The sequence below is a fragment of the Bacillus thuringiensis genome (genome assembly GCF_001182785.1).
GTDB lineage: Bacteria > Bacillota > Bacilli > Bacillales > Bacillaceae_G > Bacillus_A > Bacillus_A thuringiensis_S.
Genome location: NZ_CP012099.1, coordinates 4,546,623 through 4,777,308 on the forward strand (window position 1 = coordinate 4,546,623; position 230,686 = coordinate 4,777,308).

Genomic DNA, 230,686 nt, shown 5'->3' on the forward strand with positions numbered 1-230,686 from the left:
CAAGCAGTTTAAATCTTTAAACGTCGATCCTCTCGGGCTAGGTGCAAAGTATAAGCAACATTATCGCCCATTCAAATTAGAAGAATGGAGACAAATGTATAAAGATGTTCCGGTTCATATAAAATACACCGTGAATATTACAAATTCTGGTGTAATTGAATGAGAAATGATTGAACTCCTCTCTCCAGCATGATACAACGGAAAGAGGAGTTTTTATTTTAGATAGAGAGAGAAGATATTTATGGGGGAGCTTATGTCTAAAAAATTAGTAAAGCCTATTTTAAATGGTATTTTATTTCTCGGCGTCTTTTTATTTGCTCATACATACTTAAAAAATGTTTCCTTCACACGTTATTTACTGGCCGTTATCCCAATGTTACTCGTTGGTATATTTGGCATCGATCTTATTTTATCTATTTTAATTAAGAAAGAGGAATAACAGTCGGGCATCTTATTTTCTATAAGATGTTCTTTTCATTTCATAATCACCTTATGTTACAATGAAATTCGGCAGAAAACGAGAAAGGATTGAAACAACATGACAAACGAAAAAGGTTTAGATAAAGGATACGAACTTGTTGCGAAAATGCATGAAGTATTCGGACATCCTGTGACAAATACTCCAACCAAATTAGCTGAAGAGCGCGCAAAAATTCGTGCGAGTTTTATGCAAGAAGAGCTAGAAGAATTTCTAGAAGCAACAACTGTTGAAGATCAATACGATGCACTGATTGACCTTATTTACTTTGCATTCGGAACGTTTACAGAAATGGGCGTACGTCCAGATAAAGGATTCGAAATTGTAAATAATGCAAACATGGCAAAATTATTCCCTGATGGAAAACCTCGCTTCCGTGAAGGTGATGGCAAAATTCTAAAACCAGAAGGCTGGCAAGCACCTGAGCCGCAACTTCGTGCTGAGATTGAACGTCAGCGCCAAGAAGCTGAAAAAAACTGCTAGGATTTCCTAGCAGTTTTTTATTATGTCTTTTTCTCTGCAACTCATTAATGACCCACGTGTCCCGCGTGTCCTGCTGCTCCACCAATGCTAGCCGCTCCTGCTGCTGCTCCTGCTCCCATTCCACCTGTCCAAGGAGAAGATTGTTGCTGTTGTTGATATTGCTGATATTGTTGGTGTTGATGTTGCTGGTGTTGTTGGCCTTGATGACCATGTTGACCTTGATGACCGTGAACACCTTGATGATGGTGTTGGCCTTGATGACCGTGTTGGCCTTGATGATGATGGTATCCATGATGACCATGTTGACCTTGATGATGGTGATGCCCTTGGTGCGTTTGATAAAGAACAGCCTGTGGATGTATATGCTGGTGTCCGTGGTGATGTACTTGTTGTTGATGACCATGTTGGCCTTGGTGATGATGGTGTCCATGATGGCCGTGTTGACCTTGATGGTGGTGGTGTCCATGTTGGCCGTGTTGACCTTGATGGTGGTGATGTCCATGATGACCGTGTTGGCCTTGATGATGGTGATGCACGTGGTGACCGTGAACACCTTGCGGATAACCACCTACTCCGCCTGCTACAACACCTACTCCTGGTACCGGAAATCCTGTCTGCACTCCTCCAACAAAAGAAGGAAATGTAGTTGGTACTCCTACTGGAATTCCTGTCTGTACGCCAGCTACTGATGTCGGAAATCCGCCTGTTACTGTAGGCATTCCAGCCCCTGATGTCGAAAAACCTCCCATTAATGTAGGCATTCCAGTTTGCATGCCAGCTACCGATGTTGGAAATCCTCCTGCTACTCCACCCATCCAGCTCGGAATTCCACCGTACCCTTGTTGGCCAGCCCCTCCCATTAACATCATTTGTGTATAACTGTCCGATTCGCCCCCGAAGAAGCCATGTGGTGCATTATTGTCCATCCCTTTCATTCCTTTCACCTCTTCTACTCAATTTAGCCTACCTTTTTTATCATATTTCCTATAGAAGAATAGGTGTTTGTCTGTATTGGAATTCCGCTCTTTTATTTGTAGGTAGTGGAATAATTGAAAACTTAGACTAAGGTGATCCTAAGATTATTTTCTACACAAAAAAAGCTCAGAGTATAAATACTCTGAGCTTTTTTGAATGAATTAGTTTGCAACAACGTTAACAAGTTTTCCAGGAACTACAATTACTTTACGAACCGTTTTTCCTTCGATTTGGTCTTGAATTGCTTCAAGTGCAAGTTGCTCCATTTCTTCTTTTGATGCGTCTTTACTCATTGTTAGTTTCGCGCGAACTTTGCCCATAATTTGAACAACGATTTCAACTTCATCTTCTACAAGTTTAGACTCATCAAATGTTGGCCAGCTTGCATATGTGATTGTTTCATTGTATCCAAGTTTGCTCCATAGCTCTTCCCCGATGTGAGGTGCAACTGGTGCAATCATTTTTACGAAACCTTCTACATATTCTTTCGGAAGTGTTTCAGCTTTGTATGCATCGTTGATGAATACCATCATTTGAGAAATCGCTGTGTTGAAGCGAAGCTCTGCATAGTCTTCTGTCACTTTCTTCACTGTTTGGTGGTAAGCTTTTTCAAGTTCTTTATTTGGTGCATCAGTAATTTTCTCACTTAATTCACCGCTATCTTGAATGAATAGACGCCATACGCGGTCTAGGAAACGACGAGCTCCATCAAGACCATTTTCAGACCAAGCGATCGAAGCATCTAATGGTCCCATGAACATTTCGTATAGACGAAGTGTATCTGCACCGTGGCTTGCTACGATATCATCAGGGTTTACAACGTTACCTTTTGATTTACTCATTTTCTCGTTGTTTTCACCTAGAATCATACCTTGGTTGAATAATTGTTGGAACGGCTCTTTCGTTGGAACTACACCGATATCGTATAATACTTTATGCCAGAAACGAGCATATAGTAAGTGAAGTACGGCATGCTCCGCCCCGCCGATATAAATATCAACTGGAAGCCATTGTTTTACCTTTTCAGGATCTACAAGTGCTTCGCTATTGTTTGGATCGATGTAACGTAGGTAATACCAGCAGCTACCAGCCCATTGTGGCATTGTATTCGTTTCACGACGACCTTTTTTACCAGTTTCAGGATCAACAACATTTACCCACTCGTCAATGTTAGCAAGTGGTGATTCACCTGTACCTGAAGGACGGATGTTTTCTGTTTTCGGAAGAACTAATGGTAATTCTTCTTCTTTCACAGCTGTCATTGTGCCATCTTCCCAGTGAATTACTGGAATTGGCTCACCCCAGTAACGTTGACGGCTAAATAACCAGTCACGTAGACGGTACGTTACTTTTTGATTTCCTGCGCTCGTTACTTCAAGCCATTCAATCATTTTTGCGATTGCTTCTTCTTTATTTAAACCATCAAGGAATGCTGAGTTTACGTGTGCACCATCACCTGTGTACACTTCTTTCGTAATGTCTCCGCCTTTTACAACTTCCTTCATTGAAAGATTGAATACTGATGCGAATTCATAGTCACGCTCATCGTGAGCTGGAACTGCCATTACAGCACCTGTTCCGTAAGTTGCAAGAACATAGTCAGCGATCCAGATTGGTAATTTCTCACCGTTTACTGGGTTAACTGCGTAAGCACCAGTGAATACACCAGTTTTCTCTTTCGCAAGTTCTGTACGCTCTAGGTCACTCTTCATTTTTACAGCGTTAATGTAAGCTTCTACCGCTTCTTTTTGTTCTGCTGTTGTAATTTCTGCAACAAGTGCATGTTCCGGAGCAAGTACACAGTATGTTGCACCGAATAATGTATCAGGGCGCGTTGTGAAAACTGTGAATTTCTCGTCTGTACCGTCGATATTGAAGTGCACTTCTGCACCTTCAGAACGACCGATCCAGTTACGTTGCATATCTTTTAAGCTTTCTGGCCAATCAAGCTCATCTAGATCTTCTAATAGACGATCTCCGTAAGCTGTAATTTTTAACATCCACTGTCTCATCGGACGACGCTCAACTGGATGTCCGCCGCGCTCACTCTTACCGTCAATGATTTCTTCGTTTGCAAGTACTGTACCAAGCGCTGGGCACCAGTTTACAGGTACTTCATCAACGTAAGCTAAACCTTTTTCAAATAGTTTTAGGAAGATCCATTGTGTCCACTTGTAGTAGTTTGGATCTGTTGTATTTACTTCACGATCCCAATCATAAGAGAAGCCTAATGCTTTAATTTGATTACGGAACGTATTAATATTAATCTCTGTAAATTCTGCCGGACTGTTTCCAGTATCAAGTGCATATTGCTCTGCTGGAAGACCGAATGCATCCCATCCCATTGGATGAAGAACGTTATATCCTTGCATACGCTTCATACGAGATAAAATATCTGTCGCTGTATAACCTTCTGGATGTCCTACGTGTAGGCCTGCACCTGATGGATATGGGAACATATCTAGTGCATAAAATTTTGGTTTTTCTGTCTCATCTGGCGTACGGAATGTTTTATTCTCTTCCCAGTACCCTTGCCACTTCTTCTCAATATCTTGATGATTAAAGCTCATGAGATACCCTCCTTGAAATTCTATTTATTTTCACCGCCCAAAATACAAAAAACCTCTCATCCCTAGAAAGGGACGAGAGGTTATAGATTCCCGCGGTACCACCCTAAATTAATGTAAAAATATACATTCGCTTAGATCCGTAACGTGGATTAACGGCAATTGCTACTATTAGTTTCACAACTGCAACTCAAAGGCGAGTTCATAACGAAACGTGGATTGACTTGCACCGACCGTCAACTCTCTAAACCAGCTTCTATTACTACTACTCCTTCTCACTGTTATTACACATATAAGTTAAGTGAACTATCCTTCAATTAGTATCTCTTAAGAGCTTACTTAAAGCGAGGACTTCTCGGTTAATCGTTACTCTTAATAACTAACGAGTTCATATTAAGACAGCCGAGCTATCTCCCTTGTTCTAAAGGTTGTTTTATTTAAATATATTCTAAAACATGTGAACATGTTCCGTCAAACTAAACTGCAATTTTTTCTTCAACTGTTTCTTCTACTTTTACTCGTTTATCATAAATACTCGTTGCTATAAGCGCTACTACAAGCATTACCATGATTGCTATAAACAATACTTCCATATTGTATAAATCAACAATCGCTCCGCCAACGACCGGCCCGAACATTTTCCCTACAGTCGCCGCACTATTTACAACACCTTGATAAAAACCTAGTTTATCTTTTGGCGCAAGTATATTTGCAATCGTCGGCACCGCTGGCCATACAAATAACTCACCAATTGTTAATGTTACCATCGCAATGAGAAACATCGTAAATTGCTGCGCTTGACTTAACACAATGAATGACGCCGCAAAAATGAAGATTCCAATCATAATTTGCTGTTTTAAAGAACGCTTCATCCAGCGAATTAGCATACTAACAAGTGGCTGCGCACAAACAATCATCGCTCCGTTTATCGTCCATAATAAACTATAGTGACGAAGGCTAATATTCAATTCTTGCATATGTGTTGCAATCGCTCCTTGCCACTGTACGTATGTAACCCAGCATAAAGCATATGCTACACATACGATAAGAAGTGCTTTGAATCCAGGTGTAAGTGACCAACCTTTTTTCGTCTCAACTTCTTTTTGCACTCCTGGCTCTTTCTTGTCTTCCATACCACGGAATCCAATAAAAGCAATTAAGAAGAAAACAAAGTATAAAATAAAGTTCGCTAAGAAAATATAATCAAAACGATATGAAGCAACTAAACCACCACACGCTGTTCCAATCGCAATACCAACGTTTTGTCCAACGTACATCGCATTAAACGCTCGTCTTCCGCCCTCTGGCCAAACCGTACCAACCATCGCATACATCGATGGGAAGACCATCCCAGAACCGAAGCCGATTAACGCTAGCCACACAACATATAACGGCCAACCGTGGAAGAACACAAGACCTAAAATCGATACGAGTGTAATGACAATCCCTACTAAAATTGATTTATAACCGCCCCATTTATCAAATAAAACACCGCCGAGCAAGTTTCCGATTACACCAGTAAGCGAGTTGATCATTAGTACCATCCCGGCCACAGATAAAGATTTTCCTAGGTGATCATGCAAATAAATTGTATTAAAAGGCCATAAAAAAGAAGCACCCGTGACATTAATAATCATCCCAGCTACTAATAGCCATACTTTCCTTGGCATAGATTCCCCTCCTATTCTATTTTTTTCGTTCATATATAACAGTAAAATTGTAGTCGTTTTTAAATAGGAAGGCAACTGATTAATAGTTGATGAAATTCAGATAATGGTTTATCGGTAAATGAAATTATATTTATCCCTGCTTGAAAATATATCAGCGATTTTTCAATTATATCGACCACAACTTGAAATATATCAGCGATTTTCTAAATATATCGACTTACCGACAAAAAACGACATCCGTAACAATATAGAAATAAGGGAGACTGCATAAAGTTCATGCAGTCTCCCTTATTTCTACTATCCAACTTCTTTTTCTCTCTTCGCACTTTCTTTAGCGCTCCATTTAAATATTTTATCTAATAAGGAATATATTCTCCCAGATTCTTTCGTTAACAAAGGTCCTAACGATGCCAATATTAAAACATACAAAGCTGAGAACGGTTTAATCGTTGCCATTAAGCCGCCCGCAATTCCAATATTAGCGACGATAATGGAAAATTCTCCGCGTGATACAAGTGTTAAACCGATATTTGTAGAAGCCTTATGTGATAACCCGGCTTTACGTCCCGCAACCATTCCAGCAGTAAAATTACCGATAAGAGTAATGAAAACTGCTCCTAATGCCAACCACACTGCTCCTCCAAGCGAAAATGGGTCTATACTTAAACCGAAGCTGAAAAAGAATATAGCTCCAAAGAAATCACGAAACGGAACAACGAGCTGTTCAATTCGATCACTATGCTCTGTTTCAGAAAAGACGAGCCCTAATAATAATGCTCCAATCGCCTCTGCAACATGAATCGTTTCTGAAAATCCTGCTACGAAGAACAAAATAGCGAATATTACGATAATAAATATTTCATTGGATGAAATATCTAACATTTTATTTAAAAATCGTGTAGCTTTTCTAGCAACTACAAAGAATAGTAACATATATCCTACTGCAATTAAAATGGATGTAAGAGCACCTACAAATGACGTTGCCCCTCCGAGTACTAATCCTGAAACGACTGATAAATATACCGCTAAAAAGATATCGTCAAACATAATGATTCCTAAAATTAGCTCCGTCTCTTTATTACCAGATCTTCTTAAATCAACAATTACTTTCGCAACAATTGCACTCGATGAAATTGTTATGATCCCAGCAATAATTAATGTTTCTAATAAGGGGAAACCCATTATATATCCGTAAAGTAAACCTAATATAAAATTAAGCGATATATGAACAGTTCCCCCAAAAGCAATTGATTTTCCTGATTTAATTAATTTTTTAATTGAGAATTCTAAGCCTAAATAGAATAAGAGGAATATAACGCCAACACGGCCGAGGAAGGAAATAACTTCTCCGCTTTCAATAAATCTTAAATCGATAAGCCCTAAATCTGGGGCATGAGGCCCCACTAGCATACCGAGTATAATGAGAAACGGAATAATCGAGAACTTTAACTTTGCAGCGAGAATAGCTGCAAAAGCGACTAATACTAACGCAGTTCCAACTTCAAAGATTAAAGTATCCATCGATTATGAATCCCCTCCTACTGAAAGCAACTCATTAATAATTCTTTTTACTTCATGTCTTTCGCCTGATAATACAAGCATATCGCCAGCTTCAATGATAGAATCTGGGCCTGGATTAAAGAACTTCTTCATATTCTTTTTCAAAATGGCAATGATTGTTACATTATATGTGTTTCGGACATGTAAACTACCAATTGTTTTTTGTACGACTGGTGCATTATTTTCCACCTTAAACCACTCTATTGATAATCCTTCAAAAGCCATTTCAATCGTATCTAAAGCTTGTGGTCTATATACCATTCCGCCCAATATAGCTGCAATTTGTCTCGCTTCGGAATCACGAAGAGAGACGCTTGAAATACTCTCCTCATGATCCGCATCAAAATGGTACATTTCTCTTCGGCCATCATCATGAATAACGATAACCATCTTTTCATTACCTTTTGTAATCACTTCAAACTTACATCCAATACCCGGCAGTTCACTCTCTCTAATATTCATATTTTCCGCCCCCTAATTTTTTAGTTACGGCTTTTATAAATCGACATCAATCTCCGTTTTAAAGGTTTCATCTTTTGAGATACCTAAATACTTTAACGTCTCTGATGGAGTCGCGTGATGAAAATGTTTTTGCAATAGCGCAATCGCTATCCCTCTTTTGTATGCATGAAATCCAAACGTTTTTCGCATTGAATTCGTTCCGATTTTACCAACAACTCCAACTGCTTCTGCAGCATTATGAATTACACGATACGCTTGTTGGCGCGTAATTGAATTTGGCGTTTTATTAGATTGAAATACGTAATTTTCTCTTTTAACGCCAATAGATTGTACGTAATCTAAAAGCGCTTCTTTTACTTTTGTATTTAAATAAATATCTTGTTTAAATTTTTCATCTTTCACAGGAAGAGTATAAAACTCTTTAACAGTCCCGTCTTCATGTAATACATCTTCAAATTTCATACTAAGTAGCTCTGTAATTTTTAATCCTGTGTTAATTCCAATAACAAATAAAAGATAATCTCGCTGGGAGTGCTCTTTTAAATATTTTTTCATAGCCTCAATTTGGTTTATATCTTTTAATGCCTCTACAACTTCCATACATGTATTCTCCTCATCTTATGAACGGTAATTTTCTCATCATGTTGTCCATTTTACCTTATCATGCTATGAGATTTCCATGTATTATCCATTATTTTCACAATATACTTTTGTGATCCAAGCAGTTTTCAATTTGGAAATTTACAATTGTACAAATACGTTGTGGTTAGAAAAGAAATAGGGGATAAAAGTTCAGCTTCTTTCTATAGATTGGATTCCTCCTTTCCTTATCCAGCTGCTTCTACTTTTATATTACGTTACTTATTTACATTATATTATACATTTCAGTAACATTAAAGTGTTTTTTCTGAAAATAATAAAAACCGAGCGATTTCGCTCGGTTTTTTATTAATCTTCTTTCGGAAGAACAATTCCTTTATACAATTGAACTGTAATAAGGTAATAAATCGTGTAAATAACTACGAAAATTACGATTGGTACCCAAATACGGAAGTACGGATCGACTAAAATAAATCCGAAAATATTCATACCAACTAATACGTGAGCGATACCCACAATTGCTGGGAATAAGAATACTAAGAATAACTCTTTATAAATTGATTTCGTTAATAATTCACGGCGTACACCGATTTTACGAAGCATTTGATAACGCGTAATATCTTTTGATGCACCAGAAAGAATTTTGAACATAAGACAGCTTGCCATCATTGCTAAGAAAGCAATTCCAAGGAAGAAGCCCATAAACACTGTTCCGCTCGCAAGACCGTAGAACATGTCATACACTTGATATTTACTACTCATTTGCTCAGCTTTTATATTTTTATATTTAGCTAGCTGCAACTCGTCAAGTTTTTTCCATTCTTTTGTGTGTGCTACGAAATCGCCTGTTTTTCCAGTAAATACGATTCCTTCTTTACCATTTACAGTATCGTACATTTTTTGATCTACAATTTTAATGGCACGATCTTGGTATATATAATATGGTTGGATTGTTCTAAATGCCTCATCCCATTCTTCAGGCATTGCTTGTTCATTTTGAGTTTGTTCTGAGCTCACTCCTGCTACTGTACCTACTGGAGCCTCTCCTGAAATTTCTTTATATTTACCGAAATTCTCTTTACCTACACCATTTCGAATAAATGGCTTATGTTTCTCTAAATCTTCTTTTACATAATAAATATATTTGTCGTCTACTTTATAACGATACTCAGCTTTACTTTTAAATGATATGCCCTCTAAAATTTTCTTCTCTTCGGCTGTAGGATTATGAATAACTGAATCATAAATTTCAAATCCATCAACCGTTTTTATAACGTTATTTTTAAACGCCATACCACCTGAAATTGCACCAGCTCCAAGAGCAACTAACATTGCTACCGTAGCAAGCACTTTCGTTAAGCTATTAATACGGAAATTTAATTGTGCAAATGTAAAAGCATTAAGTCCTTTTTCACTACGCTTTTTATTACTCTTTAACTTTTTAATAATGACTGGAAGGAGTGATCCAAATAGCATGTAAGTACCTGCTGTTGTTGTAATTAATGCAATAAGGATTCCCATTTCTCTTAGTTTTTCCATGTAAATCATTGATGCATAGCCAATCCCTAATAAAATAACCGCTAGGAATGCAACTAAACCTGTCATTTTGCCTTTTACTGCAACACGCTCTGTTTGCGCATCTGCATGTACAAGTTGCAGTACAGAAATACGTGATAATTTAATACTGTTCATAATTGCTGATAATATAAATAGCGCAAAGAAGAAGATGCAAGTAACAGTCATAGATGGCAGGTAGAATGCTTTATAGCCTTCACCAGCAAATTCTAATTGTTTCATTAATAACTGTCCGATACCTTCTGCAAGTCCTACCCCAACCACAAGTCCAATTGCAAGAGAAGCAGCACCTAATACAATCGTTTCAATAAACATAAGTAATGTAACTTTATGTTTTTTCGCTCCTAACATCATATACATACCAAACTCTTTTTGACGAAGAGATAATAAGAAAGAGTTCGCATATAAAATATAGAAGAACGTTATGATAGCTAATAAAAATGAACCTGCTTGGAATACGAATCCAATTGATTGAATAACTGAGTTGGATTCGATAAACGCTTTATTCAGCGCTAACGTTTGAAACATATAAAAAATTGAGATAGACATGACAAGACCGACAAGTAAGACGATATAATCTTTCAGCTTACTTTTTAGCCCTGACATGGAAAGTTTGAATAACATGCTCTAGAACCTCCTTTCTTACGCTTTTTGTGTACCTAAGTCCGCAAGCACATCTAAAATTTCTTTATAAAACTCTTCACGTGTACCGTCGCGGTGAATTTCTTTATATAGCTCACCATCTTGAATGAATAAAATACGCTGACAGTAACTTGCACTATACGGATCATGTGTAACCATCATAATAGATACGCCTTGATCTTTATTTAAGTTTGTCATCGCATCAAGTAAACTCGTTGCATTTTTAGAATCAAGCGCTCCTGTTGGCTCGTCCCCTAAAATAATTGCAGGCTCATGTACTAAAGCACGCGCTGCTGCTGAACGTTGTTTCTGTCCACCAGATACTTCAGATGGATACTTTTGAAGAATTTCTGTAATCCCTAACATATCCGCTACTTTTTCTACTTTCGGTCCAATATTACGTGACGCGACACCTTGAAGAGATAATGGAAGTGCGATGTTTTCATAAATAGATAAGTTCTCTAATAGGTTAAAGTCTTGGAAAATGAATCCTAATTTTTGTGAACGGAAATCAGAAAGTTCACCTTGCTTCATTTTCGTAATATCCGTACCCGCAATTTCAACAACGCCGCCCGTTGCTTTATCAAGTGTTGAAATTACGTTTAATAATGTCGTTTTACCAGAACCAGATGGTCCCATAATCCCTACAAACTCACCCTCTTGAATTGAGAATGAAACACCTTTTAACGCATGTGATTGGTTCTCACCTTTTTTACCGTACACTTTTTGGACGTTTTTCACGTCTACAACTGGTTTCGTCATATATATCCTCCTACGCTTGTTTTTCCATTACCTATTTTGCGCTTTTTAGAGGCGAACTGCTATTTGTTAACATTACATTTACCTTACACTTTTGTAATATAAAAAAGATAAGTGTGTAAGGTTCGGTGATAAATGAAATTTTATTAGCGATTTCTCAAATATATCGGTGATTCGCGAACGAATATCGACTTTCCGAAAAAAATGACAATAAAAATGGGCTGTTCCACAAAAGGAACAGCCCACTTCTCTCTTTATTTCTTTAAAGGTGTTACCGTCCAATAGGTAATAACACGCCAAATCCATTCTAATGGACCCATTTTAAAGATTTTCATCCAAATTACGCTAAATACAATTTGAATTGCATAAATTGCAATACATACATATAACGTCTGCATGTAAGTTAAGTTTTCTGCAAAGTTAAATACACTTCCTGCGATTAAAATCATTGCAGTTTGTCCAATATAATTCGTTAAAGCCATTCGGCCATAATATTTCAGTGGTGCTAACAATGTTTGAACTAGTTTTAATTGAAGTAATAAAATTAATGCTCCAACATAGAAAGCTGAAATAATCGGTCCAACTGTAACACCAATTTTTAAAAATTGGCTTGCAGCATTCATTGTTCCATCCTCATTCTCAAGTATCATATTTATAAATGGTTCAGCAGGAACGTGCCCATATTGATACCATACAGCTATGACACTTAAAACAAACATAATACCTGTAAAAATAGCGACTTTCTTTATATTTTGCACAAGGTTTTCAAATACACGATATTGTCCTGCAGCAAGCCCTAATAAAATTAAGCCAAGTGGTAATAGTTCTTTAACTCCCATTACACTGAAGGCAATTGTCAAAATAAATCCTAGTACTAGGTTCACTGCTTTTTTCGCTTTATAAAACGGTAAAACGATTAATCCGCAAATTGCGTATAACGCCAGCGCTTCCCCAGGCTGAAACATTTGATGAATTAAACCAAAAATAAATAATGCTACTAAGCGACGTAAAAATAAAACATAGCCATTTTTCCCTTTCGCAATCGCTCTTGAAATAAAGATATAAAATCCTACTCCAAATAAGAATGAGAAGATTGAGAAGAAACGACCTTCTACAAATAAGTATAGAAACCTTTGATAGCTCACATCCACTGTATTAGGATCTGGGATTTTAATATGAAGTAGTGCAAGAATATTTACTAAAATAATCCCCAGTAGTGCAAAGCCACGAATGTAATCTAACTCATCAATTCGTTTGTTTGTAATATTGTTCCCCATAAAGCAGCTCCTTGTCCAAAATTTAATCCTCCCTTACTCTACTGGAAAAGGACAATTACAACTATCGGCAAACCTTACAGGAATCTTACATTATTGTCATATAGCAAAATAAAACCAGGTCATATTGCGACCTGGTCTACTCTGATTGTTTCGACTTTTGAGGTTGTCCTTTTTTACTATTACGCTGTTTTACTTGAACAATCGGATCAAGTTCATTCGAAAACTCAGCGTTATGTCCATTTTGTGTTTTTTGCTCTGGGTTATTTTGATCTGAACGTTTCGCCATTACATTCACTCCTTATTAGTGCGGTGTAATAATCATTTGATGTTGCAATTGGCGAATTGCCATACGTGCTCTATTTAATTGCTCACGTTGCTCATCATTTGCATGTTGTTGCATCGTTTGTAAATCGTTATACGCTTGTTCTAATTGTAACTGCGCATCCGAATACTCCATCGTATTATAATGCTCTTGTCTCATACCTTGGTCTAATTGTTCTTTCGCATATTCCACCGCTTGTTCCGCTTGTGTAATATACGATTCAAGTGATTGACGCTCTGCCATAATTGTCCCTCCTTGCTTCAATTCCCCTTTAGTGTGTCCCTTCCTTATGAACCTTATGAGTATGTTATAATGGATTTTGTGTTATTTTGACTCGGCTTAGGAGGGAAAGTAATGAAGGTTCAAAACCCTTTTCCATATACAAACGACAATAAACGTTATCATACATGGAATTATCATTTACGAAATGAATTTGGTGAAAAAATCTTTAAAGTTTCATTAGATGCTGGCTTCGATTGCCCGAACCGTGACGGTACAGTTGCTTATGGCGGTTGTACATTTTGCAGTGCTGCTGGATCTGGTGACTTCGCTGGCGATCGCCGCGATGATGTTATAACGCAATATCATGAAATGAAAGAAAAAATGCGCTCAAAGTGGAAAGACGGAAAATGTATCGCTTATTTCCAGGCGTACACAAATACACATGCACCACTTGAAGTGTTAAAAGAAAAATTCGAACCGCTTCTAGCAGAAAAAGACGTTGTCGGTCTTTCTATTGCGACTCGTCCAGATTGTTTACCGGACGATGTTGTTGAATATTTAGCGGACTTAAATAAACGCACTTACCTTTGGGTTGAACTCGGACTACAGACTGTTCATGAACGTACTGCAAATCTTATTAATCGCGCTCACGATTATCCGTCTTATGTGGAAGGTGTAAATAAATTACGTAAGCACGGCATTCGAGTTTGTTCTCATATTATTAACGGCCTTCCACTTGAAGATTACGACATGATGATGGAAACAGCTCGTGAAGTAGCGAAGCTTGACGTACAAGGAATTAAAATCCACTTACTTCACTTATTAAAAGGAACGCCAATGGTGAAGCAATATGAAAAAGGACAACTCGAGTTCCTTTCTCTTGAGGATTACGTAAGTCTCGTTGTTGACCAACTTGAAATTATTCCAGAAGACGTAATTGTGCACCGTATCACAGGTGACGGTCCACCTGATTTAATGATTGGCCCAATGTGGAGCTTAAATAAATGGGAAGTATTAAATTCCATCGATGCAGAATTTGTACGCCGCGGAAGCTGGCAAGGAAAATATGCAAATGAGGAGAAACAAAAATGAAATTAGAACGTGTATTACCGTTTGCTCGCACTCTCTTGCAAACAGCAGTAAAAGAAGGCGATTACGCTGTAGATGCAACACTCGGCAATGGGCATGACACTTGCTTCCTAGCTGAAATCGTTGGAGATAACGGAAAAGTATTTGGATTTGATATTCAAAAAGAGGCAATTGAAAGCTCAACAACTCGTCTAAAAGAAAAAGAGCTTTTTGAACGTACTGTTTTAGTTCACGATAGTCACGATACGCTTCTATCCGTATTACCGGAAGATGCAAAAGGAAAAGTAACAGGCGCAATTTTCAACTTAGGTTACCTTCCAGGCGGAGACAAGCATATCGTTACAAAACCGAACTCAACAATCTCAGCGATTGAACAATTATTAGAAGTAATGGCACCTGAAGGTATCATCGTCCTTGTTATTTACCACGGACATCCAGAAGGACAAGTAGAACGCGACGCTGTTCTCAAATTTGCCGAAGAACTAGACCAAAAACAAGCGCACGTACTGCGATACGGCTTCATTAACCAGCAAAATAACCCACCATTTATTGTGGCGATTGAGAAGCGATAAAGTGAAACTTTAATCAGTGGGGGCATCCCCACTGATTATTAGTTGAACCAATCGGGCATTTATGGGCAGTTTATCTCCCACCTAACCTCTTTGCTCCAGGCGAATTTTAAGGTGGGAGTTTTACTGCCCGTTAATGCGGGGTAATATATCAACGATTTTTCAATTATATCTATCGTAACTCAGGATATATCAACGGTTTTTTCGATATATCTATCATAACTTACAATATATCAACGATTTCTCGGATATATCGATTGTTCGACAAAACGTAACAAAAAAAGACGTGCATTCACTGCACGTTTTTTTGTTATCCTCCTATATAATGGATATATACAATCTTAAAGGAGACGAAACAATGATCGGAATACTAGCAGGAATGGGACCAAAATCAACTGGACCATTCGTCGATATAGTTGTAGCAAAGTGCCAAACAATATATGGAGCAAAGCATGATATGGACTTTCCTCATATGATGATTTACTCGTGCCCAACACCGTTTTACATGGATCGCCCTATTGATCACGAAGCGATGAAAAAAGCGATTATTGAAGGAGCACAAAAACTTGAAAGTACTGGCGCAAGCTTTATCGCTATGCCGTGCAATACGGCGCATCTTTATTTTGAAGAATTACAGCGATCTCTTTCTATTCCTATTTTGAATATAGTTGATGAGACGTTAAAAACAATTCCTGAAAATACAAAAAGAGTTGCTCTTCTCGCAACAGAAGCAACTGTTCAAGCTGGGATTTACCAAGATGGGATTGCAAAACGTAATATAGAGTACATTCATCATGAAAAATGGCAGGAAATGATTAATCAAATTATTACTTGGATTAAATCTGGAGAGAGTGAAGAAGCTCGCGAATTGTGGAATGCGCTCGTTTTACAGTTGGAAGATGAAGTAGATACTGCAATTATCGCATGTACCGATTTGAATGTGGTGGCGAGTGAGGATTTTGTTGATTCTGCTCAATGTCTTGCGAAAGCGGTTGTTGAGATGTATTTATCAAATAAGAAGAAATATTTATAAATGTTGAAACCCCTAAAAACTTTTAACTTTCTTCACAATTCTTTCAAAGTAATCACACTTAATCTCGCTATATTAAATAAGTAGTTATTCATATAGGGAAGGTTAGGGGAACTGAAAGTATGAAACAAAATCGTTCGCTTCATTACATTTTTTGGCGTTGGCATTTTTATGCTGGGCTTTTTATTACGCCGCTTCTTATTACTTTGTCACTAAGCGGAATTGGGTATTTATTTCGGGAGGAAGTTGAAGATTTCATCTATAAAGATTTATATTTTGGGAAGAGTGCTCAAACAGAATCTATTTCGATGTCTGATTCTATTTCCTTAACAGAGAAAAAATATCCACATTATAGCGTGGCGAAAATTAGTGAATTTAATGGGGATTATAATACGAGACTTACGATTGCAAATGGGTATACTGGGCAACAAAAATATGTGTATTTAGATAGTAATAATCAAATTGTTGGGGATCAAAACGCAAGTGAAACATTTGCCAATATAATGAGGGAATTACATAGTTCTCTTTTAGTTGGTGGCACTGTCGTCAACTATACTGTAGAACTTGCGGCATGCTGGACAATCTTTTTAATCGTAACCGGATTGTACATGAGTATACGCCAATTCAAAAACACACCCTCATCCAATAAGCGAGAGAAAGCAAAAAGACGTCATTCTATTATCGGTATTATATTTACAATTCCTCTCTTTCTGCTAATCGCATCTGGATTGCCATGGTCAGGATTTATGGGGAACCAAATTTATAAAATTGCATCTTCTAATGAATCACTCGGATATCCAAAATTGTACATGGCACCGCCTGAATCAAAGGTAAAAGAATTGCCGTGGGCAACAAGAAAAGAAGCTCCTCCTGAATCGAATTCAAATGAACCGAAAGCAATTTCTGTCGATGAATTACAAAAAGGAATTGAAATAAAGAAGCCATATGTTATTTCACTACCAGCTGATCCGAAAGGTGTATTCACTGTTTCGAAATCGAGCGGTTCTGGTATTACAGGGATGCATGTTGCACCAAGTGAAGAGATAACAGCTTACTTTGATCAATATAGCGGGGAACTCATTTCAAAAACGGACTATCGTGATTATGGATTACTTGCACAATGGTTCACTTACGGTATCCCGCTTCATGAAGGACATTTATTCGGATGGCCAAATAAAATATTATGCTTACTAACGACATTATCTCTACTACTTCTCATTTATTACGGAATAAAAATGTGGTTAGCAAGAAAGCCGAAAGGAAAATTAGCAGCACCTCCAAAACAAAGAGATAAGAAAAGTATATTCGTTTTCTTTATCATGATGGTTATACTAGGCGCTGTCATGCCTTTATTCGGACTATCTGTTTTAGTTATTTTTGCAATTGAACTTCTCATATATGTATTTTCAAAAATACGGTCATAATAAAAAAAACCACTCTACATGAGTGGTTTTCTTCATCACTGCGCCATTTTCTTTCGGTACATCTTCCCGTTCCAATAGAAGAATCGTGAAGTGAGACCTCCGTATTTTACAATGCGCCGTGCCATTTTGTGCATATTCTTTTGTGCTGATACTTTTTGGTCTGATAAATAAATACCAAGTAATCCTCGGCTTATGAGACGATGAAACTTCGCATGAGGTAAATCACCAATGCTCTTCTCTGCTTCTTCTACAAAGTGTTTCATACGATCTAATATCGCTTGCTCGTTTTCATAATAACTACAGAAATTCAAATCCCCGCCGATACGATCTTCTTCTTGATCGATGAAATAATCAAGTAAGATGTGAAGTCCTTGTACGTAAGGGAAGTATCCTTGTCTAATTTTCGCAATATCTTCATCATGTAATTCATCATGAAATGCATATGCTACAAGACAGAAAATTCCAAGCGTAGAACCGGCACATGCTGAAAATTCAAACCAGCTCATCTCAGGTAAGTTTTCTTTATGTGCTTCAAACCATGTTTTCAGGCGCGGTTCTCTTTCTTCTAACTTCACGTGTTTATGAATTTGTAAATCACAATAATAACAAGCAAGTTCATGAAGAACAGGAGCAATTTTGTCATAGTGCTTCGTTTTCTTTAAAACATCTTGGCACGTTTCAACAAGTTCATCTAAATAACCACCATCATCTTGATCATCACGATAGCGATAATAATTACCGCCACCTTCTACTTCAGGTGATAATGCCATTAACATAGATTCATGCAGTGCGGCAAAATCATTTGGGTCAAGTGATGTACTGCGGTCACATAAATTATCTAAATAATCGCTGATTGTTTGATACGCTACGATAAAACGAATGCATTCCTCTCGGTGTTCATTTGCTAGCAGCGATAAAATGCCACCACCCTCACAATGAAACGTTTTATGCTCAATACTTGCGATTGCCTGACTATGAAGCTCATCATTCGGAATATGGTAGGCACGCTCTTTCCACATCGCTAGCTCATGGTGTACAACCGGAAACACATCACGGTATACTTTCGCCATGAGCGTTATGGGATTACTCGGTACGTTCACTTCTTCCTTCATCTCCTCTATTAAATGTACAAATAATGATTTATTTGTTTGTTTTTACTATATTATTGACATGTATTTCAGTAAATGACTGAATATAATTCAAAATTTCATCACGCTCATACTCATTTAATAACTCGTGATAACAATTCGGCCATTCTTTATATGCCTTATCACCTATTTTAACATTATCAAACCACATGCGGACACGTGTTTTATCTACAAGTTTATCCTCACATGCTTGCATTAGCAAGAGCGGAACGTCTGGAAAATCGTCTATTTTTTTATGAGCAATTTCGATAGACTTAATCAATTCACTATACCAACGTACTGATACTTTGCGCAAGAACAATGAATCATTCTCCATTGCATCTCTCACTTCATGATTCCTTGTTGACATTTCCACCGTAAGATTCGTTGCAAATTGCAATTTTGGAGCCACAACATTTAATATTTTTGAAGCAAATTGAAGTGGAGCAGAAGGTCCGGCTGCTACACCTAAACATGGCGAACTTAAAACAATACCATCTACATCCTCTCTCTTCGTTTCTTGCATCATACGAATGACGATAAGACCGCCCATACTATGACCAAATAAAAAGATAGGTAACCTATACTTTCTTGCTTCTTTCACCCATAATTTAACTTCCTCTATGTATTCATCAAATGAATCAATATGTCCTCTATTTCTTGAAGTCGTTCCATGTGACGGAAGGTCCCCCATCACGACGTGGTAGCCGATATGATTCCACACTTCCGCAACGGCTTCGTAACGTCCGTGATATTCCATTGCGCCGTGCACGATAACAATGACAGCTTTCGCTTCCTCTGCTTCATAATTCCACATACGGACCTCCTCCATTTCACTCTTTCTCATAATTTGATACACTAAAACTAGTCTCTAGGAAAGGAAGACTTTACATGATATATCCTTACAAAGAAAAAAATCCGAAAATTTCGAGTAGTGCTTTTATCGCTGACTATGTTACGATTACAGGCGATGTTTCGGTTGGCGAGGAATCAAGTATTTGGTTTAATACAGTCATCCGTGGTGATGTGTCACCAACAATAATCGGAGACCGAGTAAATGTACAAGACCAATGTACACTCCACCAAAGCCCTCAGTATCCTCTTATTTTAGAAGATGATGTTACAGTTGGGCATCAAGTTATTTTACATAGCTGTCATATTAAAAAGGATGCTTTAATTGGAATGGGATCCATTATATTAGATGGTGCTGAAATTGGCGAAGGAGCTTTTATCGGCGCTGGAAGCCTCGTTTCACAAGGAAAGAAAATCCCGCCAAACACGTTAGCTTTCGGTCGTCCCGCGAAAGTCATTCGTGAATTAACAGAAGAAGACCGTAAAGATATGGAGCGTATTCGTACGCAGTATGTTGAAAAAGGTCAATATTATAAATCACTACAAAAATGATTTTACTGCTGCCATAATACTGGCAGCTTTTTTTATATAAAAACTAACTTTTTCTTTACAAAACATTATTACTCCCTCAACAAAATCTTATTAAAATAAAAGCTAATATCTCCATATATATGTAAACGAGGGAGGAGAATTTTCATGAAGGTCAGTGGATTATATAAAATAGAATGTTACATTTTTAAAGGAATTAATCGCTACTTTGATCAAAAAACATTAAATATCTTTTTCAGCAATATTACCCATATCGGTGGTGCTACTTTCTCCATTACACTTACACTTTTCTTTTTAATTTTTGCAAAAGGGACTTTACACCAAGCGGCAATCGCTACTGCTATTTCTTTAGCAATTAGCCATATTCCTGTACAAATATTAAAAAGGTGGTATCCACGAAAACGTCCTTATTTAACAATTCAGGATGCGAAATATCCAGTCCATCCATTAAAAGACCACTCTTTCCCGTCTGGTCATACAACAGCCGTTTTCTCTGTCTTCATTCCATTTATTTGCTATAATCCAAGCTTACTTGCTTTCCTATTACCGTTAGCATTATGCGTCGGTATTTCTCGTATTTATTTAGGGCTTCACTATCCGTCAGATGTATTCGTCGGCATGTGCCTTGGCACTTGCTCTGGCATCATCTCTTTTTATCAATTCATCCCACTTTTCACATAAAGGAGTGATATGATGAGAGTCGCCATTTTTACCGATACTTTTACGCCACAAGTTAACGGGGTTGCGAAAACGTTAGAACGATTAACAAGTTACTTTCAGAAAGAACAGATCGCCTATTCTGTTTTCGCCCCTCAACATACAGCTGAAGATAATTTCGTGGCTAATGTGAACAAGATGAGAAGTATCCCGTTAACAATATTATATCCAGAATGTCGCTTTTCTTTTCCTACTCCGCGTATTAAACGGGAACTTCATTCCTTTAAACCTGACATTATTCACATTGCCACACCTTTCAACATGGGACTTTGTGGACTGTATTACGCCAAAAAGTTAAACATCCCAGTTGTCGGTTCTTATCATACTGATTTCGATGCGTATTTACGCTATTACAAAATTGAATTTCTCACCAATATGCTTTGGAACTATTTAAAATGGTTTCATAGTCATATGCAAAAAAATTTCGTTCCCTCCCCTGAAACATTACATCAATTAAAAAATAAAGGCTTTCAGGCCCTCTCCATTTGGGGACGTGGTGTAGATTGCACACTCTTTCATCCAGCTTACAATACAGACCTATTCCGAAAAAAATATAATATTACAGCGAAGTATGTTCTTTCCTATGTAGGACGAATTGCTCCTGAAAAAGATATTGATACGTTGCAAAACCTTATCGTTAAAACATCGCATACTCGAAACGACATTCATTGGCTCATCGCAGGAGACGGACCTCTAGCAACAAATTTGCGTGAAGCTGTTCCGCAAACAAATGTCACTTTTACTGGCTACTTACAAAGTGCAGATTTAGCCGCTGCATATGCTTGTTCTAACATAATGGTATTTCCATCAGCTACTGAAACATTCGGAAATGTTGTACTTGAATCACTCGCATGTGGCACACCTGTCATTGGTGCAAATAGTGGCGGGGTTAAAAATATTATTACAGATGGAAAAACGGGAATTCTTTGTCCCCCTAAAAATGAGGATGCATTTCTATCATCCATTTATTCTTTATTGCAAAATGAAGAAAAACTTGAGCAAATGGGAATAGCAGCTTCATCTTTTGCGAAATCAAAAAGCTGGGATGAGATCTTTCGCGCCTTACTTAACCAGTATGAAGAAGTCCTTCAGCATACCGCATCAGAGTTACTTGCTTAAACAGAAAAACTCCCTTCAAAAACGAAGGGAGTTTATTACACACTTGTGAATTTTAGTTAAATGAATGATACATAAGGTGAAATATCATTTATTTCCATATTCATTATAGCAAAAATAAACATAACTAAACAGACTTGTAATAAAAACCCATAAAAATTAATATATGGTTATACAGTGTTTTTGCTGTATAATGATTTTAAGAATTCCCCTTAAAATCAACTTACTCACATACCTTTATACAGCAATTGTTCCCCAATTCTGTATATCAAAAAACCTTTCATTCATTTGAAAGGTCTTTTTGAGCCTGCACATATTCTTCTTTTGTATTTACATTTATAAACCAATCTGTATTCGCTTGTACATCTTCTCCAGCAACATACTTCACATTACATTGTGATAAAAGCTGCCCCATACTTCTTTTCTCTTCCTGAAGTAAAGCATAAATCTTTTCTTTCACGCGGTTATGATACGCTGCAAGTAGCGGCTGTTTTCTTCCATTAATAATAGGTACAACCGCATCATATTCATTGCTCGTTTGCTCTAGTAAAATGGTAAACCATTCATGCGAAACATTTGGCGCATCGCAAGGCATAATAGCGTACCAATCTGCTTCTATGTATTCCATTCCTGATACAATGCCGGCAAGCGGCCCATTTCCTTTATAGTGCGGAATATCTTCTATAACAGGAACTTGTACGAATTGCTCTACTCGCTCTTTTATATCAGAGTGACTGATGACTACAACTTCTTGGAGCGCACTTGTCATCACTTTCAAAATAAGCTCAATAAAAGTACTATCTCGCCAGCTCGCTAACGCTTTTGGCTCACCGAATCTACTCGACATACCGCCCGCTAATACAATTCCAGCCCACTTACTCATTGGCGATGCAGCTCAAATGTAATATGGCCTAATTCCGGTAAAATTAATTTATTCATCGCAAGACGAACCGCTCCGCTCGACCCTGGCATCGAGAAAACTACTTTACGTCCAATTGTACCGCCGATTGCTCTACTTAACATTGCGCTGCTTCCGATATCTTCTAAATAACTAATCATGCGGAACAGCTCACCAAACCCGACAATCTCTTTATCTAATAATGCTGACACTGCTTCGATTGTTACATCACGCTTCGTAATACCAGTACCGCCATTTGTTAATACAACATCTACGTCTTCCCTATGATAACCAGCTAACACTGCTTGCTGAATACTTTCTTTATCATCTTTTACAATTTCATAAGAGGTCACTGTATGTCCTGCCTCTTTTAATAATTTATGTAATAATTGTCCGCTCTTATCTGTTTCTTCCGTACGTGTATCGGAAATCGTAACAATCTTGCAACGCACTTCTTTTGGAGCTTGTTTTTTATGTTCAGTTACACTCATTTTGTATCTTTCCTTTCTTAAAGACTTTTCTTCATTTTATCATACATATCTTTACACAATTATATATGAAGCCAATCATGCGCCATGATACAATATAAGTATACTAACCCACAAAAAGGAAAGTGCACTTTCTTATACTCCTAGACTACACATCTTTAGCTACTCCTTATATTTTCTACATAATAGAATTCAATTTTAAAACTTGTACTAAAAAATAAATTGGAGGTCTACATATTATGGAACTATATAAAAAATTAACAACAACATTTATCCTCTTATTCATCGCTTCAATCACTGTCGGCTTTTCCTTAAAAGGCGCAATTCCATACGCTACATTAGTAAGCATTATATTCGCGACACTATTTTTACTAAGCAGTGCCTTTTGCGCAGGAAAAGCACGTCAATTGAAAGGTTGATTGCATATGTTCCAGAAGAAACCCACCCTTTCTAAATCATGTAAAAAGGAAATAAAAACGTATGAAAAGGCATGACTAATATGAAAAAGTATATTGAGCTAGATGGAGAAGTATATTGTAGTTCATGCATTCAAATTGTAAGTAAAACGAAATAAAAAAAGCTTTGCGCTCACCGCGCAAAGCTTTTTTTCATATATTATAGACCAGCTTGCTCTTTTAAAGCTGCAGCTTTGTCTGTACGTTCCCATGAAAGATCTACATCAGTACGTCCGAAGTGGCCGTAAGCTGCTGTTTGTTTGTAAATTGGGCGACGTAAGTCTAGCATTTTAATAATACCAGCTGGGCGAAGATCGAAGTTGTTACGAACTAGTTCTACTAGTACGTCTTCAGATACTTTACCTGTGCCGAATGTATCAACTGAAATTGATACTGGTTGTGCTACACCGATTGCGTATGCAAGTTGTACTTCTGCTTTGTCAGCAAGACCAGCTGCTACGATGTTTTTCGCAACATAACGAGCTGCATATGCTGCAGAACGGTCAACTTTTGTTGCATCTTTACCAGAGAATGCACCGCCACCGTGGCGAGCGTATCCACCGTAAGTATCAACGATGATTTTACGTCCTGTTAAACCAGCATCACCTTGTGGTCCACCAATTACGAAGCGGCCAGTTGGATTAATGAAGAATTTCGTTTCTCCATCCATTAATTCTGCTGGTACTACAGCTTTAATTACGTGCTCTTTTAAGTCGCGATCGATTTCTTCCCATGTAACATCTGGATGATGTTGTGTAGAAATTACGATAGTATCAACACGTACTGGTTTACCATTTTCATCATACTCAACTGTAACTTGCGTTTTTCCATCTGGACGTAAGTATGATAATGTATCATCTTTACGTACTTCAGTTAAACGGCGAGCTAATTTGTGAGCAAGCGAGATTGGAAGTGGCATTAATTCTTGTGTTTCATTACATGCAAAACCAAACATTAAACCTTGGTCTCCTGCACCAATTGCCTCAATCTCAGCGTCAGTCATTTGACCTTCGCGTGCTTCTAGCGCTTGGTCAACACCCATAGCGATGTCAGCAGACTGCTCATCGATAGATGTTAAAACAGCACAAGTTTCTGCATCGAATCCGTATTTTGCGCGTGTGTAACCAATGCCTTGAATTGTTTCACGAACGATTTTCGGAATATCTACGTAAGTAGAAGTCGTAATTTCCCCCGCTACCAATACTAAACCAGTTGTTACAGTTGTTTCACAAGCTACACGTGCATTTGCGTCTTTTGATAAGATCGCATCTAAAATTGAATCAGAAATTTGGTCACAAATTTTATCTGGATGTCCTTCAGTTACAGACTCAGATGTGAACAGATGACGTTTTTTTGTCATGTGGTAAACCTCCCTACAGTAATTGTATATATTGTACGGAACTCATCCTTAATTTGCCACAAACTGCGACATACATTTATTCTCCCACACAAGCATACAGAAAAACCTTTCCTACTTTACATAGAGGAAAGGTTTAATTTGCTACTTGCATACTGCTTTTTGCCCTTCGCTCTTATCGTTCGAGACCTGTAGCCTCGCACAGGTTTTAGCACCTATTCACCTGTATTTATCAATACAAGTGAGGTTGCTGGGCTTCATCGGGCCTGTCCCTCCGCCAGCTCGGGATAAGAGAGTATCCGTCCCAACCTATACTAAAGAAATGATATTCATTTGTCAATTAATATTCACATTTTCCTGAAAGTTTTTCTCAATACGCCTGAAATGAAATATTAATAGGGAAATAATGCATTCACACAAACAAAAAGAAATAAATAGTATACATTATTTATATAATTGTGTTATACTCTTGTTGGGGATTACGAGAAATATTTCATTAAATGAAAAGGATGGTATATAAATATGAGTACTGTGAATGTCCAAATTGGTTTACACGAATTATTGAACGGAAGCAATGCACAGATTCAACTAAGTGTTCCGCAATTAGTGGAAAAAGTATTAATGCGAAATGAAGGGAAATTAACTTCTACTGGTGCCGTTTCTGCTTCAACAGGAAAATATACAGGACGTTCTCCTAAAGATAAATTTATTGTGAAAGAAGCATCGGTTGCTGACAAAATTGCTTGGGGAGCTGTGAACCAACCGATTTCTGAAGAACATTTTAATAAATTATATACTAAAGTTTTAGAATACTTAAAAGAAAAAGAAGAGTTATTCGTCTTCAAAGGATTTGCAGGCGCTGACCGCAATTACCGCCTACCAATTCAAGTTATTAATGAATATGCATGGCACAATTTATTTGTACATCAATTATTCATTCGTCCAACTGAAGAAGAATTAACAACTCATGAGTCAGGGTTCACAATTGTTTCTGCACCGAACTTCAAAGCTGATCCAGCTGTTGACGGTACAAACTCTGAAGCATTCATTATGGTTTCATTCGAAAAACGTATTGTACTAATTGGTGGTACAGAATACGCTGGAGAAATGAAAAAATCAATCTTCTCTATTATGAACTTCTTACTACCTGAACAAGATATTCTTTCTATGCATTGCTCTGCAAACGTAGGTGAAGAAGGTGACGTAGCACTATTCTTCGGTTTATCTGGAACAGGTAAAACAACTTTATCTGCTGATCCGAACCGTAAATTAATCGGTGATGATGAACACGGTTGGTCTGATAACGGTGTATTCAATATTGAAGGCGGTTGCTATGCAAAATGTGTAAACCTTTCTCACGAGAAAGAACCACAAATTTTCGATGCAATCAAATTTGGATCTGTTTTAGAAAACGTTATCATTAATGAACAAACGCGTATCGCGGACTACAACGATACTACTTTAACAGAAAATACTCGTGCTGCATACCCTATGCATGCGATCGACAATATCGTACTGCCAAGTGTTGCTGGACACCCAAATACAATTATTTTCTTAACTGCTGATGCATCTGGCGTATTGCCTCCAATCAGTAAGTTATCAAAAGAGCAAGCTATGTATCATTTCTTAAGTGGTTACACTAGTAAACTAGCAGGAACAGAGCGCGGCGTTACATCTCCGCAAGCTACATTCTCAACTTGCTTCGGTTCACCATTCTTACCACTTGATGCATCTCGCTACGCTGAAATGCTTGGTGAAAAAATCGAGAAACACGATGCGAAAGTATTCCTAGTAAACACTGGCTGGACTGGCGGCGAATATGGCGTTGGTAAACGTATGAACTTAGGTTATACTCGTGCAATGATTCAAGCAGCATTAAGCGGCGAACTTGCAAAAACTGAAACAGCTAAACATGACATCTTCGGTCTTGAAGTTCCACTTCACGTACCAGGTGTACCTGACGAAGTGTTAATGCCTGAACAAACTTGGGCTGATAAAGCTGCTTACAAAGCAAAAGCAATCGAGCTTGCAAATGAATTCAAAGAGAACTTCAAAAAGTTCGAAAGCGTTTCTGAAGATATTATTAACTTAGGCGGCCCAATCGCTTAAATTAAAACTTTCTGTTGAAATAACCCTTTACTCATATGAATAAGTGTCGTGTAACCGTAAAGTTTCGCGTACTCACCGACAAAACCCAATGCGGCTTAACGGTTACACACACTTACATAAAAAAGAAGCTTACGTTTTTACGTAAGCTTCTTTCTATATACTCTTATAGCTTCTACTCTTCGCTAAATCCTCTATTCCACCTAAAGACTGTCCAAGCACAATTTTTAATTTATATACTCAAATTTTCACACGTACACATCATGGATTCAAACATATTAACTACTTTCCTACCCACTACATCTTCTGGGTTTACGACGAATGGGGCTTAAATAGGCACTGACCGCTTCTATCCCACGCCAGATCCTCTATTCCATCTATAAAGTATCTTTTTATCTTTTTTAACTCTTCGTTAGTTCTTTCTCATCTTTCATGCTATAGTATCCTAAATTCACAACGATTAAGAAATAACCACCCATAATCCCTACTGCAAATGCCCACATAACCATGTGGTGCTCAATTTCGTACATAATAATAGCACCCAAAATGGCAGCTGCAAAACGGTTAAACATACCGAGTGTCGGTGCTTTCGTCTTCTTTACAATACTATCTCCAAGCTTCTCAATTCTTCTCCCTAAAAGCCAAACGCAATACATACTTACAATAAGCCCAATTCCAGCGCCTAAAAAGTGTGCTGAAAACGGTGTTAACATCCAACCTAGTAACAAAATACCTAGTATATAATACGATTGGATTTTAAATGATCTTAGTGACATACTAATCATGCTGTACCCCTCTTCATTCGTTCTTATCTATCCAACAAAAAATTTCTTTCAAATTCATATTCCTTACATCCATTTCACTCAAATCAAAAACAACATAAACCGTATGTTTATGTTGTTTAAATGTTTTTAGGAAATAATATTATACAAGATTTCGAACATCATATTCTCATATTTTGTGACGGTTTTCCAAACTTTTTTCGTCCATTTATGAAAAAAATGATATCAATCTATGAACATACGGATATGATGTAATAAGCACACAAATAAAGGGGGCGTCTAATGATTTATTTTTTAATGGCTCTCATTCACCTCATTATCCCTGCACTTATCGGACTTTCATTGTATTGGTACACGAAAAATCATAGCATTTTTTACGCTGTCCTCGGTGTTCTTCTTCCTGGTATTATTCTTATTACACTCTTCCGTATTCCATTTTTAAACTTAATCCCACTTATTACTGCTATCTTATTTCTCATCTTCTTACCAAAAATAAAAAAATAGGAAAGCAGATCATAGGTGATCTGTTTTCCTATTTTGATATAGGTTCCCCTGCAATAGAATGAACTTTTACTTTCTCCGATTTCACAAACCATAGACCGACAAAAATGATAATTCCACCGATGATCTGTTGAAACGATACATATTCATTTGCCCAGACAGCTGCAAATAAAACAGCTACAAGCGGCGTTATATACATATATACCATCGTATGTGACGCCCCAATTTTTTGAACACCAACATACCACATCACTAAGCCGAATACTGTGACAAAGAAAATAGAATATAGTAAAGCAAATAGTGTCATTCCGTGAGTAATTTGAAATGGCATGACAAACACATGCGGACCACTTAACAATAATAGCGGAATCGCACCCACTAATGCAGACCATGTAGTAACACGTAATGCTGAATATTTTTTAATTAATGGTCCTGCTAAAACAGGATAAAGCCCCCAGCATATTGATGTAATAAGTCCAATTCCATTGCCATAAAAAGAACTAGTAAGTGAACGTCCTGCTACTAAAACTAATGCTGCACCAACAAAAGCAATCATAGAACCGATTAACTTTCGAGAAGAAAAATTTTCTTGTTTCAGAAAAATCGCAAATACAGTTGTAAAAATAGGTGATATAGAAATGAGTAAAGAGGCATTTGTAGCGGATGTATATTTGACAGTTTCCATAAATAACGTTTGATACAGTACAATACCTACAACGCTAACGATGATTAATCTAGGTATATCCTTTCGCTCCATATAAACCGACTTTTCAATAAAAAAGGTAAGGAGTAACAGAAGCGGTGCCGCCGCCATCATACGAAGTGCAGTAAACTCAATTGCTGTAAATTCTAAAAGTCCATACTTCGCAATCGTATAGTTAATCCCCCAAATAATAACAACACTTAAAATTAATAACTCAATTCCCCATCTTCTCATGCGTATCCCCTCCGCAAAGAAGATTATACAGAAAATTCAATCATATGTACATTTCATTATGTGAAAAAATCTTTTTATTATATGAAACTTTTTGGTAAATGAAATTATATCGGCGATTTCCCAAATATATCGACTAATCAACAAAAATCGACAATAATAGCGACTTATAAAATAAAAAAATGTGAGTCCAAAATACATTTTGGACTCACATTTCCTTTACTATACTCGAACGTGTAACTTCATATTTGGATTATAAAACTGGCTTGGGCTCTTCAACTGAAAAGTTCCTCCACCTTCATGCCAATCAACCGTTAACTTATCATCCATAAATACAAGCTTTGTACGATCAGCGATAAAATTCATTGTGCTTGATTCAATATCCACATCGCGCTCATCTTTTTCTGCTACAGCTACTAAATCGATGATTCCGCTCATAACACAACCGCAACCCTCATTATCGTAAAATAACTTTATATATTTCGCTTCACTCGGAATCGTATCCATAATCTTTTTATATGCTGCTTCTGTTACAGTAACGTACATATGTTAATCTTCATCCTCTCTTCTCTTATCATTCATATATTGTATCACCATTTTTCTCAAAAATTATATACAGAAAATTAAGACTAATATACAATGTATGTGATAAAGTTTCAGCAATCGAGCTTTTATGAGTAGTTCATGCAGGAGAAAGGATGTTTACTATCCGTGTTCAAACTACAACGATATCCTATGTTATTAGGTCTATTTAGTAGTTTCTTCATTTCTAGCGGAATGCTATTACAGCATGTACTTCCCTATTCTCCTTCTATTGACTGGATTCTAGGTTTTATTTGTTTCCTATCCGCTTCTTATTTTACTACGAAGAATACAAACAACTCATAAAGCAAGAATCATCTTAAGGAGGATTATCAAACATGCCAGCCTTAAAAAAAATAGAGCAATCACTCGATCACTTATTTCAAATTGAAAAATACGGAAAAGATAGCGCCTTTAGTCGATTTATCCCAGCCGTATATGATCCTATCAAATTTCCTTGGCAACAATTTTTCGAAGCAAATTTTGTAGATTTATTTAACGGCCTTATGATGCACGGATCTGAAAATGTAAACAAAGTATTTTTAGCTGTATTCCCTACAGATGACGTTCTTGAAACATTCATTTCACAATCCACACCCGGTGATTTACTCTTTATGCACCATCCCCTTGTAATGGAGTGCGGTGATCCAATTGGAAGATCAGGCCGCGGTTTCATACCAATTCCTGAAAAATATTTGCAAGGAATAAAAGAAAAACAACTTTCTATATATACATGTCACGTACCAATGGATTTTCATCAAACTCATGGAACGAGTATTTCAATTGCAAAAGCATTAAATGCTACTGTAGTGGACAACTTTGCATATGGAGGTCCAGAACAAGAACCAGTTGGCCTTATTTGTGAAATAGATGAAACATCGACAGAAGCACTCCAAAAACATCTAAAAAAACTCTTCCAGATTCCTTACACAGACTTCGAAGGTAAACGACATGATTCCATTAAAAAAATCGCAATTATCGCTGGATGTGGCGATGTTGTATCTTTAATGAAGGAAGCAGAAGAAAAAGGTGCTGAAGCATATATTACAGGAGAAATCCATTGCCATATCGACAATGATTACGGCCGACATAAATATTCTCTCATTATGGATTATGTAAAAGAAACGAATATGTCTCTAATTGGGGTGTCACACTCTGCCTCTGAATATTTAGTGAAAGAGACATTGATGTATGATTGGTTTAAAGAGAATTTTGATGTGGATGTTATTTTGCTTCCGCAGGAGAAATGGTGGCTCTAACACTATCATTTTTTAATTTATATACACAATACAATCGACCACAGAAAAATAGATAAATGAGAAAGCACATGTACCAACGTAAATGCTTTCGTTGTGCCAGAAAACGAACCTACTGTTAGCACCGAATTTACTGGTGCTAATAGTATTACAGCTGGAAACCTATTTTTGAGAGAGTATACAACCCCTCTTTATATTCATGCTGCAAGTGCTTTATATTCTGTTTTTCTCATTACTGATATATAGCAATTCATTCCATAAAAAAAGACCCGAGATTCGGGTCAACAAATAGAAATATAAATGAACTACAACAAATAACAGACAAAGCCATTATATATTTTTCATAGTAAAACATCCATTATTTTCTTTTTACACTATCAATATATTATTTTTCTTTATCGTCTTCTTTTTTAGAGCGTCTACCTAAGAAGAACACAAGAACTAATAATATAATTACCAGTAGTACTCCGCTGATAATGTAATATAGCGTGTAGTCTTTTTTCGCTTCTACCGCTGTATCATTTAACTTATCGGCTGTCTTTCCTTCAATTGTAAATTTCTTCGTCCATTCCCACTTTTGATCGCCATCAGTAGCTTTCACTTCTACTCGGTACGTTCCTGGATCAAACGCTTTGTTTTCCCAGCTAATAGCGTAATCAAAGTTTGAGTTTGGCGCCATTCTTAAATTTTCTTTTTTCGCTTCAAATAAAACATCTGTACCTTTTTCTTTATATACCTTTGCATCAACACTTAAATTTTTTAACATTGCTGGCTTTACGTTTTGTAAATTTGCAGTAACAACGTTACGCCCGTTAACTTGTGTTGGCTTTACTTCGTTTAATTTCATGTCTGGTTTTACTTCAGCATCTGTCTCTTTTAAAACAACACCAATTGCGTATGCATATTTATTTTCAATTTGCACACCTTCATCTTTTTTCTTTGCATTCTCATCTTCTTTTTCTTTAAAGTATAAACCACCTAAAATAACACCATCAAACGACTCACTTGGCATTTCCAAGTTTATATCAACTGTCACTATGCTGTTAACCGGTACTTTCGTTTCTTTTGGCATTTTAGCAATTTTAGAAAACGGATATTTCAAAGTAGAATCCGTTTTTGGTTCTACTGTACTATAATCTGTAATACCATTACTATTCGTAATTGCTGCATTAGCAAACGATTCTACCACAACTTCTTTATTCGTATCATTTTTCATTTGGACTTGAATTGTTTGCTTTTGTCCAGGTTGCATTTTCAAATCAAAATACGTTTGATTTTTATCAATTTGATTTTCTGGTATAACTGCTGTCACAGCGAATTTCATTTCAGCTGCATATACTGAAAAAGCGTTTACCATGAAGAATGTAATTAATAGTAAGCTAGTAAATAGTTTTTTTACCATCTCTTATGTAATCCCCTTCATATCCATTTTATAGACAAGAAAGAGACAAGGTTAAAGCCATTCCCTTATCTCTTCTCATTTTCCTCTTTTATCTTAAAATTCCTCTTACTTACATAGGAGCGTCTGTTAGTTCCCAAGTTAGTGAAGTTGTGTATTGTGTTTGTTCTTTTTTCGTTTTACCTGGTACAGATAACTCTACGCTTTGTTTCGCTTCTGTTGCATCTTTACCAAACGTATTTACCCATGTACCCATACCTTGGTTTTCTTTTGCATCGATTAAATCAGATGCTGCACCACTTGGATTTAATGTGATAGATTGTTCTGCTGTTGGTGCGTCGCTACCTGCATTTGATTTCAAAGCTGAATTTTTTAATGTCAATGCCGCGCCATCCAACGCTTTATCATCTGCAGTTTTGAATTGACCATTTTGTTTTACTGTTAAATGCCATCCAGCATTTGTACCACGATTATCTGTTACTTGAACGTAGTTCGGCACGTCAATTACAGAACCGTCTACTTTTTTCTTTACTTTATCTAATTCTGCAAAGTAGATTTCGTTATTCCCTGATGCTTTTTGTGTTTTAAAGTTGAAGTTAGATACATAATCAATACTTAGTGGACCATCTGTACCTTTTTTATCTGGATCAACTGGATCTACAGTTTCATCTGGATTCTCTGGATTAACAACATCAATTTTATCTGTATTTTTCTCGAATTTAATAAATGCTTTTGAGTCTAATTTCCCGCCATCTTTCTCAGCTGCAAATGCAGACGTCCCTACTGATACTGATGATAATGTTACCGCTCCAATTAATGCTAATTTTGCTAGTTTCATAGTTTTATACCCCTTTATAATCATTTTTCAATTCATTTATTCTTAATTTTCAATCTTATAAAAGCTTAGTTTGGTGTATCTTCTAAAGTCCAAGTTAACTCAGCTGAATATTTCGCACCTTTTTCTTTCGCTGTCGTACCTGGTACGAATAAGCTCACACTCTGTTTACCTTGTTCTGTCCCTTTACCAAATGCAGTCGTCCAATCACCCATACCTTTATTCTTTGCGGCAGTAGTAATTTCCACCGCATCTCCACCTGGAGCTAGTGTTACTTTATTTTTAAATGTTGTAGGTGCATATTGTGCATCAGTTACAGAATTTACAACTGGGTTACTTAAGCTTAAAGCTGCATTTGTTAACTCACTATTACCACTTTTAAATTGTGCATTTTGCTTTACTTTTAATTTCCATCCTGCATTTGTACCACGGTTATCTGTTACAGATATGAAGTTAGGTACTTCAACTGTTTTAGTCGCTTGTTTTACTTTATCCAGTTTTGCAAAGTACGTTTGATCATTACCAGAGATAACTTGCTCGCCGAAGTGTAAGTTAGAAACGTAGTTAATACTTAATGGACCTTTTGTTCCTTTTTCATGGTCACCAGGGTTCTCTGGTGTAACTTTTTCATTTGGAGTTTCTGGATTGTTTGGATCTGTTGTGCTTGTATCTTCAATAAACGTTACATCTGTTTTTGATTTCATATTTGCTTTCTCTTCCGCAAATGCTGAAGTTCCTACTGCTGCAACTGATGTTAATGATACTGCACCGATTAATGCTAATTTTGCTAGTTTCATATGTACCTTCCCCTTTTCTCTGTTTTCATCTATTTTTTATTTTGAATACACTTGCTTTCCCCTAATTCTTTTGAATACATATAGAGATAAAACAATCGAAAACAATCCTATATATTGTTTGAAGTCCCGTGTCTGGCCTCCTGTTTTCGGTAAATATTTATCTCCATTTTTATTTTTATCAACTGTCTCTTTTTTTGTATTTATCTTTGTCGGATCAGTTGATGTATTTGGTGTATAGCTATTCGAAAATGTAATACCCGCTTTTGAATTCGTACTTGTAGCCGTTACTACATTTGCCATAAGAAACGGCACACATATAACTGTGGAAACGATAATACCAACTATTTTTTTCATTACTCTCTCCTTTCTAAAATTTATATATTTCATATATTTTTAGAGAGGAGCATCGGTTAATGTCCATTCTAGCTGTCCAGCATATTTAGTATTTACTTTGACATTCGGCCCTGGTTTTACTTGTAAATGAATTCCTTCGTTTTCCTTCCAATTTAGTGAAACCTCCTCGTCGTTTTTAGAAGTATACGAGAATGCTTCTATACTAGAAGTACTTAAAGGTGTATCCTTTCCATTTCGTTTGTAAATCAATGCTCCTGTCAATGTGTCATTTTGCGCTGAAGTTAATGGTGTAATTTCCTTTACATATACACTCCATTTTTGCTTTTTAACACGATCATCGGTTACCTTTAAAGGATTTGAAATCGCCTTCGGTGCGTATGTCGTTGTTTTCGATGGAATTGTTAAATCTCCAAATGTAATTTCTTTTGGTACGTCTACTAACTTTAAAGTCCCATCAACGACAGTAACCGGCACTTGAATCTCCGCTTGTACACCTTGCTTCGTTTCAATTACAACCGTTACAGTATGATTCCCTATTGTTTTGGTATCTGGAATATTGATTAACTTCACTACTGATATTGGTTTATCTACATCCAAATTCGTATCTACAGATAAATCTGTCACAAATTTAGAAATATCCATTTTTGTTAAATCTGTTCCTTGCACTACTTTTTGTAGGACTGGTTTCCCAGTTGGAATACCTTTATACCTTATTTTTGCGATTCCATCTCGATTACTATCTTGTCCATTCTTATCGCCATCTAAATAATTTTTAGCTGACACCGGTATTTCAAGATAACCACCTTTGTAATATTTCATTACATCAGCACCTTTTACAGGAGAACCTGTAATTGTCATTTCATAAATTTTCCCGTTGAATTCTTCTGTTTTTAGCGCATTTACTTTCGCAACCGCAGTGACTTTATTGTTTGTCCTGCTAATATCAAAGAAACTACTTACATCATCTCCACTCTCCACATCTTGAATGGAAACATCATTCACAGTAAAATCCTTATTCACTTCACTTTCTAATACAAAAGATTTCGCATAGTGAATCTCTTTCGATTGAGCAGGCATATTTTGATATACCTTATAAGAAAGTTGACGGGAATTATCTTCCACAATATCTCCTATTACACTTGGAGCTGGAATTTCAATTTGTGCAATCGCTAATTGGTCGTATGATACATTAACACCTGAAGCATTTAATCTAACTTCTAGCGGTAATTCTGTTAAATTATCAAATGTAATTGTCATATCTGCTTCTGGAGTAGCTACTGGACCTGCTGTTCCAGAAAACTCGATTTTATTATTCCCTTTGTCTTGATACCTAATTGAACTCGTATCATACACGTATAAATTCGTTAAATGACTACCATCATTACGTAACGTTACATTTTTATAACTATTTATCCTTTTGAAATTCCACATTGCCGTTAATGGTACTTTTTTACTTGTTCCGTGTTCATAAAATTCAAAGGAAGCATTATAAGTTTGTCCTGACCTTCCGTTCCCATATAATTGTAAAAAGTTTTTTGCATCACCTTTAGTTATTGGTGTTTTAACATCTACAGATGAAGCTGTCATAGAGTGAATATTAATACGGACATCAATCCATTTCCCTTGATATTCACCAGCTTTTTTTACTAATACGTACTGTTCTCTATTTGAATTTCTAAATGTATATTGACTTTGACCAGTTCTGTCATTGCTACTACCCTTTACCTCATATGTTACTTGTGGGCTCCAAACAAATCTAAAAGCATATTTACCCGAGATAGAAGGCCCTTCACCTGTTCTATTATTTATTACCTTTACATTTGGATATTTAAGAATACTTGTAACAGGACTAGCAGCTAGTAGAGATTGGCTCTTTAATACCTTCTCAGCTTGAATAGCAGGTAATTCCTGATTATTTTCGTTTATCCTATTGCTCTCTTTTAATTCATTTTCCTTTGGTACGAGTTCCTCATTAACCTTTTCTTTCGCTAAAGTCTTCGTTTCTTTTGGAACTTCAGCATTAGTAGCATTTATTTCTTGTTTTTTATTTTCTTCCGATACTTTCACTTTTTCACTGATTTCTTTTTTCACAACTTCCTCTGAAGCCTTTGGATTTTCATCAGAAATAGCTATATTTAAAGCCTCTTTTTTCTCTACAACATGTAGAGAAGGAGATTCAATTTTCTTTTCATTTCCTTCAAACTTCACTATCGGTTCAAATTTGTACTCTCCAGCTTTTTTCATTTGAATGACTACATATACGTCACCGATAAAATTACTTTGCTCATTCTTTTCAATTTTTACAATGTGATCTTCTGTTACTGAAATGCTTTGAATCGCTTTATTGTTTTCGTTCATTTTTTTCGTTTCTGCTTCATTGAACAGCTGCTCATTAGATAATTTCAGCTCGATATTAGCATCTTGTTTATTTGTATTTGTAATCTTTAATACTACATTTTCATCAACTTTTATTTCTTGTTTATCCATATGAACGATAAAACGTCCTTGCTCGTCGTTTGTAACCGCATAAACTTTCGTTGCAGAGTAATCTAGCACACCAACTTGGGTAAATAATATTCCTCCAGCGAGAAGTATACGCCCAAATTTACCTATTTGATTTTGCAATGTACTTCCCTCCCCCACTTTCTATGTACCGAATATTTCGAATATTAGATGTATTAATCGACTAAATTTACAATCATAATGTGTATTCCTAAAAAATAAAAAGCCTGGTTGCCTCTTCGATTTTCATACATCACAACATGTGTGAAAATCCAAACTGCAACCAGACTATCATAGTAATTTTCATTACCTTAGACTCTTAGCTTTGCGACCTATCCTTTCGAATAGTGTGCCCATTTATTTTTTCTTTTTGAGACAATAAAAAATCCGGTTGCCTCTTCGATTTTCATACATACAACTATGTGTGAAAATCCAAACTGCAACCAGACTATCATAGTAATTTTCATTACCTTAGACTCTTAGCTTTGCGACCTATCCTTTCGAATAGTGTGCCCATTTATTTTTTCTTTTTGAGACAATAAAAAATCCGGTTGCCTCTTCGATTTTCATACATACAACTATGTGTGAAAATCCAAACTGCAACCAGACTATCATAGTAATTTTCATTACTTTAGACTCTTAGCTTTGCGACCTATCCTTTCGAATAGTGTGCCAAAAATAGGTATTTATTTATCGTGTTTTGAATATACCATTAAAACCCAAAAAAGAAAATAGTTTTTTTAGAAAAAAACAATTAATTTTTATAGTCTAAATTTTTTACCAAAAAATCCATAATAAAAACTTATAAAAACATTTTGATCTTAGAAACACATCATACATTCTTTATCGATAAAATGAGATTTTTACTATCCACAAATAGCAAGATAAAATAGAAAAACATCACTTATTTGGAAGTGATGTTTTTTCTATTTAATGCAGTGGTAACATAACCTCAACCGTCGTTCCAACCCCAACTTCACTTTCAAAACTCATTTTACCGTTGTGGTCTTTAATAATTTTTTCTGTAACTACTAAACCTAGACCAGTTCCTGTTTCTTTCGTTGTATAAAAGGCTTCATTTAACTTTGGAATTTTATCTTTCGGAATGCCGCATCCCTCATCTTTCACTTGAATGATGATTCCATCTTTTACAGTAACTTTAATCGTAATTGTTCCGCCAACTGACATTGCTTCAATTGCATTTTTAATTAAATTAAAAAAGACCTGTTTTAATCGTTTTTCATCACATGTAATTGATGGTAAGTCTTTACTGTAAATACCTTGTATGTTGACTCCTTGTTTTAACGCAGGCTTTTCCATAACTCGAATAACATAAGAGATAATTTCTTCTATGTTATGAGTTTCTGATTCTAGTGATTTAGAGTTCTCAAATCCACTAAGTTCTGTAGCAATTATATGAATCCGATCTACTTCTTGTTTCATAATATCACTATAAATTTTATCCTCTGGATGCTTGTCTGCTTGTTTATTCACAAGTTTTTTTAAGTTTGCTAAAGGTCTTCTAATCTTATAACCAATAACCGTTGCCATCTTTCCAACAGCTGCTAGTTTTTCTGTCTGTTTTATTTCTTTATCCATCATCTCAAGCGTACGAACGTAAGACTGAACCCTCAAAAATATAATCCAACATATGATAGTAAATACGCTATATAATGCCATTGGAATTAAAACGAGAGAAGATTGAATAATGATTCCTGTAAGAGCATACTTTCCGACAAGTATCGCTGGAACTAACCAGAAATATCTTTTATTCACAAAGATTGGTGCGAACAAAATAAAAAATCCTTCTACTATATTTCCACCGTCAAATTCTGCATCGCTACCATAATAAATCATAATGTTATGGATACAATCTAATACATTATAGCCAATTAGAATAATATACTTTACCGCAAAAACATTCTTCCATTTCATAAAGTATATTCCAATACAAAACAATACCACCATCAAAAAGTAAAGCCATAAACCTAAGCCATCTTCAAACTCTCCTACGCCTTCTTGCTCTCCACCGATTAATGGTACGATAAATTCATAGGCAAGATCATATACAAAAAATATAATGAAAAATAAACTTAAAAATGCTTTCAGCGCCTTTATTTCTTCATTTTTAAATATATAGCCTTTATTCATATGGTAACTCCTAGCTTTTCTTCCACTTGGATTTCAGTATTTCCACACTTCCTTGGGAGAATGATGTCTATTCTCGTTCCAGTATCTCTTTCACTTGAAATATGCAGCTCACCAAGGTGCTCGGCGACAATTCGATTCGCTACCGTAAGTCCCAGACCAATTTTATCTTGTTTCGTTGTATAAAAGGCCTCTGTAACACGAATTAAGTTTTCTTGCTTAATACCATGACCATTATCAATCACGCTGATCATTACATACTCTTTCCCTTTATTTTCTAATCTTACATGTAATATGCCACCTTGTTCCATTGCCTCTAAAGCATTTTTTATCGTATATAAAAAGACTCCTCTTATTCTTCGTTCATCACATTCAATTTCTATTGTTTTTTCTTCCACATTAGAAATAAACTGTACGTTTAATTCATTCATTTTTTCGCGAAGACTTGTTATTACTTGTAATACAATTTTCCCCACATCATGTTTCTTATAAATAGAAGGTTTGCATGTAGCAACTTCCATCAACTCACTTATCATATTATTCATATTTTCTATTTCAAAAATCATACGTTTATAAATAGGATCCTCTTCATGCTTCTCTCGTTGTAATTGTGTAAATCCTTTTAATGAAGCGAGTGGATTTTTAATTTCATGTCCAACCGTCGCTGCCATTTTCCCAATTACCGCTAATTTTTGCGATTCACTAGCAATCGCAATACTTTCCTTTACAGCTGAAAGATATTGTAAAAATCGGTTTAAAATGATATATGCCGCTATTAACATAAGTGTATACATAATAAGGTACATAAATGCTTTTACTTCCTCTAATACAAATAAATAAATCAAATATTTTCCTACAATAGAAGAAAGTAAAATCACATAAAATTTTTTATTTAAAAATATGGGTACAAAGAAAATGAGAATAATTTCTATTATATTTGTCGCATCAAACGCCGCCTTATTATAAAAAACATACGAAAATATATTAGCGATTTCTATCCCTATGTATGCAAATATCCATGCATATTTAACAAGGTTGGCCTTCTCTTTTTTCATTAAATATATATTCACGCACAGTATTGCTACTCCGCAAATAACTTGCCATACTATGTTGTACCCCTTATCCATTATTGATTTATCGTCTAATACGATTGCATAGAAAATTTGATATACAATAACAATGACATATAACACCCATAAAAGGATTTTTGCATTCCTTTCTTCTTCTTTATATGATAGAAAACTTTCTTTCACTTCAACACCCCTTCAAAATAATATCTCGAAGAATACCATTTATTATAATAAATGATTTTCATAGACAAACAAAGATAAATCGAACATTTGAGGAAAATCATCCCAACTATGCAATATCTTCATGCTATATACAAGCATAAAAAACATAAACAATAATACGTATATTATGGGAGGTGTTTTTTATGGACGGCAAAAAAAATAAAAAGACAGAACAACTCCAATCTTTCACGCGTGAGAATGAAGGAAAAGAGATGACAACAAATACAGGTGTTAAAATTTCAAATGATGAAAACTCTTTAACTGCCAGTGATCGTGGCCCTACCCTTCTAGAAGATTTCCTTATGCGAGAAAAACTTTCTCACTTTGACCGTGAACGAATTCCAGAACGAGTCGTTCACGCACGAGGATACGGAGCACATGGCATTTTTGAGTTATATGAATCTTTAGAAGAGCTAACAATGGCCCACTTTCTACAAGACCCTTCAAAAAAAACACCGCTTTTTATTCGTTTCTCTGAAGTAGCTGGATCAAAAGGAGCAAATGAAACGAATCGAGATGTAAGAGGATTCGCCGTTAAATTTTATACAGAAGAAGGAAATTTTGATTTAGTAGGAAATAATATTCCCATTTTCTTTATTCAAGATGGCATTAAATTTCCTGATCTAATTCACGCCCTTAAACCAGAGCCACATAATGAAATTCCACAGGGCCAAACAGCACATGATACTTTTTGGGACTTCATCGCCAACAATCAAGAATCAGCTGCAATGATGATGTGGATTATGTCCGATCGTACAATTCCAAGAAGCTTTCGAATGATGCAAGGATTTGGAGTTCATACATTTCGTCTAGTTAATAGAAATGGAAAGTCACGATTCGTGAAATTCCATTGGAAACCAAAGCTCGGCGTTCATTCGTTAATTTGGGATGAAGCACAAAAACTAGGCGGTGCTGATCCAGATTACCATCGCCGTGATTTGTGGGAAAATATTAATGCTGGAAACTACCCTGAGTACGAACTTGGCATTCAAATTTTAGAAGAAGAGGACGAATTTAAATACGACTTCGATATATTAGATGCAACGAAAATTTGGCCTGAAGAAGATTTTCCCGTTAAAATCATTGGGAAAATGACCTTAAATCGCAATGTAGATAATGTATTCGCTGAAACTGAACAAGTGGCACTACACCCTGGAAGTATCGTCCGTGGTATTGACTTTACCAATGACCCTCTCTTACAAGGTAGACTCTTTTCTTATACAGACACACAATTAGCACGCGTTGGTACAAATTATCAAGAACTACCGATTAACCGCCCGATATGCCCATTTCATAACAACCAAAGAGATGGTGCGTCTAAATATATAATCGACAAAGGAAAAGTTGCCTACCATAACAATTCCTTAGCAAATAATTCTCCTTATACTGTACCTGGGACAAAGGGGGGATTCGTTACATATCCTTCTACTGTATCTGGTCATAAAACAAGGGAAACTGCTGCTAGCTTCAAAGACCACTTCTCTCAAGCTCGTTTATTTTGGAATAGTATGAGTCACGTCGAAAAAATCCACATTATGCAGGCTTTCTCCTTTGAATTAGGAAAAGTCAAAAGTAAATCTGTCCGCCAACAAGTCGTGGATATGATTGGACATATTAGTACAGAATTGGCTACTTTAGTTGCAGAAGCTATCGGGGCAAAAATCCCAAATGTGCAAGAATCCAACGTTACAAAATCATCTCCAGCACTCAGTATGGCAAATACGACCTTTAGTCCTAATACATTACGAGTAGGTGTCATTGTTGCAAATGGATATGATGGGCCCAGCGCACAATATATAATAAATCAGTTCAAACAAGTAGGTCTTCAACCAGTGATCGTTTCCGAACGATTAGGCATAGTGCAGGGAACGCAAAATGGACAGTGGGAAGTAAATGATACTTTCTTAACAGGCTCACCACTCCTTTATGATGGATTACTTCTTATCGGCGGAAAGATGGATGATCATTTTCTTAACAAAGCAAGTTCATTTGTCGTAGAATCATATAATCACTTTAAGCCAATTGGCTCCTTCCAAAACGGCTCGTCTATTATTCAATCTTTAAATATCGAAGGAAATCCTGGTGTTTTAATAGAACAAGACCCTATACGACTAGCAAATGAATTTATTAAAGCTATGACAAAACAACGCTTTTGGGATCGAGCATATTCATAAAATAGGGGGACATTTATGTTTATTACTGTCGAGAAAGATGTGCATATTTTTGTGCAAGACGTTAATCCTGGTCCAGGTAGTAAGACTGTTTTCTTCGTTCACGGATGGCCTTTAAATCATCAAATGTATCAATATCAACTCAATGTTTTACCCGAGCATGGCTTTCGCTGTATCGCCATGGATATACGAGGGAATGGGCAATCTGATAAACCATGGACTGGTTACACGTATGATCGATTAGCCGATGATATCGCAATTGTTCTAGAAGCACTCCAAGTAGAGAACGCTACGTTAGTCGGTTTCTCAGTTGGTGGTGCTCTTTCTATTCGCTATATGTCTCGCTATAACGGGCACCGTATTTCTAAGCTCGCATTAATTGACGCTGTCTCCCCCTCTTTCGTTAAAAATCAAGAGTCCCCTTACGGTGTACCGAAAGAACAAGCAGATGCTCTTATTAATCAAATGTATGCTAATTTACCAAAATTTTTAAATGATGTATCTTTATCCTTTTTTAATAGAAACTTAGGAGCCGCAACCCTTGAATGGTTTTCTTATCTCGGTATGCAGTCCGCTTCTTATGCCCTTATCAAAATTTTACAAGCAGCTGCAAATGAAGATGTAACGAAAGATTTAAATAAAATTAACGTCCCAACGAAAATCTTCCACGGCGTTCACGACCAACTAATTCCTTACAAAAGTGCTGAGCTTACGCAACAACGAATTAAAAATTCTCAGTTACATGCTCTTACAAATAGTGGCCATGGTTCACCAATCGATCAAGCGGATGACTTAAATAAAGAACTGATAAAATTTTTACAGGCATAACAACTGCAATACAAGAATGAAAGTTAACATAATCGTTTTTTTACAAAACATAAAATTCACACATTTCTCACAAACACACAAATAAAACGATTACATTTTCATATATACTAAATGTACAAGTAATACTCCCTAAACCCAGCTTGTCTGGTTACCCCGTTAAATACTATGAAAAAAGAACTTGTATCGTTATACAAGTTCTTTTTGTTTCTTTTATTTAAAGAGGATATCTTTACTATATTGATTTCCAACGAGTAAATCATATTGAAGCATTTTATATTGCTCTAACATTTCTTTTTGTTTCTTTGTTAAATCATTGATTACTTCTCCATTTTTATCAACTTTTAATTCATCTCTAAGCACTGGTATTTCCTTGTAAAGTTCCGATAAAAATTGATAAAATAAGGATTTATTTAATCCTGTATAATCAAAAATAAGATTAGAAAAATGGATTGGGCTTACTAAACCTAAATTATCATTTGGCATATCAAAGTTTGCATGCATTAATAGCGGCGTTTGCGCCATTGATAAACGTTCACTCGGTGTTTTTTCATTCGTTATATACCCATTTTCTTTATAAAAAGATTTATTTGTTCCTAATGATGGAAGATGATCTCCAAAGAATACTAATAATGTAGGTCTGTCTAAATTATCTAGTTGTTCTATTAAATATTGAAGAGCCTCATCTGAACGTCTTAATCCTTCTGTATATGTCTCTAATTCTCCCTTTGATTCTTCATTTTCTAGACCGCTAATTTCTATTAGGTTTTCACCAAATCGGCCCTCTGTAAATGGAAAATGATTTTGCATCGTAACTGCATGAATAAATGTAGGTTGTTTTTGTTTCTCTAACTCAGCAATTATCTCTTTACTCATCGCTAAATCACTAATATAATCTCCATCAATATCCACATTTTCCATCGTGTCATCTGCATTAAACTTATCAAATCCTAACACCTTATATACATCATCACGTTTAAAAAATGTGCGACCAAATGAATGAATTGCACTTGTGTAATAACCTTCTTTTTTCAACGCCGTAGGGATTGATGGAATTTCTTTCTTATTTGTAATAACCTGCTGATATGGTATAGAACCTGGCTTTAACAAACTCATTGAATAGCTCGTTAATGCCTCAAATTCAACGTTCGCTGTATTTCCCCCAAATGTAGGAGAAATAGTTTGTCCACCAGGAAAGTTTTCTATATAATGATGTAAATTTGGTACAGGATCTTCACTAAATGAAAGGTTGGTTACTTTCGTCGGATCCCAAAACGATTCACTCATTACAAAAATAATATTCGGTTTCTCTTTTTTCTTTTCGTTCCCTATATTTCCACTATATTGTTTTTTTATATCGTTTGCTATTTGAAGCATATTTTCTTTAGAATAATTTTTTGGTTTTTCCATAACTGTTGTATCTAAATTGCTAATAAACCCTAGTACAAAACCATTTGAAGCATAGTTCTCATTTTGATTCCACAAAACAAAATCTACACCTGACTTTTGAAATACTTTATTCATAAATGTATTCGCAAAATTACCGTACGCATATAGAACAAAAATAGATCCTACTACTAATAAAGCTCTTATTCCTAGATGAATCTTTACATTTTGAATATATCTTCTCATATATATCCCTGCAACAATACAAGCTACGATACTTAAGATAATGACAAAAATATAACTCCAGCTAAAATAGTCCATCACCATCGGTATAACAGATTGCATATGCGTAATTTGTGTGAAATCAGAAGGATATAACGGATCACCCCTGAAAATAAGCTTCAAATAATTCACAATACCTAAAATGACTAACGTACAGCTCGTTAAAACCATACTTAGAAAAACCTTACCTATTAAATTATATACAAGAATATATATTGCATAAATTACTACAACACTTAATATAAACTGCATATTATAAATGTAAATCCAATTCATTGTCTCTATGAAACTCATATTAACTTGCATGACAATATAAAATAATGCTACTGTATGAGCTAGCAAAAATAATATAAAATGCACTCTCAGGGATGCCTTACATATAGACATCTCTTTTTTATTGAAATGCGTAATATAAAATGTTATGCCCCATATGAAAATCATCATAACACTTAAAACAAGCTTTTGATTTAAATGATCTTTCATCATGTCTAAATTAAAAACCTTTAAAATCATAAACAGCATAGTTATTACTAATAATGTCACCATACTACTTATAATGCTAGAAATTAATATATTTCTTTTTGGAAGATGAAAAAGTGTAGAACCATATTTCAATTCATTCCCTCGTTTCTATGTATTAATTTCACCCCGCATCGAAAAAACTATTTGTATTAAAATAACATATATCCTATATTTCGTCTGCAAACTTGCTTCTACTATAAATATATTTCCTTAATACTTCCTTAATCAATAGTTAAATTGTGGTATACAAATTATTCATTCTTGAAAAGGTTAATTTCAGCATTCCACTTTATGATATAATAACTACTTTTTAGAAATCCTTAATGCTATTAAAGATTTCACATGAAAATACGAAAAAATTAATAAAAAGGCGTTGCTCATTTTTAACAACTATTACTATAACGAAAAGAACCTGCCACAAGACAGGTTCTTTTCGTTATTTTATGATAAAAGAGAAAATGATTAGCATGTGTATTATATAAAAGGAAGCAGCCATATTTTCCATACGATACATACGAGTACTATAATTACAAAATCAAAAAAATCTAATCTCGGACCTTTTTTCATATTCATATGTAGCCACATATGAAACCATTTTATTTTTGTATATTTATGGATGTTTTTCTTTGCAAATCGGTAAATAAGCATTTGCATGATAAAAAATCCGGCCACAAAAATAAATAATAAGATGAGAAATCCAATCACAAAATTCCTCCTATTTTTGTAGCGTTTTTTCTACTATCCGATTTTTCAAAACCCACTCTTCAAACTGGGCACTTCCAAATTCCCAGCTAAGATCGCGAGCATGTACAGAAAAAACGTAATGACCAGCATATTCGTCCATAAATCTCCCTAACTCTACATCGTCTTTCTGAATACCGTATACTCCAAAATTAAAATACACATCCCATACGTCTTCATTCTTCCTCTTATAAGCAATCGATTCCATATCACATTCTGTCCCGAAATAATCAAGATGTAAATGTACGCTATTATCGTATTCGTACTCCATTTTATCACCCCTTATATTTGTACTTCTTTACCACCAAAAAAATTCCTGCTATCTACACTCACATATGGGCACTTACCTACATATCATGCTTGTAGAGTGACTTCTAGGAGGTGTTATATAGTGAAAAAATTAATCGCGATTTTTTGCATCATGTTACTAGCTGTTTTTACTTTTGCTGCTTGTAGTAGTAAAAAAGAAGGTACTAAAGAACAAACTCAAAACATTCGCGTCGGCGAAGTTACCCATTCTCTCTTCTATGCCCCATTATATGTTGGGATTGAAAAAGGATTTTTTAAAGATGAAGGACTAAATATTGACCTACAAACAACAGCTGGTGGCGATAAAACGATGACCGCCCTATTATCTGGCGGAATTGATATTGCTCTCGTCGGTTCTGAAACGTCTATTTACGTTCATCAACAAGGAGCGAAAGACCCTGTCATTAACTTCGCACAGCTTACACAAACAGATGGGACATTTTTAGTTTCACGTAAAAAACTAGACTCTTTTAATTGGAATGATGTAAAAGGTGTTACGTTTTTAGGACAGCGTAAAGGCGGCATGCCGCAAATGGTGGGGGAATATGTTTTAAAGAAAAACGGCATTGATCCTCATAAAGATACAAACTTAATTCAAAATATCGAGTTTGCTAATATTGCAAATGCCTTCGCATCTGGTACTGGAGAGTTTGTACAGCTCTTTGAACCGACTGCAAGTATACTTGAGAAAGAAGGTAAAGGTTATATCGTCGCTTCATTCGGAAATGAATCTGGTACTGTTCCTTATACAACGTTCATGGCAAAAGAAAGTTTCTTAAAGAAAGATAAAGCTGCTGCTGAAAAGTTCACACGTGCGCTCTATAAAGCACAACAATGGGTTGATACACATAGTCCAGAAGAAATTGCTGATGCCGTTTCCCCGCTATTTAAAGACACTTCAAAAGACATAACAGTAAAAGTAATTGAACGGTACAAAAAGCAACATTCTTATGCAACAAATCCACTATTAGATGCGGAAGAATGGAAACAGCTCCAAACTATTATGAAAGACGCTGGCGAATTACAAAAAGAAGTCCCACATGAAGCGCTCGTCAATACAAAAATTGCCGAAAGCGTTATTAAGAAATAGAGGCGAAGGGTATGAGTTTTTTACAAATACGTAACGTTTCTCACTGTTTTTTTGCAAAAGAGAATGCCAAACTTATTCTCGAAGATATGAGCTTACAAGTGGAAGAAGGCGAATTTATTTCTATACTCGGTCCAAGTGGTTGCGGTAAAACAACGCTCCTCTCAATCATTGCTGGGCTACTTGATCCAATTGACGGTATCGTCTTTTTAGATGGTGAACCGATTACAACGAAAACATCATCTATGGGATATATGTTGCAACAAGATTACTTATTCCCTTGGAAAACGATTGAAGAAAATATTATGCTCGGACTTCATATTAGAAAGATTTATGATGAGCAGATGAAAGAACATACTTTAAACCTTTTAAAACAAGTCGGTCTGCATGGTGTAGAAGAACAATATCCTCGTGAACTATCCGGCGGTATGCGTCAACGTGCCGCTCTCGTTCGAACATTAGCGACTGATCCGAAAATTTTATTACTAGATGAACCATTCTCCGCACTCGATTATCAAACGAAGTTAAAACTAGAAGAACTCGTTTTCAACTTACTAAATAAATATAAGAAAACATCACTACTTGTTACTCACGATATTGAAGAAGCGATTGCGATGAGTGATCGTATTTATTTACTGCAAGCGAATCCCGGAAAAATCGCAAAAACCTTTATCGTCCCGGAAAGTATCCGTTCTTTATCACCGTTAGAAGCACGCCATCACTACGATTTCCCAGCCCTCTTTCAAGATATATGGAAGGAGCTGGAACGACTTGGATAATATAAAACAACTACATGAACAATTTCGAAAGAACGAACGCAGACGCGCTTGGATTGCTCGCTCGCTACAACTTTTACTACTTATTCTTTTCTTTGCACTATGGGAAATAGCTAGTAAAAAAGAATGGATTGATCCTTTACTCTTTAGCTCTCCTTCGAGTATTTGGGATCTCTTCTTAACGAAATGGATCGACGGTTCACTTTGGGTCCACATATGGACGACATTACTGGAAACAGGAGTAGGCTTCATTCTCGGAACAGTACTTGGTGCTATTATTGCCACGTTCCTTTGGTGGATGCCACTTCTAGCCCGCGTACTTGATCCTTATCTCGTCGTCCTAAATGCAATGCCAAAAGTTGCACTCGGTCCAATCATCATCGTTATTTTCGGTCCAAACATTTCATCTTCTATCGCAATGGGAGTAATCATTTCCATCATCATTACCATTCTCGTTATTTACAGTGCATTTCAAGAAGTCGATTCTAACTATATAAAAGTGATGGACACATTTGGTGCAAATAAATGGCAATGTTATAAGCAAGTCGTTCTCCCTGCATCTTTTCCAGCAATTATCTCAACGTTAAAAGTAAACGTTGGTTTATCCTGGGTCGGTGTTATTTTCGGAGAACTTCTCGTTTCCAAACAAGGACTTGGCTACTTAATTAGCTACGGATTCCAAGTCTTTAACTTCACACTCGTCTTACTTAGCGTACTACTCACATGTGTTCTTGCAACTCTTATGTATGTATTTGTTGAGGCATTTGAAAAAATTCTAATTGGAAAAAGAAAAAGAAGCTGACTCAAAACAGTGCGCTATAGTCAGCTTCTTTCTTTTACCTTTTATCACACATTTTCGTTTCATTTGTAATGTTTCCATCCGCAACCGTAACTGTATGGAAACAGTCTTTCACACGTACTGTAACGACATTATCTTTTCGATCTATCACATGATAATCATTAAACTTTTCATTCAAAGCACTACGAATTTGCTCCCCTTCAAAAATCGGAAAACCGTGAGACATTACCCAAATGAGACCAGCAACAGCAAGAATCGTTTTCATACGTTTCATTACCTCCTCGAGAGTAAACTTATAGTCCCTACAACACGCGCATTATAATTGTGTCTAAATTGTGACATTTTTATACTAATTCTCTTTTGTGCCTCCAGTTCCTTCTTCTTTTTAATAAAAATACAGAATTTTCAATTTTATCAACATAAGAAAAAACGCAAAGAATTAAAAATTCTTCACGCTTTTCTTTAACGAAACTATATCGAAAGCATAACTCACATTAGTCTCCACTTTGTTGTTCTATCGTTTTTGAAACATCATATAATCCCGACAGCACTTCCGCTCTCATTTTTACAAGCTCAGGAAACTGATAGAAGAAAGCAATTTTCTTATATTTTAACTCTGTACCTTCTTTCACCTTTTTTGAATCTTGTAAAATGAACGCTGTAAATGTATCTGCGATATCTTCCGTTACATTTGTTGTTCCATATAGTGATACAAAATCATCATGCTTTTCTTTATAAAATTCAATTTGTGCCTCTTCACTTTCTTCTACTTTCTTTTCTGTCCACTCTTGCTCAATTGGTTTCCAAAATTCATTATAAAATTGGTTAATATACGAACTTTTTCTCACACATCCATTTTTCACGAACACCGTTTTACATTTATTTCGATATGATGAAATGTCTTTCTCTTCATCAAACGCCTCTAAATACTTTCTATCCACTGGTACTTGTTTATGTCCAATCGTTAATACGTGAGCCGTTTCATGAATTAATGTTTTCATCACTTCATCTATATTCACCCCAGAATCAAGCACATCTAAACTAAGCACCCAATCTCTCGGGTCATCCATACTTGGCATGACATGGGCAACAACGCCATCATAACCATCTGTTATTAGACCAAATCCTGTTATATTCTCACGATATTTCACTGGGACGAGAGTGCGATACATGTCCCATAAGGTTTCATGATACTCTCTATCTTGTCGCTGACTTAACAAATCATCTTTTGCTACTTCGTCATCTGCAAAAACTTTATTCAATCTCTTACGATCCAATTTTTCAAAATAAGGATCTACAATTTCATCATCATCGATATAATAAGAAGCTAAAAAAAAGTAATTGTCATCCTCTTCTTTTTTCTGTTCCGCCTCTTTCATATTCATACTTTCATACTCTTCTATGTCATAATCCTCTACTTTTTCAAGTTCTGAAAGTCCCTCTATCTTTTTATATACTTTTTGTAATCTTTTATCTCCTATTTGCGTGCAAACTTCTTCTATTTTACAAATTTCTTTTTCTTTCGTAACCTCGATAGCACTATCGCATCCTGCAACTAAACTGCTTGCTATAATACAACACACTAACTTGCCATACAGTTTCTTCATACAATCCCCCATTATTCCATTCTACAAAATATCATAATCATTTTTTTACGAATATGCGATGATTAATTATAAAAACTGCAAGGAGGCTTCTCATGATTCGTGCAATCTTATTCGACTTAGATGGAACACTATTAGATCGGCGCCAATCTTTAGAACAATTTATTTGTGAGCAATATAATCGCTTCTCCTCACATTTGATGAGTATAGAGAAATCAGAGTATTGTTCTCAATTTCTTGAACTCGATAATAATGGCTATACGTGGAAGGATAAAGTATATGCTACTCTCCTTTCCGAATACAACATTACTACTTTAACGCAAGAGCAACTGCTACACGACTATATTACAAACTTCCAACATCATTGTATTCCTTTCAAAAACACGCATGAACTACTTCAACAGTTAAAACAGCGAAACATTAAAATTGGTATTATCACAAATGGTTTTACTGAATTTCAGATGAGCAACCTTCGAGCACTACATATACATACGTATACAAACACCATTCTCGTTTCAGAAGCTGAAGGAATTAAAAAACCTCACCCTGAAATTTTCGAACGTGCTTTGCAAAAACTAGATGTTAAGGCAGAAGAATGTCTTTATGTTGGAGATCATCCAGAAAACGATGTGCTTGGTTCTGAACAAGTAGGAATTCTTGGTGTTTGGAAAAAAGATTCGTTTTGGGGTGATTTTAAGCATTCACGTATCGTAGATGATTTGTTGGAGGTGCTTTCGTTTTTAGAGGTGGAGATAAAAACACAATAATAGTAATTAAATTATATCAACAATTTTCACAATATATTGATTCACCGACAAAAAATAATAAGAGGAGGCAGTTGTTCAAAAACGCCTCCTCTTATTATTCATATACTGTAAACTGCGGTTTACTCGGATGATCTATCACTTGCGCATCATCTGGAAATTTTGAAACTTTTTGATATAAGGCAATGTCGCCGATACAACCTGCTGTTAGTAGAATTCCTAAAAATGAGAGTGGCTCCAGATTCATAGCTAATCCCAATACAATTGGCAAAATTCCAGTTGGTAAAAACGGAAGCATTAACACTTTCTTCATTTGCTTTACTGTAACCGCCTGTTTAGAATGAGCATATGCAACACCTAATTTCCAATTAACGCCCCATTTTAGTTCACTCCACGGAACACCTCCGATATAGCGAAAGCCAATTAAATGTATTGCCTCATGAATACAAACGAGAACAATCATTGCGCTAATAAAAAGAAACACAGTTGGTAACGTAATTTCAACTTGAACCCCGCCTGAAAGAAGTGCATGTAAAAAACTAATTCCAAATGCCAAAACAAATATTATAAGAAATGCATAGACATTTAATTTAACCATAGACACAGCAACAGTCGTTTCTTTTCTATTCTCCATCTTTCCCCTCCTAAAATGCAAATATATCTTCACAAAATTGTATAATATACCCAAAATAATATAAAGATATATTTACATTTATTCTTACATACAAAAAAAAGAAACCGGCCACTTTACTTCGTAAAACAGCCGATTTCTTCTATATGTTTCATCGTACGCGCCAATACATCGTCGCGCATTATAAAGCTAAATTTTCTATTCGTTTTAATGTTGTCAGGAATGTCTTTTAATAAAACAGACCCTTTCGTTTCTTCGTAATGCGTATGTTCTTCTACCGCACTAATTGTTGCAAAATAAATGTTTTTAATGATTATTTTGTCTTTTCCAGATACTTTATATTGTCCTAAGTAAGTTAAATCAGAAACTATGCCGCCGGTTTCTTCATGAACCTCTCGAACTGCCGCTTCTTCCGGTGTTTCCCCTAGTTCTACTTTACCACCTGGAAATTCAAGACCGCGACGTAAATGATGCGTTAATAACCATTGATCCCCGTACCGGCATACAACCCAAACATGCTTTGGCTCAGGAGAAAATGGATAACGTTCAAACGATAATTGTACAGTGTTGTGGTAATAATCTTTAAATTTGTACATGCCATTACTCCCCTATTGATGGTTACAAGTTTTTCCTACCACAAATTGTAGCATATTCTCGCTTTTCTGCATAATATTATCCAATTACAATCCATTGATTATTCCCATTTGCGCGACTAATTCTTTCGTCTCATGATTTCCTAAATCGTAAATCATTTTATATGCTTTTTGTAGTTGTTCATCATATCGGTCATTATTTGAATCGTGATGATACTCAACGAATGGAACGTGGGAGCGTACAAATGACCCTAAATCCTCTACATATGCTTGATCGAAGTGCTCTCTTAATTCCGTAATTTCCTCATCATTTGCGTAAATCTCAAAATTATACGTATCCGCCGTCTTCACTTGTGAAATTTGACCATTTCCTATTGATATATAATATGTTTTTTTCGTCTCCATGTAACACCCTTCTTTCATCCTTTTATTTTCTATTGTTTTCATCAATTACAAAATTATGTAAAATAAAGAAAAGGAGGGGTTTTATGTTCAAAATATTAATTATCGGTATTATCATCGTCCTAATCATCCTTGTACTCTCCATCATGACAATTAATAAAGGCTACGCTTATAAACATTCGGTCGATAAACTAGAAGATAATCCTTATACAAAAAAGAATAAGGAGGATTGATAATATGCTTCGTATACTCCGCATCACAATCGCACTCACGGTGATCGTTATGTCGGCAATTGGATTATATACAGGTCAAAATAATTTTTTACCTCTTTCACAATTTCTATTAGGGGCTTTAATGTTTCTCATCGCATTTGAACAAATAAAGAAAAAGGAGTCCGGAACTGGGGTTATTTGTATCGCTGCTGGAGCATTCAGTTGGATTGTTCTCATCATTACCTACATAAAATAGAGGAGGTCTTTTATGATAAAAGGAGTACGGATTACTTTATCACTTATTGCTTTATGTATAGCAATCTATGGATTTTTTACTAGTAATAGAGAAATAATGCCGTATATGTTTATCTCTTTAGGAGTTATGGGCCTCACCATAAGTTTAGAGGAAATATTAAAACGGCAAACAGGAGGTAGTGTGCTCGCTCTACTAGCAGGTGCCGCTGCTTTATTTATTGGTTTCACAGAAATATTCCGATAAATGGTCTAAAGGAGGCTATACAATGCTAACTCTAACTATATTACGGAGTTTTTTAGCATTTCTCATGCTTCTCTTACTCACTCTAAATACTTATATCCATGTTACCGATAATTTTTCACTTCTCCCATACGTACAATTTATTCTCAGTTGCTCCTTTATTCTTCTAGGAATTAATGAATTGAAATCTGGCCGAAAATCAATGAGTATCCCGTATTTTTTCGTTTCTGGTCTTATATTATTCGTTTTAATATCGTATTACTTTCGCTATATGTAAAATGAATTTCCGACCAATTTAGCATGTAGAACTATTTTCTCTCAGTAACTATTTCTTTCTACTTAAGGGGGATTCCATGTTAAAAAACATTCAAATTATAATCGCCACTATCGCTCTTTCTCTCGCCCTATTTAGCTTCTTTGCAAACTTCACTATTCTTTTACCTTACGTGTTTATCCTTTTAAGTATTATGTGTATCCTTTTTGGAATCGATGAAATAAAAGAGCAGCAAAAAACGAAAGCATTTGTTTATTTTCTCTGTTCTGCCTTTGTTTTATATGTTGGAGTGTCTAGTATACTTTCATAAAAAAAGAACATGTTCGCTCTTAATACAATAAAAAAACTGCCCTTTCACAGGCAGTTTTTTATTTTATCCAAACACTTTCTCAAGTTCATCTTTATCTTGGCTTAACCAGAAGTTCATTAAGCGTTGTGCTCCTTCTAAGTCGTGAAGCTTCGCTTGACCACATTGCGTTTCATTTGCAGCTGGAATTTCTGTAATTTGAACCGCATCTTTTAATGTTAATTCTAATAAATCAATGATTTCTCGTACTGTCGGTGTTCCGCTCACTACAAGATAATATCCTGTTTGGCAGCCCATCGGTGAAATATCGATAATATCAAAATGCGGATAACGATCAATATATTTACGTAAATTAAATGCTAATAAATGCTCTAACGTATGAATAACATCTGGTTTCATTGCTTGTTTATTCGGTTGGCAGAAACGAATATCAAATTTATTTACAATACCGTCACTACCTACATTGTGAACTCCGCAATGTCTTACATAAGGTGCCTTTACAATCGTATGATCTAATTCAAAGCTTTCTACTGATGGCATACAACATCTCTCCCGCTTTTAATTTAATTCCGTTATATCCAATATGATATAACGGAAATGCACATTAGTAAAGTATTATGTACAGTCGTGCTATAATACTTTAAGACTATGCTGAAAAGGAGACCATTATGAAACAGATTTTTATTGGGATTATACGCTTTTATCAAAAGTTCATTTCTCCGATGACACCACCAACTTGCCGCTTTTATCCGACTTGTTCTCATTACGGATTAGAAGCGTTTCAAAAACATGGTGCACTCAAAGGCTTTTGGCTTACTTGTAAGCGTATATTAAAATGTCACCCTTTCCACCCGGGAGGATTTGATCCTGTCCCAGATAAAAAGGATGACAAAGTAAATTCTTAATTGTCGTAACCATTCACAACTAAATCTAATTTTCCTGTATCAGGATCTATAACAAGACCATGAACAGGTACTTCTTCTGGAAGTAATGGATGGTTGCGAAGTATCGATACGCTATGTTCTACACTTTCTTCTACACTAGAGAATCCTTGTAGGAATCTTTCTAAATCGATTCCAGAATAACGGAGTGTATCTAATTTCTCATTTGTTATACCGCGCTCTTTCATCTTCTCAATTGTACTGCTTGCCTGAATTTTTGCCATACCGCAATCGTGGTGACCAACTACACAAACTTCATCAGCACCAAGTTCATATACAGCAACTAAAATACTACGCATAATACTTCCGAATGGATGTGAGATAACAGCTCCTGCTACTTTAATAATTTTCACATCACCGTTACGCATATTCATTGCTTTTGGTAATAATTCAACAAGACGAGTATCCATACAAGAGATAATTACCATTTTTTTATTCGGGAATTTTCCTGTTTCATACTCTTCGTATTTTTTCTCTTCAACGAATTTTTCATTGTATTGTAAAATCTCTTCTAATGACTTCATAATAAAAAACCCTCTTTTCTCTCATTTACATTACTTATATAGTGTACCAAAATTTAAAAAACTCAAAAAGGATATTGCTTTATAGTAAAAATAGGATGTTTTCAGATAATCGACATAATTCTTTCAAAATATACACACACCTTTGTAACAAGTCCCCTCTATTTTAAACGTATTTTCACTATAAACTGATTGTAGATAATGTAAAAAAGGAGTGAATATTCATTATGTCCGACGTTCTGTTACTGAGTCGTTTTCAATTTGCAATTACTATTTTTTATCACTTTTTATTTGTACCTTTGACAATCGGACTTGTCATTTTAGTAGCATGTATGGAAACTCAATACGCCCGCACATTGAATCCAACATACCGTAAAATGGCAAATTTCTGGGGTAAATTATTTACAATTAACTTCGTAATGGGGATTATAACCGGGATTACGATGGAATTCCAATTTGGAACAAACTGGTCTGAGTACTCCAAATATATGGGAGACATTTTTGGATCACCTCTTGCAATTGAAGCACTTGTTGCCTTCTTCTTAGAATCTACTTTCATGGGAATATGGTTATTCGGTAAAGACAAAATTTCACCAAAGTTCCGTGCCTTCTGTATGTGGATGGTTGCACTTGGAACAAATATTTCCGCACTTTGGATTATTACAGCAAATGGTTTTATGCAAAACCCTGTTGGCTATGTAGTACGTAATGGCCGCGCTGAATTAAATGATTTCTGGGCACTCGTTACAAATCCATATGCTTGGAACATGTTCTTCCATACTGTCATTGGTTGTTATATCGTAGGTGCTTTCTTCGTTATGGCAATTAGTGCCTATCACTTATTGCGTAAAAATGAAGTGGAATTCTTCAAAAAATCATTTAAGTTTGGTTTAATGTTAGGCTTATTCGCCGCAACAATTACACCGTTTATGGGACATCAATCTGGTGTATCAGCAGCTAAATATCAACCCGCAAAAGGAGCTGCGATGGAAGCAGTTTGGGAAACTGGAAAAGGACAAGGCTTCTCAATTGTTCAAATTCCTGATGTGAAAAATGAGAAAAACTTTGAATTCCTTACGATTCCAAAACTCGGAAGCTTCTTCTATACAAACTCATTTGATGGCGAAATTGTTGGTTTAAAAGATATTCCGAAAGATGAACGTCCAAATGTTAACCTCGTGTATTATAGCTTCCGCTTAATGGTTGCACTTGGTATGTTCTTTATGGCATTAACTTGGTATGGCTTCTATTTAAACCGAAAAGGAAAACTAGAAAACTCAAAACGTTATTTAAAAATTACAATATGGTCTGTCTTACTTCCATACATTGCGATTAATGCTGGCTGGATTGTCGCTGAAGTAGGTCGTCAACCTTGGACAGTATATAAACTAATGCGTACCGCAGAATCTGTATCACCTATATCTGTCCCGCAAATTTGGTTCTCATTAATTAGTTTAATTTTGTTCTACACTTTACTTTTAATCGCAGACGTATACTTAATGCTGAAGTTCGCGAAAAAAGGACCTGCAGCATTAGAAGATCCTGCTACTGAGGGAGGCGTGGCTCATGTCTCATGATATGCTTGCAATCATTTGGTTTGGTTTATGGGGCGTGATTTGGACAGTTTACTTCATTCTTGACGGGTATGCACTTGGTAACGGAATGATTTTTCCTTTCGTTACGAAAGATCGACAAGAACGAAATCAATTACAAGAAGCAATTGGCCCATTCTGGGGCGGTAATGAAGTATGGTTAATTACAGCTGGTGGTGCAACATTTGCTGCCTTCCCAGTCACATATGCCAATATGTTTAGTTATCTCTATACACCGTTATTCTTAGTATTACTTGCACTGTTTGCTCGTGCCGCTGGACTGGAATTCATGCATAAAGATGATTCACCAATTTGGCAAAAAACTTGTAAATGGGCATTTACAATTGGGAGTTTCTTAATCGCCTTTTTATTCGGTGTTACATTTGCTAACTTGTATTACGGACTACAAATCGGAAAAAATGGCTATGAAGGAAATTTACTTAGCTTACTAAACCATTACGGTATTTTAGGAGGGTTGTTCTTCACTGCTATATTCGTTGTCTCTGGTGCCCTTTGGGTCATGATTAAAACGACTGGTGAAGTATCCGACCGTGCTTATAAAATCGCAAGACCGTTTTCAATGGCAGCAGCTATTATTTTAGCTATCTTCTATGTAGCAACTGCTAATCGGACAAACTTATTCCAAAACTTTACGGAATATCCGGTACTATTCATTCTTCCAGTACTTGCAATGCTAATGAGTGTACTCGCACTTATTATGGTGTACAAACATAAAATTGGCCTTGCATTCACATTCGTTTGCCTAACAATCGCAATGTTTATGACAACTGGCTTTGCAGGTATGTTCCCAAGAATGTTACCATCTCGTATTAACGACGCATACAGTACAACGTTATACAACGCAGCCGGTAGTCAATTAAACTTAAAAATTATGTTCTTCGTTGCAATGGTCATGGTACCAATCGTTATTGGATATCAGCTTTGGAGCTACAGTATCTTTAAAAATAAAATTCATAAAGACTCTGCTAAAGGGTATCATTAAAATAAAAAAAGACGCTTCGGTTGAAGTGTCTTTTTCATGTATGATTTTCGATAAAGTGAAACTTTAATCCGTGGGGGCACCCCTACGGATTATTAGTTGAACCAATCGGGCATTTACGGGCAGTTAATCTTCCTCTTAACCTCTTTACTACAGCTGACTCTTGAAGTGGGAGTCTTACTGTCCGTTAATGCGGGATAAGATGTTATATTTCCAATCTAACAACTATAATACAGAAGAATCATTAACAGCTCACAGCTAAAGTGTAACATACAACAAACATGTTACTTTATGCAATTTTGCATTTTAAAATTATAACGTTGATTGAATAACTTGATCATACACATCATTATCCCTTACATCCGCCGTACTAATCCCGCTAAACGTTTGTACTTTCATTCCTGTATTTGATGATCCCGATCCATTGTAAGCTTTCGTCTTTTCAATCGGCTGTACGTTATATTTATCACCTACATTAATTGTTCCATTACAGTTTTCAATAATAACACCTTCCACAACTGCCGGCATTTTGTCACCCACTTTCATTTCTTTACTTTTATTTTATGAAAATCGCCTAGAAAAATAGCATGTTTCAATAAGAAAAAGCACTCAAATTGAGTGCTTTTTCCTTAAGCATAAAGACAAGTTTGGAGACAGTTGACTTCTTCAAAATTTTATTAGGGGTAATATTTTGAAAAAGAAAGCCTTTCATATGTAGGTTAACACCACTGGAATATATAGTAAATTGATAATATTTATACGGAAGATTGCTAATGTTTAGTATAGATAGTTTCCACTATACCAACAGTGAAAACTATCTATACTAATAACAAAAAGGCGCCTTCAAAAAGACACCTTTCAAAACAGACACTATAAAACAGAATTCTTTATTGTTATACGATTGTTAGATACAAAAAGTCGAGGGAAATGTTTGTATTAAATTCTGCTTTATAAAGTCTGTCTACAACTTATATTGTAATCCTCTTCATTTGAAAAAAAATATAATATGCACAATTGCATACAAAAAGAAAAAGCACTCTACTGAGTGCCTTTTCAACCATTTTACTTTTAATATATCGCTTTGAATATATTGTAACATACGTATCTATATATTTTATTAAGAAAATTCAAAATCCTTTTTCTTTCATTTTCACTTATAAAATCATGTAATATAAAAGGTATGTCAAATTCTTATACAAATTGAGGTGTACTATATTTATGATGTATTTCGGAATTATTCCCCTTATATTATTTATTATTTTTCTTATCTCCTATTTAAAAGATCCGCGAAAAATAATAAACGGCTTTTTATTTAATGCCTTTATCTGTTCATTTCTATTATTTTGCGCTATAGCCTCATTTGAGTCTGGTAATAACGATTTACATTTCATCGTTATCATCCCCATGTTAGCACTACTTGTAATGATTCCTTTTGCTATAGTCGCTTTAATGTTTGGACTCTTTCTTAATGCAAAAATTTTAATGCAACGTGAAGGAAGACGCTTCACAAACTCTTTAACTTTAATTGCTGCTTTAGGGATTTTATTCTTTATAATGCTCCCTATCATAAATCCAGCAAATTTATTCTCAGAGCATTTTCAATTTATCTTTGCTGCTATCTCTCTTATAACTATGTATTTCTTTGTGCATTTATCTAACTTCTTAAGCGCATATTTTTTATACCAATTCAACAGACCAAGACGTAATCAAGATTTCATTATCGTTCTCGGTAGCGGCTTAATTAATGATAAAGTACCACCTTTACTTGCAAGCCGAATTAATAAAGCTATCGACTTTTATTGGAAACAAGCTGCTGTGAATACACCACCAACAATTATTTTCTCTGGCGGTCAAGGTCCAGATGAAGGACTTCCTGAAGCAGAAGCAATGCAAAATTACGCTGTTGAAAAAGGCATTCCGATTGAACATACAGTGCAAGAAAATCGCTCTGTAAACACATATCAAAATATGTTGTTCTCTAAAGAAATTATGGATTCTTTAAAGCCTGAAGGTAAATATAAAAGTATTTTTACCACAAATAATTTTCACCTTTTCCGCGCTGGTATATATGCAAGACAAGCTGGTCTTAACAGCCAAGGGATCGGATCAAAAACAGCCTTTTATTACTGGCCTAACGCAATGATCCGTGAATATGTTGCGATTGTCGTAATGGGACGGAAGCGCCATATGAAAATATGTGGAACTATTTTAGGTTTCGCTTTATTCCTAACAGCCCTTAGTTTTATTGTTTCTTAATAGCTATTAAATAAAAGGTCCCCTGAATGCTTTATACATAGGGGATTTTTTATATCTTTCAGTTCATCAGATTTAAATAAGTAACATAACAGCATATAACACATTAATTATTCCTGAAACTAATCCAATAATAGCAAATGTTTTACTCGTACCTGTCACTTTTTTGTTTAAACCCAATATAGAAAATACGATAGCTACACTACCAATAAGCCCCCATAAGTTTATAAACCAAGATATTAATCCAGTGATGAAACCAACTAAAGAAAAAACTTCTATACTACTATTAGAACTGCTATTTGGAAAACTTCCCTCTACCGTTTTATAGCTAAGACTCTCCCCGCACTGTCCGCAAAATTTATTGCCCTCGTTCGTTTCATTTCCACATTTCGTACAGTATCCCACAGAATCCCCTCCCTAAGGTTAGTGCCCCAAATGTATATATCCATACTATTCATTCTACTTTTTCATATTAAAATTATGACCACTCTCTACTCTTCTACAGTTGTATTTAAAATAATAATATGGTCATAATATTCCCTGCATACATCCATTAAAGGAGAAATTTTTCAAATTAAATGTTAAAATAAAATTTAGGTGTGAATTATGTAACAAACAAGAAACTAGTTTGAAACGAGGAAATTATATGGAGAAAATTATCAAAAACAAGCCCAATAAGCTAAAAATTGCTTCGAAAGCTTTGATGATTATTATTGGGGCATTTATCACAGCGTACGGATTAGAAGCAGTATTAATTCCAAATAACGTATCAGACGGTGGTGTGACTGGTTTAAGTATCGTTAGTTCAAGATTATTTGGATTGCCATTAGGAGCTCTAATCGCAGTTATTAACATTCCTTTCGTTTGGTTAGGATATAAGCAAATTGGTAAAAGCTTCGCGATTTATTCTATTATCGGAATTGCTTCATTAGCAATAGGTACCGTTGTCATGCACGGAATACCAGCTATTATTGAAGGCGATACATTATTAGTTACAGTTGTTGGTGGTATTATCATCGGTTTTGGTATGGGACTAGCATTACGTAACGGTGGCGCATTAGATGGAATCGATATGCTAGCTGTATTGCTCTCTCGTAAGTTACCATTTGGAACGAGTGACCTTATTTTATTCTTAAACATGTTCGTATTTATTTTCGTATCAACAGTATTCGGTCTTCAAGGAGCTATCCTCTCGGCAATTGCTTACTTTATCGCTTCGAAAGTGATTCATATTGTTGAAGTTGGTTTAAGTGGTTCGAAAGCATTTAAAATTATTACAAAAGAGCCTGAATTAATGGTAGAAACAATTCGCGATCGTTTAGGCAGAAGTGCAACATATAACGAAGTATACGGTGGTTATTCAAGAGAGAAATTCAAAGAAATTTCTTGCGTAATTAACCGTTTAGAAGAAAGTAAAATGAAAGAACTTATTAATGAAATCGATCCACACGCCTTTATTACAGTTTATGACGTAGCAGAAGTAAAAGGCGGTAATTTCAAGAAACGTGATATTCATTAATCGTTATGTAAAAGAGGGTATGCCAAATTTTGGCACACCCTCTTTTTATTATTAAGTTGCTATAGTTGTCAGTTTTTGTCGGTAAGTCGATATATTTCAATAATCGCTGATATATTTTGAGTTGTGGTCGATATATTCTAATACTCGCTGATATATTTTGAATTACGGTCGATATATTCTAATACTCGCTGATATATTTTTACTTTCCCCCCTTATGCCTAGATCGCACCATCTAAAAGGAATTAATCCCCAGAAAAAAAAGACCAAAAAGCAACTCACACTTTTCGGTCTCTCTACTATCTTCTCTTCGTAATTTTCCCTGAACCACCAACCCTTGTTTTCGGGGGTGATGTATTTCTTGGCGGAGTTTTAATAGATGATTTCGGCTTCACATCTGATCCGCTTGAACCGCCTGGTGTTTTTGTAATTTTACCTTTGCTTCCAGTAGAAGGTGGAGGCGTCGTATTATTTCCTTTTTCAGTAATACTTCCCTTATCACCTACTGATGGTTTCGAATCTACATTATCGCCTCGCTTAATGATAGACCCTTTCCCTTCCTTCGTAATTGGAGGTGGGGTTTTCTTTTCTTCTTTCGTAGGTGGTCTCTCTGGAATAACTGGTTTATGATTTTGTCTGTCATTATATCCTCGATAATCACCGGGCGATGATTTTCTTGAACCGAATATATCGTTTAATATGCTACCCATAATATATCCTTGCAAGAAGGACGGTTGGTAATTTTGACGGACAAATTCTTCATTACTCACTTCAATTAACGTATCAGATGGTTTCTCTTTATCCTTTTGAAGGTTATACATTTTATCCGAATAAACGAGAAACATTTGATTTTCGTCTTCTTTAGATGCTTGTTTCGGTTTCCTTTCGGCTATAAGTTCCTTCGCGACTTCAGGAACTGACCGATTGGCGGCCCTATACACGTAAGATTCTTGTTTACCTTCCTTAGCAACAGATTCAAGTGGATAACGGTCTTGAATCGACTTTGTCTGCCCGCCTTGACAACCTGATAAGGCATAACCAGCAACAACAAGTAATGTAACGATAGCAAGTATAGGGATCACAAACGATTTAATCATGGTAAACAATCGGTTTGACATGATTACGCCCCCTTACGTTGCTCTTATAATTTGTACATCAGCAGGAATGATTGCTTCTCCCTCATACATCATTGTACGACCATTTTGCCATTCAATACGCAATAATTTTCGATTATCTGATTGGAATTCCCAGACGTACTGTTCCTCTGAAGCTGAGAATGGTGTTTTCCCCATCACAACAACACGTCCGGTATATTGTTCTTCCATATGGTACTCTGTATCATCCATTTCAATTGTCGTCGGAATTTCCTCAATTGAATCTAAGCGACCATCAATTGGTGTATATAATTTGTAATACGTATTTTCACGATCTTCAATTTTTAAATAACGAATGTCTTTCCCGTCTTGCAGTGTTAAAACAATTTCCTTGCGAGAATGCATACTCGTTTTCCCAGTTAATTCGTACATGACTAATGAAACTTCAATCATATCACCAGGAGCTAACGTTAAAAGACTCTTTTCCGGCTTCGGTGGCTCTGGGCTTTTCATTATATTTTTAATTCGTTTAAATAAACTCATGATCTACCCCTCCTTTTCTCTTTATAAACAAGCACCTAAAATAAGTGCACCAACAATATGTAATGATCCGGCTAACATCGCATGTGCAACGCTACCTTCTTTCGTACCTTCTTCTAAATCAAGACCAGACATTTTCTTTAATACGAATTCGATAAACATTTCTACCACTAATAAAATAACGAAAGAAACTGCTGATGCAAGAAGTGCTTGCCATAAATCATTTGCTTTCGTTATCGATTGAGATAAAATGTACCCTTGTGCAAATAATTTCATAATAAAACGAGTTGTTACAGCTGTATTTCCATTTTTGATTTCTTTTAAATCATTGTATTTTGTAAAAATCGAATCAACCCACATAATTGCAAATAAAAGTACTGCACTCGCTCCAGTCCATACAAGCATGGCAACTACATTCATCCATGTCATTGCAAAACCTCCTCTAAATATAAAGTGAAACTTTAATCAGTGGGGAGGTGTTCATTCCCCGCTGATTATTAGTTGAACCAATCGGGCATTTACGGGCAGTAGATCTCCCCCCACCTCTCTGCTTTCACAAAAAGTAGAGGTGGGAGTCTTACTACCCGTTAATGCGGGGTAATAGAAAACCGACATGAATTTGTTTAGACATGTCGGTTCATTTGTCTCTATTCTATATTATTTCTCATACTGCTTCATAATACGGGCTAATTCATCATCAACAGCAGAATTTTTGTTTAAGCTTGCGAATTCATCATCTAATGATTTTTCTTTCTTATAAACTTCACCGCTTGCTTCCGCTTCAGCCTCTAATTGAAGAGCTTTTTCTTCCATACGGCTTAAACCAGCTTTTGCTGAATTCGAATCAAATCCAGACATCGCCTGATTAATATTCTTCTGTGCTTTCGCTGCATTTACACGTGCTACAAGTGTTTCACGTTTATTTTTCAGCTCTGTTAATTGCTTGCGCATTTCTTCTAGCTTAAGACGCAGATTATCAGCAGCAGCTTTATTTTGCTCGTAGCTTGCTTTATACTCATTCATCTTTTGCTCTGCATTTTGTTTTTCTTCTAATGCACGACGCGCAAGATCTAAGTTATTAGCTTGAACAGCCATATGAGCTTGCTCTTCACGTTTTTTCACAAGTGCTTCTTGCTCTTCAAATAATATTTTGAATTTCTTCTCAAGCGCGATTTGAGCTGCTACACTTTTCTCAGCTTCTTGTACATCCGCTTGCATATCGCGTAAATATTGATCCGTCATCTTAACTGGATCTTCCGCTTTTTCAATTAATGAATATACATTCGACATTGTTAAATCTCTTAATCGTTTAAATACAGACATCTAAATTCCTCCTATGATATACCTCATATTTCAAATTCACTACTTGGAAAACTGAAAAATCTCCCTTTACAGTAAAGAATATTCATTTTTACAGCCTATGTGTTTATTATAACAAAACTAATATGTCCTTACATGTTATTTCCAAAATACATCCATTATAATATGACATTCTATATACAATATTGTATTTCTAATATATTCTCATTACCCCTCTTTGGAATTAACTTACTTTTGTGCAATTTCACTAAATTACATAAGTGTAATGTTACTGTAAGCTAACTCGATAGTTGCATTCCGATATTTCTTATACACTAATACCAGAAGCAACAAATAAGTTCTTCACTTGTAAGCAATAATACAAAAATTGTATTTACTATAAAACATATAAAAGGAGAAATCATCATGAAAAAATTAGTAGGAATCGGATTAGCAGCAGCAATTTCATTCGGAGCATTATCAGGTTGTTCTTTATTAGGAGAGAAAGCGAACGGTTTTGTACTGTACGGCTCAGAAGAACAAGTTCAACAAATTACAGATAAAAACAAAAAAGAAGTGAAAGAAAAAGACTTCTATAAAATGAAAATGACAACATTAGATGGTAAAAAAGTTCTTGTAATGGATAAGAAAACTGGTGAAGAACTAATGAAAAAAGAGTTACTTAGCAAAGTTGATGAAAAAGACAACACGAAGCCACTTGATAAATTACCAGCTGTAACAACAGAACAAGGTGTATTATTTGCAAAAGAGAAAGTAGAAAATGCTACACTTGATGGAGCGAAATTAAAATATGAAGGCAACACAATTATCGGAAGTGGACGTGCATATACAGATATGTATGCGATTGTCGATGACGCAACTTACAGCAATGTAAAAGGTGATGAAAAATCTGTAGGTGTATTAAAATTTGATAAAGACCCGAGTAAAGAATTCCCTGGTTACAAAGGCGTAGAAGCTTCTCAACTTGTAAAAATTAAAAAGTAAAAAGTAAAACAAAAAAGCTTTGCGAAATTCGCAAAGCTTTTTTCTATTTATTATGAGCAATTTGCTCCATATCCGGGCTACAAGTTTGCGACTGACATGACTTATTTAAAGAACATGCCGCGCATTTTCCTTTTTTACTTCTCTTTACAAAATTAACTAACGTATATGCTGCATAACCAAAAATGATAGCTCCAATTATAATATTGACCATCATCACAATACATCTCCTTCTAGAATCCGAGTAGGGATCCAACTTGGTATATAATGAGCGTTAATACATAAGCAACTACGAGTGGATACACGACTGAGAAAATCGTCCATTTCGCTGATCCTGTTTCACGTTTAATAACAGCTACGGTCGCTAAACACGGAACATATAATAAAATAAAGAACATAAATGCATAAGCTGATAATGCTGTATAATGTGCTCCCATTACATTTCCAAGCACATCTTCTTTAACCGCATAAATAATTGCCATTGTAGAAACGACAACTTCTTTCGCTAAAAATCCTGTTAAAAGGGATGCCGCAGCTTGCCACGTTCCAAAGCCGAGCGGTGCAAATAATGGTGCGATAAATCCACCAATCATCGCTAAGTAGCTATCTCCCATATCAACGCCAAATCCTGATGGACCTGCATAATTTAATAACCAAATAACAACCGAACCACCAAAGATGAATGTACCAGCTTTACGAACAAATCCCTTTCCTTTCTCCCACGTGCTCAGCCATAACGTTTTCGCTTGTGGCACACGATAAGGCGGTAGTTCAATAACAAAAATAGATTTTTCCGCTTTTAAAATCGTAAGAGACATAATTTTTGTAACTAATAACGCAAGAACAATCCCTGCAACATATAAAGAAAATACAACAGTCGCCTGACTATGCGGGAAGAATACGCCCGCAAATAATGCATATACAGGTAATCGTGCTGAACAAGACATAAACGGTGTTACTAAAATTGTAAGTAAGCGCTCTTTCTCCTGTTCAATCGTTCTCGCTGCCATAATACCTGGAACGTTACATCCAAAACCGATAATCATCGGAATAAAAGCTTTTCCGTTTAAGCCGAAAAACTCCATAATTCTATCCATAACAACTGCAATTCGCGCCATATATCCTGAGTCTTCTAATAATGAAATGAAAAAGAATAGTGCAAAGATTTGTGGTACGAATACTAATACAGCACCAACACCGGCAATAATACCTTCTGTAACGAGTGCTTGAATAAAATCAGAAGCTCCAATACTTGTAAGTCCAGCCGTCACCCAATCCGTAAGCTGACCACCAAAAAACTCATCTAACATATCCGATAAAGGTGTACCAATCCACGTAAACGTAACCTGAAAAATAAAAAACATAACTGCTAAAAAGATTGGAAGTCCTAAAATTTTATGTGTAATTAATCTATCAATTTTTTCTGAAAAAGGAATTTTTCCTTCTTTCTCATGCTTCATAACATTTGTTTTTAACTTTTCAATATACGCTTCACGAGTTTTGTAAATGTGCTCTTCTAACGTACAATCAAGTTTTCCTTCTAAGCGAGATCGAATGGCTATGAGTTCCTTATAAATTGGTAATGCTTTCATTTCTTTTTCTACTACTTCGTTATTACTTAAAAATTGAAGAGCTAACCATCTCGGATGCTCGTAATTCACTGTCTCTAAAAGAGCAATTACTTCTCCAATTCCTTCATCCATTTGTACACCATATGAAATAAGGAATGGCTTTTTCTCTTTTTTGTCATTTTCTTTAAGAGTCGTAAGTAGTTCTTCACAACCTTTTCCACTTCTTGCAACGACAGGAACGACTGTTACACCTAATAGTTCTGATAATCGTTTTACATCAATGACAATTCCTCTTTGCTTCGCCACATCAACCATATTTAAACCAATTGAGACCGGCTTACCAAATTCAAGTAATTGCAACGTTAAATGCATATTTCTCTCAAACTGCGAAGAATCTACGATATTTAACATATGATTAAATTCTTCTGTTAATAGAAAGTTTGTTACAACACCTTCATCACGTGAAACTGGATTTAAATCATACACACCTGGTAAATCAATTAATGTTCCTTGTCTATCTTTTAATTTACCAACCTTTTTTTCTACTGTTACACCGCTCCAGTTTCCTACGTATTCATAAGAACCAGTAAGTGCATTAAATAATGATGTCTTCCCTGTATTCGGATTCCCTAGCAAAGCTACCTTATTCACGCTAATTCCACCTTTATCATTTTCGCGTCACAATGACGAATACTAATTAACTGTCCACGACACTCCAATGTACAAGGACCTTTGAACATCGCTTTCTGTTTCAAGCGAAGTTCGCTTCCTTCCGCAAGACCGAAAGCAGCTAGTCTACGCTTTAATAGCTGATCTAAAGACTGAATACTTTTTACTAACACTTTCTCTCCAATTTTAATATCTACTAAGCTCATAACCTTCCCCCTCAGAAGAGAATGATAATTATTTTCAAAAAAATTATACCACACCCAATTTCTCTTGTACTATACCCTTTTGCTTCATATTTATTAACATTTCGCTACAATTCTATTTCAATTATTGTCATACAGCATTTGTTTGCCATTCTCATCCATTTCGCTTACAATAAACAATAGCAAATAAAGAATCTCGTTATCACTGGGGGAGCCATGCCGCTGAGAGGGAACACTTCGTTCCGACCCTTCGAACCTGTTAGTTAATGCTAACGCAGGGATTGTGCAAACGTCCGAAATACATACCTCATTTTTATTTACGTATTTCGTATCCTCCTATGATATCTATTCTTTTTTGTACAACTTGGATTTAGGGGGAGACAACATGCGTAACACCAATTTACAAGCGATGATCGAATCTGCTATTCTTGCAGCCTTCGCCTTGGTCATCGATATTTTACCACTTTCAATCAAAATATCAGCAACAGGCGGTTCCATTTCATTTGCTATGATTCCTATTTTTATTATCGCATACCGCTGGGGCTTCAAAATGGCTTTCTTAGGAGGCTTAATTTGGGGATTATTACAAATTGTCGTAGGCGATGCCATTATCGTCACACCAATTCAAGTACTAATTGAATACTTCGTTGCTTTCGCATTCATTGGATTTGCTGGGTTATTCTATCGTCCAATTCAAAAAGCACTTTTAACTTCCAATAATAATAGCGAAGAGCAATCAAATTTAGGTAGCCGTAAAGACAAACCTTCATCAAAACAAAACCAAGGAAAGAAAGTAATTGGATACATTATCGTCGCTACTTTTATCGGTAGTCTAGCTCGTTACTTCTGTCACTTTATCGCTGGTATCATTTTCTGGGGACAATATGCACCAAAAGGCCAGTCGGCTTTCCTATATTCTTTAATATTTAACGGCAGTACAATGATTGGTTCCTATATTCTATGTACCGTTTTACTTATATTTTTATTTATCACTTCACCACGCTTATTCAAAAGCATCAGTGCTTATCAAATGAATACACAAAAAAAGGGCGCTTAATGAGCGCTCTTTTTTCATATCGTAATATTAATTAAAAATACAATAAATGCGCAAAAGAAAATAAATACCATTATACTTAGCCAATTGCTATGCACGGTTCATCGACTCCTTACATAACCTCATATTCTAAACAAATTATACTGATTAAAAATAAAGATTAGGTAAAGATAATATGAAAATAATTTAAAAAAACGTAGATCATATTTTCTACGCTTTTTTCGGTAAATAGAAATAAAATAACACACCATCTTCTGTATTTCCTGCCCCATATTCAGCATCATGTAGTTCTAAAATATTCTTTGAAATGGCAAGCCCAAGCCCCGTCCCACCTTGTGAACGCTGACGAGCTGTATCCACTCGATAAAAACGATCCCAAATTTTATCTAATTGTTCTTCTTCAATGTGAGTACCTTTATTTTCAATGCACACTTTTATACGATCCTTCTCATCTATTGTAGAAATAATAATATCTTCTTTATTTGGTGTATAACGTATGGCATTCGTAATGAAATTCACGATGACTTGTTCAATCCGGCCTTGATTTGCAATCACTTCAAATGAACATATATTTTTATGAACACGAAGCTCTTTTTTCTCTATTTCCACAGATAGATGTTCACATATGTCTTCAATTACTGTATCAATATAAAACGAAGCCTTTTTCATTTTATATGTACCAGATTCAAATTTAGCTAACTCAAGCATATCCAAAATTAACGTATCCATTTTGTCTACTTCTCTCTCCATCGCCTGAAAATAATAATCCTTTTTATGCTCAGCTACCCCGTCTTTTAAAATAGAAATACAGCTTTTCATAATACTTAGCGGTGTTTTTAATTCATGTGAAACACCAGAAATGAATTCTTTTCGCGTCTTTTCTAACTTTCTTTCCTTTTCAATATCTTCTTCTAACTGCCCAATATGCGAATGGAGTTTATTTGATAGCACATTAATATTTTTCGATAAATCTCCAATTTCATCTTTTGAAGTAATCGGTATTTTTTCTGTAAAATCTAATTGTGCTATTTTCTTCGTCGTATCATTTATTTTTAATAACGGTTTTGCAATTTGTTTTGAATAATAAAACGAAGCTAAAAAAATAAGAACGACTACAAATGCAATGATATAGATGTAATAATCTTGCACCATTTGTACAGCTTCATCTACGGGCTGTAAAGAAGCCATCGCATAAATATATGTTACTGATCCATCTTTTTCTTTTATTGGTTTCATTAATAATTTATATTTTATATCATTCTTTTCATGGTCCATTGTCTTTGTTGAATACTCTATTTGATTACTCTCTTTTAGTAATACATCCGTTTGAAATTCTTTTATACTATCCAAAAATAAAGAGTTTTTATAAATTGGATTTACGGGGCCTTTTACATCTGGAAACTGTACTTTCGTAACACGCCCTCCTATGTAAACATCTGGTTCTTGGGCAGCTTGCTCCTGAACGGCTGGCCTCTTCTCCTTAACAACTTGTTCCCCGGTTGCTTTCTTTTTCTCCTCATATAATTTTCTCATTTTCTCATTAAATGCTTTTTCTAGCGGTTTATTAGATCCGCTTAAATTCTGTTTAGATAAAGAAAAAGAGAATGGAATAAAACTATCTTCTTTTCTCACTCCAGAAAAATAAATTTCTTGCCCTAAAAAATGCTCTGATAATTTATTATCAATCTCCTCTATATTGACGAGATTACCTAAGGGAATTTTGAATATTTGTTGTCCAAAGCTCTTTTGTTGCCTACGATCTATCGTTACTTCAAAATAAAAATCATCTGCATGTTTTAAATTCCCGTTCTTATCTAATGTCGTAATCCACGTATTATTTTCTCTTAAAAAGTCTTGCTCTAGTTTCTGAATTTCTTCTGCATTTCCTGCATGATTTAAATAGTTCTTCCCAAAGGAATTTAAATTCACTTTAATATCTTCCACTTTTCGATTCGCATAATATTGTTTAAAAAATATCGTTTGTCCAATAAATATCGTCGCTAAAATCAACATGCACAATGCTGTTGTAAGAGTAAATAATTTTAGTACAATTCCTTTCCTCATACATTGCCCTCAAATTTATAACCTGTGCGTACTACAGTTGTAATGTACTTTGCTTTCTCTCCTAATTTATTTCTTAAATTACGAATATGACTATTAACCGTTCGATCATCACCAGCAAATTCATATCCCCAAATTCTTGAAATGAGTTGTTCTCGCGTTAAAACGATTCCTTGATTTTTCATGAAATACGCTAATATTTCAAATTCTGTATGCGTTAAATTAATATCAGTTCGATTTACCGTAACAGTGCGCGACGGAAAATGAACGTGAATATCGTGGATCGATAATGTATCATCTTCATTCTCTAAAAGTTGCTTTGTCACTTTTCTGCTTTCTAACAACCTTTTCGCTCTTGCTAATAAAATTGGCGGACTATACGGCTTCGTCACATAGTCATTTGCCCCAAGTTCAAAACCAAGTAACGTATCGTCTTCATCTACGCGCGCCGTTAGCATAATAATAGGCACCTCGGACGTCTTTCGAATCCTTCGGCAAACAGACCATCCATCGAGTTCTGGCAACATAATATCTAAAATAACTAAATCAACCTCTTCTTCTTCAAATACAACTAAAGCCTCTTTCCCGTCCCTCGCTTCAAACACTACATATTGCTCACTTAAAAAATAATCTTTTAATATTTCACGTAATATGTCTTCATCTTCAACAATTAAAATGTTTTTTGACATAACTGATATATCCCCCTCCCGTTTTCAGAAACTATAATTTCACTTTGAATAACTGCCAGTTAACGTCGCCTCGATAATATATCTATCTGGTGCATCCCCTATATAATCAAATGGGTAACAAGTTGTCAGTGTTAATATCGGTTCTTCTTTTTTTATAATAACAGTACGATCATCCGCATGAGTAATCCATGTCTTTTGAATTTCATATGTGTACGTTTTATTATCATACTCTAAAACAAGAGTATCCTTTTCTTTCAACTCTCCTAAATCTGTAAATACAGTATCTCGATGTCCACTCAGTACAGTATGTCCTCCTCCAGATGGGGTTGTCGTTAAATCACTAACAAACATACCAACTCCTTTTTTCAAAGTCGCATCATCCGCTCCCCAATATATAGAAAACTTCTTCTTTATTTTCGGTATGTTTAACATCGCTACCTTTTCACCTTCTTTATGTTCTGTTTGAGAAGAAGGTATTTGAGAAGTTACAGGTGTTTCATGAGAAAGTTGAGTATCTTGTATATTTTTAAGGCTCTTTATTTCTTCTTTCGTTAATTCTTGAGCAGAGCTTTTTCCTTTATACCATTCCACAGCGTAATAGGATCCCATGAATAGCCCAATAGCCATCAATATGATACCGATATAATTGAGTAACTTCATTCTTCATCCCTCCATGCAAAAAATGGTAGGAGTAACCTACCATTTTTAATATATGAAATTATCCCATTCTTTATAGGAAAATATTTTATTTACACTTTAACCTTATTGCGACGATTCAAACCAAATAATGTACCTATCGCTACAAGACATGCACTTAATCCCATCATTGCTACATTATTTGATGCTGTATTTGGTAATTTTTCACCTTGTACAACTGGCTTTGCTACTTCTTTTTTAGCTATTTCATTCTTTTGCTCGACTTTTATCGCTGCTTCTTTTTTTGCCATATCATTTTTTAACTGTTCTTGCGCTATTCTCTTTTTCTCTTCTTCACTCTTTTTCTCAGCTTTTATTGCTTCCTCTTTTTTAGCCATATCATTTTTTTCTTGTACTTGTGCCGCTTGTTTTTTCTCTACTTCATTTTTTTGCTGTTCCTTAATTGCTTCTTCTTTTTTAGCTTTATCTTGTTGTACTTGCGCTTCTTCTTCCTTTGTTACTGTTCCAGTATCCGCACTCGCTACTGAAGAATATCCTACTGTTAAAAGTGCCATTGCACAAATTGGTAATAGTCTCTTTTTCATCTTCATTCTCTCCTTATATTTTATTCACATCAACTCGCATCGGATGTATTACTAGAATAAGCAAGAGATATAAATATAAGATGCAGATGAAATATATTTCATTTAAAGATTTCATTGTAGAAAAAGAAAAAAACATCGCAATATGTACGATGTTTTTTCGGGTGTGTGTCTCAATATTTACATGTTACTTTCGCGTGATTTGGAAGTAGAATGGGCCGGAGCGATAACTAATTGTCTCGGCTCAGTTTTCTTGAAGTGATTTTTGACGTTACACTTACGACGTTGAACAACCCACGCTTTAATAGGGTTTGTTAAAATAATCTTTTGCTCTTCGTTAGGGGCCTCTTCTTCAAACCTACAACTTTCGCTCCATTTATTCCATTTCATTGTAAATTTAGAAGAAGAATGATCATCTTCACGATCAAACAAGTGCAAAAAATCCATTTTTCCATCTAGCATTACGGTGTTACTAGTCGCTAAAAAAGAAAAGGTCGTCCAACGTTTCTCCATGCCCTCCTACTCCTTTTTCACATATAGAGTGCCTAAAACTTAATTTACCTAAAATATGCTTGCCTTTTACCTTACACCCATAGTTTATCCAAAATGCTATTATGCAACTATCGATTTGCCTTACAACTACCTTACATTTTTGTAAGAAACAAAAAAACCTTCACTCTATATAATGAAGGTTTCTTACTTGTTATCTATATGATCTCTCATATCATCAAGTCCAGCTTCTTTTAGCTGCGACATCATACCGTGCGAAATTGCTCCTAACACTAAAGTCATTCCAATTAATGAAATACGAATCGCAGGTACATCAATTACGTAAGCCAACAGGCCAAGAACAATTGTTAAAAGTAATGCTTTTATAAATGTTACACTTGTGTACTGTTTCTTCTTCATCATATTCACCCTTTATGGAAGCGTTTTCTCAATATGCTTAGTATATCATATCATCAGATGATTTTGTCGTTGTCTTTGTAAAAAATTACTATCTTCTTTGACTTTTTCTATTCTATCCTTTACAGTCGAAATGTTCGCAAGTTTTACACTGTAGGAGGATTACAATGAATATTGAAATAAAAGACACTTTAATTTCTGAAGAACAATTACAAGCAAAAGTGAAAGAATTAGCACTTCAAATCGAACGTGACTTTGAGGGAGAAGAAATCGTAGTTATCGCAGTATTAAAAGGTTCATTCGTATTTGCTGCTGATTTAATTCGTCACATTAAAAACGATGTAACAATTGACTTCATTTCTGCATCTAGTTACGGAAATCAAACAGAAACGACAGGAAAAGTGAAACTCCTAAAAGATATCGACGTAAACATTACTGGAAAAAACGTAATTGTTGTAGAAGATATTATCGATTCTGGTTTAACACTTCATTTCTTAAAAGACCACTTCTTTATGCATAAACCAAAGGCACTCAAGTTCTGTACATTACTTGATAAACCAGAACGCCGTAAAGTGGACTTAAAAGCTGAATATGTTGGCTTCCAAATTCCAGACGAATTTATCGTTGGCTACGGTATCGACTGTGCTGAGAAATATCGTAACTTACCATTTATCGCTTCAGTTGTAACGGAGTAATATAATAAAATAAGCTTCCATCAATTACTGATGGAAGTTTATTTTCTATCACGATTCGTAAAAGACAAAGGGAGAGAATAAAAATGACAAAGACAAAATTTGAAAAAGTACTCCTCATCGTAAATCCGAAAGCTGGTCAAGGTGACTTACATACAAATTTAACAAAAATCGTACCACCTCTTGCCGCAGCTTTTCCTGATCTACATATCCTTCATACGAAAAAACAAGGTGATGCAACAAAATATTGCCAAGAGTTTGCTAGTAAAGTAGATTTAATTATCGTCTTTGGTGGTGATGGAACAGTATTTGAATGCACAAATGGCTTAGCACCTCTCGAAACTAGACCTACACTTGCAATTATTCCAGGTGGAACTTGCAATGACTTCTCTCGCACACTTGGTGTTCCGCAAAACATTGCAGAAGCGGCAAAACTTATTACAAAAGAACATATAAAACCAGTTGACGTTGCAAAAGCAAATGGACAACATTTCTTAAACTTCTGGGGGATTGGTCTCGTATCTGAAGTATCAAACAATATCGATGCAGAAGAAAAAGCAAAGCTTGGTAAAATCGGTTACTATTTAAGTACAATTCGAACTGTAAAAAATGCTGAAACATTCCCGGTAAAAATTACTTATGACGGACAAGTATATGAAGACGAAGCTGTCCTTGTCATGGTTGGAAATGGTGAATATCTTGGTGGTATTCCATCCTTTATTCCGAACGTAAAATGTGATGACGGAACACTTGATATTTTCGTAGTCAAATCAACAGGTATTCAAGCATTTAAAGATTACATCGGAAAGAAACTGTTTGAAGACTCAAATGAAAATGACATCTTCCACGTAAAAGCGAAATCCATTCATATTGAAACGAAAGAAGAAAAAGAAGTAGATACAGATGGAGAAAGCTCGCTTCATACACCTTGTCACATTGAATTATTACCAGGACACTTTACGATGATTTATAATCCTGCGATTGTGTAATAAAAAAACGAGTGCTAGCACTCGTTTTTTTCTCTTCTAATCTAGTTATGTCGTTGAATCATTTCTTGTATTTCTTTAACTCTCTCTAAAGTAATTCCATTTCTTTGTTCGATCGCTAAAGAATGCTCGGTTGGCTCTAATTCAACATACGGTGCCGTTCCAACTTCTCTTATATGTACATTTGTTTTTAAATTTAATGTTTCTGGATAAACTGGTATTTCTACAGATAACCAACCAAAATAAGGATCACTATTTTCTCGGCCTCTCTCATCCCACTTTTCTAATACTTCATCATAACTTTCTTTACTAAGCGATACCCACACAGTCCATATGAAATTTTCGTGGTAATCAATGATAGGAATCTCTAAACAACCTCTAATAAAGTAATGTTCATCGTCCATTACGCAAATTTCTGATGTTAAATGGAAGCGTCCCTCTCTTTCATGAGGCGCTACCTCGTAATAATAATATGGTGCTTCACTTCCGTAGCATAGAGGTAGTGCAAAACGATTCATTTTTACTTTTCCCCCGGATTTTCTTCTTCTTTTCATTTATTATTCTTTCTCCTATCCTTTTCAGTCACAATCAAACTCTACCCAATTTCTCCAATGCGTATTAGAATCCTTCTTCACAATAACACTTGGATCTTTCTTCTCTATTGCAGCGGCTACTGATTGGAAGAATTCATTTTCACTTACTTTTTCGTCTTCAACATGTTTCCATTCTTCCGTTTCATACGCTACTTCCCAATTACCTTCTAAACCGAACTCTTCTAAAATCTCTTCTTTACTCCACCATAATAATGTTCTAACTTCTTCATTAGTAGCAAGCATACGCATGAAGTATGTTGGATAATGCTCTGCCGTTTGTACTTCTATTCCATTATCCACATACTCTTCTTCTGTAAATTCATATTCAAAATGATGCTCACGTACTTTTAAACTGCCGTTATAAATATTCGGTATAAATTCACCTTCATCATCAAACAACTCATAATCGCCATCATTTAATTGTAAAATGCAATCATCACCCATTGAATGAGTAATTCTATCTCCATATACTTGAATATCATTACATACACCTAATGAACTTACACCAACAAGTTGAAACACCATTAACCAATCCTTAGTATCTTTAAAGAAAAGAGAGAATTTCACTTGCGAAATATCCATATATTCATTATCAAATGCAGGAAATTCATAGTTACTTTGCTTTTTATCTAATAGTTTTAAAATATCTTTTTGCATATGTATCATCTTCACCTCGATATAAACAAAAATATTTTTTAAATTTCACTAGAGTATAACATAACCATACTTACCTGTGACATTCTAATAACACTACTAAAAAATAGAAGAATGGCTTGTTTGCATACTCTAGTTCTTTTTATGTACAATGAAGAAAAGAAGCACCTTCATATAAGGGAGAGGACAAACTTTGTTCAACCAACAGTTAGTTAATTTACGCATTGATTTTGCATTTAAACAATTGTTTGGTACGAATGGTAGTGAAGATATTCTAATTGCATTTTTAAATGCTATGTTACAAGAGTCTTTAGAGTCGCCCATTGCTTCTCTACAACTAGAAGATCCACATTTACACAGGGAATATGAAGAGGATAAGTTATCTATTTTAGACATTTCAGCGACATTAGACACAGGAACAAAAGTTAATGTAGAAATACAACTCAATAATAATCACGATATGGTTAAACGCAGTTTATATTATTGGGGAAGACTATACACATCTCAACTACAAAAAGGGATGCCCTACAGTGCACTTCACAAAACCATCACCATAAACTTACTAAACTTCGTAATGTTTTCGGAACACCCAGCCTTCCATACAACGAGCATATTATGGAATACACAACAACAAAAACTCCTAAGTGAAGACATAGAAATCCACATTATAGAAATTCCAAAGTTAACTGAACAATGGCATGAAGAAAAAGTAAATCCGTGGAAAGATCCATTTGTTCGTTGGCTTTTATTGCTTTCAGCAAATGAGGATGAGCACTTAACTAAACTATTGGAGGATATTGCTATGAACCAAGATCCTATTTTACAAAAAGCGATCAATAAATGGGAACGTATGAGTCAAGATTCTTCTTTCCGGCAAGCCTATGACGCAAGGGAGAAAGTTTTAATGGATGAAGCAGCAAAATTCGCCCATGCAGAGACAGAAGGAATAAAAAGAGGAATGGAACAAGGAATTAAAAAAGGGCTTGAAAAAGGCATTGAACAGGGCATTGAACAGGGCATTGAACAAGGCATTGAACAAGGCATTGAACAAGGCATTGAACAAGGCATTGAACAAGGCATTGAACAAGGCATTGAACAAGGCATTGAACAAGGCATTGAACAAGGCATTGAACAAGGCATTGAACAAGGCATTGAACAAGGCATTGAACAAGGCATTGAACAAGGTCGAAAAGAAGGAGTTCAACAGGGGAAAATTCAAATGATTAAAAATATGTATGATCTTGGTATACCACTTGAAACGATTGCTAAGGCAAGTAAATTAAGTTTGCATGAGATTGAGCATATTTTAGGACATAAATAGTCATAAAAAAAGAGCTTGAATAGTGAACTGCACCCCAATTGTTAGACACAGTCTAACAATTGGAGGTGCAGTTTTTCTATGGCTAAATTTACAGCTGATGAAAAAATACAAATCGTTCTACGTTATTTGAACGGAAATGAAAGTTATCGAGAACTGGGTAGATCGCTCGGTATAAGTGACACAATCATTTTGAATTGGGTAAACCAATATAAACAGAATGGTCTGGAAGCTTTTCTAAAACGATGTACAAATTACACACAACAATTTAAACTAGACGTACTAAACTTTATGATTGAAAACGGTATGTCCTTATTTGAGACGGCAGCTATCTTTAATATTCCTGCCCCTTCAACGATTTCTGTTTGGAAAAAACAGCTCGAAACACAAGGAATTGATGCCCTTCAATCTAAGAAAAAGGGGCGTCCATCCATGAAAAAAGATTCAAATAAACAATTAAAACAACCTTTAGCTGAAGGGTCAGTCGAAGCACTTGAAGCACGCATTAAACAGCTTGAGATGGAAAATGAGTACTTAAAAAAGTTAAATGCCTTAGTTCAAAACAAGGAAAAATCACAAAACAAGACAAAGCGCAAGTAGTCTATGAATTAAGGCATAAATATTCGGTCAAAGCACTCGTGGAGCTAGCTACTATTCCTCGAAGCACGTATTATGATTTAGTAAAGAAAATGAATCGTCCAGATGTAGATGCCGATTTGAAAGCTGAGATTAAAGCGATTTATGAGGAAAATGAAGGTCGTTATGGTTACCGTCGCATTCGTGATGAATTAACGAATCGTGGCCAGAAAGTGAACCACAAGAAGGTTCAGCGCATTATGAAAGAGCTTGGGTTAAAGTGTGTTGTGCGTATGAAGAAATATAAATCCTATAAAGGAAAAGTCGGTAGAATTGCACCTAATATTTTAGAGCGTAATTTTCATACAGATGCACCGAATCAAAAGTGGGTAACAGACATCACAGAGTTTAAATTGTTTGGAGAAAAACTGTATGTATCACCTGTATTAGATTTGTATAATGGTGAAATTATTACCTATACAATTGGTTCTAGACCGACGTATTCGCTTGTTTCAGACATGTTAGAGAAAGCATTGGAACGTTTACCCGAAACCCACCAGCTACTGATGCATTCGGATCAAGGATGGCATTATCAAATGAGACAGTACGTCCGGACACTTGAATCAAGAGCTATCGTCCAGAGTATGTCTCGAAAAGGAAACTGTTACGACAACGCAGTAATAGAAAATTTCTTTGGGATTATGAAGTCGGAGTTCCTCTACATAAAAGAATTTGAAAATGTAGAGCACTTTAAAATAGAATTAGAAAAATATATAGATTATTATAATACGAAACGGATTAAGGCAAAATTAAAAATGAGCCCGGTACAATACCGGACTCACTTTTATCAAGCTGCCTAATGAAATAACCGTGTCTAACTTTTAGGGGTCACTTCAATAGTTTCAAGCTCTTTTTTATCAACTCTCCTCAATATCATCCAATTGAGTCTTATAACATTCATCACACTCTGGCCTAGTAGGAAGAATCCCTCTTTCATCAGGTAATAAAACCCTCAAAACTTCTCGATCCATCTCTACAAAAGACTTCATAATAATGGAATATCCTTCAATAATATTCGTATACTCAATCCCTTGTTCAAACTTTTTTCCTCTCTTTATTTCTTCTATTATGGTACAAAAAACACTATGCGCGACTTCAGGATCCATATTTAATGCTATTTGTAAATCTTGATGATTAAAGTTATCTCTTAGACCATGCGTATGATAATTAGCATGGATGCCATCAATATCTTCTGCTAATATGCTATGCATGTACCATCCATACTCTTGTAGCATATTTTCTTCCCATTCATCTGCATCCTCTTCTAAATCTTCATCAAACAAATTCGGATCATACCACACGTCCTCGTAATCTCCAGCAATTAAAAATCTCCAACCAGGTGGTAACCCTAAATACTTCTTTATTTCAGGTGCCCATTCATCAATATGTTGAACGTGTAAAGGAAGAAAGAAATCTTCTTCTGTCCCCATTTCTTCACCAGCCCAAATGTACCAACCTGTCGTTCCGTTTTCTATAGGCATTCGTAACCCATTAATTGGAACGGTACTACTTTTCACATTTTGCGCTATCCCTAACTTAAAGTTATCTGGTGATTCTACATACTCCGCCCCATATTTTTCACATATGCGTAGTTGCTCTTTTATGTATTTCTTCATCCTCTTAGCATACTCTTCAATTTTTGAAATATAGATTTCTTTGACGAAGCACTCTCTAACTTCCATGCCCCACATGGATTATAAAATGGATCCTCTTGTTCATAACGTTCATCTATATAATGAGATAAAAGATACACTGGAGCATCTTCTGTGAAACTAATTGTATCTCCATCTTTCAAATTAGGTTTTTCCAATATATTATGTAGGTTAAAATCATTTAATAAATCTACAGCTACTTCCGGATCTATCCCTCCGTCTAAAACAACGTCTGGTAGATTAAATGCTTGCATTCCACATGAATAGTAACCGTCCTCTTCATCTCCGACTAAAGTTACAAGGTGCGAATACATCGGGAATATTTCCTTATTCTCTGCAAGCTCTTGCCATTCTTCTTTCGAATAAGCCACACCTGCTGTTTCAACTTTTAAAGCAAGTCCACCTGCATTTAAAAGTTCCATTCCTACATCAATTACTTCTTGTAATCTCTCTGTATCGTCAACTTTTGCAATAACATACACTGTATAAGTATGCTTCTCCAACTCCTGAAGCAATTCTTCATCAAAACGCTCACCACCTGCATAGAAGAAAGCCTCTCTCAAAGAAGGGTCTTGTTCATATATATCAATTTCAAAGCCAATCTCTTTCTCCTTATGGTGCATAACATTTCCCGCTAATATATAGTTACTTTTACTCACAACTTCTTGTATTAATTCTGTTCTATCTTTCCATAAACCAGGTACTCCAATAACGATTTGTGTCTCCATCATATGCACTCCACTTCTCATCTATTTTCAATCTATTCTTTCAATCTTCCAAACTAAATTAGCTGGGATATCTTTCTCTAAAAAGGTTAACATCCATACAGTTTTTCCTTTATCGTTCATCAGCAGTACTTTATGGTTTAACTTCCAAGCCACTTCACTAACATGATGAAACATCTTATACATATCTTCTTTGATAAGCTTTTCCTTTTTGATTAACCGCCTCGTTCTATACTCTCTTATTTCTAAGTACACGTCAGCATAAGCCACTTCATGCTGACATGTTATACTGCATACGTATTTTTTATTCGGACTACTCTTTTTTATATATACGAACTCGTTTCTATAATTCAATTCTAGTATCTTATTCTTCACTTTTTCTAACTCTTCTATATCCCAATCATATTTCACAGCTAAACGTTTCATTTCAACATGAACGATTTGAAGGGCTAATTCTTTTTTCTCTCTATCTGATAAATATGGAAAAGCCTTCACACTCTCATACTCCACAAAAACATTCATATATTCAGGGAAAATTCTATATTTCTTCTCCCACTCATCGAGTAATGAAATATCATCCACACAATGAATCAAAATCCCTTTCTCATAATCCATTCTTAACTTTGGCATATGTCGACAATATAAAGAAGTAATACTGCTCGTCTCTTTACCAAAAGAGATGTCTTCATCGTAGTTGCTTGTAGATGTTAACTGTAATGCCTCTATGTTTCTGGTATGCTCTTTTACTTTTAGAAAACTCAATTGTATATCTCTTATAACCGGCATTTGCTCTCTCCTCTTCGCAATACAACTATGAAATATCTTTGTTAATACGCCTTAATCAATTTCAAGCCAGCCCATTCCCATAGAAAGAAATAACAGTCCGATTACCAAAAAGAGACCCCCAGTTAAAAAATAGAATGGCGCTCCGTACAATGGATCACTAAATAACTCTATCAAATTTCCAGCTACTACTTTCCATTTCTCTCTCTTTGAATTTTTTTCTTTTAATTCTTTTATAAATCGATAAATACTGAAACTGATTAAAGTGATACCAATTAATAGACATCCTGCTATGATAAGAATTTCCAAATGTAACACTCCATTTAAATACCATCTTCATTTACACCTCATTTTAACTAAAAAAAGCGAAAGAGAACATAATTTTCACTATGCTCTCTTTCGCTTTTTCAAAAACTGTATACCTTATTTTCATTTACTAACAATCCTGAAATAAGAACGAACTGTTAAGTAATAATAACCAATATAAATAACACTATACACACCGATGCTAATTAGTAACGGAACTGCAATTTCATACGGAATCACTGTCGCTAATCCTTTTAGCGCAAATAAAGTGTGTAATATACCAACTACTAAAGGAATGAAGAAGATAAATCTCATTTGTTTTGCGATTGCTTTTTTCATTTCTTTTTTCGTGACACCTAGTTTTCGAAGAACGATGTAACGCTCACGATCTGCATGTGCTTCTGTCCTCTTTAAGTAACAGCATTGAGTATAGAGATATTTTCTTAAAAAGAAATGCACTAATCATAAAAAAGCCTGCAGTTGTTACACTGCAGACTTTCAAATGTTTAATAAATTGGTTAAGCTAAATATGCTTGTTGTAATGCCTCTAAACCATCTTTATAAATTCCATGGAATAGATTAATTGCCTCTTCATCAGTAACCTCTACAGGAGTGAAGCTACCAGACCATTCAACTAATGATGTGTTAGCATCTTTACCTTCTTTAACACGGATTGTAGATAAATAATTAGTTACAGGGAATGGTGCTTGCATAATTGAATATGTGTAGTAGCGCTCTTTCTCATTAAATGCTTCTAAACGTTCTACAATCGCATCGCCATCAGGATTAGCTAAATGACGTACACGTCCGCCTTCAGTTACTTTACTGCTAGGAATATACGGTAACCAATCTGGAAGTGCATCAAAACCTCCAATTAATTTCCATACTTGTTCAGGTGAAGCTGGAATTTCAATAGATGTAATAGTGTTTGCCATGTTAATTACTCTCCTTTTTATTTAACGTTGATTGGTAGTGGTGCATTAGCTGCAACCAATTTTTGTTCGCGCATTTCTTCCCAGAATGCTGCCGGAATCACTGTTTTCAATGCAGCTTGGTCTTCTGCAATTCGTTCCGGTTTACTTGCACCAGGAATAACAGCAGCAACTGCTGGATTAGCCAATGCAAATTGTAAAGCAGCAGCTTTAATACTGATTCCATGACGATCTGCAAGGTTTTTCATTTTATTAACTTTTGCAATGATTTCTGGTGACGCTTTTTGGTATTCGAAGTGAGCTCCTCCAGCAAGAACACCTGAGCTATATGGTCCACCAACAACAATGTCCATATTATTTTTTACAGCTGCAGGCATTACACGTTCTAATGCACGCTCATGGTCTAATAATGAATAGCGACCAGCTAGTAAAGATACATTTGGTTTTGCTTCTTCTAAGTCCAGCATAAGTTCAATTGATTCTACTTTATTCACTCCAAGTCCCCAGCCTTTAATTACACCTTCATCACGTAATTGCGTAAGTGCACGGAATGCTCCTGTTCGAGCAATTTCAAATTGTGAAATCCACTCATCTCCATAAAAATCTTGTGCTACGTCATGAATATAAACAAAATCTAGACGATCTGTTTTTAAACGTTTTAAACTGTCTTCAATAGAACGAAGAGTTGCGTCCGCACTGTAGTCATTGATAATTTTATTTTTACGACCAAATTCGAACAGTCCGCCTTTTTCACCTAAATCACGTGTAGATGGATCTTCCAATTCATCTGAAATAATTCGACCTACTTTTGTACTTAAGAAGTACTCATCACGATTTCTTTTCGATAGTGCTTCACCAAGACGAATCTCTGCTAAACCAGATCCATAAAGTGGAGCTGTATCAAAGTAACGAACACCATTATCCCAAGCGGCATCCACTGTTGCGATTGCTTCTTCTTCCGGAATATTACGGTACATATTACCTAGTGGTGCCGTACCAAAACCAAGTGTACCTTTTAATAAATCTTTCATTTAAAATCTCCTCCTAAAATTTATATAAAAATGATTAATGGATGTAAATAATGTGAAAAGGGATGACCGATCAAAACACGATAGTTATGAAAAATAACGTATATGCTTTTTAGTTCTACACTACTCATTTCCCTCTCACGTATGTAATTATGTCTTATCTACAACACAATAAAAAGTACGCACTTTAAAGTGTTATAGATACTAATAAGTAACAATTTTATGTTTCAACGTCTGTAGCTCCAAAATAAAATTATTAAAAATGATTTTATTTAAAAAAAACCACTATTCTTGTGGAGGTAACTATAGAAATTATCAGTGGAACATAGAAAGTTGTTATTATTCTTCATAAAAAAAGGCAACAACGAAATGAAATATGTTCGTTGTTGCCTTTTTACCTCCTCTAAAATATTAAATTACATTTTGAACAAAAAGGCGCAGCATTCCCTTTTCTAATTCTCGCATCACATTTTGGGCAATATACATATCTCTCTTCTATCTTTTCTCGTTCTATCATATGTAAGGATACTATTCTCATACTGCACATAATCCCAATCAATATAAGACTAACAATGAGTAGCATAACTCTCACTCCCCCTTCTACATGTTACCATAAAATAACAAAACCGATTCCCCTATTGAGAATCGGTTCTATACTTATAATCCTAACTTCACCTTCGCGCCATCAGGAATTATTTCTTCTTCTATTTGCACTTTATCGTGCACAGACTTTCCTCTCGTAATTACATGCCAGTAGGAACCTTTTTGCAGTGTATCCACTCCATCAATTGTTATCTCTTTTTTATTTCCATCCTTATCATATGTGTTCACTGTGTATGCACGGCCTTTATTTTCACCTAAATCTTCTCCATCGTTATCAATTACCGCATAACGATATTCTAATTTAAGAAACGGATTCATGGAATCCACTGCAGCATTCCCCTTTAATAAATATGCCGCTCCTGCGACGATAACCAGTAATGATCCAAAAATAAATCTTTTCATCTATATTCCGCCTTTCATTATGTTTTTCTATAAGACCTTTCTAAGTATAGAGAGCATTTCTTAATAAAAACTCGTACGGTTTCTTAACTTTTTCTTAATGTAACAGGGCTTTGCATCCGCACTTCAATAAATGAATCCATATTAATAATAAAAGGAGGCTTTCGCCTCCTTTATTTACTCATCACTGTATTTCTTTTTTGTCTGTATAAATAAAACACACTCACAATCAATGCAATACTTCCGCCAAAATACATACCATACTCTATCGCAACTGCTACAATTCTTTCAATATGTTGTCCAAATAAAGAACCTAGTACGAAATAAACGAGTGTCCAAACAAATCCTGTCGTATAAGAATACAAAGCATACGTCTTAAATGACATATTATTCATTCCAACTAAATACGGCACGATATGTCTTACACCTGGTATGAAATAGCTTGTAACTAACGCGTACTGTCCGTATTTATCAACCATTTCTTGTGATTTTATCAAATACTTCGCTTTTTTCTTTTTCATCAATTTATGGAGTACCTTCGTGCCAAATACCTTCCCTAATATATATCCTAAAGAAAGCCCTGATACAACACCTAAATATGTTAATACAAATGAAGGAACAACACTTAATATACCTACTGAAGATACGAAACCACCACTCATAACAATCATTTCATCTGGAATTGGCATACCGATAATACCTAACCATAAACAGAAAAATAATGCCCAATAACCGTATTGCTCGATATAGGATAATAATTCATGTAATTCCATTATGCATACGCTCTCCTTAGTTCTTTTTTACAACTAAAGACGTATGCTGGCGGGAAATTGAGCCATACTTTTTCTAGTGTAATTTTAGGGAAGAAATGCTGTATAAATCCTTTTTTCACAAGTGAATATTGAAATGTAATGAACTCACCATTCTCATGTATCGCTTCCATCGCATTGTTTAAAATGCGCTTTGAAACTTTTTCTGGTAAAGAAGTAAAAGGCAACCCTGATAAAATGTAATCAATGCATTCTATATTGAGCTCCTCCATATACTTCTTTATATTTTCAGCTGAACCGTGTACAACAATGACATTCTGCTCATCTTTAAACTTTCTTTTTAATTCTTTGAAAAATACTTCATTAATTTCAATAAGAAGAAATATTGTTTCCTTCTTTTTTCTCTTCATAATTTCTCTCGTGAAAACCCCTGTGCCAGGCCCTAACTCTACAATACATTTCGCTTTATTAAAATCAATTACATCGACCATTTTCTTTGCTAATATTTTTGAACTTGGCGCGATTGCACCAGTATGTTTTGGATGCTTTATAAATTCATGTAAAAATGTAATGAGCTGCATGTAAACCTCTCCTCATTCGTTCGATAGTTTTTAACTTGTGTCTAAGTATAACTATCGTTTCTTAATAAAAATTGAGGAAGTTTCTTAAGATTTTATGAAGAATAAAAAAAACAGCTATCGCGTGTAGCGATAGCTGCCCCTTATTACTTCGCACTCACGATCTTATAATAAGAACGAACCGTTAAGAAGTAATATCCAATATAGATGACACCGTATACTCCAATACTAATGAGAAGCGGAATCATAATTTCAAATGGTAATATATTTGATAAACCTTTTAGTGCAAATAAGCTGTGTAAAATACCGATTACTAACGGAATAGCGAAGATAAAGCTTACTTGTTTTGCGATAGCTTTCTTCATTTCTTGCTTCGTTACACCAACTTTATGAAGGACAATGTAACGATCACGGTCAGCACTTGCTTCTGTTAATTGTTTAAAGTAAATGATTGAGCCTGTCGCTAATAGGAATACTAATCCTAAGAATAACCCAATAAACATCATTAAGCCTGTCGTTTCAAGCCCCATTTGGAATCCTGTATAGAAATCGTTAAATGGTTTTAAAACTTCTGATTCTCCAGCTGGCATAATGCTTGCTAATTTTGCTGTTAACTCTTTACTATTTCGCTCACCTTTTACATCAATATTTTTTACAGTACGCGTTTCGTTTACTTGTTTCATTTGCTCATATGTTTTATCAGGAACGATTACAAATAGTTCATTTAAATTTGTAAGGCTTCTATTATTTACACCTTTAATTTTTAATTCTTTTGACTCATTTCCAACAGGGAATACAGCTGTATTTCCTGTATAAAGAGGACCAAAATCAAGTTTCTCAATATATAAGCTATCATATACGAAAGCTTCATTCGCACTTAAATTTACAGGTTCTACATCTAAATGTTTCACATGTTTATTAAAGCTTGATTGTGAAATAAGCTGGTACTGATTCGTAACATTATAGTGTGTGTTCAGAACTTGATCAGCTCTTTCACCTTTAAATGTTCCTTTCACAGGAATCATTTCAACTTCTGATTCATATGTGACTGGGTGATTATTCTTCTCTCCAGCAAGTATCTCATTTACTTTTTTATCTAATGCTGCATCTTTTTTCTCATAGGAATAACTATACGGCGCAGCAACTTTTGATTGCGTAAATGTGTTGTAATACATCGTAACTGACGTACCAACCGCTGTTAATGTAACTGCACTTAAAATAGCGATTGTCGCCAATGATTTCGCATTTCCTTTAATACGATATAGTAACTGCGATGTCGTTACCATATTCATACCATTATAAAATGCTGACTTATTATTTCTTGCACGTTTCAATACAAATACTGTGAAGAACATGAACAGTAAATAAGTCCCTGCTACTGTCGCTAATAAAATATATAATGCAACGACCATAAAGTCTGCATACATAACTGCTTTCATGTACATTAGCGCTAAAAAATAACCTGAACCGATTAAGAAAACTGAAATTAATGCCATGATGACAGATCCTTTTGGCATTGCTTCTCCTTCACGTTCTGCACGGAAAAGTTCAATTAACTTAAAGCGATAAATTAAACGATATCCTTGAAGTGATGTATATAAAATAATCACAAAGAAAATAATTGCTGTATCAATAATGGCAGCCATCGGTACTTCAAAATGAACGTTTAAATTTAATCCCATCATATTTACTAATAACTCAAGGAATAATTTCGAAAGGACACTACCGATCGCAATCCCGATTACTAATGACATTAATCCCATTAACATATTTTCATAAAAGAGCATTTTACCAATTTGTCTTTTACGAATACCTAATAACGAATATAAGCCAACTTCTTTTTTACGTTTACGTGTAAAGAATCCGTTCGAGTATATAATGAACACTGCTACGAAAATGATAAGCATCACACTGGAAACTTGGAACGCTCCGCTAATCTTTTTAGAAGCTTCTGCCGCTTTTTCCATTTGTGAATTATATTGCAGTGCTTTAAATGTAAAATAAATAACGATACTAAAAATCATAGATGCGAAATATACAAAGTAGTCTTTAAAGTTCCGCTGTATGTTGCGGAGGGCAATGCTAGATAAGGTCATCAGCCATACCTCCAGAAATAGAAGACATTACGTCAACGACTTTTTGGAAGAACTGTTTACGCGTTGATTCACCACGGTGCAATTCTTTATATAGTTCACCATCTTTAATGAAAATAACTCGTTTACAATAACTTGCTGCAAATGCATCATGCGTTACCATTAAAATTGTTGAGTTATCATATTCATTTAATGACTTCATACTTTCAAGTAAATCTGTTGCAGATTTAGAATCAAGCGCTCCAGTTGGCTCGTCCCCGAAAATCATACTTGGATTCGTAACGATTGCACGCGATGCTGCGCAGCGCTGCTTCTGTCCACCAGATACTTGATATGGGAACTGACTTAAAATATGATCAATGCCAAATTTCTTTGAGATTTCAAGAACGCGGCGATCAATCTCACTCGCTTTCACCTTTGATAACGCAAGTGGTAAAGCGATATTCTCTTTCACTGTTAACGTATCTAATAAGTTATAATCTTGGAAAATGAAACCTAAATGATCGCGGCGGAATAACGCTAACTTATCGTCATTCATTTTCACGATATCTTTGCCATCAATTAAAATTTCACCGTTCGTCGCATTATCAATTGTAGAAAGAACATTTAGTAAAGTCGTCTTACCAGAACCAGAAGGTCCCATAATTCCAACGAACTCACCTTCTTTTACTTGTAAGTTAATACCTTTTAACGCTGCAAATTTGTTACCACCCGTGTCATATACTTTTTCAATATTTTTTGCTTCTAACACTGTTTTCATCTCGACATCCCTCATTTCTTCTATTCTCTATTTTCAACTATATACACTCTCTACTCTTGCCACTATCGATGTTTCTTACACAAACATGACAGTTATGTAAGGCACATAAGTAAAGAAATCAAAAAGTTAACGTAATGAATTAAAGTACTTTGTTACTATAACATTGGGATATCATACCATCCATTCATTCTCCTTACAGGAACATTACAATTTTGTAAGGTGAAAAATGTACCCTACAAAGTTGTGCACGAAATGTCGGATGGAGCTATTTCATTCCTGCTATTCTATGTACAGAGGAGGTCATAATATGGATTCACTTAAAAATATGAATGCTGCAATGCAGTATATCGAAGACAACCTTACACATGAAATTGATTTTAAGGAAGTCGCAAAAATAGCTTACTGCTCCGAATATCATTTCAAGAGAATGTTTTCTTTTTTAGCTGGCATATCACTATCAGAATATATTCGCTGTAGACGTCTTACTCTCGCTGCCTTTGAACTAAAAAACAACAATGTAAAAGTCATTGATATCGCTATAAAATATGGCTACAACTCACCAGATTCATTCGCTCGTGCATTTCAAAACTTGCACGGTATAACACCTTCAGAGGCCCGAAATAGTAGCCATTCTTTGAAGGCTTATTCACCAATGACCTTCCAATTATCTATTCAAGGAGGAAATGAAATGAACTATCGAATTGAAGAAAAAGAGCCATTTCGAATTATAGGTATTACAAAACGAGTCCCAATCGTTTTTAACGGTGTAAATGAAGAAATTGCTTCTATGTGGAAAAGTTTAAACCCAGAGTCTATTCAAACATTAAAGTCCCTTTCAAACATTGAACCTACTGGAATTATTAGTGCTTCTACTAATTTTTCTGAAGGAAGAATGGCGGAAAAGGGAGAACTTGATCACTATATTGGAGTAGCCACAACAAAGGATTGTCCAGAGCAATTCGCGCAGCTTGAAGTTGCAGCTTCAACATGGGCTATATTCGAAGCTGTCGGTCCATTTCCTGATGCATTACAAAATGTATGGGGGCGTATTTATTCTGAATGGTTTCCTTCTTCGAACTATGAACTAGCGGAAGGACCGGAAATATTGTGGAATGAACAGAAAGACATATCTTCTCCAAACTTTAAAAGTGAAATTTGGATACCGGTTTTGAAGAAGTGATAAAAAAACAAAGCTGCTCTTCCCTAAAAGGAAAAGCAGCTTTATTTACATTTTCAACTCTTCTTTATAAATACTATATGACTTTATTGTTGATACGATAATGCATATTAATATGATTCCAATCCCCATAAAAATATTAAATGGATCTGGAAGCAAAGCCCCAGCATATATACAAAGTGAACCTATTACAAATACCCTCGAAGCAAATCGGTGTGTTTTTCTCCAAACTACAGGATTTTCTAATGTCCAGTCCATTCGAATGCCTACTAACCCGTTCGGCTTCGTTTGTTGCATGTAATTACCTAGTACAAGAAACAATGTTCCAAGTCCAAAATTAAATGCAATTGAGCCCGATGCAATATAATTAGACGCTGCTAATAGTGCAAATATGTTACATCCAAACCCGATAAAGAGAATGGCATAATTAATCGCTGAAAGAACTTTGGATTGCTGTGTAGACTTATCTTTTATGAATCCAAAAACTATCCACATCATATAGAGCACTACCATACTACCTATCGAGAATGAACTTGCTTCTACTTTAGAAAAATATCCATTTACTACTCCTGCCGCATTATAATGACTTGGAATTTGTTCTGGTAAATATGGCCATACAATATACCATCCAATTGCAATGCCAATAATTAAACTCCATGGTAATATGTGTCTTTTCATCCTCTCTCCCCCATAATTTTTTATTAGGCCCCTATTTCTTTTTTATAAGCAATATAAGAATATACCATCGTACCAACAACCAGTACGACTACAACACTTAACAAACTAATCATTTTCCACATTCCCGGAAGGAACGAGGAAAATATGATTACAATACCGCCAATCATCATAATCTTTGATCCTATCCTATGCGTTTTTCTCCACACTTCTTCACTACTTAAAGTCCATGGTGTTTTAATACCTATAAAGAAATTTGGTTTACATTGCTGCATATAATTGCCGAGCACTACAAAAAGGATACCGACCATTATGTTCACAACAATTCCAATTGGAATGTTATATCCTAAAGCATTTGCTAGTGTCATCATATTAATAGTAAATAAGAAAAATAAAATTGCTCCATTAATCCTTCCAAGTGCTTTAGGAAATTTTTTATAGTTCTCGTACCTTGGATCTATCTTAGGCAATACAGTCACTAGTGCATATATAAAAATCATAATTGCTACATCAAAAATCAACATTCCCATTTTTGACATATGCCCATTTACTTCACCATCAATGTTCCAATGACTCGGAACCTCTCCCGGTAAATAAGGCCATGCAGCGCACCATGCAATAATCGTTAAAGCAATTAATAGTAACGGAAATATATGCTTTTTCATTTCCCCTCTTCCCCCTTATTCGTAAATGTAAACACCCAAGTCAACAAATCTTGAAAGACCGTTGTGTTTAAAGAGTACACAACGAATTGCCCTTTCTTTTCATCTTGAATAAGTTCAGCATTTTTAAGTGCGCTTAAGTGGTGTGAAATACTTGGTTTTGTCATATTGAAATGTTCAGCAATTTCACCAGCGGTTAGATTGCCTTCTTTTAATAAGTCTAAAATTTTTCGCCTTGTTGGATCTGCTAATGCTTTGAATGCTTGATTCAATGTCTTTCTTCCTTTCGATAATTAGACATTTAGATATTTATCTAAATGTTAAAATGATTTCAGTTAATTGTCAATTATATATACAGCCCTTTTTATTTTTTCCACTTCTGACCTACGTCAATTACTATATGGAGTAAAATCTAAAGATTACGGAGAGTAAAAAAAGAAAACAGCTCTTCAAATATACAGGAAGAGCTGTTTTTATTTAAACTTTATTATTTTATTAACAAAAGAAGAAATCCAAAAGATAATCAAGCTTATAATAAAGGACATACCTACTATCGTTCCGAATTCATTTAACCAATAACTAATCATGCTTTCACACACCTAGTATGGATTCTATTACATATAAGTAAGAAATCATTCGTTCTTTGTAGAGTCCTTTTGGACAGTTTTATTCGCCATATCCACTGGAATTTTCATTGTCCAAGTTCCTTCTGTTCCTCCAACTCTGTTAATATTAATATTTATAGATAAAAGCTCTGGGAATTTGTTACCTTCTAACGGTTCAAAAACTATTACTCCCTCTGGTTTATCATGATCAGCTAACACCGTGTCAAAACTTTCCCCCGCTTGATTCGTTAAATAAAATGTACTATTCTCTATTGCATCCGGATTACCAATACGATCTTTTTGAAAATTATCCATATGAGTGTTACTAAGAAAATGTAAGTATTGGACAGCATTAAATTTCTTATTTTTATAATACGGGCTCTCCACTTGTTTCCCGTCTTCTTTACCATCTTTTGTAATATCGAGCCCAGTTGTATTAAATTTATAAGGAACAAGCGATCCATCTTGCTGTTCAAATCGATAATAAACAAGTATTTTAGCATCTTGAATTAATATTTCTTTTACATGAAGAGTAATACCGTTATCTACTACTTTTTCGTTTAACTGTATGGACTTCCCATTCGCAGCATCCTTTTTCACTTCTTCACCAATCATTTCATTTAACTTTACCTCTGGCTTTGCAAAATAAGAATTGTTTAATGCCATTGTACTCGTCGGTATAATGACAGCCGCTATTAAACCTGCTATTAATAATTTCTTTTTCGTTTTCTTTTTGTTTTCTTTTTTATACATTTGACTAAAGGATTGATAAGCTCGCTCTTTAACCTCTTTTGGGATCTCTTGTTTCATTGCTTTTTTACATTCATTTGAAAACGACATTTGAATTAGATTCCTCCTCATCTATTTCTATACTAGATTGATTCCGAATTTTTTCTAACGCTCTGTGAATTCTAGATCTTACTGTACCTATAGGAATTTGTAATAGTTCTGCAATTTCTTCATATGTGTAATCGTGATAAAAGCGATAAACGATCACTACTCTAAACTTAAATGGTAGTTCTTGTATCACTGTTAATAACTGCTCTTCTGTTTCTTTTCTTAATAATACTTTTTCTGGAACTTCTACAACAGGATCATCACTTAGTTGTTGTTTTTCAAATAAGCGCATCCTCTTCCATATGTGTTTTCTCCACTGACTAATCTGCTTGTAAACAATTCCATTCAACCAAAATAGAAACGGTCTAGATTGATCATATGTTGAAATAGATTTCCAAAGTTGGAAGTAGATTTCATTTACGATTTCGTTTGTATCATGTCGATTTTTAACTATAGCAAAGACTGTTTCATAGATTCGCTGACTCGTTAAATCAAATATAAATTCAAAAGCCTCCTCGTCACCTTTTAGTAAACGCTCTATCCAAATATGTATATCTTCATTACTTACCAAGTAGTGCCCCCTCCTTAACGATGTTCTCACTATATATTGGACAGTAAGCAAAATAAAGTTCCAAATTTCATAAAAAAATATAATACTTTTTACTTTTCACACTTTTGACCTATACTGTTTACTAGCTTATCTTTCAACATAATGAAAAGACTTGAAACACATGATACACTATAGCTACAATTGTTTTTTTAGGAGGAATATACATATGTATAAAATTTTAATCGTTGAAGACGATCCAAATATTTCATCATTACTGCAATCTCACATTCAGAAGTACGGTTATGAGGCTGTGGTAGCGGAGAATTTCGATGATATTATGGAATCGTTTAACGCTGTGAAACCACATCTTGTTTTACTTGATGTAAACTTACCGAAATTCGATGGTTTCTACTGGTGCCGTCAAATTCGTCATGAATCTACTTGTCCAATTATTTTCATTTCAGCGCGTGCTGGTGAGATGGAACAAATTATGGCAATTGAAAGCGGTGCGGATGATTACATTACAAAACCATTCCACTACGACGTTGTAATGGCGAAAATTAAAGGACAATTACGTCGTATTTACGGTGATTATGCACCAAATATTTCTGAACGTATCGTTGAAGTAGAAGGTTTAAAACTATTCCCAGAACGTCCTGAAATTCACTTCGGATCTGAACAAGTTCTTTTAACGAAGAAAGAGGCTATTTTAGCTGAAATGTTATTATCTAAATTCCCTCGTACAGCAAGCCGTGAAGATTTATTAGCTGCGCTTTGGGATGACGAAAGCTTCGTTGAAGAAAATACATTAAACGTAAACATTACGCGTCTTCGTAAAAAGTTTAATGAGCTTGGTATTGAGAACTCTATTGAAACAGTACGTGGACTTGGATATCGTTTTAACGCAACTTGGAGTGAATAAGCATGAAGCTATTTTTACGTGATCATTTTGCATTTTTCCTACTGTACATATTAAACTTCGGTATCATTTTCGTTCTTTATGATGCAGTAGATGGATTTCAAAATAATAAATTTTACTTCGTCGTTTTAAGTTTATATTTATTCATTTGTTTCCTCGCTTACCGTTACGTTCGCAATCGTAGAATGTACCATAGATTAAGTGAGCAACCTGAAAAAATGGAAGATGCGTTTATTGAAAGAGCGACTGCTCCGATGCCTCACGGTGTCAATGAACTCGTGCGTACGCAGTACCGCCTCTTCCAAAAAGAACTACAATCGTATGAAGTAAAACAACAAGAACATCAATTATTCATTAATCATTGGGTACATCAAATGAAGACACCTGTTTCTGTTATGCAGCTTATGGTGCTAGAAATGGAAGACGAGCATTTAATTCCAAAGTTTAAAAAAGAATTAGAGCGTCTAAACCAAGGGCTTGATATGGCTTTATACATGGCTAGGTTAAATAACTTCCATGAAGATTTCCATGTCGAGACGATTTCATTAAAAGATACGGTAACAAAAAATATTAACGGATTAAAAGAACTATTCATTCGTAATGGTGTCTTCCCTGTTTTAGAAGTCCATTCTGATTTAAAAGTTACTTCTGATGCGAAATGGCTAAAATTTATCATCTATCAGTTAATGACAAATGCTGTTCGTTACTCTGGTGAGCGCGGAAAGAAAGTTTTCTTATCTGCTTACCGAAACGGAAAAGATATTATTTTAGAAGTTCGTGATGAAGGTGTTGGTATTCCGCAAGAAGATATTCGAAGAGTATTTGAACCGTTTTACACTGGGAAAAACGGTCGCGCATTTGGAGAATCTACTGGTATGGGACTTTATATTGTAAGTAAGATTTGTGATTATTTAGGTCACTCGGTCAAATTAGATTCGGAAGTTGGTAAAGGAACGACGATTAAAATCATCTTCCACAACGCTGCAAATAATCAGGCAGAACATACGGAGAAGGTGACCGAAGCATGATCGTAACATATGCAAGCAAAATGTATGAGAACTCACTCTCATACATTTTTTGCAATTCAACTACTTCTATATCTTCTAGCCGGAGGTATAATCTATGACATTTTGGCAATTTGCATTTAAAAACGTCACGCGCAACTCAAGAGCTTATTTTGCTTACTTTGTAAGTAGCTCCTTTTCCATTGCTGTGTTCTTTTCGTTTGCTGTTTACTTATTCCATCCGAAATTACAAAACTTTGACATGACTTCTGAAATTTCAGGATTAATGGTATTTTCAGAAGTAGTAATTGTATTTTTCTCTTTCTTCTTTTTACTATATTCCATTGGTACTTTTTTAAAAGTTAGAAAAAAACAATTTGGGGTTTTGACCATTTTAGGAATATCGAGAAAACAATTACACCGTCTCGTCTTCATGGAAAATATGTTAATCGGGATTTCATCTATCTTTTTCGGTATGCAGTTTGGAGTTGTTTTTTCGCAATTTTTCTTATTAGTAACAGCCAAACTTACGCATGTTCCAGGAATATATTTATACGGTCCTACTAACGCGTTTATTTTAACAACCATTGTTTTCCTTAGTCTTTTTATCATTGTATCTGCATTCACACCAATGCTTATTCGTACAAAAAAAGCGGTACACCTTTTAAAAACAAATGGTGGAAAACAAAAGGAAAGAAAACCATCCATACTTGTTTCATTATTTGGTGCGATCTGTTTATTTGGTGGTTATGCATTAGCTGGAAATCCTAAATATTTCGTATCAGTAAGCCCGCAAATCGGTGTTATATATATGGTCTCAAGTATTTTCGTTATCCCAACGCTTGTTACAATCGGAACATATTTCTTCTTTTCACAAATTAGCTTCTTACTTATTTATATTTTAAAGAAGAGAAGGAAGTTTTATATGAAACGGATTAATATGCTTTGGGTTTCGGATTTAGCAAGCCGTATTCGAACGAATATTAATATGCTTTTTATTGTAGCGATGCTATCTACTATCGCTTTCACAATGATTACGTTTCTATATGGATTCGGGAAATTTATTAAGCTAGAAGTTAATAGAACTTCTCCTTTCCCAATTTCTTATTTTTCTTATGATGCGAACCCTTTTGTTACAGAGCATTTAAATTGGCTTGAGCAACAATTACAAAAAGAGCATTTCTCTTATCAAAAAATAAAAGCTGATATATATGAAACACCACTAAAAGAAGATAAAGATGTAGCCATTTTTAATGATGTATACGCAATTAAGCAAAGTGACTATAACAAACTTGCGAATTCTTTACGAATGAAACAACTATTTATGGATGATAACGAAGCATATGTGCTAACAGGGACATCTTATATCACCATATTCAACGAATTTGAGCAAAGCTACAAAAGAGATTACATTACACTCTCTAGTACAAATACGAAATTACGAGTGAAAGGCTATGAGCATGTGAATGCAATTCCAGCTGGCTTTTCATATCAAACGATAGTTTTGCCTGATGTTATCGTAAATAACTTACCTAGCACCGTAAAGCATATATCAGCATACAATTACAAAATTCAGAACTGGGAACAGACATATAAAATTGCTGATAATTTTATGGAAAAAGTACAAAAAGATCGAGATACATCCCAGTATGAAGGACCTCTTATTCGCCCCTTTGAATCAGCAGGTTCGTTATACAAAATAACATCTGGCAGTGCTGCATTCTTCCTAATCGGGACATTTTTAGGAGTTATCTTCTTCATTGGAGCTGGTAGCGTTCTTTACTTTAGAATGTATACGGATTTGACGAACGAACAAGAGAAATATATAACGATTTCTAAAATCGGTGTAACAGATACAGAGATGAAACGATCTGCAACCATTCAACTTAGTATTTTATTTTTCATTCCGTACATTATGGCATCCATTCATACAATGTTCGCAACAAAAATGCTACAAGATGTAATTGGTTTATCTCTGTTCAAAGAGGTTTCAGCCGTTCTTATTATTTTTGGATTCGTTGAAATCGTATTTTTCGTATTCATTCGTTCACTTTATATGCAAAAATTATCACAATACACGAGTGGACAAAATATTTAAAATAAACTTGATGAAAAGAGTATTTCCTATGCTCTTCTCATCTTCACCCTATCAGGAGGTTCAGGTGAATGACATTTTGGCAGTTTGCATTTAAAAACGTGACGCGGAACGCCAGAGCTTATTTCGCCTATTTTGTAAGCAGTGCGTTCTCCATCGCAATCTTTTTCTCATTTGCAGTTTATTTATTTCATCCTAAATTGCATATGACAGACGTGAATTATTCTCTGAACATATTAATGACAATTTCAGAAGTTGTCATTGTGTTCTTTTCATTTTTCTTTTTACTGTATTCAATCGGGACGTTTTTAAAAGTACGAAAAAAACAGTTCGGGATTTTAACAGTACTTGGCATATCTCAAAAACAATTAAAGCGACTCATATTTATAGAAAATATGTTAATTGGTGCTCTTTCTATATTTTTTGGCATTCAACTTGGAGTTGTCTTTTCACAGTTCTTTTTATTAGTTACCGCCAAAATTACACACGTACCTGGTTTATATTTATATCCGCCTACAAGTGCTATCGTTTTAACTATCATCATCTTTCTCGGGCTCTTCATTCTCGTATCATCTTTTACACCGATGCTCATTCGTACGAGAAAAGCCGTACGTCTTTTAAAAGAAGGAACACAACAAAAAGAAAGAAAAGCATCCGTACTCATCTCTCTATTTGGTGCGGCATGTTTAATAACTGGATATGTATTAGAATCCAATCCATTATATTTTATGTCGTTAGGCGATATCATTGGGCTTTTATATGCCTTCTCTAGTATACTTGTCATTCCATCGCTTATTGCAGCTGGAACATACTTTTTCTTTTCACAAATTAGTTTTTTACTTATTCGTATTTTAAAAATGCGAAGAACGTTTTATATGAAACGAATTAATATGCTTTGGATTTCGGATTTAGCAGCGCGCATTCGGACAAACATTAACATGCTTTTTATTGTAGCGATGCTATCGACACTCGCTTTTACAATGATTACATTCTTATATGGTTTTGGAAAATTTACAAAGTTTGATGCAATTAGACAAAACCCTTTCCCGTTTACGTATTTATCACATACTGAAAATACATTAGCTGATGAACATTTAAACTGGTTAGAGCAGAAATTTAATGAAGAGCATTTTACTTATACGAAATTTAAAACGGATATATATGAAGTATCTTCGGCTGAAGATAACACGCAGCTCTATTACGCAATTAAACAAAGTGACTATAATGTACTTGCTAGGGCGTTAAATTGGGAAAAACTCACGGTGAATAAGAATGAATCTTATATTCTTATGAAAGACTTAGATGATCAAGTTATTGGAACACTTCACAATGAAGACAAGAAAAATACTCTTACACTTACTCAAAACAATTTACAACTACAAGTGAAAGAATATAAAAGTTATAGCCCATTCCCAAACAGCTTAATATACCAATTACTCATACTATCTGATGAAAATGTAGAAGCCTTATCCACCGTTTCCAAACAAATGAGTGTATATAACTTCAAAGTTACAGATTGGGAAAAAGCACATAATATCGGTTCATCGTTTATCACAAAAATCAATAACGACAATGCAGCAATTCAAGCAGAACACCCACCTTTCCATGCAAGTGAAGCAAGCGATTCTCTATACACAACAAAACTAAATGTCGCTTCATTCTTCTTAATTGGTACTTTCTTAGGTGTTATTTTCTTTATCGGTGCTGGTAGTGTTCTTTACTTCCGAATGTATACAGATTTAACAAATGAGCAAGAAAAATATATAACGATTACGAAAATTGGCTTAACTGAAACTGAAATGAAACGTTCAGCGACAATTCAGCTTGCGATTCTTTTCTTCGTGCCTTACATTATGGCATCAATCCATACGATGTTTGCGACAAAGATGCTACAAGAAGTTTTACATCTCTCGTTCTTCGCTGAGATTACAGTCGTACTGTTGATTTTTGGAACAGTTGAAATTTTATTTTTCCTTTTAATTCGTTCCTTTTATATGCAAAAATTATCACAACATATTAAGTTTTAAAAGTAGAAAGGTGATTACTATGGAAGAAGTATTACACATAAAAAACGTCTCAAAAGTGTATGAGGGGAAAGTCCCTCATACTGCTTTAAAAAATATAAATTTACACGTGGATAAAGGTGAATTCGTTGCCATTATGGGACCATCTGGTAGCGGGAAATCTACATTTTTAAACGTTATTTCTACAATTGATTCTCCTACTTCTGGTGACGTCGTTATTAACGGAAAAAAACCGCACACATTTCGTCGAGAGAAGTTAGCTATTTTCCGCCGCCAAGAGTTAGGATTTGTTTTCCAAAACTTTAACCTACTAGATACACTAACAATCGGTGAAAATATCGTACTACCTTTAACATTAGATAATGTTCCATTAAAAGAAATGGATGAAAAGCTTGATAACATTTCAAAAAAGCTTGGAATTGATCATATTTTGGACAAACGTATTTTTGAAGTTTCTGGAGGACAAGCACAGCGTACTGCAGTAGCACGCGCTGTTATTCATCACCCTTCTCTCTTACTAGCCGATGAACCGACAGGGAACCTGGATTCAAAAGCCGCTATTGATGTAATGGAGTTATTTACGAAATTAAACAAAGAAGAAGATGCAACGATTTTAATGGTTACGCACGATCCGTTTGCGGCAAGTTATTGTAACCGTGTTATTTTCATTAAAGATGGAGAGCTTTACAATGAACTGCACCGCGGATTATATCGCGAGAAGTTTTATCAAGAAATATTAGATGTTCTAGCCTTATTAGGAGGCAGACGTGGATGACGTTTTGGCAATTCGCATTTAAAAATGTCTCACGTAATTCAAAAGCATATTTCGCCTACTTTGTAAGTAGTGCGTTTTCTATCATGGTTTTCTTTTCATTTACTGTATACGCGTATCATCCACGCTTACAGAGTGTACAAAGCTTTCAAGAACGTGATCCTCTAATGAACTTAGCTAGTACAGCACAGCTTGTGATCGTTATGTTCTCGTTCTTCTTTCTCTTATATTCAATTGGAACATTTTTAAATGTTCGGAAGCAGCAATTCGGGATACTCACTATTCTTGGTATCTCACAGAGACAATTAAAAAGATTGTTATTTACCGAAAACATGATAATTGGGATATTATCTATCTTTATCGGCATTCAAGGTGGACTTGTATTTTCTAACTTTTTCTTATTAGTCACTTCGAAATTAACAAGTGCGAAAGGTCTCTATTTATATTGGCCAACAGAAGCGATTATCGTTACAACCGTAACGTTTATCATTTTATTTTTAATCGTTTCTACATTTACACCAATGTTTATTCGTACTCGAAAAACAACGAAGCTTATTAAGGGCGTTAACAAAGAGAAGAGCGAAAAAAAACCATCTATACTCATTTCACTATTTGCTTTAACTTGTTTAGGACTATGTTATTATATTGCCGGTTATCCGCAAGGCTACATAACGGAAAAAAATGCACAAAATGGATCTGTATTCTTAATTATGCTATCTATTTTACCGCTTGTAGTGATTGGGACGTATTTATTTTTTTCACAAACATTTCTTCTCTTTATCTATATTTTAAAGAAACGAAGAAAGTTTTACTTAAAACAAATAAATATGTTATGGATTTCAGATTTAGTTTCTCGTACACGCAGTAATATTAATGTACTCTTTATTGTTTCTATGCTATCTGCACTTGCATTTACAATTATTATCGGGTTATTTGCTGCAAACAATAATACGAAAGCACCCATACTAGAACGATATCCAATACCATTCACCTATACATCAGAAGGTGTTAATGCATTTGAACAAAAGCATATTACTACGATTGAAACTGAACTTACAAATGCTAATTTTCAATATGACAAATATAAGTTTACCGTTTTAAAAGATACAGCTTTAAAAGAATCAATTGCCATTATGAAAATGAGTGATTATAACGCAATAGCACAGCAATTAAACAGACCAAAAATCACTCTCGATTCTTCACAAGTTTATAATATTTCTCGCTATTCACCAGCGTTATTAAATCTCGTGTCTAACCCATTTGCGAAGCAGAACACAATTACACTTGGCTCTAATAAAAAGGAATTTCAAATTAAAGGTTTTATTAATAGAGGAATTGAGCCTCCCTTTGCATTACCTCACTTAATTGTGATGCAAGATGAAGTAATTGAAAATATGATTCCTCATATTGAAACAATTACAGTCTATAACTACTTCGTGGCAAATTGGGAAAATGCAATTGTCCCAACAAAAAATATATTAAAAAGCTTAGATCACGATGCAGAAACCTTGTATGAAGCACATAAAAATGAAGAAGATTTCATTAAACCATTTTATATTTATACAGCTACGGATGAACTCGTTCATAGTAAAGGAAATGCAGTCGCTCAATTCTTTATTTGGGCATTTCTCGGCTTTATTTTCTTTATCGGAGCAGCTAGTGTTTTATATTTCCGTATGTATAATGACTTAACAACTGAAAGACAAAAGTATATTACGATTACAAAGCTTGGCTTAACTGAATCAGAAATGTTTCGCTCTGCAACGATTCAATTAGGAATTTTATTTTTCGTTCCTTACATCGTTGCTGGTGTTCACACATTATTTGCGGTTAAGTTTTTACAAAGTATGTTTTCTTTCTCCTTACTAAAAGAGACATGTATCGTACTCACCTTTTTCGGGATTATCGAGATTATTTTCTTCTTCTTAATCCGTTCTCTGTACATTAATAAATTATCACAGCATATAAAAATATGAATAAAATGGCCTTGTGCAATACGCACAAGGCCATTTTCAATAGTTTTTAATAATTAGCAGCAATATCCACCATAGCCGCCTGCGTAACCGCCGTAACCACCATAGCCACAACCGCCGCCTCCGCCGAAGCAGCTAGCACCGATGATAATTAATAAAATAAACAATACGATTAGAAGCGCAAAACCGCCTCCGCATCCACGTCTACGATCGCAATCATCATGTCTGTGTTCACACTTTTCGCTCATTACCCTATTCCTCCTTTAGTATCATTCATAACAAGTTCCTCTTGTTCTAAATGAGGGGATTCCATTTATATTATGTTTTCAGGGCGAATAGGAAGCTTGGCTTACCTAAAAACGGGCTTGTTTTAGAAATTAGGCTTAATCAAAAAAAAGATACCTATTCAGGTATCTTTTAAAGAAACATATTCAACAAAAGGGCAAAACCGAATGCAATAAATGCTAACAATGTCTCCAGCACCGTCCACGTTTTAAACGTTTCCTTCACCGTCAAACCTAAATACTCTTTTACAAGCCAGAACCCTGCATCATTTACGTGAGAAAACATTAATGAACCTGCACCGGTTGCAATAACGAGAAGCTCTAAATTCACACCAGACATGTGCTGAATAACCGGTGAAACAATCCCTGCCGCTGTCGTTAATGCTACTGTAGCTGAACCTGTTGCAATTCGAATTAATCCAGCTACCATGAAAGCTAATACAATTGGTGATAACGAAATATGTTCTGCCATTTGTGCAATGGCCGTTCCAACGCCGCTTTCAATTAATATTTGCTTAAATCCACCGCCTGCACCAATTATTAAAATAATGGAACCGACAGGCAATAAACTTTCATCTGTTAATTTTTTAATCATCTTTTTATTAATTCCTTGTCTTATTCCAAGTAAATAAAATGCTGCGAAACATGAAATAAGTAAGGCGATTACTGGACTTCCTATAAACACGAAAAATTCAGTCAATTTTTTCGGTAATGAAATATATGGTGCAACTACTGATAAAATCATCAATACAACTGGTAATAAAATAATAAAGAATGAAACTTTACGACTTGGCAAATCAGTTGATACTGTCGTAACTCGAACAAGCTCCGGTTCATTTTCAGGTATAACCCTCTTATGTACCCACTTTGCAAATATTGGGCCTGCTATAATAGCCGTCGGTAACGCGATAATTAATGAATATAAAAGTACCTTTCCTAAGTTCGCGTTATAAATACCGATTGCTGTCATAGCACCTGGATGCGGAGGTACTAGTCCATGTACGATAGATAATCCCGCAATAACAGGTAATGCAATTAATAATATGTTTTGCTTCGTCGTTTTTCGAATTGAAATAACAAGTGGTAATAAAATGACAATCCCTACTTCAAAAAAGACGGGAATCCCTATAACAAACCCTGCAAATAACATAGCCCAAGGTAATTTTTTTACGCCGAAAAATCGAATAAAGAAATCTGCAACTTGCATGCCTGCTCCTGAATCAGACATCATTTTCCCGAGTATAGTCCCAAGTGCCAAAATACCAACTAAATGCCCTAGTACACTACCAACACCAGTTTCATAGGCAGTGACTATTTTCGTTAAGTTCAGTCCAGACATAATAGCTAAAAACAAACTCGCAACTGTTAAACTAATAAATGCATGCCATTTCCACCATGATACCCCTAAAATAACAATTGTGATAGCAAGTAACGTGACGATTAATAAGTATATATCCATCTCTCATTCCCCTTACTTTTACCCCTATTGGTGATCAGTGGGTGATGCCCTCCTCCACGTTTCACTTTATAAAAAAAGAGGGAACATCCCCTCTTTTTTATACGTCATAATTAACTACATAATGCTGCATTTCTGTATTGTAGTAGCCTTCGCTATATTCAATTACTTCGCCAACTTCATCGTAAGAATAGCGCATGCGTTTTAATAACGCTGTTCCCTCTTTTTCACCTAGCGCTTCTGCAACGAAATTAGGCGCAAGTCCAACTGCGAATTCATCTCTGAAGTTTTCTAAATGTATACCTCGGTCCTCAACTAAATCGTAAAGCGATTGTAAATCAAAGTCCGATAAATCTGTACTTGCCATTTGAGCTGAGAAATAGTGCGTATAATGAATGTACGGCGTATCATTTAACATATATAGGCGCTCGATACGAAAACTCTCTTTACCGAATAATCGAAACGGCACTGTTCCTTCCTCATTATGAACGATTTCTGCTTTTAATAATTTCTTTTGTACTTTATATCCTTCTTCCACTAACACTTCTGTAAATTTCTTACCCTTTGACAGTTTTGTCGCAGAAGTATTACGAATCACTTTCGTTCCTTTGCCGCTCTTCTTTTCCAAATATCCTTCTTGAGCGAGTTCTTTAATCGCATTACGCACTGTAATCTTACTAACTTTGAACTCTTCTTCTAATTGCGGTTCTGAAGGAATATTCGTATGAATCGCATATACGCCATGCAATATTCGATCACGAATAATATTTTTTATTTGTAAATATAATGGTCCTTTTTTCCTCGTTACGTTCACTGTTACACCCACTACCTTTCTACATCACCTACTGATGCCGTCATCGCCCGAAGTATATCTTTCTCTGATGACATTGGCGTATCACCGACGATTGTATGTGCTAGCATTCCAGCTGCTGACGCAAATGAAACAGCTTTCTCTGGTGCAAACTCTTTTATCTCGCCATGAATAATTCCGCTCGTATAAGCATCTCCAGCACCTATTCTATCATATACAGAAAACGTAAGTGTTTTTGCAAAAGTGAACGAACCATCTTTACATATAAACCCGCGAAGCGAATGTGTATTATCACTGTTAATAGAGCGATGAGTACCAGCGATTGTAGCGATATGATACGTTTCAGCTACCTTTGGAATGAGATCCAGCAGCTGCGCCTCACGCTCCGTCTCTTCTGTTTTCATCCCAAGAACGAACATCGCATCTTTTTCATTCATCATAACGATATTAGCGAGTCCTAGCATTTCTTCATAATGTGGTTTTGCCTGTTCATATCCGTCTTCTCCCCAAAGTGAGGGACGATAATTACAATCAAAAACGACGGTTCCTCCGTTTTCTTTAACTGCTCTCGCTAAAGATTTCATATGATGACGCACAGTATCATTCATCGCAAGTGTAATACCGCAAAAATGAACGATATCAATTTCCTTTGCGATTTCTTCAAATTGATACATTTCTTCACATGCCGTATTGAAGCTACTTTCTAATCGATTCGAATATGTAACGCGGCTTGCACGTGCACCGAATCCATTTTCTAAAAAATACATACCTACATATTTACCGCCTCTTGAAACAAGAGAAGTTTGAATCCCTAACTTTTGAATGTAAGATACAGCTGCATCTCCAACCGAATTTTCCGGTAAAGTTGAAATAAGAAGCCCTTCATGCCCTAAGTGAGAAAGTGCCGCTACAACGTTCACACCTGTACCTGAAAATGAGTAATTTAACGTGTTAGCTTGCGACAACAATTCATATCCAGGTACTTGCAGGCGCATCATTACTTCGCCGAATGCTGCAATTTTCTTACGCATATTGATCAACTAGCTTTTTCACGACTGCTAATAATTCACGAACATCTTCTACTTTCGTATTACCAGTTTCTTTATCAATAATAGAAGAGTATACGTGCGGGATAACTTGCTCTACATTTGCCTCAAGCGCAATACGTACAATTGTTTCGAAGTTTTCTTTATCAATTCCGCCTGTTGGCTCTAATGCGAAGCCTTCTTCCGCACAAGCTTTCGCAACTGCGCGATACTCTTCTTCATGAGCTAGCCCTTTCATCGGGAAGTACTTCAATGAATTTCCGCCCATATCACGTACAAGTGCGATCGCTGTTTTAATTGGAACGATTGCTTTTTCTTCTCCAGCCGCACTAATTGGGCCAGTAGAAATATTTACGTAACCTACTTTTCCTGTTGGCGATACTAAACTATTAATCCAGCTATCTTTTTCGCCAAGATTTGCACGTGTCGCTCCAACTGAGGGGAACACTTGGTTAATATGGCTACCAGGATAACGCTTCGCAATTTCAGCTACAACTGCCGCTTGGCGATTATCTCCTGCGCCTAGTCCGATTGATACAGCGTCATCAATTTCTTTTCCGTATGCTTTCATAGCTGTAACAGCTTCTTCTACTGTTGGATAGTCTTTTGATAACACTCCTACTACTACATAACCTTCTGCTGCTTCAAAAATATCTTTCGCATTTTCTATATTGTTTGCCAATACATTTAATGCTACGCGGCCTTTATAAAAACGTTTTTGAATGTTTGTCATTTTAGTTTCCCCCTACGATTTCTCTCAATTTTTCTTCAATCACATGTATGTCATCACCTTGAAGTGGACGTGGATCAATATCAAAGAATCCTTGTCTTACTCCGTAATCACGTGTATAAATAGCGATTTCCCCTTCGCGTAATGCAGTCACAACATCTCTTGCTGATTTGTTTAACTCTTTCTCGTTAATATGAATACGAGCTCTAAAGATTGCTCTTCCAGCTTCATCTTGAACGATCGTTACATTTACACTATTTAATTCTTTTAGCGGCATAAGTACTTGTAGCAATTCTTTTTCTTGCTCGCTCTTATCTTCTTTTACTCCGTACTCATCAAGCGCTTGAAGTAAGCCAAAAGTTGTCTCTTTCCCGACTTTCATACTTCTTCCGATGCAATGTAATTGCACTTTCAGCCATTCGATATATTTTCGTTTACCGCCAACAATACCAGAAGTAGGTCCTTCAATTGCCTTTGAACCACTATAAATGGCAAGGTCTGAATACTTCACATATTTTTGAATGTCTTCTTCAGCTGCCGCATCAACGATAAGTGGTACGTTATTTCGCTGCGCTACTTCCCATGCTTCTTCAACAGAAATCATATTTTTTTGCACTGCATGATGTGATTTCACATAAAGAATTGCTGCTGTATTTTCGCCAATCGCATCTTCAATATGTTCTGCTTTCCCTTCATTTGCGTAGCCAACTTCAACGAGTTTTCCTCCACCTAAGTAAATCATCGTTTCAACAGGAGCTCCGTATTGAACGTTATGACCTTTTAACATAATCACTTCGTTTTTCGCGATGACCTCTTGATGAAGTCTTTCACTTTTACGGCGATTTCCTTCTGTAACGATACCAGCGATAGAAAGCGCAATTCCGCTCGATGCTGAATTCACAACGACCGCTGCCTCTGAATCTAGAATTCTCGCAATATGGTCTCCTGCTTTATCTACTAAATCAGCAATTTCCACATAATTTTGTCCACCATGTTTCATCGCATCCATTACCGTATCTGTAGGAGCAGATACACCTAAAATACTCATTCTACCGCTCGCATTAATTACTCTTTTTAATCCGTACTTAGCATTCAATGAATGACCCATTGATTACAACCCCTTTCGTATCAATCCTTCTTTCAGCAATGCGCTGATCCCCTTCTGAATCAATTAACGTAACCTTCTCATCTTTAACCGTAAATAAAGTTAAGTTTGCAATATCTCCTTCTTGAATACGGCCAAGCTCTGGTTTCTTAAGCCACTCTGCCGCATTTTTCGTAACCGCATCAATCACTTCTTCTAGCGGATAACCTAAGTAAAGGAATTTCGAAAGAACGTGAGCCATACTATACACTGGACCATATATACGATTCTTCCGGTAAATATCCGTACTAATTGTATTAAAGGCAATATCGTGACGCTTCGCCGCTTCTGCTACTTTAAAAGAAAAACTAGCATTACCATGACCAACATCTAAATGTACGCCGCGATTCACTGCATCTAGTAACACAGGTAGTGGTTTGCCTTCTTCATCAAATAAATTATTTTCTTTCCCGTTTAAATAATGTGTAATCACATCATCTTTTTCTAAAAGAGGTACAACTTCCTCAATGCGAGGAGGCGCTGAACCGATATGTACCATAATCGGTAATGATGTTTCGCGAGATAAATCACGTGCAACATGAAGTGGTTCAATTCCACTATCACAAACGACACTCTTACTCATTCTCGCCTTTAACCCAACGATTACATCTTTATACTTTTCTACTGCTTCTATTACTTTCTCCTTATCTATCCATTCCATATTGGATAATTCATCAATTCGTTTCAAACCGATGCGAGAAATATTTAAAAAGGCAAATAAATTCGTTTTTGCCTGCTCTCTATTTTTTACTAAATCTGCAATGCGATCAGCACCGCAACTACCCGCATCAACAATTGTCGTTACCCCTTGCTTAACGCCAATTTCATCTACCTCATCACCATACGGATCAAACTCTGGAAAAGCATGAACGTGCAAATCAATCCAGCCACTCGATACGTAAGTACCTGAGTAATCAAGAACTGTTCCACCCTCGCCAGCACCAGCTTTCGTCACCTGTGCGATTTTATTATTTTCAATTACAATGTCAATCTCTTCCCCGTTCACACGTTTCACATTACGTAGTACGAATCGTTCTGTCATTGTACTTCCACCCTTTTCTATAAGAAGCCATAAGAATACGCTTACATTAAAGTTTCATTTTATATCTCTTTCACACGTTTAGCGTAACACAAAAAAAGGGAGAAGTAAATATAACGTTATAATGTTTAAAAGTAAATAAAAAGATGCTCCTCCAAAATGCTAATAGTATAGGAAATTATATCAACGATTTTTTGAATATATCTATCATAACTTACAATATATCAACGATTTTTCAATTATATCTATCATAACTTATAATATATTAACGATTCGACAAAGAATATCGATTTACCGACAAAAAACGTCACTTCCTTTCTTATATAAGAAAAGGCTGTCCCAAATGGCACAGCCTTTTTCTCTATTCCTGAACCGTCACAATAACCCCATCCATATTGTTCCCGGAAATTTCATACTGCTTGTTTGCTGGAACGTTCACTTTCGTATTCTCAGAAACTTTATAATAAGAAATAGTATATTTCTTACCTTCTACTTCAGTTGAAACCTCTTTTTCCTCTTTTAAAAACTCTAAATATTCCTCTAGTGTAAAATTCTTTTTTTGCATAATTGCGCTATGAGGTAGGCCGACATAACGGATATGCCATGGCTCATATTGAATTCCAGTAATGTTACTTTTATTTTTCGGATAACGTAATACAAAGCCATGCTTCCATACGTTCTCTTCAATCCATTTTCCTTCAGGCGCTTTCTCCATTTTCTTTTGAGTAGACCCAATGTCCAGTGATAATCCTAAATTATGTTCACTGTATCCTGCTGGAAGTGCATAATCAGATCCCATTTTTTCATATAGCTGTTTTTGCTCTTGGAAATCTCTATAACCACTACTAATCAAAAAATGGTTAACACTTTCTTTGCCAGCCGCATCGACAACGTTCAAAAACTTTTTCACAACATCCTTTGATAAACGAAGATTTCTATCAAATATTACATAGCCTCTCACTAATTCACTATTATGATTTACATTTATAATATCAGACCTAATACTATCTTTTTTTACTGGGTAATCTTTGTTAACTAATAATAGATCCCCTTTGTAAATTTGTTCTTTTGCAACCTCTACCTGCTCCATATTTGCATTCTTTACTGCACTATTTTCTCCATCGATTTTCACATCAATTTCTTTTTGAAATAACGGTGATATATAAACGCCTACACAGATTGTGCATGCAATAAAAAAAGAAATAAATACCCACTTTTTCATTTCTAGTTCCTCCTTAACGTAACTTACGTATAGAATAGAAAAAACTATTAAAATAAAAAGTGGGGTAAAGTTTAAATTTTTATTAAATTATTACGTTCTCGTCTTTTGGCAATCGCACTTCAAACATTGTTCTAACTACATTACTCTCAGCAGAAATCGTACCGTTATGTTGCTCGACAATATTTTTCGCAATAAATAGTCCTAGGCCAGTCCCGCCACGGTTCTCAGTTCTTGCTTTATCACCTGTATAGAACATATCAAAAAGATACGGTAAATCTTCTTCCGGAATGCTATCTCCGTAATTCATAATTTGTACGACAACTTCTCCATTATCAACATATCCATTCATATCAACAAATTGCCCATCGTACCCGTAACGAACGGCATTTGTTAATAAGTTTTCAAATACTCTAGCTAACAATTTTCCATCACCGTGCATCGGTAAATGAGGAGCCACGTTTAATCTAGCTTCTAAATGATGTTTTTCTAATAACGGATACAATTCCTCCTCTAACTGTATAAGCAACTCACTTATATCAATCGGCTTTTTATCCAGCTTTAGCATGCCATAATTCATACGTGTAATTTCAAATAGCTCATCAATTAAACTTTCCAGTCTTTGCGATTTTGTATATGCAATTGTGGAGAAATGTTTAATTTGTTCTTTTGTTAAATTTTCATCTTTAAGAATTAAATCTAAATATCCTAACACGGATGTTAACGGTGTTCTTAAATCATGAGCTAAATTCACAACAAGCTGATCTTTACTACTTTCTGCAAAATCTCCTCTTTCAACAGCTTCTTTTAACTTTTCACTTGCAACATTTATTTCACGCGCGATATTTCCAAACTCATCATTTGATGAAACTTGAACTTTATTCGTAAAGTTACCGTTCGCAAGATGATGAATCCCATTAGAAATTTCATCAAAGTATTTTAAATACGGTTTTGTCAAAAAGAAGAAAAAGATAATAGATAACGGAATAAAGAAAATTAAAAAGAAGTTAATGTCTCCAAATTCCCTTACCATTGACCTAAATTGTGCTAAAGGCTCTTCGTAGCGAACCATCTTTTTATAATACAGCTGCAATCCTTTATAAATTATATAAGTTACAGTTGCTGCAAGCACCATACTTAACGCAAATAAGGCAATCATTTTAAATCGAAAGCTTTTCATCATATTAGCCATTGAAAGTATAACCTACTCCCCACACTGTTTTTATTAATTTATCCTTTCTTTTATCTTCTCCAAGTTTCTTCCGCAAAGTACGAATATGTACCATTACTGTATTTCCACCTTCATAATAATCATCTGCCCATACGTGCTGAAAAATATTTTCCACATTGTATACTTTCTTCGGATGACTTGCTAATAAATATAGAATATCGAACTCTTTCGGCGTTAATTCAATTTGCTCACCATACACATCAACCGTCCTGCGCTCAGGATTAATTACGACTCCGCCTATTTCTAAAGCAGATTTACTCTCCGCTACTTTCGGGTGATTTAACGTAAAAAACCTACGCAGTTGTGCATTTACACGTGCAACTAATTCTATTGGTGTGAAAGGCTTCGTCATATAATCATCCGCACCTAGTACAAGACCTGTCACCTTATCAAAGTCCGAAGTTTTCGCGCTTAAAAAAATAATCGGCATATGATGTTTCGCGCGAATTTGACGCGTCACCTCATAACCATCCATTTTCGGCATCATAATATCTAAAACTACCAAGTCGATTGGCTTCGTTTCAATAATATGAACTGCCTCTTCCCCATCCGCTGCTTTCACAACATGGTACCCTTCTTTTTCTAAATGTATCTCAATTAAGTCAGCAATTTCCGCCTCATCATCAGCTATTAAAATTGAAATGCGCTTCATTTTACTCCCCCTTTTCATTCCATTTTTATACGCTCGATTGTAAACTAGTCTATCCAATTTGTACAATACAAAAAGGCTACTCGTTAGAGTAACCTTGGTAAATAAAATTATATCAGCGATTTTTCAATTATATCGACCGTAACTCGAATTATATCAGCGATTATTGAATTATATCGACTTACCGACAATGAACGACAAAATCATCTCGCTATTTGCGGGCATCCTAATGAAACTTCCATTTACCGCTCAAAAACAATCCGCTGCTTCGTGATTTCTTCTAGTCTCCCGCGGTCCACCTCATACTCAGCATCAATACTTTGCGGCACCATTACTTTCCCGCCCTCAAGCATCACTTCCGGTGAAATAATATCCCTCTTCCAATGTCTATTAGAAGCAGATATATCACCAGGAATCGTAAAGTTAGGCAATGAGGCAAGAGCAACATTTTGCGCTCGTGAAATCCCCATCTCTACCATACCGCCGCACCAAACAGGGATATTATGCTCCATGCAATAATTATGGATTTGAATAGATTCTGTTAGTCCACCCACTCGCCCTGGCTTAATGTTCACAATTTGGCAGCTGCCAAGCGTAATCGCAACGCGCGCGTCTTCAAAGCTATGAATACTTTCATCTAAACAAATCGGCGTTTCAATTTTCTTTTGCAACTGTGCATGATCAAGAAAATCGTAATCCGCTAACGGTTGTTCAATCATCATTAATTGGAATTCATCTAGTCGTTTCAGCCTCTCTGTATCCGCTAATGTATACGCTGAATTCGCATCTGCCATTAGCGGGATATGCGGAAACTCTTTACGAATCTCTTTCAATAATTCGTAATCATGTTCTGGCTTTATTTTCACTTTAAAACGCTCGTATCCTTCTTCCGCGTACTTCTCGATTTGTTTTAACATAACCGGCGTTGTATCGATCCCAATTACAACGCCGACTTCAATTTCAGGACTAGTTCCGCCAAGTACTGTCGCTAGCGATTTCTTTTGACGCTTCGCATATAAATCCCAAACAGCCCCCTCTATTCCGGCTTTTGCCATTCGGTTTCTTTTTATATGTTGAAATAGACCCGGTACCTCATTCGGATGTGAAATTTCAGCCTTTAATAAATCAGGTAATAAAAAATCTTGCAGTACATGCAGCGCTGTCTTCACCGTTTCTTCCGTATACCACGGTTCAGAAAATGCAACGACTTCCCCAAATCCGATGTACCCGTCCGTATCCTCCAATTCAATAACGATACTCTCGCGCTTTTCGTAAGTCCCGTAGCTTGCAGCGAACGGGATTACGAGTGGCATTTCCGTTATATGAAGTGTCGCTTTTTTTAGCTCCACCTACATCTCCTCCACTAATTGTCTTAGCTCTCGTCTTAACAATTTTTTCGAAGCGTTACGTGGTAATTCCTCTAAGAAACATGCTTTCTTCGGCACTTTATATTTCGCTAATTTCTCCTCACAAAATTGAAGAATTTCTTCTTCTGTTACCGCCCCGCTTTTTACAATAAAAGCAGCTGGTACTTGTCCCCATTTATCGTCAGACATACCGACAACACCTGCTTCCACTATCATCGGATGAGAAAGCAACACTTCTTCAATTTGAGCCGGGTATATATTCTCTCCGCCAGAAATAATTAAATCGCTGCGGCGGTCTAATACGTATAAAAATCCTTCTTCATCTAAATAACCGAGGTCACCAGTATGAAGCCATCCGTTTTGAATTGTCTCACTCGTCGCATCTTCACGGTTAAAATAACCGCCTGTTACGTTCGGCCCTTTTACTACAATTTCACCTTCCGCATGTGGCGGCACTACTACGCCGTCCTTTTCGATGCGAAGTTGGCACTGGAATAGTGGCTTTCCAGCTGATCCTACTTTCGTTAACATGTAATCAGCTGATAACGTACAAATTTGAGACGACGTTTCTGTCATACCGTACGTTTGATACACTGGAATTCCTTTTTCCACACACGTTTCTAATAATGGTTTCGGCGCTGGTCCTCCGCCAAGTAACATGCATCGTAAAGAAGATGGATATGTTCCTTCTCCAAGTCTCTCTAATAAATCAGTTAATATTTTTGATACGACAGAAATAATCGTTACACCTCTCGTTTGAAGTGCTTTATGAATAAAGTCCGCATCATATTTCGGAACGAGTAAAATGCGCATGCCGTACATAATATTTTTCATTAAAAGAGATAGCCCGCCAACGTGGAACATCGGCATACAAGCTAACCAACAATCATCATCACGAAGCCCTAAGTTAAGCGAAGAACCGACTGCGCTTGCCCAATGATTACCGTACGTTAAAATAACGCCTTTCGGTTTCCCTGTTGTCCCAGACGTATAAATAATTGTCATCGCTTCTTCTAAAGAAAATTCCTCTTGTATAGATGCTTCCGCCTTCGGTCCATTCATCACTTCAGCGAATGAATAGACAGGAACATCTTTAGCATCAAAATCTTGATCCGTCACTAAACAAATAACTTTAGCATCATCCATTTGCCAAAGTAGCTCTTCTCTTGAAAGACGCGTATTTAAAAGCACAGCTACTGCACCTACATAAGATAGGGCGTGAATAACTGTAATCATCTCCATACCATTTTTCATCAGAACAGCCACCTTTTGCCCTCGCTTCACTCCAACATACGTAAGGTGTTCACAAACAGATACTACTTTTTCATGTAGCTCCATAAAAGTAACTTTCTCTTCCTCTATTTCAATTGCAGTGCGGTCTGGTGTTAAAAATGCACGCTGCATTAACCAATTTGGCATCGTCTCCATCACTCATTCTCCTTTCATGAAAGAAAGAGACTTGATATGACATCAAGTCTCTTAGTTGTTTTGTTTCCAGTTTGACCTTATCCAGCTACAGCGGCTAGAACAGTCGGCTTCGCTTTCATCAAGGGAAACGAGGGAATTGACCGAAGTCCGGACTGCGTTTTTCTTTGAACGCGTCACGACCTTCTTTTGCTTCGTCAGTTGTATAGTACAATAACGTTGCATCTCCAGCTAGTTGTTGAATACCAGCTAGACCGTCTGTGTCTGCGTTGAATGCAGCTTTTAGGAAACGAAGTGCCATTGGGCTGTTTGCTAAAATTTCTTGTGCCCATTGTACTGTTTCTGCTTCAAGCTCTTCTAATGGTACTACTGTGTTTACTAAGCCCATATCAAGCGCTTCTTGTGCATTGTATTGACGGCATAGGTACCAAATTTCACGAGCTTTCTTGTGGCCTACCATACGAGCTAGGTAACCAGCTCCGTATCCACCGTCAAAGCTTCCTACTTTAGGACCTGTTTGTCCGAATACAGCGTTGTCTGCAGCGATTGTTAAGTCACATACGATATGAAGTACGTGTCCTCCACCGATTGCATAACCTGCTACCATTGCGATAACTGGTTTAGGAATTGCGCGAATTAGACGTTGTAAGTCTAATACGTTTAGACGTGGGATTTGGTCGTCACCTACATATCCACCATGACCGCGAACCTTTTGGTCGCCGCCAGAACAGAATGCACGTCCACCTTCACCTGTTAAAATGATAACGCCAACATTTGCATCATCACGAGCGTGTGCAAAAGCGTTGATTAACTCCATTACCGTTTTTGGACGAAATGCGTTATGTACTTCAGGACGGTTAATCGAAATCTTTGCGATACCATTGTATGTTGAATAAATAATATCTTCGTAATTGCCTTCTTTTACCCATTCAATAGCCATTACAACTACCTCCTTGTATATTTCTGATCTCATCTATAAGTGTGACTTCCTTCTTGCTGAAAAAAGCATCACTGCATAGTTTTTAGAAATCCCTTTACTATTGTATCAAACTTTTCCGGTTGTTCCACATGAATTGCATGGCCAGCACCATGAATTTTGACAATTTTCGCATCAGACACGCATTTTTCGATGTTTTTTAATATGCGAAAGAACTTTTCATCATATTCTCCGTTCATTAAAAGAACAGGCATTTTCAAGTTGTGTAGCTCATCCCACCATGAAGGCTGAGCCCCTGTTCCCATGCCGCGCAAGCTATTTGCAAGTCCTTTTGGATTGTTAGCAAGCCGTTCTTTTCGCACCGCTTCTTGTACGTTTTCTGCTAAACGTTTTTGCGTTTCAAAAAGCGGAATATTTTCCCACATAGAAACAAAACTTTGAACGCCTTCTCGCTCAATTTTATTAGCAAGTCGCTCATCTTTTTCACGACGTTCTTTTCTATCCTCTTCATTTTCGAGCCCAGCTGTACAATTTTCTAATAAAAGAGAATGTACATACTCCGGATATAAACATGCCATCGTAATCGCCAGTCTACCGCCCATCGAATAGCCGAGTATGTGCGCTTTTTCAATATGAAGATAGTCTAGTAGCTCTTTCATTTGCAATGCCACATTTCGGATATCATAATGCGCAACATCTTCAGGACTCTCGGTCTTTCCGTGTCCAACAAGATCTACTACAATAACTTGAAACTGCTCGCTCCATGAAGGGATAAAAGAACGCCACGTTTCCATGCTTCCCGTAAAACCATGAAGAAGTAGAAGTGGTTCCCCGCTCCCGACTACTTCATATTCATACGATACACCTTGCAGCGTTACTTTCATTTTGATTCACCTTGCAAAGATGTAGTAATTACGTCCATCGTTTTTGCCCATAATGTACGGTGCAACGTTAAGTTTCCATCACGGTTTGTACAAATTTCCACAACGTGTAAACCTTTTGCAGTCGTTCCTTTTTGTACCTCTTCTCGGAAGTTTTCCCAACCATTTACACGGCTAAATGAACCACCGTACATTTTGACAACATGCTCATAATCAAGGCCAATTGGTGTTCCAAATAATGATTCGAAATGTTCCTTTTTCTCATATTGCGGTAAGAATGAGAAAATCCCCCCGCCGTCATTATTTACAACGACAATTGTTATGTTTAATTCATGTAATTTCGCTGCTAACAGTCCATTTAAATCATGATAAAACGATAAATCACCGATAACTAATACGAGCGGATTACAAATAATACTCGCTCCTAAAGCTGTCGAAATAATTCCATCAATACCATTTACACCACGATTTGCCATCACTTGAATGTTTTTATCCGATTTGAAGAAGAATGAATCTGTATCACGAATTGGCATACTATTGCTCGCAAATAATGTTGCTCCTTCTGGTAATACGCGTACAATATCCGTAATAACCTTTCCTTCAAATGCAGTATCATATGTTTCTATTTCACGAAGCGTTTCCTTCGTTTTTTCGTTTATATGTTGCCACATTACGAACCAATCATTCTTCTTCATAACTGGCATTTTTTCTATTACTGCCTTGCAGAATTCAATGTCACTTGCTTGCACAACTTCTGTCGCAACAAGAGCTGGATCTCTCCATTGTCCTGATTCATCGACAACGATATGAACTGCTTTCGTTTGTTTTTTTATGAACTGCGTTAATGATTTAGAAACAGGCATACCACCAAAGCGAATTAAAACGTCCGGTTTCCACGTTTCTTTTAACTGTTCATTTCGTAAAAATGTATCGTAACAGTCAATTACCATCGTTTTATCGTGGTGTCCGCTACGAATATTAGAAAGTGGGTCTGCTAATATAGGATAGCCAGTTTTTCCAGCTAATTCTGTGGCAAACATTGCAATTTCCGAATGACTATCATCACCACAAATAATAAGCCCCTTTTCCATATGTGAAAGGCGCCCTACAAGAGAATCTACATATTCACTCGGCATCGTCACGTTTCCTTGCTGAACTACTCCTGTATATTCACTACGTCCTTTATCCCATAAGCTTTCTAGTGAGAAATCAGGGATAAGTGGTTCGCGAACTGGAAAATTAAGGTGAACAGGACCCTGCGGCGCTAAACAAGCACTTGCTACTATGCGCTGCGTCGTCATACGAGCGTAATGATACATCGTTTCACTCGCTTCTGGCAGTGCCATCTCTGTAAATTGCTTCACAAAAGTACCGTATAAATTAAATTGATTCATTGCTTGTGGTGCACCTACATCTCTTAATTCATGCGGTCTATCCGCTGTTAAGACGATAAGCGGGACCCTTGAATGAAAAGCTTCACATACAGCTGGATAGTAATTAGCTGCTGCTGTTCCTGACGTACACAATAATGCTACTGGGCGTTTCTTCGCTTTCGCAATACCGAGCGCGAAAAATCCTGCTGATCTTTCATCTACATGTAAATATGTGTTCATTCCTTCATGTTGTTCCATTAGTAAAGCAATCGGCGTTGACCGTGAGCCTGGACTAATGACAACATCACATACATCTAGACGCGTCAGTTCATCCACGAACGCGCCTAAATAATATGATAATGCTTCTATATGATTGTTCATTTCATTAATTCCTCCAAAGCACCAAGCATCGGTCTAAACTTCAAACTTGTTTCTTCATATTCAAGCTGCGGGATTGAATCAATTACAATACCACAACCGGCAAATAAGGATGCTTTCTCGCCGTTTAATAATCCGCAGCGCAGTGCAACCGCAAATTCACCATTTCCTTCATCATCTATCCAGCCAATCGGTGCACCATACAATCCTCTGTCTAACAATTCAACATCACGAATCAGTTTCATCGCTGCCAAACGAGGTGTCCCGCCAAGAGCTGGTGTTGGATGTAATTCTTCTACCATTGTTAAAAGACTCGCATCGCCTTTTGCTTCTACAGGCGTATATAAGTGAATTAAGTTTTTCGTTGTTAATAAGCCTGGGCTTTCCGGAATATTAACGTATTCGCAATGTTCATTTAGTACGGAGCGAATCATGTTAACAACATAACCATGTTCAGCTAAATTCTTTTCATCATGAAGAAGCTCATTACTATTTCGTTCACTGTCTTCTATAGAATGACCATGACCAGTTGAACCAGCAAGACACATCGAAGTAAACTTCTCATCTTCTTTGCGAATTAACCTCTCTGGCGTCGCTCCTAAGAAGCATGCTCCTTTATAATCAAAAGAAAATACGTAACAATCGGGTTGCCCTATGCGAAGTGCTTCTAAAACGAGTGCAGAATCAATATGATGCTCCATTTCTACTTTTAGCTCCCTCGCTAATACAACCTTCTGTACGTTACCCTGCTTCATCTCATCTTGTACTTTTTCAATTGCTTTCATCCAGCCTTTCGGATCCACTTCTACTTTAGAAATAACAGTTAATTTCGATCCGTTTAGCGCACATTTACTCTCTCCCAAAATTTTCTCTTCTAAAGAAATCATTTCGTTATAAAGAGTTTCTGCACAATCTGTTGCTGAAACAAATGTATTCATCGTTAACCATGCTTTTTCATTTTTTACAGTTAATAAAAATGCTGGTAGTGAAAATGTCGTATCCTTAAATTCTTTCCATAGGTCCGTTTTCTCTTTTTCTGGATCAAATGAAAAACCACCAAATAAAAGCGGACCCGTTCCAAATTCATATTCATCTCTTTGGAGAAATGCATTCTCTTTTACTTTCTCCCACTCGTCACGAGCAGTTTGAAAGCGCTTATGAGAAGAATTTGCTATAGTGAAAACAGAGCCAATTCCTGCCAATATTACATGCTGAGCCGGGTCTGCAAAATAACATCTATTTTCGAATGAAATCCTCTTTCCTGCTGCATAGAACAGAAGCGGATCCACCCAGTCTATTTGTTTTACAAAACTAACCAATGTTTTTTCGTTAGTTGCACGCTTTATGGCTGCAATAAGAACTTCTTGCAAGCCTTTTTGTTTCGTTTGAATCACAATTGTCTCCCCCCTATGGGCGAAAAATAGTCATAATTACGCTTGATTTTAAGATACACCTCAAACGAAAGGCCTGTCAACGTTTAGCATTTCTGAGAAATTCACCTTCTCTTCCTAGAAAATAAACGTTGACACTAAATGATGCTTTTTCTACACTTAGTTTTGTACAATATGTGACCAAAGGAGGATTCAACATGGAAATGAACGTCAAAACGAATTCCTCTCCTACGGCGCCAAAGCCAAGTAAGCAAACAGGCTGGCGCATCTGGTGGAGTTTACTACGTCCCCATACATTAACAGCCGCTTTCGTTCCTGTTTTCATCGGAACAGCATATTCGATGCAGGTCGGAGGTATAAATCAAATACATCTTCCTCTTTTCCTTATGATGCTTCTTGCTTGTCTTCTCATTCAAGCAGCAACAAACATGTTTAATGAATACTTTGATTATAAAAGAGGACTCGATCACGAAGGTTCAGTTGGTATTGGCGGCGCTATCGTTCGCGATGGCATTCAGCCAAAAACAGTGCTTAACTTAGCATTTGGATTTTTCGGCATCGCAATACTATTAGGTGTTTATATTTGTATAAATTCTAGCTGGTGGCTTGCTGCAATCGGTCTTGTTTGTATGGCCGTTGCTTACCTTTATACAGGTGGCCCACTTCCAATTGCATATACACCATTTGGAGAATTGACAGCCGGATTATTTATGGGTGTCATTATTATTGGGATTTCATTCTTTATTCAAACTGGCACTGTAACATCAGAGGTCATTTTACTATCTATTCCAAGCTCCATTTTAATTGGTGCCATTTTACTAGCTAATAATATTCGTGACTTGGATGGCGATAAAGAAAACGGTCGTAAAACGTTAGCAATTCTCGTTGGACGGGAAAGAGCTGTTGGTGTACTTGCTTCGATGTTCATCGTTTCCTACATTTGGACAATTGCTTTAATTATCGTGGGCATCGTATCACCATGGATGCTTATCGTATTTTTAAGTGCACCGAAAGCATTTAAAGCGACAAAAGGCTTTATCGGCAAAAGCATTCCAATGGAAATGGTACCTGCGATGATTGCAACAGCAAAAACAAATACAATCTTCGGTTTCCTAATGGGAATCGGATTATTACTTGGATACTTTCTATAAAAGGAGCTGCTTATGCGGCTCCTTTTTCATATCTGAAATTCATCTCATAATTCCTACTCTCAACGCTCATACTATGTAAAGAAACTGAATTGTAGGAAGGTGGACGACTATGTTAACTCCACAACAAATAGGTCAATTTAAATCCATTTTAGAAAAACAAAAACAAGAACTGGAACAAACGATACAGACTCATGAAAATACAGATCGTGCTTCTGAACGTGATTCAGTAGGAGAACTGTCTAGCTATGACAACCATCCAGGTGATATGGCTACAGAATTATACGAACGAGAAAAGGATTTCGGACTCATCGAATTTTGGCATAAACAACTAGATGATACAAAACATGCTCTGCAAAAAATTGAAGCTGGTACGTACGGCATTTGTGAAGTATCTGGCGTGGAGATTCCATTCGAAAGATTAGAAGCAATGCCTACTGCTACAACATGCGTTCAGCACGCGACAAATAAATTAAATATGGATACGCGTCCAGTTGAAGAAGAAGTATTGTCCCCTTCTTTCCATAAGCACGATGAAGACTATTCTGTCGAGTATGACGCGGAAGATGCATGGCAAGACGTCGCAAATTACGGAACGTCTGAAACACCGTCTGATTTAGAAAGACAAGATTCAAAAAACTATAATGGCATGTATATAAATAGCGAGGAAAATGTGGGATACGTAGAGGATTTCGAAAACTTCATCGGCACGGATATGTACGGGAAAAATCCACAAGTTTTCGCCACAGAGGAACATGAAGAATATGAACAAATGCTTGATGACTTTGAAGAGCGTACCTTTAAGGGCGAATTATCTTCAAATGAATCTAGTTCCAAAGAATAAAAAAAAGCATTCCGAAAATCGGAATGCTTTTTATCGCTAGCTAATTAGTTTTTTGTAACGTTAGCTGCTTGTGGTCCGCGGTTTCCTTCAACGATTTCGAAAGAAACTTCTTGACCTTCTTCTAAAGTTTTGAAGCCGTCGCCTTGGATAGCTGAGAAATGTACGAATACGTCTTCTCCGCCTTCAACTTCGATGAAGCCAAAACCTTTTTCGCCGTTAAACCATTTAACTTTACCTGTTTGCATGTCATGTACCTCCTAAATAAAAATGAAACTATGAATCCACATGAAAAGGTGGATATAAAGGACATGAATGTATAACAAGCTTACAGCCTTTAATACAACGTGCTTTATTTCCGTACCACATTATGTAGCTCAATAGTGCTTTCACTATATCATGCTATATCGAAAACGTCAAATGAGAACACTTTCATTACATCATTTTTTATAATCCTAGTATAACCTTAAATTTTCATTCTATTTTTATTCAAAAATTAACAAAAATACAGTACTCTAATTCTTTTAACTTCTGTACAATATAATTACTACATATTTATGAGGTGAAAAAATGCAAGCACATGAAATCGAGTATAAGTTATATGGCGATGATATGCAGTTTGTTGAAATTGAATTAGATCCAAAAGAAAGCGTTGTCGCAGAAGCTGGCGCAATGATGATGATGGAAGATTACATTGAAATGGAAACAATCTTTGGTGACGGTTCTGGCCCATCTAACGGTTTATTCGGCAAATTAATGGGCGCTGGTAAACGTCTCGTTACAGGCGAAAGTATGTTTATGACTGTATTTACAAATACAGGTCACGGCAAACGCCACGTCTCATTTGCTGCTCCTTATCCTGGTAAAATTATTCCTGTAGATTTAACAGAATATCAAGGAAAAATAGTTTGTCAAAAAGATGCCTTTCTTTGTGCCGCAAAAGGGGTTTCTATCGGAATTGAATTTACGAAAAAAATAGGAACTGGTTTCTTCGGCGGTGAAGGTTTTATCATGCAGAAACTTGAAGGTGACGGCCTTGCTTTCATGCACGCAGGCGGAACTGTATATAAACGTGAATTAAAACCTGGTGAGAAACTTCGCATTGATACAGGTTGTCTCGTTGCCATGACAAAAGATATTAACTATGATATCGAGTTCGTTGGAAAAGTAAAAACAGCTCTATTTGGCGGTGAGGGTTTATTCTTCGCAACATTAGAAGGTCCTGGAACAGTTTGGATTCAGTCCTTAACACTTAGCCGATTAGCAGCACGCCTTACAAGCCCAGCAGCGCAAAGTACTGGTGAAGGTAGTGTATTAGGTGGACTTGGTCGTTTATTGGATGGGAAAGAGTAAAAAGGGCCCTTATGCGGGCATAGCCATCGACTAATAAAATACTACAATTAAAACACCCTTGCTTGCAGTAATGAAGTGAAAGGGTGTTTTAATTTACGTCTACAAACGAGAAAAAGCAGATGAAATAAAGTAATAAGGTTTACTTCAGTAAAATAAGGTATATTATATTTGTTGAATAGATTCTCTTTAAAGACAAGAAAAGTAGGTGAACAAAGTGGGAAAATATCAATTGGATTCCAAAAGTCAGGTAGCTGTGGCAAAGTTTCATGAAAAACAGAAGCCTGCCAAATTTGATAAAAAGCAGCAACTTGAACAATTGCGTGCGGAGTATTTGAAAAAAAAGCAAAAACAAACAGATAAATAATACGTTTCGTTTCCCGAAATTTTCGGTATATAATGCGAACAAACAAAAGAAAATAGGTAATTCATCGTTCAAATATATACAGGCTATTTTTTCAAACCTCTTACTTATGTAACTAACGCATGCGTTAGTTCATTAAGAATAACTAAAAAAGTCGATTCCTTAAGATGGAAAAGAGTAAACAGTGCCCTTATCAGGCACTGTTTTATTTTGACATTATTCGTCGATAAGTCTATATAATTTCCTCCACTGATTTAGATAAGCAATACAAGCTACTTCCCTCCTCCAAAAGCATGAATCAAGTTCCTCACTGCATATATTAAACTATACCTTTTCTTAAGGAGGGCTTCCTTAATGCGTACTCCTTTATCCTTTGATAAAGACACTGCCATACTGTTAGCTTCTTGTTGTGAGTTAACGTATGAACAATATAAACAAAATGGTATTTTCGAAATACCAGATGGTTTTCAATATGTACAAGGTTTTCAAGGAAAGGCCATTCAAACAACAGAATGGTTCGGGTTTATATTAGAATCTGAGGATACAATTATCGTTGCCTTTAGGGGCACTCAAACAGACCCAGATTGGATTATTGACTCTCTCGTCAATCAAAAACCTTATCCTTATGCTTTAAATGGCGGAAATGTCCATCACGGATTTCTCTCTATTTATGAGTCTTGCCGTGATTCTATTATGGATATGCTCGTATCATTGCCAGCACATAAAAAACTGCTAGCTACTGGGCATAGTCTAGGTGGCGCGCTTGCCACATTACACATATTAGATGCGCGTATAAATACTGCCTTCGCGCAATATGGACTTTATACATTTGCTTCTCCAAAAGTAGGAGATATCGCTTTTCGAAATTATTATAAACTACAAGTAGCTAGTAGTTTTCGTTTCGTCAACTTGTTCGATGTCGTTCCACTTCTCCCTCCCCGAAACATAAATTTCAATGATCATGATTGGGAGTATGCACACGTTCATCACAATATGACATTTACAAAAAACACAAAATCCATTACAAATAATCATTCCATTACAACATACAAAACATGTCTGACTTCTCATTTTTAACCAGTAAACAATTGGAAATAAAATATTCGTATACTATAATACTCTATGAAGTTATTTTTGGATGAGGGGACCTTACATGTTAAAATTTATCTTCACACTTTTTCTTATTGTAATTTTTACGGTCACAGGTTTCTTTACATTTTCATACTTTGCGACAGGAGAGTATGATGGGGCAGGTATCATATATACCACTGTTCCATTTCTTTCTTAAGCAAAATAAATAAAACGAGCTTAATTTTATTAAGCCCGTTTTATTTATTAATATCCATTTTTGTTGGTAAATCGATAATATATCTCCCAATATAGCAACTTCTTTAAAACTGTTTAACTGCATTACCAATACCCCAAATTTCATTGCTGTACTGCAAAATCGTTCGATCACTCGCAAAATGACCAGACTGTGCAATATTTAAAATCGACATTTCTAGCCACTTTGTTCGGTTCTCATAAGCTCTACCGACAGCTTCTTGTCTTTCAGCATATGGGCCAAAATCTCGCAGAACGAAATATTCATCATTTTGAATAACAAGAGAATCGTAAATCGCTTCAAATTCAGCTCCCGATTGTGCAAAGAAACCATTTGTTAATTGATCAACTACTTTTTTAATGTGCCTATTGTGGTGATAATAATCACTTGCACGATATCCACCATTTTGATAGTAATGAAGAACCTCTTCCGCTGTTAAGCCGAAAATGAAACAGTTATCATCACCGACCCGGTCTTTTATTTCAATGTTAGCTCCGTCTAGCGTTCCGAGTGTAATTGCACCATTCATCATAAATTTCATATTACCTGTTCCCGATGCTTCTTTACTCGCCGTTGAAATTTGTTCACTTACATCCGCTGCCGGGAATATATCTTCCGCTAAAGAAACTCGGTAGTTTTCTAGAAAGATAACTTTCATATATTGACTGACGTACGGGTCATTATTTACTTTTCTTGCGAGTTCATTTATTAATTTAATAATTTTTTTCGCGTAATAATAGCCAGGTGATGCTTTCGCTCCAAAAATAAAAGTACGCGGATAAAATGTAAAACTAGCATCCTCTTTCAAACGGTTATACAAATATAAAATATGAAGAACATTTAATAATTGTCGTTTGTAAGCATGTAATCTTTTCACTTGCACATCAAAAATAGAATTTGGATCAATCGTAATCCCCATTGTATTATGAATGCGCTCCGCTAAAATCTCTTTACGCTCTTGTTTTACCTCTGCAAATTTCTCTTGGAAACTAGCATCATATTGAACTGTTTGCAACGATTGAAGCTTAATTGGTTCTTTCTTCCACTCTGTTCCAATCGCCTCTGAAATGAGATTTGTTAGCTGTGGATTTGCTTTCATAAGCCAGCGCCTATGAGCAATTCCATTCGTCTTATTATTAAACTTATCTGGATAAAATTCATAAAACAATCGCATTTCCCGCTGTTTTAATATTTCCGTATGAATTTTTGCTACACCGTTTACGCTATGGCTACCGACAATTGCTAAATGAGCCATTTTCACAAGATCATGCGCAATAATTGCCATGTCTTCAATGCGATGCCATTCATAAGGATAACGTTCCCAAAGTTCATGACAGAAACGTTCATTAATCTCTTCAATAATCATATAAATTCTCGGTAATAACGGTTTAAAAATGTGAATTGGCCACTTTTCGAGCGCTTCTGATAACGTCGTATGATTCGTATAAGAAATCGTCTGCGTCGTTATGTGCCAAGCTTCTTCCCATGTTAACTTTTCTTCGTCTAGTAAAATACGCATCAGTTCTGGAATTGCTAAAACCGGATGTGTATCGTTAATATGAATCGCAATTTTTTCATGTAGTTGACGAAGGTCACCATATCTTTCTCTATGCATTCGGACGATATTTTGTAAACTTGCTGATACGAGGAAATACTGTTGTTTTAAACGAAGTATTTTCCCCTCATCATGCGTATCATCTGGATATAAAAACTCCGACACAGCCTCTGTTTCGCGCTTATATTTCAAAATATCTTTGCAGTTTTGCGGGAAAGGAACTGGTTCAGCATTCCAAAGTCTAAGTGTATTTACAGTACTCGTCTCATAGCCTACTACCGGCACATCATATGGCACTGCCATAATGACTTCTGCGTTTGTATGCCTAAACTCTAAACGCCCGTCAATTTCTAGCGGTTCAACACTGCCGAAATAACTTACTTCCACAGCTTGATCATGCCTTCTTACTTCCCATACGTTTTCATGAAGAAGCCACTGTTCTGGAAATTCAACTTGATAACCATCAACAATTTTCTGATCAAACAACCCATGTTTATAACGAATTCCACAGCCGTGTCCTGGTAAGTTTAAAGATGCAAGTGAATCAAGAAAACAGGCCGCTAAGCGTCCAAGGCCACCATTACCAAGGCCTGCATCTGCTTCCACTTCTTCTAACTCTTGCAACGAAATCCCTAGTTCAGATAAACCCTGCTCGCAAACATCTCTAATACCTAAATTCAAGATGTTACTTCCAAGCAAACGTCCAAGCAAAAACTCAATAGACAAGTAATACATTTGCTTTTGCTCTCCGGATCGATAACTCTCATTCGTTGCAATCCATTGACTATTCATATACTCACGTACCATATGGCCGAGCGTATTATATTGATCACGAGTTGTAGAATCTTTGAAACTTTTCCCATACATCGTCTCTAACTTTTCTAGAAAAGTTGATTTAAAACTTTCAACATGAGTAAACATTTTTTCACCACCTACATGTTATTCCATGAGACTTTTATACAATTCCTTATAAGCAAGAGCCGATTGCTCCCAGCTATAATCTTCAGTCATCGCTTGTTTTACAAGTTGCTCCCACACTGGTTTATCGTGATAAAATTCAATTGCACGGTGAACCGTATGCAGCATGTCATGTGCATTAAAGTTCGTGAAACTGAAACCATTTCCTTCGCCTGTTTCTTCATCATAAGAATGTACCGTATCGTTTAATCCACCTGTTTCTCTTACAATTGGAATCGTACCGTACGCTAATGCGATAAGTTGTCCAAGTCCACACGGTTCAAACAGCGATGGCATTAAAAACAAATCGCTTCCCGCATACACTTGGTGCGCTAATTCTTCATTAAATCCGATATAAACTTTTACCTTCTCTGGATACTCATATGCCATCCACTCAAAGAATTGCTCATATTCCGAATCACCTGAGCCTAAAATAATACATTGTACATCTTCTTCCATTATTTCGCGGAATACAGTGCGTACTAAATCAAGACCTTTTTGCTTCGTTAATCTCGTTACCATTGAAATAATTGGTGTATCCTCTTTTTCTGGCAAACCAAAATAACGCTGCAAAGCGCGTTTATTTTCACTCTTTTCATATAATGACTCTGCATCATACTGAGCCTTAATATACGAATCCGTTTCTGGATTATATACGCTCGTATCAATACCATTTACAATGCCGCTAAGCTTATCATTATATTTTCGCAGTAATCCATCTAACTTCTCACCGAAAAATTCATATTGAATTTCTTCTTTATACGTCGGGCTCACCGCTGTAATTTGATCCGAAGCGATAATACCGCCTTTCATAAAGTTTATGTTTCCATAAAACTCTAGCTGCTCACTATGAAAATATTCATCACCAAGCTCTAACAAGTCGTACATCACTTCAGGAGGAAATACGCCTTGGAACTGCAAGTTGTGAATCGTATATACCGTTTTAATACGCTCATATAACGGGTTATCTTGATACTTTTCACGAAGTAAGAAATTAACCATAGCCGTATGCCAATCGTGGCTATGAAGAACATCCACTTCAAAATCAAGATGTGGAATACACTCTAACACTGCTTTTGAGAAATAAGAAAAACGCTCCCCGTCATCATAATGACCATACAGAGAATCTCTCTTAAAATAATATTCATTATCTATTAAGTAATACGTAATTCCGTCTTGCTCACCTTTTAAAATTCCACAATATTGATTTCTCCACCCAAGCGGGACGTTAATTACTTTATGTAACGTACATCCATCTCTTAACTTTTGCGGAATGAGGCTATAATTCGGAAGTATAATACGAACGTCCACTCCTAATTTTTTCAGCTCTTTTGGGAGCGCACCCGCTACATCAGCTAATCCTCCCGATTTCACAAACGGTACACATTCTGATACTGCAAATAAAATATTCACTTGTTGTCCCACTGCGCGAAAAGTTTTTATTACTCCTCTTGCAGCTTCCTCCCTTCGAGTTTTCATTTAAATTAAAACTTTAATCAGTGAGGGAAAAAGCCCCCACTGATTCTTTAGGAATAACTATTAATCGTACTGTTTTGTACGCTTCCTTTTTCTACAACATACGGCTCATCGATGTTTCCTTTTAATACGACACCGTCGCCAATTTTCACGTCTTTATCAATAATAACACCGTCTATTATACAGTTATCTCCAATTTGGCTCTTTTGCATAATAATACTGTTACGAATAATTGAACCTTTTCCGATTTTAACTGAACGGGAAATAACACTGTTTTCTACTTCCCCTTCAATAATACTGCCATTTGCAATCATTGTATTTTTCACGACTGCACCCTTTAGATAACGAGTTGGTGGCTCATCTTTTACTTTCGTAAAGATCGGTGCTTCTTTCTTAAATAATTGCTTCCAAATAGCAGGTTGCAAAATTTCTAAGCTATGTTTATAGTAACTTTCGATCGAATCAATAATTGCTACATATCCAGTATGTTCATATGTAGCAATGTGTAATGATTTCCCGCGTTTTTCTCTCACTACATCAAATAAACTGTATTGCTCCACATCTTTATATGTCTCAAATAAATCTAATAATAATTGTTTCTTTAACACGTATGTTTGAAGCGAAACCCCTTCATGGCAAACTTCCGTAATATCAGCTGCCGTATGTATATGTCGCTCTAACACCGCTTGAAAATTTAATGCTGTTACAAGATGGCTATTCGTAATAACAACGTACTCTTCTCTGCTTCTTAGAAAATAATCAATATGTCTTCTAAAGTGTGCAAAAGACCCAAACTCATCTTGGTCACATTGGCAGTTTGGCGGGAATAAAAATAGTCCGTCTCGTTTTCTATCTAAATCCCACTGTTTCCCTGAACCGACATGGTCCATTAACGAACGGTTTTTATGGCTTGTAAAAACTGCCACACTATGAATACTAGAATTCACCATATTTGAAAGCATGAAATCAATGAGTCGATAACGGCCCCCAAACGGTAACGCCGCTAGTGAACGATGCCCTGTTACTTTCTTTAAGGAAGGAAAACTTCCCGTTGCATTAATAATTCCTAACATTTTTTCTCCCATTCATTTCATCCCCCTTTTCTATTTCCCTTCAGCAATTAATACTACATCGTCAACATTCTTTTCTGGACGAATGATTGTTCCATCTTCGATAACCATTTCTGATCCAACGATCGCTCTTTCAATCACAACATTTTTACCAATCTTAGCCCCTGGCATAACGACAGAATCAATCACCATACTTCCTTCTTCCACCGTCACTCCTTGGAATAACACAGAATGCTTCACGTCCCCTTCAATGACGCACCCTTCGTTAATAAGCGATTCTTCTACTTTTGCCTTTTCAGCAATATATTGAGGCGGTTCGTTTGGATTGACAGAGTAAATACGCCAATTACGATCGTTTAAATTCAGTGATGTTTCATCGCGAAGCAAATCCATATTCGCTTCCCATAAGCTCTTCACCGTTCCAACATCTTTCCAATATCCTTCAAACGGATACGCCATCAACTTCTTACCTTCATCTAATAAAAGCGGAAGAACGTCTTTTCCAAAATCGTTACTAGATTCAGGATTTCTTGCATCCATCTCTAAATACTCTTTCAAAATTGACCAATTAAAAATATAGATTCCCATTGATGCAAGATTACTTCTTGGAAATTGTGGTTTCTCTTCAAACTCAACAATCTCCATCTCTTCATTTGTATTCATAATGCCAAAGCGACTCGCTTCATCCCAAGGTACTTCAATAACAGAGATGGATACGTCCGATTCTTTCTCAATATGGTAATCTAGCATCTTACTGTAATCCATTTTATAAATATGGTCGCCTGATAAAATAAGAACATACTCCGGTTCATACTGACTTAAATAGTTTAAATTTTGATAAATGGCACTTGCCGTACCTGTATACCACTTAACCCCTGAAGACTCCGCATAAGGAGGTAATACTGTGACCCCACCGTTTACTCGGTCTAAATCCCACGCATTTCCGATTCCGATATAATTATGAAGTTCAAGTGGTTGATATTGTGTTAAAATCCCAACCGTTTCAATACCAGAATTCGCACAGTTACTTAGCGTAAAATCAATAATGCGATATTTACCACCAAATGGAACAGCTGGCTTGGCTAAATTTTTTGTTAATGCACTTAAACGACTACCTTTTCCCCCTGCTAGTAACATTGCTACGCACTTTTGTTTTTGAGCCATCTTGTTTTTTGCTCCCCTTTCTCGTCTTCACTGGTCGTAATATGGATACGCCAAATGGTGGAATTGTAATCTCTACATGTGCTGCTTGATTATGGTACGGTTCTAGAATCGTCTTAAGACGTTTCTTATTCACTTGCCCCGAACCGCCATATTGCTCAGCATCACTGTTTAAAATCTCGTTATAATACTCGAAATCTGGTACACCTACTTTATAGTTTTCATATGTAGATTTCGTAAAATTACATACGACAACTAACGCATCTTCTTGTTTATCCCCTTGGCGGATAAAAGAGAAAATACTTTGCTCATTATTATTAGCATCAATCCACTGAAAACCTTCAGGTGAATGGTCAAGCTGCCAAAGTGGTTTTGAGCGCTTATACAATGCTATGAGCTCATTAAAGTAATCATGCATATAACGATGCATTTCAAAATCATGTAAATTCCAATCTAAATCTTCAAGGTCTTTCCACTCATCAAACTGTCCGAATTCTCCTCCCATGAAAAGTAACTTCTTTCCTGGGTGAGTAAAGAAATATCCATATAATAAACGAAGCTGAGCAAACTTATCCCAGTAATCACCTGGCATTTTATTTAATAACGACTTTTTCCCATGAACGACTTCATCATGAGAAAGTGGTAATATGAAGTTTTCAGAGTACGCATATAGTAAAGAAAACGTCATTTTCTCATGAATGTGTTTCCTATATTCAGGCGCACACTCCATATATTTCAGCACGTCATTCATCCAGCCCATGTTCCATTTGTAATTGAATCCAAGCCCACCTTCATACGTTGGAGTTGTTACAAGTGGCCAAGCTGTTGAATCTTCTGCCGTCATAAGAAAATCTTCATCCTCTGCAAACACTGCTTCATTTAACTCTCTTAAAAATGAAACAGCATGCTCATTACTTTGCTCTTGTCCTTCTTTATTCCAGTACAACATGTTCGCAACTGCATCTACTCTGAAACCATCAATATGGAAATATCTCATCCAAAATAACGCATTTGAAATTAAGAAATTACGTACCTCTCTCTTCCCTAAATCAAAATTGACAGTTCCCCATACTGGATTTTCTTGTACATCTTTATCTTTATATTCATAGGTCGGTGTGCTATCAAACAAATATAAACCGTGAGCATCTTTACAAAAATGCCCCGGCACCCAATCTAAAATGACACCGATTCCATATTTATGACATTCGTCGACAAAATGCATTAAATCATGCGGCGTACCAAATCTACTCGTCGCGGCATAATATCCCGTTCCTTGGTATCCCCAAGAACGATCATATGGATGCTCAACAAGCGGCATAATTTCAATATGTGTAAATTGATGTTCCACCACATACGGGATGAGCTCTTCAACCATTTCCCTGTAAGAGTACAGCGTTCCATCTTCTTTCTTTTTCCAAGAACCAAAATGTAATTCATAAACTGTCATCGCTTCTTTATAAATCGATTTTTTCTTTTTCTTACGATTCCAGTTTTTATCATTCCATTCATATCCTTTTATATCAAAAACTACAGATGCCGTATTCGGTCTTACTTCTGCATATACAGCATACGGATCTGCCTTTAAAATGACGTCACCAGCCAACGTTTCAATCGCATATTTATATATTTCTCCTTCTTCAATATGCGGTATAAATAAGGACCAAATGCCTTCTTCTGTCACTTGTAGCATCTTATGTTGCTCATAATCCCACTCATTAAAATCTCCAACAACACTCATTGCTTTCGCATGAGGAGCCCACACTGTAAACCGTACCCCTTGAATCTCACCTTCCGTCACAACATGTGCACCAAAGATGTTATAACTTTCATAGTACTTTTCTGTATGAAACTCATCTCGTTTCACTTCTTCACAATTTATTACACTCAATATGCTCACCTCACTTAGATGACAGAATTTTTTATACTTTAACTATTTCTGCGAAAAACTGCAATATCCTTGTTAATTTATAAAAAATATTCGTTTTTTTCTTAAAAATGTTAGTTTTTCTTCACATTTCCGTGTAAAATATCGAATTTTGACGAATATTCATTGAAAACGCTTTATTATTCTTCTATATTTCTGTCTATTATTTTTTCTCAACCTTTATTTTATTAGGTTTACCCTATTTTTCATGCTATTTTCCAATCAAAATCAAAACAAAATAATCTGTCATAAAAAAATGTTTCTCAACATTTTTTGTCACAATTTTATTGAAATGCGAAATTCATAAGCATATACTTGTTCTCAATAAAGAACTACGATCTTTCGTAACTATAATTCATAGCGGACTACTATGTTTACTTATTTATCCTTGTTGCGAACGATTGCTATAAAAATTTAACTAGGGGGCTTTCTTATGTCATTAAAACAAAAAGTAGGAATGGGAGTTGTCACCGCTTCACTTGGTTTATCCCTTACATTCGGAGGTGTATTCGCCTATTTCAGTGATTCAGAAACATCGAGTAACTCATTTCAAGCTGGAACACTAGATCTTTCTCTTAATCCAAGTGTAATCGTTAATGTGAAAGATTTAAAACCAGGTGATTTTATTGAAAGGAACTTCAAGCTTGAAAATAAAGGTACATTAGATATCGCAAAAGTAGCACTTGAAACATCATATGAAGTTACAGATGCAAAGCAAAATAATGACGGTGAAGATTTAGGTGATCACATTATCGTCAAGTTTCTAGTGAATGATGGACAGCCATCTAATCCAAACGATGATCATGAGATTTTGTGGGAAACAAAACTATCAAAATTAAAAACTATGAAACCTGAAGATGTCGCTACGTCTCTAGAACGTCATAACTTAATAGATGGTATTAAATCTGGTGAAACAGATTACTTACACGTTCTCTTCTCATTTGAAGATAACGACCAAGATCAAAATAAATTTCAAGGTGATTCCCTGCAGCTAAACTGGACTTTCCATGCTGAGCAAACAGCAGGTGTGGAGAAATAATTTTTAAAAATATAAATTACCGGAGGCCTATAAATGAAAAAGAAAAATCGTTTTGTTACTGGAATTGTAACAGCTGGCGTTCTGTTTTCAACTGCCATTCCGTTCAATGTACTTGCTGAAAGTCCTATTAACCAAATTGAATCTTCAAATGCTCATTCTATATTATCGAAGCTTTCTAAAGAACAACGCCTGGCATTACAAACGGTAGATGCCAACCCTGGTTTTACAATTTCACCAGATATTAATACGAGTAGTTCTGAGCCTGTAAATATCATTGTAGAATTTCAAACTGCTCCAGTAAAGATTAATGAATTAAAACAAAAAGAAAAAGGATTACAATCTGCTCCTGAAAATATAAAAGCACGTATTGATCAAGAACATGAAGAATTCGAAAAAGGATTAAAACGTCTTTATCAATTCAGCCCATCAGTAAAATCAGGAAACTTCCAGTCTGTACAAATTAAACGTTCTTATAAGCATGCGATAAATGGTGTTGCAATGACATTACCAGCAAATACAGTTGAAGAGTTGTTACGAATTGGTGTTGTAAAACGTATTTGGAAAGATTACGAAGTGAAATTAAATTTACCAAAACAAGCAGAGCAGAAAGCACCTCAAAAACTAACAGATAGCATTCCGCAAATTGGAGTGGATAAGTTACATAGCGAGGGCATTACTGGAAAAGGAATTAAAGTTGGTGTATTAGATACAGGTATTGATTACAATCACCCTGACTTAAAGGACGTATATAAAGGCTATCGCGCAAAATCTGGTGAGGACTCTAGCAAAGTAGATCCAAATTCAGTAAAGGGTTGGGACTTTATTAATAATGATGCAGATCCAATGGAAACTACTTATTCAGAATGGCAACAATCTGGTGCTCCTGAATTTGATAACCGTGGTTCTTCCTTCTACACAGCCCACGGCACTCACGTAGCAGGTATCGTTTCTGCTCAAAAGAAGAACCAATCTGATTCAGCAGTAAAAGGTGTTGCACCTGACATTGAACTGTATAACTATCGTGTACTCGGTCCATACGGAAGTGGAGATAGTTCAGGTATTATAGCTGCAATTGATAAATCTATTTCTGACGGTATGAACGTTATTAACTTATCGTTAGGTGATGATAGCAACAATCCACTTGATCCAACATCTATTGCTGTTAATAACGCGATGCTTTCAGGCGTTGTTACAGTCGTTGCTGCTGGTAACTCTGGACCGAATCCATCAACACTCGGATCACCAGGTGCTTCGCCATTTGCTATTACGGTTGGAGCCAGTGATAGCTCTATTTCCTTACCGAAACTATCAGGTCATGCTGGACAATTACAATTCCCTAACTTAATTTTGTTCGGCAAAAACTTCACTGATAAAATAGAAGATTTTAAGGGACAAACTTTACCTATTGAATCTGTAGGAATCGGTACGCCTGACGAGTTTAGTAAAAAAGATGTAAAAGGAAAAATCGCTCTCGTTGCACGTGGTACAACCTCATTTGATGAAAAAATTGCTAACGCAAAACAAGCAGGTGCAAAGGCTGTTATTATTTATAACAACGTGGATGGAGAAATTCCTTTCTACGTTGGTGAAAGCACAAAATACATTCCAGCATTCCGCCTAACGAAAGAAGACGGTGAAAAACTAAAAGCTCAAATTGAACAAGGTAGCACATCCTTAACTTTCGATGAAATTAATTACATTCAAACAGAAGGCGATCATCTTGCAGACTTTAGCTCACGCGGTCCTGTTACAGCAAATGATGATATTAAGCCTGATATTACAGCGCCTGGTGTTGCTGTCCTTTCAACAGTTCCTGAATATATTAACGACCCGCAAGAGGGTGAAAACTATGCTGTTTCCTATGAGCGTATGCAAGGAACATCTATGGCTTCCCCTCATATCGCTGGTGTTGCCGCTCTAATTTTACAAGAACACCCAGACTACTCTCCGTTCGATGTAAAAGCGTCTCTTATGAACACAGCTGATGATTTAAAAGAAAAATATTCGGTCTATGAAGTTGGAGCTGGGCGAGTAGATGCTTACAACGCCGTTCGTACAGAAACAAGCTTTAAAGTATTAGATACGACACAAACTGTTGTAAATGATGAAGTAATTGAAGTGCCCGAAGAAACTGGATCTATTGCATTCGGTAAGTTTTATCAAAAAGACGGTGAAGCTCTTGAACAAAAACGAAATATAAAAGTAACTAATCATAATAAACAAGAGAAAAAAGAATTTAAAACAGAAATTTCTTATACACCAGCTTCGCCTACTATTAACGATGCTGTCGCAAACGGTGTAAAAGTCTCTGCTCCAGAAACAATTACTCTTGATGCTGGCAAAACAGATGAAATTGAAGCAAAAATTAATGTTCCAGCCGGTGTAAAACAAGGCCGATATGAAGGATATATTCATATTACGAACACGAAAAATAAAGAAGAAACATATCAAATCCCATTCTCTATTCGTGTATCAGAGCCCGGTATTGAAAATGCAATACTATCAAGAAAAGCAATTTCAACTGATACATCTAAATTTAATCCATACGGTGAATCGTATGTTCACGGGGCATTCCAATTAAACAGCGAACTTGAAACGTTAGATCTTATCGTAAAAGATTCCAAAACAGATAAAGCTCTCGGCTTCATTGGAACATTAAACACAAGTGGACTAAAAACTGATGTGTATTACTACTTAGACTCGTTCTTTAATGGAAAAGTGTATCCTTTTACAAATGATCCTGCAAAACCAATTGGTGATGAGAAAATCAGCTTACCAGAAGGAGACTACACAATTGAGTTTGTCGGTTATGATAAGGCTGGGAAAGCACGTGTAAAAGGTGATTATGTTGTAATTGATAATACCCCACCAGAAGTGAAACTAATTGGATTAAAACCTGGTATTTACGAGTTAAATGAAGAAAATTATACAGTAGAAGATGGCAAAAAAGCACTATGGATTAAAGGAAATGTATACGATTCAAATGTTGACTACTTAAAAGGAAAAGGATTAAACATTACGCAAGAAGCGAATGGCGTTATGTACTATGACTATTCTCCATACTTGCATAAGTTTTTACCGATTAATGCAAATGGCGATTTTAAAGTTGGCATTACACCTGACTCCTTCAGAACGGAAGGTCCAATGAACACAGGCGTATATATTTTCGATTATGCAACTGCAGGAGCTGACTATCCAAGCGGTGTAAATAACTACTGGTTTATCCCGCAAGGTGCTCAATATGCGAAAGCTAGTTACGATAAAAAAGAATTATATAAAAATGACGAGTTCACAGTAACACTAAACGCAAAACACGTAAAACAATTTGTTGCTGGGCAATTTAATGTAAACTTCCTAGAGAAGAACTTCAAATTTGCAAATGCGAAATTTAATCCTGCTTTTGAAAAGCTACTTTCCGAAAAAGGAGTAACCGCAAAAGTAAATGAACCGAAACTAGAGGCAGGTTCGGTTACAGTTGGCGGCGCTATCGATGACAAAAACTTTGCTGGATTAGATGGTGATTTCCCGTTCATTGATGTAACTTTCAAAGTAGAAAATGATGAATTTTATGAAGCAAATGCTCAATTAGAGTCACCAATTTTTGTTTACTGGAAACAAGGTGAATCAGAACCAAATAGAATGCGTGTACTTCAAGATCAAACATTCTCAGTTATGTCCTTAAATTCACTAGTAGAAGGAAATATTAAACCTGGTGCATTCTTAAATGAACGTGGATATTTAGATGAAAAGTTTGATTATACAAAGCTTGGCGTAAAAGTATATGCAACTGATTCTTACCGTCATAAGTTTGAAGGCTCACTAGATAAATACGGATACTTCAAACTCAATGGACTTCCAGTTAATAAACGCGACTACAACTTATATGTAGAAGTGCCAGGACATTTAACAAGCCGCCTAACAACGAAACTTGGTACTGAAAAAGACGGTAAGCTGCTTGGCCAATATTATTATGCAAGACCTGACGAAAACCTTGCCGGCGATGTAAATGGTGATAAAGTAATCGATATTAAAGATGGTGAAATTATCGCTAGCAACTACGGTAAAAAAGGACTAACTGTAAAAGACGGAGATCTTAATAAAGATGGTATTGTCGACGAAAAAGATATTCGCTTCGTTGAAAAGAACTTCTTGAAAAAAGGGCCAGATGCATCTAAATCACAAACACCTGTAGAAAAATCAAAAAGCGGTACACTGGTAGATATTTTAAAGAAATTAGGATTAACACCTAAAAAATGATAAAGTGAAACTTTAATCAGTGGGGGGTGTTCATCCCCCACTGATTATCAGCCCTCACCAATCGGGCTTTTACGGGCAGTTGATCACCAAACTAACTTCTTTGCTTTCGCTGCATTTTGAGGTGGGATCTTACTGCCCGTTAATGCGGGATAATAAAGAGCACTCTACTTAAAGTAGAGTGCTCTTTTCTATAAACGACCCTTATCCAGCAAAAGGGGTATATTGGGGATATACAAGGGAAACCGGAAAAGGAATTTATATTAAATTATATAAGTTCAGAGGTAAGAAGCAGTTTCCCACCTCTGAATTATTTAGCAATTATTATAGTACTGGTGCCATTGTTTCTTTTAATACTTTTACAGAATGAGCGAATTTCGCTTTTTCATCTTCATTTAGCTCAAGTTCTACGATTTCACGTACACCTTCGCGGTTAATTACAGCTGGAACACCTACGTAAGCATCTTTTTCACCGTATTGACCTTCAAGGTATGCAGATACAGTTAATACGCTGTTCTCATTGTTTAAGATTGCTTTAGTTACACGAAGTAGTGACATACCGATTCCGTAGTAAGTTGCACCTTTACGCTCGATGATATGGTAAGCTGCATCACGTACATTTTCGAAGATTTTATCTAAGTCTTCTTGATTGTACTGTTCGTTGTTAGCTAAGATTGTTTCTAGTTTTTGTACACCGATAGTAGCGTGGCTCCATACTGGAAGTTCAGTGTCACCGTGTTCACCAACGATGTAAGCATGAACGTTACGTGGATCTACATCTAAGTAGTCACCTAACATGTAACGGAAACGAGCAGAGTCTAAAGTAGTACCAGAACCGATTACGCGCTCTTTCGGTAAACCAGATTCTTTCCAAGTTACGTAAGTTAAAATATCAACTGGGTTAGTTGCGATTAAGAAGATTCCATCGAATCCGCTATCCATAATGCCGCGAACGATTTGTTTAAAGATCTTTGTATTTTTCTCAACTAAGTCTAAACGAGTTTCACCTGGCTTTTGTGGTAATCCAGCAGTGATAACTACTAAATCTGCATCTTTACAATCTGCATAGCTACCGCTCCAAACTTTTGTCGGTGATGGTGAGAATGGTACCGCATGGCTTAAGTCCATTGCTTCCCCTTCTGCTTTTGCTTCATTAACATCTACTAATACGAATTCTTCAGCTACACCTTGGTTGATCATTGAGTAAGCGTAACTACAACCTACAGCTCCTGTTCCTACTAATACTACACGATTGATACCTTTTTTCATGTTAATTTCCCCTCTCTATTGTTCACATATATTTTTTATGATTATTTAAGTAATTAATTAAAATACTAATTTAATGTTGTTTAACTTCTTTACATTCATATTGTAGCACGTATTATTGTGAATTACTTCACAAATTATGACCTATTTGTGAACTTTTTCACATAGAGTGTAAAGTTATTAGAATAGGTGTGGAATCCATTTCAATGGAGGCGTTTTCTTTAGATTGTGAATAAAAATAGTGTGATTCGATTATTCCCTGTAACCAAATTCATTTTTTATAATCCAAATCCTAATAGTCGAAAAAGAAATCGTATTATAAGATTAAACTAACACATTATCGCCTTACAAAATGGACGTTAGTTGGCCTATATAGAATACAGTGAAATAAATCAATTAGCATATTCTTTAACACCTCCCTTTTAACCATTACCCTATATTAATAAAAAAATATCAGTTAAAATCATGCATTCTTTTCTAGTAATAAACCATCCAATATAAGTGATAGGCTACGCAAAGCTTTAGACAAATGCATCTCTGCATCTTCAGAATTCGCAATCCAACAAGCAAGGTCCACTAGTCCGCCATTTATGAATCTTGCTAATGCTTCACAATCCGTGTTTTCAATAATAGAGTCCTTCATTAGTTGCTGAAGCATCTCCGCCATCGTCACTAAACATTGTGACTGTGATGATTGATAATAACTAGTTCCTAATACTGCTGGTGCATCACGAAGTACAATTCGCTGGATCTCTGGATTAAGTGCCATTGATAAATACGCACGACAACGCCCAACAAACCCTTCCCATTTTCCTTCCGCCTCATCTGATACTTTTCCTAATTTATTATCCATTTCCATATCAATTTCTTTTACAACCGCTTCTAACAATCCTTTTTTATCACCAAAATGATGATAAATTGCACCACGTGTTAAACCGACAGATGCTGTAAAATCATCCATAGACGTGTTTACATATCCAACTGTACCAAAAGCCTCTCTTGCTGCACTTAGCAATTTTGCACGTGTTTCAATGATCATTTCTTCTCTTGTTTTTCTACCCATCTTTTCCTCCTACTTCTATTCATTCTCTTTATTCAAAATGAATCCTATTATAGTATCGTTCTCTATGTAAAAGAATAACTCCTTTTATCGTTAGCTCTCTACCCAACGATAAAACTTTCTAATTGACATACGCACCGTATGTTAATATGATATTGGCATACGGTGCGTATGTCAATTGTTTCTAGCTTACAAGATAATATAACTTCTTACCTATATCCTACATTGACTCACTGTCCCTTTTTATAGAAGGTATTAATGAAACAGAGGAGGAGTTAAAAGAATGAAGAATGTATATGTAAACGTCAAATACTTTGGTGATTATCATGTTTAATTCCTACCGCGAAATTTTCAGTGCTCCTGGTACAAAAGGATTCTCATTAGCAGGATTTATAGCTCGGATGCCTATATCAATGATGGGCATAGGTATTGTTACAATGTTATCTCAGTTACGTGGTGACTATTGGCTTGCTGGAGCTGTTGCAGCCACCTTTACATTATCATCAGCTTTACTAGCTCCTCATATTTCTCGGATGGCCGATCAATTAGGGCAATCTCGCATACTTCTTCCGACTACAGGTATCAGTGTTTTCTTTACGATCCTCTTACTCCTATGTACGAAATATGAAGCTCCTTATTGGACGCTATTTCTATCCGCCTTATGTGCAGGTTGTATGCCCAACATGTCAGCCATGGTGCGTGCACGTTGGACTAAACTATACCGTGGATCCCATAAATTGCATACAGCATTTTCCTTCGAATCGGTCGTCGACGAAATTTGCTTCATCATTGGTCCTGTATTATCTGTCAGTTTAAGTGTTATGTTCTTCCCAGAAGCGGGCCCACTTTTATCATCTGTTTTTCTTACAATTGGGGTATGCCTATTCACCATGCAAAAAAGCACAGAACCGCCTGTACACCCTCATGACATTACAAACAAAGGAACAGTGTTTAAAATCGGTTCTTTGCGAGTACTAGTATTCACACTCATCGCCATAGGTACTATATTTGGCACAATAGATGTCGTTAGTGTAGCTTTTGCTGAACATCAAGGAAACACCGTAGCTGCTAGCTTTGTACTTTCTGTCTATGCAATCGGTTCATGCCTTGCAGGTCTAATTTTCGGTACCCTTAAACTCAGTACTCCACCCTATAATCAATTTTTAATAGCAGTCACACTATCCATGATAACAATGCTGCCACTAGTTTTCGTAAACACTATTACTTGGCTAGTAGTTATTGTTTTCTTTGCAGGGTTATCTGTCGCTCCTACTATGATTATTACCATGGGACTTGTGGAAAAAATCGTACCTGAATCAAAAATAACCGAAGGAATGACTTGGGCAATTACAGGACTTGGAATTGGAGTCTCCCTAGGATCAGCGATAGCTGGTTTAGTTATTGATAACTTTGGAGCTCGGGCAGGATTTAGTGTGGCCATTATAGCCGGAGGCCTTGCCTTAACTATTGCACTTTTAGGATACAAAACTCTTCACTCCGCATATAGTCATGCTGTTATGAAACCGGATGGGCATTCAGCAGAGGGTTAAAACATATTCAAAAAATAGGATTACCTCTTCTTATGTATAAGAAGAGGTAATCCTATTTAAATTGATATAACTTTTTAAAATTTATTATTTATAATCTGTTATAGCTTCTTCTATATCTATACACAACAAAAAAGAGATAGCAGATTATGCTATCTCTTTTAGTATGACCCGTACGGGATTCGAACCCGTGTTACCGCCGTGAAAGGGCGGTGTCTTAACCACTTGACCAACGGGCCAGTTCTGGCAGAGAAGAAGGGATTCGAACCCTCGCACCGCGTTCGCGATCTACTCCCTTAGCAGGGGAGCCCCTTGAGCCACTTGGGTACTTCTCTATAATATGGCTCCGCAGGTAGGACTCGAACCTACGACCGATCGGTTAACAGCCGATAGCTCTACCACTGAGCTACTGCGGAACAATTATGGTGGGCCTAAATGGACTCGAACCATCGACCTCACGCTTATCAGGCGTGCGCTCTAACCAGCTGAGCTATAGGCCCATAATTGAAAAGCGGGTGAAGAGAATCGAACTCTCGACCAGAGCTTGGAAGGCTCTTGTTTTACCACTAAACTACACCCGCATTAAATTGAAAATGGTGAGCCATGAAGGATTCGAACCTTCGACCCTCTGATTAAAAGTCAGATGCTCTACCAACTGAGCTAATGGCTCATTTTGAAAGTGGTGCCGGCTAGAGGACTTGAACCCCCAACCTACTGATTACAAGTCAGTTGCTCTACCAATTGAGCTAAGCCGGCTTGCGACTTCAAAATGGTGGCTCGGGACGGAATCGAACCGCCGACACGAGGATTTTCAGTCCTCTGCTCTACCGACTGAGCTACCGAGCCTTATTAAAATGGCGGTCCCGACCGGGGTCGAACCGGCGATCTCCTGCGTGACAGGCAGGCATGTTAACCACTACACCACGGGACCATTTGGTTGCGGGGACAGGATTTGAACCTGCGACCTTCGGGTTATGAGCCCGACGAGCTACCGTACTGCTCCACCCCGCGATGATATAATATGTAATTTAAGAAAAAATGGAGGAGGTAGAGGGATTCGAACCCCCGCGCGACTCTCGCCGCCTGTCGGTTTTCAAGACCGATCCCTTCAGCCGAACTTGGGTATACCTCCGAGATATAAACCTTTAGTGGTGGACCTTGTAGGACTCGAACCTACGACCGGACGGTTATGAGCCGTCTGCTCTAACCAGCTGAGCTAAAGGTCCTTTATGGTAGCGGCGGAGGGGATCGAACCCCCGACCTCACGGGTATGAACCGTACGCTCTAGCCAGCTGAGCTACACCGCCATAAATGATATTAAAATAAGTGGAGCCTAGCGGGATCGAACCGCTGACCTCCTGCGTGCAAGGCAGGCGCTCTCCCAGCTGAGCTAAGGCCCCATGTTTTTGGGAATATCGGGAAGACAGGATTTGAACCTGCGACCCCCTGGTCCCAAACCAGGTGCTCTACCAAGCTGAGCCACTTCCCGTTAATAAAAGCGCGCCCGAGAGGAGTCGAACCCCTAACCTCTTGATCCGTAGTCAAACGCTCTATCCAATTGAGCTACGGGCGCATATGGTGCCGAGGGCGGGGGTCGAACCCGCACGGTGGTCACCCACCGCAGGATTTTAAGTCCTGTGCGTCTGCCTGTTCCGCCACCCCGGCATGTCATATTGAAAATTGGAGCGGAAGACGGGATTCGAACCCGCGACCCCAACCTTGGCAAGGTTGTATTCTACCACTGAACTACTTCCGCAAGACATGTTTGAGATATTTTATTAAAAGTGCGGGTGAAGGGAGTCGAACCCCCACGCCAAAGGCGCTAGATCCTAAGTCTAGTGCGTCTGCCAATTCCGCCACACCCGCATATTAATATTTTAAGAAAAAATGGGGCGACTGATGGGAATCGAACCCACGAATGCCGGAGCCACAATCCGGTGCGTTAACCACTTCGCCACAACCGCCATGATTTTCTGGTGCCGACTAGAGGACTTGAACCCCCAACCTACTGATTACAAGTCAGTTGCTCTACCAATTGAGCTAAGTCGGCTAAATGGTGGAGGATGACGGGATCGAACCGCCGACCCCCTGCTTGTAAGGCAGGTGCTCTCCCAGCTGAGCTAATCCTCCATTTGCCTGGCAACGTCCTACTCTCACAGGGACAAGGTCCCAACTACCATCGGCGCTAGAGAGCTTAACTTCCGTGTTCGGTATGGGAACGGGTGTGACCTCTCTGCCATCATTACCAGACTGTATTCATTTAAGACAAGAATTATTGTAACTCGTTTAACTTCTAAAGTCAACAAGTTTTTTTATATTCTTTCAAAACTAGATAACATTGCTTCATATTATATGGTTAAGTCCTCGATCTATTAGTATTCGTCAGCTCCACATGTCACCATGCTTCCACCTCGAACCTATCAACCTGATCATCTTTCAGGGATCTTACTAGCTTACGCTATGGGAAATCTCATCTTGAGGGGGGCTTCATGCTTAGATGCTTTCAGCACTTATCCCTTCCGCACATAGCTACCCAGCTATGCCCTTGGCAGAACAACTGGTACACCAGCGGTGCGTCCATCCCGGTCCTCTCGTACTAAGGACAGCTCCTCTCAAATTTCCTACGCCCACGACGGATAGGGACCGAACTGTCTCACGACGTTCTGAACCCAGCTCGCGTACCGCTTTAATGGGCGAACAGCCCAACCCTTGGGACCGACTACAGCCCCAGGATGCGATGAGCCGACATCGAGGTGCCAAACCTCCCCGTCGATGTGGACTCTTGGGGGAGATAAGCCTGTTATCCCCGGGGTAGCTTTTATCCGTTGAGCGATGGCCCTTCCATGCGGAACCACCGGATCACTAAGCCCGACTTTCGTCCCTGCTCGACTTGTAGGTCTCGCAGTCAAGCTCCCTTATGCCTTTGCACTCTACGAATGATTTCCAACCATTCTGAGGGAACCTTTGGGCGCCTCCGTTACACTTTAGGAGGCGACCGCCCCAGTCAAACTGCCCACCTGACACTGTCTCCCGGGTCGATAAGACCCGTAGGTTAGAATTTCAATACAGTCAGGGCGGTATCCCACCAGCGCCTCCACCGAAGCTAGCGCTCCGGTTTCAATGGCTCCCGCCTATCCTGTACAAACTGTACCAAAATTCAATATCAGGCTACAGTAAAGCTCCACGGGGTCTTTCCGTCCTGTCGCGGGTAACCTGCATCTTCACAGGTACTATAATTTCACCGAGTCTCTGGTTGAGACAGTGCCCAAATCGTTACACCTTTCGTGCGGGTCGGAACTTACCCGACAAGGAATTTCGCTACCTTAGGACCGTTATAGTTACGGCCGCCGTTTACTGGGGCTTCAGTTCAGAGCTTCGCTTACGCTAACCCCTCTCCTTAACCTTCCAGCACCGGGCAGGTGTCACCCCCTATACTTCGCCTTACGGCTTCGCAGAGAGCTGTGTTTTTGCTAAACAGTCGCTTGGGCCTATTCACTGCGGCTTTCCGTTAAGAAAGCACCCCTTCTCCCGAAGTTACGGGGTCATTTTGCCGAGTTCCTTAACCAGAGTTCTCTCGCACACCTTAGGATTCTCTCCTCGCCTACCTGTGTCGGTTTGCGGTACAGGCACCTTTTATCTCGCTAGAAGCTTTTCTTGGCAGCGGGGAATCAAAGACTTCGCTCCATAAGGAGCTTCCCCATCACAGCTCAGCCTTCACGATAAGCGGATTTGCCTACTTATCAGCCTAACTGCTTGGACGTGCACAACCAATCGCACGCTTCTTCTATCCTTCTGCGTCCCTCCATTGCTCAAACGATAAAGAGGTGGTACAGGAATATCAACCTGTTGTCCATCGCCTACGCCTGTCGGCCTCGGCTTAGGTCCTGACTAACCCTGAGCGGACGAGCCTTCCTCAGGAAACCTTAGGCATTCGGTGGACGGGATTCTCACCCGTCTTTCGCTACTCATACCGGCATTCTCACTTCTAAGCGCTCCACCAGTCCTTCCGGTCTGACTTCACTGCACTTAGAACGCTCCCCTACCACTGATACCATTGGTATCAATTCGCAGCTTCGGTGGTGTATTTAGCCCCGGTACATTTTCGGCGCAGAGTCACTCGACTAGTGAGCTATTACGCACTCTTTAAATGGTGGCTGCTTCTAAGCCAACATCCTAGTTGTCTAAGCAACTCCACATCCTTTTCCACTTAATACACACTTTGGGACCTTAGCTGGCGATCTGGGCTGTTTCCCTCTTGACTACGGATCTTATCACTCGCAGTCTGACTCCTAAGGATAAGTCATTGGCATTCGGAGTTTGACTGAATTCGGTAATCCGATGAGGACCCCTAGTTCAATCAGTGCTCTACCTCCAAGACTCTTACACTTAAGGCTAGCCCTAAAGCTATTTCGGGGAGAACCAGCTATCTCCAGGTTCGATTGGAATTTCTCCGCTACCCACACCTCATCCCCGCACTTTTCAACGTGCGTGGGTTCGGGCCTCCATTCAGTGTTACCTGAACTTCACCCTGGACATGGGTAGATCACCTGGTTTCGGGTCTACGACCACGTACTAAACGCCCTATTCAGACTCGCTTTCGCTGCGGCTCCGCCTCTTCAGCTTAACCTCGCACGGGATCGTAACTCGCCGGTTCATTCTACAAAAGGCACGCCATCACCCATTAACGGGCTCTGACTATTTGTAGGCACACGGTTTCAGGATCTCTTTCACTCCCCTTCCGGGGTGCTTTTCACCTTTCCCTCACGGTACTGGTTCACTATCGATCACTAGGGAGTATTTAGCCTTGGGAGATGGTCCTCCCAGATTCCGACGGAATTTCACGTGTTCCGCCGTACTCAGGATACATTCAAGAGAGAACGAAGTTTCGACTACGGGGTTGTTACCCTCTACGACGGACCTTTCCAGGTCGCTTCGTCTACCTCGTTCCTTTGTAACTCCGTATAGAATGTCCTACAACCCCAAGAGGCAAGCCTCTTGGTTTGGGCTATGTTCCGTTTCGCTCGCCGCTACTCAGGAAATCGCATTTGCTTTCTCTTCCTCCAGGTACTTAGATGTTTCAGTTCCCTGGGTCTGTCTTCCATACCCTATGTATTCAGGTAAGGATACCATACCATTACGTATAGTGGGTTTCCCCATTCGGAAATCTTCGGATCAAAGCTTACTTACAGCTCCCCGAAGCATATCGGCGTTAGTCCCGTCCTTCATCGACTCCTAGTGTCAAGGCATCCACCGTGCGCCCTTTCTAACTTAACCAAACTAAAAATTAAAAAAATATGAGCTACACTGTTATCTAGTTTTCAAAGAACATACATTTATATATGAGAGATAGTTCTCTCAAAACTGAACAAAACGAAACACGGAAACTTATATTGATGAACAGCGTTCATCAATTCTCCATAGAAAGGAGGTGATCCAGCCGCACCTTCCGATACGGCTACCTTGTTACGACTTCACCCCAATCATCTGTCCCACCTTAGGCGGCTGGCTCCATAAAGGTTACCCCACCGACTTCGGGTGTTACAAACTCTCGTGGTGTGACGGGCGGTGTGTACAAGGCCCGGGAACTTATTCACCGCGGCATGCTGATCCGCGATTACTAGCGATTCCAGCTTCATGTAGGCGAGTTGCAGCCTACAATCCGAACTGAGAACGGTTTTATGAGATTAGCTCCACCTCGCGGTCTTGCAGCTCTTTGTACCGTCCATTGTAGCACGTGTGTAGCCCAGGTCATAAGGGGCATGATGATTTGACGTCATCCCCACCTTCCTCCGGTTTGTCACCGGCAGTCACCTTAGAGTGCCCAACTTAATGATGGCAACTAAGATCAAGGGTTGCGCTCGTTGCGGGACTTAACCCAACATCTCACGACACGAGCTGACGACAACCATGCACCACCTGTCACTCTGCTCCCGAAGGAGAAGCCCTATCTCTAGGATTTTCAGAGGATGTCAAGACCTGGTAAGGTTCTTCGCGTTGCTTCGAATTAAACCACATGCTCCACCGCTTGTGCGGGCCCCCGTCAATTCCTTTGAGTTTCAGCCTTGCGGCCGTACTCCCCAGGCGGAGTGCTTAATGCGTTAACTTCAGCACTAAAGGGCGGAAACCCTCTAACACTTAGCACTCATCGTTTACGGCGTGGACTACCAGGGTATCTAATCCTGTTTGCTCCCCACGCTTTCGCGCCTCAGTGTCAGTTACAGACCAGAAAGTCGCCTTCGCCACTGGTGTTCCTCCATATCTCTACGCATTTCACCGCTACACATGGAATTCCACTTTCCTCTTCTGCACTCAAGTCTCCCAGTTTCCAATGACCCTCCACGGTTGAGCCGTGGGCTTTCACATCAGACTTAAGAAACCACCTGCGCGCGCTTTACGCCCAATAATTCCGGATAACGCTTGCCACCTACGTATTACCGCGGCTGCTGGCACGTAGTTAGCCGTGGCTTTCTGGTTAGGTACCGTCAAGGTGCCAGCTTATTCAACTAGCACTTGTTCTTCCCTAACAACAGAGTTTTACGACCCGAAAGCCTTCATCACTCACGCGGCGTTGCTCCGTCAGACTTTCGTCCATTGCGGAAGATTCCCTACTGCTGCCTCCCGTAGGAGTCTGGGCCGTGTCTCAGTCCCAGTGTGGCCGATCACCCTCTCAGGTCGGCTACGCATCGTTGCCTTGGTGAGCCGTTACCTCACCAACTAGCTAATGCGACGCGGGTCCATCCATAAGTGACAGCCGAAGCCGCCTTTCAATTTCGAACCATGCAGTTCAAAATATTATCCGGTATTAGCCCCGGTTTCCCGGAGTTATCCCAGTCTTATGGGCAGGTTACCCACGTGTTACTCACCCGTCCGCCGCTAACTTCATAAGAGCAAGCTCTTAATCCATTCGCTCGACTTGCATGTATTAGGCACGCCGCCAGCGTTCATCCTGAGCCAGGATCAAACTCTCCAATAAAGTTAGTTTGTCTAGCATCTAAAAATAAAAATTGACGTTTCACGTTGTTTGTTTCGTTCAGTTTTCAAAGAACTACTTGGTCGCTCATTTGCGACTTCCTTATGTTAACATCTTCGTTTTTCGATGTCAACTAAGTTTTTTAATTTCTTTTTTGTCGTTTTCTGCGTTTCCGCATCAGCGACGGTTATTAATATATCATGGTAAAAAATGAAATGCAACACCTTTTATAAACTTTTTTTAAAACTGCCCACATTTCTTTTTTAATATCATATACTTAAACGAAATATCTCTTTCATGTATGAGTAATTCCTACATATATTTTATATAAAGTTACTCTATCAAAAAACGTTTCTTTCTATAATAAACGTTTTATTCATATACCATATCATACAAGGAGGAATACATATGGACTATACCGATTTATTAATCAAACTAGGTCTCTCGGCTATTTTAGGATTTGCCATTGGTTTAGAACGCGAATTAAAACGGAAACCACTTGGTTTAAAAACGTGTTTAGTTATTTCTATTATTAGTTGCCTCCTAACGATTGTTTCTATTAAAGCAGCTTATAACTTACCACATACCGATCATATGAATATGGATCCACTTCGACTTGCCGCTCAAATTGTATCAGGAATTGGTTTTTTAGGTGCTGGCGTAATTTTAAGAAGAGGCAACGATAGCATTGCAGGGCTCACGACTGCCGCTATGATCTGGGGTGCTTCTGGTATTGGTATTGCCGTTGGAGCTGGTTTCTATATCGAGGCAATTTTCGGAATGTGTTTTCTTATGATTAGTGTCGAACTGATACCATTGACAATGAAGTTTGTAGGTCCTAGGTCATTTCGCCAACGTGATATTGCAGTGAAACTTGTTGTGCGAAATATGGACAATATCCCGGTTGTAATCGAAGAGATAAAAGAAATGGATATAAAAGTTAAAAATATGAAGCTTAAAACATTAGAAAACGGTTCTCACTATTTACATCTTAAACTGTCCATTGATCAAAAAAGACATACCGCTGATGTTTACTATGCTCTCCAACATCTTGAAAGTGTCCAACAAACTGAAGTGGAAAGTATGTAGCATAAAACAAACTCTCTTTAATTAGAGAGTTTTTCTTTTTTCTATAATGGTAACAATGAATGTAATCCTGCAAAACAAGGAGGAATTTACTATTGAAATCCCGTCCGAATTTAGTAGATACATTTCGTGATTCCATTATTTTTCGTTTAATTTGTTTTATTATTGTATTCACTGCTTTTTCTGGTTTTCTTATACATAGATTAGAACCCTCTCATTTCACTACATGGTTTGACGGAATTTGGTGGTCAATCGTTACCATTTTTACAGTTGGATATGGCGACTTTGCTCCCCATACAACGATAGGAAAACTAATAGGTATAAGTATTATTTTATTAGGAACTGGCTTTTGTTCTTATTATATGGTTCTATTCGCTACTGAGATGATCAGTAAACAATATATGAAAATTAAAGGTGAAGAAGCCGCTACCTCTAACGGTCATATGATTATCGTTGGCTGGAATGAGCGTGCAAAACATGTTGTAAAGCAAATGCATGTACTACAACCAAACCTTGATATCGTTTTAATTGATGAAACACTTTCTTTACTTCCAAAACCCTTTCATCATTTAGAATTTATAAAAGGTTGTCCGCATCACGATCAAACTTTATTAAAGGCTAATATTGAAACGGCACACACCATATTAATAACAGCGGATAAAGAAAAGAACGAAAGCTTAGCAGATACACAGTCCATTTTAAATATTTTAACTGCAAAAGGACTCAATCCAAGCATTCACTGCATCGCCGAACTACTTACTACTGAACAAATTCAAAATGCAACGAGAGCTGGCGCGTCAGAAATTATAGAAGGAAATAAATTAACGAGTTATGTATTTACCGCTTCTCTTTTATTCCCTTCTATTTCAGGTGTACTATTCTCACTTTACGATGAAATCTCTGATAATAAATTACAACTGATGGAGCTTTCTCCATCCTGCACCGGACAAACCTTTGCAAATTGTAGCTATACCCTTTTAAAACGAAACATTCTCTTACTAGGTATAAAGCGTGACGATCAATATATGATTAACCCAGTCCATACCTTCATTCTTATCGAAAGCGACATACTAATTGTTATTCACCATTAAGAAAATGTTTTTCTAGTTCCCTCATGAGCACTTTTCCAATATTGATATATTTTCTTTTCACATCTGCATCTGGATCTTTCGGTTCAGCAAATTGATCCATCCCACTCGTTCCCGCAGTTAAAGTATTCACATTATCATCTAGTTCGTCTTGATATACGTGCGAAAGAATATACGGCGTTTCAAGACGGACTACTACACCAGGAACATCTAGTTCACCATCTACTGCTGTAAACGGCACTCGTAAAAATTGATACCCATCTTCTTCATCGATTTTGTAATCGAAGCATCCTTTATCATAATCCCAATTACCACCAATACTATATCCAAGTGGTTTCATAACCTCTTCTAATTTATATAACGCATATGTACGTCCTTCTAAATTTGATTGAATCGGAATCAAGCCCATCCCTCCAAGACTTTTCCTTTAGCATACCCACTCTAGTTTGAATATACTGATGGACTTTTCGATAAAATAATAAAAAGCGACCGGATTCCGGTCGCTTTTTATTATTTTAAACGCTCTTCTAATTCTGCTTTTAATTCTTCAAATCCTGGTTTACCAAGTAAAGCAAACATGTTTTTCTTGTATGCTTCTACGCCAGGTTGATCAAATGGATTTACGCCTAATAAGTAGCCGCTCATCGCACATGCTTTTTCGAAGAAGTATACAAGGTAACCGAATGTATACTCATTTAATTCAGGAATATTTACGATTAAGTTTGGTACTCCGCCATCGCTATGTGCAAGTAATGTACCTTCATATGCTTTTGTGTTTACGAAGTCTACAGTTTCACCAGCAAGGTAGTTTAATCCGTCTAAATCGTTGTCTTCTAATTCGATTGTTAGTTCATGTGTAGATTTACCTACTTTAAGAACTGTTTCAAATAAGTCACGACGACCTTCTTGAACGTATTGACCTAATGAGTGTAAGTCAGTTGAGAAGTTTGCTGAAGATGGGAAAATACCTTTTTGATCTTTTCCTTCACTTTCACCAAATAACTGTTTCCACCACTCAGCGAAGTATTGAAGTGCTGGCTCATAGTTAACAAGCATTTCAATTGTTTTTCCTTTATTGTATAAAGCGTTACGAACTACTGCATATTGGTAAGCTGGGTTTTCTTCTAGTTCTGATGTTCCGAAGTCATCATGACCAGCAGCTGCACCTTTCATCATCTCTTCAATATTCAAGCCACTTACTGCGATTGGTAATAAACCAACTGGCGTTAATACAGAGAAACGTCCTCCAACATCATCTGGAATAACGAATGTTTCGTAACCTTCGTTATCAGCTAATGTTTTTAATGCACCACGCGCTTTATCTGTAGTTGCATAAATACGTTTGCGAGCTTCTTCTTTTCCATACTTCTCTTCTAATAACTTACGGAAAATACGGAATGCTAGTGCTGGCTCTGTTGTTGTACCTGATTTGGAAATAACGTTAATAGAGAAGTCTTTACCTTCTAATACGTCCATTAAATCTTTCATGTAAGTGGAGCTAATGTTTTGTCCAACAAATAGCACTTGTGGAGTTTTACGTTGTTCTTTAGATAGCGTGTTGTAGAAAGAATGGCTTAACATTTCGATTGCTGCGCGTGCTCCTAGGTAAGAACCACCAATACCTACAACAAGTAAAATGTCAGAGTCATTTTTAATTTTTTCTGCGCATTTTTGAATGCGAGCGAATTCTTCTTTGTCATATTGAAGCGGAAGGTCTACCCACCCAAGGAAATCGTTCCCAGCTCCAGTTTTTTCGTGGATTGCGTGATGTGTTACTTTCACTGCATCACGTAAATAAGTGATTTCATGTTCACCGATGAAGGATAACGCTTTAGAATAGTCGAACGTTACATGTGTACTCATCTTTTTCCCTCCAATTATGGATATGTATTTCTGTATTCACTTTAGCGAAACTGAAGTTGTAAATCAAGCGATTCAAACATTGTAAACGTAACCAATATATAATTTTTAGAAAAAGTTCATTTTTTGCATAAAAATTCGCATTTTTCGGTATAGATGTATATACATCCTTTTTCGAACATTTTTTATGTATAAAAACAACATAACTACCCCATTCTATAAAAGAGTTAATTAACTCATCGCTTGCTCATGCTTCACAATTAAGGGGGGCTTTTTCATGAGTACTCTGCAACGTATCGCATTAGTCTTTACTGTAATTGGCGCTGTGAACTGGGGACTAATCGGATTTTTCCAGTTTGACTTAGTAGCAGCCATTTTCGGCGGACAAAATTCAGCTCTTGCACGTATTATTTACGGCATCGTTGGTATATCTGGGCTTATCAACCTTGGTTTACTGTTTAAACCATCTGAAAATCTTGGTACGCACCCAGAAACAAACGAAATTCGATAATCAGTATGTCCTTTCACCTCCGACATACGAATATGATTGCATGCAATCATATTTGCAAATATATATCATAAGATAAAGTAAAAGAGGAACGCTCATATGCGTTCCTCTTTTACTTTGTTAACTCGGACTCTTCAATCCATTCTGCCAACTTTTCTCGCAGCGTATTAAATCCGTTTTCAGATGGGTTCGGTATAAGAATCCTTCCTTGTTTTCTTTTCGCCGCTTTTAACGATAAACTCATTTTTCTGTGCTCTTCATCAATTGAAAGTACCTTTACTTCTACTGTATCGCCGACTTTTAAAAAGTCATGAATATCCTTTACATATCCATTTGTAATTTCAGATATATGCACAAGTCCTTGTGTTTCTGCATCTAACGCTACAAATGCACCGTAATCTTGAATTCCAGTCACTTTCCCTGTTACAACCACTCCTGTTGTATATTGTTCTGACATATGAAACACTCCCATACGTTTACCATTCTCTCTACAATTATAGAGAGCAAAGCAGATATATTTATTTTAAATATCCGATTGGTTAGTACGCATTCTAGATAATGATATCTAGAATGCGTATACCTTATATTAGTAAATTATACCACTATGACAGAACTCATTCAAAATTCATGAAAAATTTCCCTTAAAGAAGTATAATTCTCCAATATTGGGATAGACTACTAACACATGGCTTTCTAGTATTCCCCCCCTTTTATGGACAAAACGTATTACGTTTTGTCCTTTTTTTATTTTCTACAAACCGTTCCATTCTCTTCATTGCTTCCATAAGTTGTTCAAGCGACGTCGCATATGAACAACGAATAAATCCTTCACCACTTTCGCCAAATACGCTACCAGGAACAACGGCCACTTTTTCTTCCAGCAATAACTGTTCTGCAAATTCCGCTGAAGATAATCCGGTTGAGGATATAGAAGGAAACACATAAAATGCTCCGCCCGGCACATGACACGTTAAGCCCATTTCATTGAAAGATGTCGTTATGAAGTTACGACGCTTCTTATAGCTATCTCTCATTCGAATTACTTCATCGTTCCCTGCGCGTAACGCCTCAAGTGCTGCAAACTGAGACATCGTCGGTGCACACATCATTGAATACTGATGGATTTTGAGCATTAATTCTGAAAATTGAACAGGAGCTGCAATCATACCGAGGCGCCATCCTGTCATCGCAAATCCCTTTGAAAATCCTGAAATTAAAATCGTATGCTCACGCATATTTTTAATACTCGCAAAACTTGTATATACTTCGTCGTATACAAGTTCTGCATAAATTTCATCAGATAATACGATTAAATTGTACTTCTCAACAATCACTGCTATTTCTTCAAGCTCGGATTTATTTAGCATTGCACCTGTCGGGTTATTTGGTGAACAAAGCAAAATTGCCTTTGTTTTCGCTGTAATAGCTGCTTCAATTTGTTCTGGTTGTACTTTAAACTCGTTTTCTAACGTAGTCGCCACAGGAACCGGAACTCCTCCAGCTAATGTCACAAGTGGTGCATAAGAAACGAAGCTCGGTTCAATAATGAGCACTTCATCATCAGGATTTATAATGGCGCGCATCGCTACATCTAACGCCTGGCTCGCTCCAACTGTAACAATGATTTCATCACTTGGATCATAAGATACTGCAAATTGTTTTTTTAGATACTTTGCTATTTCTTGACGGAGCTCCAATAATCCTGCATTTGCTGTATATGACGTATACCCTTGTTCCAAAGAACGAATACATGCTTGCCTTACATTCCAAGGTGTAACAAAATCTGGCTCTCCTACCCCGAGGGAGATAACACCTTTCATATTTGCTGCTAAATCGAAAAATTTTCGAATACCAGATGGTTTTAAAGATTCTGCTGATCTAGATAGTTCAAATTGCTTCATGGTGTCACCACAATTCGCTTATCATCATCGTCTTTTTCATAAATAACGCCCTCATGTTTATACTTCTTCAAAATGAAATGAGTAGTTGTAGAAACGACAGATTCAATTGTTGCTAATTTCTCAGAAACAAACATCGCTACTTCCCCCATCGTTTTCCCTTCTAATGTAATAGAAAGATCATATGTCCCTGACATTAAATAAACGGATTTCACTTCTGAATAACGATAAATTTGTTCAGCAACCGCATCAAACCCAACGCCATGCTTTGGCGTAACTTTCACATCGATCATCGCCGTTAAACCTGTATGTTCTTTCACCTTCGTCCAATCAATATGTGTTACATAATCCACAATAATCTTTTCATTTTCTAACCTCGCAACCATCTTCTTTACTTCTTCTACCTCTATATTTAACAGCTTCGCTAATGTATCTACAGATAATCGACTACTCTTTTCAAGACAAGCTAATAATTCTAATTCTTTTTCTGTCACCATATAAATCATCCTTCCTTTTCGTTTGTGTCTAAATTATACAAATACCCTTTCCAGTTTGAAAAGAAGATTTTTCTATTGAATTATGTCAAAATAAAGTGAAACTTTAATCAGCGAAATGCTTCACCCCGCTGATTATTAGTTGAACCAATCGGGCTTTTACGGACAGTTGCTCTCCCACCTAACCTCTTTGCTTGAGCTGCTTTTTGAGGTGGGAGACTTACTGTCCGTTAATGCGGGGTAAAGTGAAACTTTAATCAGCGGAAAAATGCGTGATAAAGCGAAAGGGGATGGAACCGTGAAACCAAAAGTTTATATTGCTGAACCAGTTCCAACATTTGTAGAAAACTATTTATCAGAACACTGTGATTATGAAAAATGGGATCAAAATGAGAAAGTACCTCGTGATGTTCTATTAGAGAAAATACAAGATAAAGATGGGTTATTAAATTTCGGATCTGCTATTAATGAAGAATTACTGACAGTGGCTCCTAACTTAAAAGTAGTAAGCAACATTTCTGTCGGTTACGATAATTTTGATTTACAAGCGATGAAAAAGCGAAATGTTATCGGGACGAATACACCATACGTATTAGATGATACAGTAGCTGATCTCGTTTTCGCCCTTATGTTATCAGCTGGGCGCCGCGTTTGCGAACTTGATTCTTACGTGAAAAATGGTGAATGGAACGCTGAAATCGGAAAAGAACACTTCGGACTAGATGTACACCATAGCACAATTGGTATTATTGGTATGGGCCGAATTGGAGAAGCCGTTGCAAAACGAGCAAAATTCGGATTTGATATGAATGTTCTTTACTATAACCGCCGTCGTAAAGAAGAAGCTGAACAAAAATTCGATGCTACATATTGTGATTTACAGACGCTACTGAAGCAGTCTGACTTTATTGTTCTTCTTACTCCATTAACAGATGAAACATATCACCTTATCGGAGAAAAGGAATTTTCATTAATGAAAGAAACAGCAATCTTCATTAATGCTTCTCGCGGCAAAACAGTAGATGAAGAAGCGTTAATCCATGCTTTAACAGAAAAGAAAATCTTTGCAGCAGGTATCGATACATTTACACAAGAGCCAATTCAAAAAGATAATTCACTCTTATCATTACAAAATGTTGTGACTTTACCACACATCGGATCTGCAACATTAAAAACTAGGCAGCAAATGGCTATGACCGCCGCTGAAAATTTAGTTGCAGGATTACAAGGGAAAACACCGCCTAATATTGTTCGCAGGTAATACTGAATAAACGAAAGGCAAGATGACATCGTCATCTTGCCTTTTTTTGTTAACATATTTTCTTCTTCCTTGGAGATGATATGAACAAAAATCAATGGAGTGACAAAAAATGAATCACGAATATACTTGTCCTTATTTCACTTTTTCCACTCGCGGCACTACTATTCATTACGAATTGTATGAACACGATAACAAAACAGAACGTCCTACTTTCGTACTCGTTCACGGCTTTTTATCTTCCTCATTCAGTTACCGTCGTCTCATTCCCTTACTATCGAAAGCAGGAACAGTGATTGCTCTTGATTTACCACCGTTCGGAAAAAGTGATAAGTCTCATCTCTTTAAGTATTCTTATCACAATTTAGCAACGATTATTATTGATTTAATTGAACATTTATCTCTCTCAAACATTGTATTAGTTGGGCACTCTATGGGTGGGCAAATTTCCCTCTATGTAAACCGTATACGTCCTGAACTCATTTCAAAAACGATTTTACTATGCAGCTCTAGCTATTTAGCACGCGCAACCTTACCTTTACTATACTCTTCTTATTTACCGTTCTTTCATTTATACGTAAAGAACTGGATTATTAGACGCGGCATTGTTCATAACTTAATGAATGTCGTTCATGATCACTCATTAATTGACGATGAAATGAAAAAAGGTTACTCCGCTCCTTTTTATGACGACCGTATATTTCCCGCTTTAACTCGCATGATACGAGACCGTGAAGGTGACTTATCTTCAACTGAATTACAAAAAATTGAAACACCTACACTACTCATTTGGGGTGAAAAAGACCGCGTCGTCCCTGTACATGTAGGTCATCGTCTACACAAAGATTTACCGAATTCAAAATTTATTTCTTACGAAAATACAGGACATTTACTACCTGAAGAAAAGCCTGAACATGTTTATGAAGAAATTATCGCTTTTTCCGCGCAATAAAGTGAAACTTTAATCAGCCCCCACCTAACTTCTTTGCTTCCGCTGAATTTTGAGGTGGGGGGTCTTACTGCCCAGCAAATAGCGGGATAATATAAAAAAGGCTGTCGGAAATTCCGACAGCCTATAATGAACAGCTTCCGCCTTCTTTTATTACAAGTAATTCCACAGCTAATTTCTCACATTTTTCAAGCGCAGGTACTTCCTCAAAAGACATAAAGTATATATGTTGAATCTTCTTTGCGATGTATTTTGAATCGTCAAACACACTTATGACGTTCACAACATCGCTCGCTTCTGTTTCATAAAACTCCGGTCCCATTTGAAACGGATCCCAATTCTTCACAACCTCTATCATCTTTTCATATGTACCCATTCGCTTCCCGCCTTTTCACTTTTTAATACTTTTCTTTATCCTATCACATCAGCTATTCTATAAGAAGAGAGAGAACTTTCATAACTTAACGGTTTTACAGAATAAGGGGGCAAACGTATGCAACTATTTCATAAAACAGTAAATCGGCGTGGAACACATAGCACAAAATGGGATACTTATAAAAACGAAGAACTTCTCCACGCTTGGATTGCTGATATGGATTTTGAAGTACCAACACAAATTCAAACTGCTTTAAAGAAACGTATTGAGCATCCTATTTTCGGCTATACACTTCCTCCCGAAAATATTGGAGATATTATTTGTAACTGGACAAAAAAACAATATAACTGGGACATTCAAAAAGAATGGATCGTTTTTAGTGCGGGGATCGTTCCAGCTCTTAGTACGAGCATACAGGCTTTCACAAAAGAAAACGAATCCGTTCTCGTACAACCACCTATTTATCCTCCATTTTTCGAAATGGTCACAACAAACAACAGGCAGTTATGCGTGAGTCCATTACAGAAACAAAATGATACATATGTGATAGACTTCGAGCATTTAGAAAAGCAGTTTCAGCAAGGCGTCAAACTCATGCTTCTTTGTAGCCCTCATAATCCAATCGGACGCGTTTGGACGAAAGAGGAACTTGCGCAGCTCGGATCGTTATGTACTAAATATGACGTTATCGTTGTCGCGGATGAAATTCATTCCGATATCATTTATGCAGACCATACACATACGCCGTTCGCTTCCTTATCTGAAGAATTAGCAGAGCGCACTATCACTTGTATGGCTCCAAGTAAAACATTTAATATCGCTGGATTACAAGCGTCGATTATTATCATTCCAAACGAAAAACTCCGTCACGCCTTTACAGCTATCCAATATAGACAAGGCTTCCACGGGTTAAATATCTTCGCCTACACAGCGATGCAAAGTGCCTATACAGAATGTAATGGTTGGCTAAAAGAAATTCGATTATATATAGAAGATAATGCTCAATTTGCTTGTGAATATATTAAAACTCACATACCTGCTCTTTCCGTAACGAAGCCAGAAGGTAGCTTTTTATTATGGATTGATTGTTCTCGTCTAAATCTTTCTCAAAGCGAGCGTACCGCACTACTTGAGGAAAAAGGAAAAATCATCGTTGAACCTGGTGAGAAATACGGGTTAGGTGGCGAAGAACATATTCGAATTAACATCGGCTGTCCACGATCTATTTTAGAAGAAATTTTGAACAGACTGCGTCATACGTTTTCATAATAATAGAGGAGTCTGTCATATTTTGTCGGTAAGTCGATATATTTCAATAATCGCTGATATATTTCAAGTTACGGTCGATATATTCTAATAATCGCCGATATAATTTGAGTTACAGTCGATATATTCCAATAATCGCTGATATATTTTCACTTATACTACACAAAAAAAGCTACCAGCACGGTAGCTTTTACTTTTTCTTCATATCCGCTGCTTTTTTTACAACTACACCACAAGCAATTCGATCGCCTGATTTACCTGTCGGTTGTGTCATACCATCATCAGGGTTTTCTGTAATAATAATAGACGCTCCATCTTTTCTATGAATCGTCGTTTTTCCTTCTTCAAGTGTGATGTGAGGTGCATCGATTTCCGCTTTAATCTTTCCAGAACCATCTGCAACTACGTTCGGTAAATCACCGTTTTCTGCACCCTTCGGATTAAGAAGACCATGTTTTTTATCATCAGGATTAAAATGATTCCCGGATGATTCAAAACGAGGTGCCTTACACTCTCCGATTTCATGTACATGTAGTCCGTGTGGTCCTGGCGTGAAACCTTCTCCTTTAATCGTAATTTTCACGCCACTTGTTTGCTGCACTACTTTCGCAGTCCCTACTTCATCTCCTGAAGCATTATGTAATTTCACTTCAATTTCTTTCGGCTTTCCTTGGTCACAACCTGCCATCAGAAATAATAAACAACAACTGAAAAAAAGCCGTTTCTTCATTCCATTCCCTCCAAAATATATTCTGCCCTTAGATTGTCCGAGCATAGAGGGAAACATACAAAAATGAGTTACTGTTTCTTTTCCGCTAAAAGTTTTTCTTCAACTTTCTGTAATCGCTCCGCTTCGCGTTTTGATACACGAATGAACATACGCCACGTAGCAACGGCACCAATGATAAATAGCACGCAAACAATCCCTGGAATAATATATTCTGTTTTATCTTCCGGAAAATATAAAGGCATCATATAGAACACTCCTTATTATAGGATTTATAAAACATCAGAATTTTCTGTTATATCACTTTAAATTATAGTGGAACCTATCCATATTCTCAAGGGGGCGTTCCGAAAGCGAATGATTTCTTTGACTCCTTCTCCTACTTTCCTTACTATAAACTTGAGGTGAAAAATATGAGAGAAACATTTGAAATTGGTGAAATCGTTACTGGTATTTATAAAACAGGAAAATACATCGGCGAAATTACAAATCGCCGTCCTGGTAGTTATGTCGTAAAAGTATTAGCTGTTTTAAAACATCCGGTGCAAGGTGACTTACATAACGTAAAACAAGCTGACGTACCATTTTTCCATGAAAGACGTGCTTTAGCTTTTCGTGAGCAAACGAACATTCCAGAGCAAATGGTAAAGAAATATGAAGGAGAAATTCCGGATTATACCGAGTCACTAAAATTAGCATTAGAAACTCAAATGAATTCATTTTCTGAAGATGATTCACCTTTTGCAGAGCGTAGTCTAAAAACATTAGAACGGTTAAAGAAAGACTACAAACTGTAAAAAACAAAACGACCAAATTACATAATGTGCAATTTGGTCGTTACTGTGTGCTCACTTTCTTTAACACTTTTGAAAAATCAACGAGTTCTCCTAATGTTGGAGGTGCTGGTTTTACTAAATACTCTTTATCTTTTTCTACTAGTTTAAAAATATTGTACGTCGTCATCGCATCATCAAGCGCACAATGATGCTTCCCTGTCCCTACTTTTCCGTACGCCTCAATTGCTTTCCATAATCCTGTTTGATTTCTTTCTCCAAAAAACTTTTTATACTCAAGCGATAAATCACGACACTGTCCGAAGAATGGAAAAGCTATCCCTGCCATTTCACAATTATGCTTCAGCACTTTCATATCCATATTTCCCCACGTTACAATTGTCGGTTTACATTTCGTTTCGTATTCTGCAAGCTTCTTAACGAGTTCAGGAAATGAAATCCCTTTATCCACGACTTCTTGTTTTATTCCTAAAAACTTCTTACATCGATCCGTTAAAGAGGGAAATGTTTTCGGCCTGACATGTGATGAATACGTATCTTCCACCTTACAGCCAGCAACTGAAACGAGTCCTACCTCAATAATTTCCGGAAAAAATCCTTTCGGTTTCTTTCTATGCTGGGGCATCGTAAACTCAAAGTCTAAAAATAAAAATCGTTGTTCATCCATACGATCCCTTCCTTATCATTTTTGTCATTCCTTTCTATTTGACACTCCTACACGAACAAGCTCGAATGCTAATTCCATTTTAAATATTCAGATTGGATGTATCTTATATATATGTCAAATGCCCACAAATATTTTAAAAAATAAGAAAAAATGACCTATGCAGAAAATATGACAAAATCCCTCCTTTCATTTACATCCGCAGTTTTTCTACTTTATAATGACGTTATGTGTGTTTCATCTAGTTAATATTTGACACACTAAGAAAAACGAATGAAAGGAGATGAGATTTTTGCACGAAACAACGCAAGAACTCGCTAACTGGCAGTATTATTTTGCTATCGCAGTCTTTTTAATTACATATGCCATTATTATTTCTGAAAAAATTAATCGCGCTGTCATCGCACTTCTTGGTGCAGCATTCATGGTAATTGTGGGGGTCGTCGATTTACATAACGCCTTTACGAAACATATTGAATGGGGAACGATTACGCTACTCATCGGTATGATGATTTTGGTGAACATTACGAGTAAATCAGGTGTTTTCCAATACGTTGCCATTAAAGCAGCAAAAGGGGCACAAGGAAATCCAATTAAAATTTTAATTTCCCTTTCCCTACTTACCGCGCTTGGCTCCGCATTTTTAGATAACGTTACAACTGTACTTCTTGTTGTTCCAGTTACTTTATCTATTACGCGCATACTGCAAGTAAATCCTGTTCCATATTTACTTTCTGAAATTATTTTTTCAAACATTGGGGGAACAGCAACATTAATTGGTGATCCACCTAACATTATGATTGGTTCTGCCAATAAGCATTTAGACTTCAATGCTTTCTTATTGAATCTAGCACCAATCGTAATTATTATTATTGGAGTTACAGCAACAATACTTTACTTCATGTACCGTAAACAATTAATTGCCGATCCTGTACAAGTTAAAAAATTAATGAGCTTAGATGAAAAACAATACATTAAAGATCCAGTATTAATGAAAAAATCTTTAACAGTGCTTGGACTTACGATTGTAGGTTTCATGACTCATTCTATTTTCCATATTGATGCGGCTATCATTGCCTTAACTGGTGCTACTGTACTTATGTTAATTGGTGTGAAAGAGCATGAAATTGAAGAAGTATTTGCAAGCGTAGAGTGGGTAACAATTTTCTTCTTCGCAGGGCTATTCGTACTTGTTGGAGGACTTATCGATATTGGTCTTATCAAAATGTTAGCTCAAAAAGTAATTGGTATAACAGGCGGAGATATTTCTTACGCATCCATCCTTATTTTATGGGTATCTGGTATCGCCTCTGCAACAATTGATAACATCCCATTCGTCGCAACAATGATTCCACTTATTAACGATATGGCAGTTGGGCTAGGCTTATCACCATCTGATGCACAAATCGATGTATTATGGTGGGCATTAGCACTAGGTGCTTGTCTCGGCGGAAACGGAACATTAATCGGAGCTTCTGCTAACGTAATCGTTGCAGGTATCGCGAGCCGCGAAGGACATAAATTTAGTTACATGGAATTCCTAAAAGTCGGTTTCCCAATTATGATCGTTTCATTAATCATTTCTCACATTTATATTTACTTACGCTACCTTATGTAATAGAAAAAGCGCTCTGATAATCAGGGCGCTTTTTTTACTTATATCTAAAATATATCGACTTATCAACAAAAACGAAAAATCTACTCTTTATATCTCACCGGTTCATTTCGAATAATAAATAAATGAATCGGTAAAAAAACCGAAAATGTGATTACATGAATAATCGTAAATAATATAGAGTTCGTTCCATATCTGTCTAAAATAGCGTAGATAAGATAAATGGACAATACAATCGATACAGCTGTTGCTAGTAAACTTATAATTGGTACGAAATTAAAAATGAAACATGCAACATATATACCGAATACTTTCCACCCTGCTTCTTCTTTCAAAAAATCTGGTAATTTATCTTTCGCTAAGTCACCCCACGTCTTACTATTCAAAAACGGAATAAACGCAAGCACCCCGTCCGTTGCACCATCATTTTTCGCCATCGAATAAAGTGCAAAAGCCGTTAACAAATATGAAATAATTGCCCAAATCAATATAACAAGAATAAACGCAAAACTAAGAGCAAAGAAACCTGCTAGTACGCCTTGATCCTCCATCTTATCCTCTCCTCTCTACTTTCAACATATTTCATTACATTGCAAGTTATGTTTTAAAATTTATCCAAACTCTTTGTATAATAAGAGAAGAAAGAAAATAAGAGAGGAGAAACACTTATGCATCCATTTGTAAAAGCATTACAAGAGCATTTTACAGCTCATCAAAATCCTGAAAAAGCAGAACCTATGGCTCGTTATATGAAAAATCACTTCCCATTTCTAGGTATTCAAACACCGGAAAGACGCCAATTATTAAAAGACGTCATTCAAATACATACTCTCCCAGATAAAAAAGACTTCCAAATTATCGTACGTGAGCTTTGGGACTTACCAGAACGTGAATTCCAAGCGGCCGCACTTGATATTATGCAAAAATATAAAAAGCATATAAACGAAACTCATATCCCCTTCTTAGAAGAACTTATTGTCACAAAATCTTGGTGGGACTCTGTCGATAGCATCGTCCCTACATTCTTAGGTACTATCTTTTTAAAACACCCAGAATTGATTTCTGCGTATATTCCAAAATGGATTGCATCAGATAACATATGGTTACAACGCGCCGCTATTTTATTCCAACTGAAATATAAACAAAAGATGGATGAAGAACTTCTTTTCTGGATTATTGGACAACTACATTCTTCAAAAGAATTTTTCATTCAAAAAGCGATTGGCTGGATCCTTCGTGAATATGCAAAAACAAATCCGGATGTAGTTTGGGAATACGTGCAAAACAACGAGCTCGCTCCATTAAGTAAGCGTGAAGCAATTAAGCATATTAAAGAAAATTACGGAATAAATAATGAAAAAATAGGCGAGACTCTATCATAGATAGACGCGTTCCTCTATTGAGATTTAAAAAAGAACGTGTTAGAATATGTTCATTATTACTAATATAAGTAGCGATGACGGACTTATAAGTACTTGCATAAAAAGCGATTCAGGGATAGTGAAAGCCTGAAGCCGCAAGGAAACGGCAGTCCCGAGCAATACATGATAAAGTGGATGCACCTTTTGTGTATCAACTAGGGTGGAACCGCGGGCAAACGCTCGTCCCTAGGCAAATAAGCCTTGGGATGAGCGTTTTTTTATGTTCTTTTTAGCATATACTGCTCGTTTCCAAAGTACCAGAGTATGTCATCGCCAATACGTTAACTTTCAAAAGGAGGATTTTCTTATGTATTCAATGGAACAAGTTGTAAACTTAGCGAAACATCGCGGTTTTGTTTTCCCTGGTTCTGAAATTTACGGTGGTCTTGCAAACACTTGGGATTACGGTCCACTTGGAATCGAATTAAAAAATAACGTTAAAAAAGCTTGGTGGAAAAAATTCATTCAAGAATCTCCATACAACGTTGGTTTAGACGCAGCTATTTTAATGAACCCTAAAACTTGGATCGCTTCTGGTCACGTTGGTAACTTCAACGATCCAATGATCGACTGTAAAAAATGTAAAGCTCGTCACCGTGCTGACAAATTAATTGAGGATGCTTTAGATGCAAAAGGCATCGAAATGGTTGTTGACGGTCTTACTTTCGACCAAATGGCTGACTTAATGAAAGAACATGAAGTAAAATGTCCTGATTGCGGTAGTGAAGAATTCACTGAAATTCGTCAGTTCAACTTAATGTTCAAAACATTCCAAGGTGTTACAGAGTCTAGCACAAACGAAATCTTCCTTCGTCCTGAAACAGCACAAGGTATTTTCGTAAACTTCAAAAACGTTCAACGCTCTATGCGTAAAAAGCTTCCATTTGGTATTGGCCAAATCGGTAAGAGTTTCCGTAACGAAATCACGCCTGGTAACTTCACATTCCGTACACGTGAATTCGAACAAATGGAACTTGAATTCTTCTGTAAGCCTGGTGAAGATTTAGAGTGGTTCGCATTCTGGCGTGAAACTTGTAAAAACTGGTTACTTTCACTTGGTATGACTGAAGAGAGCATGCGTCTTCGTGACCACGGTGAAGAAGAGTTATCTCACTACAGTAATGCAACAACTGACATCGAATTCAAATTCCCATTCGGTTGGGGCGAACTTTGGGGCGTTGCATCTCGTACAGACTTCGACTTAAAACGTCACATGGAACACTCAAACGAAGACTTTAACTATATCGATCCACAAACGAATGAGCGTTACGTACCATACTGCATCGAGCCATCTTTAGGCGCAGACCGCGTAACATTAGCATTCTTATGTGATGCATATGAAGAAGAGCAATTAGAAAACGATTCTCGTACAGTTCTTCGTTTCCACCCTGCTTTAGCACCATACAAAGCAGCTATCTTACCATTATCTAAAAAGCTATCTGAAGGTGCTACTGAAGTATTCGCAGAATTAGCTAAAGACTTCATGGTAGACTTTGATGAAACTGGTTCTATCGGTAAACGTTACCGTCGTCAAGACGAAATCGGTACACCATTCTGTATCACATACGACTTCGACTCAGTTGAAGACAAAGCTGTTACAGTACGTGACCGTGACACAATGGAACAAGTTCGTATGCCAATTAGCGAACTAAAAGGTTTCTTAGAGAAGAAAATCCAGTTCTAATTATAAAAAAAGAGGCTGCTCATAAGAGCGCCTCTTTTTTACTTTTCACGTTTTTCTTTAATTGCTACTGTACATCTTGATATACATAGTAAATCATCATTTTCATCAATAATGCGAATATCCCAAACCATTGTCGATTGTCCTCTATGTATTGGTGTTCCAATCGCTGTTACAATTCCATCTTTCTTTGATCGAATGTGGTTTGCATTAATTTCTAATCCGAAACAAATACATTTTTCTTGATCAATTAAATTGTATGAACCAACACTTGCCACTGTTTCCGCTAATGCAACCGATGCACCGCCATGTAAAAATCCAAATGGCTGATGCGTACGCTCATCAACAGGCATCGTAGCAACCACCTTATCTTCTGTCATCTCTAACAACTCAATTCCAAGTGAATCCATTAAAGTTTTTGCCATATCGCTTCCTCCTTCTCTTGTTTTAATTAAATGTATAATTTTACCTATTTATTTTCAAACTACTTATAACACTTATATAAGGAGGCTTCACCTAAATGAAACAGAAATTTTGTATATTACTGCTTATGTTCTCCTTGCTGACTATTGTACCAAATTGTGCAATAACAGCCAAAGCATCTAACCTGACAATCGATGTTAAGACTGTAACGCAAAAAGGTAAGAAACCTTATATAGAATATCAAATAAATAGGCCTTCTTTTCACAACTTTTCTGACTCTACATTTCTAAATAAGCTCAATTTATACTACAAAAAATCCACTGACAAATTTAAAAACAAATTAGAAAAAGAAGCAAAAAAATATTATAAAGAAACAGAAGGATCTAGTACACCATTTCATCCGTACGTAGCTAATGTTGATTATAAAATCTCTTTAAACAAACCACCTTTTCTTAGCCTATATGTGAATTACTATCAATATACTGGCGGAGCACACGGTCTTTATGCGTGGAAGGCAAATACATTTGATTTAAACGAAAAAAAGCTACTGCACTTAGACGATTTATTTCAACAAAAAGATAAATATAAAGATGTAATCCGTGCAGAGATTGTAAGACAAATTAAACAAAATGAAAGTATTTATTTTCCTGATGCGACTGAAAAGGTAATGAGTATGAAAAAGTTTCACTTCTTTTTAGAGCCAGACAATCTCGTCATTTATTTCCCTTTATATGAGATTGCTCCGTATTCAAGTGGAATTCCGCAATTCCGTATTCCATATACATTACTAAGGGACTATTTAAAGCCTTCTTATCAAAATATTTTGATTGACAACAAGTAAATATTTTCGCTACGATAATGTTAACCTAAAAACAACAGGAGGTTAACATTATGAGGAGATTACATGTTTTAGATTTAGCATTAGCTGCCATGTTCGTTGCTCTTATGGCCATCGGTGCAAATATTGTATCTTGGGCACCATTCCTTCAAGTAGCGGGCATCCCATTATCTATGCAACCATTTTTCGCAATTTTAGCAGGTCTTCTTCTTGGAAGTAGACTTGGTGCTTTATCCATGGCTGTTTATATGCTCGTTGGCGTAGCAGGCGCACCAATCTTCGCTAACTTCAAAGCTGGATTTGGAGCACTTTTAGATCCTACTGGTGGTTTTATTATCGCATTTATTATCGTTGCTTACGTATCAGGAAAATTAGTAGAACAAAAAGAAAGACCAACATTCATTACATTTGCAATTGCCTCTTTCACAGGAATTATTTTAACTTATATAATCGGTACTACTTACATGTACGGGGCAGTCAATCTCTTTATGGGCGGTAATATGAGTTATAAAGCTGCTTGGATGATTATGATGTGGTTCGCAGTAAAAGATATTGCATTTACAATTATCGGTGCTATTATCGCACCTCGCATATACTATGCTGTGCGTCGTTCTGCTTATCAGCATTCTCATTCGACGATTTCATAATAAAAAAAGAGTTATTGCAGCTTGCTGCAATAACTCTTTTTTTTATATTAAGACTCTTGATTCGATTGTTCTTCTAAAATTTTCTTCATCATTGCAACCATGTCATCACGTAATTCTGGGTGTTGCAGGGCCATTTCAATTGTCGTTTGAACAAATCCTAGCTTTTCACCTACGTCGTAGCGCTTTCCTTCGAAATCGTAAGCAAATACACGTTGAATTTCATTTAAGCTTTGGATTGCATCTGTTAACTGAATTTCACCGCCAGCACCGACATGTTGCTGTTCTAAGAACATAAAGATTTCAGGCGTTAAAATGTAACGGCCCATAATCGCTAAGTTTGAAGGTGCTGTACCTTGTGCTGGTTTCTCAACGAAATTGCGAACTTGGTAACGACGACCTTCTTGTTCTAATGGATCGATAATTCCGTAACGGTGTGTTTCTGTTTCTGGAACAGTTTGTACACCAATAACAGAAGAAAGTGTTTTTTCATACTCATCCATTAATTGACGTAAACATGGTTTCTCAGCTTGGACAATATCATCACCTAGTAACACTGCAAACGGCTCATCACCAATGAATTTACGTGCGCACCAAACAGCATGCCCTAGCCCCTTCGGCTCTTTTTGACGGATATAATGAATATCTACCATTTTTGAAGAAGCTTGTACTTTTTCAAGCAACTCATATTTTTTCTTCTCTAATAAGTTTTGCTCTAGTTCAAATGCGTTATCGAAATGATCTTCGATAGAACGCTTCGTTTTACCAGTAACGATAATAATATCTTCGATGCCCGATTTCACTGCTTCTTCTACAATGTACTGGATCGTTGGTTTATCTACTATTGGTAACATTTCTTTCGGCATTGCTTTCGTTGCTGGTAAAAAACGTGTTCCTAATCCAGCTGCTGGGATTATCGCTTTTCTTACTTTTTTCATCACAAAATACCCTCTCTCCTGTCGGAATTAATAGCAATTATTTCCTACATAAAACAAAAGGGAGATTTCGCTCCCTTTTGTTCCTTACTACTTAAAATTACTTTGTATTATAAACGATTCATAATGTCTTCTTTAATAGTAAGTAACTTTTGTTCACTATTTTGTAAAGAACTATCTTGTACACCGAAGTAGAACTTAATCTTCGGTTCAGTTCCAGATGGACGTAGGCAGAACCATGAACCATCTTCTAATTGATATTTTAACACATTTGATTTCGGTAAGTGAATCTCTTCTTTATGTCCATCTTGTAAAGATGTAACGATACTTGCTTTATAGTCCTCCACTGCTACGACTGTTAAGCCCGCTACTTCTTTCGGAGGATTCTCACGGAACGTCGCCATCATCTCTTGGATTTGTTCCGCTCCATCTTTTCCTTTTAACGTTAACGATACAAGGTCTTCACGGAAGAAACCATACTTCTCAAATACTTCTAATAGACCATCATATAACGTTTTCCCTTGTGATTTGTAGTATGCAGCTACTTCACATGCAAATAGGACAGATTGTACTGCATCTTTATCACGGCAGAATGGACGGATTAAATAACCATAGCTTTCCTCATAACCGAATTGGAATTCGTATTGTCCGCTTTCTTCATACTGTCTAATTTTCTCACCGATAAATTTAAATCCAGTTAACGTATCAACTGTATCTAAACCGTATGCTTTTGCAATTGTACGGCCAATTTCAGACGTTACGATTGTTTTTAATACGACACCGTTCTCTGGAAGCGTTCCGTTTTCTTTCTTTTGAGATAGTAAGTAATCAAGCATTAAAGCACCTGTTTGGTTACCTGTTAATACTTGGAACTCACCATTATGATTACGAACTGCTACACCAAGGCGATCTGCGTCAGGATCAGTTGCGATTAATACATCTGCGCCTACCTTTTCACCGTCACGAATTGCATACTCAAACGCTGCGTGCTCTTCTGGGTTCGGTGATTTTACTGTAGAGAAGTTTGGATCTGGTAACTCTTGCTCTTTTACAACTGTTACATCTGTAAATCCAACTTCTTTTAAACCACGGCGTACAGAAATATTTGATGTTCCGTGTAATGGTGTAAAGACGATTTTTAAGTCTTTACCAACCTTTTGTACCATTTCTTTATTAATGATGACATTGTTCAATTCTGCAGCATATGCATCATCTACTTCTTGTCCAATAATATGTAATAAACCGTCAACTTTTAATTGCTCTACATCAGCGACTTCAACTGTTAATTCATCTTCTACTGCGTTTACGTAGCTAATTAACTCATCTGCCTCTTTTGGAGGCAACTGTCCACCATCTTCACCGTATACTTTATATCCGTTATATTCAGGCGGATTATGGCTTGCCGTAAGAACGATTCCACTTACTGTATGTAAATGACGAACTGCGAAAGAAAGCACTGGCGTTGGACGTAAGCTTTCAAACACATATGTTGTGATACCACGTGCACCAAGTGTAGCAGCGACTTCCATTGCGAACTCAGGTGATTTATGTCGAGAATCATAGGCTACAACAACACCTCGTTTTTTCGCTTCCTCACCTAACTTTTCAATAAAGCTTGCTAATCCTTTTGTTGCTTTACGAACTGTATATACGTTTAAGCGGTTCGTACCAGCACCAAGTTCACCACGCATACCACCTGTGCCGAACTCTAGATTTTTATAAAAGCTATCCTCGATTTTCTTCTCATCTTGCTTCATGTTTTCTAGCTGTTCTTTTAATTCTGCATCTAATTGCGCGTAAGAAAGCCAGCGATCAAATTCTTGTTTCCAATTCATTCTTCTCTCTCCTCTCGCTCGTCATACCTTTATTATATGAAAAAAACATGCTGTATCTCAATATTTTATAAAATCTAGCAGGATTTTACTAGGAATATTTGTATACACTATGGTTAAATACTCCACTAAAGGGAATGAGGATTATGCACGAATGGGGCTTGTCAGAAGAGCTCAAAATACAAACAAAGCAAATGATTGAAATTGCTGAAAAAGAACTATCGATTATGAGGAACGCAATCGATAAAGAAGACGAATGTATTTTATGCAAAATGGAAGATATTCATCATATGTTAGCAAATGTGCAAACATTGGCAGCTACATACTATATTCAGGCATATTTATCACCTTATACGGAAAGTTCATCTTTTATTACGACAGCTATCCAACATTTAAGCGCTAGAAAACATGGTGCTCTTATCGTTGTGGAACGAAATGAGACGCTTGAAGCTTTCATTCAAACTGGAACGACATTAAACGCTCATTTAACTGCGCCATTACTCGAATCAATATTTTACCCAGGTAACCCTCTTCATGACGGTGCCGTTCTCGTAAAAAATAATCATATAGTCTCAGCTGCTAATATTCTTCCTTTAACGAAAAGTACAGAAGTTGATCCTGAGCTAGGAACACGTCACAGAGCTGCAATAGGCTTATCAGAAAAGAGTGATGCACTTATATTAGTTGTCTCTGAAGAAACGGGCCGTACTTCTTTTGCTTTAAATGGGGTTTTGTATACGATTTCTTTATAAAGTGAAACTTTAATCAGCCCTCACCAATCGAGCGTTTACGGGCAACCCCACCTCACTTCTTTGCTTCCACTGAATTTTGAGGTGTGGGTCTTACTGCCCGACAAATAGCAGGATAAACAAACCTATAAAAAAGAAGACTGTTCCAAAATATTGGAACAGTCTTCACTTATACTCTTATTCTTCTCCGAAACGCTCCACAAGTGTTGCAAGTGTACGTACCATTGCACCAGTTGCTCCAGCTGGACCTAAGTCGTGCGCGCCTTTTGTTTCTGATGTTCCAGCGATATCTAAGTGTACCCACGGTGTATCTTCAGCGAATTCGCCTAGGAATGTACCTGCCATAACCGCATGTCCTTCACGGCCTGGTGAGTTATTTAAATCAGCAAACTTACTGTTTCTCACACGTTCTTTATCGCGATCAAAAATCGGTAGTTGCCAAATTGGTTCATCTGTTTCCATAGAAGCCTCTAGCACTTGCTCAAATAACTCTTCATTATTTGTCATTGCGCCTGTCGTATTGTTTCCAAGTGCAACAATTACACCGCCTGTTAATGTTGCAACATCAACAAGGTAGTTCGCACCAAGTTTTTTCGCATACGTAATACCATCAGCTAAAGCTAGACGACCTTCTGCATCCGTATTTAACACTTCAATTGTTTTTCCACTCATAGATGTGATTACATCGTCTGGCTTAAATGCCGTACCACTTACAACGTTATCAGTTGAAGGAATAACAGCGATCACATTTTGTTCTGGGCGCAGTTCTCCGATAATTTCCATCGCACCTAATACAGCAGCTGCACCGCCCATATCACCTTTCATACCAACCATGCCTTCACGTGGTTTTAAAGAATAACCACCTGTATCGTATGTAATACCTTTTCCAACGAATCCAATGACATCTGTCCACTCTTCTTTTCCTTTATAAATAAGAGCAATCATTTTTGGTGGCTCTACACTACCTTGGTTTACTGCAAGTAACGCACCCATACCAAGATCTTCCATCTCTTCTTTCTCAAGAACTTTATAGTCCATATCATACTTCTCCGCTAACTCAACAGCATACTCAGCAAGCTTCGTCGCTGTTAATACGTTTGGTGGCATATTTACAAGTGTACGAGCTGAATTTGTTGCACGTCCATGTACGTAGCCAACTGTTAATGCGGCTTCAATTTCTTGTGCATCTTCCGCTGTAATAGCCGTGAACTTCTCTAACTCTACACGATCCTTTTTATCTGATTTATACGTTTGTAACTCATATGTACCAAGACCTTGTACCTCTGCTGCAATATGAGCGACATCAATCGCGTCTAATTTCTCTGTTACGAAAGAATCAAGTAAGATTGCTGCATCTTGTACTTTTGCTGCTTGTAATGTTTTAAACGCTTTTCCAAGAGCCACACGTAACGTTTCTGTCGTATAAGACTCTTTCTTGCCTAAACCAACAAAGTAATAACGTTTCACATTTGTTTTTCCTAAGCTATGTACTTTCGAAATGGCCTTTTTCTTCGTAGATAATTCTTTCTCTTCTAGTAAAACTTGTAATTGTCCTTCAAACGCTTTGTCCAGTTCTTGTACAAAACTACTCATTTTCTCTTCTTCAAATAAAGCGACAATTACTGCTTCATGACTTGCTAATTCTTTTTGTACTTGAAACATGTTCAGACCCCCTAAATTTCTCTACCACCATTATAACTTTATTTTCGATAAAATGCGACAATTCTAACTACAGTTATATGACGTGTAAAATCTCCTCTATTATGAAATAAGCCAAGAAAAAAAGTCTAGCGTAATTACGACTAGACTATCTTTGTTTTAAATATTGACCACGAAACACTTGCATCGTTTCGTCTTGATTTAACATCGTTAGCTCTTCTTCTGTAAACTTACCATTTCCTACTTTTACTACATACACATTTACTTTTTTCTTACCCCATTGGCTATAAACATCTTTCACCGTATCATAATATAAATCAAGACGGTTTCCTTTTATTGCTCCGCCTTTATCAGCTACTACACCATACCCATAACCTGGCACGAAGAGAATCGTTCCAATCGGGAATACGCGTAAGTCCGCAGCAATTGTGGAATATAAATCCCTTTTCACTTTAACACCTGAATATGTAATACCATACTCTGGATGCCCTGGCCTCTTACCTGTTGACTCAATCCCCGATGTATAACCTGTTGCAGTCATTTCAATTGAACGATATTTAGACCAGTCGTTTGCCTGCTCTAAAGCATTTATCACTTCTTTACTCGGAGCAACATCTCTCTTAACTTCTGCTGCATGTACTTCTTTTGCACTCATTCCTTCATATGTCTTTACAATCTCTAATAAAGAAACTCCTGTGAAAGCCTTCCATGTTACGCATAATGCAAATGCAAGTAAACAAGTCATCATAATGCGAATACAATATCGTTTTAACATTTTTATATTCCACACTCCTTCATCGTTAATCATTCCCTATACGATGAAGGAATATGCAAAAAAATAATCTCCAACTTAGTTGGAGATTAAAACATTTGATATCCGCTTTTCCGAAGTTTCTTGATCACAACTCCTGCTAAAGCAGCCCCTACTAATCCAGTAGATAGAATAAACATGTCTGCTTGTCCTAAGTGCGATACACTTGTCCCAAATGAAGAAAATGTTTCTTTCGGCTTTGAAAAATAATCCCACATACTCGCTTTATTAATAATAAGCATACAAACAATCGGATACACAATAACCATTACCCATGTAGCCCGTAAAATCATGTTGAGTAAAAATCCAATTCCAAAGAACAAAATAAAGAATAACATCATTGAAATAAGTAGTACCGGTATACTCACTCTTTTTCCCTCTCCTTCGCACGTGCCGTAAATACGTGATAGGCTGTATAACCAAATGGTTCTCCTGGATTTAATGTTTTGTCCACTTCAAGATGTAGTTCTGATCTTCCTTCTAACAAATATTTAATAAGTACAGACGTATTCGGATCGTCCGCAATCTTATCTGGATGTAAGAACGCCACTTCAGACAATTCTTTCTCCTGTACAATAATATTTTCTCCTTCAGGCTCCAAAAGGAAAATAATCATATTATCACTAATTTCATCACGAATAACACCCGATCGAACACCAATGATCCCCTTCACATGAGCGAAAATGCCTGTCTCTTCTAACACTTCGCGTTTCACAGCTTCATCAACTGTCTCACCTTCATTTACAAAACCAGCCGGTAAAGACCATTTCCCTTTTAATCCACTGTATTTCTTCTTAACGAATAGCCACCTGCCATCTTTTGTAGCTACTAGGCCACTAACAGCTAACCATACTTTCCCGCGCTTCCCCATGATGCATCCTCCTCCATCCGAACGGACAGAATATTCTTTCTTTTCTATATATTATACTATACTTTTTAATTCGCTGTGAAATTTCCTTTTTTCAAAAAGTAAAAAAACCCATTTTGTCGATATACTGTTAACAAAAAAATATCAAGATGCAGGAATGTAATTATGAAGAAAATAAAACATTGGATTCATTCATTTCATGATACGGTAATGTTCAAAAAAAACATTTCTCCATCTTCGTATCGCTATATCGAAAACATATATTATATAAAAAAAGCAGAAACAGCGCTTAGCCGTTTCTGCTTTTTCTACTATATATTAAAAGAACTTTAATTTACCTTTTTTAAGAACTAATAAAGGTCCACCTAATAAGAATAGGTAGCGGTTATCGATTACTTTCTTCATGAAAGAAGCTTTCCAACCTGTTAACTTTTTACCCATAACAACGCCCATTGCATCGTCATGACCTAAAGAACATACAGATCCTTTATTATCGAATGCGAATTTTTTCATTTCGCCCTTGCCACGAACTAATACAGTTAAGTTGTGTGCAATGTTGTAACCTTGTTGAATTGCAATTTGTGCTGTTGGTGGATAAGGACGGTTAATTTCTTCGTTAATGATTAACGCCGCATCACCAACCATGAATACCTCTTCGTATCCTGGAGCGTGCATGTACTCATCAACTTTTACACGTCCGCGCATTGCTTCAAAACCAGACTCTTCCACAATACCATTACCACGAACACCTGCAGCCCAAACTACTGTTTCAGACTTAATTAATTCAGTATCATCGCCATTTGCAACGATAATACCTTCTTCAGTTGCTTCTTTAATTGCTGTACCGATGCGGAATTCTACACCTTTTTTCTCAAGTTGTTTTACAGCATATTCTACTAATGCTGGATCGAAACCTGGAAGTGCTGTTGGAGCAGCTTCTACACAGATGATACGTGCTTTTTCACGTGGTACATTGTACTGTTTGCAAAGTTCAGGAACACGGTTTGCAAGCTCACCTACGTACTCGATACCAGTGAATCCAGCACCACCAACAACGATTGTTACTAACTCATCGCGCTTCTCATCTGCATATTTAGCGAAACTAGCTTCCATATGCTCACGAATTTCACGAGTTGCATTAATGTTAGCGATTGAGAATGCATGCTCTTTTAATCCTGTAATTCCGAATGTTTCTGATTCGAAACCAAGACCGATTACTAAGTAGTCATACTCTAACTCGCCGTCTTTTAAGATAATGCGTTTTTCAGCAGCTTTAATTTCTACTACTGTGTCTTGTACAAAGTTCACTTTATTTGTATCAATAACGTCTTGAATATCTAGACAGATTTTTTCATCTTGTAATGTACCAGCTGCGCTCTCGTGTAACCAAGTCGCTTGATAGTGATAGCTGTTGTTGTTTACTAACGTAATTTCAGCTTCATTTACAGATAATGCTTTTTGCAGACGAACAGTCGTAATCATCCCGCCATAACCTGCACCTAAAACTACGATTTTTGGAGTCTTCACCAAATCACAACCCTTTTCTTTATATAATAGTAATGAGAAATAATACCAAGTACTAAAAACTCTATTTGTCAAGAATGTGGAATTTATCACATTCTATATCATAACAAAACGCAGTCAAAAAATCGTACGAATTTTGTCATAGAAATTTAACATAATACTTCCCTATATTAGTCGGTTTTATTCCAGAATTCAAGCGTCTGGAGAATTATCAATATTTTAAAATAACATAGCGTTTTCAAGGGTTTTTCAGCCTTTTTTTCATGTATTTTCCTTTCTGTATATTTTATACAATAAAAAAGAACCTACGCGAAAACTTACACACAATTCAGTCGTTTTCAGGAGTATTATGAACTCAAATATGCTATCATTTATTTGAAAGTGTCATCATTTGCAGGATTTTCGTGTACATATGAACAATATATGAAATCAATATCAAAATTCCATCTATAGGGGGAATGAAAGTGGCAGAAAATCAAAAAGTTTACGACATAACAATTATTGGTGGTGGTCCAACAGGACTATTCACAGCATTTTATGGCGGGATGAGACAAGCAAGTGTAAAAATCATTGAAAGCTTACCTCAACTTGGAGGACAATTATCCGCACTCTACCCTGAAAAATACATTTATGATGTAGCTGGATTTCCAAAAGTGCGCGCACAAGAATTAGTTGATAACTTAAAAGAGCAAATGAAGAAATTTGATCCAACCATTTGCTTAGAAGAAGCTGTTGATACGCTTGAAAAACAAGCTGATGGTGTATTTAAACTGGTTACGAATAAACAAACTCACTATTCTAAATCAGTCATTATTACTGCCGGCAATGGTGCTTTCCAACCACGCCGCTTAGAATTAGAAGGTACAGCAAAATACGAAAAGAAAAACTTACATTATTTCGTTGATGATATGAATAAATTTGCTGGCAAGCGCGTCGTAGTATTTGGCGGTGGCGACTCAGCAGTAGACTGGACGATGATGTTAGACCCGATTGCTGACAAAGTTACAATCGTTCATCGCCGTGATAAATTCCGCGCACATGAACATAGCGTCGAAAACTTAATGAATTCTCGTGCAGAAGTAAGTACACCGTATGTTCCAGTTGAACTCATTGGTGATGACAAAATTGAACAAGTTGTTCTTCAGCACGTAAAAACTGAAGAAAAGGTTATCATCGATGTTGACGACGTAATTGTAAACTACGGCTTCGTTTCCTCTCTTGGTCCAATTAAAAACTGGGGCTTAGATATACAAAAAAATAGCATCCTTGTAAATTCAAAAATGGAAACAAATATTCCTGGCATTTACGCTGCTGGTGACATTTGTACATATGAAGGAAAAGTAAAACTCATTGCTTGCGGCTTTGGCGAAGCACCGACAGCAGTAAACAATGCAAAAGCTTACTTCGATCCAAATGCAAAACTTCAACCGATGCATAGCTCAAGTATGTTTTAATATGAAAAAAATAAAAGCACAATGAGTTCGATAAACTATCGAACTCATTGTGCTTTTCGTCTAAAAAAATTATTGTTTTCTTCTTCTACCTAATACGAATAATACTCCGCCAACTAAGAATGAAATTCCCGCACCAACTGACATCATCCATGAATGTGCTGCCCCTGTTTTCGGTAATTCTTTTTCTACTTTTACTTGCGGTTCTTTAATTAACTTTTCAAGTTTTACTTCCGGTTCTTCCGGTTTCACTTCTGGCTCCTTCGGCTCTTTTAGATCCTCCGGTTTCACTTCTGGTTCCTTCGGGTCTTTCAGATCCTCCGGTTTCACTTCTGGCTCCTTCGGCTCTTTCGGGTCTTCCGGTTTCACTTCTGGCTCCTTCGGCTCTTTCGGGTCTTCCGGTTTCACTTCTGGTTCCTTCGGCTCTTTCGGATCCTCCGGTTTCACTTCTGGTTCCTTCGGGTCTTTCAGATCCTCCGGTTTCACTTCTGGCTCCTTCGGCTCTTTCGGGTCTTCCGGTTTCACTTCTGGTTCCTTCGGCTCTTTCGGGTCTTCCGGTTTCACTTCTGGTTCCTTCGGGTCTTTCGGATCCTCCGGTTTCACTTCTGGTTCCTTCGGCTCTTTCAGATCCTCCGGTTTCACTTCTGGCTCCTTCGGCTCTTTCGGGTCTTCCGGTTTCACTTCTGGTTCCTTCGGGTCTTTCGGGTCTTCCGGTTTCACTTCTGGTTCCTTCGGGTCTTTCGGATCCTCTGGTTTCACTTCTGGTTCCTTCGGGTCTTTCGGGTCTTTCGGTTCTTTCGGTTCTTTCGGGTCTTCCGGTTTCACTTCTGGTTCTTTCGGATCTTCCGGTTTCACTTCTGGTTCCTTCGGGTCTTTCGGATCCTCTGGTTTCACTTCTGGTTCCTTCGGGTCTTTCGGTATCTTAAAATCTTCTTTTGTTTTCGGTAAAATTGTAACTGTAGGCTCAAGTGGTGGATTTATTCTATCGTCCACTACTGCTTTATTTGTTATCCCTTTACTTGGTGCTGCTTTTACCTTCGCTTTAAAAATAATACTACGTTCTTTCGTATCTGTAATTTCTAGATACTTCGCTATTACTTTTCCAAACTCCATTTTTAACTCTACTGGATTTGGCTCAGCCCCTTCAAATCTAATGCTATCTTGCACGTACTCTAAACCGGCTGGAATTTCATCTTCTACCTTTACCTCAGCTAATTTTCCGTTTTCTACCGTATTTTCAAAGCTAATTCGGTATTCGATTTCTTCTCCTAGCTTCGGTTCTTTATTACTTACTGTCTTCGTTGCTTTTAACTTACCAGCTTTATATTCTGGCTTTATTGTCGCTGTCGGTTCCATAACTGGATGATTTGGGTCATCTACGTGAATAATCGCTTTATTTGTTATTTCCTCTCCAACTTTTACTGATTCTTTTACCCTTACTTTAAAGATGATACTTCTTTCTTTCGTATCCGTAATTTCTGGATACTTCACTGTTACTTTTCCATTCTCAACTTTAAGTTCTGTTGGTACAGGCTTATCACCTACGGCCTTCAGACTATCTTTCACATACTCTAAACCAGACGGAATTTCATCTTCAATCTTTACATCAACTAACTTTCCGCCATCTACTGTGCCGTTAAAAGTAATTCGATATTCGATTTCTTCCCCTAGCTTTGGTTCATGATTACTTACTTCTTTCCTTGCCTCTAGTTTCCCATCTTTATATTGCGGTGTAATTGGTATAAGTGACTCAACTGGTGGATTTGTCGGATTATTATCATCCACAACCGCCTTGTTTATAATTTCTTTTCCTACTTGTACCGTTTCTTGTACTTTCGCTTTAAAGATGATACTTCTTTTTTTCGTATCCGTAATTTCTGGATACTTTGCTGTTACTTTTCCATTCTCAACTTTAAGTTCTACTGGATTTGGTTCCGGCCCATCAGACTTTATACTATCCTGTACGTATTCTAAACCGGCTGGAATTTCATCTTCTACCTTTACCTCAGCTAATTTTCCGTTTTCTACCGTATTTTCAAAACTAATTCGATATTCTACTTCTTCTCCTAACTTCGGTTCATGGTTGCTTACTGTTTTTTCTGCTTGTAATGCACCAGCTTTATATTGAGGCTGTATAGCGACATTCGGTTTCTCTGGTGGATTTATAGTATCTTCCACAACCGCCGTATTCACAATCGCTTCGCCAATTTTAGCTTTTTCTTTCACTTTTACTTTAAAGACGATGCTTCTTTCTTTCATATCCGTAATTTCTGGATATTCTGCGAGTACTGTGCCGTTTTTCACTTTTACATGCAACGGTTTTGGATTATCCCCCTCAGCTCTTTCGCTACCTTCTACAAACTCTAAACTGTTTGGTAATTCATCCTTAATTTTCACCTTCGCTACTTTTCCATGCTCTACTACGTTACGGAACGTAATTCGATACTCTACTTCTTCTCCTAATTTTGGAGCTGGGTTATTTACTGTTTTCTCCGCTTTTATTTTTCCATTCTTATACTCCGGTGTAATAATCGCTTCTGGTTTTTGCGGAGGATTCTTTGGATTATCATCATCCACAATTGCCGTATTCACGATTTTCTTACCGACTTTTACTGCTTCCGTTACTTTTACCTTAAAGCGAATACTACGCTCAGTTGTATCAGTAATATTTTCATACTTCGCTGTGATTTTTCCAGCCTCTTCTTTTAGCTCTACTGGATTCGGTTCATTACCTTCTGCTTTTAAACTGTCCTTTACATACTCTAATCCATTTGGTAGTTGATCCTCGATTTTCATCTCGGCTAACTTTCCGTTTTCTACCGTATTTTTAAAACTAATTCGGTACTCTACTTCTTCTCCTAGCTTTGGATCTTTTTTGCTTACCTTTTTATTAGCTTTAAATTTACCAGCTTTATGCTGCGGTGTAATATCTACTTCCGGTCGCTCTGGTGGATTTTTTGTATCATCAACAATTGCTTTATTTACAATTGCTTTGTCCACTTCAACAGAATCTTTCACCTTCACTTTAAAGATAATACTTCTTTCTTTCATGTCAGTGATATTTTCATACTTCGCACTAACCTTACCAACTTCTTCTTTCAACTCTACTGGGGCTGGCTTATCACCTTCTGCTTTTAGACTATCTTTCACATACTCTAAACCAGACGGAATTTCATCCTCAATTTTCACCTCTGCCAGCTCTCCATCTTTCACCGTATTATTAAATGAAATTCGGTATTCGATTTCTTCCCCTAGCTTCGGTTTATGATTATTCACCTTTTTATGAGCAGCAATTTTACCGTCTTTATATTGCGGTGTAATTTTCGCTGTCGGTTCAGTTATAGGGTGGTTCGGATCATCAACATGGATAATTGCCTTATTTGTAATGTCCTTCCCTATTGCAACTGAATCTTTCACCTTCACTTTAAAAACGATACTTCTTTCTTTCGTATCCATAATCTCTGAATACTTTGCCATTACCTTACCATTTTCTACTTTCAACTCCACTGGTTTTGGCTCTTCACCTTCAGCCTTTTCGCTTCCTTCTACAAACTCTAATCCAGCTGGAATTTCATCTTCTATTTTTACCTCTGCTAGTTTTCCATCTTTCACCGTATTATTAAAAATAATTCGATATTCGATTTCCTCACCTAACTTCGGTTCATGATTACTTACTTCTTTTCTCGCCTCAATTTTTCCATCTTTATATTGTGGTGTAATCGGTACATAAGGCTCTTCTGGCAAATTCTTTGTATCATCTACAATTGCCTTATTTACGATTTCTTCGCCCACTTTTACGATTTCTTTTACCTTCGCTTTAAAGACAATGCTTCTTTCCTCTGCATCTGTAATTTCTAGATACTTTGCCATTACCTTATTATTTTTCACCTGTAGCTCTACTGGTTTCGGTTTAGAACCTTCTGCTGTGATGCTGCCTTCTACATACTCTAAACCATTTGGTAATGCATCCTGTATATTTACCTCTGCTAGTTTTCCGTTTTCTATCGTGTTTTTAAAACTAATTCGATATTCTACTTCTTCTCCTAGTTTCGGTTTATGATTATTGGCCACTTTCTGCGCAGCAATTTTACCATCTTTATATTGCGGAGTAATTTCCACGTGAGGCTCTTCTGGCTCATTTTTTGTAGCTACTACGATTGCTTTATTAACAATCTCCTTGCCTATTTCTGCTTCTTCTTTTACTTTCACTTTAAAGATAATACTTCTTTCTTTTGTATCCGCAATTTCTAGATACTTTGCCATTACCTTGCCGTTTTCAAATTTCAATTCTACCGGACTAGGCTTAAATCCTTCTGCTTGTAAACTGTTCTCTACATACTCTAATCCAGCTGGAATTTCATCTTCTACTTTAACCTCTACTAGTTTTCCGTTTTCTACCGTGTTTTTAAAACTAATTCGGTATTCTACTTCTTCTCCTAATTTCGGTTTTTTATTGTTTACAAATTTCTCTGCTTTAAGCTTACCGTCTTTATATTCTGGCGTAATTGTTACTTCTGAAGTTGTTGGATCTTTTGTATCATCAACAACTACTTTATTGACAATGCCTTCACCAACTTTTACTTCTTCTTTTACTTTCGCTTTAAAGACGATACTTCTTTCTTCTGTATCCATAATTTCTGGATATTTGACGATTACTTTTCCATCTTTCACTTTCAGTTCTACCGGATTCGGCTTAGAACCTTCCGCTCGTAAACTATCTTTCACATACTCTAATCCATTTGGTAAATCGTCTTCTATTTTTACCTCTGCTAGCTTTCCGTTTTCTACCGTGTTTTTAAAACTAATTCGGTATTCTACTTCTTCTCCTAACTTCGGCGTTTCATTATTTACCGTTTTCTTCGCTTCTACTTTTCCATCTTTATGCTGCGGAGTAATTTCTGCCGTCGGTGTTTCTGGTTCATTTTTCGTATCATCAATAATTGCTTTATTGACGATTTTTTTACCGACTTTCACTTCATCTTTTACTTTCACTTTAAAAGTGATACTTCTTTCTTCTGTATCCGTAATCTCTGGATACTTCGCCATTACCTTACCATTTTCCACTTTCAATTCTACTGGATCCGGCTTAGATCCTTCTGCTTTCACACTGTTTTCTACATACTCTAAACCTTCTGGTAAAGTATCTTCTATTTTCACCTCTGCTAGTTTTCCGTCTTCTACCGTGTTTTTAAAACTAATTCGGTATTCTACTTCTTCTCCTAACTTCGGCGTTTCATTATTTACCGTTTTCTTCGCTTTCACTTTTCCGTCTTTATGTTGCGGAATAATTTCTGCTATCGGTGTTTCTGGCGGATGTTTCGTATCGCTCACAATCGCTTCATTAACAATCGAATCGCTCACTTTACCTTTTACTTTCACTTTAAAGGTAATACTTCTCTCTTTCGTATCTGTAATCTCAGGATACTTTGCCATTACCTTACCGTTTTCAAATTTCAATTCCACTGGATCTGGCTTAGATCCTTCTGCTTTTACACTATCTTTCACATACTCTAATCCATTTGGTAAATCATCTTCTATTATTACCTCTGTTAGCTTTCCATGTTCTACCGTATTTTTAAAGCTGATTCGGTATTCCACTTCTTCTCCTAACTTCGGCGTTTCATTATTTACCATCTTTTTCGCTTCAAGTTTTCCAGCTTTATACTGAGGAATAATTTCCGCTGTCGGATTAACTGGCTTATTTTGCGAATCATCAATAGTTGCTTTATTAATAATTTTTTTACCGACTTTTACTTCTTCTTTTACTTTCACTTTAAAAACGATACTTCTTTCTTCTGTATCCATAATTTCTGGATATTTTGCCATTACCTTACCGTTTTCAAATTTCAGCTCTACTGAATCTGTTCCGGTACCTTCTGCTTTCAAACTATTTTCTACATACTCTAAACCTTCTGGTAAAGTATCCTCTATTGTCACGTCTGTTAGCTTTCCGTTCTTTACCGTATTTTTCATACTAATTCGGTATTCAACTTCTTCTCCTAACTTCGGTGTTTCATTATTTACGATTTTCTTCGCTTTAATTTTTCCATCTTTATGTAATGGTGTAATTTTCGCTTCTGGTTCTTTCGGATGTTTCATATCATCAACAATTGCCTTATTGATGATTTCCTTACCCACTTCCGCTTCTTCCTTCACCTTTACCTTAAAGACGATACTTCTTTCTTTCATATCCGTAATATTTTCGTATTCAGCAATAACTTTTCCATCTTTCACACTTAACTTTAATGGAGCTGGTTTATCACCTTCAGCCTTTTCACTGCCTTTTACATACTCTAAACCGTTAGGAATTGTATCCTCTATTTTTACCTTTTCTAGTTTTCCGTTTTCTACCGTATTCTTAAAGCTAATTCGGTATTCTACTTCTTCGCCTAGTTTTGGTGATGGATTATCTACTGTCTTCGTCGAATCAATTATTCCATCCTTATGTTGCGGAGTAATTCTTTCCTCCGGCTCAATCGGTGGATTTTTCGTATCATCAACAATTGCTTTATTGACAATCTCTTTATCTACTTTTGCTTCTTCCTTCACCTTTACTTTAAAGACGATACTTCTTTCTTTCATATCCATAATATCGATATACTTAGCTTTGACTATCCCATTTTCAACAGCTAATTCTACTGGTCCAGGTGCTTCTCCTTCAGCCTTGATGCTATTTTCTACATATTCAAGACCTTTTGGAATTGTATCTTCCACTCGCACCTCTTCTAGTTTTCCGTTCTCAACCGTATTATGAAAACTAATGCGGTACTCGATTTCTTCACCTAGCTTTGGTTTCTTATTATTAACTACCTTTGTAGCAGCAATTTCACCTTTTTTACTTTGCGGTGTAATAACAACCTTTGATTCAACAGGCTCATTTTTCGGATCTTTTGCAATTGCTTTATTTACAATTGCCTCCCCTACTTTTGCCGAATCTTTTACTTTCACTTTAAAAACAATACTTCTTTTTTCTGTATCCATAATTTCTGGATACTTTGCCATTACTTTTCCGTCTTCCACTTTTAGTTCTACTGGCTCTGGTTTTATGCCTTCAGCTTTCAAACTATCTTTCACGTATTCAACACCTTTAGGTAATGTATCTTCTACTAGCACCTTTTCTAGTTTTCCATTTTCTACCGTATTATAAAATGTAATTCGGTATTCCACTTCTTCTCCTAGTTTTGGTGTTTGATTCGTTACGCTTTTTTCTACATCCACTTTACCGTATTTATAATCCGGCGTAATCTTTTCTTCTGGATGCTCAGATTGTCCATTTGGCTCACTCACAACCGCTTTATTAACAATCGTTTCTCCCGCTTTTGCCTCTTCTTTTACTTTCACTTTAAAGGCAATGCTTCGCTCTTTTGTATCCGTAATCTCTGGATATTTTGCTATTACCTTACCATTTTCTACTTTTAACTCTACTGGATTTGGTTCAGCACCTTCAGCTCGCTCACTACCTTGAACAAATTCTAAGTTAGCTGGAATTTCATCTTCTATTGTAACTGCATCTAGTTTTCCGTTTTCCACCGTATTTTTGAAGCTAATTTGATATTCAACTTCTTCTCCTAGCTTCGGCTTCTTATTTGTTGCTTTTTTCTTTGCAGCAATTTTACCGGCCTTATGCTGTGGTGTAATCTTCTCTTCTAGATCCTTTGGTGGATTTGTTTTATCACTAACGGTTGCTTTGTTAACAATTTCTTCACCAATTTTTGCAGTTTCTTTTACTTTTGTTTTAAAGACGATACTTCTTTCTTCCATATCCATAATTTCTGGATACTTTGCAATTACTTTGCCATTTTCAAACTTTAGCTCTACTGGCTCTGGTTTTATACCTTCGGCTTTCAAGCTATCTTTCACGTATTCAAGACTACTTGGTAATTCGTCTTCAATTGTCAATACATCTAGACGTCCATCTTTTGTCTTATTTTTAAATGTAATACGATACTCTACCTCGTCACCTAGCTTCGGTGTTTTATTAGAAGCTATTTTTCTCGCCTCTATTTCTCCCGGAACTTCTTTTGGCAGCGTAACCGTAACATTTGCATCATCTGCAGTTTCATAATTTACCTCGGTACTATCTTTTCCCTTTACAGCAACGATATTTTTTATTGTTGTATCTGATTGTACAGAAGCTTTCACTTTTACTTTAAATGTAATAATGGCACTTTCACCAGGCTTTAAAACACCGCCGTCTTTAGCATCTGCCCCTTCACCAATACGGAAATCAATTTGATTATTTACAAACTCTGCTTCATCGTCGCTTGCATTATCTGTTTTATTTCCTTTATTACTTCCAGAAACATATTGAATAGACCCCGGAACATACTCTAAACGATCATCTAATTTATCAAAACCTTTTACATTAGATACAGGCGATTGGTTATTTTTCGTATCATTTTTCACTTCAATTTGATACGTAAACTCTTCACCGGCTTTAATTTCCTTAACTTCTTTACCAACACTATCTAATGCCTTTTTATCAACTTGTAAGTTTGGAGCATTATGTTCTGTAACGAATGTAGCGTTATTTAATACGTAAATATCACCAGTACCACCATTTGCTCTAAAACGCATTTTTGCTTCTTTTAAATCATTTTTTACTTGAGTAGGTCCTTCAAGATGATACGTATGAATGTCAGTACTGAATGAATTTGTCCAATCCGGGTTATATCCTGGATATTTTTTTGTAACAAACTCGTTAGTACCGTCTACTTGTACTTCTGTCATAGACGAATCATTCGCATCATTATCTTTACCGTTAATATTTTTTATCTTTATATATCCAGCACCAAAATCATATTCTCCATAATCATATGCATATCCATCTTTCTCAGCTGGATCACCTTGCGATGAAAAATAACTAAATTTCGCCTTAAAAGCACCTTCTTTTGGTGTGTTTATTTTATTAACACTAATATCTGTCCAAGCTGTGCTTTTTTGAGAGACTAGCCCTTCCCAAATCTTCATGTCTTTTACTGTTTCTTTATAGTTTTCATAAACTAATATAAGATTCCAGTTACCCCAGTAATAGCCGCCACCTGCTACATCTTTAATTTGTGGCACATTCGCAACTGTCAACGTTTGAGAAATGCCTTGCTGTGCAATTACATTTGTTACATCTGCATACGCAACATATCCTGCGCCACTACCTGAGTAATTAGAAATATAAGGTAGGTAATCCGCTTTTCGTATGCTATCAGCAGTTACCTCTGCATATTCTTTATTTCCCATTTTCATTTTGACTGGTTGTCGTACATCATTATCACTAACTCTTTGATTAACATTTGTACTAGTTACAGTTCCCATTGCAGCTGTCCAAAACAAATACGCCTTTTTCACTTTACTTCCAGCAGGGATGTTAGGAAATGCACCTGTTGACGAATTAAAAGTACTATCATCGTTATCAACGTCCACAGTCATTTTATTCGTTTTATAACCCATACTTTGTCTTCCATAATGATCCGTAGTCAAACCAAGCGTCACATTACCAGTTTGTACTAAATTACCGGCAGTAATAATAGAATACAGTGGGTCTCCAAATCCTTGTTTATCTCCTGTTTGAATTTGAACCTTTGAAGCATTTTCTGATGCAGCTTGTACTTTTGCATCACTCTGCTTTACTGCTAAAGGTGATTGCTTTTTCTCTTCTTTTAGTTGCTTCTCAGCCTCAGGTTGTTGTACCTTATCTATTTCTGTTTTTTGTGTAGATCTATTTTTATCTTCTACAGATACTTTTAATTTTCCATCCACTTCTTTAGTTTTTGAATCAGTTGTTGATCCGATAGCTTTCTTACTACTGTCAGCCTCATCATCGGTATTAGCTTCTAAATTATCTTCAGAAGGAAGCCCTTCAACATCTACAGACATGTTCCCTATTTGTAGTTGATCCTTTTGCACACTAATTTTTTGCTTATACTCTTTATTAAAATGTTGTGCACGACGAGCTTTTATTAACACAGTCATTTTTTCATGTGATTTTAAATCTTGAATTTTAAGATTAGAAGAAAGAATCTTTCCTCCCTTATCTTTTTCCTCTACATAGAAATCCGCTACCTTATTTTCAGGTAACTTTTCTCCGTTTACTTTCGCAGATTGCGGAAGGAACGCAATTTCATTATCATTATTTTGTTTAATTACCAATTCTTGAATTGGTGTAGCTCCCGTATTTTCAACCGTATATTGAAATACGTGCTCCCTCTCCGCTACTTCTCCCTTATATATTTCAGCATTTACTTGCTCTGCCTTAATTTTCACATCATTTCCTTGTAACTCATCCCAGCTTTTTTTATTTATCTCTGTAGCAAAAGCACTGGGTGCAGGCAATATGATGGATAGGAGAAGTGTAATCATCGTTACGACATTAAAACACTTCAATACTTGCTTCATATTTTCTATCTTTCTCCTTTCTATATACTTGCTAACCGTCTACTTAATTTCAGTAACCCTTTCATTTAGTAGCCGTATACATAGCAATATATATCCACTCGCAACAATCCGACCTACGAAAATGTATCGTTGAAATCCAAATGTCAACAATATAAATCTCATAGAATATTATTATTTTAATTTATCAAAAATAGCATATATATCGGACACTTATATAAACCTATAAAACACCTTATGATATAGGCCGATATAACAGTTTAAGGATACATAAAAAGCTTAACATATCCCTTAATCTATTCATACATACAATAGAAAATCTACCATTTTTAGTCATTTCAGTTTGTTGTTTATGATTAAAATTTTCAAAAAACAATAACCGTTACATGTAAAAATATGTTACATTAAAAGGGAACTAATGTTCTTATTTAAAAGGAGGCATTTCCATGATAAATGAACCCATTATCGTAAAAAAAGAAGCTTTCCAAACAATCGGCGTTTCGGTTACGACGACTAATGAAATAGAGGCATCTACTGAAGGAAAAATCCCCGGGCTTTGGAACAAATACTTTCAAGAACAAATGATATATCACATCCCAAATCAACAAACGAAAGAAATATTCGCTTTCTACTCAAACTATGAATCAGATGAAACTGGTACATATACATTTACAATCGGTATGCCCGTTTCTTCATTAGAAGATGTTCCTGAAAATATGACAACTTTAACAATACCTGCCGCTACATATGCGGTATTTACAACGAGAAAAGGTCCAGTTGCTGAAGTCGTTTGCGAAGCTTGGGAATATATTTGGCAATGGTCGAAAGAAAATAAACGTGCCTTCACAACAGACTTTGAGCTTTACGCCGAAAGAGCATTAGACCCAAATCATGCACAATTGGATATTTATATTGCGTTAGCCTAAAAAAAGATGCCCATTCGGCATCTTTTTTTGTCGTTAAATAGCTACTGGGCAAATCCATTATTATTGTCTACAATGAGAAAGTGCAGTATAGAAATATTAGAAACTGTATAAAGTGAAACTATACTCAGCGGAGGGCATCTCCCATTGAGTATTAGCCCTCACCAATCGGGCGTTTACTGGTTTTTCAGTTTAAATTTGTCACATAGAAAGGAAGCAATATGGAGGAACTACAACAAAATAAAACTGCTTTAGAAGGAAGCGGAAAACCGTTATTAAAAAATACGAATTTCCTTTTTCTTTGGGCAGCTACTCTTTTTTCAAGCTTTGCTTTAGCCTTTTTTACTTTTTCACAAACGTGGTACATAGCAAAAACATTAAACCTTGAAGCTTCACTCGGTGTTGTTTTCGTAGCTCTTAGTGTTCCAAGGCTTATTTTTATGATTATCGGCGGCGCTGTAGCTGATAAATTCCCGAAAAAAAACATTATGTTTTACTCCAATATTATTCGAGCGATTCTTGTCGCAACCATTCTCACATGGTTTATCGTTGGTGATGTAACACTATATACATTTGCTTTATTCGCTTTATTCTTTGGACTTGCTGATGCTTTTTTCTGGTCAGCTGACGGATCAATCTTACCTGAACTTGTAGAAAAAAGCCGTTTAACACAAGCAAACTCACTTACACAAATGACGAACCAAGCATCGGTCATCTTAGGCCCTGTACTTGGTGGAATTCTGATCAAATTTACAAACTACGAGACAATATTTTCCATTACAATTTTATTACTGATTGTCGCAGCCATACTCGTTCAAAAAATACAATTTACGATGCCAGAACTAAAAGATACAGATAAAGGTATGTTCACTTCTATTAAAGAAGGAATCTTATATGTAAAGGAATCGCCATTCCTTTCAACTTTCCTTCTTTGTAGCGCCTTTTTAAATTTATTTTTAATTGGTCCGATGCAGGTCGGTTTCCCGCTTTTCGTTAAAAATGTTCTGCACGGTGACTCGCTCCATTTCAGTTACTTAGAAGCATCTGTAGGCGGCGGAATGGCAATAGGCGCTGTCATTGTCGGTTTAAAAAATATTAATCGTAGACGCGGACTATTTTGCATTATCATGATGCTACTGTCTGGTGTATTCTTCTTATCCATCAACTTTAGCACCGTACTTTGGCAAGCATTATTAGCCGGCATGTTTTATGGTATTACAATTGCAATGGCTATCGTTCCGCTTATGGCGATGATTCAATCGACAGTAAAAGAGGAAATGATGGGACGCGTAATGAGCTTACTTATGCTATCATCAATGGGCTTTATCCCGCTCTCTTATGCATTCACATCAATCGCACTTGCAATGGGAATTCCAATCGTAACCGTTATGAAAAGCGGTGCAATTGCTGTTATCGTCTTCGTACTATTTGTAGCGATTCGTGTCCCAGTTGTAAGAAAGTTCGATTAGCTACTTGGAGTCATGTGTTATACGCATGGCTCCTTTTTAAACGGATCAAATAACGGTATCCCCTTACTTCGTCTCACAGCTGCTCCCCATTCTAGTCCAACCTCTAAAAATAGATCCCGCACTGTACTATATAAAAGCGCCTTAACATTTTTACGGATTTCCCCATATTTATACGCTCTCACAACACTCTTTACTCGCCAAATGAAATTTCCATACACTTCTTCATCAGCTAATATTTGCTCTAGCAAAACACCTTGCTCTAGTAACCCGCTCTTTTTATAAGCAAGCTCCACCTTACTCCACAGTAAGTTAATCTTCTTCGGGTTACTTGTCATTGGCACAAGTGCGTATATAAAAGGCTTTGGTATATCGTGACGACAATACGTTTCATCAAGCTCGTACGTTCCTTTTCTTTTCTCTTTTATTTGTGGAATGTTTTTAGAAAGAATTGTTTCCCCCTCGCTTTTTTGCTCCTTTCCGCTACAACCAGCTGCATAATCCTCACTTTCACATGCGGACATTTTCATACGGTCATCCATGCGGTCAATTGCAGACGCAAGAAATACATATAAGTTCGCACTATACCCACCGCGCTTATGTCTTTCTTTTGTTGCAACACGCTTTATAATTCCTAGTTCCTCTAACTTTGCAATTGAACGGCGTACTGTACGAATACTCTTTCCAACATTCTTCGCAATCGTCTCCATTAACGGACAGGCGACTCCTACTGTTTTTTGTTTCTCATTCACCGCATACTTTCCTAAAAAATGAATAATGATAGCATCAGTTTTATTCAATTGAAATCGATAGCACTTCAAAACTTGTTTTTGATATGTATTAAACTCTTCTTTACTTCGAAATTCACTGTATGGTTTCATTAAATTATATAAGCTTCCCATTTATATCACCTCATTTATAAGTAAGAGGCAGGAAGAGAATTTGGCGTGGAATTTAATATTTTTTAATGGAGATGAAAATATGATCGTAATTAGCGCTTGTTTAGGTGGTATCGCTTGTCGATATGACGGAAATGACAATCTCGTTTCAAAAATAGAGGAGCTACTACAACAAGAAGATACAGTCCTCATTTGTCCTGAAGTATTAGGAGGACTGCCAACACCTCGTCCTTCTGCTGAAATTATTGGCGGGAATGGCGACGACGTTTTGGACGGAAAAGCGAAAGTGATAACAAAAGATGGTGAAGATGTCACAGAAGCTTTCGTAAATGGTGCTTATAAAGCATTAGAACAAATTAAAAATTTACACCCAGAATATATTATTTTAAAGGAACGCAGCCCATCTTGTGGCAGTTCTACGATTTACACTGGAGAATTTAACGGCAATAAGCAAGTTGGTTACGGAGTAACTACTGCTTTATTTAAAAGACACGGATTTAAAGTCATTTCAGAAGAAGAATTTGAAAACAAAAAAAGGAATTGACCCTGTTCGTCAATTCCTTTTTACCTGTCTTATTTCACACTTAATTTTTCTTTCACTTTCGCTGGAAGCTCGTCTTTCTTCACTTCTTCCCAAGCTGATACACCTTTTTTATCTGAATGATATACACGTAGAAATGCTTCTTTACGAAGATTTTTTTGTGCATTAAATTCTAATTCTTTCTCTTTACCGTCTTTATCAAATCCAGTTAGTTTATATTGATAATCTTTATATGGTTCACCATTACTAGACTTACCATTATACTCTTTTCCATCTACTGTAATTTGAACGTAATACTCATCTTTACCCATACGGTTTAAATCACAACCAACTAACAAGCTTGCGAATACAACTAAAATACTAAACAGTGCAATGTACCTTTTCATTTCCTTCACCTCATATGTTTTTTCTTATATTCTTATCTTAAAGCCCAGAGCTTAAAGAAGAAATTCAAAAACATGACATGAACATTACACTTTTGTAAGATAATAATTATTTCTTCACTTTAGAAATTGTCATTCCATCACCAATTGGAACGAGTACAGATTCTAAATGCGGGTGGTTTGCTATCATTTCATTAAACTTCTTCATAACTTCTGTATAACGTTTTTGTTTCGCACGCTCATCAGCTACACTACCGCCAATAACGTCTTTCACCCCAATTTCGCCACTTATCACGTAATTTCCTTATACCGTTTATTACGCCTTCTATTATGCCCTCAATTATAATCTCTATTACAAGATATCTTACTAAACTAATAATAGGTTTAATTACGTATCTCCCTATGAATTCAAAAATATCCTCCATCATATTTTCCTCCTTCTTTCAAAAGAAAGCTGCTACTACTCCGCGTCCTTTTACGTCCAGTTACAACTGCTGCCCTACTGCGGTATATGCCAACAAGAATAATGCGACAACAACATCCACAATAACGCTATTGAATTTGGAAGAGACTTCGGTAAATACTATAGTTAACATGGCTAATAAAATTATTTTTCCATCTATATTCGGGTATGCTCCCAAAAACTTTATAAAATCAACGACAACTTTACTACAACTCTTCCCATAACTAGTTTATTATCGTGGTAAACCATCTTCCACTACATCCGTAACAGTTCCATTCGGTTCAAAGATTACACGTAATGATCCTTCTCCACCATAACCAGTATAATCATATACTGAATAAGATTTATATTTCTCAATCACATGTGGCTGTCCAATTGCAGCTTTTACCTGATTCGCGGGCATACCTTTTTTTATTTTCAAATAGTGATTGTAACTTACTGCTGCCGAATTGTTATTTACATCTTTATACCACGGTACACGATCGTTTTTTTCTTCATATTCCTTTACAGGCTCTTCAATACGTTTCGTAGATACCCGATTCTCTTTCTCTTTATCTTTATCTGTATCCTTTATAGCAGTACGTTCAATATTCACAACGTAACCATATGTATTTAATTCAACTATAATTTCATATGTACCATCCGTATCTTTTTCAGTATAAAATACGCGTTTTTCATTGTTATTATAATGTTTTACGTTCTCACCACCGTAGTCAATCGTATTAAGAATATCCGTATACGTCATACCTTCCTCAATCTTTTGAGATTCATCATGAGAAATATAACGCTTCTGTGATGATGGAGCGTCCTCGTCTTTAATACTTTCACGTTTGCTCGTAGTCATAGGTGTTTTCTTCTGATCTTTTAGTACGTCACCTTCCGCCTTCGCTGGTTGCTTTGCTCCTACTTTTGTTAATACGTCTGTATCGCTAGAACAAGCTCCCAAAATCGATACTGTAGTCAACGCCATCCCTACTATAAGTACTCTCTTAAATGACTTCACTCTAATCCCCCCGGTATTTTTTAATATCTAGTAATCAACGTATTTTAATTAATACGGAACTATTCAGTTCTATACAATTTGCTATAGCCTTCTCCCTCATGCACCTTTTTTATATAAAATGAAACTTTAATCAGTAGGGCTCTTACTGCCCGTTAATGCGGGATAAATCTACCTAGCAGTAATAACCGATGCAACTACAGCTAGTCCGAACATAATCCCCAATCATCTTCGTTACAAATATTAACATTAAATATAACTAATAAATAGTATAATTCTGCTATTCATTTACATTTCTGTTGCATAATCTTGTCTTAAACGAACAATATGAAAGTCGAATTTACAACATTTATCATATATTCTATATATAATAACATTCAAATAAAATTCTAAAGTAACTTTGCACTCTTCTGGCTTACCAGCATTCGTCGCTGTACGGAAAGATGATCCAAATCTGCATGATGCGATTGCGTTTAGATAATCAATCGTGAATTATGCGTTCAATTTAAAGCAGGTTAAAAAATAATAACTCCTTATTCAATTAACATATGCATTAGTTTAACAACCTAATGCTGCTGTACCAACTGATAGTTTAGTTTTTAATATGTGAAAAGGGATTTCTAAATGATGAATTGAATATATATTTATTGTTTACTCGTTTTTAAGAGGTTCCTTTATGGGAGATAAGCTTTACTATATTCCTGTACTTCGCACAGTTCTATAATAACTAATAGTGATGCTATGACAAGATTTTCTATTAGTGAGATAAAGTATTTTTCAATTCATTTATTATAAATTGCAACTCTCGTCCTCAAGAATTATTTCTTTTGGGTGAAAGTTTTTTTATTATATAAGTTTCATTCTGTCCTAATTTAAAGGTTTCGAGAGGAGAAATGATATGAACCCTATTTTATTAGATGTTCCGTTACAAATAGAAACAGATAGACTCATTCTTCGAGCACCACTTCAAGCAGGTGAAGGGAATGTAGTACACGAAGCTATTAAAGATTCAATTAGTGAATTAAAGCAGTGGTTGTCTTTATTCCAGTCCATTCCTACTGTTGAAGAAACGGAAATTCTCCTGAGAAATGCGCATATAGATTTTTTGAAAAGAGAAAGCTTTCGCTATCTTATCTACCATAAGGAGACGAAGGATTTTATTGGAACCGCTAGCCTTCACGGAATTGATTGGAAGGTTTCTAAATGTGAAATTGGATACTGGATTAGCACGCAATTTAGTGGCAATGGATATATGACAGAAGTAGTAAATGCGTTAATAAACCTTGGATTTCAGTTATTCAAATTTAGAAGGATTGAAATACGATGTGAACGTAATAACACGAAAAGTCGTGCGATTCCTGAAAAACTAGACTTTGAACTTGAAGGGATATTACGTAATGAAGATTTTTCAGCTGACGGCAAACAACTAACTGATACTTGCATCTATGCAAAGATAAAGTGAAACTTTAATTAGCCCGTACTAATCGCACTTTTACGACAAAAAAAAGACCTTTTTAACGATTTCATCCATCGTTAAAAAGGCCTTTTTCTATTTCGGCTAAAACCTTAGCACTCTTCTGGCTTACCAGCATTCGTAGCTGTACGGAAAGATGATCCGCATCCGCATGATGCGATTGCGTTTGGATTGTCGATTGTGAATCCGCCACCAAGCATAGATTGTTTATAATCAATTTTTACTCCTTTAACAATTGGAGCACTTTCTGTATCGATAACAAATTCAACACCGAAAAACTCAAGAACTATGTCGTCTTCTTTTGGTTCTACTTCAAATCCTAAGCCGTAAGAAAGGCCAGTACATCCGCCGCCATGTACAGCAAGGCGCACGTACTTCTCTCCATCTTCAGCATCTTTTAACATATCTTTAATTTGAAAAGCTGCTTGTTCTGTTACTTCAATCATGAAATACACCATCCTTTCTGTTCTCATTCTATTATACATCTTTACGCTTCTATCTTGTACTCATACACTCCGCGGCAAATTACTTCCGCAGGTCCTTTCATTAACACGTTTCCTTCTTCTGTCCAAGCAATCATTAAATCGCCGCCAGCTAAATGAACGGTAATTTCTTTACCACGTTCCATCTTCCCATTCAAAATAGCAGCTACAACTGCAGCGCATGCCCCTGTTCCGCAAGCTTGCGTTACACCAGAACCACGTTCCCAAACACGGAAATTCATTTCTTCATCGTTTAAAATCTCGATAAATTCAACATTCACTCGCTCTGGGAACATTTCATGTGTCTCAAGAACTGGACCAAGTGTTGTAAGAGGTGCTTTCTCTACATCCTCAACAAAAATAACCGCGTGCGGGTTCCCCATTGAAACAGCCGTAAATGCATAACGATGATTATTGTATAAGAAGTTTTCACGAATAAATGGTGTTTCACCTTCACCGAGCATCGGTATTTCTGCACGTGTTAGACGCGGTGCTCCCATATCGATTTTCGCTAATTTCACGACACCATCTTCTACTGTTACTTCAGCCGTTACAATACCAGCTAACGTTTCAATTGTGAAAACTGTTTCTTCTACTAGTTTATGCTCATACGCATATTTCGCTACGCAGCGCAAACCATTACCACAGCTCTTTCCTTCTGATCCGTCATTATTAAACATACGCATTTTCACCGGAGCTACATCAGACGGACAAATTAAAATCATTCCGTCTGCTCCAATACCAGTATTAATATTTGAAACCTTTTCCGCCACAAGAGCTAAATCTTCTTCAGGAATTTGCTCTTCAAACATATTTACATATATATAACTATTGCCAAGACCATGCATTTTTGTAAAAGAAAATTGGCTCATTTGTATTCACTCCAAAAATAATTTGTTATTTTAAGTATAGAATGCATGCTTTTAGAACACAATATGAATGTCCCCCGTTTCTCATATTTGACAACGTTTGGCGATGAGCCACTCTTACACACATTGTGTAAGAAAAAAGCCCTTCTAAAAGGGCCTTTTTTTATTTATCTCCAGTATTAACCTACCCTCCAAAATAACGTTTTATCTAAATTAAAATGAAAAAGGCGTTGCTCATTCGCAACACCTTAAAACATTGGATTTTCATCCAAATAATCATATACATTATTTACAAGCTCTTCTACTGTCGCACCTTGTACAACTTCACCATTCACAAGTGCAAATGGTCCTTCAAAACAAATACCACAATATCCTAAACAACCATATTCCATTACATCTAAATTCGGATCTTTTTCTAATTTCTCTAACGCTGCTTGTGAACCACTTGCAAGGTTACCTACACAAAATTCAATTAATGGTTTAATCAAAATTCTCCCCCCTGTACTACAAAACAAATTACCTTCTGACTTCATCTATAAGAAGAAAACTAAGCTGTCTCTTGTTGTTTTCGTTATACATCCTAAACTATTTAGTTACTTCACTATTTCACTTCAAAGTAGATGATTTTATTTTATATAACATGCTACTTGCAATGAAATAGTAACTAAAAAGGCAAAACAGTTTACTTTACTTTTCTTCTTATTGTACAACAGAGTATTCATTCATGCATTGTTATTTGTTCACAAATTCGATATAATTTGATTGAGTAAAGTCAAAATATTTTATTAATATAAAATTTTATGATTAGGGGATATTTCAACAGAAAAGGGGTAATCCATCATGAAACACCTCGTAATACTAGGTGGCGGCTACGGTGGAATGAGAATTCTGCAACGGCTACTTCCAAGCAACCAACTTCCGGATGATGTACAAGTGACATTAATCGACAAAGTACCATATCATTGTTTCAAAACTGAATATTATGCATTAGTTGCGGGTACTATTTCAGAAACGCATATTCGTATACCGTTTCCTGAGCACCCACGCCTCAATATTCAATACGGCACAATAACAAATATTGATCTCGAAGAAAAAGCGGTTCATCTCGATGGCGGCGAAGCGATCCAATATGATGATTTAATTATCGGGCTTGGCTGTGAAGATAAATATCATAACGTTCCTGGGGCGAAGGAATATACACATAGCCTACAATCGATTGAACAAACACGTAAAACATATGAACAATTAAATAGTCTAGAACCAAACGCAACTGTAGCAGTTGTTGGCGCCGGCTTAAGCGGCGTTGAAGTAGCAAGTGAACTTCGCGAAAGTCGTTCTGATTTAAAAATCTATTTATTTGATCGAAAAGATAGAATTTTATTCCCGTATCCAGAGAAATTAAGTAGATACGTAGAAGAATGGTTCGTAAAACATAAAGTTAATATTATAAGAAACTCTAACATTACAAAAGTGGAACCAAATATTGTGTATAACCACGATGAACCACTTGAATGTGATGCAATCGTCTGGACAGCTGGTATTCAAGCAAATGAAGTTGTTCGAAACCTTCCAGTTGAACAAGATGGTAGCGGACGGGTTGTCTTAACTAAATATCATAATATTCCAAACAACGAGCACGTTTACGTTGTAGGAGATTGCGCAGCACTTCCACATGCACCATCTGCCCAACTTGCTGAAGGTCAAGGAGAACAAATTGTCCAAATATTATTAAAACGTTGGAATAATGAACCACTCCCTGATGAACTACCTGTTATTAAATTAAAGGGTGTTCTAGGATCTCTTGGTAAAAAGCATGGATTCGGTTTACTCGCAAATCAACCATTAATGGGACGTGTACCAAGATTATTAAAATCCGGTCTTCTTTGGATGTACAAATATCATAAGGGTTAATACTTTACAGGCTGTCTACTATGTAGGCAGCTTCTTTGCATCAGTTTTTAAAAATTATCAGACACATCTTTCTCAATATGTATAATGATTTATTTTTCATTTTAATATTAAAAACTATCGATGAATAGTGTATGCTATTTGTAAGTTGTTTTATTATTTCCTTTAAGACCGAATTCATTCGGTCTTATTTTTTATGTGATAAATACTTTTATAGGAGGCATTACATTCCACTTATGAACTTATCGAAACTAAACAATCGAATAGAAGCGAAAAAGAAAGAGTTAATCTATCTCGTTGAACGATACGGATTCACTCATGATAAAGTGATTTCTTTCAGCCAAGAATTAGATCGTTTACTTAACTTACTAATAAAACTTAAAACGAAGAAAAAACGTTGTTCGTTATAACCATTTCTCCCTCTTTTTTTGATACGATATAACTAGAATCAGAAAGGAGCGATTTATGTTTATATTAAAAGACGTTATATATAAAGATATACTACACATTCCTTATTTACAGATTCAAAAAGAAAAGATCACTTGCATTATCGGTGAAAGCGGAAGCGGAAAAAGCACGTTGCTTCGCATGTTAAACGATTTACAATCTCCAACATCCGGCACAATTGAATATAACGGAAAATTAATTTCTGATTATCCGCCTATTCAATTACGTCGTGAAGTAGTTATGCTTGGGCAAACTCCACCTATTTTTGATGGAACCATTAAAGACAACCTATTAATGGGACTTCGTCTTTCTGAAAAATCATTTCCAAATGATGATGCCCTACGGAGTGCGTTACAAACCGTTAGCTTAGACAAGCAATTAGAAGATAGCGCCTCCTCATTATCCGGCGGTGAAAAACAAAGACTTGCCTTTGCTCGTATTGTACTTATGGATCCGCCTGTTTATTTATTAGATGAACCCACTTCAGCACTAGACAGTGATACAGAACGCCGCGTTATGAAACAATTTACTGAACTAGCACGAAAAAAGAAAAAAACAGTTATTTTCATCACGCACTCGCAACAACTTCCAGAAGAAATTGCAGACGATATTATTGAAATTAGTAAAACAAACGGTGCAACTAGAAAGGAAGTGCTCTCAGTTGAAGGGCGTTATTGAACTCCAAATTTGGCAACTTGCCGCTGCCTATATTTTCATTCTTATTTTAATTGGACTCGTAAAATTAAAAGGAATACCTCGTGAGAAACAAATTACGATTGCAACATTCCGTATGACCATTCAGCTCGTACTTGTTGCATATGTCCTTACATACGTATTTGAAAACAGTAATCCATTTTATACAATTGCTCTTATTACTTCTATTACTACCTTTGCAATTTTTAATATTTATAAACGAGTTAACATCCCAATGTCTAAAGAATTAAAACGAGTAGCTGCCCTTTCCATGGTCGCTGGATCAATTGGACCACTTCTACTATTTATTTTTGTTATTATCGGTCATGACCCTTGGTATGCTCCGCAATATATCGTCCCTATTACAGGAATGTTAGTTGGGAATGCCATGACTGGCGTTTCTCTCGGTGCAAATACGTTCTTAAACAATATGAAATCAAAAAGAGGTCAAATTGAAGGTGCACTTATGCTCGGCGCAACACCGAAAGAAGCTGCTGCTCCGCTCATTCGAGACGCTTTTGATTCTGCTATTTTACCGACGATCAATTCTATGGTCGGAATGGGGATTATAAGCTTACCAGGCATGATGACTGGTCAAATATTATCCGGTGTATCACCATTCACAGCCATTCAATATCAAATCGCCATCATACTCGGTATTTCAGGAAGTACCGCTTTCGCTGTCATCATCTTCTTACAGCTCGGATATAAAACATTCTTTACTAAGCGATGTCAGTTGAAAGAAATTGACTATGGTGCACGGTGAATCGTGCGTAGTTCACGATGAATGAAATTATATTAACGATTTTTTCAATATATCTATCATAACTTGCAATATATCAACGATTTTTCAAATATATCTATCATAACTCAGAATATATCAACGATTTTGTACGAAATATCGATTTACCGACAAAAAGTGACATAATAAAAAGAGGAGGCTATTCGCCTCCTCTTTTTATTTGTACTACGCCTTCTTAACGAACTGTGATTTTAACTTCATAGCTCCGAAACCGTCGATTTTGCAATCGATATCGTGATCGCCATCAACTAGACGGATACTCTTTACTTTCGTACCGATCTTCACAACTGAAGAAGTTCCTTTTACTTTTAAATCTTTAATAACAGTAACAGCATCGCCATCTTGAAGAACGTTTCCGTTCGCATCTTTTACAACTTTTGCACCATCATTATTTTCAGCTTCTGCGTCTTGGCCCCACTCATGAGCACATTCTGGACATACGAAAAGAACGCCATCCTCATACGTATATTCTGAATTACATTTTGGACAATTTGGTAAAGTAGCCATAAATTCATTTCCTCCGTTCATTATTTATACGTAAAAATCAAAATTGATGTTTACATCTCGATAAATAAAATTTGTATAGCATTTCTTTATAGTGCCATAGTCTCACGTTATTGACAAGCCTACCTCAAATTCTCATTTTTTATTGTATTTTACAAATTTTCAATTCGTATGCCTTTTTTCTATTTGTTCTTCTACTAATTTTAAAAATCTTCGTTGTGCATTTTTATTTTTTACGAGCAATCGAACTCTTAACTTACTTTGTAAATATGAACGAACTTTGTAGTTCGTAATAAATAATTTTCGATACTTCTCGTCTTCATACATCATTCGAAACCATTCATACTGCTGCAAGTAAAGTATGTTAGCATCAATCTTTTTCGTGTGTAAACCCGTACTTAAACTAATAGATCCTATTAGAGCTTCTATTAATGCTGAAATCATTTCTCTCCCCCTAATAAATAAAAGAAGAACCTTCACAAGATTCTTCTTTTCAAAATGAACGAGTTCCCTCTAGAAACCCCAATTATTTTCTTCAATATAAATTTGATATTCTTCTACTTCTTCTTCACTTAACTTCTTATTATTTTCATATACCTCTTGCCACTCGAAATAATCTTCATCGAAATAAACAGCAAATTTAATTTTCACGTTTTTCTTCTCTGTATAATCATAGCCAGTAAACTCTACTACATCATAATCTTTTTCTTTCTTCACAAACTTCCAGGTTGGATTATCAGTCATAATCTCTAAAGTAACCCCTTCACCAGTTGAACGAACAACGTTTTTAATATTCGGCTCAGTTGGTAAAAGAGAAAGTCCGAGCATAGCTCCGCCAAACACAATCCCGACTATAACTTGTAAACCAATCATACCAGCTACACTAGCGCCACCCTTAGATTGTAAGAAATACGCCTTCTTATGATCAGGCGCATCTTCTCCCTTACGAAAAACACGAACAGCATGCTTATAATATAAACGGTTTCCTTGCCATCCAGTAAATATCATCATTCCTAATTGAAGAGCTAAACTAAATGTTACATAAATCCCCTCTGGAATATCTATAAAAGGGGTTATAACTATACTAGGTATAGCCAATAACGCAAATATAATAAATAACTTATACATTTTGCGATAAGCTAACCAAAAGGTTGGGAAGAAAAAGGCTACCCAATTCCATGTATTCCCTTGCGCAGGGTTTTCTACTTTACCCCACTTAAAATCATAATAAGCTGTATTCTTTTGAACAACTTTATGTAATTCTTGTTGAGAAATTGTTTCTTGTAAAACAGTGTCCTTCACGTACATCATCCTTTTCTTATTTCTATATACATTTATTGTATATGGACAAAATGAAGGAATCTAACAAAAAGTACACATATTTCATAAAATTGAACGGAAATCGAATATATTCCGACAATTATCCGTTTCTTATTTCATTTTACTTTTAAATATATTAAAATAATCATGTATCATATATTTAATACACTAAGTTAATTATTTTATATATTCACTAAAAAGGATGCATCAAAATCATTTTTATACATCTTTTTTAGTGAATATATACTACTATTTTAAAACAAACATCTCGACTTAAGAGAGCTCACAAATTAACCTTCTATTATTTCAAACATATTTCCACTTACACAACTAATGAATAGTCCATTATTAACTTCCTCAATTGATACAATAAAATCTATTACAACAACATTTTTAGGAAGTTTAATTATATCTTTTACTTCGCCACATTCAGCATCAAGTATTATCAATTCTAAATTTGAAGTTGCAATGTAAATTTCTCCATCTTTATATAACAGAACCTCTGTAATATCATGTAGAATAGTATTGTTCCAAAGCACTTTACCTGTTTGAATATTAATACCACAAATTCTGCCTTCTCCTAAGGACAATACCATCATCTCTCCGATAAGAAATGGAGGCAATTCAATTTCAAAAGACATATTTACTTCATATAACTTTTGACCGCTCTTATGATCATAACATTGTATTTGTCTACTTACCCCTTCATATCCATACTCAGTTCTTGTTAATAGTATTGTCGCTTCCGTTGATCCAATGCAAGCGTACCATACCTCATCAAAAGCTTTTTCGAAAATTAAGTTACAACCTTCTTTTCCATATTCCCACTTTTGTAATACCTCTATTGCTACACATATAAAATGTTCATTAGTTAAAGTAACTGGTTCATTTGGATTACAATCTTCAATCATTTGTTTCCATAGTGTAGAAGCGTTTAATAATTGAATGGCAATTGCAACATTACTATATGCATCAACTTCGCCATCTTCATCAAAAGGATTCCCTGCTAATACATAGTAATCTGGGCCAAGATGGCACTGCAATTTTTCTCCTCCGACTCGAACATTCTTTTCCCATACTTTTACTCCACTTTCAAGCTCTAATAAAACATTGTAGCCTTCTTGTGTAATAACTAGTAAACGTGGTAACTCTTCTCCCGTAGTTTTTACATCTTGTATAATATGCCCTTCTATTTCTAAATCCCATAGAAGCTCTCCACAACTTGATGAAATAGCATACAATTTCGCAATACTTTCTCCAAATCTATTTGCATGCCAAATAATTACGACACCATTCACAGTAATGCAATTACAATCTTCTACTATTGGAATACGGCACTGCCAAATCTCTTCTTTCGTTTCACTATCGAGTTTACGAATTCTGTGGTTATTTTCCTCTACATAAAAGATACTCTTCTTATCATGAGATAGTACCGGAGTAAATATCGGTTCAACCTCTCTCCCTTTTAAATACTTCCATTTTAATTCATACTTGTCACTTGTAGAATGATAAGTTCGATACATAATTTCGTCATTTCCATTTACAAGTTTAGGAACAAATGGATCAATTTCTAACATTCTATGGTAAGCATCTTTGATTCGAAAAGAATCAACTCCACTCATGTAAATCTGCCCTATCTCCTTTTTAAGAAACGAAAAGAGTACTCGTAAAAATTGCTCGCTATCAACACTAGCTAACTTCTTGCCTCTCTGATTAATAATGAGAAACTCCCCATCTTTCTTCTTAAATTCCATCTTTTTTTCATATTCATTTAAGAAAATTGTAGCGTCATCATATTTAAAAACCTCGATACAAGCATCAAACAACTGACAAATCGGTCCTATTATGTCTGTTTTTTCTTCAAACACAATTCTCTCATCTATACTAAGTACTATTTCTCCAGCATTTTCTGTCGGCAGTTTATTTAGTTCGATTTGAAACTTTTTCATTATTTCCTCCCTTTTAATCACATTGAAATACTATTTTATTTCTCGCACATTCCCCTTCACTTTCTCAATAATATCTTCTATACGTTCCGCTATACATTCCAGCTCCCAGTCTCCCTCACCGTGCATAGCTGTATAAACCGGACAATCCTCATCATTACTATCTACAAAAATCGGGTCTCCAAGATATGAATCTATCCCTATTACAATCCATCCTTCTTTCCAATCTCCTTCTTCATTCCCGACTAAGCTTTGTCCTTCTTCATCAAAACTATAACCAAGTTGCCCTTCTTCTATTTCTTCACTATTAAACAATTCTATCGTCATAGGTTCAGATTCATACTCTAGCTCAATTTCATTATCCTCAGCACGATCTACATGTGCTAAAAGTTGTTTAATTTTATTATGGTTAATCATGTTATCTTCTCCATTCTATCTTTTTAAAATCTAATTTTATTCATAATGAGCTGCCGCAAGTAACATTTGAGCAATAAACTTCCATGGAATATTTTCTGGAAACTTCTCTCCTTGATTTATATAAACCGATTCACAAGAACCTAACCAACTATTTAATGCCTCTAAATAAGTCTCTACCTCTACATTTTCCCATTCATCTTTATTCACTTTAAAATCCTTTTGGAGGTATACAAGAAATTTTAATAAATCTTCTTTAGAATTTACGTGATCGAGGTATTCATACACATCCATACTCCGTCCCTCCCTCTATTGCGTGTTATCTAAACTAACTATAATATATGACATAAGATTCTTAAAACTATTATTTGAGGTGACCGAATATGAAGAGTACAATTTGGGCAGACGATGACTATTTAAAACTAGCACCCATTAACGATGAACTAATCAAAAAAGCAGAAGAAGTACTGAACGTAAAGCTTCCAGAATCATACATAAACCTTCTAAAAGAACAAAATGGGGGAACTCTTCGTCTTGATACTCACCCTACTTCAGAGCCGAATTCTTGGGCAGACGATCACGTTAATGTTTCTGGCTTATATGGCATTTCTTTTGATGAAAATGAATCTAGTATTTTAGAGAGCCGTTATTTAATTCAGGAATGGGAAATGCCTGAGAATCTCGTACTCTTGTCTGGTGATGGACATACATGGATTGCATTAGACTATCGAAATGTAGCTGAAAATCCCCCAGTTATATTTATCGATAATGAGTTTGAGGAAATTATTGAATTAGCACCTAACTTTGAAAGTTTCTTACAAAACTTAACTACGTATGAATATGACGAAGAATAAGTCTCGCTCTAAAAAGGATCGAGATTTCATTACAAATTTACACGCCACTTTAAAACCACTCGGCTTTAAGAAAAAAAGACATACATTTTTCATAGCTGAAAATGGATTTTATAAGCTCATTAACATACAAAAAAGCCAGTTTGGAGATGACTTTTATATAAATATAGGAGTCCACCCTATCGGTCTACCGCAGCTTATTACAAACCAATTACAATTAAAAGAAAACATTTCAATATTCGATTGCATTCTACAAACGAGAATAGAGCCTATACATATCAAACAGAACTAGTTATTGCATAATGTTTCACATGAAACTATCGAAATTCCGAATTACCTTTCTACTATTTTCGACTGGTTTCAAACGTGGGCATCTTATGAAAATTTAGTGGAAACAAATATACATTCCATTACTCCTGTACTAGCTGTCGTTCCAATATTACGAGAAAAAGCGTTTCTACTTCTTACTTGTTTTTCTTTCTACAAATTAAAACAGTACGAACAAGCTACTCGCTACTTACAGCAATATTTACATTGCGCCGTGCATCTGAATACCGAGGAAAAAGAGCCCCTATTCTTTCATGAAGTTGATATGTATATGAAAAAGCTAGTAGAAAGTGCAATGTGATTTCACATTGTGCTTTCTACTAGTGCTTTATCACAATTTTATATCCTATCCTACAACTCCCAAGTAATATTCATTTCTTCAAATGAGTCCTTACTAACTTCCAATCCTTCGCTATCTTCCGTTCCAATCATTGCTATTTCTTCTTTAGACAACTTAATTTCCTCATTTGGACTTTGGATTTTTTTCTTATACACGAGTTGTAAAAGCTCTATTTGTTCCTCTGTCAGTTCATACTCTTCTTCCAGTCTTTCTATTGCTGATTCTGTATCAAGTAATGGAATTTCTAATAAGAATCCGCCGTGCTCTTCCATCTCTTCAAATGAATCAATTGAATACGCACCGCTATCCTCAATCCAAAATGCAGTTGTAATCAAAGGAACTGTTTCGCCTTCTACTTCTTCTAATACGTATTGAAGTGCTTCTTCTTTCGCAATATCTATTACTTCCGAAGGTGCCCCTTCAAAATAATTTTTCGCATCAATCCACTCATCAATTCTCTCGCTATTCACATCTTGAAGACATACAATCGTGTAATTCGGATGAAACGTAATTGTCCCTTGTCCGCCTTGGCTATCTTGCATACTATAGTTAAATCCATCCCATGAACTTTCATGTGAGAAATCTGGACAATGCGCTACATTAATTGCATGGGCAATCGCATTTAAAACGCAGCCTTTCCATAGTTGTTCTTTATCTATATGTAATTTATATTTACTCATCATCTTCCCCGCCTACATATTTTTTTATATTATCTGTCGAATTCTCATTCCTTGTAAAGTACTTTTACGGTATGTAACAACATGAAATAACAGTAAACGATTTTTTTAAGGTGAAATTTCAAATAAAATTCCGATGCTTTATTACTTCTATAAATTGTATTGATTATAATCTCATTCAAATAAAAAAAAGCGGTCATATCCCTATGACCGCTTTTTTTTATTCTATTGTAATGCTCCAATCTCCGTCAGCTTTAACACCAAAGCTATACATTCCTGTGTCTTGGAATACTTGAGAAGCTGATCCCTCATAACTTCCAATTTTGTTAACAAGCAAGTTTTTATCATTCACTTTAATAATAAAGTTTCTTGAGCCCGTATGTTTAAGTTTAATTATGTGGTTACCACTTGGTACTTCGATAAATACCACATCGTCCCCATGACCGCTAACTGTGCCTGGTGCTTTTTCTGTATTTGGAGAAGCCTTTTGGGTTACCGAGCTACTCCAACCTCCACTTGATTTCACTTCTAAATAGTACTCTCCAGATGAAGGAACCGTTGTTTGGACTGTTCCTTTATAGCTCCCAATAGTATTTACTAATAATTGAGTAGCTGTACCCGAAGAATCTTTTAGATGAACGATGAAGTTTCTTGAACCTTGATTGGTAAACTCAAAGAATGCTAAACCTGAATTCAAATTAATTTTACTTGTAACAGAATCTCCAGATCCTTCTAGTTTTTGTTTACTATTATTGTATGATTCTTCAAGTTTTTTCTTTAACTCTTCCTGCTCTTTTTCTTTAATAATCCTTTGCTCTTCTTTAATTCTAACTTCTTCCTCTTTAATAAAGTTTGCAATAGAATCCTCATTATCAAAAACTTCAATCTTTGTAACAGCAGTCTTATTTAAAACAACAGCCGCTATTTTACCTTCAGAGGAATTGAAAGTGTATACAGAATATCCTTCGTAATCTTCAAAGGAGCGATTATTAAGACTTGCTTCTTCTTTTTTATTAGAAAAATCTTCTTTAGTCATTCCGACTGTAAACATCGATTTTATTTCTTCGATACCATATTTCTTGTATGTAACCTTTTCTTTCTTTTCTTCTTTCTTTTCTTCTTGTTTTGCATTTGCAACTTTTTCAGCAGGCTTATTGTAAGTTGCATTTAATAAAAAAGAACTATCAAAAATAGAGTATCCTACAAATCCTATGACCATAAGAATAGCAAATTTCTTTTTACCATCTTTCTTTTTAACCAATAGTTGAATGATTTTAGCTAAACCATATAAGCCCATAAAGAAAAATATTACCGCTATTCCACCTAAAAATGAGACATTAAATCCTAATATTACCATTGCTAATACAAATGAAATAATAGCTCTTTTTATCCATATTTTTGCTGGTTTTTTTCTAATTTTACTTACTAATGAAATTACTAATAAAACAAGTGATGCAAAAAATAACAAACTCCCTACAACTTCTAAAAATCCCATAACATGTCTCCTTCTGTCTTGTTCAATACTAAATGTATTATATAGATATATTAATAGTAACTCATTATTCGCAAGGAAGTAAGGTGTTTAGGGGATGATTTAATTTTTAGATTTGTTAAATAAAAACAGGGGGTTACAATTTGTTATTTCATAACTTTAATCCCACATTTCGTTAATCTATTGTTAATTTTTCAAAAAATAGGACTTATTATAAGTCCTACCTCAACTATATAGGACATTTTTGCAAATGAAATTATGCAAAATAAAAAACTACTACTATTTCTCTCTACACGTCTCAATTAAATGCAGTAAGTACCTCTTCGTCATATCTGCCCTTCTCCACCTTGAGAGCATTCGCTTTTCTTTTGGGTTCTGCCGTATTCTCGCTACTTCTTTTAATAAAAGCCCCCATTCTTCCGCTGAACGTTCTGACAAGTATTGCAATCCTCTATCTTTTGAAACGATTGTTTTATGATCTAGTGTATATAAAATACGTCCCATCGTAACGACAGCTGATTCTACCCACTCTTCTATAAAAAATAAATATGGCTTCTTCGCTTTTTCACTCCAGTACTGTTCTACGTTGTATTTCATCGTATTTACTACATCATTCCATTGTATTTGCAGCGGAAGATCTTCTGCTTCTTTTCCGGTAACTGTAATGCCTTGATTTTTCAACATCCACCATGTGACCGCATTAATATCCCAATAACCAATGTCCGCTTTTCCTTCTGCACAATAAACGTACTCGTTCATTTCATCATTGTATTTCCCTAAGTCAGCAAGCGGAATATACATACCGTCCATTCTTTTACCTAGCGTATTATCACTAAGTTTCTTATGTAGTTCCACAAGCTGCTGTTTTTCAGCTCTATTCACGGAATCATTTATCACTGTAACAAAATCAACATCGCTCGTTTCCTTATGAAATGCACCTAGTGCGATGGATCCGTAAATATATACCCCAACTATTTTTTCATCCAAAAAAATTTCTTTTAATTCTACTGTGTACCGCTCCATTAACTGTTGTACTTCCATTGGTAACGCATGCTTCACTCCATTTTTCACATCTATCCCTCCAATAAAAAAAGCCTTTGCAAATTCGCAAAGACTTCTTGTTTTATAAATATTTCTCGATTTCTTCGTAAACATCCTTCAAACGAGGATTTCCTTCTCCAACAATTTCTCCATTTACAAGAACGACCGGATAAAATAAATCTTCTTCCACTACGCGCTCTGCGAATGCTTTCTTATCTTCATCTTCTTGTTCTTCTTGAAAATCAATATACTCGAAATTAAATTTATTTTCTTGTCCTTCATATTTACGACCAATCGCCGCTTGTAGCCACTCAAACGTTTCTGTTGAAGATGGCATTCCAACGCAGCTCGCACAAATTACTTTCGTCCCATACACTTGAACATTAACCATTTCTTCTCCCCCACCTCTTGTTTCAACAGCATATTCAGATGTCTTATTACATAAGCACATCATTTTACAAACTTATTCCATACCCCTATACTGAAAAAACACGATAAAATATTTCGACAATAAAACAAGAAGAGAAAAAATAGATTTTCCCCTCTATCTTGATTATAATAAAACTGATGAAAGGAGTCGATAAAAATGGAAAACCCACATATGCAAGAACAAGTACTAGAAGTATTAGATAAATTACGTCCATTCTTACTTCGCGATGGCGGAGACGTTGAATTAGTAGACATTGAAGAAGGTATCGTAAAACTACGCCTTATGGGTGCATGCGGAAGCTGCCCAAGTTCTACAATCACACTAAAAGCTGGTATCGAGCGCGCGTTACTTGAAGAAGTACCAGGCGTTATCGAAGTAGAACAAGTATTTTAATCTAAAAGCAGAAGCGGCTCGTTCAGAGCCGCTTCCTAAAAAGAGACCAATTTCGGTCTCTTTTTTTATTCACATAACTATTCCGCTTTAACATCATAAAACAAAATTGGAAATCCCTCTCAAAAAATGCGATAATTAATACTATATAGTGAATCGTTCACACATATACAGTAAAAAAACATAGGGGGACGACAGATGCCAAAAATGGGGAACACTTTTGTAACAATTCAAGAACTAGAAAAGAAAAAAGAGTATTTATTAGGCCTTTCATCCGTTATACCAACATGGAATACAAGCTATCAATTTTTATTTAAAGAAATCCAGCAAGAATTATTAGGTAAAGTAAATGAAAAACTCGAAAAGCATCAATTTGTTTTAAATATATGTACAGACCAACAGGTAGGGGCATAATGTATTACATAAAATTGTGGTATATAAAAAAGAGACCTCACTCGGTCTCTTTTTTATATTTTTAAGATAACCAATCTAATTTTCTAATCCCAAGCTTATCTACTGGTAAACGAAGTGAGCCATAAAAGTGCTTCATAAATTGCTCTGAGCGGTTCACATCGTGTAAAATGGCTTCTAAGCGATCTCTATATATGCTTTTTTGTTCTTCGTTTCCAGTTTGGTAATATCGTTCGACCGTTTCAAAATAGTGAAGCGGGAACAGGAGCCTTGCAAATAATAAGCGCCAACCAAATGAGGATAGCGAATAATTACGTTCATAATCTGTAACAAATTGAACAATTGTTTGCTCCCAGTCTTTCTTTTTTTCTATCATCATATGGCGGATCCATTCTGCAATATCTCGACTCGGGTGATCATACACCCAATCAAAAGGAAGTTTGAGCCGCTTCGTTTGATGCCATAATAAAGGTGTGAATCGTTCTTGGCAAATTGTTGCTGCATCCGTTAGTTGCGGCGTATCATCCATTTCTGTATCGACAACATATTGAATTGCATTTTCTGCAACTCCTAAGTAATACGGGAAGGATTCAATAAACAATTGATCGAATACATCTGAAGGGTGGTTCATCACTTGTGATTGCCAAAACTTTTCTAATTGATCGAGCCTTTTTTCCCATAACGCTTTCCATTCACCAATACGGCTTAATTGCTCAATTTCTTCTGGAAAGAATGCACCTCGTTTATGGAAGATAGAAAGCTCACTTCCTAATGACATAGCATGTCGTTCTAACGTGCGCATACCTTTTAATAAGCAGTAATTTTGTTCTTCTATCTCACTTACATAGTAGCCGTGTATAGTCGGAACGAAAGTCGCTACAGTTATATCCCCTTGCTGGTTCATATAATCACTGAGCTTTTTCATCTCTACAAGTACTTCTTCCTCCATTTCTCCAATTGGAACAAGTACATAAATTTTGTTGCGAATCCAAAAGCTTTTATAGGGGCCAAGGGGGATTAATTCTTTAACATGCATGTGATAATGCTCATAAATATGATGAATCATCGCAGTCGCCACCTATGGTTTTTCTATATATATATGAGCTTGTGCTCGCCTTTCATTCCTATGCACATGATAAAGCAACGAAACGTATACAAATACTAAAAAGAAAAAAAGGTGATAAACATGAAAGAATCAAATCAACTACAAGAAAGAGCATTACAACTATTACAAGAACGCGGTGTAACAATTGACGATATTGCTGAACTTGTTCATTTTCTTCAAAAAAAATATCATCCAAATTTAGAGATGTCAGAATGCCGTTACAATGTAGAACGTGTACTATCAAAACGTGAAGTACAAAACGCACTGATTACTGGTATCGAACTTGATGTCCTTGCTGAAAAGGGAATGCTAAGTGCGCCGTTACAAGATATCGTAAAACGTGATGAAGGCTTATACGGAATTGATGAAGTTATCGCACTTTCTATCGTGAATGTATACGGATCTATCGGTTTCACGAACTTTGGATATATCGATAAATTAAAACCTGGTATTTTAGAATACTTAAATGATAAATCAACTGGAAAGGTGCACACGTTCCTTGATGATATCGTTGGCGGAATCGCTGCCGCTGCATCAAGCCGTTTAGCGCACCGATCTGAGCACTCAGAGTAATAATGTTTTCTAGGCCGTCAGTTTCATGCTGACGGCCTTTCGTATTCCATAAGCATAAATTCTCTTCCACGACTCAAAAAAATAGGCCCTTGCTTAAATCCGATATTTTTATATAGCGTAATCGCTCTTGTATTAAATGTTGCTACACTTAATCGAAACATTTTCGAATTAAATTCCTTAGCAGCAAACGCTATTCCAGCTTGGAAAAATTCTTTTCCCATTCCTTTCCCAGTTAACGCCGGCTTCATACCAAGTCCGATATCAATCACATCTTCTCCACCATATAAATTAGCATCTCTTCCACCTGGTACTTGTGCATTTTCTCCAAAACAAAAATAGCCGATGAACTCTCCTTGATCGTCACAACAGCCATAATAAGTTCCATCTAATAATTCTTTTATTACTTCTTTCTCGCCTGAAAAACTATATAAATTATATGGTTCCTCGTACGCCCACATATTTATCTCATTTGCTTCTTCCTCTGTTAACTTATGTATATCCACTTTCTCTTTCCCCCTATTATATTTCTATTAACAATATTCGATATTCATCTTATAATTCATCTTTCTCAATATGTTTTTTTAATTTATCACTTCATTTTAATGGAAGATTTTTCTTATTATGTTACGATTAAACAGAATCATTACGAATAAGGTGGTGACAATGTGAATTACTTTTCTTACCTCTCCTTAGAAGAACGGCAAAATTTTTTCTATAAAGAACCTCTTAGTTTTTCAAAAAATATAGGGAAAGAACAACTAGCTTACGCACTAGGCGCTACACTATATACTCCTGGCACGAAAGAAACGATTGCGGAAGATATAATTAGAAAGAAACATGTGGATGCTACCTCAATTATTCTTTGTCTAGAAGACGCTATCAGCGATGAGGAAGTAAAACTTGCAGAGCAAAACATCGTCGTTCAAATACAGCAAATCGCCAACTTAGTCAGTGCCAACATACTAAATCAAGCAAACATCCCACTTCTTTTTATTAGAGTTCGACAGCCAAGTCAAATGAAGACAATTGTTACTGAATTAGGTAGTGCTGTTCATTGTTTATGTGGTTTTGTCTTTCCAAAATTCACACCGATTAATGGAAAAGCTTATATCGATCAGCTTGCATATATAAACGAGTTATACTCATTATCACTTTATGGAATGCCGATTTTAGAATCACCAGAAATTATGTATAAAGAAACACGGATAGAATCATTATTACAAATAAAGGATTTACTAGATTCCTATCGTGATCACATCTTAAATGTACGTATTGGTGCTACTGACTTTTCAAGTATATTTAGTATTCGGCGTAATAAATACACACCTATCTATCATATTACTGTTGTTCGTGATTGTATTTCGGACATTATTAACGTTTTCTCAAGGGCAACAAATGAATATATTATTTCAGGATGTGTATGGGAATATTTTTCTAATGATTATGAAGAAGGGCTCATCCAAGAGGTATCACTCGACCATGCAAATGGCTTAATCGGTAAGACAGTTATTCACCCATCTCATATTAAAGTTGTACAGGCAATGCATATTGTCACAATGGAAGATTATTTAGATGCGAGATCAATTTTACAAAATGCAGATACGTATAATGGAGTGCTAAAAAGTAGTTTTTCTAACAAAATGAATGAAGTAAAGCCACATTATGGCTGGGCTCGCAAGACCATTTTAAAATCTAATATTTACGGGGTGCTACATGAAAACAAACAATTTACCGATCTCCTTATTACAAACGCAAAGCAACACGTATAACGTTTTAAATAATATACAAGTTCATGTAGAAGTACGTGATAATCCATATAACTTAGCGCTAGACAATCTGTTTCAAATGGCTGCGAGAATAAATAAGAAACGTAGTTTTTTATTTGTGAGTACAATCCTTGGAAAGCATCTTCCTATTAAACCTGCAGTCTCTCTATCAAGTGGATTTGCTCTCGCTGCAAGATATATGGAAATGCTACATAATACTTCTCATCCATTTCAAAAAGAAATTTTAAATCTCATTTCATTAGAAATTGATGAAATCCCAGAGGAAGTATCTCGTTATCAATATCCTCTGCAAGAAGAAGTTTTGTTCATCGGATTCGCTGAAACAGCGACAGCACTTGGTCATTCTATGTTTCAATGCTTTCAAAATGCAAAGTATGTGCATACAACTAGGGAATCGATACCCAACCTAGAATCTGTCATTACATTTGAGGAAGAACATTCTCATGCAACATCGCACCGTTGTTATGTAGATGAAAGTTTTTTTCAAAACAACAATCCAATTGTTCTCGTAGATGATGAGATGACAACAGGAAAAACAGCATTAAATATTATTAGATCTATTCAAAATAAATTCCCAAGAGAAGAATATATAATTGCTTCTTTATTAGACTGGCGTTCTCATACTAATAGAAAACAATTTAAACAATTAGAAGAAGAACTTCAAATTAAGATTCATGTTATTTCTTTATTAGAAGGCAGTATTCATACAACTGGCCAACCATTAAATATTGCAAAAACAGATATTCAAATTAAAGAAACAAAACCTGATTTCAAAAAGCATACCCTTACCTGCCCAACATCACCCTATACATCAAATTATATAAAATATACTGGGCGATTCGGCATTTCAGCATATGAACAAAAGCACATTCATTCTTTCGCTCAAGAAGCAGGAAGAACTTTAAATAGAGAAAGAATTGGAAAACGAACACTTTGTCTCGGAACGGGTGAATTTATGTATATCCCAATGAAAATTGCTGCTGAAATGGGCGAAAATATTTTATATCAATCTACAACACGAAGCCCTATCCATCCTGTTTCAAATGATGTGAACTACGCCATTCATAATCATTTCTCATATCCAAGTCCTGAAGATTCTACTATTACAAATTACTTCTATAATATTTCACCTTATGATTACGATGAAGTATTTGTTTTTATTGAACGTGATTTAGGAGAAGAAGCCCTATCTCCACTTCTACAGCAGTTACAAACAGTTATTCCCTTTATTCATATCGTCTCATTTTCAAATAGCATAGAAAAGGAAGGTTGATAATTATGGTAAAAGTAAATTCTCATATTAGTAGTTACAATCCAAATGATGCTATTTTTCTATTAAAAGATATTAGTGATTTAATGAAAGAAAGCTCCACGGAAACTAGAGAACAAGCAATTCAAGCTGGCACACATTATTCCGAAATGTTACCAATGGAATATAAACCATCTAAAGCGTATATGGATTTATTCTTTTTTTCCCTGCAACAATACAAACACAAACTAGCCATCGCTGTTGGAGTTGTCGCCGAACAAATTATACAGACTAAAGGAACTAACCTTGTCCTCGTTTCATTAGCTCGTGCTGGTACACCTATTGGCATTCTTATAAAACGCTACATACGCTATCAATACAACCTTGATGTACCTCACTATTGTATTTCTATTGTTCGCGGACGCGGTATTGATGAAAATGCACTCCATTATATTTTGGAACATCACCCTAAAGAAACAATTCAATTCATTGATGGGTGGACTGGGAAAGGTGCAATAAAAAAAGAATTAGAATATGCAGTACACACATTTAACGAACGAAATAATACACACATTTCTCATTGTATGGCTGTGCTTGCTGATCCCGGTTACTGTACTTCAATTTACGGTACACGTGAAGATTTCCTTATTCCTAGCGCTTGCTTAAATGCAACCGTCTCTGGACTAATTAGCCGCACTGTACTAAATGACACCTATATCGGTCCAAATGATTTTCATGGTGTTAAATATTATAAAGAGCTAGAACAAGAAGATTTATCAAATTTCTTCATTGATGAGGTAACAGATTTATTCCCTTCTGTTCATTCTCATATAGATAATCAATTACGTTATATTGCTTCAACTTACACGGATCCCTCTTGGCAAGGATTAAAAGATATACAGTCTATCCAAAATCACTTTGAAATTGACGATATTAACTTAATTAAACCAGGAGTCGGTGAAACAACTCGCGTATTACTCCGGAGAATACCGTGGAAAATTTTAATACGTAAGCAAAACAATCCCGATTTAAAGCATATTTTACTTCTTGCTAAAGAAAAGAATGTCCCTATTGAAATCTATGAGAATATGGCTTATTCATGTTGCGGGCTCATTAAGCCTCTTAAGAGGGAAACGATATGATTTTCGCCAGTGATCTTGATCAGACGCTTATTTATTCCCGAAAATCGTTTCGTGCCCCTATAGAAGATGGATCAATTCAACTCATTGAAACTTTAGATGGGAAAGAAATTTCTTTCATATCACATAAAACCATTTCACTACTAAAAAAATTGCAACTGCACTCACATTTCATCCCAGTTACAACAAGAACTATTGAGCAGTTTCAGCGTATTTCTTTATTCCAAGACGAAATCATTCCCGAATACGCCATTACAAGTAACGGCGGTAATATCCTTCATAACGGTAAACAAGATGGTACTTGGAACAGGATAGTAAAAGAAAGACTATCGTTTGAATGTATAGAGAGAAACGACATACTAAAGGAATTTGGGCAAATAGCTCATAAAGATTGGGTTACATCACAAAAAACAGCTGATGATCTATTCCATTATTGCATCGTTAAACGAGAGAACATTCCTTATGATGAATTATCATCCTTCACTTCCTGGTTAGACAAACAAGGCTGGAATCATTCACTTCAAGGTAGAAAGCTATACTTTGTACCAAAACCAATTAACAAATGGGACGCCGTGCAATATATAAAAGAAATTTTGCAAATAGATACGATTATTACAGCTGGGGATTCTTTACTTGATTTATGCATGCTTGAAAAGGCGAACCATGCCTTCGCACCACTTCATGGTGAATTAGGGGCAATGCATGACAACTTACAATCCCATATTTTAAAAACAGACGCAATCGGCATATATGCCGCAGAAGAAATCGTAAATAAATCACTTCAAATTATTCACAGTTCATTACCTACCTCACGGTCATAATATGCACAATTGCATACGCACCGCAATTAAACAAATGGTACAATTTATTTGAATCGCTGTTGCTACACTTCTTGATTAAAGAAAAGGCGTTAACACGGAAATTAGCGTCTTATCAACCTCAAGCAATTGGCACATTTTGTCATCTTAAAAGACACTCGAAAGAGTGTCTTTTTTTCTATATTCCACAAGGACTTACTCATTTCAAAGTATAAATACATAAAATAATGTAAATCGTTACACGAATAAATCACTTTCTAAAAGTTATGAAGTAGATTCAAAATAAAAAAGCACTCTTAACTAGAGTGCTTTTTACTTTCAAACAAGGAGGCTACATATATGGATAGTACTCTCGTATTTAACTTCGGCATTGGTATTGTCATCATTTTATTTGTTTTCTTTGTTCTTTGTATGAGTGGGGTATAGAAAGGCGATTTTGGGCGTCTTTTTATACATACATATGTCTTCCTTGACTTCCGTAATACAAGTAACCATAATAGTTACAGATATACAAATAACTATTCACTTATCCACAAATAGGAGGAAGAACAATGAAACATGTAATCGTTTATGCACATCCAAATACAGAAAGCTTCAACCATGCGATTTTAGAAACGGTAAAAAGTGAATTAGAAGAAAAAGGTCATGAAGTACGCGTTCGCGATCTATACGAATTAAACTTCAATCCAGTATTAGGCGCTTCCGATTTCATCTCATTTTCTCAAGGAAACACACCAGAAGATATTAAAGAAGAGCAAGAGCATATCTCTTGGGCGGATAGCATTACATTCATTTATCCAGTTTGGTGGGCGGGACTTCCTGCTATTTTAAAAGGATACGTTGACCGTGTATTTAGCCACGGATTTGCTTATGCTTACGGTGAAAACGGCATTGAAAAGTTATTAAGCGGTAAAAAAGGATTGTTATTATCTACAATGGGCAATACGAAAGAAGCATACACAGCAGGCGGCATGTTTGATGCAATGAAGAAAACAGCGGATGTTGGTATTTTTGAATTTACAGGTATTGAAACACTTGAGCATACATTCTATACAAGTGTCCCTTCTGTGGATAATGATGTGCGTAAACAATATCTTGAAGAAGTAAAAGACGTTGTGAATCGTGCATTCTAATAAAATTATATCAGCGATTTTCTAAATATATCGGCGTAACTCAGATTATATCGGCGATTTTTCAAATATATCGACTTACCGACAAAAATCGACACTAGTCACAACTGATTATTAGCCCATATCAATCGGTCTGTCTGTAAATAGCAGGAATAAAAAAGCTGTTCCAAAGTTTGGAACAGCTTTTTTCATTACATCTTCTCAATCCACTCCGTCAAGTTATGCACAACTTGCGTCGGTTGAACTTCGTATTCTGTTAACTTCTCCACAGTTGTGACTCCAGTGTGGACAAGAAGAGTATGCATGCCCGCATTTACTCCCGCTAAAATGTCTGTATCGTAGTTATCCCCAACCATTAATGCTTCATCTTTTCCTATACCAAGAACTTTTAACGCTTGTTCCATGATGATTGATTCTGGTTTTCCGATAAAGATTGGATCCATACCTGTTGATACTGCTACAACCGATGTTAATGAACCGTTACCTGGTAATAATCCTCGCTCAGTTGGGATGGCAATGTCCCCATTTGTGGAAATAAACGTTGCGCCGTTACGCACAGCAAGACACGCTTTTGCTAACTTTTCATATGTGATGTCACGATCTAAACCAACAACAACGAAATCAGGATTTTCATCCACAAGTTCAAATCCTTTTTCCACAAGTGCATCGTGTAAGCCTTCTTCACCAATCATATATACAGTTGCATCTTGTTTACGTTCATAAATGAAGTTCGCTGTCGCCATACTCGTTGTAAATACTTGCTCCGCTTTCGCTGGAATATCGAAACGAACAAGTTTTTCTGCCACTTGTTCTGGTTTGCGAGTTGAGTTATTCGTAACGAATAAATATGGAATGCCGCGCTCTCCTAATGCTTTGACGAAGTCGCTTGCTTCTTCAATTTGTTCTTCTCCGCGATACATCGTACCGTCTAAGTCAATTAAGTAACCTTTATACATCGATTATGTCTCTCCTTCTATGCTAACGTTCTCACCTTATCATACCACTTTTATATTACCCGCTTTTCCAAAAGAAAAAAACGCTTTACCTTAAAGCGCCCCATAACGTTCATTTTTTCTCTTTTATTTGGTAAGAACAACTACAATCGCCCTCGCACATGTTTGCTAGCGTTTTCACATCTGCGTTCGTAAATAAACGCTTATACATCTCTTTTTCATCTTCACATACTTGCGGGAATCTTTCTGCAATTTCTTTTAACGGACAGTTTTGTTTTTCAATTACGAAAGAATTCTCTCCGTCTCTCTTTATTTGAACCATATAACCATTTCTCTCTTGCATAGCTGCTATCTCTTGCACTTTATATGCTAAATTCTTTTGATTACTTACTCTCTTTTGCAACTGTTCTTCCATACGCTTCGTTCTCTCTTTTAAAACGTAATGAAGTATTTTTTCATCGCCCATTCGAGCTAAATCTTCTAGCATATCAATCGCAAATTGCTTATACTCTTTCGGGAATGTATCTTCTCCCTTTTCACTTAATCCATACAAATAAGTTGGTCTTCCGACATGTTGCCTTACCATCTTAGAATAAATAAGTCCGTCTTTCTCAAGATTACTTAAATGTCTTCTGATTGCCATTTCTGTAATCTCTAAAACGTCAGCTAGTTCAGCTACTGTGTGCTCTCCCTTTACTTTCAACAATTGCACAATCTCGTCTTTCGTAGTACGTGCTTCCCCCATACTTCACCCTTCTCCCTTTTCTTTCTCACATACAATATAAGATCCCCAAAAGGTATTCTCTGGGGATCTTATAAGCATAATTATTCTGGTACAAATGCAGATACAGGTCCTAATTCCTTTTCTAAATAACTGCGAATATTTGCTGGGTACTTTTCTACCACTGCAATATGTTTTTGAATCGTCTTATATAATTCATCATGATTCATTTGAATATAATCTTGCGTAAGCATTTTTCGAAGAAGGATAATTTCTTTCATCCCTTGTCCATCTTCTTCACTTATCACTCGCTCGTCCATTAAAATATCAATAATATCTTCATAGCTTCCTGGATCGCGCATAATAAATCCATCAATCATCGCATTTCCTACATCTAATACAGTATCAATAATAAGATGGGCTATGCGCTCTAATGCGTAAAATTCAAACTCGGTTTCATATATCTTTTTCTTTTGAAATGTACTTGTTGCTCGTTCTAAACATACTAGCATTTGTTCTATTTTCTTTCTGTCTACAAAATACATGAATGTCACCTACCTGGAAATTAAAGCATTTACATTTTAATTGTAACGCTTTCTTCTGAAAAAATCGACAATTTTTCGAATTCACCTTTTCTCCGTTATTTGTTATAGTTATATTTGTATGATTTTTGAAATTGGAGGAATGGAATCTTGGAACGTGAACTCGCACTAGAAATTGTCCGTGTAACAGAAGCAGCAGCCTTAGCATCCGCACAGTGGATGGGCCGCGGAAAGAAAAATGAAGCAGATGATGCAGCAACTACAGCAATGCGTGATATGTTCGATTCAGTAAACATGGCAGGTACAGTTGTAATTGGTGAAGGAGAACTTGATGAAGCACCGATGTTGTATATTGGTGAAGAACTAGGAACAGGTAACGGTCCAGAAGTAGATATCGCCGTTGATCCATTAGAAGGTACAAACATCGTTGCAAAAGGTCTTGCAAATGCAATGGCAGTTATTGCAATCGCAGACAAAGGGAACCTTCTTCATGCTCCTGATATGTACATGGAAAAAATCGCGGTTGGTCCAAAAGCAGCTGGTAAAATTAGCTTAGATGATCCAATTGAAAAAACAATTGAAATTGTAGCAGAAGCTAACAATAAAAAGATTCGTGACCTAACGGTTATCGTTCAAGAACGTGAACGTCATCAAGATATTATTGACCGTGTTCGTGCAAAAGGTGCACGCGTAAAATTATTTGGTGACGGTGATGTTGGTGCGTCAATCGCAACAGCACTACCTGGAACGGGTATCGACTTATTCGTAGGTATTGGCGGAGCTCCAGAAGGTGTTATTTCTGCAGCAGCATTAAAGTGCCTTGAAGGTGAAATGCAAGCTCGCTTAGTTCCAATGAACGAAGAAGAAGAAGCTCGTTGTCGTGAAATGGGATTAGAAGACCCTCGTCAACTTCTTATGTTAGATGACTTAGTATCTGGGGATGATGCAATCTTCTCAGCAACTGGTGTATCTGCTGGTGAGTTATTAGACGGTGTTAAATTCCTTGGCGGAGATTTAGCTGAAACATACTCTATCGTAATGCGTTACAAAACAAGAACAGTACGATTCATTAAAACGCATCACCATTTAGATCATAAACCACACTTAAACTTAGATATTTAATAAAGGAGCCATGTGTATGGAAGAACGTTTCTTTCTGTACGACGACACTGTCGCTACAAAAACTCGTTTCGTTAGCTTTATGGGAGAAAATGAGCGTCATGATTTAGCGCTTTTATACTCCGATCGTCATTACGGTAAAACAATTGTACTTGATATGCAAAGTAATAAATTTGCAATTATCGGTGCTGACGATTTAAACGAACCAGGCTACTTAGAGCACGCATTTTCTATGACTGAAGAAATTGCAGAAGAACTACGCTCATTTTTATTTGAACTTATATAATTTATCGTATGCACCAGCTATTTTAGCTGGTGTTTTTTCGTTATAAGAGTTTTGAATTTTCAATCTTCTATGTTATAATTAAGAATAAATCTATTTGGATAGAAAGGACGTTATCTACGTATGCCAACATTTACTTTGTAATGGACCAGCAATCGGATAGCATTACTCTCAAAAAAGCACCTCGCTTTTTCAAGGGAGTAGTCTGCCCATTCCCATTACAAAGGAACGTAACGCATCTGTAGTATGATGTTTACGGAGGTTCCTCTTTGGGGAACCTCCTTTTATTTTTGTCTATTTCTCATGTCTTCATACTACAAAACATCCAAATAGCTGTATTACGTTTCTTTGCCACTACTATAAGAGGTGAAGAAAAATGCAGAAAGTACAACTTTCTTGGAGTTTATATGAAAACGAGCAAAACACAATCGAAAAATATTGTAAAAATTGCAGACGTACTACCCTATTTACCGACACAAATATTCGTAGGCATAACGCCAACGGAAAAAACATATACCGCTTTGCCATTTATAAATGTCCGAAAGACCATACGTGGAATCAAAAACTGCGTATTTATAAATCATTTACTGATCACGTTGAAACAGTCGATATGACGCAGCATAATCAACCAGAAACAACTACTACCATTTCCATTACGCAACATAAAGAAAGTGGCTTAGCCGAAATCACGATCGTATTAGATATCGTTTTCGGTTCCCACCGCATTGATAAAGCCTTATCCACATATATTTCCGACTGGAGCCGTACACTCATTGTGGATAAAATTAAAAATGGGGATATTCAATTGAACGGACAACAAATGAAGCCAAATACAATACTTTCTGAAGGCGATCATATCTCGATTTGTTTATAAGCGAGAATATGTAAAAAATCCTCTTACAATTGTAAGAGGATTTTTTTATTTCTTCACTTTTCGTAATACGAAGTGTGCACAACCGAAGTTACAGTACTCGTATAAATACTCCGTTAACGTACTAATTTTCGTATCATATGTCGCACGTTGGTTACTATCATCAAAGAATCCGCGCAATCTAAGTTGCTCATATCCCCAGTCTCCAACGATATAATCATATTTATTTAAAATTTCTGCATAGCGCTCTTTAAATGCTTCTTCACTAAAACCGTCACGAAAGTTTTTAATTACTTCGTACTGAACATTATTAATGCTCACCGTAGCATGAATCTCTTGCTCTTGCTTTTGCTCCATCATTAACTTCCTCTCTAAGCATTCTTCTTTTTATCGTATCACAAAGCATAACAACCAACAATTTCAAATACAAAAAATTGCAAATTAGTACATGCTATGGAGAAGGAGGTGATACATCGTGAAAAAACAAATTTTACTTTCCCTTCTCACTCTTTCCTTATTTGCAGGCTGCCAAACAAATAATAAAACCGAAATGGAGCGCGAAGAAGGAAGCCGTGTTCTTGTTTCCAATAAAAACGACATGTATCATACAGAAAATACAAATACAAGACTCACGAGAGTCGGTTATTCTTCTAAACAAAAACATGAAGTATCTAACAAGCAAGTAGGGGCCATTAATCGCGAGAAGGTCGCTGAAATGATTACAAGCATGACAGTCAAACTTCCTGACGTTACAAACGCTGCTACACTCGTTACTGATGATGAAGTGTTCGTTGTATACCGCGCAAACACAACGGATCCAAAACTTGTAGCAGATCAAGTATATAAAACCGCTTTGTCCATCGTCCCTCGCTATTATAAAGCATATGTATCAACAGACCAAAAGTTGATTTCCCAAATTCAAGGCCTTCAATCTGGCGCATTAAATGATACAGAATATACGCAAAGCCTCGATATGTTAAAACGTGAAATGAGTAAAAATCCTCATTTGAACAATACGGGGGATCAGACTTTGAATGACATGATTAAAAAGTAAAACAGGTGGAGAAAATCTCCACCTGTTTTACTTTTTATTTTTTATTACGATCCGCATAAACCTCCATCGCATCACACATAAACTGCGCTAACCCCTCGCCAAACTTATCGATATTTTTCGTAAAGCGATCATCAGCGACGTACATTTGACCGAGGCCCTTAAAAGCGTCTAATGAATAGTGACTAAAGTTTTGCAAGTAATCGTACCATACTTTGATAGCTGCCTGCGCTTCTTTAGAATCTGGTGCATCGTGTCTAAGCGTTGCTAAATTTCTATAAATAGCATTAAACTCCTCTTGATTCTCTTTTGACATACCTTTTGCATATTCGTTCGCTTTATCTACAGCTGCGTCTCCCCATCTTTCACGTGCTTCTTCTTCATATGGGTTATGGCTGAAATCGAATCCTTCAAATTTCTCTTTATTCGTCATTTCAATCTCTCCTTTTGTATGCTGAATTGTTTTATCAATCGTCGCAATCACCTTATCTAATCTGGAACGCTTTTCAAGAAGCATTTTCTTATGAAGCTGTAGTGCCTCTTCGCGATCGAATGATGGACTCATGATAATCTCTTTAATTTTCTTCAAAGGGAAGCCAAGCTCTTTAAAAAACAAAATTTGCTGCAATGTCTCTAAATTTTCATTGGAATACAAACGATATCCAGACTCTGTCGTCTCGTCTGGGGTTAATAACCCAATTTCATCGTAATGATGCAGTGTGCGCACACTAATTCCAACTAAATCAGCTACTTCTTTTACTCTCATTGTCATTTGTATCTCCCCCTTAGTACATACGATAAAGTATGACGCAACGTTAGAGTCAATAAGTAAATTCATTTTCTTTCTAAAAGTTTCATCTCTCCCATATTTCATGCATAATAGATATGTACATATATTAGAAAGCGGTGAAAGTATGGTTTCAAATACTGTAATTGCCAGCATCATCTTTCAACTCATTGTCTCGATTCTGGTCCCAATTATCGTACTCGTTTATTTCCGTAAAAAATATAATATTAATTGGAAAGTGGTCGGCGTTGGTGTTCTTATCTTTATCGGATTTACCCAAATTCTTGAAACACCATTCCACCTATTTATGCGCGGTAATCCAACAATCGCTCCATTTTTAGAAAATCCGTTTGTCTTCGCAATTTATGGCGGATTGACTGCTGGTATTTTTGAAGAATTAGGACGCTTCGTTGCCTTCTTCTTCTTACTAAAAAAATATCTAGAATATAAAGATGGCTTCGCTTATGGAATTGGTCACGGCGGAATTGAATCTATTTTAATTGGCGGTTTTTCTGCATTACAAGCATTAATCTTTGCTAATTCTATTAACGATGGTAGCTTCGCTCGACTGATTGAACAAAAACCCGAGCTCAGCATTTTACAGGACATGCTAATTCAGCAACCTGCCTACTTATACTTCCTTGGTAGCTTAGAAAGAATTATGGCACTCGTGCTTCAAATCGCCTTTACAATGCTTGTTTTATACGCAGTAAAACAGAAGAAATACATCTTCCTAGTATACGCTATACTATTCCACGCATTTGTAGACTTTTTCGCGGCACTTTACCAAACAAAAACAATCAACATCTTTGTTGCCGAAGGAATTACACTTCTCTGTACAATTGGCGCTGTCGTTCTTATTCGCAAAATGAAAGAGAAATTAATGAGTGTACCGGAGTAAAAAATAAACCACCAATTGGTGGTTTATTTTTCATATGGATTACCACACTGATGATAACTTTTACCCTCCCGCAACTCCCTCTTTGTTTCTGCATCTATAACGATGTACCTATGAAACTCTTCTACTTCATTTTGAGTAAAAGAAGCGAAAAAATAAACTTGGCGATCAGGGTGAACAAAAAAATCTTGAAGCACCACTCTACTTCGACAACCGACTGCTGTTTTTTGTAAGAAAGAAAATTCCTCATCAGCCACTTCTTTAAATGAAATTTTTTTACGAACACTATATGCTGCATTTTTGTACTCTTTATAAATTTTCTTATCTAGCTGTTTATAAAAAACATCCTCACTCACAAATGACTTATTTCGATTGCTTGGATAATTTAGTTTTCGGTTGGATTCTGCATATATTGTGGACAATTGCGCAAGAAAACAAATAATGATTACGATACATATCATTTTTTTCATCATTGCACCTCAATTTTTTATTATCCACATTACTTTTCCACATATTTAAATCCATATGCTGTTTCCAATAAAAAGGAATTATTTCCACATTTGTCGAAGTATATAGCGTCAACTTGAAAGATGGGGATGAATTATGAAGAAAATTATTGTAATACGACATTGTTCAGCAACTGGACAAGAATGTGATGCTGAATTAACGACCGATGGAAAAGACCAAGCAAATACCCTTGCTACATTCCTCTTAGAAAATACTCTACAAATCGATCATATTATTTCAAGCCCATTTGTCCGAGCTATCGATTCCATTCGGCCCTATGCGCTCCAAGCCAACTTATCTATCCAAGAAGATGAACGATTAACTGAACGCATATTGAGCAACGTTCCAATGGATGATTGGATGCAAAAACTAGAATCCACTTTTACAAACATAGATATTGCCTTTTCAGGCGGAGAGTCAACAAAACAAGCAACAGACCGTGCCATATCGCTTATTCAAGACGTTTTACAGTTAAACCATACGACAACACTACTTGTTACACACGGCAATTTACTTACGCTCATTTTAAAGCATTTTGATCATACGATTGGCTTTAATGAATGGAGAACTTTAACGAATCCTGATATTTACGAAATTACAATCGACGAACAATGTATCATAACACGCTTATGGGAAGCATCGTCCAAGTAATATCCCTTTCCAAAACATTCAGTTGACGCCACGAGAAGAGACTGTTCTAACAATAGAAAGGGGTATTATTTCATATGTATGAAGACGTACTTGCTCTACTACATAAAACAAATGTTTCTTATGAAAAATTCGAACACGAACCGGTACTCGATTATGAGACAGATCGGATTGTACGTGAAAGACTTGGCTTACAAGGTGCTCCAAGTAAAAGCTTATTTTTAAAATCAGCATTTGGAAATTTTTACGTGTTTTTTACGTTAGAAGGAACTCGGCTTAACCGAGGAGAAATGAAAGAAATAACCGGAGAACGCTTATCGCTCTGTTCCCCTGATGAACTAAGAATGGAAACTGGCTGTACTCCAGGATGTGTAGCTCCTTTTGGTTATTCACAAGAAGTAACAATTATTGTGGACAGTTCCGTTTATACGTACGATAAAATTTTAATTACACCTGGTGTACCTGAATTTACAATTGAATTATCCACAGAAGAATTAAAAAAGATTTTATTAACATGTACAAATACCGTTTTAGAGTACAAACAAAAAGAGAGCTAATCGTTAGCTCTCTTTTTTCATTATTTAGCTTCTGCTGTTTTTTCTTTTGCAGAACGTACTTGCTCGTCCGCATGGTAAGAAGAACGCACAAGTGGGCCAGCTTCACAGTGGCTAAATCCTTTGCTAAGTGCAATTTCTTTAAGCTCTGCAAATTCTGCTGGTGGATAATATTTAATAACTGGTAAATGCTTCTTAGATGGTTGTAGATATTGTCCAAGAGTTAAAATATCCACATTGTTTGCACGTAAGTCATCCATTGCTTCAATTAAATCTTCTCTTGTTTCACCTAAGCCGACCATAATGCTCGATTTAGTTGGAATATCAGGCTGCATTTCTTTTGCTCGACGTAAAAACTCTAATGAACGATCATATTTTGCTCTAGCGCGAACTCGGTTAGATAATCGACGTACTGTTTCAATGTTATGGTTTAAAATATCTGGTTTTGCATCCATTAACATTTTTAAGTTTTCTTCTACCCCAGCCATATCAGATGGTAATACTTCGATAGACGTGAATGGGTTTTTACGGCGTACTGCTCGTACTGTTTCAGCAAAAACAGCTGCTCCGCCGTCCTTTAAATCATCACGTGCAACCGCTGTTATAACAACGTGCTTTAAGCCCATTTGTACTACTGAATCTGCTACGCGTTCTGGTTCTTGTAAATCAAGCTCAGTTGGTAAGCCTGTTTTAACCGCGCAAAAACGACAAGCACGTGTACAAACCGCACCTAAAATCATAAATGTTGCTGTTTTTCTTACAGCCCAGCATTCATGAATATTCGGACATTTTGCCTCTTCACAAACGGTATGAAGATTTTTAGAACGCATCATTTTCTTTAAGCCTGTATAGTTTTCATTCGTGTTTAACTTAATTTTCAACCATTCGGGCTTGCGCTTATATTCTGTTTGTTTTGTCATGGTTATCAACTCCGCACAATATGAAATAGTTTACCGTGTTCGCTTCTTTCAATGTAACATATCTATTCTAACGTATGAAAGCGATTTGCTCAAATGAAGATTCTAAGATTTTTTCCAATCGTTCCCTATAATGAAATACTCCGTATATCCCACACTAAAAAGAGTGATGTTGTGAAAGGAGTCT

At 36.4% G+C, this 230,686-nt stretch carries 231 protein-coding genes, 22 tRNA genes, 3 rRNA genes, 2 pseudogenes, 5 riboswitches and 1 other annotated feature (1 of these 264 running past the window's edge); of the genes and pseudogenes, 92 read left to right on the forward strand and 166 right to left on the reverse strand.

Features of this window, described 5'->3' with window-relative positions; all coding sequences use genetic code 11:
• From gerHC to AC241_RS23485, 3 genes are all read left to right on the forward strand, one after another.
• Positions 1 to 163, forward strand: partial view of a spore germination protein GerHC gene (gerHC, locus tag AC241_RS23475; RefSeq protein ID WP_016080007.1) — the 3' end only. The gene continues 917 nt to the left of window position 1, outside the view; the window shows 163 of its 1,080 coding nt (coding positions 918-1,080); its start codon lies off the left edge, out of view; it ends in the stop codon at positions 161 to 163.
• A gap of 90 nt (positions 164 to 253) precedes the next feature.
• Positions 254 to 439 (forward strand): hypothetical protein, encoded by a 186-nt coding sequence (locus AC241_RS23480; RefSeq protein ID WP_016080006.1) that lies wholly within the window; start codon positions 254 to 256, stop codon positions 437 to 439.
• Between the two features lie 99 nt (positions 440 to 538).
• Positions 539 to 961 carry a pyrophosphohydrolase domain-containing protein gene (locus AC241_RS23485; RefSeq protein ID WP_016080005.1) on the forward strand — a complete coding sequence of 141 codons (423 nt, stop codon included), beginning with the start codon at positions 539 to 541 and terminating at the stop codon, positions 959 to 961.
• Between the two features lie 44 nt (positions 962 to 1,005).
• On the opposite strand, the gene AC241_RS23490 is transcribed toward AC241_RS23485, so the two are convergent.
• The 11 genes from AC241_RS23490 to AC241_RS23540 form a co-directional block, all read right to left on the reverse strand.
• Positions 1,006 to 1,896, reverse strand: coding sequence for a hypothetical protein (locus AC241_RS23490; protein WP_050844600.1), 891 nt, complete (start codon positions 1,894 to 1,896; stop codon positions 1,006 to 1,008).
• A gap of 201 nt (positions 1,897 to 2,097) precedes the next feature.
• Positions 2,098 to 4,506, reverse strand: a complete 2,409-nt coding sequence (gene leuS, locus AC241_RS23495) for a leucine--tRNA ligase (protein WP_029443454.1) — start codon at positions 4,504 to 4,506, stop codon at positions 2,098 to 2,100.
• Positions 4,507 to 4,571: 65 nt separating this feature from the next.
• Positions 4,572 to 4,791, reverse strand: a binding site (T-box leader).
• 188 nt (positions 4,792 to 4,979) lie between these two features.
• Complete coding sequence (locus tag AC241_RS23500) at positions 4,980 to 6,173, reverse strand: MDR family MFS transporter (RefSeq protein WP_029443455.1); 1,194 nt, start codon at positions 6,171 to 6,173, stop codon at positions 4,980 to 4,982.
• A 297-nt stretch (positions 6,174 to 6,470) separates the two neighbouring features.
• Positions 6,471 to 7,694 (reverse strand): cation:proton antiporter, encoded by a 1,224-nt coding sequence (locus AC241_RS23505; RefSeq protein WP_000380176.1) that lies wholly within the window; start codon positions 7,692 to 7,694, stop codon positions 6,471 to 6,473.
• A 3-nt stretch (positions 7,695 to 7,697) separates the two neighbouring features.
• Positions 7,698 to 8,195 carry a cation:proton antiporter regulatory subunit gene (locus AC241_RS23510; protein WP_001026053.1) on the reverse strand — a complete coding sequence of 166 codons (498 nt, stop codon included), beginning with the start codon at positions 8,193 to 8,195 and terminating at the stop codon, positions 7,698 to 7,700.
• A 33-nt stretch (positions 8,196 to 8,228) separates the two neighbouring features.
• Complete coding sequence (locus AC241_RS23515) at positions 8,229 to 8,795, reverse strand: tyrosine-type recombinase/integrase (protein ID WP_016079999.1); 567 nt, start codon at positions 8,793 to 8,795, stop codon at positions 8,229 to 8,231.
• Positions 8,796 to 9,143: 348 nt separating this feature from the next.
• Positions 9,144 to 10,994 carry an FtsX-like permease family protein gene (locus tag AC241_RS23520; RefSeq protein ID WP_043935249.1) on the reverse strand — a complete coding sequence of 617 codons (1,851 nt, stop codon included), beginning with the start codon at positions 10,992 to 10,994 and terminating at the stop codon, positions 9,144 to 9,146.
• Between the two features lie 18 nt (positions 10,995 to 11,012).
• Positions 11,013 to 11,774, reverse strand: a complete 762-nt coding sequence (locus AC241_RS23525) for an ABC transporter ATP-binding protein (protein WP_000165835.1) — start codon at positions 11,772 to 11,774, stop codon at positions 11,013 to 11,015.
• 251 nt (positions 11,775 to 12,025) lie between these two features.
• On the reverse strand, positions 12,026 to 13,048 hold the full coding sequence (locus AC241_RS23530; RefSeq protein WP_050844601.1) for a DUF418 domain-containing protein: 1,023 nt from the start codon (positions 13,046 to 13,048) through the stop codon (positions 12,026 to 12,028).
• Positions 13,049 to 13,184: 136 nt separating this feature from the next.
• Entirely contained in the window at positions 13,185 to 13,334 is a 150-nt protein-coding gene (locus AC241_RS23535; protein ID WP_001129340.1) for a hypothetical protein, read from the reverse strand.
• A 15-nt stretch (positions 13,335 to 13,349) separates the two neighbouring features.
• Positions 13,350 to 13,613, reverse strand: a complete 264-nt coding sequence (locus AC241_RS23540) for a YtzC family protein (RefSeq protein WP_000840869.1) — start codon at positions 13,611 to 13,613, stop codon at positions 13,350 to 13,352.
• Between the two features lie 111 nt (positions 13,614 to 13,724).
• Here AC241_RS23540 and mnmL point away from each other — a divergent pair, with 111 nt between their 5' ends.
• The 4 genes from mnmL to AC241_RS23560 all read left to right on the forward strand — a co-directional run bounded on the left by mnmL (position 13,725) and on the right by AC241_RS23560 (position 17,704).
• Positions 13,725 to 14,684: a tRNA modification radical SAM protein MnmL/YtqA gene (gene mnmL, locus AC241_RS23545; protein ID WP_000868033.1), complete on the forward strand. Its 960-nt coding sequence runs from the start codon at positions 13,725 to 13,727 to the stop codon at positions 14,682 to 14,684.
• Complete coding sequence (mnmM, locus tag AC241_RS23550; protein ID WP_000764489.1) at positions 14,681 to 15,253, forward strand: tRNA 5-(aminomethyl)-2-thiouridylate-methyltransferase MnmM; 573 nt, start codon at positions 14,681 to 14,683, stop codon at positions 15,251 to 15,253. The genes mnmL and mnmM overlap by 4 nt, the downstream gene beginning before the upstream one ends.
• A gap of 355 nt (positions 15,254 to 15,608) precedes the next feature.
• The gene (locus AC241_RS23555; RefSeq protein WP_043935244.1) at positions 15,609 to 16,283 is read left to right on the forward strand and encodes an aspartate/glutamate racemase family protein; all 675 of its coding nucleotides are present in this window, start codon (positions 15,609 to 15,611) and stop codon (positions 16,281 to 16,283) included.
• A 119-nt stretch (positions 16,284 to 16,402) separates the two neighbouring features.
• Positions 16,403 to 17,704, forward strand: a complete 1,302-nt coding sequence (locus AC241_RS23560; RefSeq protein ID WP_050844602.1) for a PepSY-associated TM helix domain-containing protein — start codon at positions 16,403 to 16,405, stop codon at positions 17,702 to 17,704.
• A 35-nt stretch (positions 17,705 to 17,739) separates the two neighbouring features.
• On the opposite strand, the gene AC241_RS23565 is transcribed toward AC241_RS23560, so the two are convergent.
• Entirely contained in the window at positions 17,740 to 18,804 is a 1,065-nt protein-coding gene (locus AC241_RS23565) for a tetraprenyl-beta-curcumene synthase family protein (RefSeq protein WP_001102475.1), read from the reverse strand.
• Positions 18,805 to 18,844: 40 nt separating this feature from the next.
• A complete protein-coding gene (locus tag AC241_RS23570; protein WP_029443461.1) occupies positions 18,845 to 19,648 on the reverse strand; it encodes an alpha/beta hydrolase in 804 nt (267 codons plus the stop codon).
• A 74-nt stretch (positions 19,649 to 19,722) separates the two neighbouring features.
• On the opposite strand from AC241_RS23570, the gene AC241_RS23575 reads away from it, so the two are divergent.
• The 3 genes from AC241_RS23575 (at position 19,723) to AC241_RS23585 (ending at position 22,068) form a co-directional block, all read left to right on the forward strand.
• Positions 19,723 to 20,235, forward strand: a complete 513-nt coding sequence (locus AC241_RS23575; protein WP_000640219.1) for a gamma carbonic anhydrase — start codon at positions 19,723 to 19,725, stop codon at positions 20,233 to 20,235.
• Between the two features lie 144 nt (positions 20,236 to 20,379).
• Positions 20,380 to 20,913 (forward strand): phosphatase PAP2 family protein, encoded by a 534-nt coding sequence (locus AC241_RS23580; RefSeq protein ID WP_043935243.1) that lies wholly within the window; start codon positions 20,380 to 20,382, stop codon positions 20,911 to 20,913.
• 12 nt (positions 20,914 to 20,925) lie between these two features.
• Entirely contained in the window at positions 20,926 to 22,068 is a 1,143-nt protein-coding gene (locus tag AC241_RS23585) for a glycosyltransferase family 4 protein (RefSeq protein ID WP_050844603.1), read from the forward strand.
• Positions 22,069 to 22,345: 277 nt separating this feature from the next.
• Here AC241_RS23585 and AC241_RS23590 read toward each other — a convergent pair whose 3' ends face one another.
• Both AC241_RS23590 and AC241_RS23595 read right to left on the reverse strand, forming a co-directional pair.
• The gene (locus tag AC241_RS23590; RefSeq protein ID WP_016079988.1) at positions 22,346 to 22,948 is read right to left on the reverse strand and encodes a molybdenum cofactor guanylyltransferase; all 603 of its coding nucleotides are present in this window, start codon (positions 22,946 to 22,948) and stop codon (positions 22,346 to 22,348) included.
• The gene (locus tag AC241_RS23595) at positions 22,945 to 23,454 is read right to left on the reverse strand and encodes a MogA/MoaB family molybdenum cofactor biosynthesis protein (protein WP_016079987.1); all 510 of its coding nucleotides are present in this window, start codon (positions 23,452 to 23,454) and stop codon (positions 22,945 to 22,947) included. Before AC241_RS23595 ends, AC241_RS23590 begins: the two co-directional genes overlap by 4 nt.
• Before the next feature lie 236 nt (positions 23,455 to 23,690).
• On the opposite strand from AC241_RS23595, the gene AC241_RS23600 reads away from it, so the two are divergent.
• Complete coding sequence (locus tag AC241_RS23600; protein ID WP_002123244.1) at positions 23,691 to 23,870, forward strand: hypothetical protein; 180 nt, start codon at positions 23,691 to 23,693, stop codon at positions 23,868 to 23,870.
• Between the two features lie 196 nt (positions 23,871 to 24,066).
• Here the strand turns inward: AC241_RS23600 and metK are convergent, their stop codons facing one another.
• Positions 24,067 to 25,266, reverse strand: a complete 1,200-nt coding sequence (metK, locus tag AC241_RS23610) for a methionine adenosyltransferase (protein ID WP_000163117.1) — start codon at positions 25,264 to 25,266, stop codon at positions 24,067 to 24,069.
• A gap of 169 nt (positions 25,267 to 25,435) precedes the next feature.
• Positions 25,436 to 25,557: riboswitch (SAM riboswitch) on the reverse strand.
• A 228-nt stretch (positions 25,558 to 25,785) separates the two neighbouring features.
• Here metK and pckA point away from each other — a divergent pair.
• On the forward strand, positions 25,786 to 27,372 hold the full coding sequence (pckA, locus tag AC241_RS23615; protein ID WP_016079985.1) for a phosphoenolpyruvate carboxykinase (ATP): 1,587 nt from the start codon (positions 25,786 to 25,788) through the stop codon (positions 27,370 to 27,372).
• 398 nt (positions 27,373 to 27,770) lie between these two features.
• Here pckA and AC241_RS23620 read toward each other — a convergent pair whose 3' ends face one another.
• A complete protein-coding gene (locus AC241_RS23620) occupies positions 27,771 to 28,154 on the reverse strand; it encodes an ATP synthase subunit I (protein WP_000624926.1) in 384 nt (127 codons plus the stop codon).
• Positions 28,155 to 28,433: 279 nt separating this feature from the next.
• Here AC241_RS23620 and AC241_RS23625 point away from each other — a divergent pair, with 279 nt between their 5' ends.
• Positions 28,434 to 28,655 (forward strand): hypothetical protein, encoded by a 222-nt coding sequence (locus AC241_RS23625; RefSeq protein ID WP_000639042.1) that lies wholly within the window; start codon positions 28,434 to 28,436, stop codon positions 28,653 to 28,655.
• Positions 28,656 to 28,683: 28 nt separating this feature from the next.
• On the opposite strand, the gene AC241_RS23630 is transcribed toward AC241_RS23625, so the two are convergent.
• Both AC241_RS23630 and AC241_RS23635 read right to left on the reverse strand, forming a co-directional pair.
• Complete coding sequence (locus tag AC241_RS23630; RefSeq protein WP_050844604.1) at positions 28,684 to 29,589, reverse strand: DMT family transporter; 906 nt, start codon at positions 29,587 to 29,589, stop codon at positions 28,684 to 28,686.
• Between the two features lie 219 nt (positions 29,590 to 29,808).
• Entirely contained in the window at positions 29,809 to 30,132 is a 324-nt protein-coding gene (locus tag AC241_RS23635; protein ID WP_000289570.1) for an iron-sulfur cluster biosynthesis family protein, read from the reverse strand.
• Between the two features lie 374 nt (positions 30,133 to 30,506).
• On the opposite strand from AC241_RS23635, the gene AC241_RS23645 reads away from it, so the two are divergent.
• Both AC241_RS23645 and AC241_RS34900 read left to right on the forward strand, forming a co-directional pair.
• Positions 30,507 to 31,427: a Nif3-like dinuclear metal center hexameric protein gene (locus AC241_RS23645; RefSeq protein WP_029443464.1), complete on the forward strand. Its 921-nt coding sequence runs from the start codon at positions 30,507 to 30,509 to the stop codon at positions 31,425 to 31,427.
• 93 nt (positions 31,428 to 31,520) lie between these two features.
• The gene (locus AC241_RS34900; RefSeq protein ID WP_180229701.1) at positions 31,521 to 31,670 is read left to right on the forward strand and encodes a hypothetical protein; all 150 of its coding nucleotides are present in this window, start codon (positions 31,521 to 31,523) and stop codon (positions 31,668 to 31,670) included.
• Positions 31,671 to 31,809: 139 nt separating this feature from the next.
• On the opposite strand, the gene AC241_RS23650 is transcribed toward AC241_RS34900, so the two are convergent.
• From AC241_RS23650 to AC241_RS23680, 7 genes are all read right to left on the reverse strand, one after another.
• Entirely contained in the window at positions 31,810 to 32,826 is a 1,017-nt protein-coding gene (locus AC241_RS23650) for a WxLIP family cell surface protein (RefSeq protein WP_050844606.1), read from the reverse strand.
• Between the two features lie 109 nt (positions 32,827 to 32,935).
• Positions 32,936 to 33,661, reverse strand: coding sequence for a WxL domain-containing protein (locus AC241_RS23655; RefSeq protein WP_000761535.1), 726 nt, complete (start codon positions 33,659 to 33,661; stop codon positions 32,936 to 32,938).
• 65 nt (positions 33,662 to 33,726) lie between these two features.
• Complete coding sequence (locus AC241_RS23660) at positions 33,727 to 34,455, reverse strand: WxL domain-containing protein (protein ID WP_043935234.1); 729 nt, start codon at positions 34,453 to 34,455, stop codon at positions 33,727 to 33,729.
• A gap of 36 nt (positions 34,456 to 34,491) precedes the next feature.
• Entirely contained in the window at positions 34,492 to 34,809 is a 318-nt protein-coding gene (locus tag AC241_RS23665) for an EF2685/EF0750 family sortase-dependent surface protein (RefSeq protein ID WP_000724871.1), read from the reverse strand.
• Positions 34,810 to 34,848: 39 nt separating this feature from the next.
• Positions 34,849 to 37,434 carry a WxL domain-containing protein gene (locus tag AC241_RS23670; protein WP_050844607.1) on the reverse strand — a complete coding sequence of 862 codons (2,586 nt, stop codon included), beginning with the start codon at positions 37,432 to 37,434 and terminating at the stop codon, positions 34,849 to 34,851.
• 152 nt (positions 37,435 to 37,586) lie between these two features.
• A riboswitch (cyclic di-GMP riboswitch) is annotated at positions 37,587 to 37,675 on the reverse strand.
• Positions 37,676 to 37,746: 71 nt separating this feature from the next.
• Positions 37,747 to 37,835, reverse strand: a riboswitch (cyclic di-GMP riboswitch).
• Positions 37,836 to 37,906: 71 nt separating this feature from the next.
• Positions 37,907 to 37,995: riboswitch (cyclic di-GMP riboswitch) on the reverse strand.
• 246 nt (positions 37,996 to 38,241) lie between these two features.
• On the reverse strand, positions 38,242 to 39,462 hold the full coding sequence (locus tag AC241_RS23675; protein ID WP_043935232.1) for an ATP-binding protein: 1,221 nt from the start codon (positions 39,460 to 39,462) through the stop codon (positions 38,242 to 38,244).
• Positions 39,459 to 40,712 (reverse strand): ATP-binding protein, encoded by a 1,254-nt coding sequence (locus AC241_RS23680; RefSeq protein WP_050844608.1) that lies wholly within the window; start codon positions 40,710 to 40,712, stop codon positions 39,459 to 39,461. The genes AC241_RS23675 and AC241_RS23680 overlap by 4 nt, the downstream gene beginning before the upstream one ends.
• Before the next feature lie 182 nt (positions 40,713 to 40,894).
• Between AC241_RS23680 and AC241_RS23685 the strand changes: the two genes are divergently transcribed.
• Entirely contained in the window at positions 40,895 to 42,925 is a 2,031-nt protein-coding gene (locus tag AC241_RS23685; RefSeq protein WP_043935230.1) for a catalase, read from the forward strand.
• A 15-nt stretch (positions 42,926 to 42,940) separates the two neighbouring features.
• Positions 42,941 to 43,750 carry an alpha/beta fold hydrolase gene (locus tag AC241_RS23690; RefSeq protein WP_016079974.1) on the forward strand — a complete coding sequence of 270 codons (810 nt, stop codon included), beginning with the start codon at positions 42,941 to 42,943 and terminating at the stop codon, positions 43,748 to 43,750.
• A gap of 210 nt (positions 43,751 to 43,960) precedes the next feature.
• Here AC241_RS23690 and AC241_RS23695 read toward each other — a convergent pair whose 3' ends face one another.
• The 3 genes from AC241_RS23695 to AC241_RS23705 all read right to left on the reverse strand — a co-directional run bounded on the left by AC241_RS23695 (position 43,961) and on the right by AC241_RS23705 (position 46,949).
• Positions 43,961 to 46,030: an LTA synthase family protein gene (locus AC241_RS23695; protein ID WP_050844609.1), complete on the reverse strand. Its 2,070-nt coding sequence runs from the start codon at positions 46,028 to 46,030 to the stop codon at positions 43,961 to 43,963.
• Positions 46,031 to 46,411: 381 nt separating this feature from the next.
• Positions 46,412 to 46,642 carry a hypothetical protein gene (locus tag AC241_RS23700; RefSeq protein WP_000578980.1) on the reverse strand — a complete coding sequence of 77 codons (231 nt, stop codon included), beginning with the start codon at positions 46,640 to 46,642 and terminating at the stop codon, positions 46,412 to 46,414.
• A gap of 10 nt (positions 46,643 to 46,652) precedes the next feature.
• Entirely contained in the window at positions 46,653 to 46,949 is a 297-nt protein-coding gene (locus AC241_RS23705; protein WP_043935227.1) for a DUF3986 family protein, read from the reverse strand.
• A gap of 120 nt (positions 46,950 to 47,069) precedes the next feature.
• On the opposite strand from AC241_RS23705, the gene AC241_RS23710 reads away from it, so the two are divergent.
• The 3 genes from AC241_RS23710 to AC241_RS23720 are packed head-to-tail and all read left to right on the forward strand — an operon-like array spanning position 47,070 to position 49,652.
• Positions 47,070 to 48,077, forward strand: a complete 1,008-nt coding sequence (locus tag AC241_RS23710) for an ABC transporter substrate-binding protein (RefSeq protein ID WP_000733140.1) — start codon at positions 47,070 to 47,072, stop codon at positions 48,075 to 48,077.
• An 11-nt stretch (positions 48,078 to 48,088) separates the two neighbouring features.
• On the forward strand, positions 48,089 to 48,853 hold the full coding sequence (locus AC241_RS23715) for an ABC transporter ATP-binding protein (protein ID WP_000009022.1): 765 nt from the start codon (positions 48,089 to 48,091) through the stop codon (positions 48,851 to 48,853).
• The gene (locus tag AC241_RS23720; protein WP_000368798.1) at positions 48,846 to 49,652 is read left to right on the forward strand and encodes an ABC transporter permease; all 807 of its coding nucleotides are present in this window, start codon (positions 48,846 to 48,848) and stop codon (positions 49,650 to 49,652) included. The genes AC241_RS23715 and AC241_RS23720 overlap by 8 nt, the downstream gene beginning before the upstream one ends.
• A 34-nt stretch (positions 49,653 to 49,686) precedes the next feature.
• Here AC241_RS23720 and AC241_RS23725 read toward each other — a convergent pair whose 3' ends face one another.
• Positions 49,687 to 49,914, reverse strand: coding sequence for a hypothetical protein (locus AC241_RS23725; RefSeq protein WP_000849112.1), 228 nt, complete (start codon positions 49,912 to 49,914; stop codon positions 49,687 to 49,689).
• A gap of 229 nt (positions 49,915 to 50,143) precedes the next feature.
• Entirely contained in the window at positions 50,144 to 51,256 is a 1,113-nt protein-coding gene (locus AC241_RS23730) for a hypothetical protein (protein WP_043935226.1), read from the reverse strand.
• 92 nt (positions 51,257 to 51,348) lie between these two features.
• Between AC241_RS23730 and AC241_RS23735 the strand changes: the two genes are divergently transcribed.
• Positions 51,349 to 52,020, forward strand: coding sequence for an HAD family hydrolase (locus tag AC241_RS23735; RefSeq protein ID WP_043935225.1), 672 nt, complete (start codon positions 51,349 to 51,351; stop codon positions 52,018 to 52,020).
• A gap of 94 nt (positions 52,021 to 52,114) precedes the next feature.
• Here the strand turns inward: AC241_RS23735 and AC241_RS23740 are convergent, their stop codons facing one another.
• The 3 genes from AC241_RS23740 to AC241_RS23750 form a co-directional block, all read right to left on the reverse strand.
• Positions 52,115 to 52,651: a DUF3267 domain-containing protein gene (locus AC241_RS23740; RefSeq protein WP_043935224.1), complete on the reverse strand. Its 537-nt coding sequence runs from the start codon at positions 52,649 to 52,651 to the stop codon at positions 52,115 to 52,117.
• A 113-nt stretch (positions 52,652 to 52,764) separates the two neighbouring features.
• Positions 52,765 to 53,244 carry an antimutator 8-oxo-(dGTP/GTP)ase gene (mutTA, locus tag AC241_RS23745; RefSeq protein ID WP_000276385.1) on the reverse strand — a complete coding sequence of 160 codons (480 nt, stop codon included), beginning with the start codon at positions 53,242 to 53,244 and terminating at the stop codon, positions 52,765 to 52,767.
• An 84-nt stretch (positions 53,245 to 53,328) separates the two neighbouring features.
• Complete coding sequence (locus AC241_RS23750; protein WP_000448411.1) at positions 53,329 to 53,646, reverse strand: hypothetical protein; 318 nt, start codon at positions 53,644 to 53,646, stop codon at positions 53,329 to 53,331.
• Between the two features lie 83 nt (positions 53,647 to 53,729).
• Between AC241_RS23750 and ytzI the strand changes: the two genes are divergently transcribed.
• The 4 genes from ytzI to AC241_RS23770 all read left to right on the forward strand — a co-directional run bounded on the left by ytzI (position 53,730) and on the right by AC241_RS23770 (position 54,935).
• Entirely contained in the window at positions 53,730 to 53,876 is a 147-nt protein-coding gene (ytzI, locus tag AC241_RS23755; protein ID WP_050844610.1) for a YtzI protein, read from the forward strand.
• Positions 53,877 to 53,880: 4 nt separating this feature from the next.
• Positions 53,881 to 54,111 carry a DUF3953 domain-containing protein gene (locus AC241_RS23760; protein ID WP_050844611.1) on the forward strand — a complete coding sequence of 77 codons (231 nt, stop codon included), beginning with the start codon at positions 53,881 to 53,883 and terminating at the stop codon, positions 54,109 to 54,111.
• A gap of 12 nt (positions 54,112 to 54,123) precedes the next feature.
• Positions 54,124 to 54,354 (forward strand): DUF3953 domain-containing protein, encoded by a 231-nt coding sequence (locus AC241_RS23765; RefSeq protein ID WP_050844612.1) that lies wholly within the window; start codon positions 54,124 to 54,126, stop codon positions 54,352 to 54,354.
• A gap of 350 nt (positions 54,355 to 54,704) precedes the next feature.
• Positions 54,705 to 54,935, forward strand: coding sequence for a YczI family protein (locus tag AC241_RS23770; protein WP_029443482.1), 231 nt, complete (start codon positions 54,705 to 54,707; stop codon positions 54,933 to 54,935).
• Positions 54,936 to 54,998: 63 nt separating this feature from the next.
• Here the strand turns inward: AC241_RS23770 and luxS are convergent, their stop codons facing one another.
• Complete coding sequence (gene luxS, locus AC241_RS23775; protein WP_001141371.1) at positions 54,999 to 55,472, reverse strand: S-ribosylhomocysteine lyase LuxS; 474 nt, start codon at positions 55,470 to 55,472, stop codon at positions 54,999 to 55,001.
• 128 nt (positions 55,473 to 55,600) lie between these two features.
• Here luxS and yidD point away from each other — a divergent pair, with 128 nt between their 5' ends.
• Positions 55,601 to 55,837 carry a membrane protein insertion efficiency factor YidD gene (gene yidD / locus AC241_RS23780; RefSeq protein WP_000809334.1) on the forward strand — a complete coding sequence of 79 codons (237 nt, stop codon included), beginning with the start codon at positions 55,601 to 55,603 and terminating at the stop codon, positions 55,835 to 55,837.
• On the opposite strand, the gene AC241_RS23785 is transcribed toward yidD, so the two are convergent.
• A complete protein-coding gene (locus AC241_RS23785; RefSeq protein ID WP_000838168.1) occupies positions 55,834 to 56,397 on the reverse strand; it encodes a beta-class carbonic anhydrase in 564 nt (187 codons plus the stop codon). The two genes, yidD and AC241_RS23785, sit on opposite strands and share 4 nt — an antisense overlap.
• A 224-nt stretch (positions 56,398 to 56,621) precedes the next feature.
• Here AC241_RS23785 and cydA point away from each other — a divergent pair, with 224 nt between their 5' ends.
• Positions 56,622 to 57,971 carry a cytochrome ubiquinol oxidase subunit I gene (cydA, locus tag AC241_RS23790; protein WP_001286164.1) on the forward strand — a complete coding sequence of 450 codons (1,350 nt, stop codon included), beginning with the start codon at positions 56,622 to 56,624 and terminating at the stop codon, positions 57,969 to 57,971.
• Complete coding sequence (gene cydB / locus AC241_RS23795) at positions 57,961 to 58,989, forward strand: cytochrome d ubiquinol oxidase subunit II (RefSeq protein WP_043935220.1); 1,029 nt, start codon at positions 57,961 to 57,963, stop codon at positions 58,987 to 58,989. Before cydA ends, cydB begins: the two co-directional genes overlap by 11 nt.
• A gap of 309 nt (positions 58,990 to 59,298) precedes the next feature.
• Here cydB and AC241_RS23800 read toward each other — a convergent pair whose 3' ends face one another.
• On the reverse strand, positions 59,299 to 59,532 hold the full coding sequence (locus tag AC241_RS23800; protein WP_003308072.1) for a spore germination protein: 234 nt from the start codon (positions 59,530 to 59,532) through the stop codon (positions 59,299 to 59,301).
• A 675-nt stretch (positions 59,533 to 60,207) separates the two neighbouring features.
• Here AC241_RS23800 and AC241_RS23805 point away from each other — a divergent pair.
• Positions 60,208 to 61,242: a YdcF family protein gene (locus AC241_RS23805; RefSeq protein ID WP_042969141.1), complete on the forward strand. Its 1,035-nt coding sequence runs from the start codon at positions 60,208 to 60,210 to the stop codon at positions 61,240 to 61,242.
• Positions 61,243 to 61,314: 72 nt separating this feature from the next.
• On the opposite strand, the gene AC241_RS23810 is transcribed toward AC241_RS23805, so the two are convergent.
• Complete coding sequence (locus AC241_RS23810) at positions 61,315 to 61,644, reverse strand: zinc ribbon domain-containing protein (protein ID WP_050844613.1); 330 nt, start codon at positions 61,642 to 61,644, stop codon at positions 61,315 to 61,317.
• Positions 61,645 to 61,885: 241 nt separating this feature from the next.
• Here AC241_RS23810 and AC241_RS23815 point away from each other — a divergent pair, with 241 nt between their 5' ends.
• Positions 61,886 to 62,758, forward strand: a complete 873-nt coding sequence (locus tag AC241_RS23815; protein WP_000411240.1) for a YitT family protein — start codon at positions 61,886 to 61,888, stop codon at positions 62,756 to 62,758.
• A gap of 296 nt (positions 62,759 to 63,054) precedes the next feature.
• On the opposite strand, the gene AC241_RS23820 is transcribed toward AC241_RS23815, so the two are convergent.
• The 4 genes from AC241_RS23820 to AC241_RS23835 all read right to left on the reverse strand — a co-directional run bounded on the left by AC241_RS23820 (position 63,055) and on the right by AC241_RS23835 (position 65,712).
• The gene (locus AC241_RS23820; protein WP_016079958.1) at positions 63,055 to 63,873 is read right to left on the reverse strand and encodes a DUF4247 domain-containing protein; all 819 of its coding nucleotides are present in this window, start codon (positions 63,871 to 63,873) and stop codon (positions 63,055 to 63,057) included.
• 12 nt (positions 63,874 to 63,885) lie between these two features.
• A complete protein-coding gene (locus AC241_RS23825) occupies positions 63,886 to 64,392 on the reverse strand; it encodes a DUF4178 domain-containing protein (RefSeq protein WP_029443486.1) in 507 nt (168 codons plus the stop codon).
• Positions 64,393 to 64,413: 21 nt separating this feature from the next.
• Positions 64,414 to 64,818: a DUF350 domain-containing protein gene (locus AC241_RS23830; RefSeq protein ID WP_000220087.1), complete on the reverse strand. Its 405-nt coding sequence runs from the start codon at positions 64,816 to 64,818 to the stop codon at positions 64,414 to 64,416.
• A 228-nt stretch (positions 64,819 to 65,046) separates the two neighbouring features.
• Positions 65,047 to 65,712 carry a PspA/IM30 family protein gene (locus AC241_RS23835; RefSeq protein WP_000110281.1) on the reverse strand — a complete coding sequence of 222 codons (666 nt, stop codon included), beginning with the start codon at positions 65,710 to 65,712 and terminating at the stop codon, positions 65,047 to 65,049.
• Between the two features lie 402 nt (positions 65,713 to 66,114).
• Between AC241_RS23835 and AC241_RS23840 the strand changes: the two genes are divergently transcribed.
• Positions 66,115 to 66,693 carry a lipoprotein BA_5634 family protein gene (locus tag AC241_RS23840; RefSeq protein ID WP_029443487.1) on the forward strand — a complete coding sequence of 193 codons (579 nt, stop codon included), beginning with the start codon at positions 66,115 to 66,117 and terminating at the stop codon, positions 66,691 to 66,693.
• Between the two features lie 43 nt (positions 66,694 to 66,736).
• On the opposite strand, the gene AC241_RS23845 is transcribed toward AC241_RS23840, so the two are convergent.
• The 3 genes from AC241_RS23845 to AC241_RS23855 are packed head-to-tail and all read right to left on the reverse strand — an operon-like array spanning position 66,737 to position 69,136.
• A complete protein-coding gene (locus AC241_RS23845; RefSeq protein WP_000989598.1) occupies positions 66,737 to 66,907 on the reverse strand; it encodes a FeoB-associated Cys-rich membrane protein in 171 nt (56 codons plus the stop codon).
• 16 nt (positions 66,908 to 66,923) lie between these two features.
• Entirely contained in the window at positions 66,924 to 68,912 is a 1,989-nt protein-coding gene (feoB, locus tag AC241_RS23850; protein ID WP_043935219.1) for a ferrous iron transport protein B, read from the reverse strand.
• Complete coding sequence (locus AC241_RS23855) at positions 68,909 to 69,136, reverse strand: FeoA family protein (RefSeq protein ID WP_000060512.1); 228 nt, start codon at positions 69,134 to 69,136, stop codon at positions 68,909 to 68,911. The genes feoB and AC241_RS23855 overlap by 4 nt, the downstream gene beginning before the upstream one ends.
• Positions 69,137 to 69,330: 194 nt before the next feature.
• Positions 69,331 to 69,432, forward strand: a riboswitch (TPP riboswitch).
• 86 nt (positions 69,433 to 69,518) lie between these two features.
• Between AC241_RS23855 and AC241_RS23860 the strand changes: the two genes are divergently transcribed.
• Positions 69,519 to 70,190 carry an energy-coupled thiamine transporter ThiT gene (locus tag AC241_RS23860; protein ID WP_048565091.1) on the forward strand — a complete coding sequence of 224 codons (672 nt, stop codon included), beginning with the start codon at positions 69,519 to 69,521 and terminating at the stop codon, positions 70,188 to 70,190.
• Positions 70,191 to 70,397: 207 nt separating this feature from the next.
• Here the strand turns inward: AC241_RS23860 and AC241_RS23865 are convergent, their stop codons facing one another.
• The 6 genes from AC241_RS23865 to AC241_RS23890 all read right to left on the reverse strand — a co-directional run bounded on the left by AC241_RS23865 (position 70,398) and on the right by AC241_RS23890 (position 75,087).
• On the reverse strand, positions 70,398 to 72,251 hold the full coding sequence (locus AC241_RS23865; protein WP_050844614.1) for a sensor histidine kinase: 1,854 nt from the start codon (positions 72,249 to 72,251) through the stop codon (positions 70,398 to 70,400).
• The gene (locus tag AC241_RS23870) at positions 72,248 to 72,937 is read right to left on the reverse strand and encodes a response regulator transcription factor (protein WP_016079950.1); all 690 of its coding nucleotides are present in this window, start codon (positions 72,935 to 72,937) and stop codon (positions 72,248 to 72,250) included. The genes AC241_RS23865 and AC241_RS23870 overlap by 4 nt, the downstream gene beginning before the upstream one ends.
• Positions 72,938 to 72,976: 39 nt before the next feature.
• Complete coding sequence (locus AC241_RS23875) at positions 72,977 to 73,597, reverse strand: class D sortase (protein ID WP_016079949.1); 621 nt, start codon at positions 73,595 to 73,597, stop codon at positions 72,977 to 72,979.
• Between the two features lie 89 nt (positions 73,598 to 73,686).
• Positions 73,687 to 74,178 (reverse strand): LPXTG cell wall anchor domain-containing protein, encoded by a 492-nt coding sequence (locus AC241_RS23880; protein ID WP_050844615.1) that lies wholly within the window; start codon positions 74,176 to 74,178, stop codon positions 73,687 to 73,689.
• A 177-nt stretch (positions 74,179 to 74,355) separates the two neighbouring features.
• Complete coding sequence (locus tag AC241_RS23885) at positions 74,356 to 74,688, reverse strand: hypothetical protein (protein WP_029443492.1); 333 nt, start codon at positions 74,686 to 74,688, stop codon at positions 74,356 to 74,358.
• A 183-nt stretch (positions 74,689 to 74,871) separates the two neighbouring features.
• Complete coding sequence (locus tag AC241_RS23890; protein ID WP_002041936.1) at positions 74,872 to 75,087, reverse strand: hypothetical protein; 216 nt, start codon at positions 75,085 to 75,087, stop codon at positions 74,872 to 74,874.
• Between the two features lie 161 nt (positions 75,088 to 75,248).
• Between AC241_RS23890 and hpt the strand changes: the two genes are divergently transcribed.
• Complete coding sequence (gene hpt, locus AC241_RS23895; protein ID WP_001019294.1) at positions 75,249 to 75,776, forward strand: hypoxanthine phosphoribosyltransferase; 528 nt, start codon at positions 75,249 to 75,251, stop codon at positions 75,774 to 75,776.
• An 83-nt stretch (positions 75,777 to 75,859) separates the two neighbouring features.
• Positions 75,860 to 76,762 (forward strand): diacylglycerol/lipid kinase family protein, encoded by a 903-nt coding sequence (locus tag AC241_RS23900; protein WP_016079945.1) that lies wholly within the window; start codon positions 75,860 to 75,862, stop codon positions 76,760 to 76,762.
• 41 nt (positions 76,763 to 76,803) lie between these two features.
• On the opposite strand, the gene AC241_RS23905 is transcribed toward AC241_RS23900, so the two are convergent.
• Both AC241_RS23905 and AC241_RS23910 read right to left on the reverse strand, forming a co-directional pair.
• A complete protein-coding gene (locus AC241_RS23905; protein WP_050844616.1) occupies positions 76,804 to 77,313 on the reverse strand; it encodes a DUF2199 domain-containing protein in 510 nt (169 codons plus the stop codon).
• Positions 77,314 to 77,337: 24 nt separating this feature from the next.
• Positions 77,338 to 78,009, reverse strand: a complete 672-nt coding sequence (locus AC241_RS23910) for a DUF7003 family protein (RefSeq protein WP_050844617.1) — start codon at positions 78,007 to 78,009, stop codon at positions 77,338 to 77,340.
• Between the two features lie 190 nt (positions 78,010 to 78,199).
• Here AC241_RS23910 and AC241_RS23915 point away from each other — a divergent pair, with 190 nt between their 5' ends.
• A complete protein-coding gene (locus AC241_RS23915; protein ID WP_050844618.1) occupies positions 78,200 to 79,327 on the forward strand; it encodes an Rpn family recombination-promoting nuclease/putative transposase in 1,128 nt (375 codons plus the stop codon).
• Positions 79,328 to 79,405: 78 nt separating this feature from the next.
• A protein-coding gene (locus AC241_RS33330) for an IS3 family transposase (RefSeq protein ID WP_098630116.1) occupies positions 79,406 to 80,760 on the forward strand; the annotation gives its coding sequence in 2 pieces (ribosomal slippage) (positions 79,406 to 79,859 and positions 79,859 to 80,760; 1,356 coding nt in all).
• A gap of 57 nt (positions 80,761 to 80,817) precedes the next feature.
• Here AC241_RS33330 and AC241_RS23930 read toward each other — a convergent pair.
• From AC241_RS23930 to AC241_RS23990, 13 genes and pseudogenes are all read right to left on the reverse strand, one after another.
• Complete coding sequence (locus tag AC241_RS23930; RefSeq protein ID WP_050844619.1) at positions 80,818 to 81,576, reverse strand: DUF4262 domain-containing protein; 759 nt, start codon at positions 81,574 to 81,576, stop codon at positions 80,818 to 80,820.
• Positions 81,573 to 82,340, reverse strand: coding sequence for a DUF4261 domain-containing protein (locus AC241_RS23935; RefSeq protein WP_050844620.1), 768 nt, complete (start codon positions 82,338 to 82,340; stop codon positions 81,573 to 81,575). Before AC241_RS23935 ends, AC241_RS23930 begins: the two co-directional genes overlap by 4 nt.
• A gap of 27 nt (positions 82,341 to 82,367) precedes the next feature.
• Positions 82,368 to 83,123 (reverse strand): hypothetical protein, encoded by a 756-nt coding sequence (locus tag AC241_RS23940; RefSeq protein WP_050844621.1) that lies wholly within the window; start codon positions 83,121 to 83,123, stop codon positions 82,368 to 82,370.
• Positions 83,124 to 83,174: 51 nt separating this feature from the next.
• Positions 83,175 to 83,429, reverse strand: coding sequence for a hypothetical protein (locus tag AC241_RS23945; RefSeq protein ID WP_050844622.1), 255 nt, complete (start codon positions 83,427 to 83,429; stop codon positions 83,175 to 83,177).
• A 120-nt stretch (positions 83,430 to 83,549) separates the two neighbouring features.
• Positions 83,550 to 83,843, reverse strand: a pseudogene (locus tag AC241_RS33335) (FtsX-like permease family protein); the annotation flags it as partial.
• Between the two features lie 101 nt (positions 83,844 to 83,944).
• A complete protein-coding gene (locus AC241_RS23955) occupies positions 83,945 to 84,361 on the reverse strand; it encodes an SRPBCC family protein (protein ID WP_016079934.1) in 417 nt (138 codons plus the stop codon).
• A gap of 17 nt (positions 84,362 to 84,378) precedes the next feature.
• Positions 84,379 to 85,389 carry an aldo/keto reductase gene (locus AC241_RS23960; RefSeq protein ID WP_016079933.1) on the reverse strand — a complete coding sequence of 337 codons (1,011 nt, stop codon included), beginning with the start codon at positions 85,387 to 85,389 and terminating at the stop codon, positions 84,379 to 84,381.
• A gap of 400 nt (positions 85,390 to 85,789) precedes the next feature.
• Positions 85,790 to 85,969, reverse strand: a complete 180-nt coding sequence (locus tag AC241_RS23965; RefSeq protein ID WP_043935205.1) for a hypothetical protein — start codon at positions 85,967 to 85,969, stop codon at positions 85,790 to 85,792.
• 74 nt (positions 85,970 to 86,043) lie between these two features.
• On the reverse strand, positions 86,044 to 86,391 hold the full coding sequence (locus AC241_RS23970) for a YxeA family protein (RefSeq protein ID WP_016079931.1): 348 nt from the start codon (positions 86,389 to 86,391) through the stop codon (positions 86,044 to 86,046).
• Positions 86,392 to 86,561: 170 nt separating this feature from the next.
• Positions 86,562 to 87,161 (reverse strand): DedA family protein, encoded by a 600-nt coding sequence (locus tag AC241_RS23975; protein ID WP_050844623.1) that lies wholly within the window; start codon positions 87,159 to 87,161, stop codon positions 86,562 to 86,564.
• Positions 87,161 to 87,739: a class I SAM-dependent methyltransferase gene (locus AC241_RS23980; RefSeq protein WP_043935204.1), complete on the reverse strand. Its 579-nt coding sequence runs from the start codon at positions 87,737 to 87,739 to the stop codon at positions 87,161 to 87,163. The genes AC241_RS23975 and AC241_RS23980 overlap by 1 nt, the downstream gene beginning before the upstream one ends.
• Positions 87,740 to 87,882: 143 nt before the next feature.
• Positions 87,883 to 89,832 (reverse strand): ABC transporter permease, encoded by a 1,950-nt coding sequence (locus tag AC241_RS23985; protein WP_043935203.1) that lies wholly within the window; start codon positions 89,830 to 89,832, stop codon positions 87,883 to 87,885.
• The gene (locus AC241_RS23990) at positions 89,819 to 90,589 is read right to left on the reverse strand and encodes an ABC transporter ATP-binding protein (RefSeq protein WP_000859656.1); all 771 of its coding nucleotides are present in this window, start codon (positions 90,587 to 90,589) and stop codon (positions 89,819 to 89,821) included. The genes AC241_RS23985 and AC241_RS23990 overlap by 14 nt, the downstream gene beginning before the upstream one ends.
• Before the next feature lie 307 nt (positions 90,590 to 90,896).
• Between AC241_RS23990 and AC241_RS23995 the strand changes: the two genes are divergently transcribed.
• Positions 90,897 to 91,769, forward strand: a complete 873-nt coding sequence (locus tag AC241_RS23995; RefSeq protein WP_043935202.1) for an AraC family transcriptional regulator — start codon at positions 90,897 to 90,899, stop codon at positions 91,767 to 91,769.
• A gap of 45 nt (positions 91,770 to 91,814) precedes the next feature.
• On the opposite strand, the gene AC241_RS24000 is transcribed toward AC241_RS23995, so the two are convergent.
• The 5 genes from AC241_RS24000 to AC241_RS24020 form a co-directional block, all read right to left on the reverse strand.
• Positions 91,815 to 92,444 (reverse strand): SdpI family protein, encoded by a 630-nt coding sequence (locus AC241_RS24000; protein ID WP_043935201.1) that lies wholly within the window; start codon positions 92,442 to 92,444, stop codon positions 91,815 to 91,817.
• Between the two features lie 23 nt (positions 92,445 to 92,467).
• Complete coding sequence (locus AC241_RS24005) at positions 92,468 to 93,106, reverse strand: SdpI family protein (protein WP_050844624.1); 639 nt, start codon at positions 93,104 to 93,106, stop codon at positions 92,468 to 92,470.
• Positions 93,103 to 93,375: an autorepressor SdpR family transcription factor gene (locus tag AC241_RS24010; protein WP_043935198.1), complete on the reverse strand. Its 273-nt coding sequence runs from the start codon at positions 93,373 to 93,375 to the stop codon at positions 93,103 to 93,105. The genes AC241_RS24005 and AC241_RS24010 overlap by 4 nt, the downstream gene beginning before the upstream one ends.
• Before the next feature lie 360 nt (positions 93,376 to 93,735).
• Positions 93,736 to 94,548 (reverse strand): DUF4179 domain-containing protein, encoded by an 813-nt coding sequence (locus AC241_RS24015; RefSeq protein WP_050844625.1) that lies wholly within the window; start codon positions 94,546 to 94,548, stop codon positions 93,736 to 93,738.
• On the reverse strand, positions 94,532 to 95,116 hold the full coding sequence (locus AC241_RS24020; protein ID WP_050844626.1) for a sigma-70 family RNA polymerase sigma factor: 585 nt from the start codon (positions 95,114 to 95,116) through the stop codon (positions 94,532 to 94,534). Before AC241_RS24020 ends, AC241_RS24015 begins: the two co-directional genes overlap by 17 nt.
• Positions 95,117 to 95,321: 205 nt before the next feature.
• Here AC241_RS24020 and AC241_RS24025 point away from each other — a divergent pair, with 205 nt between their 5' ends.
• The 6 genes from AC241_RS24025 (at position 95,322) to AC241_RS24050 (ending at position 103,885) form a co-directional block, all read left to right on the forward strand.
• Complete coding sequence (locus tag AC241_RS24025) at positions 95,322 to 96,017, forward strand: response regulator transcription factor (RefSeq protein WP_000276738.1); 696 nt, start codon at positions 95,322 to 95,324, stop codon at positions 96,015 to 96,017.
• A 2-nt stretch (positions 96,018 to 96,019) separates the two neighbouring features.
• Positions 96,020 to 97,042: a sensor histidine kinase gene (locus AC241_RS24030; protein ID WP_043935194.1), complete on the forward strand. Its 1,023-nt coding sequence runs from the start codon at positions 96,020 to 96,022 to the stop codon at positions 97,040 to 97,042.
• Positions 97,043 to 97,136: 94 nt separating this feature from the next.
• Positions 97,137 to 99,116: an ABC transporter permease gene (locus AC241_RS24035; protein ID WP_050844627.1), complete on the forward strand. Its 1,980-nt coding sequence runs from the start codon at positions 97,137 to 97,139 to the stop codon at positions 99,114 to 99,116.
• Positions 99,117 to 99,184: 68 nt separating this feature from the next.
• Entirely contained in the window at positions 99,185 to 101,140 is a 1,956-nt protein-coding gene (locus AC241_RS24040) for an ABC transporter permease (RefSeq protein ID WP_050844628.1), read from the forward strand.
• A gap of 19 nt (positions 101,141 to 101,159) precedes the next feature.
• Positions 101,160 to 101,912 carry an ABC transporter ATP-binding protein gene (locus tag AC241_RS24045; protein ID WP_000393250.1) on the forward strand — a complete coding sequence of 251 codons (753 nt, stop codon included), beginning with the start codon at positions 101,160 to 101,162 and terminating at the stop codon, positions 101,910 to 101,912.
• A complete protein-coding gene (locus AC241_RS24050) occupies positions 101,909 to 103,885 on the forward strand; it encodes an FtsX-like permease family protein (protein WP_016079920.1) in 1,977 nt (658 codons plus the stop codon). The genes AC241_RS24045 and AC241_RS24050 overlap by 4 nt, the downstream gene beginning before the upstream one ends.
• 53 nt (positions 103,886 to 103,938) lie before the next feature.
• On the opposite strand, the gene AC241_RS24055 is transcribed toward AC241_RS24050, so the two are convergent.
• From AC241_RS24055 to AC241_RS24130, 16 genes are all read right to left on the reverse strand, one after another.
• The gene (locus AC241_RS24055; protein WP_001290386.1) at positions 103,939 to 104,130 is read right to left on the reverse strand and encodes a YjcZ family sporulation protein; all 192 of its coding nucleotides are present in this window, start codon (positions 104,128 to 104,130) and stop codon (positions 103,939 to 103,941) included.
• Positions 104,131 to 104,299: 169 nt separating this feature from the next.
• A complete protein-coding gene (gene gntP, locus AC241_RS24060; RefSeq protein WP_048564358.1) occupies positions 104,300 to 105,625 on the reverse strand; it encodes a gluconate permease GntP in 1,326 nt (441 codons plus the stop codon).
• 97 nt (positions 105,626 to 105,722) lie between these two features.
• Positions 105,723 to 106,448: a GntR family transcriptional regulator gene (locus AC241_RS24065; protein WP_043935190.1), complete on the reverse strand. Its 726-nt coding sequence runs from the start codon at positions 106,446 to 106,448 to the stop codon at positions 105,723 to 105,725.
• Positions 106,448 to 107,464 (reverse strand): sugar kinase, encoded by a 1,017-nt coding sequence (locus tag AC241_RS24070; protein WP_001227514.1) that lies wholly within the window; start codon positions 107,462 to 107,464, stop codon positions 106,448 to 106,450. Before AC241_RS24070 ends, AC241_RS24065 begins: the two co-directional genes overlap by 1 nt.
• The gene (gene dagF / locus AC241_RS24075; RefSeq protein WP_016079917.1) at positions 107,457 to 108,212 is read right to left on the reverse strand and encodes a 2-dehydro-3-deoxy-phosphogluconate aldolase; all 756 of its coding nucleotides are present in this window, start codon (positions 108,210 to 108,212) and stop codon (positions 107,457 to 107,459) included. Before dagF ends, AC241_RS24070 begins: the two co-directional genes overlap by 8 nt.
• 1 nt (position 108,213) lies before the next feature.
• Complete coding sequence (locus AC241_RS24080; protein ID WP_016079916.1) at positions 108,214 to 109,317, reverse strand: DgaE family pyridoxal phosphate-dependent ammonia lyase; 1,104 nt, start codon at positions 109,315 to 109,317, stop codon at positions 108,214 to 108,216.
• Complete coding sequence (locus tag AC241_RS24085; protein ID WP_016079915.1) at positions 109,295 to 110,395, reverse strand: amidohydrolase/deacetylase family metallohydrolase; 1,101 nt, start codon at positions 110,393 to 110,395, stop codon at positions 109,295 to 109,297. Before AC241_RS24085 ends, AC241_RS24080 begins: the two co-directional genes overlap by 23 nt.
• Before the next feature lie 358 nt (positions 110,396 to 110,753).
• On the reverse strand, positions 110,754 to 111,614 hold the full coding sequence (locus AC241_RS24090) for a M15 family metallopeptidase (protein ID WP_050844629.1): 861 nt from the start codon (positions 111,612 to 111,614) through the stop codon (positions 110,754 to 110,756).
• A gap of 82 nt (positions 111,615 to 111,696) precedes the next feature.
• Positions 111,697 to 112,803: a sensor histidine kinase gene (locus AC241_RS24095; protein ID WP_050844630.1), complete on the reverse strand. Its 1,107-nt coding sequence runs from the start codon at positions 112,801 to 112,803 to the stop codon at positions 111,697 to 111,699.
• Positions 112,796 to 113,494, reverse strand: coding sequence for a response regulator transcription factor (locus AC241_RS24100; RefSeq protein ID WP_048564352.1), 699 nt, complete (start codon positions 113,492 to 113,494; stop codon positions 112,796 to 112,798). Before AC241_RS24100 ends, AC241_RS24095 begins: the two co-directional genes overlap by 8 nt.
• Positions 113,495 to 113,733: 239 nt before the next feature.
• Positions 113,734 to 114,840 carry an o-succinylbenzoate synthase gene (gene menC / locus AC241_RS24105; RefSeq protein WP_050844631.1) on the reverse strand — a complete coding sequence of 369 codons (1,107 nt, stop codon included), beginning with the start codon at positions 114,838 to 114,840 and terminating at the stop codon, positions 113,734 to 113,736.
• A complete protein-coding gene (locus tag AC241_RS24110; protein ID WP_050844632.1) occupies positions 114,841 to 116,286 on the reverse strand; it encodes an o-succinylbenzoate--CoA ligase in 1,446 nt (481 codons plus the stop codon).
• A gap of 118 nt (positions 116,287 to 116,404) precedes the next feature.
• Positions 116,405 to 117,223 carry a 1,4-dihydroxy-2-naphthoyl-CoA synthase gene (gene menB / locus AC241_RS24115; RefSeq protein WP_016079909.1) on the reverse strand — a complete coding sequence of 273 codons (819 nt, stop codon included), beginning with the start codon at positions 117,221 to 117,223 and terminating at the stop codon, positions 116,405 to 116,407.
• Positions 117,224 to 117,291: 68 nt separating this feature from the next.
• Positions 117,292 to 118,104: a 2-succinyl-6-hydroxy-2,4-cyclohexadiene-1-carboxylate synthase gene (menH, locus tag AC241_RS24120; protein ID WP_048564349.1), complete on the reverse strand. Its 813-nt coding sequence runs from the start codon at positions 118,102 to 118,104 to the stop codon at positions 117,292 to 117,294.
• The gene (menD, locus tag AC241_RS24125) at positions 118,101 to 119,855 is read right to left on the reverse strand and encodes a 2-succinyl-5-enolpyruvyl-6-hydroxy-3-cyclohexene-1-carboxylic-acid synthase (RefSeq protein ID WP_050844633.1); all 1,755 of its coding nucleotides are present in this window, start codon (positions 119,853 to 119,855) and stop codon (positions 118,101 to 118,103) included. Before menD ends, menH begins: the two co-directional genes overlap by 4 nt.
• A complete protein-coding gene (locus AC241_RS24130) occupies positions 119,852 to 121,246 on the reverse strand; it encodes an isochorismate synthase (protein ID WP_050844634.1) in 1,395 nt (464 codons plus the stop codon). Before AC241_RS24130 ends, menD begins: the two co-directional genes overlap by 4 nt.
• A 194-nt stretch (positions 121,247 to 121,440) precedes the next feature.
• Here AC241_RS24130 and AC241_RS24135 point away from each other — a divergent pair, with 194 nt between their 5' ends.
• Positions 121,441 to 122,394, forward strand: a complete 954-nt coding sequence (locus AC241_RS24135; RefSeq protein ID WP_000425766.1) for a 1,4-dihydroxy-2-naphthoate polyprenyltransferase — start codon at positions 121,441 to 121,443, stop codon at positions 122,392 to 122,394.
• Positions 122,395 to 122,503: 109 nt separating this feature from the next.
• Positions 122,504 to 123,235, forward strand: a complete 732-nt coding sequence (locus AC241_RS24140; RefSeq protein ID WP_043935180.1) for a yteA family sporulation protein — start codon at positions 122,504 to 122,506, stop codon at positions 123,233 to 123,235.
• A gap of 44 nt (positions 123,236 to 123,279) precedes the next feature.
• Here AC241_RS24140 and cspD read toward each other — a convergent pair whose 3' ends face one another.
• Positions 123,280 to 123,480, reverse strand: coding sequence for a cold-shock protein CspD (gene cspD / locus AC241_RS24145; RefSeq protein ID WP_001193052.1), 201 nt, complete (start codon positions 123,478 to 123,480; stop codon positions 123,280 to 123,282).
• Positions 123,481 to 123,802: 322 nt separating this feature from the next.
• Between cspD and AC241_RS24150 the strand changes: the two genes are divergently transcribed.
• From AC241_RS24150 to AC241_RS35730, 4 genes are all read left to right on the forward strand, one after another.
• The gene (locus AC241_RS24150) at positions 123,803 to 124,585 is read left to right on the forward strand and encodes a TIGR00266 family protein (protein WP_001147844.1); all 783 of its coding nucleotides are present in this window, start codon (positions 123,803 to 123,805) and stop codon (positions 124,583 to 124,585) included.
• A 214-nt stretch (positions 124,586 to 124,799) separates the two neighbouring features.
• Entirely contained in the window at positions 124,800 to 124,949 is a 150-nt protein-coding gene (locus AC241_RS34905) for a hypothetical protein (RefSeq protein ID WP_000521642.1), read from the forward strand.
• A 351-nt stretch (positions 124,950 to 125,300) separates the two neighbouring features.
• Positions 125,301 to 126,023 (forward strand): lipase family protein, encoded by a 723-nt coding sequence (locus AC241_RS24160; RefSeq protein WP_043935178.1) that lies wholly within the window; start codon positions 125,301 to 125,303, stop codon positions 126,021 to 126,023.
• Positions 126,024 to 126,099: 76 nt separating this feature from the next.
• On the forward strand, positions 126,100 to 126,234 hold the full coding sequence (locus tag AC241_RS35730; protein ID WP_016079902.1) for a hypothetical protein: 135 nt from the start codon (positions 126,100 to 126,102) through the stop codon (positions 126,232 to 126,234).
• Between the two features lie 103 nt (positions 126,235 to 126,337).
• Here AC241_RS35730 and glgP read toward each other — a convergent pair whose 3' ends face one another.
• The 5 genes from glgP to glgB all read right to left on the reverse strand — a co-directional run bounded on the left by glgP (position 126,338) and on the right by glgB (position 134,377).
• Positions 126,338 to 128,746 carry a glycogen phosphorylase gene (glgP, locus tag AC241_RS24170; protein ID WP_000494103.1) on the reverse strand — a complete coding sequence of 803 codons (2,409 nt, stop codon included), beginning with the start codon at positions 128,744 to 128,746 and terminating at the stop codon, positions 126,338 to 126,340.
• 18 nt (positions 128,747 to 128,764) lie between these two features.
• Positions 128,765 to 130,195, reverse strand: coding sequence for a glycogen synthase GlgA (gene glgA / locus AC241_RS24175; RefSeq protein WP_029948456.1), 1,431 nt, complete (start codon positions 130,193 to 130,195; stop codon positions 128,765 to 128,767).
• A gap of 113 nt (positions 130,196 to 130,308) precedes the next feature.
• Positions 130,309 to 131,343, reverse strand: a complete 1,035-nt coding sequence (glgD, locus tag AC241_RS24180) for a glucose-1-phosphate adenylyltransferase subunit GlgD (RefSeq protein ID WP_016079899.1) — start codon at positions 131,341 to 131,343, stop codon at positions 130,309 to 130,311.
• 18 nt (positions 131,344 to 131,361) lie between these two features.
• Positions 131,362 to 132,492: a glucose-1-phosphate adenylyltransferase gene (gene glgC, locus AC241_RS24185; protein WP_000057604.1), complete on the reverse strand. Its 1,131-nt coding sequence runs from the start codon at positions 132,490 to 132,492 to the stop codon at positions 131,362 to 131,364.
• A complete protein-coding gene (gene glgB / locus AC241_RS24190; RefSeq protein WP_050844635.1) occupies positions 132,440 to 134,377 on the reverse strand; it encodes a 1,4-alpha-glucan branching protein GlgB in 1,938 nt (645 codons plus the stop codon). The genes glgC and glgB overlap by 53 nt, the downstream gene beginning before the upstream one ends.
• Positions 134,378 to 134,846: 469 nt before the next feature.
• Between glgB and AC241_RS24195 the strand changes: the two genes are divergently transcribed.
• Both AC241_RS24195 and AC241_RS24200 read left to right on the forward strand, forming a co-directional pair.
• Positions 134,847 to 135,452 carry a CalY family protein gene (locus tag AC241_RS24195; RefSeq protein WP_000053936.1) on the forward strand — a complete coding sequence of 202 codons (606 nt, stop codon included), beginning with the start codon at positions 134,847 to 134,849 and terminating at the stop codon, positions 135,450 to 135,452.
• Positions 135,453 to 135,485: 33 nt separating this feature from the next.
• Complete coding sequence (locus AC241_RS24200) at positions 135,486 to 139,709, forward strand: S8 family serine peptidase (RefSeq protein ID WP_050844636.1); 4,224 nt, start codon at positions 135,486 to 135,488, stop codon at positions 139,707 to 139,709.
• Between the two features lie 321 nt (positions 139,710 to 140,030).
• Here AC241_RS24200 and AC241_RS24205 read toward each other — a convergent pair whose 3' ends face one another.
• Positions 140,031 to 140,975: an L-lactate dehydrogenase gene (locus AC241_RS24205; protein ID WP_000715346.1), complete on the reverse strand. Its 945-nt coding sequence runs from the start codon at positions 140,973 to 140,975 to the stop codon at positions 140,031 to 140,033.
• 460 nt (positions 140,976 to 141,435) lie between these two features.
• Positions 141,436 to 142,035, reverse strand: a complete 600-nt coding sequence (locus AC241_RS24210) for a TetR/AcrR family transcriptional regulator (protein ID WP_043935174.1) — start codon at positions 142,033 to 142,035, stop codon at positions 141,436 to 141,438.
• Between the two features lie 323 nt (positions 142,036 to 142,358).
• On the opposite strand from AC241_RS24210, the gene AC241_RS24215 reads away from it, so the two are divergent.
• Entirely contained in the window at positions 142,359 to 143,582 is a 1,224-nt protein-coding gene (locus tag AC241_RS24215) for an MFS transporter (protein WP_043935173.1), read from the forward strand.
• Positions 143,583 to 143,746: 164 nt separating this feature from the next.
• Here AC241_RS24215 and AC241_RS24220 read toward each other — a convergent pair.
• From AC241_RS24220 to AC241_RS24340, 25 genes are all read right to left on the reverse strand, one after another.
• Positions 143,747 to 143,818, reverse strand: a tRNA-Glu gene (locus AC241_RS24220).
• A gap of 5 nt (positions 143,819 to 143,823) precedes the next feature.
• A tRNA-Ser gene (locus AC241_RS24225) sits at positions 143,824 to 143,914 on the reverse strand.
• Positions 143,915 to 143,920: 6 nt separating this feature from the next.
• Positions 143,921 to 143,995: transfer RNA gene (locus tag AC241_RS24230), tRNA-Asn, on the reverse strand.
• 7 nt (positions 143,996 to 144,002) lie between these two features.
• A tRNA-Ile gene (locus AC241_RS24235) sits at positions 144,003 to 144,079 on the reverse strand.
• A gap of 10 nt (positions 144,080 to 144,089) precedes the next feature.
• A tRNA-Gly gene (locus AC241_RS24240) sits at positions 144,090 to 144,160 on the reverse strand.
• 13 nt (positions 144,161 to 144,173) lie between these two features.
• A tRNA-Lys gene (locus AC241_RS24245) sits at positions 144,174 to 144,249 on the reverse strand.
• Between the two features lie 10 nt (positions 144,250 to 144,259).
• A tRNA-Thr gene (locus AC241_RS24250) sits at positions 144,260 to 144,335 on the reverse strand.
• A gap of 14 nt (positions 144,336 to 144,349) precedes the next feature.
• Positions 144,350 to 144,425, reverse strand: a tRNA-Phe gene (locus AC241_RS24255).
• 9 nt (positions 144,426 to 144,434) lie between these two features.
• Positions 144,435 to 144,510 (reverse strand) — tRNA-Asp (locus AC241_RS24260).
• A 3-nt stretch (positions 144,511 to 144,513) separates the two neighbouring features.
• Positions 144,514 to 144,590 (reverse strand) — tRNA-Met (locus AC241_RS24265).
• Between the two features lie 28 nt (positions 144,591 to 144,618).
• A tRNA-Ser gene (locus AC241_RS24270) sits at positions 144,619 to 144,711 on the reverse strand.
• Between the two features lie 17 nt (positions 144,712 to 144,728).
• A tRNA-Ile gene (locus tag AC241_RS24275) sits at positions 144,729 to 144,805 on the reverse strand.
• Positions 144,806 to 144,809: 4 nt separating this feature from the next.
• A tRNA-Met gene (locus AC241_RS24280) sits at positions 144,810 to 144,886 on the reverse strand.
• 20 nt (positions 144,887 to 144,906) lie between these two features.
• A tRNA-Ala gene (locus AC241_RS24285) sits at positions 144,907 to 144,979 on the reverse strand.
• Between the two features lie 15 nt (positions 144,980 to 144,994).
• Positions 144,995 to 145,068, reverse strand: a tRNA-Pro gene (locus tag AC241_RS24290).
• Between the two features lie 10 nt (positions 145,069 to 145,078).
• Positions 145,079 to 145,152 (reverse strand) — tRNA-Arg (locus AC241_RS24295).
• Between the two features lie 3 nt (positions 145,153 to 145,155).
• Positions 145,156 to 145,244: transfer RNA gene (locus tag AC241_RS24300), tRNA-Leu, on the reverse strand.
• 16 nt (positions 145,245 to 145,260) lie between these two features.
• Positions 145,261 to 145,335, reverse strand: a tRNA-Gly gene (locus AC241_RS24305).
• A 29-nt stretch (positions 145,336 to 145,364) separates the two neighbouring features.
• Positions 145,365 to 145,445, reverse strand: a tRNA-Leu gene (locus AC241_RS24310).
• 22 nt (positions 145,446 to 145,467) lie between these two features.
• Positions 145,468 to 145,543 (reverse strand) — tRNA-His (locus AC241_RS24315).
• Between the two features lie 10 nt (positions 145,544 to 145,553).
• Positions 145,554 to 145,629, reverse strand: a tRNA-Thr gene (locus AC241_RS24320).
• A gap of 4 nt (positions 145,630 to 145,633) precedes the next feature.
• Positions 145,634 to 145,709: transfer RNA gene (locus tag AC241_RS24325), tRNA-Val, on the reverse strand.
• Positions 145,710 to 145,713: 4 nt separating this feature from the next.
• Positions 145,714 to 145,829 (reverse strand): 5S ribosomal RNA (gene rrf, locus AC241_RS24330).
• Positions 145,830 to 145,931: 102 nt separating this feature from the next.
• Positions 145,932 to 148,853 (reverse strand): 23S ribosomal RNA (locus tag AC241_RS24335).
• A gap of 147 nt (positions 148,854 to 149,000) precedes the next feature.
• Positions 149,001 to 150,552 (reverse strand): 16S ribosomal RNA (locus AC241_RS24340).
• Together the 16S, 23S and 5S rRNA genes with 22 tRNA genes alongside form the textbook arrangement of a ribosomal RNA operon.
• A 405-nt stretch (positions 150,553 to 150,957) precedes the next feature.
• Here AC241_RS24340 and AC241_RS24345 point away from each other — a divergent pair.
• Positions 150,958 to 151,638, forward strand: a complete 681-nt coding sequence (locus AC241_RS24345; protein ID WP_043937535.1) for an MgtC/SapB family protein — start codon at positions 150,958 to 150,960, stop codon at positions 151,636 to 151,638.
• 92 nt (positions 151,639 to 151,730) lie between these two features.
• On the forward strand, positions 151,731 to 152,726 hold the full coding sequence (locus tag AC241_RS24350; protein WP_050844637.1) for a potassium channel family protein: 996 nt from the start codon (positions 151,731 to 151,733) through the stop codon (positions 152,724 to 152,726).
• Here AC241_RS24350 and AC241_RS24355 read toward each other — a convergent pair.
• Both AC241_RS24355 and AC241_RS24360 read right to left on the reverse strand, forming a co-directional pair.
• Entirely contained in the window at positions 152,713 to 153,126 is a 414-nt protein-coding gene (locus AC241_RS24355) for a YugN-like family protein (RefSeq protein WP_016079894.1), read from the reverse strand. The two genes, AC241_RS24350 and AC241_RS24355, sit on opposite strands and share 14 nt — an antisense overlap.
• 107 nt (positions 153,127 to 153,233) lie before the next feature.
• Positions 153,234 to 154,586, reverse strand: a complete 1,353-nt coding sequence (locus AC241_RS24360) for a glucose-6-phosphate isomerase (protein ID WP_000103664.1) — start codon at positions 154,584 to 154,586, stop codon at positions 153,234 to 153,236.
• Positions 154,587 to 154,860: 274 nt separating this feature from the next.
• On the opposite strand from AC241_RS24360, the gene AC241_RS24370 reads away from it, so the two are divergent.
• The gene (locus tag AC241_RS24370; protein ID WP_000105788.1) at positions 154,861 to 155,094 is read left to right on the forward strand and encodes a DUF378 domain-containing protein; all 234 of its coding nucleotides are present in this window, start codon (positions 154,861 to 154,863) and stop codon (positions 155,092 to 155,094) included.
• A gap of 109 nt (positions 155,095 to 155,203) precedes the next feature.
• On the opposite strand, the gene yugI is transcribed toward AC241_RS24370, so the two are convergent.
• The 3 genes from yugI to AC241_RS24385 form a co-directional block, all read right to left on the reverse strand.
• Positions 155,204 to 155,548 (reverse strand): S1 domain-containing post-transcriptional regulator GSP13, encoded by a 345-nt coding sequence (yugI, locus tag AC241_RS24375; RefSeq protein WP_000003764.1) that lies wholly within the window; start codon positions 155,546 to 155,548, stop codon positions 155,204 to 155,206.
• A 253-nt stretch (positions 155,549 to 155,801) separates the two neighbouring features.
• Positions 155,802 to 156,992 carry an aminotransferase gene (locus AC241_RS24380; protein ID WP_050844638.1) on the reverse strand — a complete coding sequence of 397 codons (1,191 nt, stop codon included), beginning with the start codon at positions 156,990 to 156,992 and terminating at the stop codon, positions 155,802 to 155,804.
• Complete coding sequence (locus AC241_RS24385; protein WP_000255696.1) at positions 156,989 to 157,486, reverse strand: Lrp/AsnC family transcriptional regulator; 498 nt, start codon at positions 157,484 to 157,486, stop codon at positions 156,989 to 156,991. The genes AC241_RS24380 and AC241_RS24385 overlap by 4 nt, the downstream gene beginning before the upstream one ends.
• Before the next feature lie 265 nt (positions 157,487 to 157,751).
• Between AC241_RS24385 and AC241_RS24390 the strand changes: the two genes are divergently transcribed.
• Both AC241_RS24390 and AC241_RS24395 read left to right on the forward strand, forming a co-directional pair.
• Entirely contained in the window at positions 157,752 to 158,744 is a 993-nt protein-coding gene (locus AC241_RS24390) for a 2-hydroxyacid dehydrogenase (RefSeq protein ID WP_050844639.1), read from the forward strand.
• Positions 158,745 to 158,853: 109 nt separating this feature from the next.
• Complete coding sequence (locus AC241_RS24395) at positions 158,854 to 159,693, forward strand: alpha/beta fold hydrolase (protein ID WP_001015204.1); 840 nt, start codon at positions 158,854 to 158,856, stop codon at positions 159,691 to 159,693.
• A gap of 121 nt (positions 159,694 to 159,814) precedes the next feature.
• Here AC241_RS24395 and AC241_RS24400 read toward each other — a convergent pair whose 3' ends face one another.
• On the reverse strand, positions 159,815 to 160,066 hold the full coding sequence (locus tag AC241_RS24400; RefSeq protein ID WP_016079890.1) for a YugE family protein: 252 nt from the start codon (positions 160,064 to 160,066) through the stop codon (positions 159,815 to 159,817).
• 117 nt (positions 160,067 to 160,183) lie between these two features.
• Between AC241_RS24400 and AC241_RS24405 the strand changes: the two genes are divergently transcribed.
• Entirely contained in the window at positions 160,184 to 161,335 is a 1,152-nt protein-coding gene (locus AC241_RS24405; RefSeq protein ID WP_050844640.1) for a MalY/PatB family protein, read from the forward strand.
• A gap of 187 nt (positions 161,336 to 161,522) precedes the next feature.
• On the opposite strand, the gene sodC is transcribed toward AC241_RS24405, so the two are convergent.
• Both sodC and AC241_RS34910 read right to left on the reverse strand, forming a co-directional pair.
• Entirely contained in the window at positions 161,523 to 162,062 is a 540-nt protein-coding gene (gene sodC, locus AC241_RS24410; RefSeq protein WP_029443499.1) for a superoxide dismutase [Cu-Zn], read from the reverse strand.
• Between the two features lie 68 nt (positions 162,063 to 162,130).
• Complete coding sequence (locus AC241_RS34910) at positions 162,131 to 162,307, reverse strand: hypothetical protein (protein WP_000982763.1); 177 nt, start codon at positions 162,305 to 162,307, stop codon at positions 162,131 to 162,133.
• Positions 162,308 to 162,472: 165 nt separating this feature from the next.
• On the opposite strand from AC241_RS34910, the gene kapB reads away from it, so the two are divergent.
• Positions 162,473 to 162,856 (forward strand): kinase-associated lipoprotein KapB, encoded by a 384-nt coding sequence (gene kapB, locus AC241_RS24420; protein ID WP_050844641.1) that lies wholly within the window; start codon positions 162,473 to 162,475, stop codon positions 162,854 to 162,856.
• A gap of 40 nt (positions 162,857 to 162,896) precedes the next feature.
• Here kapB and kapD read toward each other — a convergent pair whose 3' ends face one another.
• Positions 162,897 to 163,520, reverse strand: a complete 624-nt coding sequence (gene kapD, locus AC241_RS24425) for a 3'-5' exonuclease KapD (RefSeq protein ID WP_000344356.1) — start codon at positions 163,518 to 163,520, stop codon at positions 162,897 to 162,899.
• 289 nt (positions 163,521 to 163,809) lie between these two features.
• Here kapD and AC241_RS24430 point away from each other — a divergent pair, with 289 nt between their 5' ends.
• Positions 163,810 to 165,135, forward strand: a complete 1,326-nt coding sequence (locus tag AC241_RS24430) for an ArsB/NhaD family transporter (protein WP_000545210.1) — start codon at positions 163,810 to 163,812, stop codon at positions 165,133 to 165,135.
• 80 nt (positions 165,136 to 165,215) lie between these two features.
• On the opposite strand, the gene AC241_RS24435 is transcribed toward AC241_RS24430, so the two are convergent.
• Complete coding sequence (locus tag AC241_RS24435; RefSeq protein ID WP_000390061.1) at positions 165,216 to 165,683, reverse strand: hypothetical protein; 468 nt, start codon at positions 165,681 to 165,683, stop codon at positions 165,216 to 165,218.
• 117 nt (positions 165,684 to 165,800) lie between these two features.
• Between AC241_RS24435 and AC241_RS24440 the strand changes: the two genes are divergently transcribed.
• Entirely contained in the window at positions 165,801 to 166,514 is a 714-nt protein-coding gene (locus AC241_RS24440) for a DNA alkylation repair protein (protein WP_029443501.1), read from the forward strand.
• A gap of 346 nt (positions 166,515 to 166,860) precedes the next feature.
• Positions 166,861 to 168,237: a glycine--tRNA ligase gene (locus tag AC241_RS24445; protein ID WP_000287154.1), complete on the forward strand. Its 1,377-nt coding sequence runs from the start codon at positions 166,861 to 166,863 to the stop codon at positions 168,235 to 168,237.
• 38 nt (positions 168,238 to 168,275) lie between these two features.
• Here the strand turns inward: AC241_RS24445 and AC241_RS24450 are convergent, their stop codons facing one another.
• Complete coding sequence (locus tag AC241_RS24450; RefSeq protein WP_016079885.1) at positions 168,276 to 168,659, reverse strand: hotdog fold thioesterase; 384 nt, start codon at positions 168,657 to 168,659, stop codon at positions 168,276 to 168,278.
• A gap of 95 nt (positions 168,660 to 168,754) precedes the next feature.
• Between AC241_RS24450 and AC241_RS24455 the strand changes: the two genes are divergently transcribed.
• Together AC241_RS24455 and AC241_RS24460 are read left to right on the forward strand one after the other, a co-directional pair.
• Positions 168,755 to 169,498, forward strand: coding sequence for a DUF3298 and DUF4163 domain-containing protein (locus AC241_RS24455; RefSeq protein WP_050844642.1), 744 nt, complete (start codon positions 168,755 to 168,757; stop codon positions 169,496 to 169,498).
• A 50-nt stretch (positions 169,499 to 169,548) separates the two neighbouring features.
• Positions 169,549 to 170,142, forward strand: coding sequence for a biotin transporter BioY (locus AC241_RS24460; RefSeq protein ID WP_029443502.1), 594 nt, complete (start codon positions 169,549 to 169,551; stop codon positions 170,140 to 170,142).
• A 47-nt stretch (positions 170,143 to 170,189) separates the two neighbouring features.
• On the opposite strand, the gene galU is transcribed toward AC241_RS24460, so the two are convergent.
• Complete coding sequence (galU, locus tag AC241_RS24465; protein ID WP_016079882.1) at positions 170,190 to 171,077, reverse strand: UTP--glucose-1-phosphate uridylyltransferase GalU; 888 nt, start codon at positions 171,075 to 171,077, stop codon at positions 170,190 to 170,192.
• Positions 171,078 to 171,184: 107 nt separating this feature from the next.
• Positions 171,185 to 172,909: a phospho-sugar mutase gene (locus AC241_RS24470; protein ID WP_050844643.1), complete on the reverse strand. Its 1,725-nt coding sequence runs from the start codon at positions 172,907 to 172,909 to the stop codon at positions 171,185 to 171,187.
• Between the two features lie 143 nt (positions 172,910 to 173,052).
• Between AC241_RS24470 and cdaS the strand changes: the two genes are divergently transcribed.
• Positions 173,053 to 173,658 (forward strand): sporulation-specific diadenylate cyclase CdaS, encoded by a 606-nt coding sequence (cdaS, locus tag AC241_RS24475; protein WP_000545251.1) that lies wholly within the window; start codon positions 173,053 to 173,055, stop codon positions 173,656 to 173,658.
• A gap of 174 nt (positions 173,659 to 173,832) precedes the next feature.
• Here cdaS and pepA read toward each other — a convergent pair whose 3' ends face one another.
• The 5 genes from pepA to AC241_RS24500 all read right to left on the reverse strand — a co-directional run bounded on the left by pepA (position 173,833) and on the right by AC241_RS24500 (position 178,520).
• Positions 173,833 to 175,317 (reverse strand): cytosol aminopeptidase, encoded by a 1,485-nt coding sequence (gene pepA, locus AC241_RS24480; RefSeq protein WP_050844644.1) that lies wholly within the window; start codon positions 175,315 to 175,317, stop codon positions 173,833 to 173,835.
• 145 nt (positions 175,318 to 175,462) lie between these two features.
• Positions 175,463 to 176,089, reverse strand: a complete 627-nt coding sequence (locus tag AC241_RS24485) for a 3D domain-containing protein (protein WP_016079878.1) — start codon at positions 176,087 to 176,089, stop codon at positions 175,463 to 175,465.
• A gap of 86 nt (positions 176,090 to 176,175) precedes the next feature.
• Complete coding sequence (locus AC241_RS24490) at positions 176,176 to 176,493, reverse strand: YuiB family protein (protein WP_016079877.1); 318 nt, start codon at positions 176,491 to 176,493, stop codon at positions 176,176 to 176,178.
• Positions 176,490 to 176,996, reverse strand: coding sequence for an NUDIX hydrolase (locus tag AC241_RS24495; protein ID WP_050844645.1), 507 nt, complete (start codon positions 176,994 to 176,996; stop codon positions 176,490 to 176,492). Before AC241_RS24495 ends, AC241_RS24490 begins: the two co-directional genes overlap by 4 nt.
• Positions 176,997 to 177,311: 315 nt before the next feature.
• A complete protein-coding gene (locus AC241_RS24500) occupies positions 177,312 to 178,520 on the reverse strand; it encodes an NAD(P)/FAD-dependent oxidoreductase (protein WP_000856602.1) in 1,209 nt (402 codons plus the stop codon).
• Positions 178,521 to 178,981: 461 nt separating this feature from the next.
• Here AC241_RS24500 and AC241_RS24505 point away from each other — a divergent pair, with 461 nt between their 5' ends.
• The gene (locus AC241_RS24505) at positions 178,982 to 179,971 is read left to right on the forward strand and encodes an NAD(P)/FAD-dependent oxidoreductase (protein ID WP_050844646.1); all 990 of its coding nucleotides are present in this window, start codon (positions 178,982 to 178,984) and stop codon (positions 179,969 to 179,971) included.
• A gap of 69 nt (positions 179,972 to 180,040) precedes the next feature.
• On the opposite strand, the gene AC241_RS24510 is transcribed toward AC241_RS24505, so the two are convergent.
• A complete protein-coding gene (locus AC241_RS24510) occupies positions 180,041 to 190,357 on the reverse strand; it encodes an isopeptide-forming domain-containing fimbrial protein (protein WP_050844647.1) in 10,317 nt (3,438 codons plus the stop codon).
• Positions 190,358 to 190,800: 443 nt separating this feature from the next.
• Here AC241_RS24510 and AC241_RS24515 point away from each other — a divergent pair, with 443 nt between their 5' ends.
• Together AC241_RS24515 and AC241_RS24520 are read left to right on the forward strand one after the other, a co-directional pair.
• The gene (locus tag AC241_RS24515) at positions 190,801 to 191,280 is read left to right on the forward strand and encodes a GyrI-like domain-containing protein (RefSeq protein WP_050844648.1); all 480 of its coding nucleotides are present in this window, start codon (positions 190,801 to 190,803) and stop codon (positions 191,278 to 191,280) included.
• A gap of 218 nt (positions 191,281 to 191,498) precedes the next feature.
• Positions 191,499 to 192,746, forward strand: coding sequence for an MFS transporter (locus AC241_RS24520; RefSeq protein ID WP_000391931.1), 1,248 nt, complete (start codon positions 191,499 to 191,501; stop codon positions 192,744 to 192,746).
• A gap of 17 nt (positions 192,747 to 192,763) precedes the next feature.
• Here AC241_RS24520 and AC241_RS24525 read toward each other — a convergent pair whose 3' ends face one another.
• On the reverse strand, positions 192,764 to 193,645 hold the full coding sequence (locus tag AC241_RS24525) for a helix-turn-helix domain-containing protein (RefSeq protein WP_050844649.1): 882 nt from the start codon (positions 193,643 to 193,645) through the stop codon (positions 192,764 to 192,766).
• Between the two features lie 79 nt (positions 193,646 to 193,724).
• Between AC241_RS24525 and AC241_RS24530 the strand changes: the two genes are divergently transcribed.
• Positions 193,725 to 194,186, forward strand: a complete 462-nt coding sequence (locus AC241_RS24530) for a 2-thiouracil desulfurase family protein (protein ID WP_050844877.1) — start codon at positions 193,725 to 193,727, stop codon at positions 194,184 to 194,186.
• Between the two features lie 29 nt (positions 194,187 to 194,215).
• Here AC241_RS24530 and AC241_RS24535 read toward each other — a convergent pair whose 3' ends face one another.
• The 4 genes and pseudogenes from AC241_RS24535 to AC241_RS33360 form a co-directional block, all read right to left on the reverse strand.
• Positions 194,216 to 194,569 (reverse strand): YxeA family protein, encoded by a 354-nt coding sequence (locus tag AC241_RS24535; protein WP_016079868.1) that lies wholly within the window; start codon positions 194,567 to 194,569, stop codon positions 194,216 to 194,218.
• 106 nt (positions 194,570 to 194,675) lie between these two features.
• Complete coding sequence (locus tag AC241_RS24540; RefSeq protein WP_050844650.1) at positions 194,676 to 194,861, reverse strand: O-methyltransferase; 186 nt, start codon at positions 194,859 to 194,861, stop codon at positions 194,676 to 194,678.
• A 400-nt stretch (positions 194,862 to 195,261) separates the two neighbouring features.
• Positions 195,262 to 196,032 carry a hypothetical protein gene (locus tag AC241_RS24545; protein ID WP_048563703.1) on the reverse strand — a complete coding sequence of 257 codons (771 nt, stop codon included), beginning with the start codon at positions 196,030 to 196,032 and terminating at the stop codon, positions 195,262 to 195,264.
• A gap of 399 nt (positions 196,033 to 196,431) precedes the next feature.
• Positions 196,432 to 196,521, reverse strand: a pseudogene (locus tag AC241_RS33360) (iron-sulfur cluster assembly accessory protein); the annotation flags it as partial.
• A 406-nt stretch (positions 196,522 to 196,927) separates the two neighbouring features.
• On the opposite strand from AC241_RS33360, the gene AC241_RS24550 reads away from it, so the two are divergent.
• Positions 196,928 to 197,491 (forward strand): GNAT family N-acetyltransferase, encoded by a 564-nt coding sequence (locus tag AC241_RS24550; protein WP_043935754.1) that lies wholly within the window; start codon positions 196,928 to 196,930, stop codon positions 197,489 to 197,491.
• A 104-nt stretch (positions 197,492 to 197,595) separates the two neighbouring features.
• Here the strand turns inward: AC241_RS24550 and AC241_RS24555 are convergent, their stop codons facing one another.
• From AC241_RS24555 to AC241_RS24565, 3 genes are all read right to left on the reverse strand, one after another.
• Positions 197,596 to 197,949: a HesB/IscA family protein gene (locus tag AC241_RS24555; protein ID WP_050844651.1), complete on the reverse strand. Its 354-nt coding sequence runs from the start codon at positions 197,947 to 197,949 to the stop codon at positions 197,596 to 197,598.
• Positions 197,950 to 197,990: 41 nt separating this feature from the next.
• Positions 197,991 to 198,857, reverse strand: a complete 867-nt coding sequence (gene dapF, locus AC241_RS24560) for a diaminopimelate epimerase (protein ID WP_043935755.1) — start codon at positions 198,855 to 198,857, stop codon at positions 197,991 to 197,993.
• Positions 198,858 to 199,102: 245 nt separating this feature from the next.
• A complete protein-coding gene (locus tag AC241_RS24565) occupies positions 199,103 to 199,342 on the reverse strand; it encodes a YuzB family protein (RefSeq protein ID WP_000595025.1) in 240 nt (79 codons plus the stop codon).
• Positions 199,343 to 199,694: 352 nt separating this feature from the next.
• On the opposite strand from AC241_RS24565, the gene AC241_RS24570 reads away from it, so the two are divergent.
• The 4 genes from AC241_RS24570 (at position 199,695) to AC241_RS24585 (ending at position 202,668) form a co-directional block, all read left to right on the forward strand.
• Entirely contained in the window at positions 199,695 to 200,765 is a 1,071-nt protein-coding gene (locus AC241_RS24570) for an NAD(P)/FAD-dependent oxidoreductase (protein ID WP_000682065.1), read from the forward strand.
• 233 nt (positions 200,766 to 200,998) lie between these two features.
• Positions 200,999 to 201,172 carry an aspartyl-phosphate phosphatase Spo0E family protein gene (locus tag AC241_RS24575; RefSeq protein WP_001054089.1) on the forward strand — a complete coding sequence of 58 codons (174 nt, stop codon included), beginning with the start codon at positions 200,999 to 201,001 and terminating at the stop codon, positions 201,170 to 201,172.
• 55 nt (positions 201,173 to 201,227) lie between these two features.
• Complete coding sequence (locus AC241_RS24580) at positions 201,228 to 201,887, forward strand: ABC transporter ATP-binding protein (RefSeq protein WP_050844652.1); 660 nt, start codon at positions 201,228 to 201,230, stop codon at positions 201,885 to 201,887.
• The gene (locus AC241_RS24585) at positions 201,871 to 202,668 is read left to right on the forward strand and encodes an ABC transporter permease (protein WP_050844653.1); all 798 of its coding nucleotides are present in this window, start codon (positions 201,871 to 201,873) and stop codon (positions 202,666 to 202,668) included. The genes AC241_RS24580 and AC241_RS24585 overlap by 17 nt, the downstream gene beginning before the upstream one ends.
• A gap of 201 nt (positions 202,669 to 202,869) precedes the next feature.
• On the opposite strand, the gene phnA is transcribed toward AC241_RS24585, so the two are convergent.
• The 6 genes from phnA to AC241_RS24615 form a co-directional block, all read right to left on the reverse strand.
• A complete protein-coding gene (phnA, locus tag AC241_RS24590) occupies positions 202,870 to 203,211 on the reverse strand; it encodes an alkylphosphonate utilization operon protein PhnA (RefSeq protein WP_000212735.1) in 342 nt (113 codons plus the stop codon).
• A gap of 159 nt (positions 203,212 to 203,370) precedes the next feature.
• Positions 203,371 to 203,652, reverse strand: a complete 282-nt coding sequence (locus tag AC241_RS24595; RefSeq protein WP_016079860.1) for a hypothetical protein — start codon at positions 203,650 to 203,652, stop codon at positions 203,371 to 203,373.
• A 69-nt stretch (positions 203,653 to 203,721) separates the two neighbouring features.
• Positions 203,722 to 204,519, reverse strand: coding sequence for a DUF2628 domain-containing protein (locus AC241_RS24600; RefSeq protein ID WP_140163890.1), 798 nt, complete (start codon positions 204,517 to 204,519; stop codon positions 203,722 to 203,724).
• 299 nt (positions 204,520 to 204,818) lie between these two features.
• Positions 204,819 to 206,477 (reverse strand): outer membrane protein assembly factor BamB family protein, encoded by a 1,659-nt coding sequence (locus AC241_RS24605; RefSeq protein WP_050844655.1) that lies wholly within the window; start codon positions 206,475 to 206,477, stop codon positions 204,819 to 204,821.
• Positions 206,478 to 206,507: 30 nt separating this feature from the next.
• Positions 206,508 to 206,891, reverse strand: coding sequence for a hypothetical protein (locus AC241_RS24610; RefSeq protein WP_029443515.1), 384 nt, complete (start codon positions 206,889 to 206,891; stop codon positions 206,508 to 206,510).
• Positions 206,892 to 206,927: 36 nt separating this feature from the next.
• Positions 206,928 to 207,182 (reverse strand): DUF7660 family protein, encoded by a 255-nt coding sequence (locus AC241_RS24615; protein WP_029443516.1) that lies wholly within the window; start codon positions 207,180 to 207,182, stop codon positions 206,928 to 206,930.
• Positions 207,183 to 207,271: 89 nt separating this feature from the next.
• On the opposite strand from AC241_RS24615, the gene AC241_RS24620 reads away from it, so the two are divergent.
• Genes AC241_RS24620 through AC241_RS36045 form a run of 3 tightly spaced genes read left to right on the forward strand, consistent with a single transcriptional unit; the run spans position 207,272 to position 208,367 of the window.
• On the forward strand, positions 207,272 to 207,742 hold the full coding sequence (locus AC241_RS24620) for an SMI1/KNR4 family protein (RefSeq protein WP_050844656.1): 471 nt from the start codon (positions 207,272 to 207,274) through the stop codon (positions 207,740 to 207,742).
• Positions 207,729 to 208,031 (forward strand): DUF4304 domain-containing protein, encoded by a 303-nt coding sequence (locus AC241_RS36040; RefSeq protein ID WP_224413681.1) that lies wholly within the window; start codon positions 207,729 to 207,731, stop codon positions 208,029 to 208,031. The genes AC241_RS24620 and AC241_RS36040 overlap by 14 nt, the downstream gene beginning before the upstream one ends.
• A 3-nt stretch (positions 208,032 to 208,034) precedes the next feature.
• Positions 208,035 to 208,367, forward strand: a complete 333-nt coding sequence (locus AC241_RS36045) for a hypothetical protein (protein ID WP_050844658.1) — start codon at positions 208,035 to 208,037, stop codon at positions 208,365 to 208,367.
• Positions 208,368 to 208,417: 50 nt separating this feature from the next.
• On the opposite strand, the gene AC241_RS24635 is transcribed toward AC241_RS36045, so the two are convergent.
• The 4 genes from AC241_RS24635 to AC241_RS24650 all read right to left on the reverse strand — a co-directional run bounded on the left by AC241_RS24635 (position 208,418) and on the right by AC241_RS24650 (position 212,007).
• Complete coding sequence (locus AC241_RS24635; RefSeq protein WP_050844659.1) at positions 208,418 to 209,086, reverse strand: hypothetical protein; 669 nt, start codon at positions 209,084 to 209,086, stop codon at positions 208,418 to 208,420.
• A gap of 217 nt (positions 209,087 to 209,303) precedes the next feature.
• Entirely contained in the window at positions 209,304 to 210,578 is a 1,275-nt protein-coding gene (locus AC241_RS24640; RefSeq protein ID WP_050844660.1) for a tripartite tricarboxylate transporter TctB family protein, read from the reverse strand.
• A 276-nt stretch (positions 210,579 to 210,854) separates the two neighbouring features.
• Positions 210,855 to 211,646: a nucleotidyltransferase domain-containing protein gene (locus AC241_RS24645; RefSeq protein ID WP_050844879.1), complete on the reverse strand. Its 792-nt coding sequence runs from the start codon at positions 211,644 to 211,646 to the stop codon at positions 210,855 to 210,857.
• A gap of 52 nt (positions 211,647 to 211,698) precedes the next feature.
• On the reverse strand, positions 211,699 to 212,007 hold the full coding sequence (locus AC241_RS24650; protein ID WP_000248590.1) for a YuzD family protein: 309 nt from the start codon (positions 212,005 to 212,007) through the stop codon (positions 211,699 to 211,701).
• A gap of 195 nt (positions 212,008 to 212,202) precedes the next feature.
• Between AC241_RS24650 and AC241_RS24655 the strand changes: the two genes are divergently transcribed.
• Positions 212,203 to 212,439, forward strand: a complete 237-nt coding sequence (locus tag AC241_RS24655) for a NifU family protein (protein WP_000431159.1) — start codon at positions 212,203 to 212,205, stop codon at positions 212,437 to 212,439.
• 195 nt (positions 212,440 to 212,634) lie between these two features.
• Positions 212,635 to 212,850, forward strand: coding sequence for a hypothetical protein (locus AC241_RS24660; protein ID WP_050844661.1), 216 nt, complete (start codon positions 212,635 to 212,637; stop codon positions 212,848 to 212,850).
• 61 nt (positions 212,851 to 212,911) lie between these two features.
• Here the strand turns inward: AC241_RS24660 and yutH are convergent, their stop codons facing one another.
• Entirely contained in the window at positions 212,912 to 213,913 is a 1,002-nt protein-coding gene (gene yutH / locus AC241_RS24665; RefSeq protein WP_016079853.1) for a spore coat putative kinase YutH, read from the reverse strand.
• 120 nt (positions 213,914 to 214,033) lie between these two features.
• Here yutH and AC241_RS24670 point away from each other — a divergent pair, with 120 nt between their 5' ends.
• Positions 214,034 to 214,525: a phosphatidylglycerophosphatase A family protein gene (locus tag AC241_RS24670; RefSeq protein ID WP_016079852.1), complete on the forward strand. Its 492-nt coding sequence runs from the start codon at positions 214,034 to 214,036 to the stop codon at positions 214,523 to 214,525.
• Positions 214,526 to 214,548: 23 nt separating this feature from the next.
• Here AC241_RS24670 and AC241_RS24675 read toward each other — a convergent pair whose 3' ends face one another.
• Entirely contained in the window at positions 214,549 to 215,028 is a 480-nt protein-coding gene (locus AC241_RS24675; protein ID WP_016079851.1) for a GNAT family N-acetyltransferase, read from the reverse strand.
• A 162-nt stretch (positions 215,029 to 215,190) separates the two neighbouring features.
• Between AC241_RS24675 and AC241_RS24680 the strand changes: the two genes are divergently transcribed.
• The 5 genes from AC241_RS24680 to AC241_RS24700 all read left to right on the forward strand — a co-directional run bounded on the left by AC241_RS24680 (position 215,191) and on the right by AC241_RS24700 (position 220,651).
• On the forward strand, positions 215,191 to 216,294 hold the full coding sequence (locus AC241_RS24680; RefSeq protein ID WP_043935762.1) for an HpcH/HpaI aldolase/citrate lyase family protein: 1,104 nt from the start codon (positions 215,191 to 215,193) through the stop codon (positions 216,292 to 216,294).
• Positions 216,239 to 217,585 (forward strand): phosphoribosyltransferase family protein, encoded by a 1,347-nt coding sequence (locus tag AC241_RS24685; protein ID WP_042969147.1) that lies wholly within the window; start codon positions 216,239 to 216,241, stop codon positions 217,583 to 217,585. Before AC241_RS24680 ends, AC241_RS24685 begins: the two co-directional genes overlap by 56 nt.
• Positions 217,586 to 217,590: 5 nt before the next feature.
• Positions 217,591 to 218,703, forward strand: a complete 1,113-nt coding sequence (locus AC241_RS24690) for a cysteine protease StiP family protein (RefSeq protein ID WP_043935763.1) — start codon at positions 217,591 to 217,593, stop codon at positions 218,701 to 218,703.
• The gene (locus AC241_RS34385; protein ID WP_050844662.1) at positions 218,700 to 219,521 is read left to right on the forward strand and encodes an HAD family hydrolase; all 822 of its coding nucleotides are present in this window, start codon (positions 218,700 to 218,702) and stop codon (positions 219,519 to 219,521) included. The genes AC241_RS24690 and AC241_RS34385 overlap by 4 nt, the downstream gene beginning before the upstream one ends.
• A 548-nt stretch (positions 219,522 to 220,069) precedes the next feature.
• Positions 220,070 to 220,651, forward strand: a complete 582-nt coding sequence (locus AC241_RS24700) for an NAD(P)H-dependent oxidoreductase (RefSeq protein WP_050844663.1) — start codon at positions 220,070 to 220,072, stop codon at positions 220,649 to 220,651.
• A 188-nt stretch (positions 220,652 to 220,839) separates the two neighbouring features.
• Here the strand turns inward: AC241_RS24700 and AC241_RS24705 are convergent, their stop codons facing one another.
• From AC241_RS24705 to AC241_RS24715, 3 genes are all read right to left on the reverse strand, one after another.
• Positions 220,840 to 221,604, reverse strand: coding sequence for a TIGR01457 family HAD-type hydrolase (locus AC241_RS24705; RefSeq protein WP_050844664.1), 765 nt, complete (start codon positions 221,602 to 221,604; stop codon positions 220,840 to 220,842).
• A gap of 109 nt (positions 221,605 to 221,713) precedes the next feature.
• Positions 221,714 to 222,346, reverse strand: a complete 633-nt coding sequence (locus tag AC241_RS24710) for a helix-turn-helix transcriptional regulator (RefSeq protein WP_016079845.1) — start codon at positions 222,344 to 222,346, stop codon at positions 221,714 to 221,716.
• Positions 222,347 to 222,426: 80 nt separating this feature from the next.
• Positions 222,427 to 222,867, reverse strand: coding sequence for a DUF86 domain-containing protein (locus AC241_RS24715; protein WP_016079844.1), 441 nt, complete (start codon positions 222,865 to 222,867; stop codon positions 222,427 to 222,429).
• Positions 222,868 to 223,014: 147 nt separating this feature from the next.
• Between AC241_RS24715 and glpX the strand changes: the two genes are divergently transcribed.
• The 3 genes from glpX (at position 223,015) to AC241_RS24735 (ending at position 225,140) form a co-directional block, all read left to right on the forward strand.
• Complete coding sequence (gene glpX, locus AC241_RS24720) at positions 223,015 to 223,986, forward strand: class II fructose-bisphosphatase (protein WP_000439090.1); 972 nt, start codon at positions 223,015 to 223,017, stop codon at positions 223,984 to 223,986.
• Between the two features lie 16 nt (positions 223,987 to 224,002).
• Entirely contained in the window at positions 224,003 to 224,269 is a 267-nt protein-coding gene (locus AC241_RS24725) for a DUF3055 domain-containing protein (protein ID WP_000392611.1), read from the forward strand.
• Between the two features lie 373 nt (positions 224,270 to 224,642).
• A complete protein-coding gene (locus AC241_RS24735) occupies positions 224,643 to 225,140 on the forward strand; it encodes a cytoplasmic protein (protein ID WP_050844665.1) in 498 nt (165 codons plus the stop codon).
• Positions 225,141 to 225,185: 45 nt separating this feature from the next.
• Here the strand turns inward: AC241_RS24735 and AC241_RS24740 are convergent, their stop codons facing one another.
• Entirely contained in the window at positions 225,186 to 225,497 is a 312-nt protein-coding gene (locus tag AC241_RS24740) for a YutD family protein (protein WP_000970508.1), read from the reverse strand.
• Between the two features lie 115 nt (positions 225,498 to 225,612).
• On the opposite strand from AC241_RS24740, the gene AC241_RS24745 reads away from it, so the two are divergent.
• Positions 225,613 to 226,191: a YhcN/YlaJ family sporulation lipoprotein gene (locus AC241_RS24745; RefSeq protein WP_050844666.1), complete on the forward strand. Its 579-nt coding sequence runs from the start codon at positions 225,613 to 225,615 to the stop codon at positions 226,189 to 226,191.
• Positions 226,192 to 226,225: 34 nt separating this feature from the next.
• On the opposite strand, the gene AC241_RS24750 is transcribed toward AC241_RS24745, so the two are convergent.
• Positions 226,226 to 226,960 (reverse strand): MerR family transcriptional regulator, encoded by a 735-nt coding sequence (locus AC241_RS24750; protein WP_043935766.1) that lies wholly within the window; start codon positions 226,958 to 226,960, stop codon positions 226,226 to 226,228.
• 100 nt (positions 226,961 to 227,060) lie between these two features.
• On the opposite strand from AC241_RS24750, the gene AC241_RS24755 reads away from it, so the two are divergent.
• On the forward strand, positions 227,061 to 227,876 hold the full coding sequence (locus tag AC241_RS24755; RefSeq protein ID WP_016079840.1) for a YhfC family intramembrane metalloprotease: 816 nt from the start codon (positions 227,061 to 227,063) through the stop codon (positions 227,874 to 227,876).
• A 23-nt stretch (positions 227,877 to 227,899) separates the two neighbouring features.
• On the opposite strand, the gene AC241_RS24760 is transcribed toward AC241_RS24755, so the two are convergent.
• Positions 227,900 to 228,343, reverse strand: a complete 444-nt coding sequence (locus AC241_RS24760) for a hypothetical protein (RefSeq protein ID WP_050844667.1) — start codon at positions 228,341 to 228,343, stop codon at positions 227,900 to 227,902.
• 133 nt (positions 228,344 to 228,476) lie between these two features.
• Here AC241_RS24760 and AC241_RS24765 point away from each other — a divergent pair, with 133 nt between their 5' ends.
• The gene (locus AC241_RS24765) at positions 228,477 to 229,031 is read left to right on the forward strand and encodes a histidine phosphatase family protein (RefSeq protein WP_029443527.1); all 555 of its coding nucleotides are present in this window, start codon (positions 228,477 to 228,479) and stop codon (positions 229,029 to 229,031) included.
• 74 nt (positions 229,032 to 229,105) lie between these two features.
• On the forward strand, positions 229,106 to 229,585 hold the full coding sequence (locus AC241_RS24770) for a YbaK/EbsC family protein (RefSeq protein ID WP_029443528.1): 480 nt from the start codon (positions 229,106 to 229,108) through the stop codon (positions 229,583 to 229,585).
• Between the two features lie 20 nt (positions 229,586 to 229,605).
• Here the strand turns inward: AC241_RS24770 and lipA are convergent, their stop codons facing one another.
• Positions 229,606 to 230,502 (reverse strand): lipoyl synthase, encoded by an 897-nt coding sequence (gene lipA, locus AC241_RS24775; protein ID WP_000166367.1) that lies wholly within the window; start codon positions 230,500 to 230,502, stop codon positions 229,606 to 229,608.
• Positions 230,503 to 230,686 lie beyond the last annotated feature (184 nt).

Excerpts from the sequence above, each read along its gene's own strand:
- AC241_RS23480 (WP_016080006.1), top strand. The coding sequence starts at position 254 with ATGTCTAAAAAATTAGTAAAGCCTATTTTAAATGGTATTTTATTTCTC.
- AC241_RS23485 (WP_016080005.1), top strand. The coding sequence starts at position 539 with ATGACAAACGAAAAAGGTTTAGATAAAGGATACGAACTTGTTGCGAAA.
- AC241_RS23490 (WP_050844600.1), bottom strand. The coding sequence starts at position 1,896 with ATGAAAGGGATGGACAATAATGCACCACATGGCTTCTTCGGGGGCGAA.
- leuS (WP_029443454.1), bottom strand. The coding sequence starts at position 4,506 with ATGAGCTTTAATCATCAAGATATTGAGAAGAAGTGGCAAGGGTACTGG.
- AC241_RS23500 (WP_029443455.1), bottom strand. The coding sequence starts at position 6,173 with ATGCCAAGGAAAGTATGGCTATTAGTAGCTGGGATGATTATTAATGTC.
- AC241_RS23505 (WP_000380176.1), bottom strand. The coding sequence starts at position 7,694 with ATGGATACTTTAATCTTTGAAGTTGGAACTGCGTTAGTATTAGTCGCT.
- AC241_RS23510 (WP_001026053.1), bottom strand. The coding sequence starts at position 8,195 with ATGAATATTAGAGAGAGTGAACTGCCGGGTATTGGATGTAAGTTTGAA.
- AC241_RS23515 (WP_016079999.1), bottom strand. The coding sequence starts at position 8,795 with ATGGAAGTTGTAGAGGCATTAAAAGATATAAACCAAATTGAGGCTATG.
- AC241_RS23520 (WP_043935249.1), bottom strand. The coding sequence starts at position 10,994 with ATGTTATTCAAACTTTCCATGTCAGGGCTAAAAAGTAAGCTGAAAGAT.
- AC241_RS23525 (WP_000165835.1), bottom strand. The coding sequence starts at position 11,774 with ATGACGAAACCAGTTGTAGACGTGAAAAACGTCCAAAAAGTGTACGGT.
- AC241_RS23530 (WP_050844601.1), bottom strand. The coding sequence starts at position 13,048 with ATGGGGAACAATATTACAAACAAACGAATTGATGAGTTAGATTACATT.
- AC241_RS23535 (WP_001129340.1), bottom strand. The coding sequence starts at position 13,334 with ATGGCGAAACGTTCAGATCAAAATAACCCAGAGCAAAAAACACAAAAT.
- AC241_RS23540 (WP_000840869.1), bottom strand. The coding sequence starts at position 13,613 with ATGGCAGAGCGTCAATCACTTGAATCGTATATTACACAAGCGGAACAA.
- mnmL (WP_000868033.1), top strand. The coding sequence starts at position 13,725 with ATGAAGGTTCAAAACCCTTTTCCATATACAAACGACAATAAACGTTAT.
- mnmM (WP_000764489.1), top strand. The coding sequence starts at position 14,681 with ATGAAATTAGAACGTGTATTACCGTTTGCTCGCACTCTCTTGCAAACA.
- AC241_RS23555 (WP_043935244.1), top strand. The coding sequence starts at position 15,609 with ATGATCGGAATACTAGCAGGAATGGGACCAAAATCAACTGGACCATTC.
- AC241_RS23560 (WP_050844602.1), top strand. The coding sequence starts at position 16,403 with ATGAAACAAAATCGTTCGCTTCATTACATTTTTTGGCGTTGGCATTTT.
- AC241_RS23570 (WP_029443461.1), bottom strand. The coding sequence starts at position 19,648 with ATGTGGAATTATGAAGCAGAGGAAGCGAAAGCTGTCATTGTTATCGTG.
- AC241_RS23575 (WP_000640219.1), top strand. The coding sequence starts at position 19,723 with ATGATATATCCTTACAAAGAAAAAAATCCGAAAATTTCGAGTAGTGCT.
- AC241_RS23580 (WP_043935243.1), top strand. The coding sequence starts at position 20,380 with ATGAAGGTCAGTGGATTATATAAAATAGAATGTTACATTTTTAAAGGA.
- AC241_RS23585 (WP_050844603.1), top strand. The coding sequence starts at position 20,926 with ATGAGAGTCGCCATTTTTACCGATACTTTTACGCCACAAGTTAACGGG.
- AC241_RS23590 (WP_016079988.1), bottom strand. The coding sequence starts at position 22,948 with ATGAGTAAGTGGGCTGGAATTGTATTAGCGGGCGGTATGTCGAGTAGA.
- AC241_RS23595 (WP_016079987.1), bottom strand. The coding sequence starts at position 23,454 with ATGAGTGTAACTGAACATAAAAAACAAGCTCCAAAAGAAGTGCGTTGC.
- AC241_RS23600 (WP_002123244.1), top strand. The coding sequence starts at position 23,691 with ATGGAACTATATAAAAAATTAACAACAACATTTATCCTCTTATTCATC.
- metK (WP_000163117.1), bottom strand. The coding sequence starts at position 25,266 with ATGACAAAAAAACGTCATCTGTTCACATCTGAGTCTGTAACTGAAGGA.
- pckA (WP_016079985.1), top strand. The coding sequence starts at position 25,786 with ATGAGTACTGTGAATGTCCAAATTGGTTTACACGAATTATTGAACGGA.
- AC241_RS23620 (WP_000624926.1), bottom strand. The coding sequence starts at position 28,154 with ATGATTAGTATGTCACTAAGATCATTTAAAATCCAATCGTATTATATA.
- AC241_RS23625 (WP_000639042.1), top strand. The coding sequence starts at position 28,434 with ATGATTTATTTTTTAATGGCTCTCATTCACCTCATTATCCCTGCACTT.
- AC241_RS23630 (WP_050844604.1), bottom strand. The coding sequence starts at position 29,589 with ATGAGAAGATGGGGAATTGAGTTATTAATTTTAAGTGTTGTTATTATT.
- AC241_RS23635 (WP_000289570.1), bottom strand. The coding sequence starts at position 30,132 with ATGTACGTTACTGTAACAGAAGCAGCATATAAAAAGATTATGGATACG.
- AC241_RS23645 (WP_029443464.1), top strand. The coding sequence starts at position 30,507 with ATGCCAGCCTTAAAAAAAATAGAGCAATCACTCGATCACTTATTTCAA.
- AC241_RS23650 (WP_050844606.1), bottom strand. The coding sequence starts at position 32,826 with ATGGTAAAAAAACTATTTACTAGCTTACTATTAATTACATTCTTCATG.
- AC241_RS23655 (WP_000761535.1), bottom strand. The coding sequence starts at position 33,661 with ATGAAACTAGCAAAATTAGCATTAATTGGAGCGGTAACATTATCATCA.
- AC241_RS23660 (WP_043935234.1), bottom strand. The coding sequence starts at position 34,455 with ATGAAACTAGCAAAATTAGCATTAATCGGTGCAGTATCATTAACATCA.
- AC241_RS23665 (WP_000724871.1), bottom strand. The coding sequence starts at position 34,809 with ATGAAAAAAATAGTTGGTATTATCGTTTCCACAGTTATATGTGTGCCG.
- AC241_RS23675 (WP_043935232.1), bottom strand. The coding sequence starts at position 39,462 with ATGAATAAAGGCTATATATTTAAAAATGAAGAAATAAAGGCGCTGAAA.
- AC241_RS23685 (WP_043935230.1), top strand. The coding sequence starts at position 40,895 with ATGGACGGCAAAAAAAATAAAAAGACAGAACAACTCCAATCTTTCACG.
- AC241_RS23690 (WP_016079974.1), top strand. The coding sequence starts at position 42,941 with ATGTTTATTACTGTCGAGAAAGATGTGCATATTTTTGTGCAAGACGTT.
- AC241_RS23705 (WP_043935227.1), bottom strand. The coding sequence starts at position 46,949 with ATGGAGTACGAATACGATAATAGCGTACATTTACATCTTGATTATTTC.
- AC241_RS23715 (WP_000009022.1), top strand. The coding sequence starts at position 48,089 with ATGAGTTTTTTACAAATACGTAACGTTTCTCACTGTTTTTTTGCAAAA.
- AC241_RS23725 (WP_000849112.1), bottom strand. The coding sequence starts at position 49,914 with ATGAAAACGATTCTTGCTGTTGCTGGTCTCATTTGGGTAATGTCTCAC.
- AC241_RS23730 (WP_043935226.1), bottom strand. The coding sequence starts at position 51,256 with ATGAAGAAACTGTATGGCAAGTTAGTGTGTTGTATTATAGCAAGCAGT.
- AC241_RS23735 (WP_043935225.1), top strand. The coding sequence starts at position 51,349 with ATGATTCGTGCAATCTTATTCGACTTAGATGGAACACTATTAGATCGG.
- AC241_RS23740 (WP_043935224.1), bottom strand. The coding sequence starts at position 52,651 with ATGGAGAATAGAAAAGAAACGACTGTTGCTGTGTCTATGGTTAAATTA.
- mutTA (WP_000276385.1), bottom strand. The coding sequence starts at position 53,244 with ATGTACAAATTTAAAGATTATTACCACAACACTGTACAATTATCGTTT.
- AC241_RS23750 (WP_000448411.1), bottom strand. The coding sequence starts at position 53,646 with ATGGAGACGAAAAAAACATATTATATATCAATAGGAAATGGTCAAATT.
- ytzI (WP_050844610.1), top strand. The coding sequence starts at position 53,730 with ATGTTCAAAATATTAATTATCGGTATTATCATCGTCCTAATCATCCTT.
- AC241_RS23760 (WP_050844611.1), top strand. The coding sequence starts at position 53,881 with ATGCTTCGTATACTCCGCATCACAATCGCACTCACGGTGATCGTTATG.
- AC241_RS23765 (WP_050844612.1), top strand. The coding sequence starts at position 54,124 with ATGATAAAAGGAGTACGGATTACTTTATCACTTATTGCTTTATGTATA.
- AC241_RS23770 (WP_029443482.1), top strand. The coding sequence starts at position 54,705 with ATGTTAAAAAACATTCAAATTATAATCGCCACTATCGCTCTTTCTCTC.
- luxS (WP_001141371.1), bottom strand. The coding sequence starts at position 55,472 with ATGCCATCAGTAGAAAGCTTTGAATTAGATCATACGATTGTAAAGGCA.
- yidD (WP_000809334.1), top strand. The coding sequence starts at position 55,601 with ATGAAACAGATTTTTATTGGGATTATACGCTTTTATCAAAAGTTCATT.
- AC241_RS23785 (WP_000838168.1), bottom strand. The coding sequence starts at position 56,397 with ATGAAGTCATTAGAAGAGATTTTACAATACAATGAAAAATTCGTTGAA.
- cydA (WP_001286164.1), top strand. The coding sequence starts at position 56,622 with ATGTCCGACGTTCTGTTACTGAGTCGTTTTCAATTTGCAATTACTATT.
- cydB (WP_043935220.1), top strand. The coding sequence starts at position 57,961 with ATGTCTCATGATATGCTTGCAATCATTTGGTTTGGTTTATGGGGCGTG.
- AC241_RS23800 (WP_003308072.1), bottom strand. The coding sequence starts at position 59,532 with ATGAAAGTGGGTGACAAAATGCCGGCAGTTGTGGAAGGTGTTATTATT.
- AC241_RS23805 (WP_042969141.1), top strand. The coding sequence starts at position 60,208 with ATGTATTTCGGAATTATTCCCCTTATATTATTTATTATTTTTCTTATC.
- AC241_RS23815 (WP_000411240.1), top strand. The coding sequence starts at position 61,886 with ATGGAGAAAATTATCAAAAACAAGCCCAATAAGCTAAAAATTGCTTCG.
- AC241_RS23820 (WP_016079958.1), bottom strand. The coding sequence starts at position 63,873 with ATGTCAAACCGATTGTTTACCATGATTAAATCGTTTGTGATCCCTATA.
- AC241_RS23825 (WP_029443486.1), bottom strand. The coding sequence starts at position 64,392 with ATGAGTTTATTTAAACGAATTAAAAATATAATGAAAAGCCCAGAGCCA.
- AC241_RS23830 (WP_000220087.1), bottom strand. The coding sequence starts at position 64,818 with ATGACATGGATGAATGTAGTTGCCATGCTTGTATGGACTGGAGCGAGT.
- AC241_RS23835 (WP_000110281.1), bottom strand. The coding sequence starts at position 65,712 with ATGTCTGTATTTAAACGATTAAGAGATTTAACAATGTCGAATGTATAT.
- AC241_RS23840 (WP_029443487.1), top strand. The coding sequence starts at position 66,115 with ATGAAAAAATTAGTAGGAATCGGATTAGCAGCAGCAATTTCATTCGGA.
- AC241_RS23845 (WP_000989598.1), bottom strand. The coding sequence starts at position 66,907 with ATGATGGTCAATATTATAATTGGAGCTATCATTTTTGGTTATGCAGCA.
- AC241_RS23855 (WP_000060512.1), bottom strand. The coding sequence starts at position 69,136 with ATGAGCTTAGTAGATATTAAAATTGGAGAGAAAGTGTTAGTAAAAAGT.
- AC241_RS23860 (WP_048565091.1), top strand. The coding sequence starts at position 69,519 with ATGCGTAACACCAATTTACAAGCGATGATCGAATCTGCTATTCTTGCA.
- AC241_RS23865 (WP_050844614.1), bottom strand. The coding sequence starts at position 72,251 with ATGAGGAAAGGAATTGTACTAAAATTATTTACTCTTACAACAGCATTG.
- AC241_RS23870 (WP_016079950.1), bottom strand. The coding sequence starts at position 72,937 with ATGTCAAAAAACATTTTAATTGTTGAAGATGAAGACATATTACGTGAA.
- AC241_RS23875 (WP_016079949.1), bottom strand. The coding sequence starts at position 73,597 with ATGAAGTTACTCAATTATATCGGTATCATATTGATGGCTATTGGGCTA.
- AC241_RS23880 (WP_050844615.1), bottom strand. The coding sequence starts at position 74,178 with ATGAAAAAGAGACTATTACCAATTTGTGCAATGGCACTTTTAACAGTA.
- AC241_RS23885 (WP_029443492.1), bottom strand. The coding sequence starts at position 74,688 with ATGGAGAAACGTTGGACGACCTTTTCTTTTTTAGCGACTAGTAACACC.
- AC241_RS23890 (WP_002041936.1), bottom strand. The coding sequence starts at position 75,087 with ATGATGAAGAAGAAACAGTACACAAGTGTAACATTTATAAAAGCATTA.
- hpt (WP_001019294.1), top strand. The coding sequence starts at position 75,249 with ATGAATATTGAAATAAAAGACACTTTAATTTCTGAAGAACAATTACAA.
- AC241_RS23900 (WP_016079945.1), top strand. The coding sequence starts at position 75,860 with ATGACAAAGACAAAATTTGAAAAAGTACTCCTCATCGTAAATCCGAAA.
- AC241_RS23905 (WP_050844616.1), bottom strand. The coding sequence starts at position 77,313 with ATGAAAAGAAGAAGAAAATCCGGGGGAAAAGTAAAAATGAATCGTTTT.
- AC241_RS23910 (WP_050844617.1), bottom strand. The coding sequence starts at position 78,009 with ATGCAAAAAGATATTTTAAAACTATTAGATAAAAAGCAAAGTAACTAT.
- AC241_RS23930 (WP_050844619.1), bottom strand. The coding sequence starts at position 81,576 with ATGAAGAAATACATAAAAGAGCAACTACGCATATGTGAAAAATATGGG.
- AC241_RS23935 (WP_050844620.1), bottom strand. The coding sequence starts at position 82,340 with ATGGAGACACAAATCGTTATTGGAGTACCTGGTTTATGGAAAGATAGA.
- AC241_RS23940 (WP_050844621.1), bottom strand. The coding sequence starts at position 83,123 with ATGCCGGTTATAAGAGATATACAATTGAGTTTTCTAAAAGTAAAAGAG.
- AC241_RS23955 (WP_016079934.1), bottom strand. The coding sequence starts at position 84,361 with ATGGCAAACACTATTACATCTATTGAAATTCCAGCTTCACCTGAACAA.
- AC241_RS23960 (WP_016079933.1), bottom strand. The coding sequence starts at position 85,389 with ATGAAAGATTTATTAAAAGGTACACTTGGTTTTGGTACGGCACCACTA.
- AC241_RS23965 (WP_043935205.1), bottom strand. The coding sequence starts at position 85,969 with ATGCTACTCATTGTTAGTCTTATATTGATTGGGATTATGTGCAGTATG.
- AC241_RS23970 (WP_016079931.1), bottom strand. The coding sequence starts at position 86,391 with ATGAAAAGATTTATTTTTGGATCATTACTGGTTATCGTCGCAGGAGCG.
- AC241_RS23975 (WP_050844623.1), bottom strand. The coding sequence starts at position 87,161 with ATGGAATTACATGAATTATTATCCTATATCGAGCAATACGGTTATTGG.
- AC241_RS23980 (WP_043935204.1), bottom strand. The coding sequence starts at position 87,739 with ATGCAGCTCATTACATTTTTACATGAATTTATAAAGCATCCAAAACAT.
- AC241_RS23985 (WP_043935203.1), bottom strand. The coding sequence starts at position 89,832 with ATGACCTTATCTAGCATTGCCCTCCGCAACATACAGCGGAACTTTAAA.
- AC241_RS23990 (WP_000859656.1), bottom strand. The coding sequence starts at position 90,589 with ATGAAAACAGTGTTAGAAGCAAAAAATATTGAAAAAGTATATGACACG.
- AC241_RS23995 (WP_043935202.1), top strand. The coding sequence starts at position 90,897 with ATGGATTCACTTAAAAATATGAATGCTGCAATGCAGTATATCGAAGAC.
- AC241_RS24000 (WP_043935201.1), bottom strand. The coding sequence starts at position 92,444 with ATGAAAAGACACATATTACCATGGAGTTTAATTATTGGCATTGCAATT.
- AC241_RS24005 (WP_050844624.1), bottom strand. The coding sequence starts at position 93,106 with ATGAAAAAGCATATATTTCCGTTACTATTAATTGCTTTAACGATTATT.
- AC241_RS24015 (WP_050844625.1), bottom strand. The coding sequence starts at position 94,548 with ATGTCGTTTTCAAATGAATGTAAAAAAGCAATGAAACAAGAGATCCCA.
- AC241_RS24025 (WP_000276738.1), top strand. The coding sequence starts at position 95,322 with ATGTATAAAATTTTAATCGTTGAAGACGATCCAAATATTTCATCATTA.
- AC241_RS24030 (WP_043935194.1), top strand. The coding sequence starts at position 96,020 with ATGAAGCTATTTTTACGTGATCATTTTGCATTTTTCCTACTGTACATA.
- AC241_RS24035 (WP_050844627.1), top strand. The coding sequence starts at position 97,137 with ATGACATTTTGGCAATTTGCATTTAAAAACGTCACGCGCAACTCAAGA.
- AC241_RS24040 (WP_050844628.1), top strand. The coding sequence starts at position 99,185 with ATGACATTTTGGCAGTTTGCATTTAAAAACGTGACGCGGAACGCCAGA.
- AC241_RS24045 (WP_000393250.1), top strand. The coding sequence starts at position 101,160 with ATGGAAGAAGTATTACACATAAAAAACGTCTCAAAAGTGTATGAGGGG.
- AC241_RS24050 (WP_016079920.1), top strand. The coding sequence starts at position 101,909 with ATGACGTTTTGGCAATTCGCATTTAAAAATGTCTCACGTAATTCAAAA.
- AC241_RS24055 (WP_001290386.1), bottom strand. The coding sequence starts at position 104,130 with ATGAGCGAAAAGTGTGAACACAGACATGATGATTGCGATCGTAGACGT.
- gntP (WP_048564358.1), bottom strand. The coding sequence starts at position 105,625 with ATGGATATATACTTATTAATCGTCACGTTACTTGCTATCACAATTGTT.
- AC241_RS24070 (WP_001227514.1), bottom strand. The coding sequence starts at position 107,464 with ATGCGTAAGAAAATTGCAGCATTCGGCGAAGTAATGATGCGCCTGCAA.
- dagF (WP_016079917.1), bottom strand. The coding sequence starts at position 108,212 with ATGACAAACATTCAAAAACGTTTTTATAAAGGCCGCGTAGCATTAAAT.
- AC241_RS24080 (WP_016079916.1), bottom strand. The coding sequence starts at position 109,317 with ATGGGTCATTCATTGAATGCTAAGTACGGATTAAAAAGAGTAATTAAT.
- AC241_RS24085 (WP_016079915.1), bottom strand. The coding sequence starts at position 110,395 with ATGACAGAACGATTCGTACTACGTAATGTGAAACGTGTGAACGGGGAA.
- AC241_RS24090 (WP_050844629.1), bottom strand. The coding sequence starts at position 111,614 with ATGAAAAAGTGGGTATTTATTTCTTTTTTTATTGCATGCACAATCTGT.
- AC241_RS24095 (WP_050844630.1), bottom strand. The coding sequence starts at position 112,803 with ATGGCTAATATGATGAAAAGCTTTCGATTTAAAATGATTGCCTTATTT.
- AC241_RS24100 (WP_048564352.1), bottom strand. The coding sequence starts at position 113,494 with ATGAAGCGCATTTCAATTTTAATAGCTGATGATGAGGCGGAAATTGCT.
- AC241_RS24110 (WP_050844632.1), bottom strand. The coding sequence starts at position 116,286 with ATGGAGACGATGCCAAATTGGTTAATGCAGCGTGCATTTTTAACACCA.
- menB (WP_016079909.1), bottom strand. The coding sequence starts at position 117,223 with ATGGCTATTGAATGGGTAAAAGAAGGCAATTACGAAGATATTATTTAT.
- menH (WP_048564349.1), bottom strand. The coding sequence starts at position 118,104 with ATGAAAGTAACGCTGCAAGGTGTATCGTATGAATATGAAGTAGTCGGG.
- menD (WP_050844633.1), bottom strand. The coding sequence starts at position 119,855 with ATGAACAATCATATAGAAGCATTATCATATTATTTAGGCGCGTTCGTG.
- AC241_RS24135 (WP_000425766.1), top strand. The coding sequence starts at position 121,441 with ATGGAAATGAACGTCAAAACGAATTCCTCTCCTACGGCGCCAAAGCCA.
- AC241_RS24140 (WP_043935180.1), top strand. The coding sequence starts at position 122,504 with ATGTTAACTCCACAACAAATAGGTCAATTTAAATCCATTTTAGAAAAA.
- cspD (WP_001193052.1), bottom strand. The coding sequence starts at position 123,480 with ATGCAAACAGGTAAAGTTAAATGGTTTAACGGCGAAAAAGGTTTTGGC.
- AC241_RS24150 (WP_001147844.1), top strand. The coding sequence starts at position 123,803 with ATGCAAGCACATGAAATCGAGTATAAGTTATATGGCGATGATATGCAG.
- AC241_RS24160 (WP_043935178.1), top strand. The coding sequence starts at position 125,301 with ATGCGTACTCCTTTATCCTTTGATAAAGACACTGCCATACTGTTAGCT.
- AC241_RS35730 (WP_016079902.1), top strand. The coding sequence starts at position 126,100 with ATGTTAAAATTTATCTTCACACTTTTTCTTATTGTAATTTTTACGGTC.
- glgP (WP_000494103.1), bottom strand. The coding sequence starts at position 128,746 with ATGTTTACTCATGTTGAAAGTTTTAAATCAACTTTTCTAGAAAAGTTA.
- glgD (WP_016079899.1), bottom strand. The coding sequence starts at position 131,343 with ATGGGAGAAAAAATGTTAGGAATTATTAATGCAACGGGAAGTTTTCCT.
- glgC (WP_000057604.1), bottom strand. The coding sequence starts at position 132,492 with ATGGCTCAAAAACAAAAGTGCGTAGCAATGTTACTAGCAGGGGGAAAA.
- AC241_RS24195 (WP_000053936.1), top strand. The coding sequence starts at position 134,847 with ATGTCATTAAAACAAAAAGTAGGAATGGGAGTTGTCACCGCTTCACTT.
- AC241_RS24200 (WP_050844636.1), top strand. The coding sequence starts at position 135,486 with ATGAAAAAGAAAAATCGTTTTGTTACTGGAATTGTAACAGCTGGCGTT.
- AC241_RS24205 (WP_000715346.1), bottom strand. The coding sequence starts at position 140,975 with ATGAAAAAAGGTATCAATCGTGTAGTATTAGTAGGAACAGGAGCTGTA.
- AC241_RS24210 (WP_043935174.1), bottom strand. The coding sequence starts at position 142,035 with ATGGGTAGAAAAACAAGAGAAGAAATGATCATTGAAACACGTGCAAAA.
- AC241_RS24215 (WP_043935173.1), top strand. The coding sequence starts at position 142,359 with ATGTTTAATTCCTACCGCGAAATTTTCAGTGCTCCTGGTACAAAAGGA.
- AC241_RS24345 (WP_043937535.1), top strand. The coding sequence starts at position 150,958 with ATGGACTATACCGATTTATTAATCAAACTAGGTCTCTCGGCTATTTTA.
- AC241_RS24360 (WP_000103664.1), bottom strand. The coding sequence starts at position 154,586 with ATGAGTACACATGTAACGTTCGACTATTCTAAAGCGTTATCCTTCATC.
- AC241_RS24370 (WP_000105788.1), top strand. The coding sequence starts at position 154,861 with ATGAGTACTCTGCAACGTATCGCATTAGTCTTTACTGTAATTGGCGCT.
- yugI (WP_000003764.1), bottom strand. The coding sequence starts at position 155,548 with ATGTCAGAACAATATACAACAGGAGTGGTTGTAACAGGGAAAGTGACT.
- AC241_RS24380 (WP_050844638.1), bottom strand. The coding sequence starts at position 156,992 with ATGAAGCAATTTGAACTATCTAGATCAGCAGAATCTTTAAAACCATCT.
- AC241_RS24385 (WP_000255696.1), bottom strand. The coding sequence starts at position 157,486 with ATGGTGACAGAAAAAGAATTAGAATTATTAGCTTGTCTTGAAAAGAGT.
- AC241_RS24390 (WP_050844639.1), top strand. The coding sequence starts at position 157,752 with ATGCGTGATAAAGCGAAAGGGGATGGAACCGTGAAACCAAAAGTTTAT.
- AC241_RS24395 (WP_001015204.1), top strand. The coding sequence starts at position 158,854 with ATGAATCACGAATATACTTGTCCTTATTTCACTTTTTCCACTCGCGGC.
- AC241_RS24400 (WP_016079890.1), bottom strand. The coding sequence starts at position 160,066 with ATGGGTACATATGAAAAGATGATAGAGGTTGTGAAGAATTGGGATCCG.
- AC241_RS24405 (WP_050844640.1), top strand. The coding sequence starts at position 160,184 with ATGCAACTATTTCATAAAACAGTAAATCGGCGTGGAACACATAGCACA.
- sodC (WP_029443499.1), bottom strand. The coding sequence starts at position 162,062 with ATGAAGAAACGGCTTTTTTTCAGTTGTTGTTTATTATTTCTGATGGCA.
- AC241_RS34910 (WP_000982763.1), bottom strand. The coding sequence starts at position 162,307 with ATGATGCCTTTATATTTTCCGGAAGATAAAACAGAATATATTATTCCA.
- kapB (WP_050844641.1), top strand. The coding sequence starts at position 162,473 with ATGAGAGAAACATTTGAAATTGGTGAAATCGTTACTGGTATTTATAAA.
- kapD (WP_000344356.1), bottom strand. The coding sequence starts at position 163,520 with ATGGATGAACAACGATTTTTATTTTTAGACTTTGAGTTTACGATGCCC.
- AC241_RS24435 (WP_000390061.1), bottom strand. The coding sequence starts at position 165,683 with ATGGAGGATCAAGGCGTACTAGCAGGTTTCTTTGCTCTTAGTTTTGCG.
- AC241_RS24440 (WP_029443501.1), top strand. The coding sequence starts at position 165,801 with ATGCATCCATTTGTAAAAGCATTACAAGAGCATTTTACAGCTCATCAA.
- AC241_RS24445 (WP_000287154.1), top strand. The coding sequence starts at position 166,861 with ATGTATTCAATGGAACAAGTTGTAAACTTAGCGAAACATCGCGGTTTT.
- AC241_RS24450 (WP_016079885.1), bottom strand. The coding sequence starts at position 168,659 with ATGGCAAAAACTTTAATGGATTCACTTGGAATTGAGTTGTTAGAGATG.
- AC241_RS24455 (WP_050844642.1), top strand. The coding sequence starts at position 168,755 with ATGAAACAGAAATTTTGTATATTACTGCTTATGTTCTCCTTGCTGACT.
- AC241_RS24460 (WP_029443502.1), top strand. The coding sequence starts at position 169,549 with ATGAGGAGATTACATGTTTTAGATTTAGCATTAGCTGCCATGTTCGTT.
- galU (WP_016079882.1), bottom strand. The coding sequence starts at position 171,077 with ATGAAAAAAGTAAGAAAAGCGATAATCCCAGCAGCTGGATTAGGAACA.
- AC241_RS24470 (WP_050844643.1), bottom strand. The coding sequence starts at position 172,909 with ATGAATTGGAAACAAGAATTTGATCGCTGGCTTTCTTACGCGCAATTA.
- cdaS (WP_000545251.1), top strand. The coding sequence starts at position 173,053 with ATGCACGAATGGGGCTTGTCAGAAGAGCTCAAAATACAAACAAAGCAA.
- pepA (WP_050844644.1), bottom strand. The coding sequence starts at position 175,317 with ATGTTTCAAGTACAAAAAGAATTAGCAAGTCATGAAGCAGTAATTGTC.
- AC241_RS24485 (WP_016079878.1), bottom strand. The coding sequence starts at position 176,089 with ATGTTAAAACGATATTGTATTCGCATTATGATGACTTGTTTACTTGCA.
- AC241_RS24495 (WP_050844645.1), bottom strand. The coding sequence starts at position 176,996 with ATGGGGAAGCGCGGGAAAGTATGGTTAGCTGTTAGTGGCCTAGTAGCT.
- AC241_RS24510 (WP_050844647.1), bottom strand. The coding sequence starts at position 190,357 with ATGAAGCAAGTATTGAAGTGTTTTAATGTCGTAACGATGATTACACTT.
- AC241_RS24515 (WP_050844648.1), top strand. The coding sequence starts at position 190,801 with ATGATAAATGAACCCATTATCGTAAAAAAAGAAGCTTTCCAAACAATC.
- AC241_RS24520 (WP_000391931.1), top strand. The coding sequence starts at position 191,499 with ATGGAGGAACTACAACAAAATAAAACTGCTTTAGAAGGAAGCGGAAAA.
- AC241_RS24525 (WP_050844649.1), bottom strand. The coding sequence starts at position 193,645 with ATGGGAAGCTTATATAATTTAATGAAACCATACAGTGAATTTCGAAGT.
- AC241_RS24530 (WP_050844877.1), top strand. The coding sequence starts at position 193,725 with ATGATCGTAATTAGCGCTTGTTTAGGTGGTATCGCTTGTCGATATGAC.
- AC241_RS24535 (WP_016079868.1), bottom strand. The coding sequence starts at position 194,569 with ATGAAAAGGTACATTGCACTGTTTAGTATTTTAGTTGTATTCGCAAGC.
- AC241_RS24550 (WP_043935754.1), top strand. The coding sequence starts at position 196,928 with ATGAACCCTATTTTATTAGATGTTCCGTTACAAATAGAAACAGATAGA.
- AC241_RS24555 (WP_050844651.1), bottom strand. The coding sequence starts at position 197,949 with ATGATTGAAGTAACAGAACAAGCAGCTTTTCAAATTAAAGATATGTTA.
- dapF (WP_043935755.1), bottom strand. The coding sequence starts at position 198,857 with ATGAGCCAATTTTCTTTTACAAAAATGCATGGTCTTGGCAATAGTTAT.
- AC241_RS24570 (WP_000682065.1), top strand. The coding sequence starts at position 199,695 with ATGAAACACCTCGTAATACTAGGTGGCGGCTACGGTGGAATGAGAATT.
- AC241_RS24575 (WP_001054089.1), top strand. The coding sequence starts at position 200,999 with ATGAACTTATCGAAACTAAACAATCGAATAGAAGCGAAAAAGAAAGAG.
- AC241_RS24580 (WP_050844652.1), top strand. The coding sequence starts at position 201,228 with ATGTTTATATTAAAAGACGTTATATATAAAGATATACTACACATTCCT.
- phnA (WP_000212735.1), bottom strand. The coding sequence starts at position 203,211 with ATGGCTACTTTACCAAATTGTCCAAAATGTAATTCAGAATATACGTAT.
- AC241_RS24595 (WP_016079860.1), bottom strand. The coding sequence starts at position 203,652 with ATGATTTCAGCATTAATAGAAGCTCTAATAGGATCTATTAGTTTAAGT.
- AC241_RS24600 (WP_140163890.1), bottom strand. The coding sequence starts at position 204,519 with ATGATGTACGTGAAGGACACTGTTTTACAAGAAACAATTTCTCAACAA.
- AC241_RS24605 (WP_050844655.1), bottom strand. The coding sequence starts at position 206,477 with ATGAAAAAGTTTCAAATCGAACTAAATAAACTGCCGACAGAAAATGCT.
- AC241_RS24610 (WP_029443515.1), bottom strand. The coding sequence starts at position 206,891 with ATGATTAACCATAATAAAATTAAACAACTTTTAGCACATGTAGATCGT.
- AC241_RS24615 (WP_029443516.1), bottom strand. The coding sequence starts at position 207,182 with ATGGATGTGTATGAATACCTCGATCACGTAAATTCTAAAGAAGATTTA.
- AC241_RS24620 (WP_050844656.1), top strand. The coding sequence starts at position 207,272 with ATGAAGAGTACAATTTGGGCAGACGATGACTATTTAAAACTAGCACCC.
- AC241_RS36040 (WP_224413681.1), top strand. The coding sequence starts at position 207,729 with ATGACGAAGAATAAGTCTCGCTCTAAAAAGGATCGAGATTTCATTACA.
- AC241_RS24635 (WP_050844659.1), bottom strand. The coding sequence starts at position 209,086 with ATGAGTAAATATAAATTACATATAGATAAAGAACAACTATGGAAAGGC.
- AC241_RS24640 (WP_050844660.1), bottom strand. The coding sequence starts at position 210,578 with ATGGGATTTTTAGAAGTTGTAGGGAGTTTGTTATTTTTTGCATCACTT.
- AC241_RS24650 (WP_000248590.1), bottom strand. The coding sequence starts at position 212,007 with ATGGTTAATGTTCAAGTGTATGGGACGAAAGTAATTTGTGCGAGCTGC.
- AC241_RS24655 (WP_000431159.1), top strand. The coding sequence starts at position 212,203 with ATGGAAAACCCACATATGCAAGAACAAGTACTAGAAGTATTAGATAAA.
- AC241_RS24660 (WP_050844661.1), top strand. The coding sequence starts at position 212,635 with ATGCCAAAAATGGGGAACACTTTTGTAACAATTCAAGAACTAGAAAAG.
- yutH (WP_016079853.1), bottom strand. The coding sequence starts at position 213,913 with ATGATTCATCATATTTATGAGCATTATCACATGCATGTTAAAGAATTA.
- AC241_RS24670 (WP_016079852.1), top strand. The coding sequence starts at position 214,034 with ATGAAAGAATCAAATCAACTACAAGAAAGAGCATTACAACTATTACAA.
- AC241_RS24685 (WP_042969147.1), top strand. The coding sequence starts at position 216,239 with ATGAAAACAAACAATTTACCGATCTCCTTATTACAAACGCAAAGCAAC.
- AC241_RS24690 (WP_043935763.1), top strand. The coding sequence starts at position 217,591 with ATGGTAAAAGTAAATTCTCATATTAGTAGTTACAATCCAAATGATGCT.
- AC241_RS34385 (WP_050844662.1), top strand. The coding sequence starts at position 218,700 with ATGATTTTCGCCAGTGATCTTGATCAGACGCTTATTTATTCCCGAAAA.
- AC241_RS24700 (WP_050844663.1), top strand. The coding sequence starts at position 220,070 with ATGAAACATGTAATCGTTTATGCACATCCAAATACAGAAAGCTTCAAC.
- AC241_RS24705 (WP_050844664.1), bottom strand. The coding sequence starts at position 221,604 with ATGTATAAAGGTTACTTAATTGACTTAGACGGTACGATGTATCGCGGA.
- AC241_RS24710 (WP_016079845.1), bottom strand. The coding sequence starts at position 222,346 with ATGGGGGAAGCACGTACTACGAAAGACGAGATTGTGCAATTGTTGAAA.
- AC241_RS24715 (WP_016079844.1), bottom strand. The coding sequence starts at position 222,867 with ATGTATTTTGTAGACAGAAAGAAAATAGAACAAATGCTAGTATGTTTA.
- AC241_RS24725 (WP_000392611.1), top strand. The coding sequence starts at position 224,003 with ATGGAAGAACGTTTCTTTCTGTACGACGACACTGTCGCTACAAAAACT.
- AC241_RS24735 (WP_050844665.1), top strand. The coding sequence starts at position 224,643 with ATGCAGAAAGTACAACTTTCTTGGAGTTTATATGAAAACGAGCAAAAC.
- AC241_RS24740 (WP_000970508.1), bottom strand. The coding sequence starts at position 225,497 with ATGATGGAGCAAAAGCAAGAGCAAGAGATTCATGCTACGGTGAGCATT.
- AC241_RS24750 (WP_043935766.1), bottom strand. The coding sequence starts at position 226,960 with ATGACAATGAGAGTAAAAGAAGTAGCTGATTTAGTTGGAATTAGTGTG.
- AC241_RS24755 (WP_016079840.1), top strand. The coding sequence starts at position 227,061 with ATGCATAATAGATATGTACATATATTAGAAAGCGGTGAAAGTATGGTT.
- AC241_RS24760 (WP_050844667.1), bottom strand. The coding sequence starts at position 228,343 with ATGAAAAAAATGATATGTATCGTAATCATTATTTGTTTTCTTGCGCAA.
- AC241_RS24765 (WP_029443527.1), top strand. The coding sequence starts at position 228,477 with ATGAAGAAAATTATTGTAATACGACATTGTTCAGCAACTGGACAAGAA.
- AC241_RS24770 (WP_029443528.1), top strand. The coding sequence starts at position 229,106 with ATGTATGAAGACGTACTTGCTCTACTACATAAAACAAATGTTTCTTAT.
- lipA (WP_000166367.1), bottom strand. The coding sequence starts at position 230,502 with ATGACAAAACAAACAGAATATAAGCGCAAGCCCGAATGGTTGAAAATT.